A 230,686-nucleotide genomic window follows, 5' to 3' on the forward strand; every position below is an offset into this window, starting at 1 on the left:
ACCACAAGCACGCCGAGCCACGCCATGGTAAAGCGATGATGCTCACTCAGCCATAACCCTGCAAGTGCGAGAGCCGTCAACGCAGCACCTATCAAGAACAATTGGTTTTCGTTAGAGGCTTCAGGTGCTTGATAAAATCCGCCATGAGAGGAAAGCGGCTGGCGCACTCGTTGTTTAAAATGCTGCCAACATGCCAATATGGTTGCGGCTAATGTGAGCAGCAGGGCTTGCGCCCACCATTGCCATTGCCAAGTACCGGGCAGCAGTGTCGCACCATAAAGTTGTTCTAGAGTCAGTGCTACGGTCGGATGCAACCAATGGCTGAGCTGCATGCCCAATACAAAACCGAGGGAAGCACCGATGGTAACGAGAAGAGAGAGTTCAACTAACAGCGCAGAGAACACAATGCTCGGCGCAACACCTGCCTGTTGGATTTGTACTAACAGACGATTGCGTTTCAGCAAGCTGTATTTTACGCCGTTGTAGGCAATGAACAGCCCGACTAAAAAGGCAAGTAAGCTCATTGCTGTGAGATTGAGGTGAAAGCTGTCGGTCAGCGAGCCAAGGTCTGTACTTTGATTATTGGAAATCCATTGTCCTTGTTCACCAATGATGCTTTGCCAATTTGCTTGCGTGTCTTTATTCCCTTTATCACCCGAATGGAAAACCGCAATGTAACTGAGCTGCCCTTGTTTATTGAGCAGTTGCTGGGCAAAACCAATGTCCATCAACATTCGGCTACCTAACTGCCATTCGTCGGGTAGCACCACCACTTGGGTTGGAATGTCGTCCAGAGTTAGGGTTTCTACTTCTCCTAAGTTTTGATGTTGAGATTGACTCATCATCACGATTGGCTTGCCGGCTAAAAGCTCAGGCAAAGGTAAAGCACTGTCGAACAAAGACACGTTCTGTTGGTTTTCTGCTGACTTTCCGTTTGCAGAATACCGAGAACGCGAAGAGATGGCGGCAATCAACTCGCTACCTTGCACTGACCAGCGACGCCCTTGTTCATCTCTCACTCGCCCTTCGATTACAGGTAGTGCTGCACTGAGCCCGTTTTGTCTAAGGGTGAAGTAGAGCGATTCAGGCAGATAGTTTTGCCCTGCTGGTGGAATAATTAAGTTCTGAGCTTGTGCGCTAAGCTGCTCGGTAGATTCCGCATAACTGCGCTTGGCATTGAGGTTGATGGCTTGCACCGCAACAAACAAGGTCACGGCCAGCACGATACCGATCAGAATTGCGGCGGCCTGAAGTGGCGCCTGCCGATAGTGCGCCGCAAACAGGTTCAGAGCGAGTCGGGTATGAGTGAATCTGGTGGTTGATAGCTTAGCTTGCTTCATGGCGAAGCTCATGTTTGTTTACTTGATGACTGTTCTGTAGCTGACTATTATCCAATCGCAGCCGTGTTTTCATAAACTCAGCGCAGTCAGGACTGTGGGTGACTAACAGTACTGCCGTATTGCCTTGGGTGGTGATTTCACTCAGTAGTTTCATCACTTCCAAGCCGGCTTTTTGGTCAAGGTTACCTGTGGGTTCATCAGCAAGTAGCAGTTTAGGTTTGTGTGCTAATGCGCGCGCAATAGCGACTCGTTGTTGTTGACCACCGGAAAGGGCAGAAACATGCCTGTCGAGAAGTTGGCTGATGCCTAGAGTCTCGACCAAATAATCGCACCAGTCATTCCATTTCTGTTGATTCAAATGCAGAGGGAATGCGATGTTCTGCTGCACGTTGAGCGGTGTGAATAGGTTGAATTGCTGGAAGATAACACCGAGTTTTTGGTGTCGAAATCGGCTCCATTGTGGGTCTTTCCAAGCCGCTGTGTTATCGCCATCTAACCACAACTCACCATCGGAAAGCGGCTCAAAGCCAGCGATGACATTGAGCAAAGTACTTTTGCCGCTGCCACTTGCGCCCGTCAGCGCAACACTCGCTCCTGTGTTCAACGTGAAGTCGACGCCTTCCAACACGCGATGTGTCTCTTTGCCATCGACAAAGCTTTTGCTGGCGTGTTTGAGTGTGACAAGTGGGCTTTCCATTTCCTCTCCCTGTATTCAAAAGGTGTCGTTTCTTTTGGCAATGCTTATTGCTGTTCGTTCTTTAGAAACTTTAGACAACAATCAGATAAAAACAGCGATTTACATCGATTTCTTAATAACTTGTACTGAAAAGAAGAGGGAAGAGATTAAATGAGGAGGGATATGACAGGCATTAAAAAAGCCCGAGTCAAACTCGAGCTTTCAAATACATTCAGCGTGGTCAGCTTACACGTAGTACGCTTCAACTTCGCCTTTAAGTTTGATTAGCATTGGGTTACCGAAACGGTCTTTTGCTTTAGGAGAAGCAATTTTTACCCAACCTTCGCTGATGCAGTATTCTTCTACGTCAGTACGCTCTTGGCCGTTGATACGAATACCGATTTGGTGCTCGAAGCATTCTTTGATGAAGAATGGGCTACGTGGGTTACCCGCTAGGCGATCTGGTAGAGCTGGTTTAGCTGTGTCTGTCATTTTGTGTGACCTAAATTCCGTAAAAAGTGCGCTATTGTAGTCAGTGCACTGTGTGTGTTCAAGATATGTTGAGAGTCGATGCGTTGTTTAACTTTCAAGTAACTCCTACAACCCCTTCAAATACTGCGCGTTGGTTGTTGGTTGAATCATGGCATTCAGCGTTTGGACGGCTTGTTCACTGTGATCTTCAAGTAGAGCTAAGAGCGCGTCAATCAACTCAGGTTTGCTTGCTGAGACTTTCGTTTCGGTCTGGATATCACGCAGATCGATCAACACATCGGTAAACAATTGCGGCAGATCGTGCAGCAATTGCAGGTTTAAGACGTTGTGCTCGCTGTAGATTGAATTGTGGCTGCCTTTCTGTTTTTGCACCACGTAAGGATTGTCTTTTAAGTTGATGATAGACGTGCGTTTATCACAGCGTTTCAAACAACCTTTGTTGACCTTCACCTTACGGCATCCTTCGGTTTGTTGGAACAAACATTGGCGGCTCGTGAGTAGAGTGTTCGGGTGATAAATGCTGTAGAAGCTGCGCATGTTTTTCGGACGCTTGATATGGCGCATCTGCTTCATATTCAGCTCGTTAGAAACAAACGCGCCACTTGCCGCGAACTCGTCTTGAAGGCATTTAAACGCGTATGAGTTCACCGTGTTCATTTGTGGGCCTGCCACCCAGCCTAAGCCGAGCTCTTTTGCGATCATGCCGACACCTGAGTTGTTGGTGATCGACAACTCAGGTTGGATGGTTTCCAAAAATACGCGCGCGGCTTGGTAGTCTTCGCCAATCAAAATGGCAGGGAACCAAGGTTTGAGCATTGGGTTGGCTTGGAACAACTCAATCATCGCGCTCAGTTCACCAGACAATCCCATTGGTAATTGATAGTAAACATCAATGTCGCGGTATTCGCACAGCATGGCTTCTTGTGCTGACGAGATCAGAACCGATAATTTTGGCGCACCTTGGCGAGGTTCTGGTTGAGGTAACGCTGGTAGAGTTGGTACATCAATCGACCCTTTCAAGCTGCTGCCGGATACTTGTGTCGAAGTGACATCGAAAGACCTGGTTTGCTCTGCCACTTTCTCAATGATCGCGGTTTTGTCATCGTAGAGTTTCTTTTTCACCGCTTGTACATCATCAGCAGACTGGCATTGGTAAACCTTCGAAAAATGCTTTACAGCGTGGTCGCGCGGGTTGTCGATGTACATCGCCTTGCCGAAATCACCTTGCAAAAATGCGTTGGAGAAATCACGGTTGAACACCGTGTATAACTCTGTGGTGTCTTCAGAGAGTTCCAAACCCTCGCACAAGCGATCGATTTGCTGACGCCAATTGTCGACCACGGTATAGACGTAGTGCGATTTCTTGATTCGTCCTTCCACTTTTAATGAATACACGCCAGCATCGGCAAGCGCTTCCAAGTCCCCAAAGGCGGAATTGTCTTTCATATTGAGTGGGTAGTTGTTGCCCGTTTTGGTCGTTTCGTACTGTTCGCGACAAGGTTGGCTGCAGCGTCCACGGTTACCTGATGCACCATTGCGAGCGGAACTGATATAGCAAATTCCGGAGAATCCGATGCAGTATGAGCCGTGGACAAACACTTCCATCATTACGTTGTGCTCGCGACCAAATTGCGCCAGATGTTTTATTTCATCGATGTTAAGTTCGCGAGATAAGTTTACTCGGCTTGCGGTGAGCTGGTTGAGAAAGAGGATTTGGCCTTCGTTATGCGTGTTCAGTTGCGTTGAAGCGTGCACATCCAAATCGGGGAAGTGATGTTTGAGAATGTAGGCCAGACCGAGATCTTGCACGATCACGCCATCGATTTTGGTGGTGTTCAGTTGGCTGAGTAAGCGAACAATCGCTGGAATTTCACTTTCTAAAATCAGCACATTCAACGTTAGGAAAATCTTACAGCTGTGCTGATGGGCCAACGTTAACACGCCATTTAAGTTATCTAAGGTGAGGTTGGTCGCTCGGTTACGAGCATTGAAGCGGTCGAGCCCACAGTAAATTGCATCGGCGCCAGCGGCAATGGCGGCTTTGATGGAATCTAAATCACCACCGGGTGCTAATAACTCAAATTGATCGCGTGTCACTACTTTTCTCTTTCTTACTAAAATAGGCTGCAAATGTTACGTATTTCACGCTTTTGATGCTCGGCTAGTTAATGCTTTATTAATCTGAATCAATTAATCCGTGTTACACGGTCGACTCTTGAGTGGGTAGAGTGCAATTCGCGATAGCGGAATCTGACTTCTATAGTTTTCCTACACTTGGTTTTTCTATATCTAGTTTTCGACTCAGAGAGAGGAAGGGACGACAAATGAAAAAAGTAATCATTGGGTTGGTCGTGGCGTTGACGTCATTGAGTGCATTGGCTGGGGAGGGTGTGGTAACCGTTGCGAGCACGCATTCAGCAAAAGATACGGCGGATAAATTTGTCGCTATCGCGCAAGAAAAAGGGTTGAACGTCTTTGCGCGCATTAACCATCAAGAGAATGCCACGAAAGTCGATATGACGTTGCGACCAACCGAAGTTATCGTGTTTGGAAACCCTAAAGTGGGCACGCCACTGATGATCTGTGCGCAGGAAGTGGCGCTCGATTTACCCCAAAAAGTGTTGGTGTATGAAGATGCTGAAGGCAAAACGTGGTTAGCTTATAACGATCCTATGTATTTAAAGCAGCGCCATCATATTGAAGGCTGTGACGAGGTATTGAACAAAATCAGCGGCGTGCTGGGCAATTTAACCAACGCGGCGGCGAAGTAGGGCTGGTTATTGGCTTCGCTTTTTTTACTCCGAAAACGAAAAAGCCAACCTCACAAGGAGGTTGGCAAATCTTACCTAGATTGGGGGAGGTAAGATCAGGAGGTGGCGAGTACGCTGTGCACTTCTGACTTAATTGAGTCAGACTGCGTGCCGAAAATCGCTTGTAAACTGTCGCCAATCACTAAAACATCTCGCGCGCCGAGTGCTTTTAGCTTAGCAACATCAACGTTGGCAATGTCTTTCACCGAGACACGCAGACGGGTGATACACGCATCGACTGACTTAATATTGGCTTTGCCGCCCAATGCAGCGACTACATCCACCGCGATTTCATCAGGCTGTCCGGCAATCTTCACTTCTGCAATGTTGGTTTCTCGGCCCGGCGTTTTCAGATCCAATTTCACAATTAGGAAGCGGAACAAGCCATAGTACAGCGTCGCCCAGATTGGACCGATGATGATGAACATCCACGCGTTGGTCGACATTGGGTAGTAAAGGAAGAACTGGATCGCGCCGTGCGCAAAGTCCGTACTGTGTTTGATTTCCAAAAACGCGGTGATCGCAAATGCAATACCAGTTAGGAAAATATGGATCACGTACAGCACTGGCGCGACGAATAAGAAGGTAAATTCGATTGGCTCTGTGATACCAGTCAACCAAGAGGTCAACGCCGCAGACATCATCAAACCGCCGACGATTTTCTTACGCTCAGGAGACGCGCAGTGGTAAATCGCCAGTGCCGCTGCTGGTAGTGCCCACATGGAGTACATAAAGCCACCAGACAGATAACCTGCGGTTTTATCGCCCGCGAAGAAGCGAGTGAGCTCACCGGTAAACTCTTTGCCGGTTTCTGGGTCTACATAGCTGCCGACTTCAAAGAAGAACGGCGCATTCCAGATGTGGTGCAAACCAACCGGGAGTAAAGAACGTTCGCCCGCGCCGTAAACCGCCCACGCGAGTACAGGGTTTTGGTACGCTGCCCAATGAGAGAATGCATCAAGAAGTTGTCCGACAGGTGGCCATGCAAACGCGAGGATAGCACCAACGACGATCGCCGATAAACCCGTGACAATGGGCACAAATCGCTTACCCGCGAAGAAGCCCAAATATTCCGGCAGTTTGATGTTGTAGAAGCGGTTGTACATGATTGCCGCGACCGCACCGATAAAGATGCCGCCAAACACCCCGGTTTGCAGCGTCTCAACGCCCATGATGGTGGCGTCAGTTTCTAAGCCGCGCAGGCCAGTCACGATACCGAGCGATGCGTTCATAATAATTAGGCCAACTAAGCCAGCGAGCGCAGCCGCACCGTCATTGCCTTTTGATAACCCGAGCGCTACACCGACCGAAAACATCAACTGCATGTTGCCGAACACGCCTTCACCGGCGGCGAGCATCACTTTGTTGACCGCGTCTGGAATAAACGCAAAACCCGCGTTACCAATACCCAGCATCAAGCCAGCCACCGGTAACACCGCCACAGGCAGCATTAACGACCGCCCTATTTTTTGTAGTTGTCCAAATATACTTGCAAACATGGTTTCCTCCTGACGAATGCCAGTGTTGTCGGACCTGATTCCTTCAGGTCATGTTGTTTCACGTAAGGTCAGGATGATCATAGCGAGCAAGGCGGCGCCTAAGGTTACAAAAGGCAATCAGTTTGTAAGTGGCCGCTTACAAATCTCTTACACCGAGAAGTGAAAATTGTAATCGGCTCGATTGTGAATGTGCGTTTAAGAATGCATCATATTGGCCAGCGCCAAACGCAGGGGCAGGCACAGGGACGGACACAGGGAAAGTAGGATGGAAAACAAGCAGATACTGGTCGTCGATGACAACCTCGACCTTCGCGAAGCATTGTCAGATTACCTTGGTCGCGCAGGGTTTGAAGTGCTTTGCGCAGAAAACGGCGGCGTGATGTGGCAACTGCTCAACGATCACCATCCTGATTTAATCATCCTCGATATTATGATGCCCGGTGAAGACGGTTTTACCCTGTGCCAGAAACTGCGCAAAAACTCCGATATCCCGATCATCATGCTGACCGCCGTCACTGAAGAAGCCGACCGAGTCGCAGGGCTAGAAATGGGCGCTGACGACTACATCACCAAATCATTCAGTCCGCGTGAACTGCTCGCACGCATCAAAACCATACTGAGACGCAGCCAATCGACCGCCAATAGCAAACTGACGCGTAAAGTGCGTTTTGATGATTGGGTATTAGATACCGTAACCCGGCAACTGACCCACGTTGCTAGCCGCGAGGTTAAGCAACTGAGTGGCGCGGATTTGTCGCTGCTCGGTTTGTTCGTCAACCATGCGCAATCAATATTGTCTCGCGATGACATTGCGCGCGAGATCTGGGGACGCGATGCCGACCCGTTTGAACGCGGTATTGACGTGCAGATCAGCCGCTTGCGTCATCACCTTGAAGATAAAGACCGTTCGCTGATCCTAACAGTGCGCAACAAAGGCTACATGCTGACCACGGACGTGCATTATGAGAATTAAACGCTGGACGGGATCACTGGTCGTTCGCACCAGTGTGTTCTTGTTGCTGGTGATCATTTTGGCACAGGTATTATCCGGGATTATCTGGTATCAACACGCCAGCGAACGCGATAAAGAAGGCCTGACCACCACGGTCAAAAGCTTAGCACTGAGTGCTTCTTCTACCATCGCCTTCTTTCAAACCCTCCCTTCGGAATACCGCCACTTGGTGCTCAATCAACTACGCAATATGGGCGGTACGCGCTTCTTCGTCTCACTCAACAATCACCAGATTAACGTCGACCCGCTGCCGGAGAGCGAACGCAAAACGTTGGTCATCAACCAAGTTCGCGAGGTATTAGAAAGTGAGTTGAGCGGCATTCCTAATATCGAGGTGGAGTTCACCCAGCGCGACAAACTCAAAGTGTTCAACAACGAGCTACCTATCGACGAACTGCCGCTATTGTGGGCGCATTATTCGCTTTCGTTTGGTGACCTCAATCCGCCTATTCTGGTGATGCAGGTCGAAGTCGCACAGAACGAATGGTTTTATCTCGCGGCGGTGCTACCCGCGCCTTACATCAACCTAGAGACTAACTATTTTGAGCTGCGCCAATGGCTCACGCTATTACTGTCCGCGCTAATGCTGCTGTTGTGTACCTGGTTTATCGTTCGTAAAGAAATTCAACCCATTCGAGAGCTGGCAAAAGCCGCAACCCTGATGTCGAGCCGATTAGACGTGCCCGAAGTCTCTGAGCGCGGCAGTAACGAACTGAAAGCGGCGGTACGTGCGTTTAACAAAATGAACCGACGCATCGACAGCCACATTAAAGACCGCGAGATGCTGTTCAGTGCCATTTCACACGATCTGAAAACGCCAATAGCCTGCCTAAAACTGCGGGCGGAAATGCTGGATGACGACGCCGACCGAGAACGCTTTATCCGCCTGAGTAACGACCTAGATTTGATGGTAAAAGGCGCATTGCAATGCATTAAAGAGACCGATATCCACGAGGAAATCGAGCCGATCAATTTCACCCAACTGATTCAGCACATTTCCTCCAATATCGCCGATGCGCCGGACACAATTCGCATCCACGGTGAAATCCGCACCCACTTTGCAGGTAAACCGTTAGCGATTAAGCGCTGCATTCAGAATCTGGTCGATAACGCGCTCAAATACGGCCATCAAGCGGACATTACGCTGAGTGAAAGCCCAGAGTCGATCCAGATTGAAATTGAAGATCACGGTGACGGTGTTGACGATTTATTACTTGAAAAGCTCTGCCAGCCATACTTCCGCGCTAGCAACGATAAAGAAGGCAGTGGGCTGGGGTTAACCATTTCACAGAGTATTGCAAAGGCTCATGGCGGCAACTTGTTGCTGAGCCATTCTCAGTTTGGCGGCCTCTGCGCCACGCTGACTTTCCCGAGAGACTGACTATGAACAAACTGGCATTCTTGTTCCCACTGTTGATCGCCCCTTGCGTCGCTCACGCTGAGTCGCCACAAGGGGTAGAGTTTTTACATTGGTGGACTTCTGACGGCGAACAGCAAGCGCTGCAAACACTTAAAGCTCAGCTAAAACGGCACGATATTGAGCTGCTACAAAGCCCGGTGCTAGGCGGTGGTGGCGACAGCGCGATGACGGTACTGCAAGCTCGCGCGCTGGCGGGCAATCCACCGAGCTTCGCGCAAATCGAAGGGCCAAGTATTAAGGCGTGGGATGCCATCGGTATTTTGCACAACGTCAATGCGGTTGCCGATGAGCAGCGCTGGGACGAGGTGCTCTACCCGCTGTCTATCGAAATCAATAAAACACAAAACGGCTATATCGCCCTGCCACTTACGCTGCACCGCTTGAACTGGTTGTGGGTCAACCACAAGCTGCTTAAACAACTGAATCTTTCCGCGCCGAAAAATTGGCAAGAAATGTTCGCCGCCATGGAGCTTGCGAAGCAAAATGGCATCGTACCAATCGCGGTCGGTGAGCAGCCGTGGCAAGTCGCCCAACTTTTCGAGAACTTAGTGATCTCCACTGGCGGCGTTGAGTTCTACACCAATGCAATGGTTAAACTTGAGCGAGACAGCATCGACAGTGATACCCTGCGCCAAGCGTTGACGCAATTTCGCCGCCTGAGTTTGTTGATCGACAACCAATTGCCCGACAGTAAGTGGGATACGGCGACCCAAGCGCTAGCCGACGGTCAAGCACTGTTTCAAATCGGCGGTGATTGGATATTAGGTGAGCTGCTCGTCAATCAAGTCTCGGTTCCGCAAGAGGTCGGCTGTTACCCAACGCCGGACAGCGATGGTGTATTCCTCTACAACATGGACAGCTTGGTGTTTATGTCGAGCAAGTCGTTTTCTGCCGAGGCGGCTCAGCAAACCGCAAGCGCGCTGGCAGACGTCGAGTTTCAAGCTAAGTTCAATAAGGTAAAAGGCTCGATTCCGGTGCGTACCGATATCGACATCAGCGATTTTAATCCGTGTCAGGTCCAGTCATATCAAGACTTTCACTACGGCGTTAAACACAACCTCGCTGTGCCGAGTATGATTGATTCAATGGCGGTCAATCCGGTTGCTCAGCAAGCGATAAACTCGGAAATCTTCCGTTTTTACCGCAATCCCAAGATGGAACCCGACGAGCTGATAAAACGCATTATTGCTATTTCGCAAAGCGGTTAATGGCAATTAATTTGTGCCGAGTGGAATAAAAAAGCCCCAATGATTGGGGCTGAGTAAAGCGAAGTATGCCGTTTAAAAATAGTGGAAGATCGGCGGTTCATGCATCAAGAAGTTTTGATGGGAGATGTTCCACGCATAGGCGCCCGCTAAGGTAAACACAACGTAATCACCAATATCGACGTGGGCGACGTGTTGATTGCGTGCCAGCACATCTTTGGGCGTACAAAGCTGGCCGACAAAGGTCGCTTGTGCATGCTGAATTGGATGAGAAATCTCATGGTGTTGCTCGCTTTTCAGGATGACGAATGGATGATCATGGCTCTGCGCCGCTGGCGTGCGGAAGTGGTGAGTTCCTCCGCGCGCGATGACAAAGTTTTCGCCAAGATTTTCCTTAATATCCAGTACTTCCATCACGTAATAACCGCATGCCGCCGTGATGAAACGTCCGCATTCAAAACGCAGTGTCCAGTCTTGCACTTGCTCTTTGGCGATGAGGAATTCCAACTTGTCGCAAAACTCCATCCACGGAAAGTGTTGCTCAGGGTTTTGGTAGTTAATCCCCATGCCGCCGCCCAAGTTGATCATCAGCTCACTGAGTTCGAACTCCTGCTGCCACGTTTTCACGACTTGGAAATAGCGCTGCATTAACGCTAAGTGACGTTCAACATCGAGTTGATGCGACATCAAGTGAAAATGGAAGCCTTTGAGTGACACTTGCGGGAAATCGCGCAGCAACATCAAAGCATTACTCAGCTCGGACTCGTCCAAGCCAAATGGAGTCGGCTTGCCGCCCATCGCCAACTTGCTGAGCGTGATGTCGCCAATATCGATGTTCATACGCAAAAAGATCGAAGCAGGGCGGTTGAGGCGCTCGGTTAGTGCTCCAATGCGTTGTAGCTCGGTGAGGCTTTCGACATGAATTGCATCAACATCAAGCTCAATCGCTTGTTGCAATTCACTTAGCATTTTTCCGGGGCCACCGAAGATCAATGGCTTATCGAGTTGTTGCTGGTGGAGGTGTGTCAACTCCCCGCCAGATGCCGCTTCAAAACCATCGACATACGGCGCGAGCGTTTTAAGAATCGGGCCCGATGGATTGGCTTTGGCTGCGTAAAATAGCTCGACATTTCTCGGCAAAACGTGACGCAGTTGTTTGATGTGTTCTTCTAAGGCGCTTAGGTCATACAAGTACGCGCACAAGGGTTGATTTTGCTGCTGTGCGAGCGTGTGAACTTGTTGGCAAACGCGTGTCGGTAGAGAGAGTGAATTAGACATGTTGCGCTCCTTTTTCGTGTTGCTGCCAAGGCGCGGCGACTTGGGTATAGCCCGACTCCTTATCGGCTTTTTGCATCAAACGCGTGGTGAAATTATTTTTGCTCGGGAAGTGACCGCCATTCAGCAACGCTTCTAGTTCCGGCTGTTTTCCATTCACTGATTGCCAACGCACAATGGCACTTTGCACCGCATTCCATAGCGTTTGCTCTAGTGGCTCGTCACCTTCTGCGATGAAGAAAATCGCTTCGCTGATATTGTTGATAAAGGTGCAGTATCCGATGCGATTCCAGCCTTGTTCGCGACTGTAGTAAACCGATTGTCGCGCGCGTTCAGACAAGTCAGTTAATGTTTCTGCTGGCCAGAACTCCGGCAGTAATTTAGTGCCTTCCAAATCACGAATCCAAACACAACACGGCATCTCTTGCTCAAAGCCAATTAAGGTGTTTTGCAAATGCGGCTCAAACGCCACCCCGTGTTTGAAGTAGTAATTAAACACGCCCGGGATCAGGCAATGCAAATAGCGTTCAAACCACAGTGTCGCGATGTCGGAATAGCGATTTTGCGTAGTACGCGCTTTGTTTTTAAGGCGTTGAGCAATGCAACTGTTGCCGTTTTTGTCGTAAGCAAACAGAGCGCCAGCGAGGGTTGGTTTTAAGATGTCGACTTCGCTCAGCGAGAAATTTTCGCGATACAAAATCCCAAACGATTCGCGTGCTTTGGTGTTGTCGTCCCAGTTGTGCTCAGCGACACTTTCTAGATTCAACGTGGTGGCGTAAGGCTCTGTCATCACTTTAAATACGGGGTTGTGCAGCTGTTCGTTTTCTCGAATTGGTTTGAGAATCGACGTGAGTTGCACGGCGCTGTCGAGTTCGTACCACGCGTTTTTGCGCACGCAATTGGTTAATCGTACGTTGATGGAGAATTTCGCAAACCAGTCCATATCTGGGTGGTAGAGGGTACGAACTGAAGAGGTCGGCTGCATCTTTTCACCACCTAAACCCAGTGGCGTGATCTTGCCTTGTTCAATGGCGCGCTTCACGCTTGGGTTGCTCAAAATGGTGTAGCTTTCCCAAGGATGGCAAGGGTAGAGGGTCTTCCCATTGCTGGTGGCGTGTTGTGGCGCGAGCTGTTGTAGCATGCGCTGCGCAGGGTTAGCTTCTCCGTCGGAACTCAGCACATCAAGTAAGGACGTATCCACTTCAAACCAGTACAGCGGGACTTGCGCGCCGACTTCTGGAGAAAACGCCAAGAGATCATCCATGGTGACGCCCGAACGACTTTTTGGGGTCGGATGGAAAGTATGCCCCCAAATCAGAGACTGTTCCGAAGCGATAAACTCGTTGTGATGCGATTTGGGCGCGACGTTGAGAAACTGCTCGGTAACCAGCACGCTATTTTCCAGTTGTTCGATCAGCTCATGGTTAAATGGGATCGCCAATACCTGCTTGAGATAGTTAAGCAAAAGCGTAAGAGTTTGCGTGGCATCCAATTTCGCCCAACCAGATCCCGGCATTTTCGCCCACGGCAGTTCTGCCAATTTGATTTTGCCCAGTTTGCTCGCGTAGTGAATCGGCAAAACCAGCACGCCATTTTGTTGAGAAAGATGAACGGCTACCCGCTGCTTGGCGGAATAGTTGCGTTTTAACGTTTGGGGTAGCGATGTCGATTGGTAGTGCCATTCCACTTGTTGATTCGGTAGCGCAAATTCACGTAAGTAACAATTAAGAACACCCATTATCGTGTTGAGTTGGGCCTTCTCGCGATTGAGCTGCACATCATGCGCGCGCAACTCGCTAGTCTGAGATGATTGAGTTTGTAACATGTTGATTTCCAAATTTTGAATGGAGAACCAGCGCGATCAAGGTGATTACGCTGACTATCGCAGAAAGTAGGAAAGGAACCTCAAGTAGCCCCAAGCTAGAAATGAAAGAAGCGCAAAATCCCGCTGCCACGCCACCCCATTTGGACATGGCATCAAAGCGAGAAAATACTTTGCCACTGAGTTTGCGATCCAGATTGCTCGCAAGATGCTGATGCAATCCGTGATAACAACACACCATCGCGATGCCGAAGATAATTCTCGCAGCAATGAGTGCGGTTTCGGATGCAATCAAATGCAAGGCAGAGCTCACGGCAAGCAATGCAAACCCAAGCCACAACGTGCGCAGCGGTTGATGGCGATTCAGCCCATCTGACAACACGTGGATTTTGCCTGCCAGCAACAGATAGACGCCATGCGGCAGTGCGTACAAAAAACCGATCCATGCGTGGTTAGTGATGCCATATTGCTGCACAAACGGCGAGAAATAAGGAAAGGTCACTACCATAGAAAACGCAAACCCGAATTGAGCAAAGAAGATCCAACGAATGGCATGCATTGCGTTTTTCCGTGCAACCGGTTTTTCTTGCCGAGATTCTGAGTTTGGCTTTTCGAGGTTTTGTTCGGCGGGTTTATCCACTGGCAGTGTTAGCGTGATGCCCATAGCAATTAAAGGCAAAACGCATAACCACAGGTACGCGTTGAGCGGGTTGGTCTCTGACAAGCTCCAGCCGAGCCCAATGGGCGCAACGATCAGCGCTAAGCGAGCAGATAGTTGGGTTTTATTGAGTGACTTGCCGAGTGTTTTGGCTTCTTTAATTTGACTAGATAAGTAGCTGTTCGAGGCGGCCATGGTGCCGCCAAAGGTTCCTTGAACAATAAGACCAAACACAAACATGGCGAGGTTGTCTGCCAAGCCGCACAGCGCAAACCCTGCTGCAAGGCCAAGTTGCGCACGCAAGAGTGAGCGACGGCGACCGTAGCGATCGGCAAAGTTGCCCCAAAATCGCGCCGCCAACGCAGTACAAAACGTAGGTAGGATAAACAATACCCCTGCCCAGTCCGCATCAATGCTTGCGCCTAACGTTGGCAACACGACGGGTAGAAATAGCGGCATACCTAACGCGGCAAACGCAGCGATAAAGTGGCACAACAACACACTGTAGATGAGTTTGGTCATAATCGTTAACGTACGCTTTTTTTGATGGCTTCTATGTAGGCGCGTTGCGCTTCTTCGCTAGAAAGCAGTAAGAAGTTCGGGGCCGACAAACCATAGAACTTATTGATGTCGCTCGCGCCGGAGGCTTCTTTCGAGAGCAAACTGCCAGAGCTCAACAAGTACTTGGCGTACAAATCAGGCGCCTCTTGCAGTAACTCGCGTGCCAGTTTCGTCTCTAACCCTTCGCCTTCTAATCGGTTGAGTTGTTCTGAAATGCTTTTGGCCACGATGGCGTAAAGCGATGCTGAAGAGGCAATGCCCTTCGCTGCCATGGCTTCTACAATCGCTGCGATATCCAGTTGTAATGTGATGGTGGTAAACATCTGACCGAGCGCCAATTCATTGTCGACTTTGATGCGTTGATCGAGCAGTTCATCGCAATCCACTGGAAGTAGTTTTGCGCCGTGTTTTTCGGCAGCATGCTCTGTTGCAAAGTGGAAGCGCTCTGGCCAAATTCGCGCTGCGTCGTTGTCTTTCATCGCGAGCGTCATTTTGCCCTGTTGATCAAATGCAATGATGGCGTTTTGCTGGTTGGACTCCAATGCAATGCCATAACGAAGCCACAAGGTAAGGTGTACTTGGCATAATAGGTCGACGTAATCTTTGAACCACGCCAGCGTATCTTGTTGATAGTACTGCTCTGCCAAGTGTTCTAAGAACAAGCGGTCGTCAGGCATTGGGCTTGCTAGTGCTGCAACCGGAACTAACGCTTTGTCTTCGCAATGAGTAAGTGGGTACTCACGTACGATGTACGCGAAGGTTTTATCCTCGCCGATGTGTCCACCGTGTTTTTCGTTGCAATGGAACAAGCGACTGTTTAAGTCGGCGTCCGTTTGTTCAAGGTGGCTGAGTAGGCGTTCAAACCAGTGGCCGTCATACAGTGTTGAAGGCTTGATTAAGCGAATATTTTTCGTGCCTAGCGATCGCATGATCAGCGGAACCTTGATGTGAATGTGCGGTGCCTCGTTGACGACCACAGTACGAACGGAAAGCGTCGGCGTCACGTCTAGATACGTTAAAGGCGCTTCTATCACACCTTCGGGTAAGGCTTCTAAAGATCGCAGGGTGAGCGGATGTGCAGGGAACAGAACGTGGCTCAGTGCAAAATCAGCAGGAAGCCCCACTTGCTCCATTGTTGGCCAGCAATCAGGTTGTCCGCTGGTTAATGTCACCAGTGATTTTTCAATCGCAATCCAATGCAGAGCAAAGCTTTGTGCGAACTCGGGCGCGTACTTAGCAAGGTCTTCATCGCTCAGGCCAAACTTCGCCCGCGCAGTTGGATAGTACGGGTGGTCAAGGTAAGAAGCGATCTGGTCGGCTAGCAGCAGTTTTTGATGCCAAGAACCAAGCTCGGATATTGGTTGAGAAATGTGGTCTGCATGATGATGAAACGCTTGGTCACACAGCGCTTTGTGTTTCTCTGCACATTCCAGTTCTTGAAGGTATCCCGCCAGCAACTCGTGAGAGCTCTCGTGCGCCAGTGTCGTTAGTAGCGCAATCCACTCTTTGTAATGCTGTTGATGCTCGACTTGGCCATTTTTCTCCACCCACCAACCTTGTGGTGTTTCGTCATAGGCGTGGCCGTAGCGCCAGTGCTGCATGTAATACGTTGGCGCAACGGGTAAATACAACGTGAAATCAGAGTTGGCAAATATCAGCCAGACTTGCTCGCCTTGAGGAACAATTACCCCTTTTGGCGCGTCGCTACTGAACTTGGCTTTCGACAAAATGCCAAACATGTCTTCGCGTAAGCAAGTGTCGATCAATCGTTGCGTTAGATACAAAGCGTTGTCATTCATGCTGCCACCTCACGAGTCGGAGCTAGATCGAAATTGCTAAGCGCGTTCTGCAGCGCTTGGTCGAGGTTTCGCCCTGATGGTGAGACAATCGAAATTCGGGCGAGATAATCCTTATTGGAATAACTCTGTTGGAAGTGTTCTCCAGCGGTTTTTAGTACCTGTTGCTGGGTGATGACATCGCCATCGTGTTGGATGAAGGAGGTCGAATCTCCATCAATCACACCACTGTGCTCCGCAACCACGTAGTGCACGTGTGCTGAGCCATGAATTTGGTAATCGCCATCCAATCTTCGGCCCAAATGCAGACCCAAAATTGTGCTAAACCAACCGAAGTGAGCGAGATTGTTGAGTAAGAATTCGCGACCGTCCCCAATGCTGCGGTAGTTAATTTCCACCAGAACTGGGCCGTTTTCCGTGATGATAAATTCGCTGTGGCAAACTCCAAAGCCAACGCCGAACGCTTTCAGTTGAGCCAAGCAAGCTTCTCGGTGAGCAATGCCGTTTGGTCCGTTCCAGTCTGCGGCTGTTTCGATAAAGTAAGGCGGTTCAGAGAGCGACACATCAAAACCGCCCACGGCGATAAGGCGCTCACCATCTCCTAAAGTTTCGAGCGTAACCAACGGCCCTTGAAGGAATTGCTCCACCAGAATGGCGGCGTTTGGGTGCTTTTGCCAAAACGCCTCGCAGTAAGCATCGAGCTCGCTTTGGGAGTCACAGCGCTGTACATCTAAACTTGCCACGCCTTCTTTGGGTTTTGCTACGACAGGGAAGGCCATGCCTAATGCCACATTCGAATGGCGATGCAGCAAACAGCTTTGTGTGTTGGGTAAGGATTTTTCATTTAACACTTGTCGAGTTAAGTGTTTGTTTTTGGCCTTTAACGTGACAGACCAATCTTTGGATGGGAGGCCAAAAAATTGCGCGCAGATGGCGGTGGAAGTTTGTAAGTGATCACTATTGCTAAAAATAGCGTCTGGCTTTAATTCATGCTCCGTGATGGTTTCGATGAGTTCTAATGGGTTGAAGACATCACATTCTAGAATGGTATCCGGATTAAAGTGACTATCACGACTCGCCAGCTCTAAATGGCTGAGCTTATGGTCGGTGATAAGAACGACGTGAAGGTCCATCGCTTTAGCTGCAGGCACGAAGCCGTGAGTGACTGCATCGTTAACGACATGACTTACGATAATCATCGTAGATTTCATGAGCTTTCCTAATTTTCTAACATTTTCTTCTAACGTTGATAAAGTCGCTCACGGTCGTCTTCCAATGTGCCTCTCGCGAGACGGAGGGCAGAAGTTTTAGTGTTTATTGTTATTATGTTTGGTTTTTTTTGTTGTTAGTTGTGTTTTTAGGGTAAATAAATATAGAGCATAAAATTAATATTGCAAATAGAAATAATATTTGTTCTTATTTCCATCCGTTGGCTTTATAACAACTAAACGGAATTATGGAATGAATAAATTATTGACCCTGACCCCCTTGGCGGTCGCGATTGGTTCTTCACTAGTAGCACCAAGCGCAGTGGCTTCAGAAGAGACGAACTCAACCTCATCAGCAACTGAAACGATTCAAGTCTTCGGGCATCAGTACGAAGGTTATGCTGAACACATGCCTCAATCAGGCACCAAAACCGATGTGGAATGGCTTGATGTGCCACAAGCGGTATCCGTAGTAACGAAAACAGAAATGCAAGACCGAGGCGCGGTGCGCTTAGTGGATGCGCTAGATGGGGTAGCCGGGGTCAATAACACCTTGGGCGAAGGCAGCCGCGATCAGTTCATGATCCGTGGTTTTGATTCACTCAACGATATGTACCGTGATGGCTTGCGAGATGACGGTACGTTGCAGTCTTACCGCAGCTTAGCGAACGTTGAACGCGTTGAAATTGTGAAAGGCCCTGCGGGTGCTTTGTATGGCCGTGGTTCGGCTGGGGGCATCATCAACTTGGTGACGAAACGCGCTAACGGTGAGAATTTTACTCACGTAAACGGTAGTGTAGGCAGCAACAACCAATATGTTGGTCAGGTCGACAGCTCAATGGCGTTTACAGATAAGGTCAACGGGCGTATTAACTTGGAATACCGTCAAGCCGACTCGTACGTTGATCATGTTGATTCAAACGATTTCTTCATTGCACCGACCATTCGTGTGTTACCAGCGGAAGGTCACACCATTGATATTGACGTGGAATACGCCCATCAAGAACTAGTGCCGTATCGTGGTGTGCCATCAAAAAATGGCAAGCCAGTTGATTTGCCAGTAAGCACTTACTTTGGCGGCACAAACGACTATCAGGAGTCAGACAGTCTCCGTATTGCGGTGGATTACGAATGGCGTCTGAATGATCAATGGGTATGGAACAACCGAGCGGCGTTCAACCATATCGAACTTGAGCAAAAAGGCACGCGTCAGGGCAAAGTGACGGGTAATGAAGTGTCTCAAACCGTCAACAACTTTGGTTACGATCCACGTACTACGACCACTTTACAATCTGAGTTGGTTTGGGAAACCAGGGACAATCAATTGATGGTGGGTGCAGATTTCAACCAGATCGATATCGACCTAACGTTGGCAAGTGACAAAACGCTTCCTCCGCAAAATATCTACGACCCAGTCGTTGGTCCAGCGCCTGATCCGGGCTTTAAGCCATTTCGTGACAATACCACCACCACGACAGGTTTGTATGTGCAAGACGTCTATACGTGGGGTGACCTTTCTTTGATCGGTAACGTGCGTTACGACTCGATGGAACTCGAACAACAAAAAGCGGGCTCAGATAAGGAAAAATTGGATGATGACAAAGTCAGCTACCGTGCTGGTTTGGTATACCGCATCAATTCCGACACATCCGTATACGCCAGTTTAGCGCGCTCTTGGCAGTTACCGTACGCTGGTATCTACATCAATCCAAAATTGGCGGAATTCTTCCACACCGACTTAAAAGAGGTGGGTGCGAAAGCGTACCTTTTGGATAACGCATTAATGTTGAATGCGGCACTGTTCCAGATTGATCAAGAGCAACCACAAACTAACGTGGACGGCGATGTGATCGATAAAATTGAAGTGCGTCACCAAGGTATTGAATTAGAGGCTCGCGGTCAAATCACCAAACAGTGGGACATCTCTGTGGGTTACAGCTACTTGGACGCGGAAGACAAAGCCACAGGCAAAAAGCCGAACGATGTATCAGACCACTTGTTCTCTCTTTGGAGCACTTACCAATTGGATGACAACTGGCGTTTAGGCGGTGGTGTGAAGTACGTGGGCGACCGTTACGCAGGTAACGACGAAGCTGTCGCACTTGGCGATTACACAACGGTGGATTTGATGGCGGCGTACACCACTGGTCGTCATAAAATCCAAGCGAACGCTTACAACATTTTGGATGAGAAATACATTCTTGGCGCAACAAACGGCACGTCTGGCTTAAACCAGATTGGCTACGGCGCACCAGCCGAGTTTATGCTCAGCTACGGATATCAGTTCTAGGCTTTTTGTGCGTAGTTAGCGCCTGTTAGCCAATTTTTACCTCATATTGAGGATGTTTAGCCCCGAGAGCTTACGGGATGTATTCTGCCCGAGGCTCAATTTCTCGCAAAGGAGATCTTAATGTCTTACCAGAATTTGGATGGTAAAGTGCGTGTACGTGCTGGTTTGTCTACCACTTACAGTGTGCTTGCGATTGCAATCGCTTCTGCCACATCCATGAGCGCGGTTGCCGCTCCTGCTAAAACAGAACAAACTACCGCGATGGAAACCGTCGTTGTCACTGGTAGCGTGATTGGTAAATCTGAAATTGAAGACGTCAAAGAGTACCCAGGTGCTCGTACCGTCATTACCCGCGATCAAATCGAGAAAACCGCCGCAGGCTCGATTGATAACGCGCTACAGCGCGTGCCGGGTATTAAAGTTCAGGATGAAAGCGGAACGGGCGTATTGCCCAACATTTCCGTACGTGGTTTGAAAGCAAGCCGTAGTGGTCATGCTCAGTTCTTGATGGATGGTGTACCGCTAACACTTGCGCCATATGGTCACACTGGTCAGTCTATCTTCCCAGCAACACTGTCGATGCTTGATCGTATTGACATTGTACGCGGTGGTGCTGCAGTACAGTACGGCCCAAACAACGTCGGTGGTGTGATCAACTTAGTGACCAAACCGATTCCACACACGTGGCAAACTGAAATCAGTAACCGCCTTACCGTGTTTGATGGCGGTGATGCGCCGCTGAATGATTTTTACCTACGCACGGGCGGCTGGTTAAGCGACACATTTGCACTACAGTTGGAAGGTAACTTCCTAAAAGGTGAAAGCTTCCGTGAACATTCCGATACGGACGTGAAGAACTTTCAAGCTAAAGCACAGTGGCTATTGAGTGACACTCAAGAGATTCAAGCATTCCTGCAACGTTACGATGCTGAAACGCAAATGCCGGGCGCACTTTCGCCACAAGACTACGAACAAGATCGTCACCAATCGAAACGTCCTTACGATGATTATGAAGGTAAGTCGACACGCTGGAGTGTTAAGTACATCCACGATTTGCCATTTGCCGACAGTGCCGAGCTAGAAGTGCTAACGTTTGGCCATAAGTCAGAGCGTCTTTTCAAGTGGGGCTTTAACAGCGCGGGTGGCCATTGGGCGGATCCGGCTCTGCCAGCGACGGACGTTCGTACCTCTCCACGTGAATTTACCGTGTATGGTATAGAGCCAAAAATGGCGATGTACTTTGGCGAAGGTAAATCCGTTACTCAAAACTGGATCGTGGGTACCCGTTATGTTAACGAAGACATCGACTACAAACTCACTCAGACTCCAATCGCCGGTGGTGCAACCAGCGTTCCGCGTGATTGGCATTTAGATACGGACGCGTTTGCTGGATACGTTAGCAACGAAATTGGTTTGTTCAATGATACATTGAAGGTAACGCCTGGGTTGCGTGTTGAGTCGGTTCGAATGACGTTTACCGATCGTGGTAAAAAACAAACAGCAGACAACACCGTGACGGAATGGTTGCCAGGTTTGACGGTGGCATACAACTTAACTGATCAGTGGGTGACGTATGCGAACGCGCAAAAATCACTTCGTGCGCCACAAATTGCCTACATCCGAGGCTTGGGTGAAGAAGGTAGCGAACTGGCTTGGAACTACGAAGTCGGCGCGCGTTACACCCAAGATGCGACCAGCTTTAACGCTGCACTTTATCGCATCGACTTTGAAGATCAATTGCAATGGCAAAGCTCAACGCAGACTTTCGATAACATCGGAAAAACACTTCACCAAGGCATAGAGCTTTCTGCTCGTTATGTGCCTGAAGTTCTACCTGCACTGAGTTTAGGCGCAAGCTACAACTATCTAGACGCTACGCTTGAAGAAGAAGGCGCGAATAAAGGTAATCAACTGCCTTACACCTCTAAGCATCAGCTTGGTTGGGATGCAACTTACGCATTTTACGGCATGGACACCACGCTATCGGGCTTCTACTTCAGTGATTCGTATACCGATAACGCCAACACCAGTGCCGAAGATGCAACAGGCGCAACGGGTAAAGTACCATCTTACATGGTGTGGAACTTCAACTTGGGGACGGATTTATACAAAGACGACAAAGGCAAGTTACGCATGAATGTTGCGGTGAACAACTTGTTTGACGAGGAGTATTACTTCCGCGGGATTGATACCAGCCCAGTTGGTCGGTACCCAGCTCCGGGACGCTCTTATACACTGGATCTGAACTATCAGTTTTAAGCGTTTCGTTCACCGAGTTTGAAAAGAAAAGTCGCCAATTTACCTTGGCGACTTTGCCGATCTTAGGTACTGGAAAACTCTTAGCACTGGAAAAAGCAAGATGAAAAATAAAAAACAATTTACGATCAAACACTTTTCAACCGTTTTGCTGATGCTACTGAGCTCAGCTTTGATGTCATTTAGCGCATTTTCTCAGGTGCGCAGCGTGCAAGATGAGCAAGGCACTTTTGAGCTAGAAGCGATACCTCAACGTATTGTGGTTTTAGAATTTTCGTTTGTCGATGCATTAGCGGCAGTCGATGTCTCACCGGTAGGCGTCGCCGATGACAACGATGCCACACGAGTCATTTCTGCTGTTCGTGCCAAGGTTGAGCCTTGGCAATCGGTCGGCATGCGCTCGCAACCGAGTTTAGAGGCGATTGCGGTGCTCAAGCCGGATTTGATCATTGCTGATGCAGAACGTCATCGCGCGATTTATCAAGATTTGCAGCGAATTGCGCCAACTTTGCTGTTAAAAAGCCGTGGTGAGACATATCAAGAAAATCTCGAATCCGCACACAAAATCGGCGTGGCAATTGGCAAACAAGCGAAAATGACACAACGCATTGAGCAGCACAAACAGACAATGGCGGAGTTCAAACAGCATTTTGCAACACAAGAAACCATTCAGTTTGGTGTGGTTTCTGACAAAGGGATGTGGCTGCATAGCCCGGTTTCTTACGCTGGTGGCGTTTTGAGTACGCTGGGCATTCAAAGCCCGCTGGCTCCATCTGAGCAAAAAGCGTATATCCCAACCAGTTTCGAACTTTTACTAAAAACCAACCCTGATTGGTTGTTAGTTGGACTTTACTCTCAACCAAATATTGTGGATGAGTGGCGCAAAAATCCATTGTTTAAGTTGCTAACTGCTGCAAAAAAACAGCAACTTGTTGAGGTTTCTCCTGAACTGTGGTCGTTAAATCGCGGCATGTTGGCTGCGGAAGAAATTGCCCGCAATCTTGAAGCGTTATTGGAGCGCTCATGAGTGCGGCGATAAGCTCGGAAAGCGCGTCTTCGGTTAGCAAATCGCATTGGAAAGCGAGCTTGTTTGTCTGTGCTATGGCGTTGTGTACGCTCTCAGGCTATGCAGCATCAATGATTGGCTGGTCCAACTTTTCTTTGAGCGTTAATGATCTGACAAGCTATTGGTTTGCGTTTGATGAGGGCAATATGCTGCATCAAATCCTCGCGACGCTGCGTGCGCCTCGTGCCTATGCTGGGTTATTAATTGGCGCTTCGCTTGCGGTATCCGGAGTGCTGATGCAAGGATTGACTCGTAACCCTTTGGCGTCGCCATCCATTCTCGGCATTAATGCTGGCGCGGCTTGTTTTATGGCCTTGGCGTCTATCGGCGTACCATTCTTTAGTCAATTGAACCCAATCATCAACGCAGTACTCGGCGCGCTACTAAGTGGTGGTGCGGTCATGTTGTTGGGCGGTTTTTTCTCCGCGCGTTCTCACCCATTGCGTTTAGTGCTAGCGGGCATTGCCATCAGTGCACTGCTGATAGGGTTAACTCGTGCGTCGGTAATTTTGGCGGATGACATGGCTTACAGCGTGTTGCATTGGTTAACGGGTTCACTCTCCGCGGTAGATTCTGAGCAGTGGCAACAACTGTGGCCTTTTGCGACTTTAGGTTTGGTGCTCGCCATGGGCTTAGCGCGAAACTTAAATTTACTCGCGTTGGGGGACGAAGTTGCTGTCGGGTTGGGTGGTAACATTCGTCTTACGCGATTTATCAGTGGTTTAGCGGTTGTGCTGTTGGCAGGAACTAGCGTAGCGATTGCTGGACCAATTGGCTTTGTCGGGTTGTTAGTGCCGCACTTGGTACGCCCGATTGTTGGTCACAACTATCACATTCTCATTCCGGTTTCCGCCTTGTGTGGCGCGGCATTGGTGACGTGGTCAGATGCTTTATCACGCGCGATTGCCTTTCCGGCTGAAACGCCAGTGGGCGTGATTACCGCGCTGTTGGGCACACCTTGCTTTATCGCGATTACAATGAGGAAATCATCATGATGAATCAAACCAAACTGTTTGCATTAGTTGGATTGTTGCTGATTGCGTCTTCTCTCACGCTGTTTGTTGGTGCGGCGAACATGTCGGCTCAACAGGTTTTTGCATTGCTGTTTTCTTTCTCTGACTCGGACTTTGTGATTCACCAATATCGATTACCGAGAATGTTGCTCGCCATTGGCGTGGGCGCAGGGTTGGGGCTGTCAGGCGTTTTAGTTCAAGGCGTCATCCGTAATCCACTTGCCTCACCAGATTTAATGGGGATAAGCGCCGGAGCAGGACTGGCGGCTACCGCTTGTTTGGTGCTGTATCCGAATGCGCCAGTGGCAATGTTGCCGATGGTCGCCATGGCGGGAGGCTTGCTTGCTGCTGGCTTTATTGCTGTGCTGGCTTACTGGTCGAAACCAACACCAGCACGTTTGGCGCTGATTGGTGTTGCTGTCAGCGCATTTTTAGCCAGCGGTATCGATTTTCTTCTGATTGTGCACCCTATCGAAATCAACACGGCGATGGTATGGCTAACCGGCAGTTTGTGGGGACGAAATTCGCAACAAGTGCCGTTTATTTGGAGTGCTCTATTGCTGCTACTACCATTGGCGTTTTGGCTGGCTTGGCGGCTAGATGTTATGGGACTGGGAGAAGAAAGCGCCACTACACTTGGCACGAAACCAAGACAGATCCAAATTCTTGCGTTGATTGCTGCCGTGCTATTGGCGAGTATCAGTGTGTCTGTGGCAGGCACGATCAGCTTTGTTGGCCTGCTTGCGCCGCATCTTGCGCGTTTGCTGTTTGGCCACAACCACAAGTTGTTGATTCCAGCCGCTGCAACCCTTGGCGCTTTGTTGGTGATTTGCGCCGATGGTTTAGCGAGAGGCTTACAGCCACCAATTGAGCTACCAGCGGGAGTGCTGACATCTGTTATTGGCGCACCATATTTCATTTTTCTTTTGTATCGTTATAGAGGTTGGTAAGCATGTTACGAACGCAGAACTTATCCGTCGCGTACGGCAAACAGACCATCATTCCAGATCTCTCTTTGTCGATTCCTCAAGGTAAAATTACCGCACTAGTTGGTCCAAATGGTTGCGGTAAATCGACACTATTAAAAACCTTGGTACGCATCAATAAACCCGCTTCTGGCCAAGTGTTGTATGACGACAAACCACTAAGCAGCTACGGTGATAAACGCTTGGCGCGTTCGTTGTCTTTGCTGCCGCAGATTCTTGTCAGTCCTGAAGGTATTACAGTCAGAAAACTGGTCGAATATGGCCGCTCGCCTTACCTCTCTCATTGGGGCCGGTTAAGTCAACAAGACAAAGCCTTGGTCGAGCAAGCAATGCAAGATACTGGCGTGATTGAGTTTGCTGATAAGCCGGTTGAATCGTTGTCTGGTGGTCAAAGACAAAGGGCGTGGATTGCGATGGTGATGGCGCAAGATACCGACGTAGTGATGCTTGATGAGCCAACCACTTACTTGGATCTCTCTCACCAAGTTGAGCTGATGAAACTCATGAGGCAGATGAACGACAAAGGCAAAACAGTGGTGGTAGTGCTGCACGATCTAAACCAAGCGTGCCGTTACTGCGATCATTTGGTGGTGTTGGAAAAAGGTCAGTTAGTCACGCAGGGAACACCGCAAGAGGTAATGACAGAAGGCATGTTGTCATCGGTGTTTGATTTACAAGCGAGAGTATTTAATGACCCAATCTCAGGCACGCCGATGTGTGTGGCGGTGTAGGTTTACGTCTTTGGAAAGCTATCTGCAATAAAAACGTCGATCCATAAAAACAAACCCCGCTAGTAACAAAGTTGCTAGCGGGGTTTGTTGTTTTTAAGAGCGTCCTTAATGTGGCGTTTAAGCCAGTTTAAACGTCGCCACTTTCGAGTTGAGATCCTCAGCTTGCGATTTCAGCTCAGCAGATTGATTCATCGATTCTTCGGCACCAACTACCAAGTGATCGGTCACATCTTTAATGGACGTGACGTTTTGCGTGATTTCATTGGTTACGTGCGTTTGCTCTTCGGCGGCGGTCGCGATTTGCGTTGCCATATCGCTGATCAGCGCAACGGCCGCGTTGATTTCATCCAGAGCCAGTGCTGCGCGATCAGCATCTTCCACCGAACCTTGCGCGAGCTGAGAGCTTGTATCCATGATGGCCACTGCGCGTTGTGTGGTTTGCTGCAAGGTCTCGATCGTCGAGCGAATCTCTTCGGTTGAGGTGTGTGTGCGTTGTGATAGCACGCGAACCTCGTCTGCAACAACGGCAAAACCGCGACCTTGTTCACCTGCACGCGCCGCTTCAATCGCCGCATTCAGAGCCAGTAAGTTGGTTTGCTCTGCGATGTCTCGAATCGTTGATAGCACGGTTGAGATGTCTTGCGCGTGCTGGTTGAGCTCACCGATGACAACGCTCGCTTGGTTGACTTCAGAAGACAAATTATTGATGGACGATTTGGAGTTGATCACCAACTCATGACCGTTTTGTGTGCTTGCTGAAGAGTCTTGAGCGGCTTTAGCCGTCTGCTCTGCATGTGCTGCAATCTCTTGCGTTGCCGATGCCATTTCAGTCACAGCGGTCGCCACCATAGTGATTTCTTGTTGCTGATGGTTCAGATCGGAAACCGATTGATTCGCGCGATTCGTGCTCAGCTCCGATTGTTGGCTCAGTTCTTCCGCTTGGTGACGAATGTGACCAATAAGTTGCTGCAAACTTTCAACGAACTGGTTGAAGTTTTCAGCCAGCTCACCAACTTCGTCACGGTTTTCTACTTTGATGCGTTGAGTTAGGTCGCCGCTGCCGTTTGCGATTTGTGCGAGCGCATTCGAAACGTTGTAGAGCGGACGGAACAAGATGCTACATAGCAGATTAAACAAAGCTACACAGATAACGACGACGATGGTGGTTGCGATGATCTGATCCCAAACAGCATCGTAGAGTGGGGCAACCAACGAGTTTTGATCTAACACTGTGACCGTTGTGAGTTTGGTACCCTCTATGTGGCGCGCGTAAATCACATATTCGATGCCGTTAATAGAGACGCGACGTTCTGTACCTGAACGTGCGGCTGACGTAATGTCGTTGTTGTTGAGGCCTAGCTTGCTAACCGGTTGATTCAGCAGTTTACCGTTGTTATGAGTGAAAATATTGCCCTGTTCATTGGCAATAAACATATAACCTTCACCCGGTAGGATCACTTGGTTCAGACTGTTCAGGATATCACCGATCTCTACGTCAGCACCCAGAACGACGGTTTGACCATGCAATTGCAGGGCTTTACCGAGCGACACCACATTCGCACCAGTTGCAGCAGCAACGGTCGGGTTATCCATAAAGACTTTCGATGGATTGGCAATGGCGTTGGTGTACCAGCCCCACTTGCGAGGATCGTTATTACCTGGTGGCAAAACCACCCCATTAGCGTTGTCTTGTGACCCGTCCGGGTAAGCGAGGAAAACGTTATCGAACGCGCCAGAGTCTCGGACTTGTTTCAAATGCGTAACCAGAGAACGTTTCTCTGAATCAGAAGAGAGTGAAGTTAGTGCGCGCTCTTTAGAGAGTAGCCAGTCCTTTACGTATTGATTGTAAGATGCGCTAGTGCTTTCTAGTCGCTGTGCGACTTCGACATCGAGCCTGTTTAATGAATCTCGAAAAGACAGCCCCTCTACCAGCACTCCCCCTAGAATGATGGCGGCACTGGCAGAGATTGCCAGTTTGTTTTTTAGTGATAGATTTTTGAACATAAAGCGAATAGTAGATCTTTGAATAATAGTTGTTGTGTTTTTATTCTCATCAGTACTCTCTGTGCTGTTGAATATGCAGCAGAAAGTCAGATTCGAATCTGTTCAATAATTATATTTTATTGCTCAAAATAAATACTGACTCCATGTCGCGAATTTGAGTTTTACATCAAATAAGCAAAAGGATTTGGAACGATATTTTTTATGTATTTGTAAAGTAAGGATTTGTCGATTTTTGTAAATGAGAATTGATTTCAATAAATGGTGATCTTTATCACATTTGCGTGTCTGACAATCCATTAAAAATGTGAAGGTTATAGCACCGGATATATATTGATTAGCTTAATCATTGTTATGGGCAATCGTTATGCGCAGTATATTGTTAGTCCCCGCGTTATTAGTGTCAGGGTGTGCTCTGATACAACAGTCGACGCCGATTCAACCTGACGCCAACTGGCACGTGGACCAGTTATCGAACGGTATGAAATACCATCTTTATCCAACAGAAGACCAAGAAGTCTCGGTCCGTTTGGTGATGAATATCGGCTCATTCCAAGAAACATCTTCTCAAAAGGGTTACGCTCACTTTGTTGAGCATATGGCGTTTAATGGTAGTGAGCATTTTACCGGTAACGACGTTGTCAAACTTTTCGAGCAATCTGGTGGTAGCTTTGGCGCTGATATCAACGCTTTTACCAGTTATCAGCAAACGTCTTACCAACTTGACCTTGCGAATAATACGAAGCTAGAAGATGCCCTGAAGTGGATGAGAGATATCGGTAACGGACTTGAGTTTGCTCCTGAGCAAGTAGAGAAAGAAAAAGGGGTGATTCTCGGGGAATGGCGACGTGCTAATCCGGATGATAAGTCCTTTTCTATGCATGCTTACCAAGCCTCGATTGAAGGCACTATGTATGGTGAGCATGACCCAATAGGTACTCGCGAAGCGATTCAAAATGCTTCCTCGAGTAAGTTAAAGGCGTTTTACGACAAGTGGTACCAGCCACAAAATGCCGAGTTGATTGTGACCGGTAATATCGACGTAGATTCACTGTCCAAGATTATCAAAAGCAAGTTCTCGAACTGGGAAAGTACCTCGGATACGGTAATAGAGAAGCGCCGCGATATTCGAGTGAACAACGAAAACAGAATCTTGCCAAGTAACACGATGGAATCACCAAGTCTTCATTTAGTGATTGAGCGTGGTCTAAGTGGCGGCACGACGATTGAGCAACAACATGAAGTGTGGCGTGATGAAGTCGCAACACAACTCATTCAACAGCGTTTGATCCGTGTACTCAGTGATGCCGCTGAACCTTTTCAATACGCTTATGCAGAGCCCTATTACTCTAACTATCAGCGTATGATGTCGGCAGGGATTTCGTTTGCACCAGATCGCCGCGAACAAATGCACCAGACTTTCATTCGTACCTTGGCGTCGTTAAGAGATTATGGTGCGACTCAATCCGAGTTAGATAGCGTTATGTCAAATTGGCAAGGTGAACTTGCAAATATTGATTCAGATTGGAGTCAGCGTAAGCCAAACAGTTACGCAGAAGCACGTGTTTTTCAAATTGGACAAGACAGTGTCAGCCAATCAAAAGAGAATTATGCCCAGAGTTTGGCAGAATTCATCAACAACGAGAATTTAGAGAGCATTAACACACAATTGACGGCTTTGTTATCTCAGCAGCCAAGCTTTTTTATTGGTTTGGGGAAAAGCGAAACGTCAGAGCAGTTCAACGGTGTATTTGCCGCTCTAAACAGTGCCTATCTTCAAACTGGCGAAAAACCGTTAGAGATGTATGACAAAGTGGATGGATTCTTAAAGCCTACCCAGGAAGGCAGCATCACGAGCATGCGTCAGGAAGCGGGTGGTTTTCAAGTCTATACGCTATCAAACGGTGTCGAAGTGTGGTTCCAAAAAGATACTAAAGCGGGTGGTCGAGCGTATATTTACTATGCGAGCCAAGGTGGTAAAGCCGCTGTTGATCCGACGTTGTATGCCGCTTATGAAATCGCAGCAACAACGGCAATACGCAGTGGGTTAGGGGCATTTTCTGGTTCAGAGCTAGATAGCTACTTACGCAAAAACAACATTGCGCTTGGCGCGATGCTTGATGCGACCAGTCACGGAGCGCAAATTACGGCGCCAAATACGCACCTAACTGATGCTTTGAATGGACTATACAACCTAGCGACGGAGATTAAAGTCGACGAGCGCCAGATGGCGGCAGCGAAGCAAGAGTTTAAACAGCAGAGCGGCGCTTTTTTTGAATCACCGATGGGCAAACTGATTCAAAAAGCAAACGGCAATTCTTATTTGCCGGGGAGTCGTCATCGTATAGTGTCCAGTGATGATGTTGAACAAGTGACTTCCGAGCAGATACTAGCGGTGCATGAGCAACTTTTCAAAACCAATGATGGTTTTAAGATGGTTATTGTTGCAAACGTAGAGCCGGAAGAAATTACACCACTTTTGCGTAAGTATGTGGCCTCTATCGAAATGAAACCGAGTCGTTCGATTGATTATCACGTTGCGTTTAACCCGGAAGTGCCGGAGCGAACTGTGGTTGCGGATGGGCATGAACCTTCATCGTTGTATGTAATGCGTTTGACTAATACGAGCGATTACCAACGTACGGCAAGAGACACGGTTATCGAAGATATTTTGCAACGTATTAGTAATGCGCGTGTTTTGGATATTGTGCGAGAAGAGTCTAGCCTTGATTACAGCCCAAGCATTTACACCATGACACAAGATCGCGAACCCATCTCTGATTGGCTCTTGGAGTCTCAAGTCGAGCCCGAAGACGTGGCTCTTTTAGAGAGTAAACTGGGCAAAGTGTTTGATGATTTAGCGTCAAATATTACCCAAGAAGAAGTGGATACGGCCGCGAAACAACTGGCAGTCGCGATGCAAGGATTGGATGATAACCCAGCACAGAGATCATGGGCATATACTCGTTATTTGGTGCATGATTACGGCGTCGATGTGTTACTTGACGTTGAGAAAGTGGCTAAAAGTGTGACGTTAGATGAAGTGAAAGCGCATGCAAAATCAGCTTTTGGTCCACAAGCAAAACGCTCGGTGATGGTTTTAAATCCGGCCGAATAATCACGTAGTTTCTGACGAAAATCGTGGCAATAGTAATAAAAAGACGGCGTGAAAGCCGTCTTTTTTAAGCACTTTAATCAAAGCTTTTATGCTGATTTACGCGAAAGTCGCTTTTCATTGTTGGTGTTGTTTTCTTTTGTGATCGCACTGTCTTGAGCCTTACCCTTTAACGTTACCACTTCCTTTTCAGGTAATTCGGCTGCTTCACCAAAGAATTTGCCACCAGGTTCAATGCTGAGGTTATTGCTCCAGATCCTACCGCTTACGCGTCCCTTGGCAAGCACTTGAATGTGTTCTGCGTGACAGTTTCCGTCCATCATGCCGTTAATGATCAGCTGTTTAGCGTAAATTTCACCGTTTACTCGCCCGCTTTCTGCGACAACGAGAGTGCCTTCCACGTTAATTTGACCATCGACGATGCCATCAATCTGGACATCGTTTTCTACTTTGAGTTCTCCGCTAAGAGAACAGCCTTTGGCGATGAGAGTTGAAGCTGCTGAGCTACTCGTTGTTCCACTGTTTTGATTAAAGATTCCCATCGTATTCTTCGCTCCTTAGTAAAAATGTCTTCGAAATCATTAAGGCTCCAATCGACAAATGGTTTCGGATTCAGTGCTCGCCCAACAAATCGCACCTCGTAATGCAGGTGAGGGCCAGAAGAGAGCCCACTGTTGCCGGAAATTGCAATCAGCTGCCCTTTTTTGACGAACTGACCACTTTTTACTTTGAACGCTTTCAAGTGCGAATAAGAACTCGAAAAACCGAAAGAATGTTGTAGCCTGAGGAAGTTACCAGAGCCTTTATTACTGCGGCGGGTGACTTCCACTACCCCATCGGCAGGGGCATAAATTTTGGTGCCGATATTTACGGCAAAATCGAGCCCACGATGCATCTTGGCAACTTTTGTCACCGGATGGATACGCTTACCGAATCCGGAAGATAGTCGTACGTTGCCGACTGGAGAGCCACTTGGTATTTGGTTTAATAACACCATGCGAACGTTTGAGGTTATCGCTGCTGCATCGAGCCTAGCATCCAAGTTATTTGTCGAGGTATGTTCCCCAACCCCAAGCACTTTCTCTAATTCACCCAAACGTTCCGAAACAAGTTGTACCCGTTCTTCCCGTTCTGAAAGGTCATTTTCTAGCTCTGATTTAAGTGTTTTCAGTGTGCTGAGCTCTTCACCCATGGTGCGTGAATGCTCTGTCAATTCAGCTTGTTTTAACGCTGCATTATCAACGCGAGTGTACAAGTGATGAATTAAGATTACGGTCGCGGCCAGAGCAACAACAAAAAAAACGAAAAACGTTTTTATGTTGCGTTGCATCCTTTTACTGAAGTACCAATGTCTTGAGCCATTGATAGTTGATATAGAGATCGTCAACTGGTCTTTCATCGTCTTCTATTGCTCGTATTTGGTATACGTCTCGTCACTGAGTTAGTAGGAATGTAAGGAAAACGAGTAGGGACTGCCAGAGGCAAATTGGAAAGAAGTGTCAGGTCGTGAGGCGTTTTCAGATATTAGATAAAAGACTCAATAAAGATTTAATATTCTGCTGATTTTGGTCGTAATTACTCCAAATCGCTTCATTTAACTGAATATTATGATTTTTAAGGCGGTTATCCGAGAAATTGGATTGTGAATATTGCCAATAGCATCCGCACGCAATTCAACTTACTTCACGGTTTGCCTTATAAATGTTGGATAATTTATCAAACCGACATTCATTACATCGATAACTTGTTTATGATAGCGGTTGATATAAAGCACTATTCATTGGCTTTAAACCTAAGCGTTACATTTCGTTTAGGAACACATAACTATGACAACGGAGTTGGTCGTGAAAAAACTACTATTGGCTACAGCAGTGGTCGCAGCTGCAGGGGGCGCTGGCTACCTGTACCAAAACAATACTACCACAAGTGATGCAGGCTCACTGTTAACGCAAGTTCCTGCAGATTCACTTATGGTGACGTATCAGACTGAACCTTTTAACCATTATAAATACATGAACGCATTCGGTACGGCGAATCAAGGCTCGATTGCAGAACTTTTTGCCGATGAACCACTGTCTCCACAACAGCAGTTTGCAGTTAACTTATTCGATGGGTACCTAGAGAGTGCTGCGTCGCCAGAAACATTAAAAGCTTATTTGGGCACCGGGGAAAACATTAATCCTGTGTTGTACACAATTGGTATGGTACCGGTGTACAAAGTGGATATTGAAGACCCTGCCGCGTTATGGAAAACACTGGATCATGAAGAGCAGATGAGCGGCGCTAAGCATGAGTTGGTTAAGCTTGGTGAAGTCGAGTATCGTCGTTACGAGATGACTGATTCAATTGACCCGCAGGACGGTATTGGCTTGGTTGTAGCCGTGGTTGATAACGTGCTTACGTTAACGGTTGATGTTCCGCAACTGGGCGTTCAAAACCCGATTAAAATGGCATTAGGGCTTGAAGCACCAAGTCAAAATATTGCTGACAGTGGACGCCTTGAGGCGTTGCAAGCCAAATACGGTGAAAACAACAACTCTTTTGGTTACTTTGATCATCGCGAAGTGATTAAAGGTTTGACGACGAAAGATGGCAATATGTTTGCTCGTCAAATCAGCACGTTGGATGCAATAGATCCTGAACCAACGATTGAGGAAATGCGTTCACCAGCCTGCCATACTGAGCTTACTCAAGTTGCAGAAAACTGGCCTCAGTCCGTCGCGTTTGCAGAATACAAGATGAAAGGCGATCAGGCGTTCATTAAAGGTTCTTTTGTTGTTGAGTCCAACAATAAAGTGATTCTAGATGCGCTCAAGTCGATTCGTGGTGTATTGGCTGAGTCTAAAAGTGATAAGAGTTTCTTTAGTATGGCGCTTGGTTTAGACATTAATACTCTAGCGCCATCGATTGGTCAGATTTGGGCTGACTTGACCCAGCCTCAATATCAATGCTCTTTATTGACACAAATGCAGCAAGAGATGGGCGGCCAGAATCCAGCAGCCGCTGTAAGCATGGGGTCAGGCATGGTTAATGGCCTTAAAGGGTTAAGCCTGCAAATGTTTGATATCAAAGTAGATACTAATGCTCAGCATGGTGAAGTATTTAGCCAGCTAGATGGTATGTTGTCTCTTTCTGCCAATGATCCAATGATGCTTATTCAAACTGCGCAAATGTTCGTTCCTGAACTTGCTCAATTGCAAATTCAACCGGATAACCAACCTGTTAATGTCAGTGACCTATTAGAAATGCATACTGGCATGAAGGTGGACGTGTTTGCTCGTCTAAACGAAAACCATTTCACTCTTTACAGTGGTGATAGTGCTGCGGAAGCAAGCAAAGAAGTGATGGCGCAATCACTTTCTCCAAATGGCTTGTTCAGCTTTGATTTTGATTCAGAACGTATTTTGGAAGTGTTAGAGAGTGCGTCGTCAATCACTGGGGAGCCGGTTCCGGATGATGTTGTCAAAAGCTTACAAGGCGAGCTTGTTGGTGGTATGACGATGGACGTGACAGACCAAGGTATTGGTTTTGAGTTTGATTACCGCGGTGCAACTAAACCTGTAACGGTTGCACAGCAGTAACACATTGCGTAGAAAAAGGCGGCTTGAAGCCGCCTTTTGTTATTATGTACCGTATTAAAAAGCGAGTGGGAAGAGCGACGCTTACTCATCTATTTGAGGATGAGAGTATTGCTGATATTCAGGTAACTCTTTTCTTAAATTACTAAATGTCGCCCATGCACTTTCTTTTGAGAGTTTGTTGATCAGCCAGTTTGGCAATAGACCTCCGGGGTCAGCAAACGCCTTGTATTCCACGAGTGTTGTATCGTTTGTGAGTTTTTGTAACTCCCAAGTCGCATCAACCGAGCGAATTCGAACATAACCATTTTGTTCAGCAAGATATGAGTCAGGTGCGCTTTTGATTTCTATGGTGAATCCCAGCTCATCGACCCAGTACTTTGAGTAGGTGACCATATCCCGATTTTTGGCAGGCCATGGTGCTTTAAACTGGGTGTAAACGATGTTCTCGGTGGCCGATATCTGATTTAAAACCCGGCTATGACTGGCATTGTCAATCCAGTTCGGGATATTGTCACTGTCTTCCAGTAGCGTTAAAAATGCACCATAGCTGGTGGGTGTGAACATCCGGGCACGGATCTCAACTAAACCGTCACTATGTTCTCGGGAGTAAATTGTGATTCCATTCTTGTCACTCTCGAACTGCCAGTTCTCGTTGGCGCTCGCATCAGTGCCAGCGGATATCAATGTGGCGAGTGTTAAGGCGCCCATTCTTAAATGCAACATCATGTTAGTATCCGCCAACTTTTCCTAAATTTAAGTTTATACGATTTGTCGTAACTATAAGGACAATAGTATGTTTTTTGTTATCGTTCTGAAGGTTGCTCTGCACTGAAGCCACGTTGAATGTTGGTGAAGGTAAGCGATGCAAATATTACGATAACGATCGCTAGATGCCATGCTTGACTCAATCCAAGCTGCACCAGAGTTAAGCTGACCAATGAGGAGACGACCATTTGTCCACCACCAGACATTGCCGCTGCGGCACCTGCTTGCTTTTTATAAGGTTGCATTACCATCGCTTGTGCACAAGGTAGGGCAATACCATTACCCAAGATCATTAATAGCTGTCCTAGCATCAGAAATAGAGGCTCAACAGGACAGAAAAATAACCATATTGCGGCAGCGAGGTGAAGAAATGGGGTGCAGAGCAGCATTTTTTTATTGCCAATAATTGGCCTTACTCGGTTACAAATCGTGGTACCACATAACATACCCAAAGCGGGAATGAGCGCCCACATCGCGTATTGAGCGGAGGTCATGCCAATTTGATCTTGCATGATAAATGGCATCACAGAGACTGTCGTAATCATTAAGCTGAAGTTTAACCAACTGATACTGGCGAAACTCATAAAGTAACGAGACGTAAGTAAGCTCTTGTATTGGAGTAACATTTTTCGGGGTGACGGAATGACAGAACGTTTTGTGATGGTTTCTGTGAACTTAAAGGCGATGATTACCCAAGCCAGCGAGACATAGCCCAACAGAGAAATAAACACCATACTCCAACCGAAGTGGAAGTTGATAAAGCCGCCAATCACAGGTGCAATAAGTGGCGTGATTGAAGCCGCCATGGCGATGTAAGACATTGCCACTGGGAGTTCATCCCCGCTAAATCTATCTCGAGTCGACGCCCTCGCGAGTACCGCGCAGCATCCTGTACCTAACCCTTGTAAAAAGCGCCCCATCACCATCCCTGTAAATGTGTCACTGAAGAAAATAATTATCAGCAGACCAGACATCGCGATGAGTAAACCGGTAAGTAATACTCTTTTTCGTCCTAAAGCATCTGACACTGGCCCGTAGATAAATTGAGAGGGGCCGAAGCCGAGCAAATAAATACTCACAAGCAGTTGAGCTTGGTCGAGGGAGATGGAAAAGTCTTTTGCTATCCATGGCAAAGAGGGCATAACTAGCCCCATGCTCAACTGGCCAACGCTAATAATAAGACAGGCGAGTAGTATAGTATGAAAGTTGATTGGGCGACTCATGACTGGTCTCCATTCAAACAACCTTTTTGGCGTCGTGAGCTTAAGCCGCCTTCGTCATCCACTTCATTTAGCTTTGCTTTGACCCGCTTCACAGTCGATAGACTGACTTCGCATTGCTCTGCTACGTTTTGCAATGTGTAGCCTTCTAGCAGTAACGTTGCGATCTGTTGGTGTTTGGTTTTGTTTGCGGGGCGGCCGCGAAACTTCTGTTTCCATAATTCTGGCTGCTCTTTAATGGCCTGTCGCCCTTGCTCTGCGGCAAACAGGCGATGTTCAGTCTGCACTTTCCCATATCCAGATAACACTGTGAGTAGTGTTTGAGTCTGAACAGAACCTGGCTCAAAAGTTATTGATTCACATACAGTTTTCAATGTTACCCCTTTATCGAGTAGCATTTTTATCGTGTTCAATGCTTGACTAAAGTCGCGACCAAATGCGGTCAGCCACCAGAGCACAATCGTATCCCCAGCTCTGACGGAATCGAGCAGTCGTAAGAATGCCTCTCTCTCGGTTGGAGGCATGCAACCACGAACCTTATCCTCAAAATGCTGAGCTTCGGGCGCAAAAGCTTTTAGAGTATTAAGGTGCTCTTGGTAAGCTCGATTTTTTGGCGAATAACGAGTGTAAAGATACGTGGTCATAAGGATTATGAGCCTCTTTTTGTTTGGTTCATATAGTGTAATAGCTCATAAATATACATGGGTTCATTAATGCTTACAACACTAAATGAGCCGTTTGGGAGTCAGAGGCAAATAAAAAAGCCAACCGAATGGCTGGCTATAGCTATTTAAGCTTTTGTTGTCTGGCGCTCGATTAACTTCACTGGCACCATCATTTTTACTAGGCTGCCGTTTTTCGTATTAATTTGATCAACAATGATCTTCACGCACTCGCGAGCGAGGCGACGGAAATCCTGGCGGAACGTGGTTAATTGATAGCTTAACCATTCTGTCTGAGGAATATTATCAAAACCAATGACTTGTAAGTCCTGAGGAATCCTCAACCCGCATTCTATACGGGCGATATCCATGACCGCCATCGCAAGGTTATCGGTTGCACAGAACACCGCTTCAGGCCGATTTTTGTCTGCCAGTATGGCACGGACTTTATCAAGTGAGCTCGCGTAGTCATAGCTGGCTTCAATGATGCGTGGCGTCTTGCCGGTTAGGTCTTCAAATTCAGAGCAGAAGCCGCTTTGACGTTCGTCATTCGTAAAGGTTGGCACTTCTCCCGTCAAATAAACCGCGTTCTTCACGCCACTTTTGTGCAGAAGTTGCGCAGCTTGTTGGCCTGCTTCGTAGTTGTCACTGATAACGTAGCTACTCCTAGTACCTTCAACAACTCGTGCGTATTGAACAATTGGGATATTAAACTCTTCACATTCTTCATAAAGGGACTTATTGAAGGTTGCGGAAGCAGCAATGACACCATCGACGCGATACTGGAAGATATTTGGGATTGAGTGGCCCTCTTCTTCATCCACTTGCCATGGAATCAATACGGCAGAATAACCTTTTTTCTGTAACTCACTGGAAATTAATTGCAGTGTTTTCATATGGATAGGGTAATCCGCATCAGGAAACACCAAACCTATCAATTTCGATTCGTTTGTGGTCAGGCTACGTGCAAAGGCGTTAGGGCGGTAGTTAAGGGCTTTAGCCGCTTCAAAGACTTTTTGCTTGGTCTTTTCGGATACTGAGCTACCCGGAACAAACACGCGCGATACAGTAGATTGAGAGACGCCTGCCATCTTTGCCACATCTTTTGATGTGACTACGTGTTTAATTGATTTCATGAATAAAACTTAGTTGCCAGTAATTGAGGTCATAAGACTAGCATAAATAGGTACGTATTCATAAATGTTCTGACGGGGTATCCTAAGTAGAATAATGGCTTTGGAGTGTTAAAAAGCAAAATGTGGGTTAACCCATTTGGTTTGCTTTGAACTAGCACTAGATCTAGAGCGTAGATACTGTCCGTTTGTTGGACGTACAGTATCTACGTAAAGAACATTAATTTGCTTGTTTGACTGCAACTTTACGTTTTGGGGAGAGGAGTGAATACCCCATGTATCCGATGCAAGCGGTAGCGACAAGAATAGAGCAGCCACGCATAAAGTTAATCAGCATAGGAACGTTGTCGGTAAACGCGTTGATCCCCCAAAGCATCACGATCGAGAATACAAACATCACTAGTAAGCCATAACATGGAGCATCGATTTTGCCGGGAACGACATACCAACCATCTTCCTTGATTGGTTTATTTAGACGAGCATATTCCGCTTGCTGGCCTTTCACTGTGTAAAGATGCATTTCATCTTGTTTACCCGTCAGGAGAAGGCTAGCAATGTAAGCGACAACGGCATTCACAAGGACGCCAATCACGCAATACCAAGGCCACGCAATATCGGTCGCAACGGCTACATACCAAATCACCAAGAAGCTAGCAGCAACGCCAATCAACAAGCCTTTTTCCGTAATGTGTTTTGAGTAGAACCCAAGGACAAACATACAGAAGCTTGCACCGACAAAGTAAGAGCCTGCCTTACTCAGCACTTCCAGTACCGAGCCTGTGCTGGTGGCAAACATGATCGCTGGAATGATGACCAAAATCGCCCACGCTACCGTGAAGAAACGCGATACCTTCAAGTAATGCTCTTCCGACTCGTTTTGCTTGTAGAAGCGTTTGTAAAAGTCAGCCACAGAAACGGTCGCCATTGAGTTAAATGCGGAATCGAGACTCGACATACTTGCCGCCAGAATCGCAGCGGCAATGATGCCCATCAAGCCTGGCATTCCATATTCACTCGCATAATGAAGAATGATGGTGTTGCCGTTTTCGAACTCTTTACCGTCGTAATAAGCGTTGAACAGGACGCCAAGCAAGATAAAGACAAAGTAAATAAAGAAGGCCACGTAGCCCATCATCAGCATTGCCTTTTTCGCATCGCCCATGTTTTTCGCGGCCATACATCGTTGTACCATCATCTGGTTACCGCCATACACGGTGGTGTGGAACATCGTCATTGCGATAACACCAGCCCATACCGTCGTTACTTGGCTTAGGTCAAAACTTGTCTGTAGGGCATCGGTCATTCCTTTCGCTTTGAGTTCTGCCATGACCTCCGTCATTGGAGCAGGCATGCCATTCCAAACGGCTTCAATGATGATGAATGCGCCAATAAATAAGATTACTGCTTGAATCACATCGGTCCAAATGACAGCCGCGATACCGCCCATTACGGTGTAGATAAGGGCAATTGCAGTGACGATCATGATGCAGTACATCACGTCGATACCAGTAATGAACTCTAAAATCATTGCTGTCGCATAGAGTACGGCTGCCGAGCTCAATGCTTGTTTGATAAGGAAGATAAACGACAAAGTCAGTCGTGAAGCCTTACCGAAGCGTCGTTCTTGATACTCGTAGATAGAGGTTAAACCGTTGTTGTAGAAAAACGGCATAAACACAGCCACGATGAAGAAGATCACCAGCGGATAATTGAGGTGAATCGCGATAACCGACAGGCCTTCTTTGTAAGACCAAGCTGGCCCGCCAAGGAACGACATGGCACTCACGTAAGTACAAACGACAGAAATACCGATCGCCCACCAAGGGATGCTCTTATCACCCAAAGCGAATTGGCTAGCTGAAGTTACTCGCTTACCAATCACCGCACCCAATACTAGCGTTAGGGCTATGTATCCACCAAGGATGCTCCAGTTAAGTGCGCCAAACTCATGCATAATTAGGTCCTTCTAACTGTTCTTTCATTTGTGCAAACACGTCATAGCCAAGTTGCAGCAGGATATGAACGATGTCGATCGCCACCCAGTTTTCCTTCAGTAAATCGCCTTCGCGTCGCCAAATGTCCATAACGCGAAGTTCGATGTGTTTTCCGGTTGGGGCAAGACCGAGCCAGCCACTGTGACCAGTGTGAGTACCATGCATATGTGGCCAACCACCTGTGGATACGTAGTCATTTTTGGCCAAAAAATTGACCTCAATATCGACACTTCGGTCAGGGAAGGCAAACACAAATGGCGCTTGATGGTGGTTACGGAAACCTTTGATACCGCGCGTAGTACCAATACCAGCAGGGCCGTACCACATGAAGTCATTGTGCCAGTAGTTTTCAAGATCCATCGAGAAAAGATCTTTGCCATCAAAACGACCCAAGCAAGACAGCATATCTTCAACCAGCTGGGCGCTCTTTTCACTTTCTTCCAAAGACACAACAGAATGTTGGATACCATTAGAAGTCGCAGGAGAAGGGACCAAGCCATCGTGACCTAAGCTTTTACGAAGAGGGTTGCAGCCTGCTTGATTCATCGCGTCGATGAAGTCTGGAATCATGTATGATTCGGTGATTTGGTCGTTCTCCACACACACCATTTCGGTGTAACGCAAGTAGAGTGTTTTCCCTGTTGCTGGGATGCCAAACAGTGGTTGTTCAAATGTACCGATAAAATAGCCGGTAGAGTTGTACCAAGTGCGACCTTCGTATTCGCCGTGCATAACAATTATTGGTCGGCGCTCGGCGTCAGGCAAAGCATTAACAAGTGGTGAGAGGAAAGATTCGTGGGTTGCATCTGGGCCATTAAGATCGTTCACAGGGTGCGCCACGCACCATTTTACGTCAGGGTTCAAAGTTTGCAGAGCGGCCTGTTTTTGCTCGATGTCTGCGGCTTTGAAGTAGTTCTGGTAGAACTGTTCGATGATGTTGAGTGACATGTTGCTTCCTTACTGTCTGTGATTTTAATAAATAGTGTTTAGTCAGCCGTTAGCCTTGCTGTAGCAGGATTTGCTTCCAGATTGCGGTCTCGTCAAACAAAGTGAATTCGCGACGAAGACCCCAAGGGCCAAACTCAGCGTGGCTGATCCCCATGATGTAAACCTCTTTTCCTGAAGGCTTACCAAACATCCCATATCCCTCATGCTTACCGTGCAAAGACCATCGAATTGCAGCGCGTGGTGACATCATGTCGTCATCCCGGCCAATACGATGGTGAACGGTAAATTGAGCATTTGGGAAAGACGCACGAAGTGCCATCCAAAAATGATCGACTTCCGAGTGTGATAAGGCATTTTGACCGCTAGTGTATTCGCCGATGCAAGCACGGTCGTACTCTTTCGGTACTATAGAGAACTCGGCATTCATAAGGCTTCTGAGAATTGCTTCATAACGCTGACCATATTCGTTGTCGTTGCCTACGCCCAAATAAGGTCCAGGAATGTCGACTTCAGGTGTGAACGGAAATGGGCTTGATTCCACGCCACCTTCAAATTCGATTTGTTGGCGTGCAAACTCTTCTGACGTCATACCCAGTTGTTTCGCGATATCGGCTTGATCGCGAACCAACCATTCGTCATTGATTTGGTTATTGATAGCGTGGCAATCTGCGATAATACGGAAACGAAGTTTGCGGTTCGAGGCTTGCCCGTAGAAGCCGTTGCCACTGTGTGTTGCAGTAGAGATGATTCGATGAGAAGAAAGCATGCCTTGTTCCGGGGTGCCTGACCAAATGACGTCTTCGCCATATAGCGTGCGATCGGGAAACTCGGCCAGTGTCGCCATTGTTGCACTGATCACCCCTTCGTTTCCTTGAACGATAGAGAGTGGAGTACGCACAACAATGTCGGGAGAGTAGTAGTGTTCTAAGGTGTTTAAACCTCGGTCTTCCCAAATCTCTTTTGTGATACCAAGAATGTAGTCGGGAAAATCACGCCACTTTTCATCGAAGCCAACCATGGCCATAAATCACCTCCGTAATTGAATAATTATGTTTGAATTATGTTTTGATTACGTATTCAAAATATATCATGTTGCCATTTTGTCAACGGATTGTTTTTTGATTGTTTAAATAGCGTGCTAATGATCAGGTTTTTAACAGTTGAGCAGAAAACAAACTAAAAAAGTACAGGCGAGATGGAAGCTATCTCTTATCGAGACGTGTTAATAAGAAAGGAGGTCAAAGTTTTTTGTATGAATTTCCTAATATCTTATTGTTTTTTAATCGCTTAATTTATTTTGATCTGTTTGAATGGAAACAAATGATTAAGCCAAAACTGATAATCATGCAGATCAAGGCACCCAAATAGACTTTATCGCTAATATTCAGCTATTTTGGTGTCAATTATCCTTATATCTTTCAAATTTTCCTTTTGCATACGAATGCTTTAAGTCTTTTTTATTAAATCGGAAGTAGATAACGAATAAGCCACTAGAAAGGTGTTTATCTAGTGGCTATAACAGTCATAAGCGCTCTATGAGTGCAACGATCAGGATAAAAGCGCAGGTAACGATAGCGAGATGGCAGGGATGAAGGTAATCAACATCAAGGCCACTATCATTGCACCAATCCAACCCATGATGGCTTTAGAGAGCGACTCTATCGGTACTTTGCCTACCTGACTTGCCATAAACAGGTTGGCACCCAGAGGAGGCGTAACAAAGCCAATGGCCAAGTTCACGATCATCACGATACCAAAATGAACGGGGTCCATGCCGAGTGCTGACGTAATGGGTAACAGAATTGGTGTGAGAATAACAATCGCTGCCAGCGTTTCCATAAAGGTACCGACGAGCAACAACAGGACATTGATGCAAAGCAGTATCAGAAGTTTGTTTTCGGTAATCGATAGAATGAACTGAGCGATCTCGGTCGGTAGACGTTCTAGGGTCAATATGCGGCCAAACGTCACGGACGCACCCACAATGACGAGCACAGCGCCAACTAACAGTGACGACTCTAGAATGATTTTCACCACTTGCGCTGGTTTGAGTTCTTTATAAACAAACATGCCAAAGAATAAGCCATAGAGCACACCAATGGCGGCTGATTCGGTAGGTGTGAAGATACCGGAATAGATACCGCCGAGAATGATCACGGGTAGTAGCATTGCCCAACTGGCTTCTTTTAGCGCATCAAGACGCTCTGCCCAGGTCGCTTTGCGCTCGTTACCTGTGTAGCCCCGCATTTTTGAGACAATTAGACAGTAGCCGATCAATACCATACCGACGACCAAGCCAGGAATGATGCCCGCCATGAACATCTTGGTGACCGAGACTTCAGCTGTGATCGCGTAGACGATCATCACCACAGAGGGTGGAATAATGACGCCAATCCCGCCGGAAGAGGCGATCAAGGCACCGGCAAAGCTGCGGTCGTAGCCTTTCTTCACCATAGAGGGAATCATCGTCAGGCCGATAGCGGCAACGGTGGCAGACCCTGTACCAGAGATGGAAGCGAAGAACATGCACGCCACAATGGCGACGATGCCAAGCCCACCAGTAAAGTGGCCAAAGAAGACCTCCGCCACGTGTAATAATCGTTTTGAGATCCCTCCTTGGCTCATAAGGTTACCTGCCAAGGTAAATAGAACGACGGCGAGGAGAGGGAAAGAGTCGAGCCCTGTTACCATTCCTTGGACTAAAAACTCAATGTTAAGAAACGGCAGACTGAGTATCGCGACCATACTGGCTGCCGCCAGAGCAATACCGACCGGAACGCCAATGAGCAGAAGCAGACCAAAGCTGCCAAACAAAAGTGCAGACGTCATGCGTTAAACTCCAATAGTCGGTTAGAAGTACGGTACTTTGCTTTGATATGGCGATAGCGTTGGCGAGAAAAGCGAACTCGTTCATTGCTGGTGGAGCACGCGTTCACACGTTGATAAATGCTTGTCACTAGGCGCGCGCAGCTTAATAGTGCGCAAACTAAAACAGAGGCATACAAACACGCAATAGGAATTTCCATTGCGGGTGCAATCTGACCGAGTTGCAGGCTGCGATTGATCACCTTAAATCCAAACCAGGCGACAGTGGCACTAAAGGCAAGGTAGATAAGATCAGAAACAATCAAACTGAATTGCGTCCAATTGCCCGGAAGTTTATCGATGAACACACGAATGCGGATGTGTCGATCATCTCGGATACAATAGCTGATGCTCAGGTACATCGCCCATACGAATAAATAACGTGCCAGCTCTTCAGCCCACGCGATCGTTGCGTCAAATAGGCGTAGTGCGATTTGCAAGCACAGTAAAGTTGTCATCGTCGAGATCGCGATAACGATAAGGGTAGGTTCTAGGTATTTGTCTAGTAAGCGAAACCACTTCATGTTCACCTCCAAAACGAGAAAGCACGACCTGTTGCCAGATCGTGCAAAAGAGTGGGAGTTATAGGCGTTCTATCTCGGCAATCACGTTGTCAAACAAGTCTTCACCTGTCTTGCTACGCAGATCTTGGTACACGGCTGCATTCATTTTTTCTTTCATGATGCTGCGTACCTCGTCTGGGACGATGTTAACCGTCATGCCTTTTGCTTCGAGCTCTTTGATTACTTCTTGGTTTTGCTTAGCGGCGAGCTCACGCTGTTTTGCGATGGTTTCTTTGCTTACTTCACTGATCAGCGCTTGTTGTGCGGCCGGCAGTGAATCCCAAAACGATTTGTTCATGAACAACACGTAGTTGGTGTATATATGGTTAGTTAAAGAGAGGTACTTTTGTGCCTCGTAAAAACGTTCGGCATAAATAGAGTAGATAGCACTTTCTTGAGCGTTAATCAGGCCTTGTTGTAACGAGGTGAAAATTTCTCCCCAAGACAGAGGTGTTGGCGCAGTACCAATAGATTTCCACGCGCTTATTTGAGTGGGGTTAGATGCCGAGCGAATCTTTAGCCCTTTCAGGTCCTCAATACTATCAATTGGCTGTTTGTTGTTGGTCACGCTACGAAAGCCGACCTCCATAAAGCCAAGTCCATGAAAGCCTTTTGATTCCATAGCATTCAACAATGGTTGTCCGATCTTCTCACTGTCGAGCGCTTTGTGTGCTTGCTCTTCGCTATCAAAAAGGTAGAACACGTCGAGCACGTTAAACTCTGGGACGTAGGGAGAGAGTAAAACTGACGCACCAAACGTCATTTGTAAGTTGCCTTGCTGTACGAGTTCAGTCGTCTCACGCACATCGCCTAGTTGTCTCGCCGGATAGATTTCAACTTCTATCTCACCGTTTGAGCGAGCTTCCACTTCTTGTTCGAAATAGAGCATTGCTTTGTGTACGGGAGAGGTTTCTTGACTGTCATGAGCAAGACGAATAACACTGGTTGCAAACGTATTCATACTGCTAAATGCAAGCCCCAGTGCGGTAAGTGAAGTAAGGATTGCTTTCTTCATCGTTCTTCCTTGTTTCTGGTATGACCTGCCATGGGCATTCGTTGGCAAGTCACACAACTTTTTATGTTTTTATAAATTAGTTGAGCAATTCATATCCATTTTGCATACGAATCCAAAATAAAACATTAAAGTAACAAGTCAATAACAAGATTGATGAATTGATGAGGAATTAAATAACGGTTGGTGAAAATTTAATCGCGATCACAGAAAATGCCTTACTCGAAAGCAAGACATTTTGTTTATGAAGAATGAATAAAAATGGATTTATTAAATGGTGCTACTACGTTCGATCAAGGTGCCTTGCTCGAAAAGGTATTCGCCAGTTGCATCCAGGTTGCCGTTGATTCGATTCATCAAGTCTTCAACCGCTCGTTTAACAATTTTGTCGACTGGTTGAGCAATGGTGGTCAAATCATAACTCGGCCATGCAGACATCGGAATGTTATCCACGCCCATCACTGAGAAGTCTTGAGGGATCTTTGCTCCGGCTTGGCGTAAACCATCCATCACACCCATGGCGAGGATGTCGTTTGCACAGAAAATCGCGTCGGGTTTACTGGTATGTGACAAGATTTCTTTCGCCGCATCTAGGCCAGCTTCAAAACTGTATTTGGCTTGAATAAAGGTCGGGGATGGAGCGCCGAGCTCTTGCAGTTTTGAAGAGAAGCCAAGCCAGCGCTCTTCACTGGTCATTGAACCTGCATCACCACTGATGTAAGCGCATTGTTTTGCGCCTTTCTGTGTTAAATACTCGGCTGCTTGTTGGCCCGCCAATCGGTTATCAATACCAGAGCTGTTGGCATTAATGCCTTCGGCATAACGGTTGATCAGGCTTAAGTGAACGCCAAACTTCTCGCATTGGGCAAACGCGCGTGAGGTCAAACGACTGGTGGCGATAACGAGTCCGTCCACTTGGTATTCAATGGCGCGTGAAATGGCGAGATCGAGGTCGTCCTTGTCGATAGGGCAAAGCACAACTTGTCCGCCTCGCTTTTGAATTTCGACAGCCAAAGCACGAGATTGCATGTCGTACATTGGGTTTGATTCGCTATCTAACGCAATCGCCACTAAGCCTGAACGATTCGAAATCAGACCTCGGGCGATGGCATTCGGTGTGTATCCGAGCTTAGCTGCGGCATCCATCACCATTTTGCGTTTCTTCTCGCTAATACTCGCAGTCGGGCTGAATGCTCTAGATACCGTCGATTGAGAGACGCCGAGCATCTTCGCGACGTCGATCGAAGTTACTTTCGCTTTAATGGTGATACTCCTTATTTAAGGCCATTGAACCTTCTCATACGTGCTGAGTGTATGGGCTAGGGGATTTCTGTGTCTAGAGCATTACATTGATAAGGCGTAAATATCAGAGAAAACTCAAGAATTCATCACATTTCTCTCTTGTTTGAAGCCATCAATGATCATTTTGTGTTCAGACCCAACACAAAAGAAGCTAACGCCGAGTTCACGCCATTCCCGAGCTTGTTGAGCCGTCGCGACAAACATGCCAACAGGTTTATTGGCGGCTCTGGCCGCTTCGATTACTCGCATACTTGCTTGTGCGACTTTCTCATCATGAACGCTATCAGCACCATAAGCGACAGTGAGATCAACTTGGCCAATGAAGAGCGCATCAATTCCTTCAACATTGGCAATCGCTTCAACATTTTCAACCCCTTGAGGGTCTTCAATTTGTGCAATGACAATCGTATTCGCACGGCTGTCTTTTAAGTGTTCAACCATGGGCTTAGTGGCGTATTGCGCTGCTCGACTGGAACCAGCATACCCTCGGCCACCTTCTCCGTAATGGCAGATTTTCGCCAGTTGCGTCGCTTGCTCAGCAGTACAAACATGGGGAATTTGTACACCCGCCGCGCCACAGTCAAGCGCGTTCAAAATGGTTGAAGGGGCGCTGTCTTGTACTCGTACCACGCACGCGAGGTCATTCGCTCTGGCCGCCATGATGCACAGATCAAGCGAGGAACGATCGAAAGGTGCGTGCTCTGCATCCAGTACCACAAAAGGCAACTCTGCCAGTGCCAATACTTCGATAATGTGAGGGTGAGGGGTTTTAACAAATGTACCTAATATCGTTTCTTGATTCAGACGTTGTTTAAAATTGCTCATGATTCTCTCCTTTGCAAAGGTATGCAAAAACTAACATGTAGAAATGTAAATGATGAGTAAAAATGATGTGATCTAAAACTCATTTTTGATTAAAAATTAAACTTAATTAAGGTCCTTATTACTTGCTTTTATTTGTTTAAACTAATAAATACAAAGGCTTAAGGAATGTTTTTGTGGTTTGTTGACTTAACTTGTCAAATGTTAATTAAGTGTTTAATCTGATTTTGCATTCGTATCCAAAAGCATAAAAATAACCGTTCGTCAGCCTCAATGTTCAAGGAGAAACCCAATGGCACGCATTTTAAAAAACGGAATCACTGAAGAAGCATCAGCATCAAACGACGCAAAAGTGCGTCAGATTGTTGAAAACATTCTTGCTGATATTGAATCGAAAGGTGATAGCGCTGTACGTGAGTTGTCTGAAAAGTTTGATAACTGGTCGCCGGAGCAATTCCGCCTGTCAGAAGAGCAAATCCAAGCCTGTGTGGATGCGCTTGATGAATCGACTCGTCATGATATCGAGTTCGCTCAGCAACAAGTTCGAAACTTTGCTCAAATTCAACGTGACTCAATGAAAGACGTCGAAGTAGAAACCATGCCTGGTGTGGTACTGGGGCATAAAAATATTCCAGTAAACAGCGTGGGTTGTTACATCCCTGGTGGAAAATACCCATTGGTTGCATCCGCTCACATGAGTGTACTGACGGCGAAAGTCGCGGGCGTAAAACGTGTTATTGCTTGTGCGCCTCCGTTTAACGGCCAGCCGAACGTCGCGATTGTCGCTGCGATGGCAATGGCGGGTGCGGATGAAATCTACTGCTTCGGTGGTGTTCAGGCGGTAGGTGCAATGGCTCTTGGTACAGAGACTATTGCGCCAGTCGATATGATTGTAGGGCCGGGTAACGCATTTGTGGCAGAGGCAAAACGTCAGTTGTTTGGTCGCGTTGGTATCGATTTGTTTGCAGGGCCAACGGAAACCTTGGTCATTGCTGATGAGAAAGGCTGTGACCCGGAATTGGCAGCGGCAGACTTGCTTGGTCAGGCTGAGCATGGTTACAACTCTCCCGCTGTATTGTTGACCAATAGCGAAACATTTGCGCAAGAAACCATTAAAGAGATCGAACGTCAGTTAACCATTCTCCCAACGGCTGAAGTCGCGGGTAAAGCGTGGGCAGATTACGGACAAGTGATTGTGTGTGATAGCTACGAAGAAATGGTGGAAGTGGCAGACGATATCGCTTCTGAACACGTTCAAGTGATGACGGAAGATCCTAAATACTTCCTAGATAACATGACCAACTACGGTGCCTTGTTCCTAGGTCGTGAAACCAACGTTTCTTACGGCGATAAATGTATTGGTACCAACCATACACTGCCAACGAAGAAAGCGGCGCGATACACCGGTGGTCTTTGGGTAGGTAAATTTATCAAAACCTGTACTTACCAGCGTGTAACGGAAGCTGCGTCCCTCAAAGTCGGTGAGTATTGCTCTCGCTTGTGTGCACTCGAAGGTTTTGCTGGCCACAAAGAGCAAGCGGATATTCGTGTGCGCCGTTACAAAGGCAAAGTAGAAGAGGCGTAATATGTCGAAACTTGCCTTAGTCACAGGCGGCAGTGGCGGACTGGGTGCCGCCATTTGTCGCAAGCTAGCTGAATCGGGATATCGCGTAATTCTGACTTACAACAGTAATCATAAAGCGGCCGAGGATGTGCTTTCCTCGCTGCCACGTAACGAGCATCTAGCATTCAAATTGAACGTGGCAGATTCTAGTGCGATTGAACAGCTTAAACATCAAGTCAGTGAAATAAGCGACAAGCTGGATTTGTTGGTCAACTGTGCGGGGATGACGAAATTCGTCGCGCACTCTGATTTGCAAAGCTTAGATGACCAGCTGTTTGACCAAATATTCCAAGTGAATGTTCGTGCGCCTTTTGCCATGGTTCGAGCGTTTGAGCCTTGGCTTAAGCAAGCCAATGGTTGTGTGGTGAACATTACTTCTATCGCGGCACAGACTGCGATGGGGAGCAACATTGCTTACTGTGCAAGTAAATCTGCCGCGGAGAACATGACCCGTTCTTTAGCTCGCGCTCTGTCTCCCGAGGTTCGCGTTTTGGCTGTTGCTCCAGGGCTTGTCGACACTGAGTTTGTCAAAGGCTTGGATGACGCATGGCGTAATCAACAAGAACAATCCACACCGCTTAAGCGTTTAGCCAATGATGAAGAAGTCGCTCAAGCCGTGTACGCCGCGGCAGATCTTCTGACCTTCTCGACAGGCAATACCATCGCGGTTGATGGTGGGCGACCTTTAGGTCTGTAACACACTTTCGGTCTGTAACTAACTTTAGGCTTGTAACTAACAATTCAAAGGCTAGGTCCAAACAAGGACAACAAGGATTTACAATGACTCTACAATCTAAAATGAATAATAACCTGGTCCGCTACATGGAACTGATTCCGGGTACGAGTGCGTTTATTGATGCGCGCACGCCAGGCAGTGATCTCAAAGATAACTTTTGTATTATCGGTGCAGGGGTGGCAGAGAGCAGTCGTCAGCATGTTCATATTCGCGATACGGCGGGCTTTAATATTGGTGCTGCAGGCCAACCGCCGGGCATCAAAAATTCGTTACATTCTCATCGCACCGCTGAGCTTTTCTTGGTGTTCAAAGGTCAGTTCCGTTTTTATTGGGGGAACGATGGAGAGCATGAGGCGGTGTTGTCTCACGGTGACGTCATCTCGATTCCAACCAATCTCTTCCGTGGATTTGAAGTGGTTGGCCGCGATTACGGCTTTATGTTCTCGGTACTTGGCGGCGACGATTCAGGTGGCGGCGTTATTTGGCATCCAAACGTTATTAAAGACAGTCAAGGTTATGGTTTATACCTCAAAGCCGATGGCACACTCGTGGACACCATTAATGGCGACCCGGTGCCACAAGAATCAGAATTGATGCCGCTGCTTACCGAAGAAGATCTCGCGACCTTCGATACCTACACCGCAGAAGAGATGATGCCATTTGTCGCTCTGCAAAAAGATTATCGTGAAATCAAAGGCGATTTCAGCGGAAGCAACGTGAAACAATACGCCTTAACGGGTCACCCTTTGGCGAGCTATGACTTCCAAGTAAAGAGTGAAGATGAAGTGAGCATCATGGCTTATGAGCTTTCTGAAGGTGGCTCGATTCCTCAACACTGCCGAGAAGAAAAACAAGTGCTTATCAACTTTGATGGGGATACAGAGGTGGTGCTCACACATCAAGGCGAACAAGCTAACGTTGTTTTAACGCGCGGTGATGTGCTGAATGTTCCAGAAGGTGCGTCATACTCACTGACGAACTTGCGTGGTAATAGTTTGACGTATTGCATTCTTGGGTCTGATCAACCAAAGCCGCTTGCAGGAGAATAAAATGACACAACCCACCTCGTTAGTTTGGCTACCCGGACTACTTTGTGATGGCACATTGTTTGAGGAAGTCAACCGAGCGTTGCCAAGTTGGGTTGAGCCTTCATGCCCGACGCTGGCTTCATTGCCGTCAATGGAACAGCTGGCGCAGAGAGTGTTGCAAGACGCACCGCAGGAGTTTGTCTTGGGTGGCTTATCAATGGGTGGGATTCTTGCCTTTGAGGTGTACCGTCAAGCGCCAAACAGAGTCAAAGGCTTGATCCTCATGGATACCAATGCAGCAGATGAAAAGCCAGAGGTGACACAAAAGCGTGATGCACTGGTTAGCCGTGCGTTAAGTGGTGAGTTTGAACGCATTACACCTGATACTCTGATGCCTGTGCTGATTCATCCAAGCCGTTTGCAAGACAAAGCGTTAACTGAGCGTATAGAAGGCATGGCGGTCAATGTAGGTTTGGAGGCATTTGAAGCGCATGCTAAAGCGTTAGCAACTCGCCCGGATGCTCGACCTTTATTGGCGGACATTCAAGCTCCTACGTTGGTGATAACAGGTAAAGAAGATAAGCTTTGTCCGCTAGACAATCATCTGCTCATGGAGAGATGCATCCCAAACGTCACGCTTCATGTTATCCCGGAGTGTGGGCATCTATCTACGCTTGAGCAGCCTTTAATTGTTAGTGAAGTGATGACTACTTGGCTTCAAGATAACTTTGCTTAGTGTTGATAAGAACTTCATCACTCACCACCTTAAGGTTACTTGGGTATAGGTGGTGAGCGATGAGTATTATCAGAAGTAGTAGCGAATACCTGCCGCGAATTGATCATCACGGTTTTCGAATTTGCTGCCATCGTACTGATCTTTACCTAGGTCGAACTGGTATTCAGTCCAAACTAGGAATTTGTTCTTCTGGAAGTGGTATTCAAGACCAGGAATCAGCAAGTTACGCTCGTAACCTTGTGTCTCGTCACCACGATCTTCCATGTAGTTGTAGTTCAACGTTGGGCGTAGGCCGTTGTCGAAGTGGTAGTAAGTGTAGACTTCGCCACCTAGGGTATCGAACATTACGTCCGTACCGCCTTGGCTCACTGCTTCCCAGTTTTCGCCAACGTGGAAAGTCGCACCCGCGTAGAAGCCACCGTTGCTGTAGTTTGCGCCCAATAGCATGATGCGCATGTTGTCGCCGTTTTCTGCGCCAACGACGCTTGCGTCTAGATCCGCAACTTCATTTTGATGGTAAGCCGCACCCAGTGTTACGCCATCAACCGGTTTGTAAGTGATCGACGCACCCATGCCGTTTTTCAGTGAGGCTGTCGCATTGCTTGCTAGAGCAACATCTTCACGCGTGGTTTGGTAAGTAAAGCCGTAGCTCACTTTTTCATTGATTGAATTACGGTACGTGATTGAGTTTTCCGCACGACCAGCACCGGATGCGATACCCCAGTCAGCTAGGTTGTAAACACCTGAGCCACGAGTACCGAATACACGACCTAAATCGGTGTACCATGCTACGTCGTAGAAGGTAGACCACTGCTTAGTACCTGCAGCAATCTTGCCATATTTTTCGTGATCAACACCTGCGTATAGCAAGCGGTCGTAAATGTTTTCGCCGTTCGCGCCAGAGTTGTAGCCCCATTCCGCGTGACCGAAACCAGTCCAGCCGTTATCCAGACCCATTTGGCCTTTCAAACCGAAACGTGAGCTGCCGCTGTTCCATTCGCCGTTGTCATCACCGCCACGGTCTTGGTAGCGAAGATCGAAACGGCCATCGATGGTTAGGCTGTCGCCAGCGTCATTAACAAAAGTGTGTGCAGCAAAGGCTGAGCTAGAAGTAAGCGCTGCTAAAATCACTGCAGAAAGGGTCGACTTTTTCATCATCAATCTCATTATTCAGGGCGCAGAAAGCCACCGTGCGTTCATGCCCGTTTTGAATAAGGGTTCTATCTTGAGGTTGTGCCCCATCCTTGAGGCACGAGTTGGGAGCATGTCGCCTGAACCGAGAGGGTATTCAGGCAACATAAAGGCGGGTTGACAATCCGCCCCTAGGACTTCTTATAGAGAAGGGTTTAGGATCTGTTGAGTACGTTCGAACACGTCTAGACCTTGCTGTTTTAGCCAGTAAGGAAGGTCGATCAGTACCCAGTTCTCAGATAGCTTGTCGCCGTCACGGTAGTAAACATCAACCACTTGCATGTCTGCACGTACTTCACCACCTGTCATACCTAGGAAACCACCGATTGGTGTGTTAGATAGGTTTGGCCAGCCGAAGAAACAAGAGAAGTTACCTTCTGCGAAACGACATACGTGGCCATTAAACTTCTTGTCTTTCAGGTTGTTACGGAACGGCAATTGGTGCTGCTGTTGGTAACGAGGGATTGTGTAAGACGCACCGATACCACATGGACCGTACCAGATCATGTCTTTAGACCAGCTCTTTTCAAGAACTTCTGGTGGGCAACCCATAGCGCCGCTGTCGTTTAGTGCAGATAGGTCATCAACCATCTTGTTCACTAGTGCTAGTGTTGCTACGCCTTCTTCTGGTGCTGCGTCTTCGAACAGTAGGCCGTCGTGGTTACGAGGACCAGGGTATACGAAGTGCTTACCTGTTGATGGTGGTAGTGGGTAACAACCCGCTTGGTCCATCGCTCCTAGAAGGTCTAGGAATAGGCCAGTCTTAGTGATCTTGCCGTTTTCAACACAGTTAAATTCTGCGTAACGGATGTTCATGATCTTGCCAGTTGGGCGCATGCCTAGGTATTCAGCGTCGAATAGACCCATGAAGTGACCCATGCTCATTACCCAGATTTCACCTGATGTTACTTCGTTCTCACCACCGATGAAGATGTCTTGACGACGCTGCATGCGAGTCATTGATTTCATCAAAGGAGCCCAGAAAACGTCAGCCGCTGCTTGAGCGCCTTGTTGCTCACGGAATGGGTAAACACCACGCCATAGGTAATCTTCTGAAGTGTGTGCTTTTAGTACTTCTGCCACGTTCTCGTGAGTTGCGTTTTCCATTGCGCTGAAGTATTCACGTACAACGCGTTTCGCTTCTTGATATTTAGACATAATAAACTCTCTTATTTTGCTGTCGAGTCGGCTTTGGGAACAGGACTCGAAATTAAGTTTTTTCATCCGGCCGGGGAGCCAGCCGGAGTTTTTGAAATTCAGTTACGCTTTTGCTGCTTCGGCTTTTTTGCTCTTATCGAACACGCCGCCTTTTAGTGTCTCTGGCAGTGATAGCCATAGAAGACCAGCAAGGATCCATACGATTGGTGAACCCCACATTGCGGTTTGTAGGTCGGTACGTTCTTGGATGAAGATAAGTACCATTGGTGCCCACATACCAAGGATACGACCGCCGTGGAATAGCGCCGCGCCGTAGCTACGAAGGTGTGCTGGGAACAATTCTGAGAAGTAACCACCCCATACCGCTGAAGAAGACAGACCGAAGTTGTAAATCAGACCAAGTAGAGCCAGCATGTTTAGGCCGCCAATCACCATGTCGCCAGGTGCAACAAAGAAGATTGAAACCATGATGCCCGCTAGGATGAAGCCAAATGCGTTCACCTTACGACCGAATTTGTCAGCTACCCAACCCCAGAACCACGCACCAAACAGTGAACCAAATGCTGAGATAGAGAAGATGAGACCGATGGTTGCACCGTCGAACATACGTACATCACGTAGGTATGTGGTTACGAAGCCACCAAAGAATTGGAAACCGTAGAAGTTAAGGCCAGCCAGTAATAGACACGTTAGTGTGATCTTACGGTAAGGCTTGCTTAGCATTTCGCCCCAAGAGCCTTTTTTCGCTGGTGCATCTGATTCTTCCGCTTTTGCTTGCTCTTCTTCACCGTAAGCGATCACTTTGCTGTCGCTAGGTAGTACAAAGATCATGACAACAGCCGCTGCCAATGGTGGGATACCACCTACAAGCATTAGGCTTTCCCATGGTGCATCAATACTTGCAATAAATGCTGCATACGCACCCATTACCATCAGTGCTACAGAGAACATAGAAGACGCGAATGCCGTCAACTTACCACGTACCGTTGGCGTAAATAGGCCGATCATCAAGCTTACTGCCACGGTGAAGTAACCACCCAGTGATAAACCAATGATGAAACGCATTGCTGCCCATGTTGTGTAGTCGGTGAACATCATATTGATGATCGTTGCGCCACCGTTCAGGGCTGTGATGGTAATAAGAGTGGATTTCTTACCAAATTTTGTTGCGAACCAAGCACAGCTCAATGCACCGATAAGTGCACCAACCGACTGCCATGTATAGAACTGGGCAGTGTCTGACAGGCTAATACCATCATACGCTTCAACGATGTATGGGCGTACGTAGTCAATAATTACAAAGTTATAACAATAGAAAAAGTAACCAACCAGTATCGCTAGATAGGCAGCTACCCTTTGAATCATAGGAACTTCGCTCATGTGTCTTTTGGCATTCATGACCGATAAACCTCTATTTCACTTAGGATTTGTTGCTATTCAAACTTAAAGAACACGATCTTATTGTGATCATCTTCGATTTCGTGTCGTGGTGAATCATAGTTTTTTTAAGGTCATTAGATCCGTGATCAATATCAATTTTAAAATGAATGCGTACCCAATTAGTGGTTTTTAGTGATGGGAGTCTCATTAAATCGGTCTTTTTGGCATTTTTGAATATATAACCGTCTATATTGGTGATTATAGTCACAGTTATGGCGGGATTATCGTTTAGATATGCTTTTTTAAAGTAATATCCAAGCACAAATAATTAGCACCCAGAATTATGGAAACCCTGAAATGGTTACGTACTCAAGTTTTGTGGTGATTGCGTTATACGTGTTAATCACCATATTAATCAGCTATTTAGTGAATAAGCGCTACAGCAATGGTGGCGACTTTTCTACGGGTGGAAAGCAATTTGGCTGGTTTACGGCAGGTGTTTCGATACTTGCGACTTACATTAGTGCGATGACGTTTGTAGGGATGCCAGGTTGGGTTTATAGCTCTGGTATGGAAGCGATGAGTATTCACCTTAACTATCCCATCGTTATCTTTTTCACCGTCATTTTCTTTGTGCCTGTCTTCTATAAGCTGGGTCTGACTTCGATTTATGAATACCTTGAGCACCGGTTTGGGGTGTATGCAAGAACCATCAACTCGATTGTGTTCATTGTGGTTCAATGTATCTCTGCGGGTGTGATTTTGTATGCCGTGGCGCTGATCTTAGTGCAAGTTCTGCCTATCAGTATTTCTGAAGCCATCATCTACATCAGTATTTTCACCGCTTGCTATACCTATGCGGGCGGGATTTCCACGGTTATCTGGACCGATATGTTGCAATCTGCAGTATTGGTGGCAGGCAGCATCGCTATCTTTGCCATTCTAATGACAGAGATTAATGCGGCAGATTACCTTTCTCGTGATCACCTGAATATCATCAACTTAGACTTTGATTTGGGCGTGGATACCACACTCTGGGCTGGCGTGGTTGCCGTGAGCTTTTTGCATTTGAGTGTGTACGGCACCAACCAATTGATCATCCAACGCACGTTAGCGACGAGATGTGAAAAGACGGCGCAGAAGTCGATGCTGTTGTGTGGTTACGGTGCGTTTTTCGTGTACTTGTTCTTCGCGGTACTCGGTGTTCTTTTGAGTGTTTTCTATCAAGATCAATCGTTTGAAAACAGCAATGAAGTGATTTTGGATTTCGTCTTCAACCACACTAACCCAATCGTCGTTGGTTTGATCATTTCCGCGTTGGCGGCGGCCGCAATGTCGACCTTGGATTCGACCTACAACTCAATTGCGACTGTCGCAACGTTCGATATCTACAAGCGTTTCGTTCGCAAAAGTGCCGATGATGAGCACTACGAAAAAGTCGCAAGAAAGATGAGTTTGCTCGCTGCGGCTATGGTGGTAGTGCCAGCTCTTCTGGCGGTATCGAATGAATCGGTACTCAAAACCATCGCTAGCCTGACTTCCATCTTTGTTGGTATCCGTCTTGGGTCATTCGTGCTTGGCTTATTCTGGGCAAAAGCCAATGAGAAAGGCGTGATCGTTGGCAGTATCATGAGTGTGATTGCGGTGTTTACTGCAATGTATCTCGACGTGGCTTGGCCGTGGTTCGCGCCAATTGGTACGTTTGTCTTCCTTTTGTTTGGTGTGTTAGTAAGCCGTCGTTGGGGCGCTGTGACTGCCGAGCAACAAATTTTTATCAATAATCAAAAACATCTTTTTGCAAAGCCAACCGCAAGCCATTACGGGCTATTGGTGTTCGCTGTGGCGACCATCGCCGCTTGTATGGTTCTCCCTGATTGGCTTTATGCTGCATTGTCGTAATAGGTAAGTTTATGCTGTCCATCTTTGATATTTACAAGATTGGTGTGGGCCCTTCTAGCTCTCACACCAATGGTCCAATGATCGCGGGTTACCACTTCACTCGTTTGATTGAATCGAACTTGGCAAAAGTGGTTCGTATTCAAGTCGATTTATACGGCTCACTCTCGTTAACGGGGATTGGTCACCATACTGACCGCGCAACGATTTTGGGTCTGTTGGGTAACAAACCAGATACCATCAAAATCGCTTCTGCGAATAAAGCGATGCGCAAGGCGATTGAAGAGGGCATGATGTCTGTCGATGGCCGTCATGAAATCGAATTCAACTACAAAACGGACATGTTGTTCCATGAAGAGAACCTTCCTCTGCATGAGAATGGCATGACGATTACTGCGTTAGATGCGCACGGCAATCAGGTTGGGTTTGAAACTTACTACTCAATCGGTGGTGGTTTCATCGCAACGGCGGATGAACTGCAAAATGGCAGTGCGACTGCTCCCGTAGAAGTTGAGTTTCCATTCTCCAGTGCGGACGAAATGTTGGCACAGGCAGAGAAGAACGGCATGAGCCTCGGCGGTATGATTCTGAAAAACGAACAAGCGTTTCAGGAAATGGAAGCCATCAATCAACGCGCAGAACAGATCTGGCGTGTGATGACGCGTTGCATGGAGCGTGGTTTCGAAACAGAGGGCATCTTGGATGGCGGCTTGAATGTGACCCGCCGTGCGCCTAACTTGCTGAAGAAGCTTGAAGCAAATGCAGCAATCGAAAACGATCCAATGGAAATCATGGATTGGATTAACCTGTTTGCTTTTGCTGTGAGTGAAGAAAACGCGGCTGGTGGACAAGTCGTAACGTCGCCAACTAATGGTGCGGCGGGTGTAATTCCGGCGGTATTGATGTACTACCATCGCTTCATCAAAGAGCTCGATACCAAACAGCTTAAAGACTTCCTTGCTGTATCCGGTGCGATTGGCATTTTGTACAAAACTAATGCGTCTATCTCGGGTGCCGAAGTGGGTTGTCAGGGCGAAGTCGGTGTTTCTTCTTCTATGGCGGCAGCTGGCTTGACCGCGCTACGTGGTGGCAGCAATGAACAAATTTGTATTGCGGCCGAGATCGCCATGGAGCACTCACTAGGCATGACTTGTGACCCAATTGGTGGCTTAGTGCAAGTACCGTGTATTGAGCGTAATGCAATGGGTGCAATGAAAGCGATCAATGCATCTCGCATGGCACTAAAGCGTAATAGTAAATGTTTGATCTCGTTGGATAAGGTGATTGAAACCATGTACCAAACGGGCAAGGACATGAACAAGAAATACCGCGAGACGTCACTGGGTGGGTTAGCTTTGATTCACCTAGCGCCGCCTTGCGAATAATGAGTTAGGCACATCTAACCAACAAAAAAGCCGAAGCACTGAGATGCATCGGCTTTCCTTTTTTGGAGCGTTTATAACTTAGCTATGCGTTTGCTCACCTTTTGGTGTGCTTTGGTTTGGTTGATAGTGCAAAATCACCATCGAGGTGGGTGACAGCAAGACTTCGCCTTCAGCATGTCCTGGGTTGAGATTACGTACGTTTGTATCACAGATCGTCACCCATTCTTGCTTTCGCTCATTGGGGAGCTTAAAGCGAGCTGTGGCGTTAGTTTGGTTGATGAGGTAGACCAGCTCTTGCCCTTCTTTACCGATACCAAGGTGAAGTGCGACAGAGCTTAAACGGTTCCAATCATCGTGCTCCATTAAGCGACCGTCTGTACGGTGCCAGAAAATACGGTTGTTATTGCGATTCTCGCCACTGAAAGCTCGGATAAATGGCACCATGTATTGATTTCGGTTGGCGACCATTTGTGACATCCATGCTTTGAAATGTTGCTTACGTTCTGTCTCTTCCCAGTTCAGCCAACTGGTTTCGTTATCTTGGCAATAGGCATTATTGTTACCGCCTTGGGTGTGAGACAGAACATCAGCAGTGAGAATGTGTGGGATACCGAAGGCAAACAGCAAGCTAGCAATAAGGTTGCGTTTTTGCTTTTCACGCGTGGCGATAATCATCAGATTTTCCGTCTCGCCTTCAACACCGTAGTTTTCTGAACGATTGTCACCGTGACCGTCGCGATTTTCTTCGCCATTGGCTTCGTTATGTTTGTGCTTGTAAGACACTAAATCTTGCAGTGTGAAGCCATCGTGATACGTGATGTAATTTACGGTGAGTTTGTATGGCCAGTTCGCTGCACTATAAATGTCACGAGAGCCCATTAATCGAGTGGCAAACTCTTTTAAATAGCCTTGATCACCGCGCCAAAAACTGCGGGAAATATCACGCAGTTTGTCATTACATTCGTTCCAACCAAATGGAAAGTTACCCACTTGGTAGCCATTTGGACCAATATCCCAAGGCTCGGCAATCAATTTGGTTTCACGCAAAATTGGGTCTTGCGCAACGGCTTTAAAGAAAGCTGCTTCTGGGTTGTAATCATCGCCCTGTCGACCTAACGTTGCAGCCAAGTCAAAACGGAAGCCATCGACTTTAAATTCGCTAACCCAGTAGCGCAATGTATCCATCACAAGGTTTAAGGCTGGTTGGTAGGTGAGATCCACTGTATTTCCGCAGCCGGTGTAATTGGCGAAGTGGTTGCCATGTTTGATGTAAAAACGGGAATCGAGGGCCTTCAGGTTGAAGATTGTAGGCCCTTCACCACCTTCAGCAGTGTGGTTGTAAACCACGTCGAGAATCACCTCAATGCCGTTTTTATGCAATTCGCGAATTGTTGTTTTTAATTCCGTAACGGCGTCTTGTTCTGCGTAGCGCGGATCGGGCACCATAAAGAGATAAGGGTTGTATCCCCAATAATTGACCTTTTCCATCTCTAGTAGATGAGGCTCATGCATGCATGCTGCGACAGGTAGCAATTGCAGCGTGTTGATGTTTTGCTGTTTGTAAAAGGCCAGCATTTCAGGTGATGCAAGACCTAAATAGCGCCCCTTCAGCTTGTCCTCAACCTCTGGGTGGCGTTGGGTAAGCCCTTTGACGTGCGTCTCAAACAATACCATCTCTTCTCTGGGTATACGCGGGTGATCCGTGTTTTGCCAGTCAAAATCATCTTCGATAACGACGCACTTCGGCATATCGAAACTTTTGGCTGGAGAGTAGGGAGGGTGATAGTGGAGGGCTTTATCTATTGATTTTGCGTACGGATCAGAAATTAACAGTGGCTCGTCCTTGTGGGAGACAAGGTAACCGTATTTTTGCCCCGGCTTAATATCTGGAATAAAAGTATGACGTATGCCAGCGTATTCATTCGGTAAACCGTGAAGCTCGTAGCTGCCATCGTTTGCAAACAATGCCAGTTGAATGTCTTTTACGCCCGGAGCATGAATAGAGAAGTTACAGCCTTCTTTATTCAATGTTGCGCCCAGGGGGTAGGGGCGAGAGAGAAGTCGTGTCATCGGAGATACTTTATTTAATATTTATTGCTACCTTTAGGAAACTATAAGTTAAAAACTTTGTCTTACTAAGGTCAACCACCCTAAATATAAAAATATTCGTGTAATTTAATTACTTTATGTGACGGCTTAGAGTCAAAAATATGAAATGGCTATCACTTTGTAGCGGCTCAAAACCGAACAAACTTACTAATTCCTCCCTAGATTGGTGATCTGACTCGAAAAAACACCATTCGGTAAATTTTCTACTCCCTTCTCATCCCCCTTAAATTAGTTTAGGGCGGAGGAAGTCATCCTTGTACGCCTCGGGTAATCTCACAACTGTTGAAACAAACGGGGATTCGTTCCCATCTTACCTCTCTTTCTTTAGGTGTGTTTTTACTGCCTATATTCACCTAAAAGAGTGAGCAGGGAAGACAGAATTATAAATACCCTTAATGGAGTTAAGAATGAAAAAAGTAAGTGCAATTGCTGCTGCTGTAGCTGCAACTTTAGCTGCTGGTTCTGCATTCGCAGTGGATTTCCACGGTTACATGCGTGCTGGCGTTGGCGTGAACGCTGACGGTGGTCAACAATTAACATTCGAAAAGAACAAGATCGGTCGTCTAGGTAATGAAAGCGATATCTACGGCGAGATTCAACTAGGTAAAGAAGTTTACAACAACAACGGCAAAACGTTCTACGTAGACTCTATGGTTGCAATGACTTCTAACGGTTCAAACGACTGGGAAAGCACTTCTGCTAACTGTGGTTTGGATAACGGCGAAGTGAAATGTGTAGACGATGCACAATTCGCACTACGTCAGTTCAACGTTCAAGCTAAAGGCCTACTAAACTTTGCTCCTGAAGCAACGCTTTGGGCAGGTAAACGCTACTACCAACGTCACGACATTCATATCTCTGACTTCTACTACTGGAACATCTCTGGCGCGGGCGCTGGTGTTGAAGGTATCGAAGCTGGTCCTGGTAAAGTTTCTTTCGCTTGGGTTCGTAACGACCGCGGCGATATCGCAGACCCAGGCAACGATGGCGGCGCAACAAACGTAAACACTCTAGACGTACGTTACGCAGGTCTTCCTCTATGGGACAACGGCTCTCTAGAAATGGGCTTGAACTACGCAATTCTTAACGAAACTGACGCTGCGCCAAACGGCACTAAAGATGCGAAAAACGGCGTAATGTTCACAGCAGAATTGACTCAAGGTCTAGACGCTGGTTTCAACAAAACAGTGCTTCAGTACGGTACTGAAGGTTACTCAAAAACAATGGCATTCTACGGCGACGGTAGCTGGTACGGCGCAGAAGCTGACAACGGTGCATCTGGTTACCGCCTAATCAACTGGGGTGTAATCGGCATGGGCGACAGCTGGGAAATGGGTCACCAGCTAGTGTACGGTGTTGGTGAAGACATGTGGGCTGGCCAAGACAAGTGGGAAACAATGTCTGTTGTTGTTCGTCCAATGTACAAATGGGATGACAACCACAAAACTATTTTCGAAGCTGGTTACGCTATCGACGATAACGACGGCGAAGAAAACAAATACGGTAAGCTAACTGTTGCTCAAGCATGGTCTGCTGGCTCTAGCTTCTGGGCTCGTCCTGAAATCCGTGTTTACGCTTCTTACCTAACGGCTGACAAAGAAGACAACTCAAACACATTTGACAACGGTCGTTCAGACGATACGTTCCAGTTCGGTGTACAAGCTGAAGCTTGGTGGTAATCATCTAACCACTAAGTCCTAAATTGTCCTAGAATGATACAGCCAGAACTTATCTGGCTGTATTTATTTAAAAAACAATAAAGAGTCGAGGTAGACAGTAATGAAAAAATGGCTTGCTCCCGTACTGCTGGGCATGTTGGCTACTGGTTGTGCGTCTGTAGAACAAGTAGAGATGAGTCCAAAAGGTCAGCAACAAGTGATCACGCAATCGGGTGATATTCAATGGGTACCGCTTAACGTGCCTGTGGTTACTGAATTCGCTTTGACTGATAAAAGCCAAATGTTGTTGGATGGTAACAGTGCTGGCGCTATTGCAGCGTTTGCTCTTCCAGGTAACCGTGGCAGTCTCGATATCAAATTAGAGACATTCGTAAGTAAAGAACTTCAATTTTATGCTCCTAATGTCGCAGTGATGAACTCGGCAGGAGAAACCATTTACCAAGCAGATTTTTCAAAGTTTAAGTACGAACCAGCAAAACTGTTGGACAATGATAAATTCGTACTTGATCTCAATGTGATTCCAGACATGACAGGTAACGATCTGCATGTGTTGGTTTACACTACTTCCGCCGATCTAAAAGGAAGTACACAAGTTTTACACCCAGCAAAAGCCTTCGCCATGGCGCGTCACACTCAGCCGCCAGATATTGCAGACCCTCTAGCGAAACATAGCCCACTAGGTCAGTTCCGCTTTTCGGTATCCGCGAATGATATTGTGAATACTAAGATTGTTGCGAAAAACGACAACATTCCCCAAGGTACGGACCTTACTAGCTACTACTACAGCTCAATTGAAGCGGCAGTCGCAGCGAATGATATTCCGAAAGCGCTCACTTTGCTTGATGAAGCAAAAGAGCTAGGTATTGAAGGTGCACAACAAGTTTTTGTGAAAGCCGTAAATAGAAAATAATCAGATAAAAAAAGGTCAGCATTTCGCTGACCTTTTTCATAGAAAATAAACTAATAAAAATACCCCTACATAGAGTTACCTTATTCACATAATTATTTTTATTACTTTGTTTTTTATATAGGTTGGATCAATAATTAATGGCAGTTCCTAATTTATTTTTTGTACTTAGGAAATAAACAAACTTCTCGAAGTGATTTAAATTCACAATCTGACGATATTTATTTGGCGTTTGATATTTCCATTTTAATAACGATTAATATTTCTTTTAACCGTTGAGTTTATTTTGCTTTGGATATACTAAAAAGGAATTACGTGAAATGAACATGATGAAGACCTCTCTTGCTGCTGCTCTACTTGTTGCCTTAGTGGGTTGTCAATCGACTGCAGAACCAGAAGCGGCCGCAGAGCCTGTTGTTAATATGTCTCAAGACGAAGTGGTTGCTTTCATGAAAGCGTGTGACAACCCAGATAGCACAGCGAAAGGACCTATTTCTAAACCACTATTTGTGGTGGGTACGTTTGCGGATTCCGATTGGAAACACGTGCCTCAGCGTCAATACACCTACAAAGGGAATAATTTCTACCAAGCCGTGGTTCAAGAAAAAGTAGGCTCCTACAAAATGCAGTATGCGACCGAGTTGTGGTTCCCACAATTTACCGCAAAAGGTAATAGAATGAACGTTGGTGAATTAACACCATTAACATTTGGTGGTTACGGTACGGATACTTCGGTTGATATTAAAGAAGATGGTAAATATGTATGGAGTCTTCAGTTTGAAGGAAAAGGCAAACCTGTTCATGTCATGGTAAATAAGTGCCAATAATATTCCATTCAGTTATTTAAAATCTATTTTTATTTATTAACCCCTGCATGAAACACATGTCGGGGTTAATTTTATTACTCAAATTTCCGTAGTTTATTTGAGTAAGTTAGGGAGAATAAAATGCGTAATATCCTACGTAACCATCGCCTGTCTCGATCGTTGCTTGCGTTAAGTGTGATTGGTGCTTTATCTGCGTGTAATTCTTCTGGTGGTGGCGACACTAATAGCAGCACTCCGCTACCGGATACCAGTTATGCTTGCCAAGCCAATGTCATGGCGCAAAGTAACCAACTTCGTACTTATCAAATCATGGTAGAGAGTTTTGTGGATGGTGATGCGAGCATTGGTCACGGTACAGGTTATGGCACCAGCCATCATAACGGCGATTTGCAAGGAGTGATTGATTCACTCGATTACATCCAAGATTTAGGGATGAACGCGATTTGGTTGACGCCAGTTTTTGAATCGGAAGCGATAGCGGGCCAAGAACACTGGGCCGATCGTCTGGATGCCACGGGCTACTTTGCAACGGATTACTTCACCATTGATCCACGTTTTGGTGATTTAGAAACGGCGAGAACCTTGGTCGAGGAAGCACACAAACGCGGCTTATACGTGTTTTTTGATGGTGTATTTGGTCATCACAAAGATGGTTTGATCAAACCATCTCCTTCCGGTTTGTTGCCATCGGGATCGAGCAATCCCGTTGATTACCCGGCCAGTCTCGATTTCTACAAAGAAGTGGCAACGTATTGGATCAAAGAACTGAAGATTGACGGCTGGCGTTTAGATCAAGCCTATCAAGTTCCGACAGACGCTTGGACACAAATTCGTAAAGCCGTCGATGAAGCCTCACAAAGTGTGACGTACACCAATAGCAAAGGCGAACAAGTGAATCCGTTGGGTTACATGGTGGCAGAGATTTGGAAAGGGGAGTCTGAAATCGCGAATGAGGCGTATGGATCGAACAGCGATCCAGCATTGTGCTCTGCGTTTGACTTCCCTATGCGATATCGCCTCGTTGAAACTTTGGCCGTGAATGAGAGCGGCGTGGGTGGTCGCGGTGCGGATTGGTTAGACAACGGCTACAGCACACACAACCAATATCCAACACATGCGCAGCCGAATTTGATGATCGGCAACCATGATTTAGTGCGCTTTGGTGACTTGTTACAGCGCGGAAATTTAGCGGATGTGAATGATGCAGAATATTGGTTACGCCATAAAGCCGCGTTTGCTTTCCAAGCGGCGTACACCGGGCCAATCACGTTGTACTACGGTGATGAAATCGGGGATCAAGTGGATGGTTTTGCCGTAAAAGAAGACAACAGCACCTGCGCCATTCAAGGTTTGTGCGATGATCACGTTGCGCGCAGCAGTGCGAAAATTGAAGGCGTGACGGCGACGCTTGATGCAAACCAAGCCGATCTCAAATCTTATGTGACATCGCTGATGACAATGCGCGATGCGCATCCTGCACTTTATCAGGGGTCACGCACGAATTTAGTTGCGAGTAACGGCAGTTATGTGGACTTGAAACAATCTGGTTCGGACAAAGTCTTGTTTGCGCTAAATACCTTAGAGAGCGCTAGAAGCGTCACTCTTACTCAGGAGAGTGTTGGTACTGGTGAGTTGGTGGATTTGCTTACGAAAGAAAAAATTACTCCGAGCAATGGTCAATATCAGATTCTGATGTCGCCACTACAAGGACGATTCTTTGCGGTAAAACCTTACGGAATTATCCAGAATTGATGCTCACCAGTTGAGCTGACCACAAGCTTTCTTATAAACAAGCCAAGTGTTGTTGCTGACCCCATAGGCGCACACTTGGCTTTTTTCTGTCTGTTTTACTTTTCCCTTAATGGTTTTACGACGATGTAGCCAACAAGTTGCTTCGCTTTTTGTATTGGCGTTTGTTTTCAGCAGATGGATATTTGTGAGATAAGCTGCACATTAAAAAGTAAATTAACACTTGTGCAACGTAAAAATGTGACTGAAGGATTACTTATGCCCCACTAATATGTTTATCGTGTTTGGGATTTATATAACTAATGGAAAAGTATAATGAAATCCATAACGAACTCCCTCTGTCTCCTTGCTGCTGTTAGCTCGCCGTTTGCATATAGCCAAATTATCAACGGTGACTTTGAACAGTGGAATGGCAATGTACCTACGCAGTGGTCAGAGATTGACGCTGGCATTGCAGTGTCGCCAAGCAGCGAGCAAATCAAATCGGGTGGTCTGGCTGCCCAGGTCGTCGTGAATACAGGTACCCAAAGCAACACCGACTTTTTGCAAACCATTAATGTGGAGCAAGGGAAAACCTATCCGTTTTCTGTCTCGGTTTATCATACCGAAGGAAATGTAAAAGCACGTCTGGTGGTTGATGGTTATCACAATTACTCGAACCCACAACAGATAAACCAGTGGCAAGAGCTCGCGCACAACTACACAGCGAGCTCGAACAAGACCATCAACGTCGGTTTGCGTTTTTACGATGAAGCCAGTTTTGATGGCTCAGAAGTTGTCTACGTCGATAATTTTCAACCGACTGAGACGAGTACACAACCTCCTGTAGAAAGTTGTAGTGATCACCAAGTGGTCTTGACTCTCACAACCGATAACTATGGTTCAGAAACTAGCTGGACGTTAAAAAACAACCAAGACGAAGAGCTGTTTTCTGGTCAGGGGTACGAGTCAGCAACTACCATTGAAAAGAGCATGTGCTTAGCTGACGGTAACTACCAATTCACGATTCAAGATGAGTATGGTGACGGCATTTGTTGTGGCAGTGGCGCGGGGTCTTACACGCTGACTGAGGGAGATAAGACTCTTGCTTCTGGCGCTGAATTCTCGAAAAGTGAAACCACCGATTTTACGTTAGGTGACTCAACCACGACCCCACCAGTGGTTGATGGTTACTATCAAGCGGCATCTGGTAAGACGGGCTACGCTCTAAAAACGGCGCTGTTTAACATCATCAACAACCACACTAGCCGAGGTTATTCTGCGGTGTGGACCTTGGTAAAAGATGCCGATATTGATCGTTATTACGAAAATGATGGCTCTATTCTCGATATGTATTCTGAAAAGCCATCTGGTAGCGATACAGTAAGCTTTACCAAAGTCACAGACCAATGTGGCCAATACAAAACGGAAGGGGATTGCTACAACCGTGAGCACTCTTTCCCGAAAAGCTGGTTTGGCGGTAAGGTTGAGCCGATGAACTCAGACGGTCATCACTTGTTTGCAACCGATGGTTATGTAAACGCGAAGCGCAGTAATTGGCCATTTGGTGAAGTGGGCACCGCGACCTACGTGTCTAGTAATGGCTCTAAACTTGGCCAAGCAAGCACTAGTCTGGGCTACTCCGGTACGGTGTTTGAGCCGATTGATGAGTTTAAGGGCGACTTCGCCCGTGCTTATTTCTACATGGCAACCCGCTATGAAAATGTTGTAGGTAACTGGGAAGGCAATTCAAGCAATGCGGATGCTGTCCTTGATGGTTCAAGTTCAACGGTTTTTGAACCTTGGATGTTAAACATGCTGAAACGTTGGCACAAAAATGATCCCGTTAGTGAAAAAGAACGAAATCGGAATCAACAAGTGTTTGATTTTCAGGGCAATCGTAATCCATTCATTGATCATCCTGAGTTTGTTGAACAGATTTGGGGAAACTAACGCCTTTTTGATTTTGGTATCCACCATTTAGTGACGCCAACAAAACAAAGGGGAAGCGTGATGCTTCCCCTTTTTCATTACGGATGTTTTTAAATGAAACTAGTTTTTCGTTACCGTCACGATTGGCGCCGACTTGTCAGCCGCGTTGAAGTGGAAGTTGTAATTTCCTGCTTCTGCAATCGCAATTTTCAGGTTTGCACTACCGCCACCGACTTCCATCGTTAGCGCTTTACCAAGCTCAACACTGCCTTCGCCACCGAAGTTGGTGTCTGCTGCCCAGTCTGCGCTAGCAACTTTCATCTCGTAGTTGCCCGCCGCTAGGGGAATGTCTAGCGAATAAACGTCATTTGCAACATAGCTGAACTTCGCTGTTGAGTCTTGTGCTGGAGCATCCCATGTAGTGATAGTGCCACGTAAGTAAAGTGCTGTTTCACCGAATGTTGGTGCATCTGCTGACTTGGTCACTGACACGACCGGTTTTTCTACGCTTTCATCTTGAACATGCAGCGCGTTCAGAGTGAAGTTGTACTTACCTGTTTCAGCAACAGACAGCTTACAGTTACCTTCTGAACCTAATTCTAGTGAACCAGAAGCTATATTCGCAGCATCACAACCGATGTTTGGATTTGCCCAACCAGAGTCCGCGAATTTGAACTCGTGTTCACCAGCTTCAAGAACGCCAGTTACAGAGTACATACCGTTGCCAATAAAGGTCATCGCCCAATCACTGCTATCAGACCACTCGTTCATCGTGCCTTTCACGTAAACAACGGTTTCGCCGTAAGGAGGAATACTCGATACGTCTTTGTTATCCGTGTTTACTGGTAGGCCAGCACCTTGCGCGCCGTTTTGTGGCTGCACGAATACCGCTGTTGTCAGTGCTGGTACTGTGAAGGTTTCATTGGTGAAGCTTGCACCTTTCACGATGTCATCCGCAGAGTTTTGTTGAACTTCATGTAACTCGAAACCAGTTGCGCCAGCAACTTTGAAAGATTTCTCAGTTGATGTTGAGTTCACAACGGCCACGACAGCATCGTAGTTCGAATCTAAATCGGCACCTGCTGATGTACCATCGTCGATAGACATCACAATCAAGCCTTCCACTTGGTCTTTCCCTACGTTGCGGAAGTCAACACGGTTCATCACTTCTTGCGCGGTATCTAGGCGGAACAGTTCGCTTGTGCTACGGATTTTTAGTAGCTCTAGGAATTGTTGCTTAGTCAGCTCGATGTCGGTTGAGTCTGGTTTCGCCGTGCTGTCACCAACGATGGTTTTGATCAACTCCCAGTTTGCACCGTCTTTGTCTTCACGTGGTAGACCAACGTTCCAGTTATTGTCGCTTCCGTCGAAGAATACACGGTTGAACCAGTCACCAGAATCGTACGAGTCGCGCTGCATAGATTTAGAGCGCAATAGCTCAGAACCCATGTGGATAAATGGAATGCCTTGACCAAGCATCACCGTTGATAGGGACACAGACTGCATACGTGCACGCTCGGCAGATGAAGTGCCTGTCGCAATCTTGTAGGCGTTGTTATCCCACAATGTTTGGTTGTCGTGCTTAGACACGTAAGAGATGTTCTCTGATGGCACTTTCGTGTAGCCTGCAGGCGCACCATTGTAATCAACGTTCTTGCCCAGTTTGGTTTCGCCTTTGTAATCAAGAAGGATGTAATCAGCCAAGTTACCAGCCATACCTAGACGAACCAGATCTTGGTTGTGTAAACGACCATTCACCGATTCTGCGTCAGTTTTGGTTTCTTCGTTAGGATAAGCAGCATTACCAAAGCCCTGGTTGAAGCGAAGTGGGTGCTTACCTTCAGAATCTACACCGCCATCAAATGGGCTTCCGCCACGAACTGCGTCACGCAGACGATCAGAGAAAGTACCGATTTCTGTCCCTGCCATGTTGACTTGTGTCGCCTGATCGAAGCGAGCGTTTTGCGCGACTTCACCAAAGTCCCAACCTTCGCCGTAGAACAGAGTATTCGGATCAATTTCACGGACTTTTTCAAGTGCGTAAACCATCACATCTTTCGGCTGGTGGCCCATAAGGTCAAAACGGAAACCATCGACTTTATAGTCATCCGCCCATACCATCAATGAGTCAACCATTAGTTTACCCATCATCAAGTTCTCGGTTGCGGTGTTATCACAACAGGTTGAGTTTTCGACGCCGCCAGTGTTGACGTTTAGGCGGTGGTAGTACCCAGGGACAATCTTATCCAGTACGGATTTTTCGTTCACACCAGATGCATTTGTGTGGTTGTACACGACGTCCATGACCAGTTTCAGATCCATTTTATGCGTCGCTTGAACCATTTCGCGGAACTCAAGAATACGCTTAGACCCGTTAGGATCGGTCGCATAACTGCCTTCTGGCACGGTGTAGTGGTAAGGGTCGTAACCCCAGTTGAAGCTGTCTAGCATGCGAAGATCGTTCATCAACGCTTGTGCTTTGCCCGTTTTTGGGTCGTAGCTATTTAATACCTCTTCAATTACTTTGCCGTCATCTTCGGTCTCACAAATGGAGGCTTCTGGCTTGATGCCACAAAGTTTACCCACGGTGTCGGTGATATCGACTCGCTTGTCAGCGTCTTCATCCACGGTTGCAATATCAAATGCTGGCAAGATATGTAGCGTTGTTAGGCCAGCATCTTTTAAAGCTTGTAAGTGAGATACAGACTCACGCTCAGGTTCTGTAAGCGCCAGATATTTGCCATCAAGACTTGGTGTGCCTTTGCTGTCGTTAAAGCTGAAATCACGAATGTGTGACTCGTAAAGGACGTGGTCTTCGTCTTTTTTAACTGTTGGGCGTGCGTAGTTTTTCCAATCTTGAGGCATTAAGCTTGGATCATCTAAATCAACCACTTGCGAGTATCGTGAGTTCTTAGACAAGCTCATTGAATATGGGTCTGTTACCAAACGCGTTTCAACGACGCCAGTTGTTGGGTGGTATACCTTAACTTGGTAGCGATAGTATTTGTTGACAACGTTGCTTTGTGCCTCAGAAACCCAGATACCTGTTGCTGGGTCTTCCGTCATGGCAACGGTCGCTTCTTCTGCTAAGTTTTCATCGTAGATTATCAGATCAACATCTTGGGCAGTTGGTGCCCATAGTTTGAAGGTTGCGGCACCGCCTTCCACAATCGCACCGAGTTCTTGACCGATCGCGTTACCTGCCTTGGAATCGGCAAACACCGCATCCAAAACGCCCGGTTTTTGCACTTCAGTTGCAGAAATGACGTCACCATTTGCGTTGTAAGCCACCATAACGATTTGTGACTTCAGGATCGTACGCAAGGTCGCGTCATCGACATCGATACCCGCAGCTTGAAGGCTAGCAAGGTGACGGAAGCGTGATTTCAGACCATCAGACAACTCACCAGCTTTTGTCAGCTCAACCGCTGTACCACCAGAGATTTGCTTATCTTCATCCATTTTGATGTCATTGCTAAGGCTGTAGAACAGCTTCATGGAATCCGCACTGGTCGCCGCTTCCCATGCAATGGTGTTGGCGTCTAACCAATGGGCTTTTTGACCATCAATATCAACAGGGCGCTCTTCTATTGGCTCGTAGTAAAGTTCACTGCTGCCGTGGAAGCCAAACAAACCTTTCGATTCGCCGATTTTCGTCAACTCTACTTTTGAGTTTGCGCTGCCGAACGCTTTCTCATCACCTTTGTGCAGAATGAAGTTCATGCATTCGTGTGGGTCAGAGGCGTCTGGGTTTATTTTCAGTACGTAGTAAGCACCGTAGGTGTCGTTGATGCCATCGAATGGGTGTGGCGCAGACCAATCCGTTCCTGTTCCCGGAATGCCCATTGCGTCTAAATCTGTGCTGGTACAGCCCTCACCGTTCCATAGGTGCAAGCCCCAACCTTCGTAGTCGCTTGCTGTTGAAGCTGATGCTACATCACGTTTGTAATAAATGACGACTTCGTTCTCTCCCGCAGGGTACAAGCCTGAGCCAGGGTTCGTCGTATCTTCGTTCGTGCTATCACTACCACAACCGCTGATTACCGCGACGGAAATCAAAGGCAGTACGGTTTTGGCAATTGTTGATAATTTAAATGTCTTATTGTCCACGTTTACAAATCCATTGTTATTGAATTGATATTGAGCTGCGCGCTGCCTTCGCTGACTCAATCATCAAGAAGGTTTTGCACACGCTAGAAAGGCAGATGCCAAAAAAGGAAATGTTCAATTAGATGCTAATACACTGAATCATCAGCAAAATGTGAGAGCAGGCTGTTAAGTTTTTTACAGGTGCAAATTTTCTGTCACAGTCGATTTTGTTCACAAATTAAATAATAAAACAGGCGCATAGTGAGAGATTCTGCACATCATTAAAATGTAAATTTTTATGGGATGAGTAAGGGGGGATGATAGGGGATGAGAATGTCTCAGCCCCAAAACCGTGATTAAGTTCTATAAAAATGAGGGCTATATTTTTCTTTTAAAAATAAGTTGCAGTGATGTTGAATAAAATACCGCCATTAAGTCTTCGCAGCTTCAGATTTTCGCTAAGTGGTCGTTATATAATGAAGGTAGTCGGCGTTATGTCGGCGCGTAATCATAAGATTTCCCTGAAAGGGAGTTAAATTGGGCCCTGAAACCAAAAGAGGCTATTTATGAGTAGTATGGGCATTGCCATTGCGGCAACTGGCCTTTCACTCGTCCTGATATTTGTGTGGATGATCTCGTTGTCGATGCGGAAACAGAGACTCGAGGCAGAGAGGAAAGCTCGCGAAGCCGCTTATCGAAAGGCGATGCATAAAGCGCGAGAGCAAGAGCGTAAAGAGCGAGAGTTCAAAGCAGAAACCGGGCATATCCCCACCATTTTATTTCTAGCGAAAGAAGCCGAAAAGGACAACATTCGTCAAGCGCTGTATTGGTATGATAAAGCAGCTAAATTGGACAATGTGACGGGGATGTACGGCATTGTTCGCTTAAGTGAACGCATGCGCGAAGATGTGATTTTAAAAGAGCAGGCAAACTTCTGGCGTACCGCAATTGCGGGAATGGAAGGGGATACCGAAGCGAAATTTTCGACGGGCAAGGCCTTGGTCTTTGGTCGAGGAACTGAAAAAAATATCCCAAAAGGTAACCAACTGATTGAAACTGCCGCCGAAGAAGGCTGCATTGATGCCATGATTTATATGGGGGAATGGCAGCTTTCACCAGACAATAGTGCAGGACGCAGTGCAGATGCGCTTTACTGGTTTATGAAAGCGGCGGAAAAAGACAGTGCAGATGGCAAGATCCAAGTCGGCTTATGTTACCTAAATGGCATTGGTACAGAAAAAAGCATGGTTAAAGGTTGCTACTGGCTGGAACGGGCCGCGGAAGGTGGCAGTGCTAAAGCGATGTATCATGCTGGCGAAGCGTGGAAGGATAAAGGTAAAACGGGTAATGCAATTGCTTACGTTTGGCTGTTTCTTTCTGCCAATATGGGCTACCAACCTGCGCGTACGTTGCGTGATGAAGTGGCGACCAATATTGGTGTTGATGTTGTCGTTGGATTGCAGTCCATAGCGAAGCCGTTGCAAAGAAAGCTGGCCTCAGGAATGGTTAGAAAGCACTCTATTATTCGAGCCCTTAACAAAGTGTACAAACGCGAAGCGTATTTTCCTGCGGAAGAGGAGCTCAATGCGGTGTTGAATGATGAGAATAAAGACGCCTCCGAAGCTTGGGAGGAGACATCAACACTAGATTTTCAGCCTAAGATGACAACGGTAACAGCAGAAGACCAGGCAAGCACATCGCCCAACGAAAAAAAACTCTCTAAAGATGCGCTCGATTTCACTCAAAACTTCCTTCAGCCATAACCTATCTTATCCAGAAGCCTCAAGATTGAGGCTTTTCTTTTGCTCTTTTGCCAGTATCTCTATCAGTCACGACAACAGAATGTAAACTTACTTAAGCAGTCATTTTACTGATGTGCATACTATTTATGCGATTTTTCAACATATTTTTAGTACTTAACTAAGATGGGATCTGTTTACCTTAAAAAAGAGGTTTTTCCCTCTTTATTTACTTCCGCTATTGGGCTTAGATCAAGCCTTTTCAATTGATAGTAATAATGATTGAAGAGCAATGCTTGATGCCCCGATTTATAGGTGAATAGTACTCATTACTTTATCTAATAATGTAAATTAAAAAATGTATTATAAATCTTAAATTGTTCTTTTATATTTAGGTGTCGATTATTGATTTTATGATTAATTAGGCGCAAGATAACGTAAAAATAAAATAGCATAGTTAATATGCAGAATTACACTAGGAAGTAACTTTTTCATTACATGTTTCATAATAAATAGAGATAATTTTTTATCTCTGTTTTTATTTATATTAGAGATTTGTGTATGTTGAGAATCATTAGTGCAGATAAATTTATCTCTTCAAGGTTTATCTTAGAGTACAGTAAGGCTGAGTTCGCTTCTTTATTAGGTGTTTCCGTCGCTAAAATAAGTAATATTGAAAGTGGAAAATCTTCAATCCCCCCGGTGTATGATTACGCCATTAATTACTTGTTGAGTGAACATCCATTTAAAGATAGTGCTGTTGATGCTTTATGCTCTCATGAAACGTTAAACTTTGCTCGTCGTATTGATGTCAATACCAAAGTAAAACGCTTGTCCTGTAAGCGTTGCGATAGCCGTAGACTGCACGTTATGGCTGGCATGAGTGGCTTGTATTTTGTCGAGTGCATGGATTGTAAACACACTATGTACTCGTCAGGCATGTCTGTAAAACGTTATCAGCAATGGTCGAATGATGGAGTCAAACTAGATAGTCATTTATTTAATTGAATTGTGTTTCCTTTGCACCTAAAGTAAAAAGCCATCAATACATGTGTTGATGGCTTTTTTATTATGTGTTTAAATTTAGTTAAAATTAAAACATTTATCATTCCTAATAATATAGTCTTAATAATTATATAGTGATGGAAATCTCAAAAAATTATTTTCTTGATATTTCATTTCTAACAACAATGGCTGTGGTCACACAATTTTTAATTATTTTTCCTTTTAAGTCTGGTTTCAATATCATTGGGCTATCAATTGGAAAGTGATGAAGATCGCGAAATTTTAATTCGAGAAAATAAGACTTTTAAATATGAAAATTTAATCACGAAATTTGTTTTTTGAATTTTAAATATCGTTTTCGTTTGTAATATCTGTACCTGTCAATTTTAAAGAACAAAAAAGAGATATTCCAAATGAAACGTTTAATTATAGGTGTTAGTAATTACATGCCAGAAGACTTCAGTTTATTAGCTGAATCTTTAGATGAACAATTTAATCGTCATTTACAACCTTTAGAGCAAGTTGAATTAACCGACGTTGGTGCGGCTATTATTACTTCAGCAGACATTAAAGCAGGTCTGCATAAAATGATTTCTGAAACGGGTTACGGTATTCCAGTTTTCTTAGTAACGGATGAAAACCCAGTTTCGGCAGAAGATTACGTTTGGCTAACTGGCGTTATCGATTTAGAAAGACAATCTATTGAGTACTACTGTCGTCAAATCAACGAAGCAGTAACCAAGTACGAATGTCGTCTGCTTCCTCCTTTCTTCAAGCAATTAACGCACTATGTTGAGATGGGTAACTCAGCGTTTGACTGTCCGGGACACCAAGGTGGTCAGTTCTTCAAAAAACACCCAGCGGGTAAACAATTCTACGATTTCTTCGGCGAAAACCTGTTCCGTAGTGACTTGTGTAATGCGGACGTGGATTTAGGTGACTTGCTGATCCACGAAGGTTCTGCACACCAAGCGCAAGCGCACGCTGCAAAAGTATTTAACGCGGACAAAACTTACTTCGTACTTAACGGCACTTCTGCTTCAAACAAAGTAGTCTGTAACGCGCTGGTAACTGAAGGTGATTTGGTACTGTTCGACCGTAACAACCACAAATCGAACCACCACGGTGCGTTAATCCAAGCGGGTGGTATGCCAGTTTACTTAGAAACGGCGCGTAACCCTTGGGGCTTTATCGGTGGTATGGATGAACACTGTTTCGATGAAGAATACATTCGTGCTCAAATCGCGAAAGTGGACCCAGAACGTGCACGCGATGAACGTCCTTTCCGTCTTGCTATTATCCAACTTGGTACTTATGACGGTACTATCTACAACGCTCGCTACGTAATGGATAAGATAGGTCACCTTTGTGACTACATCCTGTTTGACTCTGCATGGGTTGGTTATGAGCAGTTCATCCCGATGATGAAAGACTGTTCACCACTGCTGCTGGATTTGAAACCAGAAGACGCAGGTGTGATCGTGACTCAGTCTGTTCACAAACAACAAGCTGGCTTCTCTCAAACATCGCAAATCCACAAAAAAGACCGCCATATCAAAGGTCAAGCTCGTTACTGTAACCACAAACGCTTTAACAACGCGTTTATGATGCACGCATCGACTTCACCATTCTACGCACTGTTCTCTGCGCTTGATGTGAACGCGAAGATCCACGACGGCGAAGCAGGTCTGCGTTTATGGCGCGATGCGGTTAAGACAGGTATCGAAGCGCGTAAAGAAATCCTTAAGAGTTGTGAATTGATTCGTCCGTTCATTCCAGATGAAGTCGAAGGCCAACCTTGGGGCAGCTACGACACTGACGTGATCGCAACGAACAAGAAATTCTTCATGTTTGAGCCAAACGCAAGCTGGCACAAATTCGAGGGGTACGGTGAAGGTCAATACTTCGTTGACCCATGTAAATTGCTACTAACCACAGCAGGTATTGCTGAAGATGGCAGCTACGCAGATTTCGGTATTCCTGCAACGCTTTTAGCGAACTTCCTTCGTGAAAATGGCATCATCCCTGAAAAGTGCGACTTGAACTCTATCTTGTTCCTACTCACTCCTGCGGAAGATATGGGTAAGATCCGTCACCTTGTGGCTCAAATTAACCGATTCGAAAAATTCATCCGTGATGATGCCCCTTTAAGTATCGTACTTCCAAGCGTCTACGAAGCGAATAAAGAACGCTACCGTGGCTACACCATCCGTCAGCTATGTCAGGAAATGCATGACATGTACAAAGAGCTGAACGTGAAACAGTTACAAAAAGCGATGTTCCGCAGCGAGTACTTCCCACAAATGGTTCACAAACCTGACGTAGCAACACGCAAATACTTCCGTGGTGAATGCAATTACCTACCACTTAAAGAGGCCGTGGGCTGCGTAGCCGCTGAAGGTGCACTTCCTTACCCTCCAGGTATTATCTGTGTGATCACTGGTGAAGTCTGGACTCAACAGGTGGTGGATTACTTCCTATCTCTAGAAGAAGGCATTAACCGCTTCCCAGGCTTCGCGCCAGAAATTCAAGGTGTGTACCTTGAAGATGTTAACGGTCGCACTACCGCACATTGTTATGTCCTAAAAGATTAATCTACCCGTTCGCACCACGCTCCGGCGTCGGTGCGAACCGCTTATTCGTGGAGAATAATTTATGAGTACTGAAACTAAAAAAATGTCGGTGGTGCAGTTAACCATTCTGACATTCATCAACATGGCCGGCTCCGGCATCATCATGCTGCCAAGTAAACTGGCGCAAGTGGGCACCATTTCTGTGTTGTCTTGGCTGATCACGGCAGCGGGCTCTTTAGCGTTGGCTTACGTGTTCGCAAAATGTGGTCGCTTTAGTAAACGTGACGGCGGTATGAACGGTTACGCGTCTTATGCATTTGGTAAATCGGGTGCATTTATGGCGGGCTGGACTTACGGTTTGTCACTCCTTATTGCGAACATTGCGATCGCGATTACTTGTGTGGGTTACGGCTCCGCATTCTTTGAAGTGACCCTATCTCCGGTCGAAACCTGTTTGTACACTATCGCCATTCTTTGGATTTGTACTTTCGCTAACTTCGGTGGCGCGAAAATCACAGGTCAAATTGGTACATTCACCGTGTGGGGCGTAATCCTACCAGTGTGTTCATTGGGTATTGTTGGGTGGTTCTGGTTTAACCCAACCATGTACATTGAAGCTTGGAACCCACACAGCTTGCCATTTGGTGAAGCGGTGAGTGCTTCTATTGCGATGACTCTATGGGCATTCCTTGGTCTTGAATCAGCTTGTGCGAACTCTGAAGCGGTAGAAAACCCAGAGAAGAACGTACCAATCGCAGTGCTAGGCGGTACGCTAATCGCGGCTGTGGTTTACATTGTATCGACAAACATCTGTTCTGGTATCGTTGCAAACTCTGAGCTTGCCGCTTCTACAGCGCCATTCTCAACCGTATGGACAGTGATGCTAGGTTCTGCTGCTGGTAAAGTGGTTGCGGGTATGGCGGTATTGGCTTGTGCGGGCTCTCTATTGGGTTGGCAATTCACTATCGCGTCAGTGTTCAAATCGTCTTCTGACGCGGGCTTCTTCCCTAAATTGTTCTCTCAAGTGGACAAACGCGGCACACCGATCAAAGGTATGATCGCGATTACTATCATCCAATCAGTATTGTCTCTAATGACGATTTCTCCAACGCTGAACGAGCAGTTCGAAGCACTGGTTAACCTAGCGGTAGTAACAAACGTTATTCCTTACATCTTATGTATGGGCGCAATCTTTATTATGCAGCAAGTGGCGCACGTGCCAGAGCGCGAGATGAAAACCACCAACGTTATCGCTCTGATTGGCTCTCTGTACAGCTTCTATGCGCTTTACGGCTCCGGCTACGAAGCGATGATGTGGGGCTCTATCGTAACCTTCCTAGGCTGGAGTGCTTACGGTCTGATTGCTGCGAAGCATGAGCCTTTAGCAAATTAAAAAACAATACAAAAAGAGCCTTCCCAAACGCGGTGTGGAAGGCTCTTTGTTTTTAGGCATTTACGCCAAACCCAAGTCAGCTCAACGTATTTGAGGCTAGACATCCAATGACGTGAAAACTCATTTTCGACATTTGGAGGACGAAAGATGATAAGTCAACCTGTTAAAATCGGTGACGACACCGCCGTAGTCATTCCAAGCGTAATCCTGGCTCAGCTCGGGATAAGGGAAGGAGATACCCTAGAAATCGCACTGAATAAAGACAAAATGGAAATTAAGAAGATGGTGTTGAAAACCAACGCTCCAACTTACTCTGAAGATATTGAGGAGAATTGAGTTAGAGAATCTTGGTTTGTCGGATACACTACTGGTTTCGCAAAACTGGCGCTTGCCGCTGTCTTTGAACTATCGATAACTACAATAAGAGGTAAGGTACTATGCAAGGTATCCTCTCTATACAATCTCATGTTTCTTTTGGTCATGCTGGTAACAGCAGTGCCGTTTTCCCAATGCAACGCATGGGCTTCGAAGTATGGCCGATTCATACCGTTCAATTTTCTAACCACACGCAGTATCAAGAAGGCTGGACTGGGCGAGCGTTTGCGGCTGAAGACATCAGCGAGTTAGTTCGTGGACTTGGTAACATCGGCGCGCTGGAAAAGTGCCAAGCGGTATTGACGGGCTACCAAGGTAGCGCAGAGCAGTGCCTTGCTGTTGAAGATACCGTGACGAAAGTGAAGCAAGCGAACCCGAACGCACTTTACGTTTGCGACCCTGTGATGGGCGCGCCAGACAAAGGCTGCATTGTGGCTCCGGGCATTGCTGAAAATCTTCTAACGCGTTTGATGCCAATGGCGGACGTGATCGTTCCGAACCAATTCGAGCTAAGTCAATTTGCTGAGATGGAAATCCACTCATTAGACGATGCGATCACCGCATGCCAACGTGCGCTAGAGAAAGGTCCAAAAGTGGTGCTAGTTAAGCACCTTTACTGCCTAGAAAATGGCAGCTTCAACATGCTATTGGCTACGCAAGAAGGCATTTACCTTGCGAAGCGTCCTCAATTTGAGTTTGCTAAACAACCTGTTGGCGTGGGCGATCTTATTTCAGCTATCTTTACCGCGGGACTCTTAAAAGGCTGGTCTCCTAAACAAGCTTTCCAACATTGTCACGACGCGTGTTACGGGGTGTTGAGTGCAACGTACCATGCAGGCGAATGGGAGCTGCAAACTATTGCGGCGCAGCAAGAGTTTGTTGAGCCAAGCAAACACTTCCCGATTGAAGAAGTGGCTCTGGTCACCGCATAATTGAGCGCAATTAAACAAAAAAGGGGAGCCATCATCGGCTCCCCTTTCTATTTGTTCTGTCAGTCTTACTGAGCTTTTTGCTGCTCTGATTTACAAACTGCTGCCGTAAAGACAACGTCTGTTGAGCTGTTTAGTGCAGTTTCTGCAGAGTCTTGAATCACACCGATAATGAAGCCAACCGCTACAACCTGCATTGCTACGTCGTTTGAGATACCAAACAGGCCACACGCAAGTGGGATAAGTAGTAGAGAGCCACCTGCAACACCTGATGCGCCGCATGCAGAAACCGCAGCTACAATACTTAGAAGTAGCGCAGTCAGTAGATCAACTTCGATACCCATAGTGTGCACAGCTGCAAGCGTTAGTGTTGTGATAGTGATTGCAGCACCAGCCATGTTGATGGTCGCACCTAGAGGGATAGATACTGAGTATGTATCCTCGTCCAGTTTTAGCTTCTCACATAGTGCCATGTTTACTGGAATATTCGCCGCACTTGAACGAGTGAAGAACGCAGTTACACCACTTTCACGTAGACAACGGAATACAAGTGGGTAAGGGTTTTGTTTGGTTTTAACGAACACGATCGCTGGGTTTACAACGAGTGCGATGATCATCATTGCGCCAAGAAGAACCGCCAGAAGGTGTGCGTAGCTTGCTAGTGCGCTAAAGCCCGTTGTCGCAAACGTTGAAGCAACCAAGCCAAAGATACCAAATGGTGCAAGACGAATGATAAAGCGCACAATGTGAGACACGCTGTGGCTTAGATCTTCAAATACGGCCTTCGTTGTTGCCGATGCGTGGTGTAGTGCAAGACCCAGACCCACACCCCAAGCAAGAATGCCGATGTAGTTTGCTTCTACTAGTGCATTTACTGGGTTGTCGACCAGTTTAAACAACAATGTGCGTAGAATTTCAGCAATACCTTGAGGAGGCGTTGCACCTTCAGCGCCGGTGACAAGCGTTAAATTGGTCGGGAAAAGGAAGCTTAGAACCACTGCTGATAGCGCCGCGAAGAATGTACCCATCAGGTACAGTACAACGATTGGGCGCATGTAAGTGTGTTGGTTTTTCTTTTGGTTTGCAATTGAAGCGGCAACCAAAATAAACACAAGAATTGGCGCGATCGCTTTAAGCGCACCGACAAAAAGGCTACCAATTAATCCCGCGCTTTCGGCATGGCTTGGAGAAATTGTCGCGAGCAAAATACCAAAGACGATACCGACAAGGATCTGGACGACGAGGTTACCACGAGCATATCGGGCAACGAGGCTGTTGTGTTGCATACATCATTCCTGCAATTTTATGCCAGAGTGGCAGGGCAATAGTCCATCATTACACGGCGATAATGCCCTTGTATTGCAAGGGGTGAGCATTGCTTCTGGTCACTAAGACACATGATTATCAATTATCCTGTTTTTATAAATTCAGCCATTTTCTTGCTGAATATCACATATCTTAGCTTGGTAATATTTTGTGTCTAGTTTTAGTTTGTTTTTGGATTAAATGTTTGCTCAATGTTATTTAAATAAGATTTTTATGTTGAAAATTATCATTAGTTATGAGTAATGGTTTTTAATAAAGTTGTTAAAAAGGAGACTTTCGTCTCCTTTGATTTTATTGACAACTCAAACGCAACAAATTAATAACTTTGTTGGCGCCTGCGCTTATCATTCATGGCATTGCGAGCAAGTTTACCGAATTGTCGACTTTGTGCTCGTTGCTCTGCCAAAGTCGCGCCGTTAAAGGCTTGTTCTCGCGTTAGTTTTTGATAGTTATTGAAACGACGAACCTCAAGTGTGCCATTTGCAATCGCAGTTTGAACTGCGCAGCCTGGCTCAGTTTGGTGCTTACAATTGCCAAAGCGACAACGCTGAGCGAGCGCCTCAATGTCAGAAAATGCCTCACTGACCCCCGATTCACAATCTGCTAGTTGAAGCTCGCGCATTCCCGGAGTATCAATCAAGATGCCGCCATCAGGTAATAGATGGATAGAGCGCGATGTAGTTGTATGTCGCCCTTTGCTATCGTCTTCACGAATATGCCCAGTTGCCTGTTCTTGTTGCCCGAGTAATGCATTAACAAGAGTTGATTTGCCAACGCCTGAAGAACCGATAAAAGCGAGGGTTTGTCCTTCTTTGCACCAGGTCATGAGTTTAGAAGCACTCTCTATTTCTAAGCCGTTGACTGTCTCTATAGCTAATAGAGGGTCGAGCTTCTGTACTTGGCTTTTTAGTTCATCAGTATTGTCACACAAATCGGCTTTGGAAAGCACGATGACGGGTTCGACTTCGGCTTCATGAGCCAAGGAAAGATAACGTTCAATACGACTTAAATTGAAGTCGTCGTTAAGGGAACAGACGATAAACACTGTATCCACATTGGCTGCGATGAGTTGCTCTGCCACTTTGCTGCCAGCGGCTTTGCGGCTAAAGAGGCTCAAGCGATCCAGTAAGCGAACAAATTGCTGATCTTCATTTAAGATTACCCAGTCTCCGACGGTCATATTGGGTAAAGAATGGTGGGCATTAAGATGAACTTGCCCAGTTTCTGTTGCCAATAAATAACCACTTCGGTGATGCGCAATTACACGAGCAAAGATAGTGTTGTCGTAATCGTCTAATGTCAGTTGTTGCTGAAAAAATGGTTTCCAACCCAATTGTTTTAGAGGGTTTGAAGTTGAAACTAATGTGTCACAAAAAGTATGTGTTTGATTCATTATTGAATTATCCCAGACGCAACAAAGCGCCTTAATACAAATCGCATTAGGGTCTAATTCGGATAGAGTTGACCCCGGTGAAGACCGGGCAGAGAAGGGGAAGTTGTGGTTATGCCACAGAGTTGGTGCTGTTAGGGTTACCCTTGCGATGCCCAGTTAGTGTTATTCAATACAATCATCTTGTGTCCTCTTCGTTGGTTAATAAATAAGTGAGTTAATTAAGCCAAAAGAGTATAGCCGCCGTTTTTTAAAGAGGGTAGCTATACTGCAAAAATATTAACTTTGTTTTGTGATGCGCTCTTCCACAATTTGCGAATACGTGTTGGCTTTTAAGCCGTATATAATTTGGACATGACGATCATCCAATATCACGACGCCATGCGCGCCATGATTTTTGAGTGCGTTCTTATCGATGACGGACGTCTCTCTGAGGGTAAGACGCAGCCGAGTCGCACATGCACCAGTTTCTAGCAGGTTCTCTATGCCCCCAATGGCGTCAATGATCGTGTCGACGTCTTGTTCGACATTGGGGTTGGTATGAGTTAGGAAATTGAAAAATTGCTTCAGCACTGACTTAACCGTCATTTGAAGAGTCTTCGGTCGTTAGTTTTGAAATGGCTTCAACAATCGGTGCCGGTGAGAGCGTATGTGGTACTTTAGTGATTAACGTGCCATCCGGCTTCAAGAAGTAAAAGTAAGAGCTATGATCCAGCGTGTATTTTAGTTCCGAGCCTTCCAATTCTGTCTTGCGGAAAATGACACCATAGTTGTGTGCCAAAGGTGTCGTTACATCAAGTGGTGCCGATAGGCCTTCAATCATTGGATGGAAGTAATGGGCATATTTTGCTGATGCATCGGCCTCATCACGCTCTGGGTCTAAAGAAATGAACATCGGGCGTAGTTGCGCTTTTTGCGCGTAGTCAATTTGATTCAGTGCTCCTGCCAGCATTGCAAGAGAAGTTGGGCAAACGTCTGGGCAGCGAGTAAAGCCAAAATAGACGACTCGGATGCGAGGGTCATTCACATCGAAGATATTGACGGCTTGGTTATTTTCCCCAAACAATACCGTTTGTTGAGAGGTGGAACTGTCCACTTGCTCTGGCTTCGTTTTTTGATTATCTAAATAGCTCTTTACGCCAAACCCGAGTGCGAAAGCAGCTACGAGAAATAGGGACCAATTGCGGCTCATAACGATTCCTTATCTTTGCATTTTTATAGCAGGGTAAACGGTACTCTCTCCATCACTGAGTTCACCAACCCAAGTCATTGCATCCTCCGTGCAAACCGGGAGAATGATGTCACCTTGATATTGGCCAGGAGCGATTTGCTTCAGCAAAAACTTAGGCTCACCCATCTCCATTTCTCTTCCTGAAAGACTTAGGATGAGTTGCTTAGCATCGCTTGTATGCCACTCAACATTTAGAGTGGTAGGAACCAAGGGTTGAGCAGTTTCTGAGTTTAGCGTCATCGTAACATTTTCTTGGACGCAAGAGGTTGTAGAGAGAAAGCAGTATTCATCTATTGACTTGCTTTGAGTGGAAGAAGAAAAGCTTTTTATTAGAGTCGGGGCATAAAATCCCGCAACTAATGCGGCTGAAACAGCGGCGATTTGTAACAGTTTCATTAAGGTTCAGCATTTATCACTTAACATTACGAGCATCGTAGCACAGATGCGCCGCTCGCCAACTCGTGACCTCGGTAAATTGTGCGTTATACCTCGGTGACCAGCTTCTTAGTAACGCGACGGACTTTATTGCATCAAATACAGCAGAGTTTTCAATTGAGATGTTTTGCCCTTAGCCAATAGATAAAAACGGAGCCAATTGGCTCCGTTTTTATTTGGTTCAGTATGTGTTTGATACCAAAGTTATTTATCTGAATCTGCGAATTTCTCTAGACCCAAAACCAGAGCAATGGCTGCAAGCATCATCACGACAGCAAGTACTAACTGAGAAGGTTGTGATGTCACGTGTTCAAATTCAAATGGTGATAGGTTGTGCTGTAGCAATGGCACTTGTTCGCCCTTCGAATTGGTGCGCCAAGTGATGGTTTCTTTCCATGGCCAAATCTTTGGCAACGTACCAATCATTAATCCAGTCAAAAACATCAGGGTGAAATCACGGAACTTGCGTAGTAACCACGACAATAAGTGAGAGAAGGACAGTAAACCGATCACGCAGCCAGACAAAAATAGCGCTAATGTATCGACTTGAAAACCTTTCACTGCGGCTAATACAGGAGCATACATGCCAATCAGCAGCAAAATAAAACTGCCAGAGATACCCGGCAAGATCATCGCACAAATCGCGATAGCTCCAGCGAATAAGGTGTTAATGGCCGTTGGTTCCATGTGTAAAGGTTTGAGCACAGTAATACTATAAGCAAACCCGACACCAACGAGCAGAATGACAAAGCGGACAAGATCGCGTTGCTCAACCTGACGAATAATGTGATACACAGAGACCAAAATCAGACCAAAGAAAAATGACCAAAGTGGGATCGGGTGTGTGTCAAGAAGCCAAGTAATCAACTTTGCTAGCGTTGCAATACTGGTGAAAATGCCGGCAAACAGAGCGATTAGGAAGAATCCGTTGATGTGATTAAACGCGGCTTTAACCCCTTCTTTTCGCCAGATAGAGAAAAGTGAGGGGTTAATGCGTCGAATGCTTTCAAGCAGCGTATCGTAAATACCAGTGATAAACGCGATGGTGCCGCCAGATACACCAGGTACAACATCTGCTGCACCCATGGCGATTCCCTTGAAGAAAGTAATTAAGTAGTTCATTGCTCTAATGCTAAGTCGTTTCGATGGCAGAGAGTATACAAACATTGCGATGAAAAAAGTATGAAATAGTGCTGTAACTACTTGGTTTTATATCCAATCTGTTGCCTATCTTTATTACCCGCCAAGAGACAATGCCGCCGTAACGAGCTTTTAATGCTTGGTTTACATTTTTGAGATGATTAACTCTACTATCAATTATCAATCTTGGTTGCATTATGCAATTGCAATTTGCATTATAAAATTGCATTTTGATAATTTGCGCGTGAGTAAATCCAGCTTATATGAGATCTTGTGCCCAAAAATAAGTCTTTGCATTTTGGCATGATTAATGCATAATACTGCTCGACCCTTCTTAAGCCGAGGGTCACCTAGCCAACTGACGTTGTTAGTGAATACAATTTGTTCACACTAAATATAAGCCAATCGCGATTATTGCGGTTGGCTATTTTTTTATATGAACAACGTTACTTACGTGCTTTGCAAATTGCACTTCTCTTTCTGTCAGTCATAAAAAAGGGCTGACGTGTTACGTCAACCCTTGTGTTTTACTTTACGTTTTAACCCGTTTATCGAGCAGTTCAGTATCCCATTAACTGTAGCAAATTTTCAGCTGTCACAATGGCTTCTTTACGATTAGCAATATTAAGCTTTTGGTACAGGTTGCGAATGTGGGTTTTAATTGTCGTACCTGCCACATCCAGCTCTTGTGCGATTTGCTCGTTACTAAAGCCTGAATAAATCAGCCCCAGAACCTGCCATTCGCGTTGTGTTAATGGGCTAGTACGTACTAGCTCTGGCACATTAGGGTGATTCACCAACTTTTCAATAAAGTCTTCATCAAAGTGAATCGACCGGCTACGTTGATTCGATGAAATGTCCTTCATTAACTGTTGAGCACGGTGACGCTCAAGATCGCCCAGTTCATGGCGGAGGCTCAACTTCTCCAGCAGACCGCCAATGGTTGCACCATCAATCAGGAAGTTTCCGACCATGCCAGTTTGGTTCGTCATTACTAATGCTTCTTTTAACAGAGCCTTGGCTTGCTCCTCATCTTTTTGGCGAGCAGAAAGGACCGCTTCAACCACTAAGTTGCGATTAGTATCTGTGATTAGGTTAGTGCGACGAGCTTCACCTTGGAGAAAATCTAACGCAGCACGAGCGTCGGTATATTGGCCTAAGTTAATGTGGGCGCGAGCAATGTTACGCCATTGCAATTGAGAAAAGTGGTTGCATGCCGATTCAGGACGAACCGCAGTGTTGAGCCATTCTTGCATTGCATCGGTATTCCCGCGCGCTTGCCAAAATAGAATCAACGATAGTGAAGCGTTTGCAGTCCAATCTACGTGGTAAGTCGACTGTTTCATCAAGTGCTGTATATGCTCAATGAATTTACCGGCTTTGTCTAATTCACCGCGTCCAATCGCAATACGCGCCAACATCGAATAGCTATGTAAGTGCTTGCTTGGTGAATGGTTTTCGAGAATTTGCAGACCTTTGTACGCGCATTCTTCCGCTTCATCAAGTCGGTTCCAGCACCAAAGTACTTGCGCGCGAATACGCAGCAAAAATTCATGAAGAGGAACATGCTGAAGCTGCTGATCTTCAATCAGACGAAATGCGGAATCTTGTAGTTCAAAGGCAGCTTGCACGTAACCTTGTGCAATTAAAATCTCGCTTTGCTGCAATATTGCCCATAACGCTTGGTGATATACCTGATACTGACGAGCTAGCTTTTCAGTTTGTTGCATCATCGGCAAAGCACGGTCTAGTTTACCTAGCACGTGGTTAACTTCACCAACAACCGAAGTCGCCACAATTCGGCTACGGTAAATTGTGTTATCAAGTTGGCTAAGCGCTAACTCCGCTAATTCGAGAGCTTTTTCTGGCTGGTTACTGTTGATAGCCACTTGAGCAAGCAACGCGTTTGCTTGACCTTGATAATGAATATCTAACGCAATGTTACGCTTTTTGTGTTCCTCTTCCGCTTCTTCAAGCAGGTGGCCCACTTGGTTATAACGATGCTGACTTTGAGCCAACCATGCTCGGAGCATCGTAAGTTTTGGGTGGCTGAACAACAGATCATCGTCCAACTTGTTAATTGAGCTTTCCAGTGTGCTGAGTTCGCCTTGGTTAAACATCTTCCAGCCGAATTCGTTTAGGATCTCTACCACTAAGTCCTTATCATTCGATTTTTGTGCATGATGAATCGCTTGGTGTGGTGCTTTTTGCTGTAACCAAGCGATAGCAGCATTGCGGTGGAGATCTTTTTCTTGCTGAGGAATACGAGCTTGGCGCTCATGAGACAAAAACTCGCCAAATAAGTTATGGAACCGGAACCAGTTCTGTTCCCCTTCGAGCGGGTAAATGAATAAGCCGTAACGGTTAAGCGATTCAATCATTCCCAGTGCATCTTCGCGTTGGGTAAGGGCAAACACTAGCTCATCATTGAAGTGGTCAAGCACGGATACTTGCATTAAAAAGTGACGAGTTTCGTGATCGAGTAAGTCAAATACTTCTTCGACCAGGTAATCCCACAAGTGCGCGTGATTGAACTGCGATACCGACTCTACAGTTTGTGCCAATGTGCGGTTTTGATGTTGGGCTTGTAATGCGATCAACTGCATCGCCGATGGCCAACCTTCAACATAGGTTCTTAGGCTGTTCGCCATGTCTTCATCGATACCATCGGCGATACGCTGGTTAAAGAAGCGAGTGGTTTCTTCGGTATCAAACGCCAACATCTCGTTGCCGATTTCGATCATTAAATCACGAACACGTAAGTTTGCAGTGCCCAGAGGCGGCGCTGCACGACTGGTTACCACAACGGTGAGGTTGTCTGGCATGTGCTTTAAAAAGAAACGCATGGATTCATGGATTTCATCATTCGTGATTAAATGGTAGTCATCAAGCACCACGTAGCACTCTTGATGAAAGTCAGCCATTTCAGCGAACACTTCGCTAAATAGGGAGCGTAAAGACGAGATCTGACGTTTTTCCGCCAGTTTTTGTGCGTTAGCGCAACTGAAGTTGGTGGCTTTGTTTAATGCTTGAAGCAGATAGTTTACAAAGCGAAAGCCGTCGTTATCGCTGTCATCAATGCTGTACCAACCGACGTTTGGCTTATCGGATAGCCACTGCGCTGCCATTGTCGTTTTTCCGTAACCTGCTGGGGATCGGAATAAAACCAATTTGTAGTAAGGCGCTTGCTGTAGTAAGTCCAACACTCGTGGGCGCACGATGGCATTGTGCAGGCGTCCTGGTCGAGTAAGCTTAGATGGAATCCACATTAGTAGTTATGTCCTTATTTATGTATACCCAAATGACTGCAACGTGATCATTCTAGTAAAGCCCCCTTGAAAGCCGTCTTACTGAATGATGTCATCAGCATCAAAAACACTGTTTGAATGCCGGATAATGTCGCTACTGTTGGGGCTTGCGTCCGTCTGAAAAACCATTCCATACGGTCACTTAGATATAAAAGCTAGCGAAAACTAGAAATAACTCACATCGCCTAATTCTAGTTTGTATAAAAAGCGTACAATCCTGTGAGCTGAGTGGGATGTTACGACATCAGAAATGTTCGTTACTTTGATCCACTTCCTAATTCTCAAGGGTTGATGGATTTACCATCAACTACGCCCTTTATTTGTGATTATCGTCACTTAAATATCGTTTGTTTCGTTAGCGTTAAGATCGCGTTGCACATAGATTACGAAAAGTTCTTCTACGCTGACCGAGTTAATGTGACCGATATTACAATTTTCACATCATCAGATGAGTGGACTATAAAAAGCGTCATGAACGGGTTTTAACCTTTCTCACATTCCATTGTGATCAAAATCACTAAGAACTGGTGCAAAGTTCACTTTGTTGAGATTTGGATCACTAACCTAGCAATGGTACCCCCTCTACGCCCTCAGCCCTCCTCCTTCAAAGGATGAGAATTAGGAGGATGTTTATTCACAGAGGTAAATGCACGATGTATGGCAGATGAATTACCAAAAGACGTGAGAATTTCGTAATGAAACCTACTCAACAAAAACAATTTGACAAGAAGTCGTTCCAAGAAAGCGTAAAGAAACACCTATCTGTAACTTACGCTCATACGATTGAAAACGCAGACAGCCGCGCATGGTACCTAGCAATGGGGCATGCTCTGGCTGAATTTACTACTCTAGATTTGCTTGCGACAGAAGAAGATCCACGCATTAAAAGTGCGAAGAGCGTTAACTACCTTTCGCTAGAATTCCTTATCGGTCGTTTGACTGGTAACAACCTAATCAGCATGGGTCTGTATGAACAAGTAACAGAAGCAATGGCTGAACTGGGTTACAACCTAACTGATCTGCTAGAAGAAGAGCGCGACCCATCATTGGGTAATGGTGGCCTTGGTCGTCTGGCTGCGTGTTTCATGGATTCATGTGCGGCACAAGAATTCCCAACTGTCGGCTATGGTTTACATTACGAATACGGTCTATTTAAACAGTCATTCAAAGATGGTCGCCAGCAAGAAGCACCTGACGCTTGGCGCGGTGTAGAAGGCTACCCTTGGGAAATTGCGCGTCCAGAACTTGCGCAAGAGATCGGTTTCTACGGTCACGTTGAAGTGATTAACGAGAACGGTAAAGAAGTTCGCAAATGGGTACCAGGCATGACAGTAAGAGCAATGCCTTGGGATCTTCCAATTGTGGGTTACGAATCAGACACGGTTTACCCGCTACGTCTTTGGGAATGTCAGGCGATTGCACCATTCTCACTAGCAAGCTTTAACAATGGTGATTACTTCGAAGCTCAGCACGCACTGATCGACGCAGGTAACATCACTAAAGTGCTTTACCCGAACGACAACCACGAGAAAGGTAAAACACTGCGTCTAATGCAGCAGTACTTCCACTCAGCAGCGTCTGTACGTGACATCCTACGTCGCCACGAAGCTGCGGGCTACTCGCTAGCGGATCTACCTAAGCAAGAGACTATCCAGCTTAACGATACACACCCAACGATTGCGATTCCTGAACTAATGCGCATCCTGATGGATGAAAGAGGTTTAGCTTGGGAAGCGGCTTGGGAAATCAGCTCTAAGACATTTGCGTACACCAACCACACGCTACTTCCAGAAGCACTAGAGACATGGCCAGAGTCGCTAATCCAGCACCTGCTACCACGTCACATGGAGATCATTTACGAGATTAACCACCGCTTCCTACAAGACGTACGTGCAATGTGGCCGGGTGATGTCGCGAAGCAACAGAAGCTTTCTATCATCGAAGAAGGTTTCCACCGCATGGTTCGTATGGCAAACCTATGTGTAATCGGCTCTTACGCAGTAAACGGTGTAGCAGCACTTCACTCTGAATTGGTTAAGAAAGACCTATTCCCAGAGTTCCACGAAATGTACCCGACACGTCTACACAACGTAACGAACGGTATTACGCCACGTCGCTGGTTGAAGTTCTGTAACCCAGGTCTGTCTCAGCTTATCACTGAGAAAGTCGGCCCAGAATGGCCAGCGAAACTAGAGCAACTTGAAGGTATTGCTAAGTACGCGACTGACGCGACATTCCAAAAAGAATTCATGGCAGTGAAGAAAGAGAACAAAGAACGCCTAGCAACTTGGGTGAAAGAGAACATGGGTATCGAGCTCGATACTAATGCAATCTTCGATGTTCAAATCAAGCGTCTGCACGAGTACAAACGTCAGCATCTAGACTTGCTACACGTACTGTCTCTGTACCACCGTATTCTTAATGAACCAGGTTTTGAGTGTACGCCACGCGTTGTGTTCTTCGCAGCAAAAGCAGCACCGGGTTACCACCTAGCGAAAGAAATCATCTTCGCAATCAACAAGATTGCAGACAAGGTGAACAACGATCCTCGCATCGGTAACAAGCTGAAAGTGGTATTCATCCCTGACTACCGCGTGAGCATGGCTGAAATCATTATCCCTGCGGCTGACGTTTCTCAACAAATCTCGCTAGCGGGTAAAGAAGCATCAGGTACAGGTAACATGAAGATGGCGCTAAACGGTGCGCTAACTATCGGTACAATGGATGGTGCAAACGTTGAGATTCGTGAGGAAGTAGGCGATGAGAACATCTATATCTTCGGTCTAGATGTTGAAGGTGTGAAAGCGCTGAAAGCTCAAGGTTACAACCCATTTGATTACTACAATGCGGATCACTTACTCAAAGCGTCAATGGACTTGCTATTGGGTGAAGAGTTCACACCAGGTCAACCAGGCTTACTGCGTGCCACATACGACAGCCTACTAGACGGCGGTGACCCGTACTTATGTCTCGCGGATTTCGCCTCTTACGTGAAAGCACACGAAGACATGAGCGAACAATATAAAGATCAAGCTGGCTGGGCGAAGAAGGCCATTCTTAATACCGCCCTTGTTGGCAAGTTCACGTCAGACCGCTCAATCCGCGACTACGTGAACAATATCTGGAAACTTGAAGCGGTGAAACGCTAATAGAACCTAGTTAAGACCAAGGTAGCCAAGCGCTACCTTTGGTCATTTTCCAAAAGAAGTTATTGATAACAATAAAACCCTACATGGAAGGTGTTGGTATTACCTTCGGAGAAAGCGATGAAAGAACAAACAGCATTAAAGAAAGTCGCGGAAATGGCGAGATTGGCTGATAGCTATGTCAGTGCTTGGGGAGATGAGGCGAAAGTGTCTGAGGAGACGCTACGCCGCTTGCTCGCTTCGCTTGGCTACGATACTAGCAGTGATGAAAAACTACTGGCTTCTGCTGAAAAGAAACATAAAAAAGACGTACTAGCCCCTGTTCTTGTTTTACGCGACGGCGAACCAGTCGAAGTGGAACTAAACCTAGGTACGAGTGCTCGTGAGAGTGAATTCAGCTGGCGTTTAGAAACAGAACAAGGAGAGGTACTTGAAGGCTATCTTCAGTCCCAAATTGTTCGTGATGAGCGTGCTGAGGGTGGCCCTCTAGTGTTTGCATTGCCAAAGAACTTGGCTTGGGGTTATCACAAACTGATCATCAGTCGTAAGCGTCGTAAAACACCTTACGAGATGTCATTGATCATTACGCCGAAAGCGTGTTTCAAACAAGACGATCTAAACCAACACAAAAAGCTATGGGGTCCTAGTATCCAGCTTTACACACTGCGTACTCAGCATAACTGGGGCATCGGTGATTTTGGCGACCTAAAACAACTGGTGAGTGATATTGCCTCTCGTGGCGGTGACTTCATTGGCTTGAACCCTATTCACTCGCTGTTCCCTGCGAATCCAGAAGGGGCAAGCCCATACAGCCCGTCTTCTCGTCGTTGGTTGAACATCATGTACATCGACGTAAGCTCTGTACCTGAGTTCGCGCTAAGTGCAGAAGCACAACAACGTGTTGGTAGCGCAGAGTTCCAACAACGTCTACAAAAAGCGCGAGACTCTCATTGGGTGAATTACACCGAAGTTTCGCAACTAAAAATGAGTGTTCTTCCGCTGCTATTCAGTGAGTTTAAAGCTCGCCATTTAGACAAGAACACCGATCGCGCTCGTGCCTTCTTGGACTTTGTTGAAAAAGGCGGCGACAGCTTGCTACACCAAGCTGCATTCGATGCACTTCATGCTGATTTACATGCAGAAGATGCAAACATGTGGGGCTGGCCAGTATTCCCTGAGAAATACCGCACATTCGACGCAGCTGGTACTCAGAAGTACATCAAGGACAACCAAGATCGCGTTCACTTGTACATGTACCTACAATGGATCGCAGACGATCAAATCAAAGAAGCGCAAGCTCTAGCAGAAGAAAAAGGCATGGCGGTTGGTCTGTACCGCGACCTTGCTGTAGGTGTTGCAGATTCTGGCAGTGAAACATGGGCGGATGAAGGCAACCTAGTGCTGGATGCAAGCATCGGTGCGCCACCAGATATTCTTGGCCCTCTAGGTCAAAACTGGGGTCTGCCACCGCTTAACCCTCAAGTGTTGGAAGCGACAGGCTACGATGCGTATATCAAGTTGCTACGTGCCAACATGAAGCATTGTGGCGCACTGCGTATCGACCACGTACTTGGCCTATTGCGTCTATGGTGGATTCCAAAAGGCGAGAAAGCGACAGAAGGCGCGTACTTGTACTACCCAGTGGAAGACATGCTCGCAATCCTAGCGCTTGAGTCGCACCGTCATCAGTGCTCTGTGATTGGTGAAGACTTAGGTACTGTACCAGATGAAATCGTTGATATCCTACGTGATGCGGGCGTGCATTCGTACAAAGTCTTCTTCTTCGAAACCTCAAAAGAGGACGGCGGCTTTATTTCTCCGAAGCATTACGCAGAGCAGTCTATGGCGGCATTGTGTACACACGACATGCCAACCCTACGCGGTTTCTGGCACTGCGATGACTTGAAAATGGGTCGTGAGATTGGTCTGTACCCAGATGAAAAACAGTTGGAAGGCTTATTCGCTGACCGCTTGAAGTGCAAACAAGGTATCCTAGACAGTGTTCGTTGGCACGGTTACTTGCCAGAAGGTATTGGCCATGATGCGCAGTTCGTACCAATGGATTCATACCTAAGCGAAGCGCTTCAATTGCACGTTGCGGCGGGTGATTCTGCACTGCTTAGCGTTCAGCTTGAAGACTGGCTAGAAATGGATCAACCGGTCAACATTCCTGGCACGGTTGATGAGTATCCAAACTGGCGTCGTAAGCTGTCGATGAACCTAGATGAAATCTTCAGTCGTGAAGACGTGAATCGCATTTCTAAACGCCTTACAGAAGTTCGCGCACAGGCGAGCAAATAAGATGCGTAGAGTGACGTAGATGAATGAGCGGATTACTAATTTTGTTAGCTCAGAGGTACGAAAGTTCCGTCTAGGTCACTCATTCAACCCACACAATCCGTTAGGATGAAGTACCGTTATTATGCCCGCGACAATAGCGGGCATTTTTGTATTTTGACGCCGTTTACGCGACGAACGTGAGAAGCGGAGTCTTTTGTGAGTTCACAACGTTGGCTGTGGAGAAACCAACATTCGGTTCAAACGAATATTGGCTCTAGGGAGAAAGATTTGAAAATCACCAAAACAAAGAAAATAAAGAAAAAACACGAACGCGCGTACGAACTGCTTGCTGAGGCGGCTTACTCAGATCCATTTGCGGCGTTGGGCCCATTCATTGATGACGGAGAAGGTTCGCTGCGAGTTTGGATGCCGGGCGCAAACAAGGTTGAACTGCTTGTTAATGGTGAACCTCGCGTGGCGCTTGAACGCGATGGCGACAGCGGTTTTATCCTAAAAGAGCAACGCGATTTACACCTGACCCACTACCGTTTAGCGGTCGATTGGAATGGTGTTGAACAAATTATTGATGACCCGTACCAGTACCACAATATCTACCAAGAGTACGAGCATCTGCATACGCCAAAAGACATGTATCACTACATGGGCGCACACTTTGTCACGCTAGAACGTGGCGGTGAAAACATTTCCGGTGTTCGTTTCCTTGTCTACGCTCCGCATGCATCGGCTGTTAGCCTTGTCGGTTGCTTCAACCAATGGGATGGTCGTCGTCACCCAATGCAACGTTTAGATTATGGCATTTGGGGTTTGTTCATTCCTGGCTTAGAAGAAGGCGTTCAGTACAAATTTGAGCTCAAAGGGCCAAATGGGGAAGGGCTGCCACACAAACAAGACCCTTGGGGTTTCTACTCTGAGCAATACCCATCGTTCGCATCCATTACTTACGATCACAAGCGTTACCAATGGCAAGATGCGAAATGGCAAAACCGCGCAGTGACACAAAAGCGTGATGAAGCGTTATCGTTTTACGAGCTGCATGCTGGATCATGGAAGCGCGACGAGAACGGTGATTTCCTCAACTACCGCGAACTCGCGGAGCAGTTGGTGCCATACCTTGTGGATATGGGCTACACCCACGTTGAGCTGATGCCTGTGTCTGAGCATCCATTCTATGGTTCATGGGGCTATCAACCCGTTGGCTTATTTGCGCCAACTAGCCGTTACGGCTCTCCGGATGATTTCAAATTCTTCGTGGATGCGTGTCACCAAGCTGGTATCGGTGTGGTGCTGGATTGGGTTCCGGCGCATTTCCCATCGGATGACCACGGTTTAGCAAACTTTGACGGCACACCGCTGTTCCACGACCCGGACCCACGTCGCGGTTGGCACCAAGATTGGAACTCATACATCTATGATTTAGGCCGTGAACATGTGCGTCGCTTCCTTGTATCGAATGCGCTGTACTGGTTTGAACAATTCCATATTGATGGCATTCGCGTGGACGCAGTCGCATCGATGCTCTATCTCGATTATTCACGTAGTCACGATCAGTGGGTACCAAACGTCGACGGTGGCAACGAAAACTACGACGCAATCGCAACCTTAAAATGGATGAACGAAGAAGTGTACAAGCACTTCCCGAATGCGATGACGATTGCGGAAGAGTCAACGGCGTTTCCGGGGGTGTCTGCGCCAACCTTTATGGGTGGTTTAGGTTTTGGCTTCAAGTGGAATATGGGGTGGATGCACGACAGTCTTTCATACATCAAAGAAGATCCTGTTCACCGCAAATACCATCACAATACCATCACATTCCCGCTGGTTTATGCGCACAGCGAGAACTACGTCTTGTCTCTCTCTCACGATGAGGTGGTGTACGGCAAAGGCTCTATCCATAACAAGATGCCAGGTGATGAATGGCAGCAAACCGCAAACCTACGAGCATACTACGGTTATATGTATGGTCAACCGGGCAAAAAGCTGAACTTTATGGGCGCGGAAATTGGCCAAACGGCGGAGTGGAACCACGATGATCAGTTGCAATGGTTCTTACTGGAATATGAGCGTCATCAAGGTGTCCAAAAGCTGATGCGAGATTTGAACCACTTGTACCGAAATGAAGCGGCGATGCACGATCAAGATTGTGTTCCTGCTGGTTTTGAGTGGCGTCTACAAGACGAAGCGGATGCGAGCATCCTAGCGCACGAGCGTATTAGTAAAGAAGGTGAGCGTATTCTGATCATCACCAACTTTACGCCCGTACCACACGAGCGCTTTCGTTTAGGCGTTCCAAATGCAGGTCAATACGAACTGCTACTGAATACAGACGATAGCAAATACGGCGGCAGCGATTTTAAAGTGCTGACCAGTGTGAAAACGGAAAAAGTTGAAAGTGAATCACTGCCTCAATCACTTGAGCTTCGTTTGCCTCCACTTTCAACCGTGTTCTACAAGCTGCACAAATAATTTAGTCTAATCAAATTCTAAGCCCGTTTTACATTGTAAATCGGGCTTTTTTTTAACCAAGTTTTCACTAACGATAAACAGACTGCATACTCTATACTTGCATCATATTGTTTTATGAAATCAGGCTAGGTCGGACTTTGAGAAAGATTAAATCCCTTCTGTTCAATATCTTATTGGTGCTTTTGCTTTTACCAGTGATGCTCGTTGGCATAGTGAAATACATCGATCCACCAATTTGGGGATGGAAGATCAGCCGCATAATTTCTCCTCCTGAAGGATTTCCTGAAGAGAGTCAAAATGAATGGGTGCCTTTGAGTGATATTTCTAAACACATTCAACTGGCCGTGATTGCGACAGAAGATCAAAAGTTCCCGACCCATTACGGAGTGGATTTTGATTCCTTGTTTAAAGTGATCTCAGAGTCTGGCGAGAACGGTCCCTCTCGCGGTGCGAGCACGATTACTCAGCAAACTGCAAAGAACGTGTTTCTGTTTCCTTCACACTCTTATGTGCGCAAAGCGTATGAGCTTTATTTTGCTCTGCTGATGGAAGCAATGTGGAGTAAAAAACGCATTCTTGAAGTGTATTTGAATGTGGTGGAGTTTGGTCCAGGTATTTATGGCGCGGAAGCCGCTGCGCAAAACTACTTTGGTATTCCTGCTAAACAACTTTCAACACGCCAAGCAGCAAGGCTTGCGGTGGTGCTGCCAAATCCGTATCGCATCAAAGTTTACCCTCAGACTTCTTACACCATCAGCCGCGTCAATTGGGCGATGAGACAAATGCGTAACCTTGGTAGCGTTCAGCTTTAAACTCCTTTTTACCCTGCTCATAAGTAGAACTACGCCCCCATAAAAGCAAAATGTGAAGCGTCACAAGCTTTAGGGCGTAGCTTTTCAGAATGATGTGCTCAGTTTTTCATCCATTTACTATTAGTGTGAATAAAACTACAACACGAATACTGCGCCTATGCGCAACCAATGGACTGAACGATGAAACTGAATCTGATTACGACGACCTTATTGCTTGCATCGGCAAGTGCCATCGCCGAGCCAAACATCACCATTTCTACCACGACCAACAGCCGTGACTTTCCTTTAAGTGCAGAGCAACCTTTGGTTGTGCCCTTAACCAAAGACGGATACACGCTCAAAATCACGGGTGTTGAAGGCGACTGTGTCGCGCCTGATGGTCAGAAGGTCAAATTCAACAAACCTATCGCGCTGAACTGCGGAAAACCAACAGAACTGCCGTTAAAAATCCGTTTTACTGGCGATTACTCTTTTGCTTTTGATGCGGAAGCCAAAACTCTACGCTTCAAGCGTGAACCTAAGAAAGCTGCCAAGACAGAATTCAAACGCCCAATCCCACAAGTGCAATGTGAGGTTTACCAAGGCGGCGAAGTCACCATCGCGCTGGGTGACAGTTTCCCCGATGGCACCAAGTTGCGTGATGCCTATTCTGGTCAAATGGTCGAAGTAAAAGATCAGCAAGTATCGCTGACACCAAGCAAAGATTCCGGCGGTTTGGTGCTACTAGAGCCAGTGAAGAAAACCAAAGAAGCAGTACCGTTTGATTACCGTAATGCCAACATTTACTTCGTGATGGTCGACCGTTTTAACAATGCCGATACCAGCAATGATAACAGCTATGGGCGCAAGAAAGACGGCAAAGAAGAGATTGGTACCTTCCACGGTGGTGACCTAAAAGGCGTGATCGAAAAGCTAGATTACATCAAGAGCCTAGGTACAGATGCAATTTGGCTGTCGCCAATCGTTGAGCAAGTGCATGGTTTTGTGGGCGGCGGCGATAGCGGCTCATTCCCATTTTACGCTTACCACGGTTACTGGACGCGTGATTTCACCAAGATTGATGAGAACTTCGGTAACGAAGATGACCTGAAAAAGCTGGTGGAAGAGGCACACAAACGTGGCCTTAAAGTATTGATGGACGCAGTAATCAACCACACCGGTTACTCAACGTTAGCCGATTTGCATTTTGATGGTATTGAGGTGTTAAAACCAAACGCTGAACTACCTAAGAAGTGGGGGGATTGGCAACCAAAAGCGGGTGAAAATTGGCATAGCTACCACCAGAATATTGATTACCAGAGTCCAAACTGGGCGAAATGGTGGGGCGGTGACTGGATAAGAACAGGTCTACCGGGATACCCAGCTCCGGGCAGCAGTGATATCACCATGTCATTGGCGGGTTTGCCTGACTTTATCACTGAATCAGACAAAGCCGTGAAGCCAGCTCAATGGCTATTGGATAACCCTGGCACTCGCGTTGAGGCGCGTGATAATTACACCGTCTCGGACTACCTAATTGAGTGGCAAACTGATTGGGTGAAACGCTTTGGTATTGATGGTTACCGTGTCGACACGGTGAAGCACGTTGAAGGCGATGTGTGGAAACGCTTGAAAGAAGAGGCATCAAGCAGCCTTGAGCAGTGGCGTAAAGAGAACGGCAAGTCAGGTCAGCCATTCTGGATGATGGGTGAAGTATGGGGAAATAGCGCTTATCGCAGCCCTTACTTTGACGATGGCTTTGATGCGTTGATTAACTTCGACATGCAGAAGAAATTAGATAAAGGCGCGGCGTGTTTCAGCCAAATGGCAGACACTTACCAAAGCTATGCGGACACTATCGCCAATGAGAAAGACTTTAACCCTGTGAGCTACATGTCTTCTCACGATACCGAGCTGTTCTTCTCTCGCTTCAAAGATTACGGTATGCAGCGTAACGCCGCGAATGCACTGCTTCTGAGTCCTGGTGCTGTTCAGGTTTATTATGGTGATGAAATTGGTCGTAACATTGGTCCTTACGCGGATGATTTCCACCAAGGCACACGTTCTGACATGGTGTGGAAGCTATCGGATGAGAAGCAAGCGCTACTCAAACACTGGCAAACCCTTGGTCAGTTCCGTAAAGCGCACCCAGCGATTGGTGCAGGTCAACATCAAGTGATTGAACAAGAAGGTGCGTATGTGTTCTCTCGCTCGCTTGGCAATGACAAAGTCGTTGTGGCGTTTGTGGGTCGCGAAAAGTAGTTAGAACTTCGTTTTAAGCCTAGATAGAAAAAGCCCTTCCTTGAGTTATCAGGGAAGGGCTTTGTTGTTTTAGTTCGCCAGTTCTTGGTCGATGACTTGTTCTAGCTCGTCAAACGGCACATAGCCAGGAATGACTTGATCATTAATGATCAACGCAGGCGTGCCGCGTAAACCAAGTTGCGTGAAATACTGATAGTTTTTATCAAGCAACGCCTTGGTCTCTTTGTCGTCGACAAGCTGCGCTTCTGTCCCCGTTTTTTTCGCGATTTGATTTAAGGAACGTGCGTCATGTGCGCCCGGTTTTTTCACCAATAACTCATGCACTTGTTCGTACTTATCTCGCTGGTTTTGCCAAACATTTAATGCGTAACTTGCCGAGTTGTAGCCGTTTTTCTCGTATTGTTCTTTAAAAGAGACATTGAGGTTAAGCACTTTTACCTGCGGATATTCCTTACCAACTTTGACCAGCTCTCCTTCTAAACGTTTACAAAAAGGGCAGCTGTAGTCTGTTACGTTAATAATGGTTAACTCAGGGTTTTCAGCACCAAAAGAGGAATGTTTGCCATCACTTAGATATTGACGAACCTCCTTCAAGGTGTCGCCAAATGACTGTTGATACGCAATGTACTCTTGAAGGTTTTGGTGCAATGAATCAAGAATTTGAGGGTTATCTTTTAGTATCTGATTAACTTCCTCTAGCTTTTGTTCTGCGGTCTTTTCTGATGCGAAAGATACGGCAGATACGATAGCCATCGTTAACGCCAAAAGTGTACGAGTGAATGTCATAATATTTCCTAAAACTTTTAAATTTCGTTGTTTGTTATGTGAAGTGAATAAAATATGCACAAAAGTCAGGCAGAAAGGTCTCTCGCCTTGCTGGCTTTATTCTCTAAACACGCAAAGTTTTAGGTGAACCCGATACTTTTCCGGTATCGGTTCTGTGTATTCCAGATAACGAATTGCTGTGGTTGTCATCGGCAGCGCCACAATCAAAGCAAACAGAAAAAATGGAATAAGAATATGATCAAACTGATGTTGGTAAGCTTGAACCAGCTTTTCTGAAAGGTCGCAAGATGGTGATAAATTCACACTCTCATCTTGCTGACTCTGTATTTGGTGAGCCTTCGGGCAGCTTTTCGAGAAACCAGAATTTTGGCTTAAGCATATCATCACCACCCAAAGCACGAGGGCGAGTGTCCATTTGGCTATTTTATATTGTGAGCGTAACAATGGGTCGTATAGTCCTGTTAATTCTGGTTTATGCCGTTTACATATGACCGGACCATCCTAACCTAAATTTCGTGGCTGAATGTTACTTTCGAGTTAATCGATATTGCCTCAATGCCAAAGTATGAAGTTCGTCATGAATGTTGTAGAAAGTAATATTCGTCAGAATCATTTGTTGGGTTGATAAAGAAGTCCCGAGGTATCGATATAGATTAAAATACCTAATTGTTAGAACAAACTTTCATTATCTTTCAATTGTGATTGAAATCATAAAACAAAACTTCATAACTGAGTCGCGATAATGTTCGGCAGGCGGATTGATTTTGATCATCTCTCTAGCACATTATTCAGGTGAACATATGTGTTAAGTTCCACATGTGTAGGTAATGTTATGAAAATTCGTGTTCAAACTGAGCGTAAAGTTACACTGGGGTGCTACGTTGCTCTGGCGTTTGCGGTTGTGTTCTTTTCTGGCCTGATGCAATCTAGCGAATGGTACGGTGTATTCGATTTTACAACGCTCAATGGCTCTTTCGGCAAGGTGGCGTATGGTGTCACCGAAACGGCTGACGGTGTGCAAGTTGCAACAACGTCGCTTCGCGGTACTGGTGGTAGCGGTGCTCGCGACGGTTTCATTTTCGCACTTACTTTGATTCCAACTGTTATGTTCGCCTTAGGTATGATCAACGTACTTGAGCACTACGGTGCACTTGAAGCAGCTCGTAAGCTTCTTACTCCTCTTCTACGTCCTCTAATGGGCATCCCTGGTAACTCTGGTCTGGCTTTAATTGCTTCTCTACAAAGTACCGATGCAGGTGCGGCAATGACGCGTCAGCTAAAAGATGAAGGTCACCTAACTAAGCGTGAAACGGACGTATTTACCATGTTCCAGTTCACAGCAGGTGCAACCATCGTGAACTTCTTCTCATCGGGTGCTGTGCTGTTCACACTGACGATGGCTGACGGCTCTCTAGCAGTAACGTCTTCTATTGGTTTAGCAGTTGTGGTGATGTTCGCATTTAAGATCATCGGCGCGAACCTGTTCCGTATCTACCTGAACATGACGGAAGGTAAAGAAGACAAGCAAGACCAAAACAAATCAGAGAACTTAAAAGAGGAGACGGCATAATGGGTGACGTTAAAGCGAAAAAACCAATGGTGACGGATATCTTCGTCGAAGGTGCTAAGAAAGGTTGGGTGATTGCGACTACCTCTACGGTGCCTAACGTATTGATGGCGTTCGTAATCATCAAAGCGCTGCAAATCACTGGCGCGTTGGATCTGATGGGCACTGTGTTTTCTCCAATCATGGCGGTGTTTGGTCTTCCGGGTGAAGCTGCAGCGGTATTGATCGGTGCTTGGATGTCGATGGGTGGCGCAGTGGGTGTGGTTATCACGCTGTTTGACCAAGGTATCCTTAACGGCACGCACATTGCGATTCTAGCGCCTGCCATCTACCTTATGGGCTCTCAAGTTCAGTACATGGGTCGTATCATGGGCCCAATCGGTACTGAAGGTCGTTACATCCCAGTTATGATTGCAATCTCAGTATTGAACGCGTTTGGCGCAATGCTGGTGATGAATCTGTTTGTCTAGGAGTGAGTCATGCAATTCTCTCTAAATGAATATCTAGAAGAGCTACGTCCGCTGATTAATGTGGATTGTGGCACTTACACGACTGATGGTATCGAGTTTATCGCTTCTCAATTTGAAGAGAAGTACCAAGCGATGTCAGGTTGGAGCGTAAAACGCATCGACTGTGGCAGAGCGGGCATCGGTCTTGAAGTTCGAAACAAGCCGGAAGCTGAGCAAATCGACGTAATGCTGATTGGTCACATGGATACCGTGTTCCCTGTGGGTACTGCTGAGCTTCGTCCAATGTCTCAAGATGCAGAGAAAGCCTACGGTCCGGGCGTCTCGGACATGAAATCTGGCTTGCTGAACATCGTATACGCGATGCGCTATCTAGACCAAGCGGTGTTGGATAAGTTGTCTATCGCTATCTGCATGAACCCAGATGAAGAGACGGGCTCTCTGGACTCTGTGGATTGGATTCAATCAGTTGCGAAAAACGCTAAGAATGTGCTGGTTGCAGAAGCAGCACGTGCAGACGGTGGTTTAGTGAAAGCGCGCAAAGGCATGGCTCGCTACAAAATGACCTTTAATGGCGTTGCTGCTCACGCAGGTAACGAGCCAGAAAACGGCCGCAGCGCAATCACTGAGATGGCGAATTGGATTCTGGCTGTCAATGCAATGACCAACTTTGAATCTGGTACTACGCTGAACGTCGGCATTGTTTCTGGCGGCAACGGTGCGAACATCGTCCCTGAGCACGCGGAAGCGATCGTGGATGTGCGTTTCTGGAGCAACGAAGAATACGATGATGTCGATAGCAAGCTAAATGGCATGCTGGAAACACCATTCGTTGATGGCGTGAGAATTGAGTTGGTTCGTGAAGCTTATAAGCCTTCTATGGTGCCAAGCCCACAAACAGAAAGCCTGATGATGCTAGTTGAAGAAGCCGCAAGTGAACTGGCGATCGACATCAACTGGAAAGAAGTAGGTGGTGGCTCTGATGCAAACAACACGGCGATTCTTGGTGTTCCAACTTTGGATGGTCTAGGACCTATCGGTGCGGGCTTCCACAGCGATCAAGAGTACTTGTTGCTTGAGTCTATTGAACCAAGTATCAAAATGTTGATACGTGTACTGGAGAAGATTGTTCAATAAGGCATTCTGCTTCTAAAGCTTGGCTCCCAAAGCTTTTGGTTTCAAAACTTTTGTTTTCCAAGACTTTTTGTTTCCAAGGCAATAATCCCCGGACTTCGGTTTGGGGATTTTTCTATCTGTGTTTCACTTTACTATCATTTCTTGTTATTAATCTTGCGTTCAGGTTCGATTTATTAATATGTTGGACATAGTCATAAATTTCGGAGGCAACGATGACCACAACAATGTCTGTAAAATCGGCGCCGAAAGACGCCAAAGATCAAACGATGCAAGCGCCAGATGAGAAAACATTCTGGCGAAAAATGAAAGGGTCGGTTAAGAAAGCGGGTGAAGAAATTGCCGTAATGGGCATAAAATCATGGCTCGCGATGGCAGATTCCAACACCTCTGTTCGCCACAAGGCTATTTTAGGTGGCGGACTGGCTTACTTCGTCCTACCAACAGATATGGTGCCAGACGTACTAGCTGGCGTCGGTTTTACCGATGATATGGCGGCACTTACCTTAGCCGCGAACTCAGTCGGTAATGCCATCACTAAAGAACACGAAGCACAAGCCAGAGAAAAACTGAATTCGATGTCTGATTAAGTTGAAAGTTTATTTTACAGCACTAATAGCCATTTGTGCTGCTCGATAAAGTTTTCCAAATACCATAAGAAAAACGTTTCTAATAAACTTTGCAGACATATCTTCAATTGCTGTTACTGGTTTTCCAATAAACACCAGCATATGGCCTAACAGCCCTTTGACTTGTGATTCTCTTACTTTAGAAGCTTTAGCTACTTTTTCTATATTTCTGGCGAGTATATCATAAAATGTCATTCCAGTAGATACTGTGGCTTGGGCTGCTATTGCTGCAAACAAGCCAGTATCTTTTAATAAGGTTATTAATGCTGCTTGAATTCTTTCTGACCAATATTCTGTAAATGATGCTTGGTTTCTGTGCTCAAACTTAAATCTAGTAGGTGTATACAAGTACTTGTTAGATCTGACTTTTATTGCTCCCCACGTTTCGGAGTTAGCATTATCTAAATACCCTAAGCTTGTTTCGCTAGACATACTATGAGCATTTAAATTAAAGCCAGTACTAGCGTCTAAGCGGTACTCATCGCCATTATGTGGAGCATGAATAAATGGCCAGACAGGTACTTTAGGCACAGGATCTGCGCCGTGAGTACAGCGGTATACTTTGTCGTTGCTTTTACTAGATTTACGGGAATATTGTTCTAAACCAACTCTAGGTGCGCCAAAAGTATATAAATTCACTCTTAATGAATATTCTTCTCTCAGCCAATCAGAACATAATGAAGCCAGAGCTCCTCCTAAGCTATGCCCAACACAATGAATACGGTTAGGTAAATTTTGGCATTGCTGTAAATATTGTTTTATGCTTGGTTTGATACTTGAAAATGAATTAATAAATCCAGCATGAGCGATAGAGCCATTTGGAGAGCCTTTAAGGCCGACATTTAGGTTGGTTACCCAATCATTGGCGTTTTGCGTCCCTCTAATGGAAATTACTAAATCTCCCTTATATTTTCCTTTCCCAATACCAATTACCGCAAATGCTTCAGATGTTCTCATTACACCAGGTACCACCTTTCTAAACAATGGTATACGATCTAATCCTGTGATGCCTCCAGTTCGGCCACTAAAAACATCTTGCTGCGAAAATGCAAAGTGTTTTTCAAAACCTCCTTCTCCCCTAAACGCTAGTCTCCCTTGTCCCTGGTATACTCCATACGGTATGTTCGCGATCTCTGATGCAAGTTTTGGTGTTAAAGACGGCATTATGTATCCTCCGTAAACTCTGTTTTATATAAAAATCCATTTAAATTGCAGTTGCTAATAACCATTAGATCTCGAGCACTTTCTAGATTGATATTTTTGAAAAAATATCGGAATTCTTTATTTTTAAGCTCACAGTAAAGGTTATTTAAGTTATCTTTTATAAATATAGGCGGTGAAACGTAGCTTAACTGAGACTCCCAAATGTACTTCTTTTCTTCATTTATATAGGTATATATTCCGATATATGAATATGTTTGATTCAAAGCTGATTCTTTAAACCTTTGAGAATGTATGACTGGCTTAAAGTGAAATTCACCTAACTCATTAGTAATTGAACTCCTTTTGTAAGCATTCTTTAAAAAATTAGCTTCTAAGTAAACGGTTAAATTTTTTAGAGGTCTTTGATCAAGAACTAAAGTACCTTTTATCTCTGGGCTTAATGTATATTTAAATTTCTTAAAAAAATCGAACATACTTTCGTTGAAACCTAATGCAAGTATTGGAAATGAGAATATGAATAAAAAAAGACTATTTTTAAACATGAAATTATGATGTATGTATCTTAGTACCAACTTAATTATCAGACTACTATCTATCGCGATTTGGTTTTGAACTTTAATTTGATAATGGAATTTGTATCTCTATATGATGAAAATGTCCCTTATATCATTTTCAAAGTGATAAACATAGGCGAGTTATCTTAACCCTCTAGATGAACTAATATAGAATCTAACTACTGACCTATTAGTAATTGAAACAACCTCGGGGGACGAGAATTTTATCTAAACCTTTTTGATTTCGGGTTAATTGGAAATAAAAAACCACCTTAGAGTAAGGTGGTTTTTGCTTAGACAGGATAATTTAACTTGGAAGTATTTAAGCTTCCGCGCGCTTCAGATGCACTTCTTCTTCGGCTACGCCTGCCATTGGGTCGTTGAAGCGAGCTTCATCCAATGCACCCTCTGATTTTGCAACGATGACGGTTACAGCACTGTCACCAGTGATATTTACCGCGGTACGAATCATATCAAGAAGACGGTCAACACCCATGATGAGCGCGATACCTTCAAGCGGCAGACCAACTTGGTTCAATACCATAGCAAGCATGACAAGACCCACACCAGGAACACCTGCGGTACCGATAGACGCCAGAGTTGCCGTCATGATAACCATTAGGTAATCGCCCATAGTTAAATCAATATTGAAAGCTTGAGCAATAAACGCAGTTGCTACGCCCTGCATGATCGCCGTACCGTCCATGTTCACGGTTGCACCAAGTGGTACTGTGAACGATGATACACGGTTCTCAACACCCATGCGGTGCTTTGCTGTTTCCATTGTCACTGGAATCGTCGCGTTCGATGATGCTGTAGAAAAAGCAAACATGATCGCGTCTTCCATCTTGCGTAGGAACGTAATTGGGTTTAGACCTGTGAAACCTTTTAACATTAAGCTGTAAGTAACTAGACCGTGTAGGACAAGCGTACCAGCCAGTACTAAGAAGTACTCTGCCAGATTGACGATCGCGCCCAGACCAAGACCAGTAAATAGCTTCGCCATTAAGAAGAACACACCATAAGGTGCCAAGTTCATCAAAATCGCGACCAGTTTCATGATCACTTCATTCAGATCAGAGAAGAATGCTGCGATGCGTTCGCCTGGCTTACCCGCTGCACTGATCGCGATACCGAATAGCACGGCGAACACGATAACTTGCAGAGTTTTACCTTCTGCCATTGCGCTGATTGGGTTGGTCGGGAACATATCGATGATCACCTGACCTAAAGATGGCGCTTCAGCTGATTTGAATGAACTTGCTGCCGTTAGATCTGCCCCTGCACCTGGCTGGAATAGAGTACCCATAGTTAGAGCAAGCGTAATCGCGATAGCCGTTGTCGTAACGTAGAAAGCGAGGGTTTTACCGCCCATACGACCCAGTGTAGAGAGGTCTTTGAGAGAGCTAGTACCACAAACTAACGAAACAAATACTAGCGGTACAACAAGCATTTTTAAGCTGGCAACGAAGATCTGTCCACCAACTTCGAATAATCCATTAACAATGTATGCGTCGACAAATCCGTTGTCGGCAAAAAGTGTGCGAATTGCAAATCCTGTCAAGATACCCGCAACCATACCTAAAATTACGCGGCTGGTAAGCGACATCGGTTTCTTGGTATTCATGAGAACACTCCTTATAGTTATGCACCTTGAGTTCACTTCAAAGCGGCGAGCAGATTAGCAGCGGAGTGAGAAAATACGAAAGAATAATCCTCTAAATGGTTAATAGATGTGAACTTTATCACTAATAAAAATGGGATTTTAACCAAATATTAACGAATTGGCCGGATGAAAAGTTTGTATTTTAACACTTTTATCGAATATACAACCGATAACAAAGAGGATTTACAATAAATTTTAATAAGAGATAGAGTGCATACTCTCTTTGAGTGAATGCATTTCTGCATAACTATTTAAGTTATATTCAGGCTAGCGGTCGCTTCTTTAGCGATACTTTAGTATTGAGTGTTCATCATAGCCAACGAACCCTTTATGCTTTCATATTTGTCAACTCAATGATGGTTGGCAAGTGTAGTTAGTTGGAGGTGATCCCAGCTCCAATAACTTTGACTGGTATTTTTAATCCCTCCAACCCAATAGCATTGTTTCGCTCGTATTAAGCCTTCCAAACACTGCTTGCCAGCCTCAGTGATACGGACGCTTTGTTCCCACCAGTGCCTTTCACGTGACTCAATCGTGATCAAAGGTGTTTGACACTGTGCTAGAGGGAGGAGTAACGCGTAAAACATCACGTCTCCTAGGTAAGGAAGAGGTTCTAGTTGTTGATATTGCTCAAACCAATCTTTGATGGGAATTGAACGATTTTGCGAGCTCAAAACCTTTAGTGCGAGGTGTTGTGTCAAGCTCAATCCAGTTTGTGAATTAGGTAACTCTTGCAAATGGCGTTTAAGCACGTTGAGTATATTGGGCAAGCAATCCAGGTTATGCTGCTGAATCAAATTAACTATGGCAATAGGTGTCGGTGATGTAATAGCGTGCCAACACCGTTTAGCCTGACTGAATAATTTTGCTGTCACAGGTTTACGGTATCGCCAACAAGAACGAATAGCTTCTTCAGGCAACTGCCCAAAGCCGATGAATCGTTCAGTGCCCGGGAACTGGTTCAACTCAATGATCTCTATCACTTTATTCTCTACATTCTCTAACTGTGTTAGAGCACGAATTAGCATCAATTGATCATAACTGTCATGTTCGACCCAAAAGACGATTCGTTCAAATACATCACTTTGCAACAGATCGAGGTTTGATTGTTCCAATGTGACTATATCTTGAACCGAGTCTTCACGCTTCATCACAGGCAGCAGAGTCTCTACGACATATTGGGCACGAATGGCAAGGAAGTTCTGCGGTGTTGCTGGTATGGGGCCAATACAAAGCGGATCGATCAGGGCTAAAAATGTCCCTTCAAATCCGCTGGCTTTAAGTTGTTGTTGAATGTCGTGGCCACAACGAACGTGTAGCGTTTTTACTTTTGCATCTAGGGGCGGTTTTTGTTCTTTGATGGCTAGTTTGTGCGCTTCTAGCTCTTCGACATGAGCTTTTAGTTTACTCCAACTGGATAAGCCCAGTTCTCTTGCGAGTGCATGTTGAACGTCAGCCAATTGAATTGTATTGGGAGCCAAAGATTCTGGTTTGGAGTGAAATCGCTTAACTAACTCCAACGTGGCGTCATCGTATAGGCGGATAGCTTTGAGCCTTTTTTTAGCAATGGATTTTTGCTGATTGATATTGATCGAGAAGCTATTTGTAGAGTTCATATTTCACCTTTCTTATTTCTTCCACACTCGCCTAAATAGAAGCTAAAAAGAAGGTAAAAACAGATTGTGCCTGCTAAACCAAGCAGGTGAGGATATTGCCGTGAACCGAGTTCTTTCCGCGAGTGTTGGGGGCTTTAGGCATGAGCAGAGTGATAGTAGGTGGTTGCTATCCTTCGTGCAACCTTTTGTGAGAGTGTAGCGTCACAAAATGGCCGTTTCTCTATGTTTAGGGAGAATCAATAGGCGATAACACTAGCGATTCAACTCAATACCACTGTTGCTAGACTCGAGTTTCTACACTTTTGAGTAAAATACGATAAAGCGCTTGAGTCGCAGGACCACTTTTGGCTCCTTTGGGCAAAGTGAGGTGCAGCGCAACTTGATATTGATGGGAGTGTTCGAGCTCCAATACTTTAATTTTATCGCTCTTTCGGGCTGAGACTAAGTGCGCTGGTAGCCGACAAAACCCAACGCCTTGCTCTACGGCGTGAAAAGCGTGGTCGAAGTTATCGACGGTAATACGCTGACGTGCGCGTAACCAACCCACATCTCTTTTCGTTTTGTCTGAATCACCTAAGTCACGGATGACAATTTGGTTGGTGGTTGCAAAATCGTCGATGGAAACATGCGGCTTTTTAGCGAGTGGATGGTGTGCTGCGATTACAGGCAGCATGGTTGTTACGCCAAATGCTTCGGCAGGGTAGTTGGTTATCGGTAAGTTGATGATTGCGATGTCAGCGAGCTCATTTACGACCATTTCGGTTGTTTTGCTCAGTGACGTTTCAACCACTTGAACGGAGGTCGTGTTGTTGTCCTCCAAAAATTGACTGAGTGGTGCATAAAGCCAACAAGGGTCACAAAGATGATCTACTGCGACCGTGATTTGAGATTCCACCCCACTTTTTAACTGCTCGCTGATGACTTCTAGTTCCCGCGCTTGTTCAAGCATGGATTGTGCACGACGCAGTATGGTTTTGCCGTGCTCTGTCAAACCCGCTTTGCGCCCTCGTACTTCGATAAGTTGAATACCAAGTTGGTCTTCTAACTTCCTCACCGAGTAGATCAATGTAGTATGGCTCTTGTTGAGCAGTAAAGCTGCGGATTGAATGCTGCCTTCTTGATTAATCGCTTGTAGCGTTTGCCATTGTTCTAAGGTCGTTTTTAGTCTCATGAGTCAATTTTTTAGACAGTTAATGGCGAAATTATGAACTTTTCTGTCAGTTTTATAAAGGTAATAATCTTGTCATCGAAAACGAGTCAATAAGAAGAGGAGACTCAAGATGGCGAAATTATTGCAAGTTGATTTTGAATTTCATGGTCCGTTTGGTGACGAGATGTCGAATGCTCTGGTCGACTTAGCTAAGTCGATTAACCAAGAGCCGGGCATGATTTGGAAAATCTGGACGGAAAGCGAAAAAGACAAACTCGGTGGTGGTATCTATCTTTTTGAAGATGAAGCCACGGCGCAAGCTTATCTCGAAATGCATGCCGCACGCTTACGAAAAATGGGCGTAGTCGAAGTACGAGGTCAAATTTTCGATATCAATGTGCCGTTAACGACGCTCAATCAAGGGCCTATTAGAGGATAAGGAGATGATGACCAACCGCACTTTTCTAACCGTTCATGGTGTCGTATATACGGTATTCGCTTTTTGCGTTGTTTTTTGTACCAACCATAATGTGGCCGATGTATGGAGTACAAATTAACGACCAGTACGCGCTGTTTTTATCGCAGCATACTTCGATCTTTTTAGGTGGAATCGCAGCGGTGAGTTTGATGTTACGTAATGTGGAATCAGGGCATACTGCGAAACAGCTGTTTAAAGCATTATTGATTACTAATGGCTTAGGGGCAGTGATTACTACCTATGCCGGCATTATCGGAGTATTTGTCGGTTTTGGTTGGAGTGACCCAATATTCTTTGTCTTGCTTAGTTTGATTACGTACAAGCAACTAAGAGTGCAATAGAAAAAGCCCTGCTGTTTCTAGCAGGGCTTTGTCATATTTGGTTTAATTAGCGATCTAAATTCAAGTTATGATTCGCTTTTGTACGCGTAGTTATAGTAGCCGTATCCATAGCCGTATGAGTTAGATGCTTTTTTCTCAACTGCATTGAGAATCACACCTTTAACTTCAACGCCTGATTGCTCGAAGCGACCTTGCGCGACTTCAATCTCCTTCAAAGTCGTTTGATCAAAACGAGCGACCATCAGAGTTGTTCCTGCAAGCGCGCCAACAATGCTTGGGTCGGTAACTGCGAGTACAGGCGGCGTATCGATGATGACTAGATCGTATTGTGCAGACATCTCGTCAACAAAGCTCTTGAAGCGAGGGTGCATAAGAAGTTCTGACGGATTTGGTGGTACTTGGCCGCGAGTCACAACATCTAAATTATCAATGGATGTAGATTTAATGATGTTGCTAAGGGATGTCTTACCGCTCAAGTAATCAGAAAGACCGTTGTCCCAGCGTAGACCGAAGCATTGCTGCAAATAACCTTTACGCATATCCGCATCAATAAGCAGCACTTTCTGACCGGTTTTCGCAGCGACGGCCGCAAAGTTGGTCGATACAAATGTTTTGCCGATAGACGGTGCAGGACCTGAAATCATAAGAACGTTATTCTTCGCTTCCATCATTGCAAAGTGCAAGCTAGTGCGAAGACTACGTAGAGCCTCAATGGAAAGATCAGCTGGGTTAGCTTCCGCTAGAAGGACTAGCTCATTGTTGCTGCCTTTGTTGCGCTTAAGCTTGTTTGCAAATTCCAGTTGTTGAATAGATTTTGGAACGCTTGCGTAAACTGGCATGCCAATCTGTTCAATTTGATCTGGTGTTTCCACACCACGGTGGAATGCTGCACGAATTAATACGAAAGCCACGCCTGCCATACCGCCAAGCAGTGTTGCTAGCACAACGATAAGCGCTTTTTTCGGCTTGATTGGCTTAGAGAAAGATTGAGCGTTATCTAAGATTCGAACGTTGCCAACTGTTCCGGCTTTAATAATGTTGAGCTCTTGAACCTTGTTCAATAGTTGGATGTAGATTTGTTGGTTTACTTCTACATCGCGTGTCATACGTAGAACTTCACGCTGTGTTTTCGGTAACTTTTGAACTTGTTTATTAAGACGTTCTTTCTCTTTTAGTAGTGTTTCACGTTTATCAAGTAGCGACTTATAAGCTGGGTGATCCTGTGTGAAGCGTTGGCTGATCTCACTTTCTTTGAATGTAAGCTCATTTAGCTGTGCTTCTAACTCAACCATTACTTTCAGCGTTGACTGAGCTTCAAGGCCTAAATCGATAGATTCATTTTCTTGACGGAACCGATTTAAAACGTCTTCAGAAGCGGTCAGTTTTGTTTTGATGTCTGGGAGGTGACCTTTCAAGAACTCGAGGCTTTGCTCTGCCTCTGCAGAATTTCTTTGAACGTTTTGTAAGAAGTAGTTTTGGCTAATGTCGTTCAAGATATCTTGAATCTTAGCGCGGTCTTCACCAGAGAAGCTTAAAGATATAATCCCGGTTTGCTTACCACGTTCGCTAATCGATAAGTTTTCTTGAAGTTTATTAATTGCATCTAATTTACTGATTTTGCTGACCGTGAATGAGTCACCAGTTTGAGCCACAAGTTCAGTCGCCAAAAACTGATATCCATTCTTCTCAAGCAGTTCACCAACTTTACCTTCTAGAATGACGTTATTGTCATCTTCTAAGAGCCTGAACGTCTGTTTTTCAGAATCAATAACTTCAAGAGTTAAAGGAACGCCAACTGCGTAAGAAGGAGCATTAAATCGTGAAACGCTCAGACTGATTTGCTCACCTTGTAGTCGAGCTAGGCCTTTACCAATAATTGGCATGTAGTTTGGAGAAACGACAGTCGTTAAGTTGAACTTATCAACAGTACCGCCCAAGATCATACGAGATTTGATGATCTCTATTTCTGTTGTCGCTGATGATTCTGCTGAAAACAGCTCTCCCATATCACCAACCATCGCTGAAATACCACCTGAACTCTTACTTTCGATTTGGATAAGAGCGTCAGCTTTATAGATAGGTGTTGATAGAATGGCAACGCCGACGCCTATAATTGAAAATAGGACTACGGTACATAGAATGAGCCATTTGGCATCGAGAATGATCCCAAATAACTTTCCCAAATCGATCTCATCGTCGGCTTGACGTGATTGCTTAATAGTTTGTGTTGTCATTACTTTAACTTCTTAAATACCTTGCCATTGGCGTTTATTTAGCCTTGCGGCTTATAGTTTTTGAGACCACGCTTTTGCTGCTTTTTCTATAAGCGTATATGCATGTTCGAAAGCTTCTCTACTTTGTCTGTATGGATCAGGGATGCTTTTTTCATTTATCCACTGTCCAAACAGCATCGTTTTACCTCGTGCCTCAGGAGCGATTTTGGTTAAGGCTTCTAAATGACCTTTTTCCATAACCAATATCAGATCGTATTGAGCGCAAAGCTCAGGTGTTAATTGTCGTGCTTCGTGTCCATCTAAGCTTACGCCATGTTCGTTCGCGATAGTGGTTGCCATCTCGTCAGCAGCTTTTCCCGTTAGATGGCTCTTATCTACTGCGATTCCTGCTGATGCGACATGTTTGTTTGGTAGTAAAGACTGCAAAAGCCGCTCTCCTGTTGGAGAGCGGCAAATATTACCGACACAGACGATAAGAATATTAGAAAACAAATGCTTACCCTACTTTAAGTTGTATGCTTATGATCTCAACTGAATTGCTGGCTTCTTTATATTGCGCAATTGAGCTGAGTAGCTATCGATTACGTGCCGCAAGAGATAATTTTCTTGCGGCACGTTGTTTTACGGCCAAGTGCGTACTCGTAGTACACCTTCGGTTAGTTCATTAAAGCCGGAAATGGTTGGAACGAGCTGAGCAATCACACGATTCCAACGACTAACAGGTGCAGCCGTCACATAGACTATGTCGTAAGGGTTGAGATCAAACTCAGTACCAATCACCAAAGCAGAAGCGTCAGAAACATCTAGCTGATAAATGTCCGCCATTTTAGCTTCTTCTTTTGAACGTCTGATGACAAACACACCGGTAGCATCTGCGGAGATTTCACTGATACCACCAACGCTGCTAAGAGCCTCAGTAAGGCTCATGCCGCTACGATCAATTTTGAGTAATTTCGGATCGTTAACCTCGCCCATAACAAATACTTTTTGCGCATCGTTTCGAGGAATATGAACAATATCGCCAGGCTTTAGAAGGCGGTTTTGAGTTAAATCGCCTTGTTGCATCAGAGCATACAAAGAGACGTTTTCAACAACGCCATTGCGTGTCAGTGTCGCATTACGCCAATCAGCCTCGGCAGCCAGTCCGCCAGCTCTATTCACAGCATCTAGAAGTGTAAGGGGGATGTTTGTAATTGGTTGTTGTCCTGGCTTGTTAACTTCGCCAGTTACATAAGTCTTTTTAGAGCGAAATGCCGCAACGCTTACATCGACCTGTGGGCTCTCAATGTATTTTGCAAGGCGGCTTGCAATGTCTGCACGAATCTGACGTACGTTTTTGCCTTCAACATGTACGACACCTATGTAAGGGTAGAAGATCGTGCCATCCGAATGCACCCAGTTACCCGCTTCGGCTGAGCTTCGGTATGAGCCCGCTGGGATCGTTAGCTCTGGGTGATCCCAAATAGTGATATTTAGGATATCGCCAGGTCCTACTTCGTATTCATATTTTGCGATTTCAATATCTAACTCTGGGTTTGGTTTTGAAAAAGGGTCCACTGAATTTAAAGACGTTACGCGCTCCAAAGTTAAGGGATAAACGGTAACCTGAGACTCTATATCACTCGATTCAGTGCTCATGACTGTTTTGTCACTGACCGAAAGGTGGCTACCAGGCAAAGTACACCCTGTAAGAAGGATAGGAAGTACTGATATCCCCAAAAATTTATTAAATGTGTTCATTGGTTTATAACTACCGAAAGAAAGTTTGCCGACTGAAATTGATTCATTCTAATTGAACTGCATTTCATCAATATTGATGATTTACTGCAGTTTTAAGCCTTTAGAAAGCGAGTCCATTCAGAATTATTTGTGTAATAAACACTCCAAATGGCTGCTAGCGACTTAGAGCTCTTAGTTTCATTAATGAAGGTGTGAAAATCCGACCCACAAAAAATAGTCAACTATTATCCATCTGGTTGCAATAAAGGCAACAAGTTACTTGAAAAAATACTGACGAATACATGACAAAATTGTGTCTATTTAACGTTATTGAGATGAATGCATGATTTTGCACAAGCAAACAGGCAAGAATGTGAAAAAACTCATGCCAAAGTTGTATGCATCCTATTTACACTATATGCAACTGCCGTTATGCTTCCTGTTGCGGTCGGATATAACAACAAATATTGGAGCTAATTTTGAAAATCAAACTTTTAACGGCAAGTGTGGCAGCAGTCCTACTAGCAGGTTGTGGTAGTGACAGCGACCCTGAGGTAAAAAGATACTCAGTTCAGGCTTATGACCCAGCTGTTATCGGCATGAAAGTTCAAGCAGTATGTGGTGGTGAGACATACGACGCGATTGAAAATACAACAAACTATGAAGGTATGGTTGGTAAAGCGCGTTTTGAAAATATCAACGTTGTAAATGCGCCAGGTGATTGTGCTTTCGTATTAACGCACACAGAAGATAGTAAAGACGCGTCAAATGGCAAACCTATTACATCTGACTACAAAATCCCTCAAGGCCTAGCCCAGGTGGATTCATTGGTAACAGGCTCTCCATTTACGACTTTGGTTGCTAACTCTTTAAAAGATGGTGAAGTATACTCTTCTGATATCGCTGAAAAAGTATTCGAGAATTTGGGTATCGATATCAATGCAAGTGGTAAAACAGTTGACGAAATCCTTCGTGATACAGAATCTGTAGTAGCAGGACTTGGCAGTGAGGGTGGTAACAGCGCACTTGCTACTCAGCTAGTTGCAACAGCAAACGTTGTATCAGATATCATCAAAGCGAACCCAACAGCTTCGCCTGAAGCTGTAGCTGTTGCTGCAAAAGCAATCACAGAAGATGTAATCGCGGCGAACCCAAATTATCCTGAGAATGATTCAGGTGACGTTATCTACGTAACGATTCCAGCTGAAGATACTCAGAAAGTTGTTGCTGATGTACAAGAGGCTATCGATAACGACATTCCATTAGAAGATATCGAACCTGACGTACCACAAATTCCAGATGCGGAAGTCGGTGAGCCAATTGAACCTGAAGATCCACCGGGTCCAGGCACTGGCGCGACAGGCGGTAACTAAGCAAGTTTTTGCTGATAAATTCTAAAGGCCTCTTCAGAGGCCTTTTTTGATCCTATCGTATTGTAGTCATCACCTTTTAGTGAGCCCTTTTCTGTTTAAGTAAGGCAGGATGTGCGGACGTGATTCGCCAGCCAGTTTACTGGTGACTTCTTGCGACCAAGTACTCTGTTTTTGATTGCTCGAACGGTTTGCATAGTAGTTTTGCATGGTTTGGTCATACGTCTGAATATCATCCAAGTTTAGGTCTTGATACTGATTCTCATGCACCACGACATGCTTAGGTAGGCGAGGTTTTACTTCAGGGGCTTGATCTGGATGACCAAGACACATACCAAATAAAATGGCGGTATTTTTAGGTAAACCTAATAATTCGTCTACTTTTGGGGCATTGTTTCGTAAACCACCAATATACACGCCTCCTAGTCCCATCGACTCCGCCGCAAGCAAGCAATTTTGTGCCATGATCCCCGAGTCTACAGCGCCTATTAGCGTTAACTCGGTAAAATCAGCTTGAATATCTGGGTTGATACTGGCATGGCGCTGGTAATCAATACAAAACACCAAAAACTCAGCCGCGCTTTCAACGTACCCTTGATTTCCGGCATATTGAGCTAATAGTGTACGTTTTTCTTTGTCGGTCACGCGGATAATTGAAACAACTTGCAACATGCTTGATGAGGACGCCGCAAGGCCGGCTTGAAGAATGGCATCTAATTGTTCGCTCTCAATCGGTTGTGAGGTGAATTTTCGAATTGAGCGGTGATTGAGAATTGTTTGAATCGTGCTGTTCATGGTGACTTAACATCCCCTGTTACGTGTAAAGGCTGAAGACTCACCTTAGCGACATTTGATGAGTCGGTAAACTATCTCAAAAGAAAAACAATGCTTGGCGCATAAGTGTGAAGGCGAATCGAGAATACACCACTCTTTCTGTTTGAGAGCGTATATACTGTTTTTAGAATCAATAATTTAAATGCAGTGGAAAATATGAAAGAACTCATTGTTCATACAGTTACGGTGTTTATGGGCTTCTTTGCCATCATGAACCCTATCGCCAATATCCCCATCTTTTTGAGTTTAACTGCTGATGAAGATAAAGAAACCATCCGTTCCATTGCGCTCCGCTCAGTCTTTATTGCATTTATTATCATCGCGATATTTTCTATTGCCGGTAAGTTAATTTTTGATTTGTTTGGTATCACGCTTTATGCATTGCGAATAACAGGCGGTATTTTGGTGTTTTTGATAGGTTTTAACATGCTTCAAGGTGATTCGACGCATCAGAAAACCAAAGAGAAGGCGTATTCACCAGCTCAGCAACGGGCGGCATTGAGTATTGCAGTGTCTCCATTGGCGATGCCAATATTAGCTGGGCCCGGAACGATTGCTACCGCGATGAACTTTGCGACAGCGGGTGGTTTCGATCAAACCATTATTACTATCGTTTCTTTCGCTGTCCTTTGTGTGATCACCTATGTACTGTTTTTGTTTGGAGACAAATTGGTCAAAGCGGTTGGACCAAGTGCTCTAAATGTTGTGACTAAAATGATGGGCTTAATTCTAGCGGTTATTGGTACTCAAATGTTTATTGATGGCGCGGGCGAAGCCTATAAAACGGTTTTCTCCTAGATTTCTCTTAGACCTTGCCACCTTGGTTAAGCCCGCAATTACATTTCTAACGGGTACGGATTTTTTGAACTTTAGTTTTCATTTTCTAAGAGAGAAATAAATAGACTTCACCTATTTCAATAATAAGAATATTCAATTGTTGTGATTGCACGAATTTCATTACTCTTTTGGCAAGGAGAATGGGGGAAATATGGCAACAAAAGCAATTGTAGTAGAAGGTGGCGCGATGCGAGGCGTCTTCGCAAGCGGAGTGTTAGATGCGTTTTTAGAGCAGAGTTATAAACCGTTTGATTTTGCAATCGGTGTATCTGCTGGTGCATCAAATTTGATTGGGTATTTGACCGACTACCCGCATCGCAGTATTAACGTCATTACTAAGCTGGCCACAAGCAAACGCTTTTTTGACCCGACTCGCTTCGTTAAAGGTGGGGACCTCATCGATGTGAAGTGGTTGTTTGAAGAATCTAATCGCTTGTATCCCGTCGATGAAAATAAACTGTTTAATGGCGTTCCTTTTCTCGCAGCGACAACAAATGTAGATACAGGGCAGGCAGATTACTATCGCGTGACACGTGATAATTTTCACCATGCGATTGAAGCGACAACAGCATTACCGATTGCCTACAAGCATACCCCTTGTTTTTCTGGTGGTTGTTATACCGATGGTGGGGTCGCTGATTCTATCCCAGTGCGTGAAGCTTATCGTCGAGGGGCTCGCGACATAACCGTAGTACTCTCTCACCCGCTGAATTATGCCAAAAAGCCAGTTAAGACCACATGGCTGATGAAGAAACTGTTTGCGGAGCACCCCAAAATGGCGGATGCGATGTTAAGACGTGCAGATAACTATAATCAATCATTAGAGTTTATTCGTAACCCTCCACCAGGAACACATGTTAGGGTCATTGCCCCACCAGATAATTTTCATGTTCAGCGCTTATCAATGCGACAATCCGTTTTACTAGAAGGGTATGAAATGGGACTGATTGAGGGGCGAGCGCATCTCACTAGTTTATCTGGTGTTCATGGTTTAGACCGGGAAAATTGTCATTTTTGCGTTTGATTATAAAAGAGCCTCATAGTGAGACTCTTTTGCATAACGTTCAAAGGGTGATTTAGTTGACTTTATCCCAAGCCATCTCCCAGTGTGAACCTATTCCAGGCTCGTAATGGTTTGCGCTTTCTTTCCACTGCATACAGTAACCAGAGTATGGGAAAGGTTTACATTGATAAATGCCCCCGTCGCTGGCAAGCACTTTTGTGCCCGCCGTGTAGTTAGATAGTCCTTCAGGGAAGACAAAATCGTACTCATCAGATGGTGGTGGAGTAACTGACTCTTCTTTTAAGTGAAAGTCGAGTGTTTGCTGATCCACCAAGTTGCCATCTTTATCCTTAATACGTGTTACGAGCATATGGTGACCCGGCTCCGATTTACTTAAAGTGAGCGATATCGCCTCTACCGAGCCGTCTTTCATTTCGTTTGCCCAACTTGCAAGTGGTTCGCGATGGTGATTGTAAACGGTGAGTTCTGCATTTAAATCGCCTTCAGAAGTTAGTGTCAGATCCAACGTTGTCGGTGTTGACTCAATGATATACTCGTCTGCTAAGCCATCTACTGTGAGTGAGTATTCTGGAACAGGAGTTTCAATGTTATAGCCGATCTCTACTCGCTCAAGGCCGCTATTTGCTTGCAGATACACCGGATTAGTACCATAAACAGGAGTGAATTTATCCTCTGCATACTGCCCGGCTTGCAGTTTTGCTTGTTCTTGGTTTAGCTTAGTCGCGAGTGCGTAAGACCAGTTTTTCGCTTGGCCCATTGCTGCATCGGTAATTTCTAGTTCAGTTCTATACGCCACGTTTTCACCTGCTTGATCAAATACGCGTGTATAAACCGAATCCCCAATATTTAAATCCATTGTAGGAATAATTTGACCGCCTTGCTTCCAATCTGGAATAACGGGACTGTCACCATCAAATTTCACATCGATCACGTTATAAAATGAGGCTGCAGTGTCGCCAACATCCCATACTGCCAGGATGACATGGTATCCCTCGCGAGTAGGCACATTACATTGATGGCTTACCTGTTTCGGGGGTTGAACCATATTGCCGTCGACGACACAGAAAGGAGTTAGATCAAAAGAGTCTCGTGATAGTGAAGCGTTTGGGTTCCAATCAGGCTTGGTGATGTAATATTTCCAGTCGCGCGTCACGTGGTTAGCGGTAAATGTCCATTCAAAAGTTTGTGTACCTGCTTGAATAGGGCGTTTTACCCAACGGTCGGCAGTTTGCTCATCAAGGGCAGCTGCTAAAGCGGTTTCGGCACTCGCTATTTTACCATCGCGAGGCCCTGTTTCGGGAAAGCCATCAGGGCCTTCAACGCTTTGCGGTTCATATTGAATCGCACCGCAGTTACTATTTTTTTCGTTAGTATCTGGCGTTGGATACTTACATAGTGCCGAGCGACTTGCAGCGACACCACCATTGGTTTCTGATACATAACCGTGAGCCGCAGCACCTGAGCTAATGCTCGCAAGTGCTAACGCGAGTACGGATTTGGTTGGAAATGATTTCATCACATGTCCTCTGTTATGGCTGACAAACTAATGTCACACCCCGGCGCATGCTGAGCATAAAGCAACGCTACAGAAATTGGACTTCTGTAACACTGCGTCATGGTAACCCCGCTATCATGAGCATTCTTTTAGATTTTTAAATGCTGACAGACCGGAAGCTTTGCGTCCCACCTTTTCGAATGGTTTGCCGAAATGTGATTGAGCAGCCAAAATTTAGCTTAAGAATTTACATGTGGAAAAGTAAACGTCACTGACATGGAATCCTGTTCTCAAATTGAAAGATAACGATATCTTAACCTCGTCAATATTGTGCAGTGTCGTATTGCAAGGTATTGATTTTAATTTTGTTTTTATCCTTTTTATAGTCATGGTGAATGGGTGGGGGTTTGTTGGGGATAAGTGGAGAGGAATCGTGCTAAGGGTGGAAGAAGTTCTGTCTAAAGGGCGGATTGTACCGCCCTCTGAATGGTGTTATTTCGGCATGATGACAGTATCAATCACGTGAATGACACCGTTTTTAGCTTTCACATCGGTTGCAATGACATTTGCATTGTTAACCATGACTTTATCGCCCATGGTTTTAATCATCACATCTTGCCCCTGAACCGTAGTCGCTTTGTCTAGCTTAACAACATCGGCAGCCATCACTTTCCCTGGGACGACGTGATAAGTCAAAACAGATACTAACTTGTCTTTGTTTTCCGGCATTAAGAGCATGTCGACTGTGCCGTCTGGCAGTTTTGCAAAAGCGTCATCCGTTGGTGCAAAAACAGTAAATGGGCCTTCCCCTTTGAGAGTGTCAACCAAGCCCGCTGCTTTCACCGCAGCAACAAGCGTATTGAAAGAGCCGTTTTCAGCGGCAACGTCGACAATATCGGCTTTCATCATGCCATGCTCATGAGCCTTGACGGGCAGCATAAAAGATAATGTCGCCATCAGTGTCGCCGCGATAACTAAGATACGTTTGAACATAGTGTGTTCCTTACTAGTTGAGGGTACAGCGGGTTCCCTTGAGTGTGTTTGCATTTGTACGCATCGTGATTGAAAGATGATCATCGCGTCCTACTTTCTTTTGAGGGCCTAACATGTCGCGCAAGAATTCGTCTGCCTTCTTGTTTCACATCGGCTCGTTTCCGCCACGCCCATAAGCGCTCTCTTGCTGCCTTAGCTGCGTTGTCTGGTGCGATAATAGGTGCAAGGTAACGGCTATCTGGCTGCAACTGATACATGACAGCTTCCATCTGGGTCATTGTCCAGGGCTCGAATAAAAGAGGGGGAGGAACCATTTGTAACTCAGGCACCCACTTGTAGATGAACGTACCGTTAGGATCATGTTCTTGGGCTTGCTTGATCGGATTATAAATACGGATTGTGTTAGTCCCGGTTACTCCTGCTTGCATTTGGAATTGTGGGTAATGAATTCCAGGCTCAAAGTCGAGAAATAGTTGCGCTAAATGCGTTACACCTACTCGCCAATCCATGTTCATGTGGTGAGTAAGAAAGCTAACCAGCATGGCACGCATGCGAAAGTTAATGTAACCAGTGTGGTGCAAACAGCGCATGCAGGCATCAATCAAAGGTACGCCAGTATGCCCGGATTTCCATGCTGCTAACTTTTCTTCATCGAAAGTACTACTTTGTTTAATCAATGGTTCGTAAGCCCGATTAACGCAGTAAAACTCCATGTCGTATTCCGATTCGAATTTTTGGATGAAGTGACAGTGCCAATGAAGCCGTGAAGACAATGCAATTAAGCTGCGACGAAATCCAGCGACTTGCCAGTGTTTCAAAAGGTATTGATAAACTTCACGCAAGGATATGTTACCCCAAGCGAGGTATGGAGAAAGTCGAGTACAGGCTGTGCGTGAGGCTGTGGGACTAGAAATGCTTCGATAGTAATCACGACCTCGACGATGAAAAAAGTCCTCTAGTGTTTTCCAAGCGAGCCGGCTTCCTCCCGTTTGCATTCCTTTGCATTTTGATAGCCAGGATGATGGTGGCGAAAACGAACAGCCGAGAGCTTCTGCATCCAATGAATGCAATAAGTCGGTTTGGAGCTCAATAGGGCTTATTGAGGCTCTCATGACAGAGTCCCAATGTTTGTCCCAACCTTGCCGGTTTTTTGCACCTCTGATAACAGCACCGTGTTCGAACTCAAACCAGTCGATGTTCTGCTTATACAGCCAAGCGGCAACTTGTTTGTCGCGCTCAAAGGTGCAGTTGAGTCCTATTTCTTGGTGAGAAAAAACAGCGTTGATTTGATATTGCGCTTGAATTGATTGAAAACATGCTAAGGCATCGTCAAACAGCACCGTGATTCGATGCCCATATGCTTTGAGCGTCTCATCCATGTCTTGCAGTGATTGCCAAACAAATCGCCAGTGGCGCTCAGAATAGTGTGGGTTGTTCAATAGCAATGGTTCAACAATATATAAAAGCACAGTTGGGTGCTTTGTTGATAATGCTTGAGTTAGTGGTTGATGGTCAGTCAGCCTTAAATCTCGTTTTAACCACACGACATTGATTGTTTGCATCGGAATCCTCTTTAGTTTCCGATGTTGTACGCAAGTAAACCGAAGAAATCTCATCCAATGATCGGTTTTATTCTACAAAACGTAAAGGTAACTTTTAGGGAGGTGACACATGGCAATACCATTGAGTAAGTTACAAAAATACTTCTATGTAGATAAATTGGTCATTCATTCGCTTGATCTCGCATTGTATCAGGCATCTGTTGTGATTGATGGAGAAGCGCAATTTATCACTGATGACAACGGCATCTTTTTGAGGGCTCATTCCCTTATCGAGATGCAAAAGAAGTGCAGGAATATCAAAGCAAATAAGCAGGTTTTAGTACATCAAAGTGCTTATGATGAAATGGTGGGGCTACCCGAAGGCAAAAGAAACAATCAACTAGAGGTATTGGTGAGGGATACAAAATTGTATTGAAAGAGTATTGGTGCGTAGTAAAAGCGAGCCACCTTACGGCAGCTCGCTAAATATAAGGAGAGTTGGGCTTAGTCTTGTTTACGCTGCGCTTCTTTTTGCGCGTACTTAGCGGCACGTCGGGCTTCTCTTTGCTTGGCACTTTCACCACCAACATGCTGCTCGCCTCGCTGCTCTGCAAGAACAACTTGTTTTTCACGCTCGCGGAATCGAGCAATTTGTTCTTCTGAGTGTGTGCCGTGACATTTTGGACAGCTCACGCCTTGCTCGAACAATTCTGACTGTTTGTCTTCTTCAGTGATCGGTAGACGACAAGCGTTACATAAATCGTAATCTGCTTTTTCTAGCTGGTGGTTCACGGCAACACGACCGTCAAATACGTAACAATCGCCTTCCCACATGCTCTCTTCTTGAGGAACTTCTTCAAGATATTTAAGAATGCCGCCTTCTAGGTGGTAGACCTCATCAAAGCCCTGTTCTTTCATGTAAGCCGTTGATTTTTCGCAGCGGATACCACCGGTACAGAACATCGCAACTTTCTTGTGTTTTGCCGGGTCCATGTTTTCTTTTACATAGTCTGGGAATTCACGAAAGGTTTCAGTATTTGGGTTTACAGCGCCTTTGAATGTCCCGATCTCGATTTCGTAATCATTACGTGTATCGACAACAAACACTTCAGGATCAGCAATAAGATCGTTCCACTCTTGAGGTTTCACGTAAGTCCCCACTACGTGGCGAGGGTCTATACCTTCAACACCTAATGTTACGATCTCTTTTTTCAATTTCACTTTGGTGCGATTGAATGGCTGGGTCTCAGAATACGACTCTTTGTATACGGTGCCAGTCAAACGAGGTTCGTTGTTTAGCCACTCCAGTAGCGTATCAATACCTGCACGATCAGATGCAACTGTGCCGTTGATACCTTCACTTGCCAGTAGTAATGTCCCGCGAATATGGTGTTTTTCCATCAACGCAAGTAATGGCTCGCGTAGCTCTTGATAGTTATTCAGCTCAACAAACTTGTACAGCGCACAAACTACATACTGACTCATGAGGTTTCCTTTAAAAATACAGGTGGTCAACGACCTTAAAATTTTAGCGGCACGAAGTATACCTGACTAAACTAGTCGGAAATACGGACAAATTATACGGATATTATGAGTAGGCGGGGCCTGGCGGTCTTTGATAGGGGGAGCATGTCCGCAGGTGAAGCCGCTATGTGTTCAAATTATAAGCATTAATTATAGTGGGTTAGGTAGGTTGGAGCCGATACTTTTGGTTTAAATTTATGCTGTTTTGGGCCCTTCAAAAAAGTTAGGCGCAAGAAGCACCAAGTAATCACCGGAGTCATTGACAAGGAAAGGACATGTCGCAGTTTTATACATGAGGTGGTGAGGGATAAAGGTTTAGGGACAAAGAGTGAATGACTGATCGCCATTGTTCATAAACCGCTATAAACGCCTTTTCATCAAATACTAAAAAGGCGTATTTCTAACGTCTGTCCTGCTTATTTCAACGCAGCTGCGGTCTGTTTACCCATGGCAATGAGCCTGTCGAGAATGCGTTCACCGTCGGCACGCAAACCGTTGTGCTCGTACTCGTTGGTGATCCACGCTTTTGAATTTGGGATTAACGCGAGCGTCTCTCGGCTGATATCCATTTCAACAAACATATCATCGGCGTAAACGGCGCAACTGACAGGCACTTTATTTTGAGCCAGTTGAGTTTGATCGTACAGCGCAGCCCAATCGTCTTTCGCGGCCAATATTTCTGCGGCGTCTTTTAGTGGTTTGAGGTTGACGTATTGGTCGAACATCCACGGGAAGACCATTTCCCCCGTAAAGTAAAATGGCTGGCCAGGTTCATAATTAAACTCTGGTCGGGTTTGGCGAACACGGTGCGCACTCCAATTCGACGCAAAGCCTTGGCAGTAAATCGATTCATGCAAAATGGCGTAGATCGGGTTGGTTTGGAAGTTTTGCTGCGCCAACATATCGTTTAAGAACTCATAGCGAAGTTGTGGTTTGCCGTCCACTTCAATCAACGCGCTTTCTAGCCAATAGTAAGTTGGTAAGAAAGTATCACTCACACCAAAGTTGATGCCGATTTGTTGAAATTGTTCCACCGTGAAGCGTTGACCATTTGGTAGGTACTCTTCATTTTCTAGCAAGTGATTCGCAATGTTTTGGCAAAGTTGCTGTGCATTGGGAAATTGTTGGAAGAACGCTTGGTTTTTCTCCATAGTGCGTTTGAAAGTGGCTTCATACACATCGTCGGCATGACGCGAGACTGATGGCACGCCACCTGTGATGTAGCTTTGTAGCAAGCTGTCTGGGAACAAAGACAAATAGGTGAGGGAGCAAAACCCACCAAAGCTTTGACCTAAGATCGCCCATTTTTCGACGCCAAATTGCTTACGAATGTACTCCGCGTCGCGCACGATGTTATCCGCTCGGAAGTGGCTCAAGTAGTCTGCTTGTTGCTCTGGCGTGAGGTGAGCAAGCGTCTGGTGATTAATCACTGAACTATTGCCCGTACCGCGCTGGTCGAGAAGCAAAACTCGGTACTCTTGCAGCGCGCGTTTTACCCAGCCGCTATTGCCGTTTTGACGCGGAGAGGGAAAGCCAGGCCCGCCCTGAAAGTAAACCAACCAAGGTTTGGTCGATTCTTCATCGCCAACTAGGCAAACCGCACGGGCGAAGACTTCAATGGTGCCTTTGCTCGCGTCTTGGTAATCCAGAGGAACGGTAAAACTGTGGGGAGTGTAAAGCAATCCTGCGTCGATAAATGATTGAGCGTTCATTGTTATCTTTATTTCCTTATTGAGGGGTAGCGCTACTTTACTGCGAATGGCATGAAGAACCAATGCTATTTCCCAATCGCCTCTTCAGTTCTATACCTTGGTCAAATCAATGTAAGTTCAAGAAAATGAAACGATTAGCGACTGGTGCAACTGGTTGAGTGAGCTATGCTCAATAGAGTTGCGACAAAGTAAGAGCATGGAGGAAGTCGGATGAAAGTGTCACTGGCTCGATGGACAATTGTGACTTGTTTAATAAGCGTACCTACTTTTGCCGTTGTTACGCCCAACCCACCTCAGTTACAGGCAAAAGGCTACGTATTAATGGACTTTCAATCCGGTGCCATTATTGCCGAGTATAACGGGCGAGCAGGCCTTGCTCCGGCGAGTTTAACCAAGTTGATGACCGCTTATGTAGTTGGACAAGAAATCAAAGCGGGGCGTTTGAAATGGGATGATGTTGTCACCGTGAGCGAAAACGCGTGGTCGGCCAAGTTTCCCGGTTCTTCTAAAATGTTCATCAAACCGAAAGATGAAATTAGTGTTGCGAACTTAATGCGCGGCGTGATCATCCAATCAGGAAATGACGCGTGCGTTGCACTGGCTGAGCATGTTGCAGGCAGTGAACGCGGCTTTGTTGCCTTGATGAATGGTTGGGCGGAGAAATTAGGACTGCAAGACACCTATTTTGTGAACTCCCATGGTCTTGATAGTGATGGCATCCAAACCTCACCAACCGATATGGCAAGACTCATGCAGTCGATCATCAGCGATGTTCCTGATGTGTACGCGCTATACAGTGAGAAAGTCTTCAAGTGGAACGACATTACGCAGTACAACCGCAATAAGTTGTTGTGGGACAATTCCATTGATGTCGACGGGGGAAAAACCGGCTACACCAGCAATGCCGGATACAGCTTGGTGAGCTCGGCCAAAGAAGGAAGAATGCGCCTTATCTCGGTGGTGATGGGTACGCCAAGTAAACAGGCTCGGATCAGCCAATCGAAGAATCTACTCAGCTATGGTTTTCGTTTTTATGACACCAAGCAAGTTGCTAAGCAAGGCCAAGTTGAGTCTAAAGTTCGCGTTTGGAAGGGAAATACCAATCAAGTTGAGGCGATCTTTGCTAAAGATGCCTATCTCACTCTGCCTCGTTCAATGACGGCTGGGCTTGATAAGAGTGTGGTGCTAAATGAACCGTTGATTGCGCCGATCGCGCAAGGAGATGAGATTGGTAAGGTCGTTTGGAAAAGCGATGACAGTACCGTGGCGAGTTATCCCTTGGTCAGCAGCCAAGCGGTAGAAGAGGGCTCGTGGTTCGGTCAGCTTTGGGACAGTCTGGTGCTGTGGGTGAAATCGTTCTTTAACTAGAATAAAAACGAGCAGAAGTGTCTTTCTGCATTCTTTTGTTGATGGCCACCCAGCTAAACGCTGGGCGGTGTTTTATTTAACGGTTTATTCCGACAAGGTGATGATTGGTAAGTCATCCCAAATCTTACTTTCATCCGATGCGCCACCGGAGAAGTTCCAAGGGCCTTTGTCTTGTTCTAGCGGACGGTAAGTTGCCGAAAGGCCGTCTAAGTCCCAAGTCGTGACATAGAATCGGATTCCATCGAGCGAATCTGGGCGGCCTAGTGCGTCGCTGGCAAAGTCCATTGAAATGGTGTTATTGGCTTTGTCTACTGTCACTGTTGGTGCTGGTGTTACGGCTTCGCCCCATGTTGTCGCGTTTGCACCTTGGGTGTTGTAAATCGAGCTTTGCCAGCCGAAGACCACAGCGTTGCGACTCCATGTTCCGCTTGGCATAGAAGCGTTGATCTTAGGCAGTTCCGTCAGGTTGGTTGCCGCTTCTTCCGGTAAATCAATGAAGATGGTGAAGCCAACGTGGTCAAAGCCATTTGGCGGCAACCAAGTGTCGGTGATCTTGTCCATGGTGAAGGTCAAGCGCACGTTACTGCCGACGGTAAATACCTCGGCTTTGTTGATTGCGAGTTGGCTATTGTCTTTGTCGAACGTTGGATCCGTTGGTAGCGAGTAGTTACCGTTAGGACCGCCCATGCCATCTTGCGCATCACCTGCGTCATCAATCGTGTCGTCTGGCGTGTTCGACCAGCTTAAGTCCGACACAAAGTTCACATCGTCAATGCCTGCTTTCTTCTCCGTGGAGTAAATCGCGAAGCGGTGTTGCTGTTCGCCAATCGCAAAGTGACGGGTAGATAAAGTCACGCTGAACTGACCGTCAGCGCCCACGGTAATGGCCTGTGCTGTTTCTAGGTTACCGTCTACGACAAGGTTCAATTTCTCGTTTGCTTTAGCAGTACCAGCAATCACGATATCATCAGTGATGGTTTGTCCTTCCCAATCCTGTGCCAGTTGGATGTTGAGGTCTGGGGTATCTACCGATTGGGTGTCGTTAGTTTTCGAGTAAATCACGGCAGATTTGGCTGGTAGCTCAAGGGTTACGTGACCGTTTTCATCTGCGACTAACTGCTCTGGAGCGTCTGCCCAGTTAGATATGATTTGTTGTTGGAAGACGGTGCCGCCAACTTGTTCTACATCGAGTTGGTTCATCAACATCGGGGAATTCGATGTGTTCATCACAACCAAGACTTCGTCGTTATCCAACGTTCGGGTAAAGGCGAAGACGCCCGCGCCCGCTTTATCGCTGCCAATCACTTTCATTTCGCCGCGTGTCATGACTTTGTTTTCAGTGCGTAGCTTGGCAAGTTCTTGAACAAACAAGTACATCTCACTGTTTTGGTCGAACGAGTCTACGTAGTTGCCATCTTCACGGTACCCTCCGGCGAACATAGCATCGCGTGCCGCTGACATCGCCTGTTCTGTACCTTGGTAAATCACAGGAATACCCGGTACGCTCATCATGGTGATCAATGCTTGTTTCATGTCATTCACGCTACCTTGCGACAGAAAGCGCGGCATGTCGTGATTATCAATGAAGTTCGGCATGATGTATGGATTTGGGAACATCTCCATCATTTTCTCAAGACGGAAACGTAAATAGTCGGTCGGTTGTCCTGATGCAAATACGCGCGTCATGGTCGCTTGCAATGGGAAGTTCAGTACCGAGGTTAGCTGTTTCGGCGAACCACTTTCACCGATGTAAGTCAGCATCTTCTCTTCGCCTTCGGTGTGGTAAGGCGTAGATGTTTCGAATACTTCACCAAAAGTGAGGAAGTTATCGCGACCGGTATCAACCGCTTGCGTCATCGCACCATCGTCGGCATGTAGGAAGTCGTTCCAGAAATCGTGCTCAACAAACTTCACGGTATCGATACGGAAACCGTCAACGCCCACTTCGCGGATCCATTTTCGGTAGCTCTCTTTTAAATAAGCGCGTACTTCAGGATCGGACGTATTTAGATCATCCAGATCCGACAGTTGCCAGGTTTTTTCTTGGACGGGATCGTTGTGGTCGGTGATGCTTGGCGTCCAGTGGTAAATGCCAGTACCGTCTTCTTTACACTCATTCATGTTGAGCGGATAAGGCAGTTCTTGCCCTGCTGGCAGCGCATTTTCAATCAAACGGAAACCTTGACAAGGTAGGCTAGGATCGTAATTGTATGGGTCATCGTAAATGAAGAAGTTACCAACGTGGTTGGTCACGATGTCTTGAATCAAGAACATATTACGAGCGTGCACTTCTCGCGCTAACGCTTGGTAGCTTTCCATGTCACCAAAGTGCTCATCCACTTTTTGGAAATCACGCGCCCAGTAGCCATGGTAGCCGCCGTAGTTTTGTTCTGCGTCCCACCATTGGTTTGCCACTGGCGGCGTAATCCAGATAGAGGTTGCGCCTAGGTCTTCGATGTAGCCTAGCTTGTCACTAACACCAACAAGATCACCACCACTGAATTTCTTGTCTGAGGTAGGATCGTACTCATTCTGACCTTGATCGTTAAGCGTGTTGTCGCCGTCGTTAAAACGGTCGATCATCAAGAAGTAAATGATCTGGTCTTGCCAATCAGGAGATGCCACGTGGCTTCCTGTATCGGTTGGCGTAGTTTCATCGCTACCACAGCCAGAAAGAGCTAGGGCGATCGCTAGAGGGAGTATTTTTATTTTATTCATAGGATTAGGTAAGGTTTCAAACACGGTTTTTGTCTCCGTTATGCAGCAATGCGGAAACGATAAAACAAAGGTTTGAGATTTAGAGTGTCATTTCACGCCAAAAGAGACGTGAAATGATGTCACGAAGAGCTGAATTTGAACTGTGCTACATATTTAACTGAGTGGTTGCACAATTGGGTATTGAATCGGGTAATGGTCTTTGGCTAACTCATTACCAGAATGCTCATAGAGCCGGAATCGACACTGTTTAGCCGTTTGGGGGAGGGGAAGTTGTAGCGCCCAGCATGTGTAATCTTCTGCATTCTGAGTTTGGCTCATCGCGTGCGGAGCTGGCGCGTCACCCACGTAGCAATCGATCTTCGCCACGTCTTTTAATCGACAAGCGAGTTCCACAAACAAGGTGTACTGAATGCCGAGTTGGATCAGTTGTTTTGTCGGGACAATGTATTCCGTTGCGCCAATTAAAAGCCCCTTGGAGACCACATAATCGCGCTGGTGGTTGTTATCAACGTAGCGTTCACCATCGACTTCATAACACAGTCTAAACGTCAGTGGATGAGCGACAGGAAGCTCGGTTGTTGCCCATAGTTCGGTGCCATTATTCAAGAAACGCTCGAAGAAGGCAGGGTAGCGACGCCACGCGCCATCACGATCTCGACACTCAACGGAGACCACTTTTTCAAACGCAATGTTATCTACTTCCATCCAGATTTTACCGACGGGTTGGTCAATATCGTTATCGGCTAAAGTATTGGCTTTGGCATAGTACAAGCGGATGGGCTGGTTATTGAGATGAGTGCGGTTATCCAAGCACTGCTGGCGATATTGCATTGGCGAAAACGGATACCAACGACGAAAAGTGCGGTGAAAGTTCGAAGGTTCTTCATAACCAAGTTGATAGGCGATTTGCTGCGTTGTGAGTTGGGTGTCGGCAAGCAAAGTGAGTGCTTGCTTTCTTTTAGCGAAATCAACGCATTGAGAGTAGCTCATTTGCTTCTCTTGCAGTCGACGTTGCAAGGTGCGTTTGGAGACGCCCAGTTGCCTTGCCGCTTGCTCTAACTTGAGCGCGTAATTGCTGTTTTTGATGAACAAGGCGTTCAAAACACTCAGCAATTCGGGTTGCTCAATTGGCTGGTGAGAAAGCAGCAAATAAACATGTTTCACCAGTTCAAACACGCTTGAGCTCGTTTTAGAATCTCGCGTTTCCCCTAGAAAAATATCGGCCGCGAATGGATTGCTGGCTTGAACTTGTACTTGTATTGATTCGCTTAGCTCAAGCATCTCCAACTGCATTCTGAGCAAGCCAAACACCGACTCCGCCCAATTTGGCATATCGCCCGTTCTGCATTCTACTTGCAGATGGATTTGGGCATCACCATGTTGAAATGTGACGTACAAACGGCGGTCGAATAATGAGACACTTTTACTCCACCAAAGCAGCCCTTCTTGGAGGTTAGGCGCTTCTTTCAACATCATACATTGCAAGACCACCAACTTCTCAATGTGCCAATATTCGCCGGCAATTCGAAGGTGATTGTGACCGAGCTTTTTGCACAGAAAGGATGTAATAACGTTATCTTGAGGCAGCATGAGTTGAGTTTGGTTGCGAGCAAACATGCATTATTGCTGAAAAGATGAAGAAGTTCAGTGAGAACGCTCAAAGCCTTTCTTATCGTTTTATTTTCAAATTTATTTTGAAAATGTTTTTAATCGAAATCGGTTTTTCCCTTTATCTCATGAGGTTATGCTGTTACACAGCTTAAGTTCATTAATTGGAGAACCTCATGGATATCGTACAAGCTGCAAAATCTCGTTACTCAACGAAAGTGTTTGACCCAACGCGCAAGCTACCTCAAGAAAAAATCGACGCAGTTAAGGAGCTGATTCGTTTTAGTCCATCGAGTGTGAACTCCCAGCCTTGGCATTTCATTCTGGCAAGCACAGAAGAAGGCAAACAGCGCATCGCTAAAGCGGCGCAAGAGAACTACGCGTTTAACGCGGCGAAGATTCTCAACGCTTCTCACGTATTGGTGTTTTGTGCGAAAACAGGCATTGATAACGACTACATTGAAGCGCTAATGGCGCAAGAAGAAAAAGATGGTCGATTCCCAACTGAAGAAGCGAAAGCGGCTGTGCGCGGTGGTCGTAGCTACTTTGTGAACATGCACCGTTTTGATCTGAAAGATGCGAACCATTGGATGGAGAAACAAGTTTACCTCAACGTGGGTACGTTGCTGCTGGGTGCTTCGACGCTAGAAATCGATGCAGTGCCAATTGAAGGGTTTGATCCCAAAGTGCTGGATGAAGAATTTGGCTTGCGTGAAAAAGGTTACACCAGCGTTGTGATCGTGCCGCTGGGCTACCACGCGGAAGATGACTTCAACGCGAAAACGCCAAAGTCTCGCTGGGACGCAGAAACCGTATTCACCGAGATCTAATTCGAGCTTACTTGCAGGTTACGTAGAACCCTGTAATCAATATATAAATCGCAAAAGAGTGATAAAACAATGATCCACTTAGTTGCAGAAGTGAAAGCCTATCCAGACAGTAAGAATCAGGTGGTGAATTTGCTTGCTGGTTTACTAGAGCCAACTCGTCAAGAAGAAGGCTGTTGCCAATACGAGTTGTATCTTGACGAGAAAGTTGAAGGCTTATTTATGTTCCAAGAAATCTGGGCATCGCAAGAGGCCTTGGATAAGCATTTGCAAAGCCCGCATATGGCGACGTTTCTTGAAACATTGGAAGAGAACGATTGGGTTGAATATACCCAGATTCGTCCTCTTCGATTTATCGCCTAATGACAGAAGGTTGCCAGCACGTTGGCGCGTTGCTGGCAGCATTTTTGTTGGATAAAGTCGCGGAAAGTCCGAATCGTTGGCGTCAATAATCGACGATCGGCACATACCATGTAGAGCGGCACTGGGCCGCAATCCCACTCTGGTAACACTCGCACCAATCTTCCCTCGATTAAGTCTCGGCTAATGTCCATCAATGATTTATTCGCAATGCCTTTGCCTTTTATCGCTAACCGGTGTGGCAAGTCACTATCGTTGCTCATCAAGTTACCGCTGACCACGATTTGTTCTTTCTCGCCGTCACGCGTGAGTGTCCATTTGTTGTAGACCGAATCCGCGACCATATAGCACAAGCAGTTGTGTTGCATTAAATCGGCAGGAGAGGTGAGTTCTGGATGTGTAGCTACGTACTCTGGCGATGCACATAAGATCCGCTCGTTTGCCCCACACAATGCCAACACGACCAGATTGGAGTCGGCCGGCTCGCCGTAGCGAATCGCAATATCGACAGGCTTGGTGTACATATCCGTCAAACTATCGGACAGCTCTAGTTTGATGGAAACATTTGGGTAGAGATCGATGAACTCATCCACCCAATCGAGCAACATATTGCGACCAAAATCGGAGGGCGCAGTAATGTGCAGTTGACCAGATAACTCGCCACGCGCACTTGAGATCTGATCCAACCCCTCTTGCAATGTTGCCAACGCTTGCGTGGTTTTGTCTAAAAACAGTTCGCCCTCTGAGGTTAAACGAAGGCTTCGGGTGGAACGCACAAACAACGGGAAACCGATTTGCCCTTCAAGACGCTTAATCGATGCGCTAATGGCGGCAGGTGTCATGTCCATGCTGTTAGCGGCTTTTGAAAAGCTGCCTTGGCGCGCGGTTTCGACAAAAATATTGAGGTCGTTGAGGGCTTTCATAATGAAAAGGGCTTTTAAGAAGTTTGGGCTACTATAGGGGAGAGTCGTAGGCCAATTCAAGGTTAAAACATTAGGTTGCACGGCGAGTTTGAGTTAGATTAGCGCGCAACTTCACTTTACCGGATCAATAGCATGAGCCAACAGCAGCCGAATAACCCACTTCACGGGTTGAGTTTAGAGAAAATCGTCACCCGACTAGTTGAACACTTTGGTTGGAATGGCATGTATGAGCGCGTTCGTGTGAACTGTTTCAAGAAAGATCCTTCAATCAAATCGTCGCTGAAGTTCCTGCGTAAAACGCAATGGGCGCGGGACAAAGTCGAAGCGCTGTACATCGAGACGTTCTGCTAACCGCTCTATGGTCTGCAGCAAGCGGTAAGTAGATTCTTAGTCTCGCTTTGGCTCGCTAGAATGACGCAGCTTTTCTTATCGCGTAGGTTGGAAGAGTCGCTCCACTGATACGTCCAAAGTGATTTTCCGGATGGTCACTTAGGCTTATCTGGAATCGCTTTTTTAGATGGTTTTGTAGAGGTCAGAGCCAAACTCGAACTGTTATTCTGAACCGAGAGGAACGAGCGTGATTCAGAATCTACCCTCAGATTGTATTGAGTTTATTCATGGCTCTATGGTCTGTAGCAAGCGGCAAGTAGATTCTTAGTCTCGCTTTGGCTCGCTAGAATGACGCAGCTTTTCTTATCGCGTAGGCTGGAAGAGTCGCGCTGCTGATGCGTCTCAAGCGAGATTTCGGATGGTCACTTAGGCTTGTCTGGAATCGCTTTTTTAGATGGTTTTGTAGGGGTCAGAGCCAATCTCGAACTGTTATTCTGAACCGCGAGGAACGAGCGTGATTCAGAATTTACCCTCAGATTGTATTGAGTTTATTCATGGCACTATGGTCTGCAGCAAGCGGCAAGTAGATTCTTAGTCTCGCTTTGGCTCGCTAGAATGACGCAGCTTTTCTTATCGCGTAGGCTGGAAGAGTCGCGCTGCTGATGCGTCTCAAGCGAGATTTCGGATGGTCACTTAGGCTTGTCTGGAATCGCTTTTTTAGATGGTTTTGTAGGGGTCAGAGCCAATCTCGAACTGTTATTCTGAACCGCGAGGAACGAGCGTGATTCAGAATTTACCCTCAGATTGTATTGAGTTTATTCATGGCACTATGGTCTGCAGCAAGCGGCAAGTAGATTCTTAGTCTCGCTATGGCTCGCTAGAATGACGCAGCTTTTCTTATCGCGTAGGCTGGAAGAGTCGCGCTGCTGTTACGTTTAGCGAGGTTTCGAATGATTCACTTAGGCTCATTAGAATGACTCTAGTTTTCTTATTGCGTAAGTTGGAATGGTATCTCAGCATCATTCCCGATAGCGATGAAGGAGCGCTGTCGGGAACCTCGCCTTTAATCTCTCGTTTCTTGCTACTCCAAATGATGCGTACTACCCACGGTTCCTTCCAAGTCTAAAATCGACTGGCGAACGTGATCTGGAATCGCAGCTTTAACGTTGTTCTTAAAATCGAACATCACACCAGTGGCGGTCGCGATGGTCGCAATTTTACCCCACTTCTTACTCAGCACTTGGTACTCCATCGTGATGCGATCTTCTTGCATGTCGATTACGCGAGAACCGACTAATAGCGTGTCTGGGTAAGTAACAGGCAATTTGTAGCGGCATTGAGTCTCGCTCAGTACTGGCCCAATTTGCGAGGTCTGCAGGTCGACCAGCAGGTTAATTTTGTTGAAGTAATCTAAACGTGCGGTCTCGAAGTAACGAAAATAGACCACGTTATTAACGTGTTGCAGAGCATCCATTTCACCCCATGCGACTTTTATCTCTGTGATAACGGGAAAGTCCTTTAACAGTGTGTCCATTTTTATTGCTCCTTTTTCATCTGCTTTGCCACAAATTGCGACGCGACTTATCACTTTGAGCATTTATTCTAGATGTAATCATTTAATATGTAATAAAATTGTTTTTAAAATGTGAAATGAAATAGTGGTTTGATTATGTAAACTAGAAACTTTACATAATCGAGTTGAAGGCGTAAGTTTAACTAAGAGTAACCAGATAGGAGGTGTCTCATGATTGAACTCAAAGGTTTCAACCTCGCAAGAGTTGAGAAACGCATTGATTGGACAGGTGAGCTGTTCAGTTTGAGAATATCTGGCGCGCCTCTTTCATTTAAAGCTGGCCAATTCACCAAGCTTGCTTTGCTTGATGATGAAGGTAAGCCGATCAGCCGTGCTTACTCTGTGGTTAATGCGCCAAGCGAGCAATTCGATTGGTTGGAATTTCTAATAGTAGCCGACCCTCAAGGACAACTTTCTCCACGGCTCCAAAAGCTTAAATCTGGTGATAGCATTTATGTCGGTGCCACCGCACATGGCGATTTAATCCATGACTCTATTCCTAAACAGGCTCATGACCTGTGGCTGCTATCTACAGGTACGGGGATTGGACCGTTTTTGTCGCTGCTGGATGATATAAACCTACCGCCTCACAATGAGCGCATTGTGCTGGTTCATGCCGTTCGTTTCGAAAAAGATCTGGTTTATAAATACCTTATTGAACAGCTTCAGCAACGATATGAAGGCAGATTAAAGTATATACCGATAGTCAGTAGGGAAGTGGTTGACGGTAAATTACAAGGCCGAATTCCTGAACTCATCGAATCGGGTTTACTGTCCAACGCCGCTGATGCGCCATTCTCAGCTCAGCGTAGCTTTGTCATGATGTGTGGGAATCCACAAATGATCAAAGATACCGTGCCCGTTTTACAAGAGCTAGGCTTGGAAAAGTATCGCCATCAAACTGGGGGAAATATCATTTACGAACGTTACTGGTAGCGTTTTGTTAAATTGATACGGTTATGCTCAAGATGTAATGATTACTTTTGAGATACGATCGCGATTTAGTATGTTCTTAGTTGAATATTATGTTGGCAATACCTAAACTGCGCTCACCATTGCGCGTCTGTACACTCAGTCATTCTCGCTTAACCAATTACATTGAGGTGACTGAAGTCCATGTATGCTTTTATCGCGAGCAAGCAACAGAGAATCATTGCTGGTTTTATCGACCTGCTCTTTACGATGGTGGTAGTGTTAATAATTGCATTGAGTATTAACTCTTTTCTTAACGACTTTCAGCTCTCTTTAGCAGATAACCTCACGCTTGTTCGTGAAACTCAGGCGTTTTACTTGCTTTCTTTACCAACGGTTTTAATGATCAACTGGAATGCATTGAGTCATGGGCAAACCATTGGTATGCGCATGATTGGTATTAAAGTTGTAATGAAAAATGATAGTAAGGCAACGAAAGTTACAGCAGGGTTAAGGCTTGTTATTAGCTACTTGCTGGAGATGCTCATTCCGGGGATCCCGTTGGTAAATTTGGCATTGTTGTTCTTTCATCCGGAGCGACGTTTGTTGCATGACTTGATCGCCAATACTAAAGTTGTCCAAGTTTCCTAATTTTTGATCAAAAAAGCCACGTGAAGTGGCTTTTTTAATATCGATAAAGTTAACCAGATTTACTGTTGATTAACATATTTCTTAAAGCGAGCTTTGGTTTCTGCGTCTGCTTTTTGGTACCAGAAGTGCAGCATCTCTTCAGCTGTCGAATCCGCTTTAACCGCAGTTGCTCTCTCTTGCTTCATATCCGCAGGAACCTTTGCAGGAAGCGTGACTGGCTGCATGGTTGCTGCGCCAGCAAAAGCCACGGCTGCTGCTCCGCCAGCTTGGTTATAATCTTCGATTTCACGTACGTAATCACGACCGATTTGCATACCCGGTTTGAGCAACTTGTCCTGGTCAACCGCGATTGCGTTGCCAGAATCATCAACCAGTTTCCAATCTAAGTCTTTGATCTTTTCTTCCGCATCACGTAGGTTGCGGTATTCTGGCATTTGTAGAGTGAGTTTGGCATTGGTCGCGTCAAATCGTGTAACGATAACATCGCTTTCAACACTTAAACGGTCATTACCTTGGTTGAAGTAAGGGGCGAAACGAAATACGACTTGGTTAAGGCCATCAGGTAACGTCAGTGTTCTCTCAGAGGCGAAAAAACCACCCGAAAGATCTGCTTTTTCACCGTTAGCCGCTAATACTGAAACGTTGTCAGGAACACTCACGGTTACATCTGCGAATGCCATGCCACTCATTGCGAGAGCAAGCGCACAAGTTAAAGGCTTGATCAATTTCATTGTTTTTATCCTAAGCAAATTAGTGGTCATCGAGAGTGCATCGTTCATTGCCCGATTGCAACTCCCAAGTGTAATAAGTATGAAAATTTAACAAGAACGTCATTTTTATCGCATTTATTACGACGAAACTGTGATCCAAATAGAATCAAACCGCTGAAATTCAGCGGTTTGATATCATAAGTTATAGATTGAATTTCTTTCTAACTTATTGATTTATTATATGCCTGCGCCGTGTCCAGGTTCTGATTGGTCATCAGAAGCGTCTTGTTGGTCTGCCATTTCTTCTTGCTGTTGCGCTTTCTCAATGCTCAACCACCAAACAAATAACTCATACCAAATTGCTAGGATAACGGCACCTAAGAACAGACCAACGATGCCGTAGAAAAGCATACCACCGATGGCACCGAGCAGAATCACAGGCATTGGCACGTCGACGCCACGTCCCATTAACATTGGTTTGAACAGGTTTTCAGAAAGAGCCGCAACTACGACCCAAACAGTAAACATGGTTGCTGTTGAGGTGTCTTGGGTCATGTACATGAAGCCAATCACAGGTAGCACTGCGAGCAACGCCGGGAGCTGAGCGATACATAAAATCATTAGAAGCAGTGTGAGTAAACCTGCTGCCGGAACGCCAAATACGAAGAAACCAGCACCGATCAACAGTGCTTGAATCGCCGCTACACCGACTACGCCAAGCAGTACGCTTTTAATTGTCGCAGCGATAAGCGTGGTCCAGCTTTTTGCGTTTTCACCAGCGGTTCGAATCGCGATGGTTCTTAAGCCTGATGCTGCAGATTCAGAGTACGTCATGAAACCTGCTGCAATCGCAAGTGACAAGATTGAAAGCAGTAAACTTCCCAATACGCCCCCAAGTGTACCCAGTAAAGATGTGAGTCCTGCCTTTATTTGTGGCATAAAGGTTTGAATCGCTTGCTCAAGATTAGTAGCGAATAGGGTCCACACTTCGTAGAGCTTATCACCCACGATAGGCCATTCCGCTACGGAAGGTTTTGGCCCTGGTATTTTCACTTGTCCATTTTGTAGTACTTCAAGCGCGTGCGTTGCACCATCCACAATGGAGCCTGATACCATAACAAGTGGCGTGACAAGGAGGGCAATACCAAGTAAAGCAATGGTTGTGGCTGCCAGACCTCTGCGACCACCATATACACGCTGCAATTTTTGGGTAAGCGGCATTAAAGCGACGGCTATAATAGCGCCCCAAATAACCGGAAGGATGAAGGGTTTGATGATGTCGTACGTAAACATCAGCAAGACAAAGATCAAGCCAATGCGTATTGCCGATTCCACCATATTACTGATGAAAAGCTTACTGTCGATTTTTACCGATTGTTTATCCATTTTTGTTTACCTGATGATCAATGTTAGAACTGACGAGACTTGAAACAACAATCGCCATATAAAAAACACCTGTGATGGCCTCTAAATACACCACGACTTGAGCCAGTGGTGTTAGAGGACTAATGTCGCCATAACCGAGTGTGGTTAAGGTAACGAAACTGAAATACGCTGCATTGGAGAAGTTCTGCCCCCAAGAAATCGCTTCCATACCGGTAAAGGCTTTAGGCGAAAACTCAAGCAGAATGAGGTAGGCAATCGCCCACATCAGACCAAGCAGCAAGAAAAGCGCGATCGAGCCAATGACTTTGTTGCTGTTGACATGGCCGGTGAAAAGAATCTGTCTTGCGATGGATTTAAAAGTGCCGAAAAAGAACGCAAAGGTGAGGGCAAGCATCACCACATTCATCTCTCGGATGTCGAAAACGGTTTTGATCACAATCACAAGAACCCAAACACCAAACAGGCTGTAGAGGAAACGAGACCAGGTTTTGTCAAAGCGAAGGCTCGCAAAACAGACGATAAACGTCAGAACCGTGAAAGCCTGAAGTATGTGTTCAATCGTCCCTTCACCTACGACTTGTGCCATCGCACTCCCTAACAACAAAATCACTAGCGCTAAGGTTAGATAGAAGAAGTTGTTTTCTTCATTAATGTTTTTGAGGTTTTTACCAATGACCATGGCTCTTCTCTCTTAGTTATTGTTCACTTTCTGCGGATGACTCTCTCATCACCATGATGGACGCAGAAAGCCCGAATCGAAGATCAACATCTTCAGGAAGTTCTTGTAGGGAGATTCGCACCGGAATACGTTGTGCTAAGCGAATCCACTGAAAAACAGGGTTTACGTTTGGAAGAAGGTTGTAGCCGACCGTGCCGTCTTTGGGCGCAATACCCCAACCAATCGAGTCAACCGTCGCGTCAATTGGCGTGTCTGGGTGTGACATCAAAGTGACACGCGCTTGGCTGCCAGGTTCGATTTGCGCAAGTTGGTTTTCACGGAAGAAACCAAATACCCAAAAGCTGTTTTTGTCGATCAGTGCGAGCAGTGGTTGGTTTGCGACCGCTTGCGTACCGTTTCTAATATCGAGGTTAGATACAAAACCATCGACGGTCGCATAAACTTTGGTAAAGCTGAGGTTAAGGCGTGCTGATTTTAGTTGTTCTTCTGCAGATTTGATTTGCAGTAGCGATTCTTCGTAAGCGATTTCACGACGAATCAGATCCTTATGAGAAACTGCGCCACGGTCTTTGGCACGAATGTCTTTTAAGCGGTCATATTCGATTTTTTTACCGCGAGAGCTAACAATGGAGCGCTCCAGTGCTACTTCGGCTTGAGATAACGCAACCTGGTAAGTCGCAGGGTCGATTTCAAACAGTAAATCCCCCGTTTTTACTTCTTGGTTGTCTTGCACCGCGACATTTACAATTGGGCCTGATACGCGAGGAGCCACTTTGATGACGTTAGCACGCACTTGCCCATCTCGTGTCCATGGGTTATTAAAGTATTCCTCAAACTTTTGATAGCCGAGCCAAGCTGCGCCACCAAGAATGACAAGATTGAGTGCGATTACGAATAGTTTTTTCATCTTGTTTGGCACCTAAAATTGAATATAAAAGCTGTCGATGGCCACCACATAACCGACCATGATGGCAATAAACGTCAGAGACGGAAAAGCGATGAAGCGAGACAAACGTGTCTTGTTCAATATCATCACCGTTATCCACGTGGCCGTGACGGCGAGAAAGAGCACCAGTAACGTGGGAGAAAAGTAAACGTCTCCCCAAGAAAGTTCATGAGGCATTAGAGATCCTCCGTTTTGTTTTCATCACTGGTCTCAGCCGGAGTTTCGAGGCGCAAAGGCGGCAATACGCGGTTTTCTTCATTTAAATAACCATCCCAGTCAGTTCGTTCTGTCATTTGCTTGGCAATAGATTCACTGAGGAAGGGTTTGCCTGTTTGGGTTTGCCAGCCTCCACCGAGGGCTTTATAGAGTGCAACAACTTGGTTCGCCACGTTCCCTTTGATCGTTGCGTAGCTGTCTTCCGCACGGGTCATTTTTTCTACCGAGTTAAGCAGACGTTCGAATGAAATTTGTCCGTTTTCGTACTGTGTCATGGATATGTTGAACGCACGAATGGAAGAGTTGACCGATTGCAAGCGTAAATCTTTTTGTTGCAAATACAGGTCATACGCTTCGATTGCATTGGTGACTTCATTAACGGCTTGCAGTACCTTTTTGTTGTAGTTCGTCAGCGTTTCTTGGAAGCGAGCATCTTCGAAACGAATGTTATTTTTCACGCGTCCGTATTGGAAAATGTTCCAACTGAACGTTGGGCCAACCACCATGGTGAGCGAATCGCTAAAACTGAAACTGCTGCCATCGGGAACCGTACTGTCGATACCGATGGAACCGAACAACGAAAAGCTTGGGTACAGAGCGGTTTCTGCCACGCCAATCTGCGCACTTTGCGCGCGAGCTTGCATCTCAGAGACTTGCAAATCCGGACGTCGCATCACTAAGTTAGCATCCACTTGCGTATCCAAAAGCGGTGGACGTGGCACAATGGAACGCTCGTCGGTGCCCGATAGCGCCGATTTTCTGCCCGTCGATTTGAACTGGGCTTCGTACTCAGCGATTTGCTTGTGCATCCCATCCGACTGTAGCAGTCGATCTACTTCTTCTGGTAACAGACCCAGTAGCAAAGCCAACACAGTACGTGATTGCTTCATTGCCACTTCGAGGCTCGGTAACGCTGCTTTGGTGGTGTAGAGTTGGTTTTTAGCTTGTTGAACGTCCAATTCTGTAACGTTGCCAGAGTCGAACTGCACCTGAGTAATACGTACGACACGCTCTTGAATCTCGATATTGCGGCGAGACAGCAAAATACGTTCTTGGAATGTGCGATAGTTGATGTAATTGCGCGCCACTTCGGCGGTTATAGTGACCATGATGTCGTGATACGATGCGATGGATGCGTAGTAACCCGCTTCTGCCGACTCAATTCCGCGAGCATACTTGCCCCAAACATCCATTTCCCAAGCAGCATCAAACGACAAAGTGGCGTTATTCACGCCCTGATCATTTACGTAGGCACGCGCTAGGTTTCCTGACACGGTTTGAACTTGTGGGTATTGCAAGCCAGTCGAAATACCAAGCAATGAACGTGCTTGAACAATTCGTAGCCCTGCGGCTTCTAAATCGAGGTTTTGTTTGCTCGCCAACTCAACCAGCTGATTAAGAGTTGAGTCATTAAATTGCTGCCACCATTGTTGTAGCTGTTGCTCTGATTGCTGCGTATCTTTGGCTGCTTTTTGCACCGACCAGTCACTTGGCAGTGGCGCCTGCTTTGGATGAATATAATCTGGTCCTACCGTGGTACACGCACTGAGTCCGAGCAAAGAAAGTATGGCGAGGCTTGGTTTGGTTAGTTTTGGAAGCATCATATCCCCACCTTTAAAAACGCTTCTGTTGTAAGTTCACCCAATCGATATCCTCGTAGGTTTGCTTGCAATGCTTGATTGCTTCGAACACGTTCCGTTTTAAATTCAGCAAGATATAAAAACCGGCTATCTCTGAATAAGCGTAGTCAGATAAATCCAACTCACTAAAAAAATCTTCCAGTTTATCTTCGAATGTTTGGTAATCCTGACTGTATTGGTCGAATACGGAGTCGAGTTCTTGTGTTGCTTGATGGCTAGCTAAAGCGCCCGCCATCAAAGGAATGATGGAATCGCGGTGCTGTTGGCGAAGCTGAGTAATTAGTGGATTGGTCATCAACTTTTTCTCGGCGGCCATTAAGATGTTGATGTGATTACTGAGTACATCACACGCTTTGCTAAACGCGCCAATCGCTTCTGGCGTGGTTTTATCAAAGTGTTTGTGGTTGATTTTCGAACCCCAGACTTTGAGCTTTTTCGATGAGACATTGAGCGTCACCAAGTGTAAGGCCCGTTTGAGCGGCGTAATAACCGAGCTAGACTGCTGTTGATAGGTAGTGAACAGCTCTCGGGTATGTCGGAAGTAGCGTTCTTTTATGGTCAAAAAGAGGTGTTCTGGTCGTGAGCTAAACGGGAAGTAGTGCGCGAAAATAATCATGAACACCACCATGTAGAACAACAGCATGATCGTCATGAGGATCCCGAAGTGATAGAACATGTTGTTGTCTAAACCAAGAACAAACAAGCCCACCATGTAGAAAATCGTCACTGGCCCGTTAAACAGATAAAAGCCGATAAAGGTGTAGATAAAGATGAACAGGCCAAGTTCTAACCCGAGATCCAATTGCGGAAGAATGAAGACGTAAGAAGGCACCGCGAACAAGAAGCCGAAAGTGAACAGCACAAGCAACAAAATTGGGTGCACAGGCACGAACGACAGCAAAGACATAAACATGGTCGAGAAGACCACGAATGAATAGCCGCCTGGTGGATTGAAATAAATCCAAATCAGTCCAGCAACCCAATAAGTGACAAAGGTTTTGACCGCGGTTTTAAAGTTTTCTGCGTCCCACCATAGAAACTTGCCTTTCGGTTTCGGCAGTGGCACGTCAAAGGAGACATTGTTCGTCACAGAGTCAATACAGCTAATGCTCTCCGCTAAACGCGACAAGTTTTGATGCATCAGTTCCAATAGGTGACCAAGCGTAAGCGCAGAGCCTTTCTCTAGGTGAGCTGCGTCTTCAAGCAACGCTTGGTTGTATTTGACTTTGAATTCCTGGGCACGATAAGCGGGTTCTTTTTCGTCCCAGACTTGTTGGCAGGTATCAAATAGCGCGTCAATTTCCGCCACGGCTTGATCAAAGTTGCTGATGCTTTCACGGTCTTGCTGGTGGCTAAAGTGGCTGTGCGCCGCGACGGTCAATTGTTGCGTTACCTGCTTGTTCAAATGAACTGCCAAGCGCCACTCTTTCATGTAGGCCGACACGTCACTGCATTCCACACTGACCGTGGCAAAACGCTGTTCGAGCGCATTTTGAGCGGCAAACATCTGTTCGATGAGAGTGTCCACGCTAGGAGGTTGTGGCTCTTCCGCTTCTGGATTTTCTTCTCCGCCTTCTTGAGGAGAGATTTGCCCTGCCGATTTTTGCTCGAAATTTTGCAAGATAGAGGTGAACAACGCGCGTTGTGCTTGGTTGAGTTGTTCGATGAGCTGTCTTAGGTTTTGTTCTGTTTTGGTCGGGAATAAGAAAGTCCCCACGAGTGTGTAAACCACCACCCCAAACACCGTCATGTAGGCGCGGTCAACGCCATAAAGAAACGCACCTTCTGCGTCACCGCCATTGGACATCATCAGTGTCATCACGCCGGTCAGCATGAGTAGCGTTGGATCTTTTTGATAGGCATTACGGAAGTAAAAAATGAATGAGACCACAACCGACACGCTCAGCATGTACAGCAAGCGGTCTTGAGCAAACAACCCCACCAGTAACAAGCCAACCACGGCACCAACCAATGTACCTAACACGCGTAAGGTACCTTTGGCGAGTGATTCACGACGACTGCCTGTCGATGCAATCAGCATTACAGTAGTTGCGGCCGTCGATGCTTGCGGCCAACCCATGGCAAACGGGATCAGATAAGCCAGAGTCAGGCTAAGCGATACTTTAATAGCGAATTTTATTTTGTCGTTCATAGTGTCAAAGTTTGCTCAGGCTTATCGTTATAAGTTGATGAATTTCTTATATGAATAATCAGAATCTTGTTCTGAATAAATTCGGGGGCGGAATATAGCGGGTGAAAAAGTGTGCTTTGTAAACCCTTTGTCAAAACAAAAAGTGCGTATTTGGCTTGATCTCGTGCTAGCCCTTGGCGTTATTGGTGAAACGCCTAAAACGAGCAAATTCGCGATCTGTGATGATTCTCACTTTTGAAACAAAATCGTTGCATTGTGTGAGCCAATGCTCACCTTATATTCTTCGCCTGGTACCAAAGCAGACCACTTATACCATCTGCAATGAGCTTTACTGCTTTAAAAAGCATAGATGATGAATGGGTATTTGAGAGGGAAAGTTATTACTTTTTATCGGCTTGCTGATTGTTCGTTTGTTTTTTTGGATCGAGATAAAAAAACCAAAGCGATCCCACCAAGAATGATGCCGCTGGTTGAAAGAGTATGCAGTGAAAGAGGCTCGTGGAGTACGATGCTGCCGAGTAGCAAAGCAATGGCTGGCACAGAAAGTTGGCTGACGGCGGCTTGAAGCAAAGAGAGCTTACGTACGACTTGGTACCAAAGTGTATAACCAAGGCCAGAGGCAATGGCACCAGATGCGATAGCGAGCAACACTCCGCTCCAAGAAAGGTGGATTGAGGACAAGATTAATGGCGAAAGGAGCACGCCAATTATTGATGCAGCGATGAATCCCCACGTGATGCCACTACTTGGAGAAGACGCTTGTTTACCGAGCGCAGTAAACGCAGCCCAACAAACGCCAGAAATCAACATAAGAAGTGCAGAGCTAATATCGGGGCGAGTGGCAGATGGCAACATCAACCAAACAAAGCCAACAATCGAAAGGCCGATACCGATGATTTCGAGAAACTGAAAGCGCTCACCTTGCCACCAATAGATTGCCAGTAACGTCAGTTGCACGGCACCAAATAAAAGCAAAGCACCGGTTCCTGTCGCCAGTTGTAAGTACGCGAAAGAGAAAAGGGCAGCGTAACCAAATAACGCCACGCCAGCAAAAAAGCGAAAGCGAGAAGTTGGCCGATCGGTTTTCCACTGGCCTCTCACGACAAGCATTGCGATTAAGGTAATCGCGCCAGATATCAATCGAACGAGCGTGAAGCTTCCTGCATCAATTAACCCTTCTGCCAAGGCAATTCGACACAATAATGAATTGGCAGCGAACGCCAGCATTGCAATGGCAGTGAGTAAAAAGGTCGACATCCTTGATCCTTAGCGTGTAAATGAACAGCTAGTGTAGATCCAAAAGAACATTTTTATTAGTTGATAAAGTGATTAGTTATAGCTATCAGAGCAAGAAAGTCATTAAAAATAACCAGAGAAAACCTGACCTTAGCCTGAGTCTTACTGTGGTTGGGAAGGTTGTTTGTACAATGACTTAATGGTGTTTTTCAACCATAGCAATTTGGGATTGTACGCATTGCGTTTATGCCAAATCATGGTAAATGGAATCAGTAACTTGTCTTGTTGAGCTTGGTCTAATGGAATTGGCAAGCACACCAAATCGAGATGCAGCTTTTCTGTGTAACTTTTGCAATAGTGCGGCGCGGTGGTGATCATGTCATGCGTCGGCTGCGCTGCCATAAAAAGGGATTGCTCAAAGTTGGACATCGTCAGCCCGATAGAGCGCTGTAGCCCTAGTTCCGTTAATACTTCATCCAACGCCCAAGTTTCACTTTTTTCCCAAACAATATTGATGTGTTGGTAGCTCAGAAAGGTCTCGAGATTCCACTCTTGCTGTAATGCCGGATGATCTTTATGTAAATACACCATCGGCAGGTCATAAAATAGAATCTCAAAATCCAAGAAATACGGCAGAAGATCCAACGACTCTTTCGATCTCGAGTGACTTTCTCGGCCGGTAAAACCGATATCCGCCTCGCCTCGAATGATGGCGTCGAGTGAATCGTAATCCCAGTTACTGGTTTTTACTTTCGCTTCAGGGTATCGTTGGTGGATCGCGACGATGAGTCTGTCCAGCACTGTGAGCACTAATGGCGACTCAATCGTGATATCAAAACGCACTCCTTTAGGCGTAATATCGCTGCGTTTTTCTGCAATCTGGCTGCCAATTTGCAGCCATTCTGCGAGATCTTGCTCCATGCTTTGTGCCAAAGGCGTTGGCGCAAGACCTTTAGGTGTTTTGACAAACAAAGGATCATCGAACCAATGACGAAGTTTGTTGAGCGACTTACTTACGGTAGAGGGCGTAACGTTCAGCTTTTTCGAGGCTTTCGAGACGCTTTGCTCTTGCAGCAATAATTGCAGAGTGAACAGTAAGTTTAAATCAAGTCGCGCTAGGGATTTCTTCATAATGGGTATCGTGAACAGGCTTTGGAATCAATAGTATTAGAGCAAGGCTGATTACGCTACCTAACACTAAGATAAACACCAACATATTCAGTGCACTAACGCCGATGAAACCCATAAACCAAATATAGAACGCGGAACTACAAACTTGAGCAATGCCCAGTAGTGAGCTCGCCACGCCAGCTTGTTGAGAGAATGGGCTGAGCGCTTGGCTCATGGCCACGCCAAAGCCACAAGCGAAGCCAGCGCAAATCAGCCCAAGTCCGAACACATAGTAATGAGATTGTCCATCATGGAAATGGGCAGCACTGAGCACGATGCCTGCACACGCGAGCAATACTTGAGAGGTCATCATTAAGGTTCGCTGCTTAAAAATCCCCAATGCCAATGGCGCCGAGAACGAAATCAACATACTGATCGTCGCAGTCCCCGCCATGATGGAAGAATAGCCACCGCGATCAAAACCAAGCATACTCATCACAACAATTGGTGAAGCGTTAACAAAGGTCAGGATGGTGGTCACTCCAAGTGCAGTAATGATCAGCCTACTGATAAAAAATCGCTCGAAGAAAGTCTCTTGATGGCTCTCTGGCGTTGTCTGTTCTTCACCTTGTTGGCTGGGTAGTGATTCCTTGAGAACAAAAATGGCCAATACACTGACGAGAATGCCCATTCCTGCCATCGTGGTAAACAAACTCGGCCAAGGAAATTTCAGCATAATCAAGTGACCAATCACGGGTGCGATCACTGGAATGATACAGGTGATGCCATTGAGCATCGACAATACTTTCGCGCGGCGTTCATCGTCTAACGTGTCGCGTAAAATCGCGAACGCGACGACATAGCAAGATCCAGCCCCGATGCCTTGGCAAAAGCGAGCAATCAAGAAAGTGTTTGGTTGCTCAGCCATCCCGCCGAGAAAAGACGCGAGCACGAAGATCATCGCGCCGACGACGGCAACAGGCTTTCGTCCCACAGAGTCTGCAATTTTCCCCGCGAATAACATCGTGGTAGCCATGCCAGCTAAATAGATCGAAAACGCAATATGCAACTGAGATTCACTGGCGTTGAGATCTGACGCAATTTGAGGCAAACCAACAAGATACAAATCAATGGCAGTAGGGTAGAGTAAAACGAGTGCAAAACTACAAAGTAAAAAACGGGACATGGAAACCTCTCTATCGAATGGCGAGGATAATAGAGTGCTAAACGTTTGCCTGCGAGTGGGAAATACGACACCAGGTATTTCTATTTACGACATACCCTGTATGAATTGAGCATAAAAACAACAAGGAAGATTATGATTACCATTGAAAAGTATTCGCCTGAGCGACATGAACAAACTTGCGAACTTAGCGTGCTAGAAGAGCAATCGCAGTTTACGGTCGCGGATGTGGGTGAAATGCTTACACGTCTTGAACCCACAGAGCTTCCGCATCTGATTCTGGCGGACGATGACGTGGTTGGCTTTTTTCTATTTGATGCAGCTTACAGCGAGAAATACGATTTTTGCCCGAAAAACAGTTTAGGCGTGCGTGCTTTGCTGGTGGATCACCGTCATCAAGGCAAAGGCATCGCCAAGCGAGCAATTCAACAGTTTGCCAATTTCGCCAAACGCCATTATCCCGAATTTGATGCGCTTTATCTTACTGTGAATTGCCGCAACATACCTGCTTATCAGTGCTATTTAAAATCAGGGTTTGAAGATACCAATGAGCTTTACCACGGCGGCCCAGTTGGACCGCAGCACATTATGAGACAGCCGCTTTAGCTATGAAAAACCAAGGATGGATATATGAGAATTGAAATCGACAATTTAGAACGGCCGCAAGTGATTGCGCTGTTGGAAGGACATTTACAGGACATGTACGCCACGTCACCACCAGAAAGCGTGCATGCGTTAGATTTAGATAAGCTCAAAGCGCCAGAAGTGACATTTTGGACCGGATGGAAAGGTGAGCAACTGCTTGGGTGTGCGGCGATTAAAGAGTTGGATGACCAACACGCGGAGCTGAAATCCATGCGCACCACGCCTACGGCAAGAAACCAAGGTGTGGCATCTCAATTATTGATTCATGTGATTGAGCAAGCGAAGCAAAAAGGTTTGCAGCGCTTGAGTTTAGAAACGGGCTCGATGGAGTTTTTTAAACCAGCGCGCCTGTTGTATGAAAAGCATGGCTTTGTGTACTGCGAGCCGTTTGGGGATTACGAACTCGATCCGAACAGTCAATTCATGACCCTAGAACTGAGCTAGGGCCATGAATTTTTAGAAGCTAAATCCAATCGATTTAGAAATTCAGATTCAAGTTGATGGTTGGCGACAAGAGGCTTGAACGCTCGTCAGCCAATCGCTTTCTCTTCTCTTTCAGTCTCTTGGCATTATCTTTGTCTGGATTGCCATCAAGCTGATTATCGATGACCGAGATTTCAGTATCGATTTGTTGGATGCGTTGCTGGCGTTGATATTCTTGATGACCTAACTGGTAGTTCTCAATAAACTCTTTGCTGCTGCATACACCGTAATATTCTTTGCCTTCGATACCGACAGTGTACCCATTGTCTGGTGAGCAATATTGGATAGTGCCTTTATCAAAGCCTTCTTTCCATTTCGCTCGGTCGGGTATCACACCCGCTTCACCACAGTCTTCGGTATAGCTATTGATAATGTTTGGATCGTTGCCGTCTCGGCCATCTTGATAACCTACGTTGTACCAGTTCGCCGTTTTGCACTCATCCGGAGACATGCTGGCGCAACCTGAGAGCAAAGTCAGTAAAGCCAGGGGGATTAGCGCTCTTTTCATCAGTGACTGTCCTTTAAATAAAATCGAATTGATAACTTGAGTTTAAAATGAACACTGTTCATATCAATGGTTGAAATCATTGTATTCACAATTGTGGTGACTCATTAATCTAAGTGATAAATTTATTATGCTGAATAGAAGTGTGTTTGATTAGTATTATCCACGAACTGCGCCTTTGCTGCATCAATCCACTAGCCTTGGCCCCAAATTAAGTGATAATACCAACATAAAGATAAACACCGTCAATGAGGCTAAGACATTGAGCGAACAACCCACCGTCCTTATTATCGAGGATGAATCTGCTATCGCAGAGAACCTGATTCATGTATTAGAGATGGATGGCTACCACGCAGAGTGGTTTGCAACAGCAGGAGAGGGCTTAGCTTTTTTGCAGCACAACTCCGCAGCGTTACTTGTCTTAGACGTAGGCTTACCGGATGGCAATGGCTTTGAATTATGCAAAACCATCCGTGAGTTTTCTGATATTCCCATAATCTTTCTCACCGCAAGAAGCGATGAAATTGACCGCGTAGTCGGTTTGGAAATTGGCGCGGATGATTACGTGACTAAGCCATTTAGCCCGCGCGAAGTGTTGGCTCGCATTAAACTTCGAATCAAAGCTAAAGCGCCAATGATGGAGGACAAACCAGAGCCTGTAGCTGTTCCAGAACAACCTCATTTGAACCATGATTTAGTTGCGCAGAACTTCGACTACGGTGTTGGCGGGCAAATGCTTGGGCTGACCGCGGTGGAGTTCAAGATCCTCGATAAACTGATTTCTGTCTCTTCCAATGTATTGAGCCGAGAGCAACTTATGATCGCGGCAGACATGGCGCCAGAGGCTGCATATGAGCGTAATATCGATACCCATATCAAAGCCATTCGCAATAAGTTGAAGCCGTTTGAGATGTCTGAACGCATCTGTACCAAACGTGGCTTTGGTTACTTTTACTGCATTAAAGGTGAATGATGAATCGCTGGCCGAAGATCCCGCTTGGACTCAGACTGTTTTTTCTCTACTTCATCTTAGTCGGGATGACGGCTTACATGGTGAGCAAAACGGTTGTCCAAGAACTTAAGCCAACCGTGCGCCAAACTACCGAAGAGACGCTAGTGGATATGGCGAACTTACTCGCGGTATTGGCGGAAGAAGACGTCGCGAATGACAAGTTGTCTGAGAGTCGCTTCTCCAAACTATTAACGGCTTATGGACAGCGAGAGCCTCAAGCGCGCATTTGGGAAATCGGTAAAAAAGCGATTAACCATCGAATTTACATCACCGATAAACAAGGCATTGTGATTGCGGATTCTTGGCAGCAAGACGTAGGCAAAGACTACTCGCAATGGAACGATGTTTATCTCACGTTGCGTGGTCAATACGGCGCGCGCAGTACCATCGAAGACCCGAAAGATCCGCTCTCAACCGTTATGCACGTGGCTGCGCCCATTTACCACAAAGGTGAAATCATTGGCAGCGTGACGGTAGCCAAATCCAATCGCTCAGTACAACCCTTCATCGATCTTTCTAAACGCAATGTGTTGTTTTGGATGGTGTGGATGAGTGGGTTAGTGCTGCTAGCAGGGGCATTGTTTGCTTGGCGAATTCACTCAGCACTGAACAAGCTAGAAGACTACGCGACCAAAATGGGTGAAGGTGAAAAGGTCTCTAAGCCGACATTTCGTATCTTTTATGAGTACGGCACGCTAAGTGATGCATTAGAGAAAATGCGCAATCAGCTCGATGGTAAGCAGTATGTGGAAGAGTACGTACAGACGCTGACTCATGAGCTGAAAAGCCCGTTATCAGCGATTAAAGGCGCGAGTGAAATATTGCAAATGCCGTTGCCTGAAGAAAAGGTCACGCGCTTTGCTGGCAACATTGAGCGAGAAAGCGACCGCATGCAGTCATTGATTGATAAGTTGCTAGAACTTGCTCGTCTTGAAAAGCGCCCTGAGCTAGAGCAAGTCGAAGCTATCTCGCTAAAACAAATGGTCAATGAAGTGGTTGAATCGGCGGATGCGCGTTTGAGTGCTAAGTCGGTCACTGCCAACATCCGAATTGATGACCATCTTGCCGCGCTTGGTGATGCCTTCTTACTGAAACAAGCCGTTTTTAACCTGATGGACAATGCGCTGGATTTTGTTGATTCAGAGGGACGCATTGAGTGGAAAGCTGAGGTCACAAAAGAGAAAGTGCGCCTGTCGATTTTCAATTCAGGTCCTCACATTCCCGACTACGCCATGCCTCGTTTGACCGAGCGCTTCTACTCCCTAGCTCGGGAAAATGGTGTTAAGAGTACTGGGCTTGGGCTTAATTTTGTTGAGCAAGTGGTCAAGCTGCACAAAGGTAAGTTGCAAGTCGAAAACGTCGATTCTGGCGTGAAAGTGACCCTGATCTTACCAACTCCATAGAAACTCCACATTAGCTCCATTCGTTCTCCAAATTGCTGATCTAGATTACTTCCATCAGCAAATGGAGAATGAAATATGAAAAAGATCCTCAATAATCAACTCGGCACGAAGTTCGCATTCGTGCTGTTTTTGTTTGTCTTACTGCAAATCCCGTTTTCAATGGTCACAGGGCTGATCTCAGAGCGCTCATATCGCCAAGATGAAGTCAGAAACGACATCGCACGCAGCAGCAGCGGCGAACAGCGCATCATTGGTCCATTCATCATGGTTAACTACACCGAAACCAGTTACCGAGATGACAAGGTACAGATTAAAGAGCGTCGTAAATTCCTTTTACCCAGCACTTTTGATATGAGCGCGAATCTGGACAGTTTTGAAAAATACCGAGGTATTTACCGCGCGCGTTTATACAAAGCACAAGTAGCACTGAAAGGCACTTTTGATGCAGACGATCTCACGGCATTGCAGGGGCTTGATATTGAAAACATGAGCCTAGTGGTTGGTATTGAAGACAGCCGCGGATTGATTCGTTTGGATGACATGACCATGGCGAGCTCTGATATCGAAGTCGCACCGGGAACGGGGTTAGATCAGTTACCACAAGGCTTCCACAGTGCTCTGATACTCGCAGACCTAAACCCAGCACAACCTTTGGCGTTCGATCTTAACTTCTTGCTGCAAGGGATGGGGCAGCTTCAAGTTACACCAATCGGCAGTCAAACAACTGTTGAACTCTCATCAACTTGGGCACATCCAAGCTTTATCGGTGATTACTTACCGGTGTCATCAGAAGTATCTGAAGATGGATTTAACGCACAGTGGGCGAGCAATAACTTCTCTACCAATATTGCGCAGCTGTTCCAAAGCTGTTTGTCATCGAATCACGCTTGTCACGAGCTTGAACAGCGACAAATGGGCGTAGATTTGATTGATCCCGTGGACCACTATTTGAAATCCCACCGAGCTGTGAACTATTCACTATTGGTTATCACATTAGTATTTGCGAGTTTCTTCTTAATGGAGCTGTTCCAAGCGCGTCCGGTTCACCCAGTGCAATACGGCTTTATTGGTCTGGCTTTAGCACTTTTCTATCTATTGCTGATTTCGATGAGTGAACACCTCGGCTTTAACTGGGCGTATGTGGTGTCGGCAATCGCCTCGACGGGACTTTTAAGTGTGTACGTGAGCGGTATGTTGAGCAACACCAAGCACGGCGCGGTATTCGGAGCGTGTTTGCTCACTCTCTACGGATTACTGTTTGGCTTGCTACAAGCAGAAAGCTACGCATTGGTTATGGGGACATTGCTGTGTTTCGCGATTTTGAGCTTCACTATGGTTATTACACGCAACATCGACTGGTACGCACGAAATAAGAAAGCGGAAGAAAGCGCAAAGGCGAATCATGAAGATGTTTAAACGAGCAATTCTCACTGGGCAGCCAAGCAATATGGTGGAAGAAACGTCTGCTATCCGCCTGCAATTTTCTGCAAAAAATGGACTCAAAAGCTTGGTGTGTTTTATCGCATTGGTCGTTATCGCGCTCTATGTTCGAGACAGCTTTATTCGTCCGACAGTTGGTGATGTTCTCGTTGTGGTTTGGCTCTACTACTTTCTTGCAAGCTTGTTCTCCATGCCCGTTAACTGGCTGGTTTCACTGGTGGTGTTGATTGCGTTTGCTGTTGAGTTAGGGCAATTGTTACAGGTCGCGGTTTGGCTTGGTATCGAATCTTCATCGCCTCTGGCTGTGATTTTGGGCGCCACATTTGATTGGAAAGATCTGCTGGCTTACTGCATCGGGGGTCTACTGTGTTGGTGGATGGAAAAGAAATGAAAACCGAGATGAAAGCCATTGCGCTACCAAACCGACTCCGCCATTCCAAACGAGGTATTCGTAAAAGGATCAAAATCAGTTTACTAAAGCGCGTGTACCTTTGGTCACTGACCAATAGAGAACTACTGTAGCGCTACTTCTCTATCTGAAATACAAAAGGGAATCTTAACTCACCGGCGCACAGGGTGAGTTAAGATTCCCTTTATTGTTAACTATGAAGTCTAGCTGCTATTTTTAATTAGCTTTCAAATGAAAGCTTCTCGCCGAACGTCTCTTTCCAGTCTTTATCGAACTGTTCAACCGCCGGTTTTACTGCTGGATGTGCGAACATTTGTGCCGCCACATCAGTTGGCAATGTAATGGCTTCGATGCCCAGTTTCATCACCTCCATCGCTTGTTGAGTATTCTTGAAACTGGCTGCCAAAATCTTCGCTGGTAGTTGGTTTTGATCGAGCAACAATTGAAGATCCGCGACCACTTCAACACCGTTGCCGTTCATCGTATCAATGCGGTTTACGTAAGGTGCTAGGTAGTCTGCACCGCACAGTGCTGCAAGGAAACCTTGTTGAGCTGAATAGATAGCGGTAGCAAGAACCTGAATTCCCTCTTTTTTCATTAGCTTAATTGCAGCTAAGCCTGTTTCTGTTGCTGGCACTTTTACCACCATGTCGTAAGGCAATTCATTCAATTGGCGTGCTTCTGCCACCATGCCTTCGACGGTTGAACTCACGACTTGAGCGTGAAAGCGAGGTGTCCCGCCAAGTGCTTCTTGCATGCCTGCTAGGGTTTCATTCAGTCCCTGTTTTGACTTCGCCAAAATGCTTGGGTTTGTCGTCACGCCTTTTAGCGGTAGGCATTGGTTAAAGCGTTTTACTTCTGCCACATCAGCAGTATCTAAATAAAGTTCGATCATGGTTTCTACCTTAAACAAAATCTTCGTTTTGATGATGGGATCACTATAGATCTGACAATCGAACGAGATCTTGATTTTGATCAATTGAAATTTCATTTGAAACTATAATCATTTCATTAAATGAAAGCTGAGTGAAACTTGTAAACGCTCAAATGAAGCTTTCAGTTCGAACAAAGAAAAACCGCTCATAAGACTTAACCAGTAAGAAAGAAACGAATTAGGTACACAGCGGTAGCACAGACCAAGAGGCAAGCAGAGATGTATTTCAATATCCAACGATTCTCTACCCATGATGGCGATGGCATTCGTTCCATTCTTTTTCTTAAAGGATGCAGCTTGTCTTGCCCTTGGTGTCAAAACCCAGAAAGCCGCAGCGAAAAGCATTCACTGTTGTTTGATCAGCGAAGCTGCATGGAAGATTGCCAGCTGTGCGTTTCTGCTTATCAAGCTACAACTCAAACCACGGCGGGTAGTGAAACGGTGGGTGATGGTATTCAACGTATCGACAACCAGATCATCATTAATCGCAAAACCATCAAAGAAGACCAACTGATCGCGCTTCGAAACGTCTGTCCTACGCAAGCACTGACTGTCTGCGGTGAAGAAGCAAAATCAGACATGCTGTTCGACACCTTGATGAAAGACAAACCTTTCTACGACCAAAGCCAAGGTGGTGTGACCTTCTCCGGTGGTGAGCCACTCATGCAAGCAGATTTGGTGGCAGAACTCGCGCAGCGTCTGCATGACAACCAAGTCTCTACCGCCATTGAATCGTGCATGCATGTGCCGTGGAAGAATGTCGAAAAAGCCGCGCCGCATATTGATTGCTGGTTGGCGGATTTAAAACACACTGATGAAGAAAAGTTTCTTAGCTGGGCGAAAGGTTCACTAAAACGCATCAAAGACAATTTCCGAAAACTGGCACCTATCGCGAAACGCATTGTGATTCGCGTTCCCGTGGTGCCGGGGTTCAATGACACCATCGAAGAGTTGAAAGACATCATCGATTTTGCGGCTTCACTAGAAAGCTGCCAAGAACTTCACTTGCTGCCGTACCACACGCTCGGCATCAATAAATACCGTTTGCTCGATATGCCTTACGAGTGTTCTGACAAGCCACTAAACAAACCAGAACTGCTAGAAAGCGCCATGCAATACGCAAGCGAAAACACCCAACTTAACGTGATTGTAAGAGGTTAACTATGGACCTGAATTACCTTCCTGAGCGTATCAAAGCGCACAAATCGGCACTGGTAAATATCGTAACGCCACCTGTCTGTACCGAGCGTGCAGAGGCATACACTCGTGCTTATCAAGTAAACGAAGACAAACCTGTGATTGTCCAACGTGCGCTAGCACTGCAAGAGCATTTACGCACTCGTACTATTTGGATTAAACACGATGAGTTGATCGTCGGTAACCAAGCGAGCAAAGTGCGCGCTGCGCCTATTTTCCCAGAATACACAGTGCGTTGGATTGAAGCGGAAATTGATGAGCTAGCCGACCGTCCTGGTGCAGGCTTTGCGGTCACTGAAGAAGATAAGCAAAGCATCCACAGCATCACACCGTATTGGCGTGGTAAAACAGTTCAAGACCGTTGTTATGGCTTGTTTACTGATGAGCAGCAAGAAATCTTAGCCAGCACCATCATTAAAGCCGAAGGCAACATGACTTCGGGTGACGCGCACCTTGCGGTGGATAACGAGAAAATCTTGAAGCTAGGCATGAACGGCTTGCTAGAGGATGTTCGTCAGCACCGTGCTAACAATGATGTTTCGACCTTTGAAGGCTTGAAGAAAGAGCAGTTCTACAAATCGGTCGAAATCGTACTGCTTGCGATTCAAGATCACATGGTGAGCTACGCTGAATTGGCGGCAAAAATGGCGTTAGAAGAGAAACGCCCGCTGCGCAAAGCTGAGTTAGAAAGCATTGCGGCAAACTGTCGTCATGTAGCAAGTCACGCACCAGAAAACTTCTGGCAAGCACTGCAATTGAGCTACTTTGTTCAATTGATGCTACAAATCGAATCGAACGGTCACTCGGTTTCTTTCGGTCGTATGGACCAATTCCTCAACGAGTTTTATGTTCGCGATATCGAAAACGACGCGATTGAAAAAGACTTTGCACTAGAGCTTTTACAAAGCTGCTGGTTGAAGCTGCTTGAAGTAAACAAGATTCGCTCTGGCGCGCACTCAAAAGCCTCCGCAGGTTCTCCGCTGTATCAAAACGTGTGTATCGGTGGTCAGAAGTTGAATGAAAAGGGTGAGCCTGAAGACGCAGTGAATCCACTTTCTTGGGCGATTCTCGAATCTTGTGGTCAGTTACGTTCGACGCAACCTAACTTGAGTGTGCGCTACCACGAAGGTTTGAACCAAGAGTTCTTAATGGGTTGTATTGAAGTGATTAAGTGCGGCTTCGGTATGCCAGCGTTCAACAACGATGAGATTGTTATTCCTGAATTCATCAAGCTTGGTGTAGAGAAAGAAGACGCTTACAACTACGCATCTATCGGCTGTATCGAGACGGCGGTTCCGGGCAAATGGGGTTACCGTTGCACGGGCATGAGCTTCATTAACTTCGCTCGTATCCTGCTCGCTTCATTGAACGAAGGTGTGGATGCAACAACGGGTAAAGCCTTCTTGCCGCACGATAAGTCATTAGCAAAAGGCAACTTTGAGAACTTTGAGCAAGTGACCGCTTCTTGGGCAGAGCAAATCCGCTACTACACCCGTAAATCGATTGAGATTGATACTGTAGTCGACAGCGTACTTGAACAGCAAGCTCAAGACATTTTCTGTTCAACGCTGGTGGATGACTGTTTGGCTCGCGGTAAAACCGTGAAAGAAGGTGGCGCGAAATACGATTGGGTATCTGGTTTGCAAGTCGGTATCGCGAACTTGGGTAACAGCCTAGCTGCCATCAAGCACCTTGTTTTCGATGATGCGCAAATCACTCAGCCCCTTATCTCACAACAACAGCTAGCAAAAGCATTGGCAGAAGATTTCGATGGCATGGAGAACGAACAGCTTCGCCAACGTCTTATCAACTTTGCACCAAAATACGGTAACGATGATGACGCGGTAGACCAACTATTGGCAGACGCTTACCAAGTGTACATTGATGAGCTAGAGCAGTTCGTTAATACGCGTCATGGGCGTGGTCCAATTGGCGGCGGTTACTACGCAGGTACATCAAGTATCTCGGCAAACGTCCCATTCGGTGCTTCAACCATGGCAACGCCAGATGGTCGTAAAGCGAAAACGCCATTGGCAGAAGGTGCAAGCCCGTCATCTGGCTCAGACCGTTTAGGTCCAACGGCAGTGTACAACTCGGTTGGTAAGATTCAAGCGAATAAGATCCTTGGTGGCGTGCTGCTTAACCAGAAATTAAGCCCGGCAGCAGTTGAGTCTGAAGGGGACAAGCTCAAGCTTTCTATGTTGATTCGCACCTTCTTCAACCACCACAAAGGCTGGCATGTTCAGTACAACATCGTCTCTCGCGAGACCTTGCTAGCAGCGAAGAAGAACCCTGAACAATATCGTGATCTGGTTGTGCGAGTTGCAGGCTACTCAGCCTTCTTCACCGCGCTATCACCAGATGCTCAAGACGATATCATTGCTCGTACCGAGCACGAGCTGTAAGTACACTCACTAACTAAAACGAAAGGCACCGATTGGTGCCTTTGGTTTGAATACTTAATCCGCAAATGACTATACCTGAACGCATTAAAGCTTGTGCAAAATGGTCACGCATTTCTTCGTGACGTTGTCGTATTCTTTCGTCATGTAAGCGGTAGTGATCGCGCCCTCTTTCATGAAGCAAATGGCATCGAGTAATGAAGCGTTGTCTGATTTGAGATAGCGTTGAATTAGCTCTCTGACTTGCTGCTTATGGTAGCGGCAATACGTTGCGATCTCGCCACTGTCGTCACTGAATTCCGCGGACGTATTGATGAAAAAGCAACCGCGAAACTCGCCCAACTTTTCTTCAGAGCCATGAAACCAGCCGTTGAGTGCTGTAAATAACTGATCGATCACTTCCGCGCACGTTTGTGCTGAAGAAAGCTTTTCCTCCAACCATTCCATAAATATTTCGTGGCGTTGTTCTAATGCGGAGATGATAAGTGCTTCTTTGCTCTCAAAATGGTTATATAGCGTGCGTTTAGCCACGCCGGAAACATTGAGGACTTCATTGATGCCAATAGAGTTGATGCCTTGTTTATAAAACAGTGACAAAGCTGTGTCGATCAATAACTGTTTCTTTTTGTTCATAACTATGTCCTCAAAAAGTTCCATAAACACATATTGACAAAGGTAGACAGATTTGTCTATTTTATTTTGTAGACAATTCGGTCTACTTTGAGGTGTTTATGAATAATTTAATTTTATCGTTGGTTGCCGGGCTTGGCGCTACGTTGGCTATTGGCGTATTGTCCTACGCTGAGGTATCACTGACGGAGGTTGTACTCCTGATGGCACCATTTGGTGCTACCGCAGTACTGGTGTTTGGGGTGCCTAGCAGCCCTCTCGCTCAACCAAAAAACGTGATCATTGGTCACTTCATCACGGCATCTATCGGTATTGCGTTTAGCCAGTATGTTGACGTCACGCCGGTCACGCTCGCGATTGCGACGGGGCTAGGTGTGTCTGCGATGCTGATTACGAAGACCACTCATCCACCTGCGGGGGCAAATCCAATTTTGATCATGGCGTCTGGGCAGGGATGGAGTTTTCTCTTCACGCCTGTCCTGATTGGCGCGGTAGTGATTGTTCTGGTCGGTAAAGGGCTACAGTTGCTCCAAAGTCAGTACTTAAACCCTCGATTGAATGGTCAGAAGACCTAGTCGGGTTGTAGTTAGGGCCGCGAAAGGGAGTGATCTCTTTTGCGGTTTTATCTTTTGTCGGTTTGCAAAAACAAAATCTGATTCTCTCTTGGTATTCAGTCGTATACATCAACATGGTAGTTAAATTGGTACAATGCGATGAACAGAATCCACCCTAAGAAACTATTGCACAGTAAATGGACGGCTATTTCACCTAAAAACAAAGAGAAGCATTTTGTCGTGACGGAAATGGAACTAGATGAAGATGGTAACGTTGTGAGATGTGTCATCGAGGCAGTCATGAGTAAACGCGACCGAGAGATGAACTGGCAAGACCTAAAAGACTCTGAGCAATGGATGCAAGGGTGGAAGTGAGTGACGCTTTGTTGTTGGGCGAATCAAGCAGAAACGTGCGTTGCGAGTAGGCAAAAGTGGTGCTATCTGATACGTTGATAATTCGTTCTAACGCCCACTCAAAGGATTAATTATGATTGATTTCGACAATTCCTCTGTATTTAAGCTTAAGCCGATTGACGTTTCTAATGCCAGAGAAGACTTCCTTAAGTTCTTGATTGATGGTGAGACTATTTTCGCTGCTTTTAAAACAGTTCGTGACCAAGTGGTGTTTACGAACAAGCGAGTGATAGCGGCAAATGTGCAAGGGATTACCGGCTCAAAAGTGGATTACACTTCTTTGCCTTACAGTAAGATCAATGCATTTTCTATCGAGACCTCTGGTACTTTTGATTTGGATTGTGAAATCGAGTTCTTCATGAGTGAGGTTGGAAGAGTGCGTTTTGAAATTAAAGGCTCGTTTGATTTGATTTCTTTCAACCGTATGGTTAGTGAGTATGTACTAGGTTAAGGGATTAGAAATGAGAGCTTCGCTGAGAGACAAAATTATAGAGGTCTGTGACAAAAAGATCGCGAGTAAAGGTGAATTGGTTGGTCTCTCATTTTATGCGTTTTTCGCTAATAAAAATGACGACCCAGAGCTGTTGATGGAAGCGGCTACGTGGTGGATTCAGACTCATCAGCTCGACCACTTCGAAAAAGCAGTAAAAGTAAAATCAATGGTCGAGTCGGGGAGCTAAATTAAAAAAAAGAAGTAAAGAAAGCAGACAAATGCTAATAACGTTGCGGACAAAACAGGGTAGATAATGTAAGAGTCCTGCTTGTTGGTTCGTTGAAAACATAGCGAAACAAGTAAGACGTTATAAACTACAAGTAACAAGCTGATCATGGTTCCGCTGTTTAATGTCATACTTGATAGCTGAGTTAAGAAAAACGCCAATAAAAGGTAATCGAAGACAATGAGCCATAAAAAGGCTTTCTTCAGTAAGTCGCTTTTTCTTTTTTCGGATGATGTTATGTGCATATAGAACTCAACTAAAAAGTCACAGTAACAGAGGCTTTGGTTAGAGAGGTCACCATCAGAGTGGTGACCTTTTAAGATTATAATTCTTGAATTTTTACTTCGCTGGTGGCGGTATCGCCGGAGTAATTGATGACTTCTTGACGAATGACTGGTTGGTTGAATTCAGCCTTATCTTTCGCTTTTTGCAGTTCGCTTTCTTGGTGGTTGCCAAAAAGGGTCTCAAGCACTTTAGCGGCAGGAGTCGTTAAAACAAACAGCTCAATACGACGGTTTTCGCTAGAATCTGGCTCATCAGGATTAAGCAGCGCTCTATCTGACATACCCGTTACCTGCATTACTCTATCATCCGGCATACCGCCTTCAACTAACGTATTTCTTGCTACGTCTGCTCGAGAGGCTGATAACGCCCAGTTAGATTGACGACCAAAACGCTTTTTAAATGGAATTGCATCTGTGTGTCCGCTGATGATCAGAGGGTTGTTAACACGATGAAATACAGGTGCTAGTGCGAGCAGTAAATCTTCAAAAAAAGGAGTAAGTTCTGCACCACCACGGCTGAACATATGCTGTTTGTAATCATCTTGAAGGACGATACGCAAACCTTGTGGTGTCACCGTGACGTTTACATTTCCCTGCGCATTAATTTGGGCAGTCATTTGCTCAATTACTTTCGCTAGTGCGGCAAGTTGCTCTTGAGTATCGAAGTTACCAGGAATCAAAGAATCAATTTCTGGTCCATCCCCATCACCTTTGAAGTAAGAGCTTACCACATGGTTGGAGTTGTGTTTACTTGGCACAGAAGAGTCCTGTGCCAAGTCGATAGGAGAAATACTTTGTGACGTATCAAATGGGTTGCCGTAACTCTTGTCGAATACGCTTGAACTATGCAAGTGGGCAACAATCGCTTTACGCTCTTCTTTGTCTACCACCTGCATAACCCAAAGTACAAGAAACAGCGCCATTAGGGCGATCATGAAGTCAGCAAACGCGACTTTCCACGCGCCGCCATGAGACGACTCATCATGGCTGTATACTTTGGCACGTTTGAACACTACATGCTCTTGTTTTTGCATTATCCCTCCTGTTCAGCTAACCACTTCTCCATTTGGTTGAATGTTGGTTTGATGTCTAGCTGAATATGTTTACGACCAGCGTCAATGGCGAGCAATGTCGGCTTTTTCGCTACGTAGGCAACCAAGGTTGCACGAACGCACTCAAAAGCAGTCATATTACGTTTTACTCGCTGAGCCATGGCGTTACTTAGTGGATCTAAGCCACAGTAACAACCGAAAATACCAATGAATGTACCAACGAGAGCTGCCGCAACGTGATAACCAATCATAGCGATTGAGCCATCAATAGCTTGCATGGTGATAATGATGCCACCAACTGCTGCAAGAATACCGAAGCCAGGTAGTGCTTCAGCTGTACGCTGTAGTGAGCGTGAAGGTAAAAGCATTTCGTTCTGTATTGCTTCGATTTCTTGCTCTAGCAGTCCCTCTAATTCATGAGGCGACATCTGTCCCATTGCCATTAAACGTAAATTGTCAGTAATGAAAGAAATTAGGCGATGATCTTCTGCGATCGTCGGGTAAGCGAGGAACATAGAGCTTTGCTCCGGAGCCTCAATATGAGAATCCAGAAACTTGTATCCGCGGTTTCTCGCTGTCTCTAGCAAGTTGTTGAGTAGTGCCATTAATTCCATGTAGTACTCATGCTCTTCTGTTGGACCTTTAATGGTCGCTGGCACTTGGCGACGCATTTCTTTCAGTACATGAGGCGGATTACCGATGATCAGAGAACCAGCAGCGGCGCCAATAATGATAAGGAATTCGGCTGGCTGCCAGATAGCACCTAAGCTACCACCGGCCCACATATATCCACCGAAGACGCACACCAGGATAGTGAGCACTCCAAAAAACTTTTGCATCTTGTGACTCCTAAGAGGACATTAATTGGTTGAGTTGTTTCAGCGCTTGTTTGTGAAGCTGACATATACGAGGTGGTGTCAGATCCAATACCAGAGCTATTTCGTGTAAGTTGAGTTCATGTTGATAGAACAGAGTCAGGAGCAGTTGATCGCGCTTAGGTAATTTACCCAAAGCACTGTCTAAACTACGACGAATATGTTCATGTTCCATGCCATCGTATTGCCCGCCAATGTAGCTATCACCGCTGCTCTCCATCAGTTGGTCAAGGCTTTGCATCTCGCCTGCGAGAGCGGCATTTTGGCGGTTGTAATAATCTTGCTCATTCGTCCCTAAAGCCTGGATGATTTCGGCATCCGTTGGCATTCGACCTAACGTTCGAGTGAGATCTCGAGTCACGTCGTTGAGCTCGTGGGCTTGTTGACGAGTCTTACGTGAACGCCAATCTAGTCGGCGTAATTCGTCTAAAATAGCTCCCCGAACTCGACAAACGGCGAAAGCAGGAAAGTGAGGATCGTCAACATCGCCATATCGGCGTCCAGCCTCGACTAGAGCGATAAGGCCTATCTGCTGCATATCTTCAATACTACAGTGAGAAGTGGCATGAACGCGCAGCTGGTTAACTACGCGTTTTACCATGACCTGATGACGTTGTAGCAATGCGTTTTCATCAATTGGTCGTGACGGTGTTGTCACTTCCTCTTCTGTGGTGTAAGTGTCTTGTACATTCATGTCTAACATGGTTGTGCTCCGTTATTGCACAACATATTTAGTCAACAAAACATCGTCGATTTCTCGGACGATGTCTGTTTTAGCAAAAGCGAGTAGAAGCGTTTGCTTCACTTCGTCTTGCAGAATATCGATGGCACCCGCTTGCTGTAACTGATCAAACGTTTTGTCGCTAAACAGTTTTAATAGAGAGTTTTGTACCATAGGCATGTATTCATCGATCTCTTTGATACGCTCTGGACGGCGTGTCTCAATTGCCAGTTCTAGCATCACAAAGTGAGTCTGTTTCTTGCCTTTAACGGTCAAAACGACTTTGTCCAAAGGATGGAAGCTAGGACCTTTACTTGTCGGTTGTTCTGTGACCAAAAAAGACAGTGGAGAGTCTTCGATCAGTGAACCAGAGTCAGGTGACTCTTGAGCGTGTTTGTTTAAGTACCAGATTCCGCCCATAATTGTGACGGCCGAAACGAGGGCACTGGTGATGATCATGGCGATAAACAGGGCGATCATTTGTTGTTTGGTCATAACCTTTTTCCTCGAAGATTCACTAAGCTTGAGTGCTTAGCCAGTGTTCTGAATAGTTAGTTGTTGTCGTGGTTTGGAATGCACCAGATTCTCGTGCGGCGAAAATATTGGCGTCTTCTTCGTTTGCATGTGGGTCATTTCGACCTTGGTTTTGATCAGAGCCAACATTGACATCGACATGAACGAAGTTTTGCTCTTGTAACTCAGTACGCAATCGTTCCGAAACTTGCATTAAAGCTTCTCGTGTTGCTGCGGCATTGGCGTTGATGTGGACACTTAATCGGTCACCTTCAACACGTACAAGTAAATCCAGTTTCCCCAAGTCTGGTGGGTCTAGGCGGATTTTTGCTTCTTGTACATTTTGTTGAGCTTGGAGCGTCACGCGATCATGTAAAACTTGCATCATTTGCTCCCCCCACTTTCCGGCAGTGGTATCAACACGCACCGCTGCCCACTCAGAGCCTTGAGCTTGAATATGACTCGTCGCAACCGATGAATGTGCAGGTTGTGTTGTAGGAGCTTGTGCTTGAAGTAGAGAGGCGGTTGGTTGCCCTTGAACAGGTTGATTCAAAAGAGTTTGAAACTCAGCACCGGAGATAGGCAAACGCGAACTCGATGAAGTCGGCAGACTTTGCTTCACATCTTGTTTTGATGATGTGTTTAGCATGGCGTTAGACGAATCTTGAGTAACAGACTTAACTTCGCTCGCAGCCATTAAAGATGACGCTTTTCCTAGTTTCTCAGCCTGCTTCTCTGCCATGGTAATCATACCCTGGGTTAAAGCTTGAGCTTGCGCTGCAAGATCAGTCGATTCTGTTAACCCTGGTGTACTGGTCAAGTTGGCATCCGGATCTGAAGCTGAGCGGTCATCAGTATCAAAACCATGACTTTGTACTTTGTTTGCGCTGTTCAAAGTAGAGGCCGTAAGGTGAAAACTCGGTACCGCTGACGCAGAGTTAAAGTCTTGCTCACCATTCTGCTTGTTCCCTGATTTAAAACCATGAGAAAAGCCGTGTACCGAGTTCGCTTGCTTGATGTGACCCTCATTGTTAGCTGGCGAATTACCCGAGTGCTGAGTTGAAGAAGGTATGATCATTGAGTTAGCTCCATGGTCATTGCTAATTGATAGGCCATAGCGCGTTCTTGATGGTCATTGACCATGTTCATCTCTTTTTTCAACTCGTTGGTCGACTTCTCTAATACTGCGAAGGCATTAGCGTGCACTGTTTTCGCTCGCTGGATTTCAGGGGCAAGCTTAGGATCTTTCAAAAAAGGCTTGTGACTGATCAAAAGCTCTCGCAACTGCAAGTCGTACCGCTTGAGCGCATGCCAATCGGCCGTTTTTGCGGCGAACTGGATGAGCTGAGATAAATGACGGAATCGCTCTGGCGATACTTTATGCTTGTTGTCCAAAATTCATCCAACCTTCACGAATGTTACCCATTACACGCTCAACGTTAACCAAGCGATTTGCATCGTTTTGCACGCTAGCGTAATAAAGTTCGACTTGGCAGAAGTCATACAGCTGGCGTAGGTTTTCCGCAATTTCACCGCCGTTTTCATCATCTAAAGCACTTGTTAGTCCAATCAAGATGTTCATGCATTTGTTGATTCCATTCCCTTTCTCAGCCAAACGATTTGCGGCTAGGTGGCCGCGAATACGTTCAACTTCATCGAGTAGGCCATCGATTAACATGATGACTAATTGGTGTGGATTTGCTGCTGCCGCTTGAGCGTCGAGATCGACTTGTTGGTACGAATCGTAACCAGAATCCATAAGCATGAATATTTCTCCTAAATTTGGAACCAAATGTCTTATTTTTGAGCTTTAAACATGGACATGGTTTGGTTCATTTGGGTCATAATTGAATTCATTTGAGTGAATTGTTTGAGGTAGCGGTTGTACGACATTTCGTACTTACGCTCTAAATTGGTTTGTTTATCTTTGATTCGGTCTAAGCTTGACTGTATTGCGTCTTTACGCGTGCTGAAGGTACCTGATGAGAACTTCAAGAAAGGCTCTACCATTGCGTCAAGAGAATCCAGCAAAGCGTCATCCCCATTAAACAACGCCTCTAAGCCTGCGCTATTTGTTTGTTGAGCTTCTTTGAACTTTTCTTGATCAACTTTCATTTTACCGTTGCGGTCTAGGCTCACGCCGATTTCGCTTAGGCGCATACCATTGTGTTCACCTCGGATTAACCCCGTTAACTGACTCTCAATAGAACGCAATGTCGAGTCGCTAGCGAGCACGCCGCGTTTCTGATCTTCACCGCCAATTTGGGTGTACTGATCGATAGTCGAAACAAGGGCATTGTAGGTTTCCACAAACTTATCTAGTTGTTCTTTAGTGCCTTCGCTATCAGCTCCAATTTTTAAACCGATTGGCGAATCTCCCGCGGCTTGCGGTTTAGATACGGTAATGTCAACACCGTCGATGACACCTTCAAAAGTATTACTTGCGTTGGTTAGTTTCAGGCCTGAGTCTTTTGCACCTAGCCACATAACCGCATCTTGCGGAGCGTTAATTTGCTTGAGGTTGGTGAAGGCGTCTTCAAACCACGCTTGGCCAGTACCCGCTGCAGATACGTTGATCTTATTTTCGACACCAGTCTCAGTGCTCGATAGCATAAAGTGTGTTTGACCATTCGAGCGAACTAGAGTGGCGTTAACGCCAGGGTTATCCGTGTGATTGTTAATCGCGCTTGCTAAATCACTGATCGTTGCAGTGCCGTCACCATTAACATCAACGGAGGACAAGTCTAGAGTCATTGTTTCACCGTTGATGGTGAATTCTAAAGATCCAGTTGTTGGTACTTCTGTCGTTGCCTCAAGGTCTGCCGGCATTCCTGTAGATACTTGATGCGCCGTTGCCACTTTTTCTACAAAAATCTGATAGTTACCCGTTAGCGCTTTAGCATCCGCGTTTGCAGTAAAGTTACCTTCTTGAGAGAGTGTCGCACTGTTTTTGATGATGCTGTTTGTGCTGTTATTCATCTCTTTCATTGCAGTACGAAAATCACGTAGTGCGCTTTCAACTTTATTAAAAGCTGACAGTTGTGACTGGTACACATTAGCTTGCGCTTGGTAACGGTTTTTGAATGGGTTTGTGTCCAATTGTGCGAATTGGGTTGCCATTTTTACTGGGTCTAAAGAACTCATGAGGTGTGCTCCTCTCATCTCTTATTGGCTTGAATACTTTGAATGCTACGCCTTAGTTTAATTATCAGTGGCAAGATGCGTGCCGTATATTAAATCCAATTAAAACAAAGGTTTAAAGCTATTTTGTTTTCTTGGGAGGAAGTGGTGTTTCCACCTTGTTTGTTCCGCCTTCCTCCATGGAAAAAGTAATTTCCTTATAAGAAAAGGCGACCTAAACAAAGAAAATATTTAATTGTATTGACGGTTCTAATTAGGAGAGATGTTTTAATTAGACGTTATATTCAGCCTTTACTTCAGCTTGATTCAGATAATTCTTACAGAGTGCATTAATTGCGTTCTGATATTATTTTTGATAGTGCGATGTGCAAGTGTTCTCACTAAAAATTAAATTTTTTACGTTTCAAAGAATGTCAGTTATGAATGAATTTGCGTTACGATTGATGAAATGTGCTCGTGCATATGAAGAGTTCATTAACAAAAAACTATTAAGTAAACAGAGCATCAATTCTGATGAGATAGCTAGTATCTTAAAGGAAGCTAAGTTCAATTTTCCTGAACTTAGAGATAGTAAAATAGGAAGCAAGTTAGAGACGATAGAATTAGAACTGTTTAATAAGGTTTTATTTAATATTATGTTGAAATTCGGATTCAGAGTGCCTGAATCTCACAAAGATAATACGAGCTCTATTTATATTCGTAGATAAAAATAAAGCCTTCCATAGGAAGGCTTTATAATTAAGACGATTTAAATTAAGCGCACTATTAACTAAGTAATTAGCGTAGTAGTGACATTGCCATGCTTGGAAGCTGGTTAGTTTGAGACAGAACAGTTGTACCTGCTTGCATCAACATTTGGTTCTTAGTCATGTTTGAAGACTCTACTGCAAAGTCTGTATCCATGATACGACCTTTAGATGCTGTAACGTTTTCTACCATGTTACCAAGGTTAGCCATTGTGTGCTCAAGACGGTTGATGTTCGCACCGAAGTCTGCACGAGAGCTACCAATTTTTTCTACTAGACCGTCAGCGCCGCTGATTTTGTCTAGTGCTGCTTTTGCTTTAGTCGCGTCATCGATACCATCTGTAATTGCTGCATCAGCAAGGATAGTAGTGATTTCACCGATACCTGCGCTTGCGCTTACAGTCAATGTTTCAGCAGAAGATGCACCGATTTGGAATGTTACGTCACCTGCACCGAAGCCGCCGCCTTTAAGAAGGTTTTGACCACCGAACTTAGTGTTGTCTACGATGTTGTTTAGTTCTGCAGTAAGCTGTGTGAACTCTTTGTTAAGAGACGCACGGTCTGTTGCACTGTTTGAACCGTTCAACGATTGTGTAGCAAGGTCGTTCATACGGTAAACGATGTTTGTCATTTCATCCATCGCACCTTCAGCAGTTTGCATCATAGAGATGCCGTCTTGTGCGTTACGCATTGCTACTGACATGCCGCGTGTTTGCGCTTCTAGACGGTTAGCAATTTGAAGACCAGCAGCGTCATCAGCAGCTGAGTTCACACGGTAGCCTGTGCTTAGACGTTCCATTGCTGTGTTTAGAAGTCCGCTTGTTGTGTTCATTGTGTTTTGAGTTACAAGCGAAGCGTAGTTAGTGTGCATTGATAAAGCCATCTTAGTCTCCTTAGTTAGTCACTATATCTTTCAGGCCTCGGGATATTCCCTTGTCACTAACTAGAGGCGGTCGGTCGGCTTTAATGATTAATTTGAAAATTAAAAAATTTCTAAAAAAGATAAAAATTGATGATTTTTAGTGATTTGTATTCCATGAAAACCGGGAAAATCATCATATAAGCCTAAATTTATTAGTTAAGTTAAAGGAACTATTGCCCAATGATCTTGTGGTTATCCGTTATAAATAAAAAAAACAGCACGAATAAATCGTGCTGTTTTAAATATAAATGGTTGAGTTTCAACTATTCCTCATCAAAAGACTGAAAGGAGAGAGAGGTTGGGATATCGCTGAAATAACCAAAATAATAACTGGCACCCAATAAACGATAACGGTTAAGTTCCGTTTGACTCGCTACACGTCCGGCAACCCAAGTATATTTATGCTTTCTTAAGAACTTAGCAATAGGTAGGAAAGCGTGTCTTTCTTCTTTATCCTCTAGTGTGACTGACAATTTGATCATATCGGGACTAAAGTCTGCGACGCGCTCGAAGTTCACTTGCGATGTCGCGACTTCAAACCAAAGTGAATATGCATTCTCTTTTAACTTTTTGGTGAGTGTGGCGACTTTATCACGATCACATAACGTTTCATCAGCTTGAAGAGAAGGAATCACATGTTGAAAAGCAGAAGAGTGGAATTGAATCGTCTGTTCGAGAAAATAAACCCCAGGCTCCCACAGTAATGCATCCACGCGAATCGGCACGACAACATTACTAATCAAGTCGTGGTGAAAGGCTTCTAACTGAAATTGTGTTTGTCTTAGTGCAAGGTAAAGACTGAACAAATCCAGGCAGTACTGCATTTGTTCAGAGAGTTTGAATTGATAGACACTTTGTTCTCCACGCATACCAAATCTCAACGTCAGGTGTTGGAATTCTACTTCCCCTGATTGAGCTTCCCTAATTGCTTGGCATGCGTGTTGGACATCATTGTGTTTTAAAGCATCAAAGACTAATTGATCGTCATCCGTGACGATATGTTGTACTGCGAGACCAACCAAATGTTCGTACATCGCATGTGTTGAAATAAGATTAACCAAGGTTTCCTACCACATTGATTTGTTTGTTTTCTGGGATTTCGTTGTAAGACAATACTGCCAGCCCTTGTGTAAATGTACGAGCGTAACGCGCTAGAAGAGGGCGCAGCTGTGGCATAACGAGAAGGATCGGAGGTAGCCCCTGTTGCTTAAGCTGTTGTCTGATCAATGGCAAGTTTTGTTGGAACTGACCAAGAATGTTTGGCTCAATTGGGAAGCTATCTAGTGTTACCGTACCAGAAGATTGTGCTTGTTGCAGTGAAGTTAGTAGCATTTGTTCTAGCTCATCAGACAGTGCGTAGACATTTAACTCGTTCTTTTGTCCTGCAATTAAGTTAACAAGCGTACGCTTTAGTGCACAGCGCACATCAGATGCAAGTAGGATCGGGTCCTTTGTATTTTCCGCGGATTCCAACATTGTGTTGGCAATCGTGCGAATATCTTTTAGTGGCACTTGGTCCAATAAAAGCTGACGATATACTTTCAGCTGCTGTGCTGGATTAAGTGCTGCTGCTAATGCTTCTGCTAGTTTCGGGGCTTGTTGTGTCAAACGCTGGGTTATTGCTTCCACATCGTCGTGCGTAAACAATTCTGCAAGGTTTGTCTTCATGATTTTACTAATATGAGTGGCTATAACAGTGCCATCGTCGACAACTTGGTAACCCATATTAAGTGCTTTTGCTTTATCTTGATGCTCAATCCACACAGCTGGCAACTGATAAGCAGGATCGCTACCCAAAATGCCATCTACCTCACCGTAAGTTTCGCCAACCGCTATCGCCATTAAACGCTCTGGTTCAATAAAACCTTGCTCAATGACTTCGCCATTTAGAGAAATTGTGTATTGGTTTGGCTTGAGGCTCAGGTTGTCACGAATACGAACTTCAGGTAATAAAAAGCCAACTTGTTCAGAAAGGTTTCGACGCACACCGCGGATACGTTGTGATAAAGGAGCTCCTTGTTCTTTGTTGACTAGATGGACGAGTCGGTAACCAAGCGCAAGTGATAATGTTTGGACGTGAGGAATATCATCCCATGTCAGCGGTGTATCATCGTCTTGCATTGCTTGTGAAAGTGCTTCGACCTCTTCAATCTGGGAGTCTTGCACTGGCTTCTTGGTTTGACGCCACCCTGCGAACGCTAATGCGCCAGCAAACGCAAAAAAGGCTAGGTGTGGCATACCCGGTACCATACCGATTACCGCCATAATACCTGCGACAGTAAATAGCGTTGCAGGAGTTGCCAGTAATTGCTTTTGCATGGTTTCCGACATGCCATTATCGCTATCATTAATTCGCGTAACGATAATCGCGGCAGCCGTTGCCAATAGTAGTGAAGGAATTTGAGCAACTAGACCATCACCGATTGTGAGTAGGGCATAAGTTTTAAAGGCGTCAGACGCAGCGAGTCCATGCTCGAAGACACCAATACTGATACCACCAATGATATTGATAAACAGAATCAACAAACCTGCGATGGCATCGCCACGCACAAACTTTGATGCACCATCCATCGAACCATGAAAATCGGCTTCGTTGGCTACTTCTTTACGGCGTAAGCGAGCCGTTTCCTGATCGATAAGGCCAGCGTTTAAGTCGGCATCAATTGCCATTTGTTTGCCTGGTAAAGCATCCAACGTAAAGCGGGCTGAAACCTCAGAAATACGTTCACCACCTTTGGTGATTACGACGAAGTTGATGATCATCAAGATGACGAAAACCACCATACCAACGACGTAGTTACCGCCAATGACGACTTCACCGAATGCTTGAATGACCTTACCCGCTGCGTCACCACCATTATGTCCTTCTAGGAGTACAATTCGCGTAGAAGCCACGTTCAATGTGAGACGTAATAATGTTGCGACCAGCAAAATAGTTGGAAAAACAGAGAAATCTAATGGTCGCTTTGCGGTTGTGCTGACCAGCAATACTAGGATTGCTAAGACGATATTAAAGGTAAACAGCGCATCCAGTAGCAGAGGAGGCAAAGGAAGAATCACCATTGCTAATATCATTAGCAAGACGATTGGAATGCCAACGTAGCCTTTGGTTGATGTTTGAAGTTGTTTTAACCGGTTAAGCATACTTTCGTGTCCTTGGATAAACGCGGGTTAATCAGTGCTGCAAATGTTTTGGAATCGAAAAATGAGGTAAAGGAATTGGCTCTTTCCCCTCACCTTTACGAAAGGCTTTCAATTGCAAAACGTAAGTAAGAATATGTGCCACTGCGATGTACAGTTGGCTTGGGATTGCTTGTTCAATCGCCGTCGTGTGATAAATCGAACGGGTAAGTGGCGGGGAGTTAATGATTTCCACTTTGTTTTCTCGGGCGATACGTTGAATGTGCATAGCGGTTTCGTCTACACCTTTTGCGACGACAAAGGGCGCGTCAGAAAGCGAAGGCTCGTACTTCAGTGCGACTGCGTAGTGCGTTGGGTTTGTGATGATCACGTCAGCCGTCGGCACCATTTTATCGATCTTACGGCGCGCAAACTGTTGCTGTATTTGACGAATACGTTGCTTTACTTCCGGACGACCTTCATTATTTTTAAATTCCTCTTTCAATTCTTGTTTCGTCATGCGGAGTTCTTTTAGGTGTTCCCAACGCTGATAAGGAATGTCGATAACCCCAAATAACAACAATGCAAAGCCCATTAAGAGTAAGCCTTCAAACAGAATTGACATTACTAGAGAAAAACCTTGGCTGAGCGGGAGATTTTGCATGCCAAGTAATGGCTGTAAGTGGTTGTCTAAGTAGCCATATAAGATGCCGAAGATGACGGCTACTTTGAACGTCGACTTTAAGAGCTCAACCACTGAGCGGGTCGAAAAAATGCGCTTTATCCCGCTCAAAGGATTAATTTTGCTCAGCTTTGGCATCACGTTCGCTGGACGGAACATCCAACCGCCTAACACAAGGCTACTACCACAGGTCACGATAATAATGACGGTAAACAATGGTAATAGCATGTCGATGATGACCGCTAAACTTTGTCCCAATTGCTCGACAAGTTGTTTAGGGTTTTCTAGGTCGGCTCGTGTCAGCATCATGTTGTAGCGAAAGATACCCGACATGCTTTCCCAAATACTATTAAGCTGAGAGTAAAAGTAGAGCGCCACCGCTAGAAATATTACCGCAGTAGTAAACTCTTTCGCGCGAGGAATTTGTCCTTCCTGGCGGGCTTTCTTTACCTTCTGCGGTGAGGCTTTTTCAGTTTTGTCTTGAGAAGATTGATCGCTCATGCTCCCCCCAACATAAAGTTACTCAAGTGTCTAATGGTGTCGTGAACGAGCGCCGTGTAGCGACCAGGAACACCAGAAACTGAGATTAATACGCTGAATAGACCCAGCAGCATCGTCATAGGAAAACCTAACGCATAGACATTAAGTGATGGTGCGGCTCGGTTCATTACACCAAAACTGATGTTGGCTAGAAGCATGGAAACAATAGCGGGCAAAGCCAAAGCGAGTGAAGAGGCAAACATCCAACCGAAAATATTGACAACACCTTGCAGAGAAAGCGATGTGATACCAGATCCGACTGGCCAAACAACAAAGCTTTGAATCACGATATCTATGACGAGTAAGTGTCCTTCTAGCGCGAGGAACAACAAGGTTGAGAAAATCAGAAATATGCGTCCCAAAATGGCGACAGAAAGCCCGTTAATAGGATCATTCATCATCGCCATACCTAAGCCCATTTGCAGAGAAATCACCTGGCCAAGCATGGTGAAAACGTTAAAGAGCATGTGCAAAATTAACCCAAACATTACTCCCCAAATAGCTTGCTCAAAAGCAAGGAACAGGGAAGTCATAGAGAATAACTCGACTTGTGGCATGGGTGGCATTAACGGTCCAGTAATGACAACGATCGAGAGGGCCAGTAAAGTACGAACCCAAACAGGAATAATCGCATCACCAAAGAAAGGCATTGAAATAAATACGGCTCCCACACGAAAAAACGGCCACCAGAGTTGACCGAGTATCGCCGAGAGCTCTGCAAATGTGATGGCCATTAGCCAATCATCCCTGGTATGTTGTGGAACAAGAAATCAAACAGTTCCATGATCTTACGTAGCATCCAGTGACCTGCAAAAATCACCATTAGTAAGGTAACGAGCAAACGTGGCAAAAAGCTGAGTGTTTGCTCGTTGATTTGTGTGGCAGCCTGAAATACGGCGATACACAAACCGACAATTAAGCCTGGAACAACCAATACGGCAACCATCAAAATGATCAGCCATACTGCATCGGAAAATAACGTTACGGTTAGTTCTGGGGTCATAACTGCTCCTAGTTAACCGAAGCTGGCAGATAAGGTGCCAACTGTCATTGCCCAACCATCCACGAGTACAAATACCACCAACTTAAAGGGAAGTGAGACAATCAAAGGTGATAGCATCATCATACCCATTGCCATCAGGACACTGGCGACAACCAAGTCGATGACCAAAAACGGGATGAAAAGCATAAAACCAATTTGGAAGGCGGTTTTTAGTTCACTAATGACAAATGCAGGCAAGACAACGGCAAATGAAATATCCTCAACGTTTTGGTCGAGAGGCTCATTGGCAATACGTAACATTTGTTCAAGAGAGCTTTGGTGCGTCTGTGCCAGCATGAACTCTCTCACTGGTTTCTCTGCAACAGAAAAAGCCTGTATTAGCGTGATTTCGCCGTTGTCGTATGGCTGAAACGCATTTTCATAAATATCGCTCCAGACAGGGCGCATAATCAGTAACGTCAATGCGAGAGCGATCCCGACCAACACTCTGTTAGGTGGGCTTTGTTGAAGACCAAGAGCTTGGCGCAAAATCGCAAGGACAACGACAATTCGAGTAAAGCTCGTCGCCATCAAAATAAATGCTGGAAGAAAACTGAGCGCCGTCATCAACAACAGAATTTGCAGTTTAACGCTGTATTCTTGTTGTGTGTCGCCATCAGAAACGGACAAGATAGTTAAGCCGTTGTCAGCCGCCATTGTTGGGAAAGCAAACAAAAGTGACACCAATACCAAAAGAGGTAACCAACGGTGCCAAGCGCTCAGATTTTTCATTGTGATGCCTACCTAAGATTATTGACCAACGCCACTCAATGCAGAGTCATGTACATCGATCAGACGAAGTCCATACTTATCATTGACAACGACAACTTCAGCGTGGCCCATAAGAGAACCGTTTACTTTCACGTCTAAAGGCTCGCCATTGAGCTTTTCCAACTCGATAACCGTGCCTTCACCCGCTTTCATTAAGTCCCCAAGTGGGATCTCCTTACTCGCAACTTCCAGCGTGACTGTGACAGGAATGCTTTTGAAAAAGCTAAGGTCACGTTCCGCAGTGGCTGGTTCTTGTTGGAGCGTATCTTCGGCTTCAAAGTCTTCTAATTGAAAATCATCAAAGTTCAGTTCTTCTGCGTCGAATGCATTAGTTTCTAGCGCTTCGCTCATCGCTGCGGTTCCTTATCAGGGTTAAAGATCAAAACAAGTTGGCCGTCTTGCTCGGCAATACGACCTGTAAATAGAGATTGGTTGCCAATGCTTACTGGAACCGTGTTAAGAAGCTCAATAGGTAAAATATCGTTGGGTTGTAAGCCAACCACATCACTTAAAGGCATCTTCTTTTTACTTAGAACAACGTTCAGTCGAACGGGGGTCGTCTCTAAAGAACGACAGAAAGGTTGAAACAAATCGGTATCAGGCTGCAGTTCAAGCTGCTCGATTAGCGTTTGAATAAGATGACCATCTAGCTTGAGATGAATTGAGCCTTGATGATCGTCAAACGCAATGTTTAATTGAACGTTAATGCCAATACCTCTAGGGGTCTCATACTCACCCGTGTCCCACATTTCACCAGGAGCAAGCCAACCGATGATGATTCGACTGATGCGCTCTTGTAAACGTAAGTCACTGGCCGTCAGAGTAGCGGCTGAGCGCTCTGCACTTGCACCATAAAATCTATCAGCCAACTTTATGAGCGTGTGAGGGTTACCATGGATGAATACCATGCCGCCTTCCTGATGTTGATAGGTCGACGTTTGTTCTTTGTCCATCTCAACCGATGTAAAGCGGTGCAAGTCTACTGAGGTTAAGCTAGCTTCCACTTTTCCTGTGCTGAGCCAATTTTGTAATTCAGTCGTAAGGTTTGAGCAAGATTCTGAAATTAAATTATCGAGCTTCTCACGAATGATATGAATAGGTTTGCCTAATAATTCTACATCAAGTAGTTGACTATCAGAAATAGGCTCGCTAACTCTATTTTCCATTTATATTTTACCGTGCGTTAACAATCGAAAGTGTTTTAACTTAATGGCGTGTAGTCTACACAGAAATTTTAATGATCTTTTAGCTCCAAACTCTAAGATTGTGACTTTAGTTCACATGTTGCTTTGTTCATATAGTCATAATCTTTTAATGAAATTTAAAAAGAGTTAGTTTTCTTTATAAATCGCTTAATAAATAAAATAACAATGTTGAGCGTTTTAGTTGTTATAGATTTTTTAAATTGCCTTTATGGCGTAACAACAACTTCAAATAAATAAATTATAAGATACTGTTTTTTATGCTTAAAGCTTCCGTTGGAGGCTAAGCGTGCTCTCTTGAGCGTTTTGTAACCAATTTTAATATTCAGAATAGGTAATTAAAATGATTAGCTATGCCAGTTCTCTCGGCTTGGTGGCATATTTAATTAAACGGTTTAAGTCATGGGAATGTAAGATATACATGAATCATGTCCGTTTGATAATTTGTAACACAATTATTGTTATCAGTTTTATTTTTTCAAAAGTGTCATATTCAGAAGAAGTCTTAACAATCCCTATGGACCTCTCTAAATGGACATATGAGGGAAATAAATTCAAATGCAACCTGTTGCAATCAAATAATGACTATGGGAAGTTTTATTTCCTAGCGGAACCTAATAATAAATTCTATTTTATTTCCGATATAGAATATGAAAACAATAAATGGAAAACGATTGCTTTAACAACTCAAAATGCTCCTTGGAGTGATGAGCTTTATAGAAAAGAATTTGGCTCCCTTGAATTTACTAAGCCGTCTCAGCGTTTCATCTTTAATAAAGGCGCTGAAGAATTCATGGATTCAATTGCTTCGGGTAGTTGGGTGACGCTGTCACTTAAAGGAAGTAATGCTTCCTCTGTTTCAGAGATTGTGATTCCTACTCTTCAAATTCAAAACGCATTGAAATCATTTAATGCGTGTCGCGCGCGATTGCCTAAATTGTCTTTTTCAGAGGCAAGGGATATGGCGCTCTCATTTGAGTTTGGTCAGAAGACGTTAAGTCGTGGACAGAAAGCAACACTAGAAGCGCTGTATAGCTATGTATCTGTGGATGATCGAGTGACCAAAATCCTCATCGACGGTCACACCGATAACGTTGGTTCAAGTTTAACGAACCTTTCTGTGTCACGTACTCGAGCAGAGCAAGTCACCAATGCTTTGATTGAGCTTGGGGTCGACGAGTCGATGATCGAAACACGAGCTCATGGTTCACGTTACCCAATTGCCAGCAATAACTCGGTTAATGGCCAAGCAAAAAACCGACGTGTCACCCTGCGTTTAGTGAGGGACAACGAGTATACGGCTGCGAAACACCACCCAGATCTACAATCACAAAATCAACAAACGAAAGTTAAGGTTCAATGATGACGAAAACGAAAATTTTGTTGGTTGAGCCAAATGAAGCTCTTGCTCAACCAGTATTGGATGTGTTGCAAAATGCAGGTTACACCGCGAAACACACTCGTACTGGTCGAGGCGCTTTGCTTGAAGAGCGAGCAGAAATCACTTTAGTGAGCTCTACGCTGCCGGATATGTGTGTTCGTGAGTTTGTCGCGTGTCACCAAAAGCAGCGAAATTCGGGTGTTGTTATTGCGATTGTCGACCAAGAACAAGGCATCTTGGCTGCTGAGACGATGAAAGCGGGCGCTACTGATTATCTATTACGCCCATTTGAATCTAATCAGTTGGTTAATCTGCTTAAACGTGTTGAAGCGTTAGGTAAGCCAATGGCCAACATTGTTGCGGAGTCTTGGAGAAGCAAACAAGTTCTGCAATTGGCGCATCGTGCAGCATGTACTAACGCGAGTGTGCTTATTACAGGTGAATCGGGAACGGGTAAAGAAGTGCTGGCGCGATATGTGCATGAGCACTCTCCGCGTATCAATGGTCCATTTGTGGCGGTTAACTGTGCCGCCATTCCAGAGTCAATGTTAGAGGCTGTTCTATTCGGTCATGTAAAAGGCGCGTTCACCGGAGCGACAAATTCTCAAAGCGGTAAGTTTGAAGAAGCAAATGGCGGGACGATTCTGCTTGACGAGATTGGTGAAATGTCACCTGCGGTTCAAGCGAAATTGTTACGCGTCCTTCAAGAGCGTGAAGTAGAACGTGTTGGTAGCCATAAAGCCGTTCAGCTCGATATTCGTGTTATTGCGGCAACCAACAAAGACTTACGTGAGGAAGTTCAAAAAGGCACGTTCCGTGAAGATCTTTATTATCGATTAGATGTGCTGCCTCTGCACTGGCCGCCTTTGCGTGAAAGAAAAGAGGACATTCTACCAATTAGCCAATTCTTTATTGAAAAGTATCAAGATAGCAGCCGCTGTCACCTATCCCAAGATGCGATTAGTGCGCTGAGTCAGTATCACTGGCCGGGCAATATTCGTGAGTTGGAAAATGTCATTCAACGCGCTTTGGTCATGCGTCATGGTGATTACATTACAGCCCATGACCTGATGCTGCCTATTGAGCTTGTCGCGTCAGTTCCTACAGCAGAGCCAACTGCAAGTTTTGGTCATGTAGAAGCGAAGAAGCAAGCTGAATATCAGTTTATTTTGGAAAAGTTACGTCAGTTTGGTGGAAACCGAACGAAAACCGCAAACGCGCTTGGAGTCTCTACTCGAGCGCTACGCTACAAGCTCGCAGCAATGCGAGAACATGGTATTGATTTACAGTCGGCACTAGGCTCGGCTGCCTAATAGGAGAAAAAATAGATGGCAAGTCAACCTACTCATGCGGTCTCGGCAGAGCAACTTATGTTGTCAAAAATGCAGGCGATGCAGGCACAAGTGCAGCCGCCAGAGTTTATCGTGAGTGCAAATCCTTTAGATCAACAATCACTAAACGCACCTTTATCGTTCTCACAAGCGATGACAAATGTGTTGGATACAGTGAATCAACATCAATCAGTGGCTAGTCAAAAAATGACGGCCGTAGAAACAGGAAAAAGTGATGACCTAGTTGGTGCAATGGTCGCGAGCCAAAAAGCCAGCTTGTCCTTTAATGCTTTGATGCAAGTGCGCAACAAAGTCGTGACCTCATTTGAAGATATTATGAAGATGCCGGTGTAATTCATGTCAGAACTAACCCCCCAAGTCGCCGGAAACACAGCTATGGCTACCGGCACAGCACAGACATTTTCTACTGCCAACGGCATGGACGATGTGACAACGAAGCTGAAGCAAATCTGGTCTAGCAGTCAGAGAAACTTAGTGCTATCTGCGGTGTTAGCTGCGATTGTTGCAGCGATTATTGTGGTTGCACTATGGAGTTCCTCGCAGAGCTTTCGTCCGCTCTATAGCCAGCAAGAGCGTTTTGATATCGGCGAAATTGTGTCGGTATTAGAAAGCGAAGGCGTAAGCTACCGCATGCAAGAGCAAAATGGACAAGTTCTTGTACCAGAAGGTGAGGTTGCGAAGGTGCGCATGTTGCTTGCATCAAAAGGTGTTAAAGCTAAGCTGCCGACAGGTTTGGATTCGCTCAAGGAAGATAGCTCTCTTGGTACGAGCCAATTTATGGAAACAGCGCGTTATCGTCATGGTTTAGAAGGTGAGTTAGTACGTACTATCATGTCTTTGAACTCAGTAGCGAACGCGCGTGTTCATTTAGCAATACCTCGTCAAACTCTATTCGTCCGCCAAAACAGTGAGAATCCTTCAGCATCTGTCATGCTTGAGCTCAAACCTGGTGAAGACTTAAAGCCTGAACAAGTTGAAGCGATCATTAACCTAGTGGTCGGCAGTGTCACGGCAATGAAGCCAGAATTTGTTTCTGTCATTGACCAGTATGGCCGTCTTCTTAGTGCGGATGTCGCTTCTGCGGAAGCCGGCAAAGTAAACGCGAAATATCTTGAATACCAGAAGAGTGTTGAAAAACAGATCATCCAACGCGCAGCAGATATGCTTACGCCGATTGTGGGGCCGAGTAACTTCCGCGTACAAGTCGCTGCCGATCTGGACTTTAGCCAAGTTGAAGAAACACAAGAAATTTTGGATAACGCGCCGGTTGTGCGTAATGAGCACACCATTCATAACAACTCGGTTGATCAAATTGCGTTGGGTGTTCCTGGTTCTCTAAGTAACCAACCGCCAGTGACAGGATCTGGTGAAGTGGAAACGAACGATAGCCAAAACACGAATGCGCGATCTGAAGTGAATCGTCAATATGCTGTAGGTAGTAGTGTTCGTCGTACTCAATACCAACAAGGCCAAATAGAAAAGCTTAGTGTCTCGGTTCTGTTGAACACCAAAGCTTCGCCAGATGGTGTGGCGTGGAGTGAAGCCGATAAAGAGCAAATCTCAAACATGATCATGGATGCTGTTGGTATCTCTGCCACACGAGGTGACAGCTTAAGTTTAATGAGTTTCAACTTCACCCCAATCGAAATTGATGCTCCTCCTGCACTGCCGTGGTGGCAAGACCCTACAGTACAGCAGCCAATACGTTACGTTATTGGTGGCTTGTTAGGCTTGGCGATGATCTTCTTCGTACTGCGTCCATTAATCATGCACCTAACTGGCGTTGATAAACCTGTGCCTGAGCTAAATTTTGCTGAGCCTCAGGAAGAACCTGACTACGAAAACTTGCAAACGCGTGAAGAACGCGAGCATGAAGAAGTACTTGATCGCCGCCTATCTGAAAAAGGCATCTCAGCCTCTTCAGGTTTAGATGTAAACAGCGACATGCTACCACCAGCAGGTTCGCCATTAGAAATTCAATTGAAACACCTACAGCTTATTGCTAATGAAGAGCCAGAGCGCGTAGCCGAAATACTGAAACAATGGGTAAACATCAATGAACACAGTTCTATCAAAGCAGACGCTTAGTTATGTTGAACAAACCGCGCTCGTGCTATTAGGCATGGGCGAGGATGCCGCAGCGAAGGTTTTGCAACACTTTAGCCGTGATGAAACCCAGCGTGTGACTCGTGCAATGGCGAAGTTAAATGGCATTAAGAGCGATTCTGCTCGTGGTGTTATTCAAACTTTCTTTGAAGATTTTCGTGAGCACAGCGGTATTCGAGGAGCCTCTAAGGAATACCTATCTAATACATTGCGTAAAGCACTGGGTAACGATTTGGCAAAAGGGTTATTAAATACCTTATATGGCGATGAAATTCGCAACAATATGCAGCGCTTACAGTGGGTGGAAGCAGAAACTCTCGCTCGTTTCATTGTGAACGAGCACCCACAAATGCAAGCAATTTTTCTAGCGTATTTGCCAGCAGACAGCTCTTCAGCGGTATTGAAGCACTTGCCACAAGATTACCATGACGAAATCTTGTTCCGTATTGCTCAATTGCAAGATATCGATCATCAAGTTGCCGTTGATTTGCATGAACTCGTTGAGCGTTGCATCGAAAAAGTATCCGCGAGTCAAAGCACGCCGTTATCAGGTGTTAAGCAAGCAGCAGATATCATTAACCGCTTTGAAGGTGACCGTGGTTCATTGATGGAAATGCTGAAGTTGCATGATGAAGATGTTGTTAATGCAATCGAAGAAAACATGTTCGACTTTATGGTTCTTGGCCGACAACGCGAAGAAACTATGGACATGTTGGTGCAGCAGATTCCGCTAGAGTTGTGGGCAGTCGCGCTAAAAGGTTCCGATATTACCTTACAACAAGCTATTAAGCGTTCAATGCCGCAACGTATGGTGAAAGCGCTAGAAGATGACATGGACGCACGCGGCGCTGTTGCGTTAAGTCGAGTTCAAAAAGCACGTCAAGACATCATGCAAATGGTACGTGAGCTGGATGAATCTGGTGAAGTTCAGCTGCTTCTCTATGAAGAGCCAACGGTGGAGTAAGGTCATGCTAGAGACAAAATCAAGTACTATGCGATTGCCTCCGAGCGGGTATCGTTTACACCGTTTTCCGCCTTTAGCGCAACCTAAGACTATCGAAGACGAATTCGGGCTAGATAACCAAGGCTGGCAAGAACCTCAAATTGATATCCAACAGCAACTTGAAGAAGGTTTTCAACAAGGTTTGCAACAAGGACATGAGGAAGGCTTACGCCAAGGTATCGAACAGGGCAAGCAACAAGGTCTGTTGGAAGGCCAAAAAGAAGGTTTCCAAAAAGGCTTTGTTTCCGGTGAGCAGTCTGGAAAGCAAGGCTTTTTGGAGGCGGCGAAGCCTGTCAATGAACTTTTTCACGCCCTTTCTCGTTGGCAAGATGAAAAAGAACAGCAACAACGCCATATGATTTGTGAACTGGTACAAAAGGTAGCTCAGCAAGTGATTCGTGCCGAGCTCACTTTAATGCCTCAGCAGATCCTAGCTTTGGTGGACGAGACATTGTCTGCCATGCCTGGTAAAGCGGAAACAGTAACTGTGCATTTAAATCCGCAAGATTTAGAGCGCATTACTCACATCAATGCTGATTTGCCGCAATCTTGGAAACTGGTCCCTAATACGGAGCTTCCTATTGGTGGCTGTCAGTTAGTGACTGATGACGCAGAAGCGGATGCGAGCTGCGACTCTCGTTTGGAAGCCTGTATGAACAATGTAAAGCAACACCTTTTGGATGAAGTCAGTATTCCACAGGTAGAGTCTGAGCATGAGTAATACCCTAAGCCATGAACTATTAAGTGAGCGTTTGAGCGAAGCCTTGGCTTCGCTCGATTCAATCCCTGTTGCTCGCGTAACAGGGCGATTGATAAAAGTAAACGGCTTAATGTTACAAGCCGTAGGGTGTCGGTTTAAGCTTGAGCAGCGTTGTCTCGTAGAAACCGCGGAAGGCGATATGATCGAAGCGCAAGTTGTGGGCTTTGAACACACTATTGCTTACCTCATGCCTATCCGCCGTTTAGGCGGTCTGTTTGCAGGTGCAAAAGTCATCCCTCTTGATGGTGACAGTACCGTGCAGCTAAGCTCTCAGTGGTTAGGACGCGTACTGAATGGTTTAGGTGAGCCGTTAGATGATGGGGCACCGCTTAAGGGGGGTGATCGAGTTTCACTTGAACCAAAACCGATTAACCCACTGAAGCGACGCCCAGTTGATACACCACTCAACGTAGGCGTGCGTGCTATTAATGGACTATTGACGGTAGGCAAAGGCCAACGTATTGGTTTGATGGCTGGCAGTGGCGTCGGTAAAAGTGTGTTAATGGGGATGATCACCAAAAACACGGAGGCTGATGTAATTGTGGTCGGGCTTATCGGTGAGCGAGGTAGAGAAGTACGTGAGTTTATCGAGAGAAACTTAACCCCAGAAGCGCGCAAGAAAGCGATCATTATCGCGGCTCCTGCTGATGAATCCCCGCTAATGAGGTTAAGAGCGACACTACTTTGTCATCGCGTTTCAGAGTATTTCCGAGACCAAGGCAAAGACGTTCTACTTCTGATGGACTCTCTAACCCGATACGCCATGGCACAGCGCGAAATCGCTCTTTCGCTCGGTGAGCCACCAGCTTCTCGTGGTTATCCGCCCTCAGTCTTCAGCGTGTTACCTCAACTCCTAGAGCGAGCGGGTAACAGTGAAAATCAACATGGTAGCTTAACGGCAATTTACACCGTATTGGCAGAAGGAGACGACCAACAAGATCCTGTCGTGGATTCCGCGCGCGCCATCTTAGATGGGCATGTCGTTTTATCGCGTCAACTGGCTGAGCAAGGGCATTATCCCGCGATAGATATCAACGCGTCTATTAGCCGTTGTATGAATACTTGTACGCAGGACGCACACAGCACGATTGCGAATAACTTCCGTCAAATGTACTCCAACTACCTTCAGGTTAAAGAGTTACTGCCATTAGGGGGTTATCAACCAGGACAAGATCCTGAGTTAGATCAATCTGTTGCTATGTATCCAAATTTGCGTGCATATCTACAACAAGCTGCCAACGAGTCTGTAGATTACCCAACCAGTTTGACCGAGCTCGCGCAGCTTTTTCAAAGTGCTTAATCAAATGGGAGTGACAAGGCTGAAATGAAATCCAAGTTAAAAGCCGTAGGCAAGTTACAGCAAATGGAAGAAAAACAGCGTGACCGTGTGGGTCAACAACTTGATGCCATGCGTCAGCGTCACTCCCATCTTTCAATGCAATTGGAACAGTTGTCGGCGTTGAAAGGCCACGCTGGACAATCAACCCGAACCGGCCCGACGCTGACGAGCGCGGCTTTGATGAACTTTAATCGTGTTGACCAAATGCTACAAAGAATGCTTCGTCACCACGAGCAAGAGCAAGCCGTTATGCAAGCGGAATGTGCATCTGTACAGAAAACGCTAGAACACAAGCACGCACGCGTTCAAGGGTTAGAAAAAGTGCTTGAACGTTGGCGTACTAAGCAGAACTATGAAAAAGCGAAAAAAGAGCAAAAGATGATTGAAGACATCATTAACTCTCGCGTTAAGCGCAAGATATTATGATGTCTTGTTGACGCTACTAGGAGCGCGAATAATTTCTGCGGTGTCTTAGCCAACCAAACCAGCCTCCAAGCATGATCAACCCTGATCCGAGAGCACCGCCGCCACTGCTGCCGTTGTTACCAAAGCCAGATGTGTTGGTATCGACAGGCTCAAAGCCAGAGTCCCCTTCGCTATGATAATCTTCCGAACTTGCTAAGAGGGCGTTATAACTGGTTTTTACACCTGAGCTGGTTTGGGTCTCAATCCATGTTGCATAGTTCAAAATCTCGGTAAACACACTTGGAATCGCAGCGGATTCGCAAACTGAAGAACCGTAGCTCACAATGCCAATTTGCTGATACATGCCATTATTGTCTTGATAGGTGAGAGGACCGCCTGAGTCACCACGACAGATGCCAGTGTAGCTTCGTTCAGGAAATCCATTCGCACATAAACTTTCCTGAGCGTTAAACCCTGTTACCAACGAAGCGCATTGGGTGTCGGTAAGGGGTTTTACTTCTGCCCAGCGTAAATAGTTAGGGGGGCTTTCATCATTGGTTGAGGTCTGACCTAAACCGAATATCTGATAAACTGACTTGCTGCTGTAGTCTCCAAAGTCTTGCGGTAAAGTGATGGATTGGACGTTATCGGTGATAGGTCTAGTCAATTCAAGGACAGCGATGTCATTAATCCATAAATCGCTAGGCACATAATCAGGATGAATCGTGATAGAGCGAACATCTTTGAATTCTTCAACAAACACGTCATTCATCGTAGGGTTTTTGACTAGCACTCGTAGATCGTTGATTGTCCAGCCATCAGTAAAAACGCTTGGTTCTACGCAGTGGGCCGCAGTTAAAATGAAGCGGTCGTTTACAATGGTTCCCCCACAAATATTGGCAAACTGATTAGCGCCAGTTTTATGTAGAATAAGACGTGCAAAAAAAGGAAGTTGGTTTTGGGTAGCCTGCTGACCCCCAATAATTGCCGTGGAGATCCCTTGTTCTGAAAGGCGGTTATCATTTTCTACTTCAGCGGTCGTACTCAAAGATACTGCAAAACAGAGTGCGCTTAGCCATATTTGATACTGCTTCATAAACCATCCTTGGATGAAAAGTGCTCTTCTAACTTTATACTAGTTTTTCAGTGAATGTGCTTAACAAAAGTTTCTAATAGTTGAATGATTGTTGTAGCCAAGATCGCAACAGATGAAACGATTCAAGCTTTAGCTTGTGTGGCGGGCATACAAAGTAAAGCTGTTGATGAGGATTAATGACGGGTTCACCCAGCTCGATTAGCTGACCATATTTGATGTCATCCTTCACAAACAAGCGATGAGTGACCAATAACCCCAAACGACGAGTTGTGGCCTGGACGGCTTGTATCGACATGTTAAAAGTGATTGGTTTTTTATTTTTAGGTCGCTGGATACCCGTCGCATCCTGCCACACGTTCCAGTCGTTTTTTCTTCGCTCGTTAGTAACTTCAATGATGGGATACTGCTTTAAGAGTTGAGTGATGTTTGAGTCCTTTGTCTTCGCTATCAATTCAGGACTGCACACCAAAACCAGTTCATCTTCACTGAGCTTTTCGCAGTAGTAATCCTGCCATTCTTCGGGATTTCCATGCGCCAAAGCCGCGTCGATACCTTCTTGTTCTAAATTGAATCTGCCAGACAGGTTTGATAAACGAACGTCTAATTGAGGAGCAAACCCTTGTAAATCTGACATTCGAGGAATCCACCAGTGAAGAGCCAATGAATTCACCATATTGAGCGTAACACGTTGCAAATTCTGATCTTGGATGAGTGCTTCCGTTGCATCGACAATTTGCTCTAAAGCGGGTGCCACCTTTCTGTAATACTTTTTACCGTCCGCATTGAGTTGAACTTGTCTGCCTATGCGATCAAACAGAGGCTTGTTGACTTGACTCTCCAGCGATTTAATTGCCTGACTTACGGCTGAGTGGCTCACACTTAATATCTGTGCTGCTTCTGTCATGCTGCCAGACTCAGCTACTGCAACAAATGCGTAGATGGACTTTAAGGGGACTAGTTTCCGCATAATTTAAAAACCGTAGCTGGTGATAGATAAGTTAAACTGTAAGTTTTTCTTACATCAATGGTTAATATTACTCGCTATTTACGATAAGTGATGTCTTTTAAAATGCTCCATATATTAAGGAGTATTGAATGAATGCTGTAAATAAATCTATCCTTTTCATGTTGATGTCTACGTTAAGCTTATCTGTTACTGGACTGTTAGCAAAGCAGTTGTCAGGCGAACTTTCCGTCACACTATTTAGCTTCTTACGTTTTTTGGTGCCTGCGCTTATCTTACTTATCTTACTTCGTGTGAAAAACCTTACCTTTCCTAAAGCGGGCACGCTAAAGCCTATTTTATTGCGTGCTCTTTGTATCGGTTTGTCACAACTTTGCTTTATCGCGTCATTACAAACGTTAACGCTCGTTGAAGGGGTTGTGTTGTTTGCTACTGGCCCATTATTTATTCCCTTGGTTGAAAAGCTGTTCATGAGGGGGCGCATTCGTGTTTCAACATTGGCGGCTTTAGCAATGGCGTTCACTGGTGTGGTTATGTTGGCGGGCGGTGGAAGTGAGATTACATGGCGAGCGGATTTATTGCTCGGCTTGGCTGGTGGACTCTTCAATTCTGGTTCTCAGCTTACGTTATATAAAGTGAGTAAAACAAATATGTCGCCGCTAGAAATCAACTTTTGGGCGTTTGGTTTTGCTGCCGTATTTCTGTTGCCGCTAACTTTGTTTAATGACTTCGACGCGTTACTTAATATGAGTGTTATGGCGCCTGAGATTTCTTCAAATACGCTGTGGATCGGTATGATGTCTCTGATGATCATTAACACCCAAGTTTTTCGCTCCAAAGCATATAAACTGGCAAGCAGTGGCTCTCAACTTGCGCCACTCATTTTTACTAACTTATTGTTCACTGCGGTTTGGCAGAGCCTGTTTTTTGAAGACCGAATGAGTCAAAGTCAAATTGTTGGGATGAGTTTAATAGTGCTCGCAATCATACTGAACACATGTTGGGTTCGTTTTACGGCGCATCGCAGTGGCGGTTTACAAGCGAGAACTTCTTAGTCTGTCGGAAAATGAAGGGGGCAGGTAGATAAATTGGTCGTGTGGTTTGATTTTTCCTGAGTATGGGCTAGCGTCAAGAAAGGTTCAGGGAGAGAAATCATGCTTACGCTAAATTATTACGTCGAAATTTCGGCGACACCGCAACGAGTGTGGGAAGTGCTAACCGATGTTGAGTTGTATAAACGTTGGGCACAAGCCTTTTCACCGCAGTCTCAATTTGAAGGAGCTTGGGAAGAAGGAGGTGGCATCACTTTTTTTGATCCAGATATGGGCGGGACAAGGGTGATCATAGATACGGTGCTACCGCTTCAAAAACTTGAATTTCATCATGTTGCCATTTTTAATCCGGATAATCGTCAACAACTCGATGCTGACCTAGCATCTAGGTGGATCGGATCGCGAGAGATCTACCAGATCGATACCAACAACGATCGTTTACTACTCAATGTTACCATTCATACTCACAACGACTTTGTTTCCATGTTTAATCACGGATGGGAAAAAGCTTTACCCTTGATAAAAGCCATTAGTGAAGAGCAAGCTTAGGGTTCTTGCTTATCTTGGGCTGACGATGCGTTGCCTGAAGGTATACAATAGCACGCAAGATAGCGCACCTAAGAGAGTGGATGATGGAATTTAAAGTTGATACCCATACACATACGTACGCAAGTGGTCACGCGTACAGTACCTTGATTGAAAATGCAAAGTTGGCAAAAGAGAACGGGCTGGATATGTTCTGCACGACCGATCACGCAGAATCAATGCCGGGTGCGCCTCATTACTGGTTCTTCTCGAACCAGAAAATTCTGCCTCGCTTTCTTGAAGGCGTTGCGATTATTCGTGGCGTTGAATCTAACATTATGAATACCGAAGGCGACATTGATATTCCACTGAGTGTGGACCGCAACTTAGATTGGGTGATCGCGAGTTTTCATGAACCCGTTTTTCGTCCTGCAAACAAGCAAACTCACACGGAAGCACTTGTTAATGTCATTCAGAGTGGTCGTATTGATGCGCTCGGTCATCTTGGTAATCCAAATTTCGACTTTGATTTTCAGACCGTTTTAGCGTGCGCGAAAGAGCACAATGTCGCGATTGAAATTAATAACACCACGCTGAAAGGCAACAGCCGAGTAGGCAGCGTAGACCGTTGCCACGAGATTGCACAAATCGGGAAAGATCTCGGTGTTTTCTTCACCACGGGCAGTGACGCGCATTTCTGTCACGATGTTGGTAATCTGGATTTGGTTGGAGAGTTAATGGACAAAGTGGGTATTGATAGCAAGAAAGTGATTACTCACACCGCTCAGCAGTTTTTGTCTTTCTTAGCTTTGAGAGGCCGTAAACCAATTGCAGAATATGACAGCATTCTCAACGCATAAACTTGATTACATTTAAGGTATGCACCCGACGCCAGATTGCTTTACACTGCGACCCGGAAATACTCAACTAAGCTAGTTTTTCGCCTCTTATGGCGTAGGTTATTTGGGTGAATAAAGCCGACACAGAATTCGGCACTATAAATGGAGAAGTGAAAAATGTTACGTCCTTTAGTCCTAGGGTGTGCGATTGCGTTTGGCTCAACATACGCAATGGCAGAAGCGGTTGATTTAAAACAAAACATGAAACAGATGAAGATGGAATTCAAACAGGCGGCGGAAGCGTCTGATGTTGACACCATGAAATCTGCGATTGATAGCTTGCAAGCGATTGTTGAACAATCTAAGCGTGGTAATTACCCACCAGAGAAGTTTGATACTTACTTAGAAGGCTTTAACAAGCTGACGGTAACGCTAGATAAGATTGAAGCGGATCTTGATGCAGGCAAGCTACAAGAAGCAAAAGCTCAACTGCGTGAAATCGATAGTCTTCGTGAAGAGTACCACGGCAAGCGCAATCCAAGCATTTGGAGCAAGTTGTTCGGCTAATTATCTACTGAGCGGAGCATTTGCTCGTGGCAGTGGGTTACGTGTTATCTCTAAGTAATGAATGAACACATTATCAGCCTGCCATTTCGGCGGGCTTTTTTGCGCCTGTCAATCGATGCATTCAAGAAAACTTGTGAGGTAGCAACCACTTATTGATCCTGTTTTTGAGCTACCACTCAGAATTGGTTACGCTGTGTGAAATTTGTTAAGTCACCGTTATGCGTAGATTAATTCCTTTTTACCGCTCGATGTTATTTGCTAGTGCTCTCAGTTGGGTGCTAGTGACGCTGATGCCTGTTATCAATGCTCATGGTAACAGCATGGGTGTGTGGGCGACGCTATGTACGCTTAACGGATTTGAGTTGGTCCAAATAGAAGAGGGCGACAATTCGGTCAGCCACAAAGGCAAGCCTTGTCCGTTTAGCCACTTCTCGACTTTTCATCACGATACACTTCCAACGACACCGATACTTTCAAGACAGAGCTTGGTGACTTCTGACAGCTACGCTTATTTGGCTCTAAGTGTGCGATTTGAAACACCAGTTCCTAGAGCGCCGCCAGTTTCCCTTTTCTCATAACGAAAACAATTACAAGTAAATAAAGCCAACAACACTGCCACTTCGAGCAGTGGTACTCCCAAATCTAAGTCAATTAGCGCCGCATACGAATGCGTATGTGCAGGATGCGTTTGGCTCAATTTGGGTGTTCAACAATGAAAAAAGGAAAATACACATGTTGAGAAACTCGGCAAAGCCTCAACTCAAGGAAGCCTCACGCGCAAAATCCATCTACTTTATGACGTGGCGATGGCACTTCTACGCAGGTTTGTTCGTCATTCCATTTATGCTGATACTTTCCCTCACGGGGTTAGTGATGTTGTTTGATGATGAAATCGAACTGGCTCGATACGAAGCGACATTACAAGTTTCACCACAAGAGCAAATGGTTCCCGTCTCTGCACAATTGGAAACCGTAAAGCAGGCGTATCCCGATTTTAATGTCACTCAATTTGTACCTGCTAAAACGGCCGATATTGCCAACCGATTCTCGATTCAAAACCAAGAAGGCAGCTCGTTGATTGTTGCAGTAAATCCTTATACAGGAGACGTACAGGGCACCATTAATCGTGGTGACAGCATCTATGAACTGATGAACAGCATTCACGGCACCTTGCTCATCGGCGACCTAGGCGACCGTTTAATTGAAATCGCCGCAAGTCTGGGGATTTTACTGTTGGTGTCTGGTTTGTACCTTTGGTTACCTAGAGACAACGCCAGCCGCGCCGGCTTTTTGAAAATTCGCCTTAACAATGGCCCTCGAATTTTGATGCGTGACCTGCATGCGAATTTAGGTGGCGTGCTGTCGATTGTTCTGTTGTTCTTTTTGATTTCAGGTTTGTCGTGGGCAGGGATCTGGGGCGCGAAAATGGTGCAAGCTTGGAATACCTTCCCAACCTATTACACATGGGGTGAGAAACCGGAATCCACGCTGACACATAAAGATCTTAACCATGGTGCATCAGAAGAGATGCCATGGAACTTAGAGCTTGCTGCTGTGCCAGAGTCGAAAGATAAGCCCGCTCATGATCATGCCAATATGAAGGAAGAGACGGCATACGCAGGCAACCATGATGCGCTCTCCATTGATGATATCATCCTCAAGGCTGAAATGTTGGGCTTCACTGGCTATAAGCTGTTTTTGCCACGCTCTGAGACGGGCGTTTACACCGTTGCAGCTAACTCTATGGGCGGCGATATTTCCGACCCAAGACAAGATCGCACCAGCCACTTTGACCAGTATTCCGGTCGCTTGTTGGTGGATGTAACGTGGCAAGATTACAGCCTATTTGCCAAGTTCATGGCGGCAGGTGTGTCATTGCATCAAGGTGATGTGAGTATATTGAACAAAGTACTCAACGTAGTGTTCTGTTTGGCGTTCATCTTAATCTCAATCACAGGTGTGGTGATGTGGTGGATTCGTAGACCAAGTCGCAGTGCCGCATTGGGCGCGCCACCTAAGTTTCAACAAGACAGTATTTGGAAGCTTGGCTTAGTAACGTTAGTGATATTGTGTCTCGCGTTCCCGATGGGCGGTTTGGCAATTGTTACGGTTCTCGCACTGGATTGGCTGTTGTTCAACCGCGTTGAGAAACTGAAAATGGCGTTGAATTAGTAACAGACAAAGAATGGAATAATAAAAGAGCCTGCGAAGTCGAAGTGCTGGCTCTTTTTATTTCTGGTAAATCTCCAGTGGCAAGCCATCTGGGTCTTGGAAGAAGGTAAAGGCTTTGCCTGTAAATTCGTCAATACGAATTGGCTCAACTTCAACGTCATTCGATTCTAGGTAGACTTTCACTTGCTCAACATCATCAACCAAAAAAGCGAGATGTCGCAGGCCTTGCGCTTCGGGAAAGCTCGGTCTCTCAGGGGCGCCCGGAAAGCTAAACAGTTCAACTTGACTGCTGTCAGGTAAAGCGAGGTCAAGCTTGTAGGAGTCTCTGGCTTCACGATAGTTTTCAGCAATGACTTTTAATCCCAACACTTCAGTGTAAAAGCGTTTTGACTTTGAGTAATCGCTGCAAATGATCGCGACGTGATGAATAGCATTAAACATGGTTAGCCTCTTCAAACATGGTTAGCTCAAGCATGGTTAGTATCCTTGGAGACTAAATGCTCCTTAACGAAGTCGATAAACACGCGCAGACGAGCAGGCATGTATTTGGTTTGCGCATACTGCATCGCGATAGCGCCGTGGTAGTTACTCTTGATCATCCAATCCGGCAATACTTCCACCACTTCTCCTTGCTCTAACGCGTCTTTGATCACAAAGTCATGGAAGATCCCAATTCCCAAGCCAGACTTAACCCCGTTCAAGCGCATTTGGGAGTGGTTGACGGCGTAGCGTCCACTTACTGCAATCGAGTGGAACGCTTCCTCTTTAAAGAACGACCAGATGTTGTCTTTGTCGTTCTCGGCAAGGTAAATACAATCGTGCTTCTCAAGTTCAGTGGGATGCTCAGGCATACCGTGTTTGGTGAGGTAATCTGGAGAGGCGCACAAAACAAGATTGGTCTTGCTAATTTCTTTGAGTACCAGATTCTCATCGGGTTTGTCGGTGAGCTTGAATGCGACATCAATACCTTGGCGGAAAAGATCAATCTCACCATCTGCTGCTCTCAGCTTAAGCTGAATATTTGGATAACGTTCTAGGAATGGCAACACAAATGGTTGAAGCACCGAATTAAGAAATGCTTCAGGGGCTGCCACTGTGAGTGCGCCTGTTGGCTCGGCATGATCTTCCGCAGATAGCTCAACGGCTTGCTGCGCGGCATTTACCATTGCTATGCTTTGGTCGTAAACCTTTTGCCCTGCTTGAGTGATGATCAACTTACGAGTTGTGCGCTCAAACAGTTTCACCGAGAGGGCTTGTTCCAATCGTGTGATCAACTTACTTAAAGCCGATGGCGTCACGCCGAGTTGTTTGGCTGCAGCGGTAAAACTGCCTTCGTTTACCACCAAGATAAACGACGCAAGATCAGGAAGTAGGGCAATGAGTTTTGGATTAACCATAATTGTTCGGTTCTGCGCTGCGGAATAACGATATTGTCTGGTACGGTTTCACGAGGTTCAAGTGTCACCGTCTCGCTTTAACGATATTTTGCCAAAAATGCATTGAGTGCAGGCAAGCCAGATTCACCAGTATGGTATTGCTGCCAACAGTGATAAATGGCCGTTTCGTGGTCTGCAATCAACTCGATAGCTTCTCGCTCAGCGATTGCATACTGCTGTGAAGCTTTCACTTCTTCATGCCACTCTTGATACTTGACCTCATAAGGTTCTACCCACTTCAGAAGAGTCGCCACCAACTCTTGCCATGGTAAACCAATCCACTTGGTTGCATCTGCCAAGCCTTTATCCAGCATCTCTTGGTATCGACTTTCGATATCCATGCCATTTGTCAGCAGTACAGGTTTGAGCTTTTCTGCGGTGAGTTCTTCCACTTCAATCAAGGTTTGCCACAGCGTTTGTTGTTCACTTTGGGCGTAATGGCTCAAGTAGTGGTTGAAAAAAGCGATGCCGTAGATTTCGCCATAGTAGGCAGACAGAACGTTATCAATCATGGTGAGAATCGTGATTTAAACAGAGAATACCGCATTGTAGGAGGGGAAAGCGCGACGTGTAAATACCTGATTAAGAGTAAAAAAGTGCTGCTGACAGAATTCGAACAGAACTTGTGAGAATTTTATGAGAATTCGATGAAGTTGCTGATAGATTTGCTCGTCATTCTTAGAGGCAAGAACGCAAAACGTTCGAAACGTAATGCTTAACCTACTCAAGTCACGAACAAAGAAGTAAAGCCGTACACATGGGCTTGGGTAGTTCAACCCTCATTAAAGGATGGAATCACAATGAAAAAACGTACCCAACTCGGACTCGTCATGACTTCAGTCGCTATGGCACTAGGCTCTGCATCAGTGAATGCGGCAGAATTGGAAATCACCGTGACAAACGCAACCAAAGGCATCTACTTTACGCCACTTATTGTTGCCGCACATGGCTCCGACCTTCAAATGTTCAGAACGGGTCAAGCAGCGACTCCAGAACTAGAAGCAATGGCAGAAGGCGGTGATATCTCTGGTCTTGCGAGTGTGATTGGTAACGCTGGTGGTGCGGTGGTTGAGAACCCTGCTGGTGGTATTTTGAATCCGGGTGTTGCAACCACCTTCACCTTGGACAGTGGCGACCACGGTTATCTTTCTCTGAGCGCGATGTTGCTGCCAACCAATGACGGTTTTGTCGGTCTAGATAGCTGGAAGATTCCAACGGAAGCGGGTACATACCGAGCAACGCTAAGAAGTTACGATGCCGGAACAGAAGCGAACGATGAACTTGCGTCTAGCATGCCAAACCCACCTTTCATTACCTTTGGTACTGGCGGCACAGGCGTTGAAGCAACGGTAACTAACGACAAAGTTCACGTGCATCCGGGTAACCTTGGTGATAGCGATCCAGCCGGCGGCATCAGTGACCTAGACAGCAGCAGCCATCGTTGGTTAAACCCAGTTGCAACCATCACAATCGTTGTGAAGTAAGGGGGATGTATGAAATACAGAATCTTACTAGTTGCAGCTTCAGTCGGCTTGCTCGCCGGTTGTCCAAGCGATGATGATAACGATGTAGTGAAATCGTACCGCTACACCGTCAACGTGGCGAACTTGACTGCGAATCAACCTATGTCTCCGCTCGCGGTACTCACTCACAATGGTGACTACCAACTGTTTGAAATTGGACAAGCCGCATCTGTTGAACTTGAGCATCTTGCCGAAGGCGGGAGTAACGCTGAGCTGATTGAGTTGATGAACAGCAATGACAGTGTTTACCAAGGCATTTCGGGCAATGGATTGGTGTTGCCGGGTGCATCGGACGAAGTCACCATCACGGTTGACCCTAGTCGTTACGGTTACTTGTCTGTGGCGTCTATGTTCGTGAATACCAACGATGCCTTTGTTGGCGAAACGGGGCTATCGCTCAAATCGCTCGCAGTGGGTGAAAGCTACGAAATGAGCATGAACGTTTGGGATTCCGGCACAGAACTGAACGATGAACTTGCTGCAACTATTCCGGGCCCTGCGGGGGGCGGTGAGGGGTTCAATGCCGCTCGTAATGACAGCAGTGACGTTGTTGCATTCCATGCGGGTGTTGTTAGCCAAGATGATGGATTAGCAAACTCAGCACTCTCTGCGAACCATCGTTTCTTGAACCCAGGTGCGAAAGTCACCATCACTCGAGTCGAGTAACACAGGCTCCGATGACGTCTCCTTTCCAAAGCGCTTGTAGCCGAGCGCTTTATCCCTCATGGCGTCATCGGAACCTTTTTTGAAAGAATTTCTAACTTGTTCCGGTCATGTGCAAAGTGAGGATACTCGAAGGCAAGGAAAGGACCATGGAACAACAGGCAATCAATTTAGTCGCGAACATCTTGTTGGTGGAAGATGACGATGATTTGGCAGAGCTGGTTCAGATGCATCTCAAGTTTCAAGGACACCAAGTGTCGCGAGCCACAAATGTCGCCGATGCTAAAACGCAATACCAGCAACAACCCTTTGATTTATTGATCCTTGACCGAGGTTTACCAGATGGTGATGGTCTAGACATTTGCCATTATTTGCGTCAGCAACAAGATTGGAGCCCAGTGCTCATGCTGACAGCCAGAGACGGTGAAATGGACAAGGTTGACGGTTTAGAAGCGGGCGTTGATGACTACATCACTAAGCCATTTAGCGTATTAGAATTCCAAGCACGAGTGCGAAACGTGTTACGCAGAGTCAGCCAAACCGCAGAAGCAAAGGTGGCAAATGAAGTCCTCGACGATGCGATGGATTTTGGCCCGCTGAGAATTATTCCGGAGTTGCACCAAGTATCCTTAAACGACAAAGATGTCACGCTCACCGCGACAGAGTTTACTTTGCTGCAGTTTCTCGCGACTCGTCCGGGCAGAGTCTACAGTAAAGATGAATTGCTCGATCACGTTTGGAACACCAGTCATTCTGGTTATCACCACACTGTGTGTAGCACCATTAACCGTTTACGCAGCAAGTTGTCGTTGTCTGATTCTGATCATCACTTCATTCAAACTGTTTGGGGTGTTGGATATAAGTTTCAGCCAAGACACTAATGCAAGAAAGTAAGTCAAAACATCAAGCCAGACAGTAAGTCGGCAGTTGTTTTCACCGTCATTTTTCAATCATCACGGGTGTTGCAAAAACACCGCTGTTTAAGGAGGCGATAGGATGAGCTTCAAATCTCGCTTGGTAGTATTTACTAGCTTGTGGTTCTGCCTCGCGGCGGTGGTGATTGCACTGACTTACAATTGGCAAAAAGAAACCATTGAGTTACGCACTAAGCAAAGTCTGCATAAAGAGCTAGCTAGCCACATGCGTGATGATAATCCACTGATGATCGGTACGGATTACAACCCTAAAGCGCTTAAGTCGATCTTTCATACGCTCATGCTGATCGGCCCTGATTTTGAAATCTACTTCCTCGATAGCCAAGGTAACATCACCACTCATGCAGCGCCGGAAGGGGCGGAGATCATGGGGAAGGTGGATCTCAATCCCATTAAGCAATTCTTAAATGACCAACCTTTTCCTATTTTGGGTGAAGACCCACGTAATCGTGGTGAGCACAAAGTCTTTTCTGTCGCGGCGATAGAGGAATTAGGCTCTACGGTCGGTTATCTCTACGTGGTGATTGGCAGTACCCGACATGACGCCATTGCCAATGCTCAAGTTGATACCCCTTACATCGCGCTAGCAGGATTGGTCTTAGTGTCCATTTTAGGCTTTGCTCTTGGGGCTTATGTGCTTGTGAAACGTAGCCTATTGAACCCAATTGAGCGCGTGACCAAACAACTTCAACAGCAAGCTGAACATGATTTCCGTCTGCAACCTGATTTTACTCACCAAGTACCGGAGCTTGTGCCGATTGCGCACTCTTATCAGATGATGGCGAAGCACATTCAGCAGCAGTTTTTACAGTTGGAGTATCAATCGTCTCATCGTCGTCAAAGCTTGTTGCAGCTTAGCCATGATTTAAAAACGCCGTTATCGAGCGTGCTTGGCTATTTGGAAACGTGGCGTTTGCAATATCCGGAATCTGATCCTTTGATTGACGTCGCTTTCCGAAATTGTGAGAAGCTCTCAACTCAATTGCATTCTTTGTTAGACGCCGCGCGCAAAGAAGCTCCAATGCCAAACTACGAGTACCGCCCCGTAGATCTTGGCGCGTTGATGGCAGAATGTGCCGAAACGATGCAGAGCCAGTTTTCTCGTAAAGAAGTGGTGTTGAAAGTGGATATCGATAGTGAAATCCAAACCGTGGGTGACAAGGGGCTATTGGTGCGGTTGGTATTGAACCTGCTTGAAAATGCATTGCGCCACAGCCCAATCGGCTCGGAAGTGCATTGCCAAGCGCATTTGAGTGAGGATAAGTCGCGTATCCACTTTACCTTCGTCAATCACATCGAGGAAGAAGCGGAGGGCGGTTCTTTGGGGATCGGGACGAAGATTGTTCAATCGATCTTAATGCTTCACCACAGCTACCTTGAGACCAATGCAACCTCCTCTCAGTATCAACAGAAGTTCACACTTCTCGCAATCTAAAGAGAAGTGTGAGACATAAGTTAATGTTTATTCAATAACACCACATACGACGCGAGCGCCGCCACCACCTAGCTTACTTGGGTGATCGGAGTGATTGTCACCGCCTGCATGGATCATTAACGCTCGACCTTTTAAATCTGATAATTTTAGGCGAGGAGCGACAACGGGCTGATTGGCATTGCCGTCCATGTCCACATAGAGTGGAGGCAAGTCGCCTAAATGATTGTCATCGGTCCAAGGATAGCCATGCTTCCCTGTGTTGTTAGGATCATAATGGCCACCTGCTGCGCCGCCTAATACGGTTTTGTCATCCTTTTCTATGCTATCGCAAGATGGATTAGTGTGAACATGGAAACCGTGCACACCTGCTGACAAACCTGATAATTGAGGCGTAAAAACAACGCCATAATCACTTTGTGAAATCTCAATGGTACCCGCACTCTCATTGGTGTTAAGAGCAGTCATTTCTACCGTTTTTGCTAGCACGTTAGGGGCGGCGACAAGAGCGGATGCAACTGAAATGCATAGCAATCCTTTTAACATGGGACCTCCTTCTTTTAGGGTGTACGCTCAAGCACATATTAGTGAAAACCTGTTTTACTTATGTCTGTTGAGCGGTGAGTTTATGTCATAGAGTGATGTGTATCACTTTATGGTCTTAAACTGATATCTCGATCCGAAATCAGCTTTCTTTTATTTAGTCTTAACATGTTGAGATCGTTAAGATATAAAAAGAATAGACGCCAATCTTAAAATAGCCTGAATATTTTTAAATTAACGCAAAGTTAAATTTTTAATGACTTTATAACAAAGCTCATAATTGTTTTATAAAGAATTAGGTGGAATTGTCCGCAATAAAGAATAATCAAATTAACGAATATATTAATGTGAACATTGTTGTTTATAGATTTGTGGTCAAACTGTTGCTTATATCATCAAATAAGATAAAAAATTGGAACTAAAGTCACTTAATGGCAGAGGAAAAAATTAAACTCTGATTGTAATGGGTAATAATGTTTTAGTAACAGATAGTTACGCACTTAAAATTAATAATATGGCTAATTTCCGACAAGGATTGAAAAAGATGAAAGACAAGGAATCTATTCAGACTAATAGCAGCCGCCGTAATTTTCTGAAAGGCGCAACAGGAGCTGTTGTTGCTGGTGTGAGTGCTTCCGCTTTCTCAGGCGTAGCTCAAGCACGAGAACAGAAAATTGATTGGAGCAGCCGCGGGCTAGGTAGAAAACACGATAAGCGCTTCTGGCGTAAAGTGCGAAGACAGTTCGTTTTGGACAAACGAACCACTTACATGAACATTGGTACAACAGGTTCAATGCCAAAACATGTTCTTGAAGATTACGAGCATAACAACAAGCTGGTGGCTAAATATCCTTGGGATATGAAAGGCAAATTTGGCTCTTGGCCTTATGTTTCAGAGATGGTTAAAGACGTCGCACCAGGTTTTGGTGCTAACCCAGAAGAGATCATTCTCAGCCGCAACACTACTGATGGCTTATGCTCGATCATTAATGGCTTACACTTTGAACCAGGTGATGTGATTCTAACGACACACCATGAACATATTGCTGCAACATCACCTATGAACGTAGCGAAACATCGTTTTGGTGTGGATGTGGTAGAAATTCAACTACCAGTATTTACTGGTACCGAAAACGTTTCTGAGCAAGATTACATTCAAGCGTTCCGAGACGCGCTTGATGCGAATCAAAACGTTCGCCTAATTGTTTTCTCTCATATCACATACAAAACAGGAACCGCGCTACCAGCAAAAGCCATTTGTGCTTTAGCAAAAGAGTATGGTGTACCTACTCTTGTTGATGGCGCGCATACGGTCGGTATGTTTGACCTTGATTTCCACGATATGGATTGTGATTTCTATGCAGGGTCTGGCCATAAGTGGCAGTGTGGTCCGGGCGCGACAGGTATTCTGTATGTTCGTGATAACGGTAACCGTTTGAATGAGTATTGGAGTGACCGAGAGAACCCGTTATGGTTGATCAACTCCTCACTTTCTCATGCTGATTACCTGGGTAAACAGCTGCAAATGCAATACATTGGTAACGATAACTATCCTGCGAAACAAGCACTAGTTGATAGTTGCAAAATGTGGGATGAGATTGGTCGAGACCGTATCGAAGAGCGAGTTGTAAGCCTTGGTAGTTTATGTAAAACCTTGCTTCAAGAGTACTTACCACAAGCCAAAATGTATTCACCAAACGTGGAAGGCTTAACCAGTGGCTTAACCACGGTTAACCCGTTCTCCGATGTAACTAATGAAGAGATACTGACGGAATTCCGAGATCGTTTACGTGAAGAATATGGTTACATCATCCGTACGACTAGCTTTAAGCTGCATAAGGATGATGACTTTGATACTTACGCGCTGCGTATCTCTACGCATTTGTTCCATGACGAACAAGATGTGGAAGGGCTCGTAGTGGCGATGACGAATTTGTATTACTCGTCGTTCTAACATCGTTGTTTATCACTCAAGCGCCCATTATTGGGCGCTTTGTGAAAGGTAAGGATATTATTATGTCAGTCATAACATTCCAAAGAACTTTAGCGACGGTGGCGCTCATGGTTACCTCTGTTGCGTCGTCTGCCGCTTGGTCAGACGATTTACAACAAATCCGTGAACGCGGTGTACTGCGTCACATTGGTGTCCCGTACGCTAACTTTGTCTCCTATATTGAACAAGGTGAAGTGGAAACTTTGACTGGCTTGGATGTAGAGATAATAAAAGGTTTTGCCAAGTCGTTAGGTGTTCAGTACCAGTATGTTCCAGCACAGTGGAGCGACGTGGTTGGTAAGTTGATAGGGCAAAATGTGCAATATCACAACAAGCAGGCTGTTGTCGGAGAAAGTGTTCCAATTGAAGGCGATTTGATCGCAAATGGCGTTACTATTCTTGATTGGCGCTCTGAGGTTGTCGATTTTTCACAAGATTATTTTCCTTCAGGTGTATGGTTGGTTTCCAGATCCGACTCTAGTCTGAGCCCGATTAAACCAAGTGGGTCGGTCGATGAAGATGTTAAAAACGTCAAGCAGCTGATCGATGGTCGCGAAGTGTTAGCTTTAGAACATTCTTGCTTGGATCCTAACCTTTATGACTTATATGACACAGGTGCAAAAGTTATATTACCTGATGGGGCGCGTCTCCTTAATGAGATGGTTCCAGCGATAATGAAAAATGATGCGGAAAGCACATTATTAGATGTTGCGGATACGCTAATTGCCCTCGAAAAATGGCCGGGCGAAATAAAAGTCATTGGCCCTATATCTGAAAATCAAAAAATGGCTGTTGCATTCCGTAAAAATTCCCCTGAATTACGCAAAGCATTTGATCGTTATTTAGACTCGATAAAAAAAGACGGTTCATACGAAAAATTAGTAAAAAAATACTATCCATCTATTTACTACTTTTATAACGATTACTTTATAGAAGATAAAAAGAAAGTCCGATGAATAAGGCCGTTAAAAAATTTTCCAGTAAAAGATTTATTACAATAAGCGCAATATTAGTTTCAATTTACCTAGCTATGCTTATTACTGTGACTAGCGTAGGTCAAAATAAATTAAAAGAATCTCAATACAGAGAACTAGATTTAAAAGTTAAAAGTTATGCAAGCACACTCGATAATTTATTTACCATAGCGAGTGAAGATGTTGATAATCTAGCTACAGATAAAACAATACAAACATTCTTTGGTAATTTAGCTTCTGGAATGTCAATGGAGTATGGGTTAGGTGCCAGTTTAATTAATTTAAAGCGTCGCTTCGATGAGAAGATAGACAGTAAGCTAATTAATAGCAGCCAAATCTATAAAAAGCTCACGCTGGTCGGCAGTGATGGAGTCACCATTGTCACCACAGGCTCCGAAAACCTTGCCGAGCATAAGATGGACATACAAACCTTAATGACTCAACACGGGCATCCCGAAGAGGTTTGTGCGACGCGATACAATGATGACGTTCGCATTCAAGTCATTAAGCAAGTTAAGTTCTCCGGAAAGCCTGTTGCCTTTTTAATTGCCGATCTTAATAAGAATATTGTTATTGACCAACTTACTAACCAAGAACACGAAGATAGTTATAGCCGAATGGTGCTAAAAATAAAAGACGTGGAAATGGTTGTATGGGATACCATAAATAAAACACCTTCTCACAATAAGGATGAGAATTATTTCGTTTCTGAGGCTGTAGACGGAAAAATTTACTTTGAAGTTCCTGTGGATAAACATCACTTCAAATTGATGGCGTGGTTCGAGCCTTTGAGTGAACGAGATATATTTACATCACGGCTCTTTATTATTGGTTTGAGTATTCTGGCCGTTATGATCGTCATTGCTTTATGTTATGCATTCATCACGAACAATAATAGGATTGAATTGAAAATTAAGCTTGAGGAAGAAAAAAAGCGTAAAGATATTCTTTCTCAACAGAATAAAAAATTAACGAACGAAATTGAACGTCGAAAAGCGTCTGAAAAAGAACTCGCCTTCCAAGCTAAATATGACACATTAACCAATTTACCTAATCGTAGTTATGGTTCCGAGCGATTGGCTTTGGAGTTAATTAGGGCATCGCGTAGTGGGTCTAAAGTTTTGGTGATGTTCATCGACTTAGACCACTTTAAGCAGATTAACGATTCAATGGGACACTTTGTTGGGGATGAAATCCTTAAACTCAGTGCTCAGCGACTGTATCAAGTCGCGAGAAAAACAGACTTATTGGCGAGAATTGGTGGGGATGAGTTTTTACTCGTCATCCCAGACTTGCCTGATAATGATACTGCAAAGCGAGTTGCTTCAAGTGTACTTTCGGCGTTTAACGATCCGTTTGTTTGGAACAACCATGAATTCTTCTTGAGTAGCAGCGTCGGAATGTCTGTGTTCCCGGATGACGGAGACAACGCTGAGCAGCTTCTTGCATGTGCAGATATGGCAATGTATCGGGCGAAGCAAGATGGGCGTGATGGCTTTTGTTTTTATAACCATAATATGAACCAAGACCTGCAACGCTACTTAGATCTGGAAAATCGTCTGAGAAGTGCGATCTCCAATCAGTTGTTAGAGCTGTATTATCAGCCAATTATTGAGCTGAGTAGTGGTAAAATCGTAGGGGCAGAAGCGCTAATGCGTTGGAATGATGACAAGTACGGATTCGTAAACCCTGAAGAGTTTATCTCTATTGCAGAGAAAAATGGTTTAATTCATCAAATTGGTGAGTTTGCTATTCAACAAGCGTGTCGACAAGCGGCACAATGGCAGAGTCTGACTCCGTTGTTTGTTTCTGTAAACTTTTCTAGTGTTCAATTTAGGTACTGCGAGCGCTTACTTACGTTTATTAAACACAGCCTTGAGGAGTCTGGTCTTCCGTCAGATAAGTTCGATATTGAAGTGACAGAAAGTCTCCTCTTCAATCACGATTCTGAGCTATTAGACATGCTTAATAACTTACGAGCGTTAGGCACCAAACTTACTATTGATGATTTTGGTACTGGTTATTCTGCGCTGAGTTACTTGCAGAAGTTTCCGTTCGACCGCTTAAAAATTGATCGTAGCTTTATGCAAAATATGTTCGAGAACGACTCAGACCGCGAGCTTGTGAACGTAATCATAGCAATGGCAAAAGCGCTGGATCTTAAGATCGTCGCAGAAGGCATCGAAGAACAGCGTCATGTGGATTACCTGAAAAACCTAAACTGTGAGTTCGGACAAGGTTTCCACTATAGCAGACCATTACCTGCTAAGGACTTTGAAGCACTTTTGGCTAAGCCTACCTGGCTATAATTCCTTTTATAACAACCTCATAGAAAAGCATTAATCGAATTTGTGCCTAGGATTCATTAATGCTTTTCCACCTTAAGGTATAATCCTTCCTCCTTCCTTGAATTACACTACAATTAATTGATGAGTGATAGCCCGTGACGCCCGTCACATAAAGGCTCAACCTAATTCTAAACGAGTAAATACTCGCCAAAATAACTAGGAAGGAATTTCAAATGTCTTCTGCATTCTACCAACAGATTCAGCAGCAAATCGAAGAAGTAAAGGCGGAAGGCCTTTACAAATCAGAGCGTGTCATTACGTCTCAACAGCAAGCGGCTGTTAAAATCTCTACTGGTGAAGAAGTACTAAACTTCTGTGCGAACAACTACCTTGGCCTTGCCAACCACCCGGCACTTATCGAAGCGGGTAAAGCAGGCATGGACGAGCACGGCTTTGGTATGGCTTCAGTACGTTTTATCTGTGGTACGCAAGACATCCACAAAGAGCTTGAGCAGAAGCTTTCTAAGTTCCTAGGTAAAGAAGATACGATTCTTTACACATCATGTTTCGACGCAAACGCGGGCCTATTTGAAACTATTCTAGGCAAAGAAGACGCAATCATCTCTGACGCTTTAAACCACGCGTCAATCATCGATGGTGTTCGTCTATGTAAAGCGATGCGTTTCCGCTACTCAAACAACAACATGGAAGAGCTAGAGCAACAACTGATCGCTGCGAAAGAAGCAGGTGCTCGCCACATTCTTATCGTAACGGACGGTGTGTTCTCAATGGACGGCGTAGTAGCAAACCTTCCGGCTATCTGTGACCTAGCAGAGAAGTACGGCGCATTGACTATGGTTGATGACTCTCATGCTGTTGGCTTCATGGGCAAAACAGGTGCAGGTACGCACGAGCACCACAACGTGGTTGACCGTATCGACATCATCACTGGTACGCTAGGCAAAGCAATGGGTGGCGCTTCAGGCGGTTACACATCTGGTAAAGCGGAAGTGATTGACTGGCTACGTCAGCGTTCTCGTCCATACCTATTCTCTAACTCTGTTGCACCAGCAATCGTAAGCGCTTCTATCCGCGTTCTAGATCTACTAGAAGAGAGCGGTGACCTACGTGATCGTCTATGGGAAAACGCAGCACACTTCCGTACTCGTATGGAAGACGCGGGTTTCACAATGGGTGGTGCTGACCACGCAATCATCCCAATCATGCTTGGCGACGCAAAAGTAGCAGCAGAATTTGCAGAGCGTGCGCTGGAGAAAGGCATCTACGTAATCGGCTTCTCATTCCCTGTAGTACCAAAAGGTCAAGCACGTATCCGTACTCAAATGTCTGCGGCGCACTCTCGCGAGCAACTAGACCGTGCAATCGACGCGTTCATCCAAGTTGGTAAGGACATGGGTCTTATTTAAGATTCTAGGCCTTAGACAATAGGGCCTTTAATTAAGGTTACATTATGAAAATTAAAGCATTATCAAAGCTAAAGCCTGAAGAAGGCATCTGGATGACTGAGGTTGATAAACCTGAAGTCGGCCATAACGACATTCTGATCAAAATTAAGAAAACCGCTATCTGTGGTACAGACGTACACATCTATAACTGGGACGAATGGTCACAAAAAACCATTCCAGTGCCTATGGTTGTCGGTCACGAATACGTGGGTGAAGTGGTTGCGATTGGTCAGGAAGTTCGTGGCTTTGAAATCGGTGACCGCGTATCTGGCGAAGGTCACATCACGTGTGGTCATTGTCGTAACTGTCGTGGCGGCCGTACTCACCTATGTCGTAACACGATTGGTGTGGGCGTTAACCGCGAAGGTGCATTCGCAGAATACCTAGTGATCCCAGCGTTCAACGCGTTCAAGATCCCTGAAGGCATCTCTGACGATCTAGCGTCTATCTTTGACCCGTTTGGTAACGCAGTACACACCGCGCTTTCTTTCGACCTAGTAGGCGAAGACGTGCTTATCACAGGTGCTGGCCCAATCGGTATCATGGCAGCTGCAGTAGCAAAACACGTTGGTGCTCGCCACGTAGTGATCACAGACGTGAACGAATACCGTCTAGAACTTGCTCGTAAGATGGGCGTAACACGCGCAGTAAACGTTGCAGAAGAGAAGCTAGAAGACGTAATGGCTGAGCTAGGCATGACAGAAGGCTTCGATGTAGGTCTAGAAATGTCTGGTAACCCAGCAGCATTCAACTCAATGCTAACCACAATGAACCACGGTGGTCGTATTGCACTACTAGGTATTCCACCATCAGACATGGGTATCGACTGGAACCAAGTTATCTTCAAAGGCTTGGTGATCAAAGGTATCTACGGCCGTGAAATGTTCGAAACTTGGTACAAGATGGCTTCACTGATCCAATCTGGTCTGGATCTATCGCCAATCATCACGCACCACTACAAGATTGACGATTTCCAAGAAGGCTTCGACGTAATGCGCAGCGGCATGTCAGGCAAGGTTATTCTTGATTGGGAATAACTTATTCAAGTAAGAAATGCGCTCCTTTTTGGGGCGCATTTTTGTTTCATGAAGATTCTTGTTTTGGGAAGAAATGGTCGCCAATCTTTTCTAAACTTCTCGTGTCGTTCTGCTACTTTTTTTAGATTTTTTCCACTCAACTTCACCCTACCTTCTAACTCATTGTCGATTCTGTATTTGGAACAAGATAATAACCATTTGTTTTTAGTGGTTATTTTTTAGCATTACATGCTTAAAAATCGTCACTTTTAAGTTTAATATTTTTATTTGCTGTTCGTCTTTATCCTTATCCTGCTTCTTTTTATTGTTTTACATTTTATATGCATTTGGTTTGTCATAATTGAGCTATAACTAATAAAAAGGTTACCGATATACAGTGGAATGTAAAAATGGAGCTTTATATGAAAAGATTTTATCTGATGATGCCTCTGCTCTTAACCTCATTTAGTTGGCAAGCGAGTGGAGCGTCAGTGAGCGGTACGATTGATGTTTCAATTAACCTTGTACAAGGTTGTGTGATTAATGGAAATAATGCGGTAGATGCAGCTTCTGGCGTTGGCTTTGGCTCACTCGCCTTTGGAGACGTGCCTGCAATCTTCAGTGAACAAGATGGTGTGGTAAATGGTGGTAGTGCGACGGGTATTGAAGTGCTTTGTAGTAACGGTGTGACACCGACGTTTACATTGGGCACCGGATTGTATGATGCAAGTGCGACCGTTGGTACCTACGCGATGTCAAATGGCGCGCAATTTATTGATTATACGTTGTTTACCGACTCAGACCGAAGCACACAAATTATACAAGGCGGGACGGTAGCTCTGTCTGAATTTACTAGTGCAACATCGCAAACTATTGAGCTTTTTGCGAAAGCTTACGGTACGAGCAGCATTGCCGGTACATACTCCGATACCATCAGTGTGACGCTAAGCTGGTAAAACGTGACGCTGGTTGTTAGGGGCTTTTCACTTGTCGCGATGAGTTTGTGCTCTTTAACTGTGCTGGCTGATGCGACACAAACTTTTCAGGTGTCTGCCACCGTAGATACAGGTTGTTTGATTAACGGCGCAGTACAAGAAGAAAGCGCAACCCAAGCCGGGCAAATAGGCACGTTAGATTTTGGTGAGCATTCTTCAGTTTACGCGACGGAAGTACAAGGCAGCATCACTTACAGTTCATCACTCACATTAAGTTGTACTCCGGGTATTACGATGAATGTTTCCGTAAATGGCGGGATGAATGCATCGGATGGTGTACGTAAGCTAAAGCACAGTGAAGAAGCGACAACGGTAGATTACTTTTTGTTTCAGGATCTAAATTATACGCAGGTGCTTGATATTGACACGCAATATTCCGTCGATACCGACCAAGACCCAGATAATATTCAGTTTCCTATCTGGGCAAAGGCGACAATAAATGGGAATGAAATGGCTGGAATTTATATGGATACGCTTACGCTGACATTAGAGTGGTAAGTGAACTTTGGAGGGGTGAAATGGAATTCATACTCAAAAAACTATTATTAATAACCTTCCTTTTTGTTTTTTTCTCAAATGCCAATGCTAACTCATTATTAATTTGGCCGATTTACCCCAAAATATCAGAGGAGAGTAATGCAACATCACTTTGGATGGTAAATAAAGGCAGTGTTGATTCTTATTTACAGGTGAGAATTTTTAAGTGGGAACAAAACGAAGGAGAAGATAGTTATTCAAGTCAAAGCCAGTTAATTGCAACCCCTCCGTTTGTCAAAATTGAACCAGGTGAAAAGCAGTTAATCCGCATCATCAACCAAGATGAGGCCTCTGCAGGTAAGGAGTATGCATACCGAGTGATCATAGATGAATTACCGCCAACTCAAAACCCTCAAACAGAATTGACGGAAAATGAACTCGCTGTAAAAGTCCGAATGCGTTACTCGATACCTTTGTTTATTTACGGGAAAGGGCTGACTGATACTCAAAAACCAAACCGTGACAGTGAATTATGGGGTGATTTACAGGCACAGTTTATTAAGAAAAATAATCAGCGTTTTGTTCACATTAAAAATTCAGGAAAACACCATGTTCGCTTAGTGAATTTACAGTTGAATCTACCAAATAAAGATCCTGTCGTTATTTCCGATGGACTAGCTGGCTATATTCTTCCTGAACAGTATAAGGTTTGGTCTATTCCCCATAGTAATGTCAGACCCTTGAGTTTGAGCGCGAATATTGGAGGTAAACGTTACCAAATACCATTGAAGCAATAATGAATAGATTTAATACAATGAATGCTTTCTTTTGGTTGGTATTACTTAGCGTAACGTGGAGCAGTATTGGTCTTTGTGCAAATTCAGCAAACCACTTCTCTGAGCTACCGAGTCCTGAAAATTTCTCATTAGAAAAGTTTGAGAATATTAGCCTCAATCTGGAGTTGGTGATCAATCAAAGAGCAACAGGGCTTGTTGCGAAAGTTGAGCGAGTTGGCGATCAGTTCTTTTTGCTCCGGGAGGACCTCATTTCAGTTGGGGTTACCGCCAAGTCGTTGCCTGGAACTGAAGAGAGACTTGAGGTTACGTCTATCCCAGGAGTTAACGTGCGTTACTTGCAATCGTCATTGCAACTTACAATTGACGTACCGCCTAATTGGTTACCGATGCAGAGCTTATCAGCGCAGGATATGGGGCGATTTTCCCCGGCTCAGTTTGGGCGTGGTGGCCTGCTTAACTACAACGTATTTGGTGTGTACGAGAACGAAAGCCGACAAAAGGAGGTTTCTATAAATCATGAAGTCAGAGCCTTTTCTGAGTTTGGCGTTTTTTCTACTACCGGGATATTTAAATCTAACTTTCATCGCGATGTTCAGTCCCAGCAAAGCAGCCAGTACACTCGTTTTGATACGAGTTACGAGTACGTCAATCAAGAGAAGCGAATTCGTATGGAGGTAGGGGACTATATTGTTCGCCCTTTATCTTGGAGCCAACCAGTAAGACTGGCGGGTATTCAGTTATCACATGATTTCTCTATGCGTCCGGATGTCGTGACGACGCCGTTACCTGCATTTTACGGTGAAGTCACAGCGCCCACTACGTTAGATTTGTTTATCAATGGCTTTAAAACTGACTCAATGAATGTTGGGCCCGGTCCTTTCATTATTAACGATATTCCAATGCTCTCTGGTGCTGGGGAAGCAACGGTAATTGCAACGGATGCTCAGGGTAAGCAAACGGTCATGACCAGCCCATTTTTTCTCTCTTCCGATCTACTCAAGACCGGATTTACATCTTACAGTGCGAGTATTGGTGCGATCAGAGAAAATTTCGGTAATGCATCTAACGACTATGGAGACGGTGGCGTGGTTACCGCTCTGCGTCATGGCATGACTGATTGGTTAACATTAGAAGCTCAAGCTGAAGCAAAAGATGACCTGATCGTTGCGGGGCTGGGCTTTGTCACCAATGCTTTCAACTTGGGTACGGTGGATGCCTCGTTTCGTGTGAGTAATTTTCAGGATCAATCTACCTCATATGCGCTAGGTTATAGTTATCAGTCTCGGCTGTTTAGCTTCGCTGCTCGAACTCAAGTAGAACAAGCCGACTTTTATACCTTATCTCATTTACCAAATTATGAAATGCTCGATGAAGGCAAGGACGCTTCACTCGCGTCGCGTCATCTATCACAAATCAATATGGGAGTCCGTTTGGGAGATTGGGGCTCACTTTCTGGTGGGTACTTTGATATTCAACAATCCGACTCAGATTCACGTACCCTAAATCTTACTTATAGCTACGCTCTGCCTTTTAATATCAATATGTCCCTTTCTTACAACCATAGTATTGGTGGTCAGAGTGTTACGCTGGCGCAATTCTCTCTACCTTTCAGTTCTTTGGGGGGAAGTTCGGGGCTAACGCTGAAAAGAGAGGACGATGGCGATGTGCGAGGGCGAGTGGGTTATAGCCGCCTTGCGCCAATACGAGGTGGGTGGGGCGTCAATTTAGCGCATGATATTAACGAACACCCAGAAAACCGTAAACAGGCTGATTTGACCTACCGTGCGTCATGGGCGCAGTTCAGAGCGGGGTTAAATGGCACCAGTGGCGACTATGATTATTTTGCGGAAATGGCAGGTTCGGTCTCTACGTTGGATGGAGAAATATTCCCGGCGAATGAAGTGTATGACAGCTTCGCTGTGGTGAGCACCAGTGGTTTTGAAGGTATTCCGGTTAAATATGAAAATCAAATTGTCGGAGTGACAGACGATGAAGGTTACTTACTTGTTCCTTGGGCTACGGCGTATTACACCGCCAAATATGAAATCGATCCACTTAATTTACCTGCCAATGCTGCGTTTTCTGCAACAGAGCAGTTTGCTTCGATACATTCGGGCTACGGCTACCTGTTAGAGTTCCCAATAGAGCTACAAATTGCACTGAGCATGACGGTGGTAGACGAAAATCATTTGTTCCTTCCGATTGGTACATATGGCCGCTCAGAAACGGGCTTAACAAGCCAAATTGGTTGGGATGGTTTTACGTACTTTGAAGGCGTTGACCCAGGCCGCTATATTCAGTTTTATCCTCAAGGACAGTCGCCATGTAAAGTGTTTATTGAGGGGTTGTATCAGCGTGAGAGTCAAAAAATACAAACATTGCCTGAGCAGGTTTGTATCAAAGCCGAAGAAGAGACCGCACTATGATTTTGCGCAGCTGGTTTGCTAGCCTACTTCTCTTTTTCTCGTTCTCGACAATGGCTTGTCAGCTCACGGCGGCAACACCTTTAATCTTGTTTGGCAATGTTTCTTCGTTTACTGTTTCAAGCTCTCAGCAGCAAAGCTCAGCTCAGCCTCATGCGGGGATTACGTGTGACTTTTCTACACTTGTGTCTTTGTTAAGTGGCGACTACGTATCAGCAACGTTTAACAGTATAAATAATGGTTTGCTATTAAATGAGGATGATCCGAGTTCGGAGCTCAGCTATCAGATTTTTGGCGATCCAGGTCTTTCACAAGAGTATGTATTCGGCCAAACTTACAATTTTTTTGAAATCGGGTTACTCGATTTACTCGGGTTGTTTGGCACTCAAGCTGAGTTTCCGCTTTATGCTCGGACGGGAGCGGGTAGTAATCTTTCCGCTGGGACTTATAAAGACCAAATCACCGTATCCTGGATTTGGGATTACTGTAAGGGTATCGGGGTTCTAGGGGTATGCATTGGCCGCGCCAATGGCAGCGCTCAAAGCGTGATTACGGTTGAGTTGGAAGTGACCCCTGATTGTATGATCACAGCGCCAGATATTGATTTTGGTTCATCCCCATTAGTGGCCGGTTTTGAACCAGTCAGTCAGGTTATATCGTTAACTTGTACCAAGAATAGTTCCTTCTCCATTGGCTTGAATGACGGCCTAAATGCGTCCGGCGGTCAGCGACGAATGATTTCTAGTGGTCACTATTTGGAGTATGAAATCTATAAGTCATCATCGATGGATCGCTGGGGAGGAACCAGTTCTGAACGTCGTGAACACAGTGACGTCGATACTGGCGGCTCTATTCCTGATGGTATCACTCCACAGAATTATAATTATCGCGCGCAGATACTAACCAGCCAAACGACCCCTCCTGCAGGTACTTACACCGACTCAATAATCGTTGACGTTCAATTTTGAGCATCATGTCAATTACATCATTAGAGGCTTCTATTCCAAAAATCTTTTGTAATCATAGTTTTCACTCTGTCACTGCTTAATTTTGTGAGATTAGTATGGCTTTATTCTCACGGAATTTAACTTTCAGAAATAAGGAAAATGATGAAGAAGTCACTAACAACATTAGGTTTGGCACTGGTATTTACAGGAACAGCTTATGCAGCAAGCTGGGGCTACGAGGGAAACCATGGACCTGCTCATTGGGGTGAGTTTGCATCTGAGTGCGCAAAAGGTCAAAACCAGAGCCCAATCAACATTGAATCGGCGACCGAAGCGAAGCTAGAAAAATTGAATTTCGACTACGAAGGTAAGGCAATTTCACTGCTGAACAACGGTCACACTTTACAGACTGGTTTAGAAGGTAAAAACACACTCACCATTGATGGTAAAGAGTTTACGTTGAAACAGTTCCACTTCCATACGCCATCTGAAAACCATGTGGACGGTAAAGAATACCCTCTAGAAGCACACTTTGTGCATGCCGACAAAGTAGGTCATCTAGCTGTTGTCGCGGTGTTCTTTAAACTGGGTGACGCGAACCCAGATCTAGCTAAGATGCTAGCTAACATTCCAACTAAAGATCAAGATGTTACCATCAAGGTTCCATTTGATGCTGATGCCCTTATCCCAAGTGATAAAGACTACTACCGCTTTAACGGCTCACTAACGACACCGCCATGCTCTGAAGGTGTGCGTTGGTTGGTGATGAAAGAAGCACAAACTATTTCTCCTGAGCAGATAAAATCTTTTTCGGAAGTAATGGGGAAAAACAATCGCCCAATCCAACCGCTGAATGCACGTATGGTGTTAACGCAACAATAACCACTTCATGCGAAGAAAAATAAAAAGCCCGCTTAAACACAGCGGGCTTGATTATTTGGGTATTGGTGAGAACTAGAAGCCGTGATCTTCTTGCTCTTCCGCTTTTACCATTTGTATAGGATCAAGCTTAAGCGTCTGAGTAGGGAACGCGATATCTGCATCGTGTTCTTTAATGATGTTGATTACCTTAAGCAGTATGTCCTGCTTAACCTCATGGTATCTCACCCAATTCACGGTTTTAGTAAAGGTATAGATAAAGAAGTGCAATGATGATGGACCGAATGTATCGAAGTTGACGATAAGTGTTTGGCGTGCATCAATGTCTTTGTGATTTTTCAGCATTTCTTTTACCGCGGTGATAATTTGCGGCATTTTTTCAGCATCGTCGTAACGAAGTCCAATTTTTTCGTAGATACGTCGGTTCAGCATGCGAGATGGGTTTTCTACGACAATGCTGCTAAACACTGAGTTTGGCACATACAGTGGACGCTTATCGAAAGTTCGGATAATGGTCATACGCCAGCCAATGCGTTCTACCGTCCCCTCTATTTGTCGGTCTGGAGAACGGATCCAATCGCCAACTTTAAATGGACGATCGAAGTAGATCATAAGACCTCCAAAAAAGTTAGACAGCAAATCCTTCGCCGCTAAACCGACGATCAAACCACCAACACCACCGAAGGTAAGTAGGCCCGATAGTGACAGACCAAATGCCTGCATTACGGTTAGAATTCCGACGGTAATAAAGAACAGGCGCGCGACCTTAGCTATCGCTTGTACTGTTGTTTCATCTCGGTTCTTTTGTTCGAGTACATGCTCTTCAACATTGGTAATGAGCCGCATAACGGTCCATACGAAGATGCTGATGATTAAAATCAGTTTCAGCGTACTTAACCAGTTTATTTTATCGTTGAGCTCGCTCTCTAATATGATGCCGATAGAGACGGTTGCAGGCCAACACCAAATGAGTGTACTGACTGGCGCTTTTAGCGCATCAAGCAACATGTCATCCCAGTGGAAGGGCGTTTTCTCTACGAGCGCAGCGAGGCGAGAGCGAATCAGCCGCCAAGCTATCCAAGCTATAAAGCTAGCGAGCGTAATGAAAAGGACGCTTCCACTCCAATTTTGATGAGACGTTTCAATGTAGCTTTGTAATTCGGTAAACCACTGTGGCATATGTAACTTATTTCTAGTGAACCATGGAAGGAAAGGTAGCAGATATTACTCCTTCACCCCAGTGATTTCCTTTAAATCATTTACTTATGTCTAAACCGCCGAGATGGACTTTTCCTTCCAATGACAAGAGAGTTACCTTTACGTTTTGCTGAGCGACCGCCTCATGCATGTTCAGAGGTACGCTACCAATGATTGAGGGTTGATATTTGGACGATCAATTATAACTTCTCTGACTTATCGCTAACATTTATCTTAAGTAAGTGTGAGAGTGTATTGGCTCTTGAATTAGCGGAGGCAGATATGGAATTTACAGAGCTGGATCGAAACGCGCTCTACGACATCTGGATGTCACAAAAAGCCAAAATGCACATCACTCAAATGGAAATGGCGAAGCGCCTTGGTTTGAGTCTACACGAGTTTTCTGGCTTGTTACGTGGTAATTCTCCACTGACGCTAGGTTTTGTAAAACAGCTATGCGAGCAGCTACATGTACGTCCTGGTCAGGTGATTCCGTCTTTGACGGAGCGTGATCTATCTGCATCTGGTACCGTTTATTTACAAAATCGTGTGACGGTGGATGGCGATATCAGTAACGTGTTTATCGACGGAAACCAAGTCGTGATCGAGTACGTTCACCAAGTTAGCTAGCTTGCTCGTCAAATTATCGGGTTGAAGAGCAATAAAAAACGAGCCACTGTTGGCTCGTTTTTTCGTTTCTGTTTTGCTCGATTGCAAAGATTATGGGATTTTCACTAGCGAATCGCGTGAAAGATCCGCGATAGACTTAGCACCAGTCAGCGTCATTGCTACACGCATTTCTTTATCGTACAGATCCAGTAGGTTTTCAACGCCTGCTCCGCCTTGTGCTGCCAATGCGTACACAAATGAACGGCCAAGAAGCGTACAGTCTGCACCAAGTGCGAGCATACGAACGACATCAAGACCAGTACGAATACCAGAGTCTACGAAGATCTTAAGATCACCTTTTACCGCATCCGCAATGCTTGGTAGTGCTTTAGCACTTGAAAGTACGCCATCTAACTGACGGCCACCATGGTTAGATACCACAATGCCATCTGCGCCGAAACGTACCGCATCTTTCGCGTCTTCTTCATCCAGAATGCCTTTGATAACCATTGGACCATCCCAAAAATCACGAATCCACTCAAGATCTTTCCAGGAGATAGAAGGGTCGAAGTTTGCGCCTAACCAGCCGATGTAATCTTCTAGCTTTGTTGGTTCGCCACGATAAGTTGAGATGTTACCTAAGTCGTGCGGTTTACCAAGTAGACCCACATCCAGCGCCCAGCTTGGGTGGCGCATCGCCTGGAATACACGACGCATGGCTGCGTTAGGACCACTCATACCTGAGTGCATGTCACGGTAACGTGCGCCAGGAACTGGCATATCAACGGTAAACACCAGCGTTGTTACACCTGCTGCTTTTGCACGCTCAAGTACGTTTTTCATAAAGCCACGGTCTTTAAGCACGTAAAGCTGGAACCACATTGGTCGTTCAATTGCAGGTGCGACTTCTTCAATCGGACAAACCGAAACAGTCGACATAGTAAATGGGATGCCTTTTTTCTCGGCTGCTTTTGCTGCTTGCACCTCGCCTCGGCGCGCGTACATACCAGTTAGACCAACAGGAGCTAGCGCGATTGGCATTGCCAGTTTCTCACCGAAGATCTCGGTTTCGAGGCTCAAATCTGTCATATCGCGTAGGACGCGTTGGCGAAGAGCGACATCACCTAAATCGTCAGTATTACGCTTCAGCGTGCGTTCGTCGTAAGAGCCGCCATCAATATAATGGAATAGAAACGGGGGAAGCTTGGCTTTCGCGGCAGCGCGGTAGTCAGTAGAAGCTGAGATAATCATAATGGTGTCCTAGCGGTTATTCTAAGCAAAGTTGTGGAGCAATTTGCTCTTTCGTTGAGCCTTCATCGCAAAGCAGTGAAGACATCAAAATGAGTATAGTTACCTATGGTTCACTTACGTTTGAACCGGTGATGTTGGTAACCCATTTACATAATTGGTTGAAAAATTTTTTAAATCACTCAATCAGTTATGCAAACTGGAAAGAGTGACACAGCTGTCGGGGGAATTGATGTAGCAAGCTAAATCAACATGTCGGGGTAGTAGTGCAGACAGCTGTGTCAAATTAGGCAGGGCTGCAAACCCTGCGTTTCGCGTTACTTCATTAAGACATCTGTCATTTGGAAGCCATAAATCAGCACCAATCCAATAATGCCTGTCATTACAATGTAGTAGAACGTAGGGATAATCGTCTTACGCAATGTTGCGCCTTCTCGACCAAGCAAACCTACCGTGGCTGATGCGGCAACAACGTTGTGAATCGCAATCATGTTACCTGCGGCAGCACCGACGGCCTGGAGTGATACAACAATCACACTCGAAATAGACAACGTTTGTGCCACTTCGAATTGGAACTGGCTGAACATCATATTTGATACCGTGTTTGAGCCAGCGATGAACGCACCCAGTGCACCAACGGTGGCACTCAGCGCTGGGAACGCAGAACCAACAAGGTCAGAGGCGAAGTTTGCGGTTGTGACGGGCATACTTGCTAGGTCAGCACCGTTGATGCCTGAGTTGATAAAGATACGAACCATCGGAATGGTAAATACCAAGACAAAACCCGCCCCAATCAGTGTTTTGCTTGACTCGCCAAACGCTTCACGCAATGGCTTTACACTACCGCTTTGTAACATTGCAGCAAGTAGTGCGACAAACACCAGAATGCCTCCAGGAAGGTATAACGGCTGAATCGCAGCGCTAACGCCAGTCTCACCAAGAATGTTGCTGAACGACAAACTTACGCTTTGTACAAAGCCTTTCAGCTCAGGGCTTACGCGGCTTGCGACGAGAATAACTGCCAGCATTACATATGGAACCCAAGCTTTTACGATGCTCATTGGCTTGCCCGGATTGTCGTTTAGATCGACTTTTAGCGAGCCTAACCACTCTGCAGGCCACTTGTCTTCGCTTTCGAAATCCCACTTAGTCTTTGGTACTAAGAAGCCTTTTTTCGCTGCGGTAACAACGATAGACAGACCAACCAAACCACCGATAAGTGAAGGGAACTCTGCACCTAAGAAAACACCGGTTAACGCGTATGGAACGGTGAAAGAGACACCAGCGAATAGTGCAAATGGTAGAATATCCAGACCTTCACTCCAGCTTCTGTTCTTGCCGAAGAAACGTGTTAACATCATCGCCATTAATACTGGGATCATCGTACCTACGACTGCGTGAATGACAGCAACGTGCGCTGTGATATCTTGCAGGTACATTTCCCACGTTGCACCTTGTGCGGCCAACGACTCACTGATGTTATGGGTGTCTAAACCTTTGTTTACACCTACGATGATAGGCGTGCCTACCGCGCCGAATGAAACAGGCGTTGACTGAATCATCATGCCCATAAGGACAGCGGCTAGCGCAGGAAAGCCGATTGCAACCAGTAGTGGTGCAGCGATTGCTGCCGGGGTACCGAACCCAGATGCGCCTTCAATGAACGAGCCAAAGCACCAAGCAATGATGATGGCTTGTACACGGCGGTCAGCCGAAATATCGGTAAATCCATTACGGATTGTGGTGATCGCTCCAGTGTGTTTTAAAGTGTTGAGCAAGAAGATGGCACCAAACACGATCCATAGAACAGAGACAGTAATGCCGAGTCCTTGGAATACGGAGGCCAGTACGCGATTGGCTGACATATCCCAAAACATAAGTGCGATAGCGACGGTTAGACCGAACGCAACAGGCATGGCTTTTTTAGCAGGCCAGTTGAGACCAACCAATAAGATGGCGGCAACAACAATTGGCGAAAATGCCACTAGGGCAAGTAGGGTTTCACTCATTTGTACATCCTTCGTACGCTGACTTCTCGAACGGTGTCAATCCGCTGTAGAGGTGACTTTTTGTTGTAATGGTTTTGTTAATTTGGCGTGAATTTACTCCTTTATTTTTTGTTGATATAGGGAAATAATGAAAATAATTAATTCCAAAAGTGACATAATGGTATGAGAGCAGACGACTTAATTCTATTTTCTCAAGTAATCGAACTTGGCAGCTTTAGCAAGGTTGCAGAGGCAAATAACCTTACAAATTCGGTAGTTAGCAAAAGAATGGCGAGGTTGGAGGAAGAAATAGGGGCTCAGCTATTATATCGAACAACGCGCAAATTAACCTTGACTGAGGCAGGTAAGGTGTTACTCCACAGTGCTAAAAATGTGAAGCAGGCCACTCAGGAGGCTATGGATGCTGTTGCAGGCTTTGGAGAGAATGTGAGCGGTCATATAAAAATGTCCGTGCCGTGTATCTCTGGAGATTTGATACTTGCTGATGCTGTTGCGGAGTTTTGTAACCTTCATCCGGGTCTGACCGTGGACATGTCATTGGATAACCGCTTTGTCGATTTAGTGGCTGATGGTTACGACTTAGTCATTCGAACTGGCTACCTAGCCGACTCCAGTTTGATCGCACGACATATTCTCGATTCCCAATGGGTGGTATGCGCGTCCCCTTCTTATATCGCTAAAAATGGGAAACCGATTGAACCGATTGATCTCACCACGCACAATTGTCTGCAATACGCTTACCAAACCACAGGTGCAACGGATTGGGAGTTTAAAGGAGAAGATGGTAATTACATCGTCAAAGTATCAGGCTGCTTTTCTACTGATAACGCGACCGCATTACGTAAAGCCGCTCTGGGCGGCCATGGTATAGCTTACGTCCCGCGATGCTTGGTGTATCACGATATTCGCAATGGCCAACTGGTGGATATTTTTCCTGAACTAGTGGGTAAAAAGTTGGGTATCTATGCGGTGTACCCGTTTACTCGTCAACCACCGAATAAAGTGAAACTGCTTATTGAGCACATTCGTGATCGTTACTTAACGATATCTCATTATTTCTAGTTCCTTCATAGATTTAAAACAATGTCGTTGAAATCAATATTTGGTGCTCTAAGGTAATCACCGCAATAAAACGATATGAAAATAAACAACTTAATAAAAACAACGGAGTAACACGGACGTTATGCATTACCCAAAAACACGTAAAGATTCTGTCGTGGACACTTACTTTGGTCACGACATTGCCGACCCTTATCGCTGGTTAGAAAATGATCGCAGCGAAGAAACCGCACAATGGGTTTCGGGTCAAAACTCGGTAACATTCGATTTTCTTGGTCAGATCCCGTACCGCCAACAAATCCGTGACTTAGTGGCGAACAGTCAAAACTACGAAAAATATTCCCAGCCATTTGTACGTGGTGACTACACCTACTTCTACAAAAACGACGGTTTGCAAAATCAAAGCGTATTGTATCGACGTAAAGGCGAGGGAGAAGCCGAGGTTTTCCTTGATCCAAATACTTTCTCCGAAGAGGGCACTACCTCTCTTGGCGAAGTTAGCTTCTCTAAAGATTATCGTTTGGTCGCGTATTCCATCTCGGAAGGGGGCAGTGATTGGCGCAAAATCTTTGTTATTGATGCGGAAACCAAAGAACAGTTAGAGCCTGAGATTGTGGATGCAAAGTTTACGTCGATTTCTTGGTTGGGCAGCAAAGGCTTCTATTACTCTAGCTATGATAAGCCGCAAGGCAGTGAGTTATCTGCGCGAACTGAACATCACAAGCTTTATTATCATGAACTTGGTACACCTCAGTCTGAAGATAAAGTGATTTTCGGTGAGTTGGATACGCAGGTTCATCGTTATGTGTCTGGTACCACGACGACGGACGATCGCTTCCTCATTATTTCTGGCGCAGAATCCACATCGGGTAATCGTCTGTTTTATATTGATTTACAGTCTGAGTCCCAAGCGATTGTGACGCTTCGCGAGACAACGCAAGGCGACACCTACTTGATTGATAGTCAAAACGAAACCTTGCTGCTTTACACCAACCTAGATGCGCCGAACGGCAAAGTTGTCAGCTACAACACTCAGACAGAACAATGGGCTGACGTGATTGCTGAACAGGAACAGCCGTTAGAAATCAGCAAAGGTGGCGGTTATCTGTTTGCGACTTATATGGTGGATGTACTTTCTAAAGTGCAGCAGTTTAACTACCAAGGTGAATGGATTCGAGATGTAGAACTGCCGGGAGAAGGCACGGCTTATGGTCTAGCTGGCAAGTTAGAAGAAATTACACTTTACTACACATTCACTAACTATGTGACACCACCGACGATCTTCTCATTTGATGTTGAGTCTGGTGAATCGACGCTGTTTCAAGAATCAAAAGCGCCATTCGATCGCAGTGAGTATGAATCAAAACAGGTGTTCTACACCTCAAAAGATGGCACGCAAGTTCCGATGATCATCTCATACAAGAAGGACATCGCGCTTGATGGCAGTGCGCCAACCATGCTGTATGGTTACGGCGGTTTTAACATCAGCCTCACTCCGATGTTTTCTGGCAATGTGGCCAACTGGCTGGAATTGGGTGGTATTTACGCTGTAGCCAACATGCGAGGCGGCGGTGAATACGGTAAAGCTTGGCACAACGCAGGCACTCAGCAGCAAAAGCAAAACGTATTTGATGACTTTATTGCGGCGGCGGAATACCTGATTGAAAACGACTACACTAGCTCCGAGCGCCTAGCGATTCGTGGTGGTTCAAATGGCGGCTTGTTGGTTGGTGCGTGTATGACGCAACGTCCTGAGTTATTTAAGGTGGCGCTGCCAGCCGTAGGTGTGCTTGATATGCTGCGTTACCACACGTTTACGTCTGGAGAAGGCTGGAAGTATGACTATGGCACGTCTGAGCAAAGCGAAGCGATGTTCCAATACTTGCTTGGCTACTCTCCTGTTCACAATGTAAAAGAAGGCGTGCAATATCCTGCTACCTTGGTGACAACTGCTGATCACGACGATCGTGTGGTTCCAGCACATTCGTACAAATTTATTGCGGAGCTGCAAGACAAACAGCAAGGCGCTAATCCAGTATTGATACGCATTGATGTTAATGCCGGTCATGGTGCAGGAATGCCGCTGAGTAAGCAAATTGACCTCACCACAGACGTGTATGCATTTACGTTACATAATATGGGTATTGAGTCGATTTAATGCCTTAGTTACTCGAAGCTTCTGAGAATAAAAAATGCCGCGACTCTGTCGCGGCATTTTTCATGGTTGGGGGAACTCAATTCATACTGTTTACCAGTATTTGAGCCAGGTTGACTAAGTCTGACTCTTGAACCAACCAGTCTCGGCGGCCAAACCGAAAGGCAGCTATGCCATTCTTAAGACAAGATGAAATCATCACCTTTTCTTAATCCTAGTTTATGAATATGAAACTGTGATGAACCTAAGCCGCATTGTGCTGATTTTCACTGTTTTCAAGATCAAATGAGGCATCTATCAGTTTTTTCGTGTAGTCATTTTTAGGGTTTTGGAAAATATTTTCGGCTGTACCTTGTTCCATGACCTCGCCTTTTTGCATGACAAGAACACGATCAGAAAGGGCTTTGACGACTGATAGATCGTGGCTAATAAACAAGTAGCCAATATTGTGTTTTTTCTGCAAATCTTTCAGGAGATCAATCACAGTCAGTTGAACCGAGCGGTCCAATGCAGAGGTTGGCTCATCAAGCAAAATAAACGAAGGCTCAAGAATTAGTGCTCGCGCGATAGCAATACGCTGACGCTGGCCTCCCGAAAACTCGTGTGGATAACGGTTGATGGACGCGGGATCTAAGCGAACCTCTCGAAGCACGTCGCGTGCTTTCTGCATACGTTCTTTTTTACTCAACATTGGCTGGTGGACAGTTAATCCTTCAGTGATGATCTCGCCGATAGTCATACGAGGAGAAAGCGAACCATAAGGGTCTTGGAATACCATCTGAACGTCTTTTTTCAGCTCAAAACGTTCTTTGTTTGTCAGCAAGGCCATATCTTGGCCTTTATATTCTATTTTGCCAGTTGAGGGCAGTAGACCTATCAAAGCTCGGCCGAGTGTAGACTTACCTGAACCGGACTCCCCAACGATCCCGAGGGTCTCTCCTTGTTTAAGCTCAAGAGAAATGCCTTTTACCGCTTCGAAGTACTCATTCTTGCTCGCAATAAAATGCGACTTTACCAAGAATTTGACTCGTATATCGTCAGCCTTTAACAGCTGCGTAGCACTTTCGCTAATAGGCTCCTTACTGCCTTTAGGAATCGAATTGATTAGCATACGTGTGTATTCGTGCTTTGGGTCCTTGAAGAGTGTTTGTGTTTCGCCTTCTTCGACGACTTCTCCTTTACACATCACAATGACACGGTCTGCAAAGTGTTTTACGACGCCTAAGTCATGAGTAATAAATAGGATTGCCATGCCCATCTGAGCCTGAATTTCTTTAATCAGGTGCAACACTTCTGCTTGAACCGTGACATCCAACGCCGTTGTTGGTTCGTCGGCGATCAAAATATCGGGCTCGTTAATCAGTGCCATCGCAATCATGATACGTTGCAATTGACCACCAGAAAATTCGTGTGGGTACTTGTTGTACGCTTTTTCTGGGTTTGGCATATGAACCAATTCAAACAGCTCTAACACCTTTGCTTTTGCTGTTCGTTTGTCGACCGGGCGGTGACACATGATGGCCTCAGCGACTTGGATACCCACCCGCATGTACGGGTTTAGTGAGGTCATCGGCTCTTGAAAAATCATGCCAATGCGATCACCGCGAATACTTTGCATTTCACGCTCTGTTTTATCCAAGATGGAGCTACCCTCAAACATGATGGATGAGCTTTCATGCAAAATAGCGTTGTCTGGCAGTAGTTTCATCAGTGCATTGGTTGATACTGACTTGCCAGAGCCAGATTCGCCAACGATGGACAGCGTCTCGCCTGCTTTTAAATCGAAGCTAACATTCTTTACTGCATCGACGATACCATCGTTTGTCGTAAAGCTGACTGATAGGTTGTTCACCGAAAGAATGGTTTTAGAAGACATCACAGATCCTTGTGGTTGATAAAGCAAATGATACTCAAGTAATGGACAGCACAAACCTAGTTGTCCTCAATGCTTGAGCTTTAGATTAATTATACAGGTGAGAAGGCGAAGATTTTGCCGAACTCATTGCTTGCAAATGTAAGAACTGCTCATGTGCGCGCGTTACGTGCTCGAGTTCTATCATCCATTGAGCATTACGTTGGGCAGAGCAAAATGCCGCCATGTGAGCTAACAAGTCTTCGCTCTGTTGACCAAGTAGGTGACCTACGCGCTCAATCAGTTCATGGCTCTCTAGCTGCAAAAATTGAAATAGCGCGTAAGTTTGATTGAGTATTGAGAACGCATCATGCTGTAAGCCGAGTTTGTTGAGAATCTCTGATTGCGTCACGCTGGCATCTCTAAGCCCCGTAATGAGACATACAAACTGGCAAGGTTTAGTTTGTGCATTTTCTAGCGCTAGATGAATGTGGTTGGGTAGATTGTTGAGCACGTCGTCATATAAACGATGAGCTTCTGGCCAATGGCCTTGTTCCATCAGTTGCTCCGCTTTTAAGTAGCGCATCCAGCATTGCTCAATATTCATATCCATCTCCACAACATTTGATTTGTTTAGATATTAAATGAAATTGATTATCAATTGCAAGTGCGTGTTAATATCACTTATGTGTTCATAAAATGTCCAATCAATCTAGGGTGGAAGGTAAATCACTTAAAATTAAGCAAATAATCTCTACACTCAAATAACGAAAATAAGAAAAAAGGAAGTGGATATGGCAATACTAAGATTGGAAGCTAAGCAGCTATATTCTGTAGCAGATCTAGAGAATATGCCATGTAAGTCGACCAAGGAGTTACCTCCAATTGATGAAATCGTGGGCCAAGAGCGCGCGCAAAAAGCGGTCGAGTTTGCGATGTCCATCAAAGAGAAAGGGTATAACATCTACGCCATTGGTCAGAATGGGCTAGGTAAACGCACCATGATCTTGCGCTATCTGAATCGTCACCAGCACGATGCAGCAGCCCTGTTTGATTGGTGTTACGTTGCGAACTTTGAGGATACCCGTACACCAAAGGTATTAAAGCTGCCTTGTGGTATCGGAAATAAGCTACGTGTTGATATTGAAGCTTTAATGGGCAAATTATTAAATGCTTTACCCCTAGCATTCGACAATGAAATGTACTTTAGCCGCGCTGAGCGATTAAAAAATCAATTGGCAGCTAAGCAACAAAACGAGCTGGATCGTATTAGTCGAGAGGCAAAAGAAAAGGGCATCAGCCTAACACTGACTACGCAGGGGGATTATCAGTTTGTCGCCATGAACGGTGATGAGCTTCATACGGAAGAGTCCTTTGATGTACTAAGCAAAAAAGAACAAGAGCAATTCAGCGATGCTATTGATGAACTCGAAGTGCGATTGCGCTCGATGGTTCGTGAGCTTACGGAGTGGGAAGAGACATACAGCGATAAAATCAAAAAGCTCAATGATGAAGTGACGCTTGATGTGATTACTCACTTCATCAAAAAACTCAAAGTGGATTACGCGCAATATTCCGAAATCAAAACCTACTTAACTGAGCTGCAAAAAGATATTGTTGAAAACGCAGATATCTTCCTTGACCAAAGTGGCGAGCAAGGCGAAATTGCGACGGCATCCTTGGATAAAAAATTGCCACGTCGTTATAAAGTGAACGTCTTGGTAAGCCGTAAAAGCAGCGAATTTCCTATCGTTGTTGAAGAAAATCCCAACTATCATTCACTCTTCGGGTCGATTGAGACTGCCACTTTCAAGGGAACGGTGTTTACCGACTTCTCGCTGATTCGTGCAGGGAGCTTGCATAAGGCGAATGGCGGCGTTCTATTAATGGATGCTCAGAAAGTACTTGAACAGCCTTACGTTTGGGATGGTTTGAAGCGCGCATTGCGTGCTCGTCAATTGAGTTTTACGTCTCTAGAAAAAGAAGTCACATTGACGGGGGCGGTATCACTCGATCCTGAACCGATTCCGCTTGATATCAAAATTATCTTATTTGGTGATTACCGAACTTACCAATTACTCCAACATTACGATCCAGAGTTCAGCGAGTTGTTCCGTGTGACGGCAGATTTCGAAGACGAAATGAAACGTACGCCGGAGTCTGAGCTGCATTACGCGCGCTTTATCTCTAGCGTGGTGCATGACAACAATATGCTGCATTGCGATCGCAAAGCCATTGCTCGGATCATCGAATACAGCTCACGTTTGTCTGGCGACCAATCCAAGCTATCTCTACATTCGGCTAATATCGCCAACTTGCTTCGAGAGTCGAATTACGTGGCTCGTCAAGCCAACTCCAACATGATCCGTATTGGTCATGTTGAAGAGGCGCTCAATAACCAAGAAATGCGAGTAAGCCGATTACGCGATAACGTAATGGAAACCTTTATTAACGGCACAACGCTGATTCGCACCGAAGGAGAAGCCGTAGGCCAAGTGAACGCACTTTCGGTATTGAGCACTAGTGACTACATGTTTGGTGCACCGAATCGCATCACAGCGACGACGTGTTACGGTGATGGGGAGGTTATCGATATCGAGCGCAGCGTGGATTTGGGGGGCAGTATTCACTCTAAGGGTGTGATGATTTTGTCTGCCTACTTATCTTCCGTATTTGGTAAAACGGCACGAGTGCCATTAACGACAACCATTACCTTTGAGCAATCTTATGGTGGTGTTGATGGTGATAGTGCCAGCATGGCTGAGTTATGTGCGGTTGTGTCTGCTTTTTCAAAGCAACCAAACCGACAAGACATTGCGATAACAGGGTCGATGAATCAATTTGGTCAAGCTCAGCCTATTGGTGGCGTAAACGAAAAGATCGAAGGCTTTTATGATGTGTGTGTAATTAAAGGTCGTCATGACGGGCAGGGGGTCATTATTCCGCGCTCTAATGTTCACAATCTAATGCTTCGTTCCGACATCGTGAAAGCAGTCGAAAAAGGCGAGTTTAATATTTGGGCGATTGACCATGTTACTGAAGCTATCGAATTGTTTACGGGGAAAGTTGCTGGTGAGCCAACCGATGAAGGCTCTTATCCAATCGATACCATTTTTGGCCTTGCTCAAGCTAAGCTCAATTCGTTGAGAAAATAGGCTGAAACCGTCCTAAATGTGAATGTATCTCATCATAAGTGATCATAATTTATCATAACGACAATATCCCGACGCCACTGTCGGGATATTGTCAATAACAGATTGAAAATGGAGAGTTTTTGTACTAGACAAAAGTGTGATCGACCTCTAATATTCGCCACTTGTTTATTCGTCTGGGATTTATCCCGTCGCAAGGAAGCATAGATATTCAAACTGCCGAAAAGTAACGTTGTTATAGGCACTGCTCGAGTTTGTTTGGATATAGACATCACGTATACAACTGAGGCCCTGTCATGCAGTTATCACTGAAAAATTTGTCAGTACGAACGCAAATTTTGGTTCCGGTATTATTTACCGCGATTGTTTTGTTTATTGCTCTTTGGATTACTAAAAACAATCTTCAAGCAGAGCAAGATGTTATTGCTTCCAACCAAGAATCTTTGGTTTTTCACAAAGACACATTGGCGAGTATTGACGACCAAATTTACCCTCTGCGCATAAGCGCGGTTTACGCTATTTACGATGCTTCTCGTCGTGAGAATTTTCTAACCGAATTGAAAGAAGGCTTAAAGCAAGTTGATGCCGATTTAAGCGCAATTGAAGCCCGAAACCTATTCCGTGACGATGCCGTTAAAGTTCGCCAAGCAATTGAATCCTATGTGCGATATTCAGAGCGCTCAGTTGCTTTCTTCAACCAATACGATCAAGGTTTGAAATCGGATAGCGAGTACCGTGCATTTGTCAAAGAGTATCGCAATGTTGGCCGAGAAATGGTCCAACAAATTAACACGCTATCAAAGCATGTAAACGAGCAAGCTGAACAATCTACTATCAGAAGTCATCAGCAAAATGAACGTGTGCAAAATAACGCTATGTTGACGGTTTTAGCGGTATTTGCTTTCTCATTGATAGGCGCTTGGTTCCTGTCTGGCATGATTGTTACACCAATCCAAAAGCTGCAAGAAGTGATGCGTCAGTTAGCAATGGGTAATCTATCAGTACGTGCAGATGTCGATGGGGACAATGAGATCTCTAAGCTGAGCAAAGATGTAAACCAAACCGCAGAGCAGTTATACAACACTGTGGACCAGTTAACCCGTATTAGTGAGGAAGTTGCATCTGCATCGACCGAATTAGCTGCGGTAATGACGCAAGCGGAAGCGAACGCTCAACAAGAGTTGGCGGAGATCGAGCAAGTTGCATCTGCGGTTAACGAGCTTGCAAGTACTGCGAATAATGTGAGTGATAACGCGACCTCTGCTGACGCAACAGCGCGTGAAGCTGATGGACTTGCTCAATCAGGTTTGGCTATCTTCCAAGAAAGTGCGGAAGCAAGTGCGCAAATGTCTCAAGCATTGAACGATGCAGCGCAAGTTGTTTTGCGTCTAAAAGAGCAATCTGTACAGATCAACGATGTTATTGAAGTGATTCGCGGCGTATCTGAGCAGACCAACTTGCTAGCATTGAATGCTGCGATTGAAGCGGCGCGAGCTGGTGAGTCTGGTCGTGGTTTTGCGGTAGTAGCTGATGAAGTACGCATGCTAGCAGCGCGTACTCAAGACTCGACACAAGAGATCCAAACGATCATTGAAGAGCTTCAAGCGCAGTCTGGGCTGGCGAATGACAGTATGCAAGTCAGCCTTGATATGCTTAGCCGCAACAACGAGCTGACGCAACAAGCGAATGAAGCGTTGGTTGGAATTACCGAGTCGGTCGCCAACATCAACGATTCAAACACGCAAGTAGCAACCGCAGCCGAAGAGCAGTCTCAAGTTACTCAAGATATCAATCGCAACGTGGTTAACATGTCGGAGCTTGTAAACCAAAATGTAGCGGGCATCAGCCAGAGTGCAAGTGCGAGTACTGAGCTTTCATTACTTGCAGAGAAGCAGAAAGAGCAATTAAGTTTCTTTAAGCTTTAATTCATCATCTACTTATCAAATCTCTAAATCCCTGAGTGAATGCTCAGGGATTTTTTTGTTTGTAATAATCGGATTTATTATCAATAAGTCTATCTAAAACAGTTAGTTAACAAGATTTTTTGCGGGCAATGTCACGTTTTGTGATATTGTTTTTACATTTTTTTCGTCAATTTTTTTTTGACGCGAACATTTTTTTTAACTCAACCGATAACTTGATGGTTGAGAGGTATTCATATCGCCATTTTAAGTGGTGTTTTCTTCTATAAGCGCTGTTTATTCAACACGTTGCGTGAAAAATAACAGCTGCTACTATGCCGCCAGTTTTCTCGTTGGTACAGAAAAGTCCTGTTTTTCTGGTGAGAAAACACATATAAAACAATGATATGGAAAATAAAAATGAAATTAAAAACTTTAGCTGTAGCAGTGGCGCTAATGGCATCAGGATCTCAAGTTGTCGCTTCAGAACTATACAACCAAGATGGCACTTCTCTTGAGATGGGCGGCCGCGCTGAAGCGCGTCTTTCTATGATGGATGGTAAGGCAGAAGACCGTACTCGCATCCGTCTTAACTTCCTAGGCAAACAGGAAATCAATGAAAACCTATACGGCGTTGGTTTTTGGGAAGGTGAGTTCAAAACAAAAGAAGAAGGTGCCGTAGATAACAATAGTGATCTTGAAACTCGTTACGCTTATGCGGGTCTGGGTGGCAAATACGGTGAAGTAACTTACGGTAAAAACGACGGCGCACTAGTGGTTCTTACTGACTTTACTGACATTATGGCTTACCACGGTAACACAGCAGCACTTAAACTGCCTGTTTCTGACCGTACAGATAACATGCTGTCTTACAAAGGCCAATTCGAGCAACTAGCTGTACGTGCTAGCTACCGTTTTGCTGATCGCACAACAGATGCACAAGGCTTTACAGACAACGAGGAAGGTGGCTTCTCTCTATCTGGTGTTTACGCGTTTGCTAACACTGGTTTTGAACTAGGTGCTGGTTACGCAGATCAAAACGACAGCGATGAGTTCATGCTGGTAGCTGCATACTCTGTAGGTGACTTCTACTTCGCTGGTAACTACACTGGCGCGGATATGGA

General features: G+C 45.6%; 196 protein-coding genes, 1 pseudogene and 1 riboswitch (2 of these 198 running past the window's edge). Of the genes and pseudogenes, 98 read left to right on the forward strand and 99 right to left on the reverse strand.

All coding sequences use genetic code 11. The features are described 5' to 3' along the window. The 4 genes from R7F07_RS06930 to R7F07_RS06945 form a co-directional block, all read right to left on the reverse strand. Nucleotides 1-1,340 carry the 5' portion of an ABC transporter permease gene (locus R7F07_RS06930; RefSeq protein WP_318110467.1) on the reverse strand. Its footprint begins 1,186 nt before the window's first position, so the window shows 1,340 of its 2,526 coding nt (coding positions 1-1,340); its start codon is at nt 1,338-1,340; its stop codon lies beyond the left edge, outside the window. Continuing rightward, entirely contained in the window at nt 1,327-2,037 is a 711-nt protein-coding gene (locus R7F07_RS06935; protein WP_171342417.1) for an ABC transporter ATP-binding protein, read from the reverse strand. The genes R7F07_RS06930 and R7F07_RS06935 overlap by 14 nt, the downstream gene beginning before the upstream one ends. A gap of 225 nt (nt 2,038-2,262) precedes the next feature. Further along, a complete protein-coding gene (locus R7F07_RS06940; RefSeq protein ID WP_005374689.1) occupies nt 2,263-2,508 on the reverse strand; it encodes a DUF3297 family protein in 246 nt (81 codons plus the stop codon). A 105-nt stretch (nt 2,509-2,613) separates the two neighbouring features. Beyond that, nucleotides 2,614-4,605 carry a U32 family peptidase gene (locus tag R7F07_RS06945; RefSeq protein ID WP_171342418.1) on the reverse strand — a complete coding sequence of 664 codons (1,992 nt, stop codon included), beginning with the start codon at nt 4,603-4,605 and terminating at the stop codon, nt 2,614-2,616. A 227-nt stretch (nt 4,606-4,832) separates the two neighbouring features. On the opposite strand from R7F07_RS06945, the gene R7F07_RS06950 reads away from it, so the two are divergent. Then, the gene (locus tag R7F07_RS06950; protein ID WP_005383492.1) at nt 4,833-5,279 is read left to right on the forward strand and encodes a DUF302 domain-containing protein; all 447 of its coding nucleotides are present in this window, start codon (nt 4,833-4,835) and stop codon (nt 5,277-5,279) included. 95 nt (nt 5,280-5,374) lie between these two features. Here R7F07_RS06950 and ptsG read toward each other — a convergent pair whose 3' ends face one another. Further along, complete coding sequence (gene ptsG / locus R7F07_RS06955; protein WP_171342419.1) at nt 5,375-6,817, reverse strand: glucose-specific PTS transporter subunit IIBC; 1,443 nt, start codon at nt 6,815-6,817, stop codon at nt 5,375-5,377. A gap of 265 nt (nt 6,818-7,082) precedes the next feature. On the opposite strand from ptsG, the gene R7F07_RS06960 reads away from it, so the two are divergent. The 3 genes from R7F07_RS06960 to R7F07_RS06970 are packed head-to-tail and all read left to right on the forward strand — an operon-like array spanning nt 7,083 to nt 10,457. Beyond that, entirely contained in the window at nt 7,083-7,790 is a 708-nt protein-coding gene (locus R7F07_RS06960; protein WP_151515250.1) for a response regulator, read from the forward strand. Then, nucleotides 7,780-9,210 carry an ATP-binding protein gene (locus R7F07_RS06965; RefSeq protein ID WP_024702219.1) on the forward strand — a complete coding sequence of 477 codons (1,431 nt, stop codon included), beginning with the start codon at nt 7,780-7,782 and terminating at the stop codon, nt 9,208-9,210. Before R7F07_RS06960 ends, R7F07_RS06965 begins: the two co-directional genes overlap by 11 nt. Before the next feature lie 2 nt (nt 9,211-9,212). Beyond that, nucleotides 9,213-10,457, forward strand: coding sequence for an ABC transporter substrate-binding protein (locus tag R7F07_RS06970; RefSeq protein ID WP_171342420.1), 1,245 nt, complete (start codon nt 9,213-9,215; stop codon nt 10,455-10,457). A 72-nt stretch (nt 10,458-10,529) separates the two neighbouring features. Here the strand turns inward: R7F07_RS06970 and R7F07_RS06975 are convergent, their stop codons facing one another. From R7F07_RS06975 to R7F07_RS06995, 5 genes are read right to left on the reverse strand one after another with little or no spacing between them, the layout of a single operon-like run. Then, nucleotides 10,530-11,732 (reverse strand): type III PLP-dependent enzyme, encoded by a 1,203-nt coding sequence (locus R7F07_RS06975; RefSeq protein WP_171342421.1) that lies wholly within the window; start codon nt 11,730-11,732, stop codon nt 10,530-10,532. Continuing rightward, on the reverse strand, nt 11,725-13,554 hold the full coding sequence (locus R7F07_RS06980) for an IucA/IucC family protein (RefSeq protein ID WP_171342422.1): 1,830 nt from the start codon (nt 13,552-13,554) through the stop codon (nt 11,725-11,727). Before R7F07_RS06980 ends, R7F07_RS06975 begins: the two co-directional genes overlap by 8 nt. After that, nucleotides 13,526-14,731, reverse strand: a complete 1,206-nt coding sequence (locus R7F07_RS06985; protein ID WP_171342423.1) for an MFS transporter — start codon at nt 14,729-14,731, stop codon at nt 13,526-13,528. The genes R7F07_RS06980 and R7F07_RS06985 overlap by 29 nt, the downstream gene beginning before the upstream one ends. A 5-nt stretch (nt 14,732-14,736) precedes the next feature. After that, nucleotides 14,737-16,569 carry an IucA/IucC family protein gene (locus tag R7F07_RS06990; RefSeq protein ID WP_171342424.1) on the reverse strand — a complete coding sequence of 611 codons (1,833 nt, stop codon included), beginning with the start codon at nt 16,567-16,569 and terminating at the stop codon, nt 14,737-14,739. Next, nucleotides 16,566-17,777, reverse strand: a complete 1,212-nt coding sequence (locus R7F07_RS06995; RefSeq protein ID WP_167415817.1) for an ATP-grasp domain-containing protein — start codon at nt 17,775-17,777, stop codon at nt 16,566-16,568. The genes R7F07_RS06990 and R7F07_RS06995 overlap by 4 nt, the downstream gene beginning before the upstream one ends. A gap of 250 nt (nt 17,778-18,027) precedes the next feature. On the opposite strand from R7F07_RS06995, the gene R7F07_RS07000 reads away from it, so the two are divergent. The 6 genes from R7F07_RS07000 to fecE all read left to right on the forward strand — a co-directional run bounded on the left by R7F07_RS07000 (nt 18,028) and on the right by fecE (nt 26,116). Then, nucleotides 18,028-20,064: a TonB-dependent siderophore receptor gene (locus R7F07_RS07000; protein WP_318110468.1), complete on the forward strand. Its 2,037-nt coding sequence runs from the start codon at nt 18,028-18,030 to the stop codon at nt 20,062-20,064. A 120-nt stretch (nt 20,065-20,184) separates the two neighbouring features. Further along, nucleotides 20,185-22,323, forward strand: coding sequence for a TonB-dependent siderophore vibrioferrin receptor PvuA (gene pvuA / locus R7F07_RS07005; RefSeq protein ID WP_171342425.1), 2,139 nt, complete (start codon nt 20,185-20,187; stop codon nt 22,321-22,323). A 100-nt stretch (nt 22,324-22,423) separates the two neighbouring features. Next, nucleotides 22,424-23,347 (forward strand): Fe(3+) dicitrate ABC transporter substrate-binding protein FecB, encoded by a 924-nt coding sequence (locus R7F07_RS07010; RefSeq protein ID WP_085569431.1) that lies wholly within the window; start codon nt 22,424-22,426, stop codon nt 23,345-23,347. Nucleotides 23,348-23,421: 74 nt separating this feature from the next. Then, the gene (locus R7F07_RS07015; protein WP_372007767.1) at nt 23,422-24,381 is read left to right on the forward strand and encodes a FecCD family ABC transporter permease; all 960 of its coding nucleotides are present in this window, start codon (nt 23,422-23,424) and stop codon (nt 24,379-24,381) included. Continuing rightward, on the forward strand, nt 24,378-25,349 hold the full coding sequence (locus R7F07_RS07020; RefSeq protein ID WP_171342426.1) for a FecCD family ABC transporter permease: 972 nt from the start codon (nt 24,378-24,380) through the stop codon (nt 25,347-25,349). Before R7F07_RS07015 ends, R7F07_RS07020 begins: the two co-directional genes overlap by 4 nt. Nucleotides 25,350-25,351: 2 nt before the next feature. Continuing rightward, nucleotides 25,352-26,116, forward strand: coding sequence for a Fe(3+) dicitrate ABC transporter ATP-binding protein FecE (gene fecE, locus R7F07_RS07025; protein WP_054700603.1), 765 nt, complete (start codon nt 25,352-25,354; stop codon nt 26,114-26,116). 117 nt (nt 26,117-26,233) lie between these two features. Here the strand turns inward: fecE and R7F07_RS07030 are convergent, their stop codons facing one another. Further along, nucleotides 26,234-28,120, reverse strand: coding sequence for a methyl-accepting chemotaxis protein (locus R7F07_RS07030; RefSeq protein WP_085569429.1), 1,887 nt, complete (start codon nt 28,118-28,120; stop codon nt 26,234-26,236). A 364-nt stretch (nt 28,121-28,484) separates the two neighbouring features. Between R7F07_RS07030 and R7F07_RS07035 the strand changes: the two genes are divergently transcribed. Beyond that, the gene (locus R7F07_RS07035) at nt 28,485-31,235 is read left to right on the forward strand and encodes a M16 family metallopeptidase (protein ID WP_171342427.1); all 2,751 of its coding nucleotides are present in this window, start codon (nt 28,485-28,487) and stop codon (nt 31,233-31,235) included. A gap of 86 nt (nt 31,236-31,321) precedes the next feature. Here the strand turns inward: R7F07_RS07035 and R7F07_RS07040 are convergent, their stop codons facing one another. Then, nucleotides 31,322-31,774 carry a bactofilin family protein gene (locus R7F07_RS07040; RefSeq protein ID WP_080276973.1) on the reverse strand — a complete coding sequence of 151 codons (453 nt, stop codon included), beginning with the start codon at nt 31,772-31,774 and terminating at the stop codon, nt 31,322-31,324. Then, nucleotides 31,678-32,631 (reverse strand): M23 family metallopeptidase, encoded by a 954-nt coding sequence (locus tag R7F07_RS07045; RefSeq protein ID WP_005374721.1) that lies wholly within the window; start codon nt 32,629-32,631, stop codon nt 31,678-31,680. Before R7F07_RS07045 ends, R7F07_RS07040 begins: the two co-directional genes overlap by 97 nt. Nucleotides 32,632-33,058: 427 nt before the next feature. Between R7F07_RS07045 and R7F07_RS07050 the strand changes: the two genes are divergently transcribed. Next, entirely contained in the window at nt 33,059-34,813 is a 1,755-nt protein-coding gene (locus tag R7F07_RS07050) for a hypothetical protein (RefSeq protein ID WP_171342428.1), read from the forward strand. Between the two features lie 81 nt (nt 34,814-34,894). Here R7F07_RS07050 and R7F07_RS07055 read toward each other — a convergent pair whose 3' ends face one another. The 12 genes from R7F07_RS07055 to R7F07_RS07110 form a co-directional block, all read right to left on the reverse strand. Further along, nucleotides 34,895-35,539: an START domain-containing protein gene (locus R7F07_RS07055; RefSeq protein WP_017820098.1), complete on the reverse strand. Its 645-nt coding sequence runs from the start codon at nt 35,537-35,539 to the stop codon at nt 34,895-34,897. Nucleotides 35,540-35,616: 77 nt separating this feature from the next. Further along, nucleotides 35,617-36,801: a multidrug effflux MFS transporter gene (locus tag R7F07_RS07060; protein ID WP_017820099.1), complete on the reverse strand. Its 1,185-nt coding sequence runs from the start codon at nt 36,799-36,801 to the stop codon at nt 35,617-35,619. Then, on the reverse strand, nt 36,798-37,442 hold the full coding sequence (locus R7F07_RS07065; RefSeq protein ID WP_047102429.1) for a recombinase family protein: 645 nt from the start codon (nt 37,440-37,442) through the stop codon (nt 36,798-36,800). The genes R7F07_RS07060 and R7F07_RS07065 overlap by 4 nt, the downstream gene beginning before the upstream one ends. 146 nt (nt 37,443-37,588) lie before the next feature. Beyond that, nucleotides 37,589-38,596, reverse strand: coding sequence for a LacI family DNA-binding transcriptional regulator (locus tag R7F07_RS07070; protein WP_017820101.1), 1,008 nt, complete (start codon nt 38,594-38,596; stop codon nt 37,589-37,591). A gap of 217 nt (nt 38,597-38,813) precedes the next feature. Continuing rightward, entirely contained in the window at nt 38,814-40,547 is a 1,734-nt protein-coding gene (locus R7F07_RS07075) for a sodium:solute symporter family transporter (RefSeq protein ID WP_318110469.1), read from the reverse strand. Then, a complete protein-coding gene (locus tag R7F07_RS07080) occupies nt 40,540-41,535 on the reverse strand; it encodes an ester cyclase (protein ID WP_054576562.1) in 996 nt (331 codons plus the stop codon). Before R7F07_RS07080 ends, R7F07_RS07075 begins: the two co-directional genes overlap by 8 nt. Nucleotides 41,536-41,584: 49 nt before the next feature. Continuing rightward, nucleotides 41,585-42,559 carry an ester cyclase gene (locus R7F07_RS07085; RefSeq protein WP_054576563.1) on the reverse strand — a complete coding sequence of 325 codons (975 nt, stop codon included), beginning with the start codon at nt 42,557-42,559 and terminating at the stop codon, nt 41,585-41,587. Between the two features lie 524 nt (nt 42,560-43,083). Further along, nucleotides 43,084-44,364 (reverse strand): TRAP transporter large permease, encoded by a 1,281-nt coding sequence (locus R7F07_RS07090; RefSeq protein WP_005383432.1) that lies wholly within the window; start codon nt 44,362-44,364, stop codon nt 43,084-43,086. After that, a complete protein-coding gene (locus tag R7F07_RS07095; RefSeq protein WP_025768663.1) occupies nt 44,361-44,924 on the reverse strand; it encodes a TRAP transporter small permease in 564 nt (187 codons plus the stop codon). Before R7F07_RS07095 ends, R7F07_RS07090 begins: the two co-directional genes overlap by 4 nt. Nucleotides 44,925-44,982: 58 nt before the next feature. Continuing rightward, on the reverse strand, nt 44,983-45,978 hold the full coding sequence (locus R7F07_RS07100; RefSeq protein WP_025768662.1) for a TRAP transporter substrate-binding protein: 996 nt from the start codon (nt 45,976-45,978) through the stop codon (nt 44,983-44,985). Between the two features lie 267 nt (nt 45,979-46,245). Next, a complete protein-coding gene (locus tag R7F07_RS07105) occupies nt 46,246-47,202 on the reverse strand; it encodes a LacI family DNA-binding transcriptional regulator (RefSeq protein WP_021035882.1) in 957 nt (318 codons plus the stop codon). Between the two features lie 150 nt (nt 47,203-47,352). Further along, nucleotides 47,353-48,102, reverse strand: coding sequence for an HpcH/HpaI aldolase family protein (locus R7F07_RS07110; protein WP_053307977.1), 750 nt, complete (start codon nt 48,100-48,102; stop codon nt 47,353-47,355). A gap of 289 nt (nt 48,103-48,391) precedes the next feature. On the opposite strand from R7F07_RS07110, the gene hisD reads away from it, so the two are divergent. The 4 genes from hisD (at nt 48,392) to R7F07_RS07130 (ending at nt 52,223) form a co-directional block, all read left to right on the forward strand. Continuing rightward, complete coding sequence (hisD, locus tag R7F07_RS07115; RefSeq protein WP_005374756.1) at nt 48,392-49,684, forward strand: histidinol dehydrogenase; 1,293 nt, start codon at nt 48,392-48,394, stop codon at nt 49,682-49,684. 1 nt (nt 49,685) lies between these two features. After that, nucleotides 49,686-50,420 (forward strand): SDR family NAD(P)-dependent oxidoreductase, encoded by a 735-nt coding sequence (locus tag R7F07_RS07120; protein WP_053303921.1) that lies wholly within the window; start codon nt 49,686-49,688, stop codon nt 50,418-50,420. Nucleotides 50,421-50,503: 83 nt separating this feature from the next. Continuing rightward, on the forward strand, nt 50,504-51,508 hold the full coding sequence (locus R7F07_RS07125; RefSeq protein WP_054576564.1) for a cupin: 1,005 nt from the start codon (nt 50,504-50,506) through the stop codon (nt 51,506-51,508). A 1-nt stretch (nt 51,509) separates the two neighbouring features. Then, on the forward strand, nt 51,510-52,223 hold the full coding sequence (locus R7F07_RS07130) for an alpha/beta fold hydrolase (protein WP_054576565.1): 714 nt from the start codon (nt 51,510-51,512) through the stop codon (nt 52,221-52,223). Between the two features lie 69 nt (nt 52,224-52,292). On the opposite strand, the gene R7F07_RS07135 is transcribed toward R7F07_RS07130, so the two are convergent. The 3 genes from R7F07_RS07135 to R7F07_RS07145 all read right to left on the reverse strand — a co-directional run bounded on the left by R7F07_RS07135 (nt 52,293) and on the right by R7F07_RS07145 (nt 55,970). Beyond that, on the reverse strand, nt 52,293-53,378 hold the full coding sequence (locus R7F07_RS07135) for a porin (RefSeq protein ID WP_054576566.1): 1,086 nt from the start codon (nt 53,376-53,378) through the stop codon (nt 52,293-52,295). Between the two features lie 177 nt (nt 53,379-53,555). Next, the gene (locus R7F07_RS07140) at nt 53,556-54,572 is read right to left on the reverse strand and encodes a nuclear transport factor 2 family protein (protein WP_005374772.1); all 1,017 of its coding nucleotides are present in this window, start codon (nt 54,570-54,572) and stop codon (nt 53,556-53,558) included. Nucleotides 54,573-54,674: 102 nt separating this feature from the next. Next, a complete protein-coding gene (locus R7F07_RS07145) occupies nt 54,675-55,970 on the reverse strand; it encodes an MFS transporter (RefSeq protein ID WP_005374774.1) in 1,296 nt (431 codons plus the stop codon). 339 nt (nt 55,971-56,309) lie between these two features. On the opposite strand from R7F07_RS07145, the gene R7F07_RS07150 reads away from it, so the two are divergent. Both R7F07_RS07150 and R7F07_RS07155 read left to right on the forward strand, forming a co-directional pair. Continuing rightward, the gene (locus R7F07_RS07150) at nt 56,310-57,851 is read left to right on the forward strand and encodes a sodium:solute symporter (RefSeq protein WP_158173274.1); all 1,542 of its coding nucleotides are present in this window, start codon (nt 56,310-56,312) and stop codon (nt 57,849-57,851) included. Nucleotides 57,852-57,862: 11 nt separating this feature from the next. Further along, complete coding sequence (locus R7F07_RS07155) at nt 57,863-59,233, forward strand: L-serine ammonia-lyase (RefSeq protein ID WP_005374779.1); 1,371 nt, start codon at nt 57,863-57,865, stop codon at nt 59,231-59,233. Nucleotides 59,234-59,311: 78 nt separating this feature from the next. Here R7F07_RS07155 and glgX read toward each other — a convergent pair whose 3' ends face one another. Next, nucleotides 59,312-61,303, reverse strand: a complete 1,992-nt coding sequence (gene glgX, locus R7F07_RS07160) for a glycogen debranching protein GlgX (protein WP_171342429.1) — start codon at nt 61,301-61,303, stop codon at nt 59,312-59,314. A 446-nt stretch (nt 61,304-61,749) separates the two neighbouring features. Between glgX and R7F07_RS07165 the strand changes: the two genes are divergently transcribed. The 5 genes from R7F07_RS07165 (at nt 61,750) to R7F07_RS07185 (ending at nt 68,436) form a co-directional block, all read left to right on the forward strand. Then, nucleotides 61,750-63,021, forward strand: a complete 1,272-nt coding sequence (locus tag R7F07_RS07165; RefSeq protein WP_005374784.1) for a maltoporin — start codon at nt 61,750-61,752, stop codon at nt 63,019-63,021. 100 nt (nt 63,022-63,121) lie between these two features. Next, nucleotides 63,122-63,931 carry a MalM family protein gene (locus tag R7F07_RS07170; RefSeq protein WP_005374786.1) on the forward strand — a complete coding sequence of 270 codons (810 nt, stop codon included), beginning with the start codon at nt 63,122-63,124 and terminating at the stop codon, nt 63,929-63,931. Between the two features lie 317 nt (nt 63,932-64,248). Continuing rightward, a complete protein-coding gene (locus tag R7F07_RS07175; protein WP_005374788.1) occupies nt 64,249-64,755 on the forward strand; it encodes a hypothetical protein in 507 nt (168 codons plus the stop codon). A gap of 120 nt (nt 64,756-64,875) precedes the next feature. After that, nucleotides 64,876-66,507, forward strand: coding sequence for an alpha-amylase family glycosyl hydrolase (locus tag R7F07_RS07180; RefSeq protein ID WP_005374790.1), 1,632 nt, complete (start codon nt 64,876-64,878; stop codon nt 66,505-66,507). Nucleotides 66,508-66,819: 312 nt separating this feature from the next. Beyond that, complete coding sequence (locus R7F07_RS07185) at nt 66,820-68,436, forward strand: endonuclease (protein ID WP_005374792.1); 1,617 nt, start codon at nt 66,820-66,822, stop codon at nt 68,434-68,436. Nucleotides 68,437-68,535: 99 nt separating this feature from the next. On the opposite strand, the gene pulA is transcribed toward R7F07_RS07185, so the two are convergent. Further along, entirely contained in the window at nt 68,536-72,525 is a 3,990-nt protein-coding gene (pulA, locus tag R7F07_RS07190; protein ID WP_170889943.1) for a pullulanase-type alpha-1,6-glucosidase, read from the reverse strand. Between the two features lie 545 nt (nt 72,526-73,070). Between pulA and R7F07_RS07195 the strand changes: the two genes are divergently transcribed. The 6 genes from R7F07_RS07195 to pdxY all read left to right on the forward strand — a co-directional run bounded on the left by R7F07_RS07195 (nt 73,071) and on the right by pdxY (nt 80,521). Then, complete coding sequence (locus tag R7F07_RS07195; protein ID WP_005374795.1) at nt 73,071-74,267, forward strand: tetratricopeptide repeat protein; 1,197 nt, start codon at nt 73,071-73,073, stop codon at nt 74,265-74,267. A 537-nt stretch (nt 74,268-74,804) separates the two neighbouring features. Beyond that, nucleotides 74,805-75,251 (forward strand): helix-turn-helix transcriptional regulator, encoded by a 447-nt coding sequence (locus tag R7F07_RS07200; RefSeq protein ID WP_005374797.1) that lies wholly within the window; start codon nt 74,805-74,807, stop codon nt 75,249-75,251. Nucleotides 75,252-75,661: 410 nt separating this feature from the next. Then, a complete protein-coding gene (speF, locus tag R7F07_RS07205) occupies nt 75,662-77,842 on the forward strand; it encodes an ornithine decarboxylase SpeF (protein ID WP_005374800.1) in 2,181 nt (726 codons plus the stop codon). A gap of 61 nt (nt 77,843-77,903) precedes the next feature. Next, the gene (gene potE, locus R7F07_RS07210) at nt 77,904-79,214 is read left to right on the forward strand and encodes a putrescine-ornithine antiporter (RefSeq protein ID WP_005374814.1); all 1,311 of its coding nucleotides are present in this window, start codon (nt 77,904-77,906) and stop codon (nt 79,212-79,214) included. Nucleotides 79,215-79,361: 147 nt separating this feature from the next. Beyond that, on the forward strand, nt 79,362-79,550 hold the full coding sequence (locus tag R7F07_RS07215; RefSeq protein ID WP_005374817.1) for an AbrB/MazE/SpoVT family DNA-binding domain-containing protein: 189 nt from the start codon (nt 79,362-79,364) through the stop codon (nt 79,548-79,550). Between the two features lie 101 nt (nt 79,551-79,651). Further along, on the forward strand, nt 79,652-80,521 hold the full coding sequence (gene pdxY, locus R7F07_RS07220; RefSeq protein WP_042522192.1) for a pyridoxal kinase PdxY: 870 nt from the start codon (nt 79,652-79,654) through the stop codon (nt 80,519-80,521). A 65-nt stretch (nt 80,522-80,586) separates the two neighbouring features. On the opposite strand, the gene sstT is transcribed toward pdxY, so the two are convergent. From sstT to malT, 7 genes are all read right to left on the reverse strand, one after another. Continuing rightward, complete coding sequence (gene sstT, locus R7F07_RS07225; protein WP_005374821.1) at nt 80,587-81,804, reverse strand: serine/threonine transporter SstT; 1,218 nt, start codon at nt 81,802-81,804, stop codon at nt 80,587-80,589. A gap of 356 nt (nt 81,805-82,160) precedes the next feature. Further along, complete coding sequence (rsgA, locus tag R7F07_RS07230) at nt 82,161-83,237, reverse strand: ribosome small subunit-dependent GTPase A (protein WP_005374823.1); 1,077 nt, start codon at nt 83,235-83,237, stop codon at nt 82,161-82,163. Between the two features lie 276 nt (nt 83,238-83,513). Continuing rightward, on the reverse strand, nt 83,514-83,822 hold the full coding sequence (locus R7F07_RS07235; protein WP_005374825.1) for a glucose PTS transporter subunit EIIB: 309 nt from the start codon (nt 83,820-83,822) through the stop codon (nt 83,514-83,516). After that, entirely contained in the window at nt 83,812-84,426 is a 615-nt protein-coding gene (locus R7F07_RS07240) for an SCO family protein (RefSeq protein ID WP_065275515.1), read from the reverse strand. Before R7F07_RS07240 ends, R7F07_RS07235 begins: the two co-directional genes overlap by 11 nt. Before the next feature lie 9 nt (nt 84,427-84,435). Beyond that, nucleotides 84,436-84,861: a hypothetical protein gene (locus R7F07_RS07245; RefSeq protein ID WP_031778871.1), complete on the reverse strand. Its 426-nt coding sequence runs from the start codon at nt 84,859-84,861 to the stop codon at nt 84,436-84,438. A 243-nt stretch (nt 84,862-85,104) separates the two neighbouring features. Then, nucleotides 85,105-86,022 carry a DUF368 domain-containing protein gene (locus R7F07_RS07250; RefSeq protein WP_031778872.1) on the reverse strand — a complete coding sequence of 306 codons (918 nt, stop codon included), beginning with the start codon at nt 86,020-86,022 and terminating at the stop codon, nt 85,105-85,107. A 578-nt stretch (nt 86,023-86,600) separates the two neighbouring features. Next, nucleotides 86,601-89,309 carry an HTH-type transcriptional regulator MalT gene (malT, locus tag R7F07_RS07255; protein WP_005374834.1) on the reverse strand — a complete coding sequence of 903 codons (2,709 nt, stop codon included), beginning with the start codon at nt 89,307-89,309 and terminating at the stop codon, nt 86,601-86,603. A 734-nt stretch (nt 89,310-90,043) separates the two neighbouring features. On the opposite strand from malT, the gene R7F07_RS07260 reads away from it, so the two are divergent. The 5 genes from R7F07_RS07260 (at nt 90,044) to R7F07_RS07280 (ending at nt 100,311) form a co-directional block, all read left to right on the forward strand. Beyond that, entirely contained in the window at nt 90,044-92,497 is a 2,454-nt protein-coding gene (locus R7F07_RS07260) for a glycogen/starch/alpha-glucan phosphorylase (protein WP_017634462.1), read from the forward strand. A 117-nt stretch (nt 92,498-92,614) separates the two neighbouring features. Next, complete coding sequence (gene malQ, locus R7F07_RS07265; RefSeq protein ID WP_017634461.1) at nt 92,615-94,795, forward strand: 4-alpha-glucanotransferase; 2,181 nt, start codon at nt 92,615-92,617, stop codon at nt 94,793-94,795. A gap of 267 nt (nt 94,796-95,062) precedes the next feature. Next, nucleotides 95,063-97,258, forward strand: coding sequence for a 1,4-alpha-glucan branching protein GlgB (gene glgB / locus R7F07_RS07270; RefSeq protein WP_017634460.1), 2,196 nt, complete (start codon nt 95,063-95,065; stop codon nt 97,256-97,258). Between the two features lie 137 nt (nt 97,259-97,395). Next, nucleotides 97,396-98,070, forward strand: coding sequence for a monofunctional biosynthetic peptidoglycan transglycosylase (mtgA, locus tag R7F07_RS07275; RefSeq protein WP_053303908.1), 675 nt, complete (start codon nt 97,396-97,398; stop codon nt 98,068-98,070). Nucleotides 98,071-98,250: 180 nt separating this feature from the next. After that, nucleotides 98,251-100,311, forward strand: coding sequence for an alpha-amylase (locus tag R7F07_RS07280; protein ID WP_171342430.1), 2,061 nt, complete (start codon nt 98,251-98,253; stop codon nt 100,309-100,311). A gap of 69 nt (nt 100,312-100,380) precedes the next feature. On the opposite strand, the gene R7F07_RS07285 is transcribed toward R7F07_RS07280, so the two are convergent. After that, the gene (locus R7F07_RS07285) at nt 100,381-101,097 is read right to left on the reverse strand and encodes a DsbA family protein (protein ID WP_053349997.1); all 717 of its coding nucleotides are present in this window, start codon (nt 101,095-101,097) and stop codon (nt 100,381-100,383) included. A gap of 96 nt (nt 101,098-101,193) precedes the next feature. Beyond that, nucleotides 101,194-101,481 carry a hypothetical protein gene (locus R7F07_RS07290; protein WP_049872671.1) on the reverse strand — a complete coding sequence of 96 codons (288 nt, stop codon included), beginning with the start codon at nt 101,479-101,481 and terminating at the stop codon, nt 101,194-101,196. Between the two features lie 448 nt (nt 101,482-101,929). Between R7F07_RS07290 and R7F07_RS07295 the strand changes: the two genes are divergently transcribed. From R7F07_RS07295 to R7F07_RS07310, 4 genes are all read left to right on the forward strand, one after another. Then, nucleotides 101,930-102,667, forward strand: a complete 738-nt coding sequence (locus tag R7F07_RS07295; protein ID WP_171342431.1) for a nucleoside recognition domain-containing protein — start codon at nt 101,930-101,932, stop codon at nt 102,665-102,667. Further along, the gene (locus R7F07_RS07300; RefSeq protein WP_005374849.1) at nt 102,667-103,134 is read left to right on the forward strand and encodes a YjiG family protein; all 468 of its coding nucleotides are present in this window, start codon (nt 102,667-102,669) and stop codon (nt 103,132-103,134) included. The genes R7F07_RS07295 and R7F07_RS07300 overlap by 1 nt, the downstream gene beginning before the upstream one ends. A 9-nt stretch (nt 103,135-103,143) precedes the next feature. Then, nucleotides 103,144-104,268, forward strand: coding sequence for a M20 family metallopeptidase (locus R7F07_RS07305; RefSeq protein WP_171342432.1), 1,125 nt, complete (start codon nt 103,144-103,146; stop codon nt 104,266-104,268). A gap of 212 nt (nt 104,269-104,480) precedes the next feature. Beyond that, entirely contained in the window at nt 104,481-104,855 is a 375-nt protein-coding gene (locus R7F07_RS07310) for a YkvA family protein (RefSeq protein ID WP_138939471.1), read from the forward strand. A 9-nt stretch (nt 104,856-104,864) separates the two neighbouring features. Here the strand turns inward: R7F07_RS07310 and R7F07_RS07315 are convergent, their stop codons facing one another. From R7F07_RS07315 to R7F07_RS07335, 5 genes are all read right to left on the reverse strand, one after another. Next, nucleotides 104,865-106,058, reverse strand: coding sequence for a lipase family protein (locus R7F07_RS07315; protein WP_005374861.1), 1,194 nt, complete (start codon nt 106,056-106,058; stop codon nt 104,865-104,867). Continuing rightward, nucleotides 106,058-106,531, reverse strand: a complete 474-nt coding sequence (locus R7F07_RS07320) for a DUF6795 domain-containing protein (protein ID WP_232284613.1) — start codon at nt 106,529-106,531, stop codon at nt 106,058-106,060. The genes R7F07_RS07315 and R7F07_RS07320 overlap by 1 nt, the downstream gene beginning before the upstream one ends. 403 nt (nt 106,532-106,934) lie before the next feature. Continuing rightward, on the reverse strand, nt 106,935-108,239 hold the full coding sequence (locus R7F07_RS07325) for a dicarboxylate/amino acid:cation symporter (protein ID WP_054576578.1): 1,305 nt from the start codon (nt 108,237-108,239) through the stop codon (nt 106,935-106,937). A gap of 389 nt (nt 108,240-108,628) precedes the next feature. Continuing rightward, nucleotides 108,629-109,894 carry a DUF1835 domain-containing protein gene (locus R7F07_RS07330; RefSeq protein ID WP_318110470.1) on the reverse strand — a complete coding sequence of 422 codons (1,266 nt, stop codon included), beginning with the start codon at nt 109,892-109,894 and terminating at the stop codon, nt 108,629-108,631. A 280-nt stretch (nt 109,895-110,174) separates the two neighbouring features. Next, nucleotides 110,175-111,065 (reverse strand): LysR family transcriptional regulator, encoded by an 891-nt coding sequence (locus tag R7F07_RS07335; RefSeq protein WP_171342433.1) that lies wholly within the window; start codon nt 111,063-111,065, stop codon nt 110,175-110,177. A 109-nt stretch (nt 111,066-111,174) separates the two neighbouring features. On the opposite strand from R7F07_RS07335, the gene R7F07_RS07340 reads away from it, so the two are divergent. Then, on the forward strand, nt 111,175-111,483 hold the full coding sequence (locus R7F07_RS07340; RefSeq protein WP_005374871.1) for a monooxygenase: 309 nt from the start codon (nt 111,175-111,177) through the stop codon (nt 111,481-111,483). A gap of 7 nt (nt 111,484-111,490) precedes the next feature. Continuing rightward, a pseudogene (locus R7F07_RS07345) lies at nt 111,491-111,863 on the forward strand (hypothetical protein). 65 nt (nt 111,864-111,928) lie between these two features. Here the strand turns inward: R7F07_RS07345 and R7F07_RS07350 are convergent. The 3 genes from R7F07_RS07350 to R7F07_RS07360 all read right to left on the reverse strand — a co-directional run bounded on the left by R7F07_RS07350 (nt 111,929) and on the right by R7F07_RS07360 (nt 115,837). Continuing rightward, a complete protein-coding gene (locus tag R7F07_RS07350; protein WP_005374875.1) occupies nt 111,929-114,097 on the reverse strand; it encodes a polysaccharide biosynthesis tyrosine autokinase in 2,169 nt (722 codons plus the stop codon). A 51-nt stretch (nt 114,098-114,148) separates the two neighbouring features. Beyond that, nucleotides 114,149-114,589 carry a low molecular weight phosphotyrosine protein phosphatase gene (locus R7F07_RS07355; protein WP_171342434.1) on the reverse strand — a complete coding sequence of 147 codons (441 nt, stop codon included), beginning with the start codon at nt 114,587-114,589 and terminating at the stop codon, nt 114,149-114,151. 129 nt (nt 114,590-114,718) lie between these two features. After that, complete coding sequence (locus tag R7F07_RS07360; protein WP_017820139.1) at nt 114,719-115,837, reverse strand: polysaccharide export protein; 1,119 nt, start codon at nt 115,835-115,837, stop codon at nt 114,719-114,721. 458 nt (nt 115,838-116,295) lie between these two features. Here R7F07_RS07360 and R7F07_RS07365 point away from each other — a divergent pair, with 458 nt between their 5' ends. Then, on the forward strand, nt 116,296-117,189 hold the full coding sequence (locus R7F07_RS07365; RefSeq protein ID WP_171342435.1) for a hypothetical protein: 894 nt from the start codon (nt 116,296-116,298) through the stop codon (nt 117,187-117,189). Between the two features lie 69 nt (nt 117,190-117,258). On the opposite strand, the gene nfsA is transcribed toward R7F07_RS07365, so the two are convergent. Continuing rightward, entirely contained in the window at nt 117,259-117,981 is a 723-nt protein-coding gene (gene nfsA, locus R7F07_RS07370; RefSeq protein ID WP_149191710.1) for an oxygen-insensitive NADPH nitroreductase, read from the reverse strand. Nucleotides 117,982-118,176: 195 nt separating this feature from the next. Here nfsA and R7F07_RS07375 point away from each other — a divergent pair, with 195 nt between their 5' ends. After that, nucleotides 118,177-118,818, forward strand: coding sequence for a MarC family protein (locus R7F07_RS07375; RefSeq protein WP_005374889.1), 642 nt, complete (start codon nt 118,177-118,179; stop codon nt 118,816-118,818). A 190-nt stretch (nt 118,819-119,008) separates the two neighbouring features. Beyond that, nucleotides 119,009-119,881: a patatin family protein gene (locus R7F07_RS07380; protein WP_017634445.1), complete on the forward strand. Its 873-nt coding sequence runs from the start codon at nt 119,009-119,011 to the stop codon at nt 119,879-119,881. A gap of 52 nt (nt 119,882-119,933) precedes the next feature. On the opposite strand, the gene gbpA is transcribed toward R7F07_RS07380, so the two are convergent. The 3 genes from gbpA to R7F07_RS07395 form a co-directional block, all read right to left on the reverse strand. Next, nucleotides 119,934-121,397: an N-acetylglucosamine-binding protein GbpA gene (gene gbpA, locus R7F07_RS07385; RefSeq protein ID WP_171342436.1), complete on the reverse strand. Its 1,464-nt coding sequence runs from the start codon at nt 121,395-121,397 to the stop codon at nt 119,934-119,936. A 98-nt stretch (nt 121,398-121,495) separates the two neighbouring features. Then, nucleotides 121,496-121,596: riboswitch (cyclic di-GMP riboswitch) on the reverse strand. A 272-nt stretch (nt 121,597-121,868) separates the two neighbouring features. Next, a complete protein-coding gene (locus R7F07_RS07390) occupies nt 121,869-122,369 on the reverse strand; it encodes a fasciclin domain-containing protein (protein ID WP_171342437.1) in 501 nt (166 codons plus the stop codon). Nucleotides 122,370-122,449: 80 nt separating this feature from the next. After that, on the reverse strand, nt 122,450-123,931 hold the full coding sequence (locus R7F07_RS07395) for a cryptochrome/deoxyribodipyrimidine photo-lyase family protein (protein ID WP_171342438.1): 1,482 nt from the start codon (nt 123,929-123,931) through the stop codon (nt 122,450-122,452). 109 nt (nt 123,932-124,040) lie between these two features. Between R7F07_RS07395 and R7F07_RS07400 the strand changes: the two genes are divergently transcribed. After that, complete coding sequence (locus tag R7F07_RS07400) at nt 124,041-124,346, forward strand: DUF6482 family protein (RefSeq protein ID WP_136976810.1); 306 nt, start codon at nt 124,041-124,043, stop codon at nt 124,344-124,346. Between the two features lie 68 nt (nt 124,347-124,414). On the opposite strand, the gene R7F07_RS07405 is transcribed toward R7F07_RS07400, so the two are convergent. Both R7F07_RS07405 and R7F07_RS07410 read right to left on the reverse strand, forming a co-directional pair. Then, nucleotides 124,415-125,395, reverse strand: a complete 981-nt coding sequence (locus R7F07_RS07405) for a rhodanese-related sulfurtransferase (RefSeq protein WP_005374899.1) — start codon at nt 125,393-125,395, stop codon at nt 124,415-124,417. A gap of 455 nt (nt 125,396-125,850) precedes the next feature. Then, nucleotides 125,851-127,146, reverse strand: a complete 1,296-nt coding sequence (locus R7F07_RS07410; RefSeq protein ID WP_137283005.1) for an alpha/beta fold hydrolase — start codon at nt 127,144-127,146, stop codon at nt 125,851-125,853. A 210-nt stretch (nt 127,147-127,356) separates the two neighbouring features. Between R7F07_RS07410 and R7F07_RS07415 the strand changes: the two genes are divergently transcribed. Then, nucleotides 127,357-128,514 (forward strand): D-alanyl-D-alanine carboxypeptidase family protein, encoded by a 1,158-nt coding sequence (locus R7F07_RS07415; protein ID WP_137283006.1) that lies wholly within the window; start codon nt 127,357-127,359, stop codon nt 128,512-128,514. An 84-nt stretch (nt 128,515-128,598) separates the two neighbouring features. Here R7F07_RS07415 and R7F07_RS07420 read toward each other — a convergent pair whose 3' ends face one another. After that, nucleotides 128,599-131,256 carry an alpha-amylase family glycosyl hydrolase gene (locus R7F07_RS07420; protein WP_171342439.1) on the reverse strand — a complete coding sequence of 886 codons (2,658 nt, stop codon included), beginning with the start codon at nt 131,254-131,256 and terminating at the stop codon, nt 128,599-128,601. A 129-nt stretch (nt 131,257-131,385) separates the two neighbouring features. Then, complete coding sequence (locus R7F07_RS07425; protein WP_171342440.1) at nt 131,386-132,849, reverse strand: helix-turn-helix transcriptional regulator; 1,464 nt, start codon at nt 132,847-132,849, stop codon at nt 131,386-131,388. Nucleotides 132,850-133,016: 167 nt separating this feature from the next. Here R7F07_RS07425 and R7F07_RS07430 point away from each other — a divergent pair, with 167 nt between their 5' ends. Beyond that, the gene (locus tag R7F07_RS07430) at nt 133,017-133,670 is read left to right on the forward strand and encodes an oxygen-insensitive NAD(P)H-dependent nitroreductase NfsB (protein ID WP_005480118.1); all 654 of its coding nucleotides are present in this window, start codon (nt 133,017-133,019) and stop codon (nt 133,668-133,670) included. A 69-nt stretch (nt 133,671-133,739) separates the two neighbouring features. Further along, nucleotides 133,740-134,030 (forward strand): putative quinol monooxygenase, encoded by a 291-nt coding sequence (locus tag R7F07_RS07435; protein WP_171342441.1) that lies wholly within the window; start codon nt 133,740-133,742, stop codon nt 134,028-134,030. Here the strand turns inward: R7F07_RS07435 and R7F07_RS07440 are convergent. Next, the gene (locus R7F07_RS07440; protein WP_031853765.1) at nt 134,027-134,950 is read right to left on the reverse strand and encodes a LysR family transcriptional regulator; all 924 of its coding nucleotides are present in this window, start codon (nt 134,948-134,950) and stop codon (nt 134,027-134,029) included. The two genes, R7F07_RS07435 and R7F07_RS07440, sit on opposite strands and share 4 nt — an antisense overlap. A 132-nt stretch (nt 134,951-135,082) precedes the next feature. Here R7F07_RS07440 and R7F07_RS07445 point away from each other — a divergent pair, with 132 nt between their 5' ends. Beyond that, on the forward strand, nt 135,083-135,301 hold the full coding sequence (locus tag R7F07_RS07445; RefSeq protein WP_005374929.1) for a VF530 family DNA-binding protein: 219 nt from the start codon (nt 135,083-135,085) through the stop codon (nt 135,299-135,301). Nucleotides 135,302-136,361: 1,060 nt separating this feature from the next. On the opposite strand, the gene R7F07_RS07450 is transcribed toward R7F07_RS07445, so the two are convergent. Next, nucleotides 136,362-136,814: an acyl-CoA thioesterase gene (locus R7F07_RS07450; protein WP_005374933.1), complete on the reverse strand. Its 453-nt coding sequence runs from the start codon at nt 136,812-136,814 to the stop codon at nt 136,362-136,364. A gap of 210 nt (nt 136,815-137,024) precedes the next feature. On the opposite strand from R7F07_RS07450, the gene R7F07_RS07455 reads away from it, so the two are divergent. Beyond that, the gene (locus R7F07_RS07455; RefSeq protein ID WP_005374935.1) at nt 137,025-137,789 is read left to right on the forward strand and encodes a ferredoxin--NADP reductase; all 765 of its coding nucleotides are present in this window, start codon (nt 137,025-137,027) and stop codon (nt 137,787-137,789) included. A gap of 180 nt (nt 137,790-137,969) precedes the next feature. Then, nucleotides 137,970-138,416, forward strand: a complete 447-nt coding sequence (locus R7F07_RS07460; protein ID WP_025768614.1) for an RDD family protein — start codon at nt 137,970-137,972, stop codon at nt 138,414-138,416. Between the two features lie 59 nt (nt 138,417-138,475). On the opposite strand, the gene R7F07_RS07465 is transcribed toward R7F07_RS07460, so the two are convergent. The 10 genes from R7F07_RS07465 to R7F07_RS07510 form a co-directional block, all read right to left on the reverse strand. Then, nucleotides 138,476-139,147 carry a DUF2057 domain-containing protein gene (locus R7F07_RS07465; protein WP_262643701.1) on the reverse strand — a complete coding sequence of 224 codons (672 nt, stop codon included), beginning with the start codon at nt 139,145-139,147 and terminating at the stop codon, nt 138,476-138,478. 216 nt (nt 139,148-139,363) lie between these two features. Continuing rightward, the gene (locus tag R7F07_RS07470; RefSeq protein ID WP_213866703.1) at nt 139,364-140,512 is read right to left on the reverse strand and encodes an AI-2E family transporter; all 1,149 of its coding nucleotides are present in this window, start codon (nt 140,510-140,512) and stop codon (nt 139,364-139,366) included. Further along, entirely contained in the window at nt 140,505-141,191 is a 687-nt protein-coding gene (locus tag R7F07_RS07475; RefSeq protein ID WP_213866704.1) for a potassium channel family protein, read from the reverse strand. The genes R7F07_RS07470 and R7F07_RS07475 overlap by 8 nt, the downstream gene beginning before the upstream one ends. 16 nt (nt 141,192-141,207) lie before the next feature. After that, a complete protein-coding gene (locus tag R7F07_RS07480; RefSeq protein WP_213866705.1) occupies nt 141,208-142,098 on the reverse strand; it encodes an HlyD family secretion protein in 891 nt (296 codons plus the stop codon). Nucleotides 142,099-142,110: 12 nt separating this feature from the next. Beyond that, entirely contained in the window at nt 142,111-142,314 is a 204-nt protein-coding gene (locus tag R7F07_RS07485) for a DUF1656 domain-containing protein (RefSeq protein ID WP_005374946.1), read from the reverse strand. Next, a complete protein-coding gene (locus R7F07_RS07490) occupies nt 142,314-143,957 on the reverse strand; it encodes a TolC family protein (RefSeq protein ID WP_318110471.1) in 1,644 nt (547 codons plus the stop codon). Before R7F07_RS07490 ends, R7F07_RS07485 begins: the two co-directional genes overlap by 1 nt. A gap of 10 nt (nt 143,958-143,967) precedes the next feature. Then, entirely contained in the window at nt 143,968-146,145 is a 2,178-nt protein-coding gene (locus R7F07_RS07495; RefSeq protein WP_213966387.1) for an FUSC family protein, read from the reverse strand. Nucleotides 146,146-146,532: 387 nt separating this feature from the next. After that, nucleotides 146,533-147,402: a DMT family transporter gene (locus R7F07_RS07500; protein ID WP_318110472.1), complete on the reverse strand. Its 870-nt coding sequence runs from the start codon at nt 147,400-147,402 to the stop codon at nt 146,533-146,535. A gap of 141 nt (nt 147,403-147,543) precedes the next feature. Further along, nucleotides 147,544-148,512, reverse strand: coding sequence for an HTH-type transcriptional regulator YidZ (yidZ, locus tag R7F07_RS07505; RefSeq protein WP_171342446.1), 969 nt, complete (start codon nt 148,510-148,512; stop codon nt 147,544-147,546). After that, complete coding sequence (locus tag R7F07_RS07510) at nt 148,487-149,677, reverse strand: MFS transporter (RefSeq protein ID WP_064369604.1); 1,191 nt, start codon at nt 149,675-149,677, stop codon at nt 148,487-148,489. Before R7F07_RS07510 ends, yidZ begins: the two co-directional genes overlap by 26 nt. Nucleotides 149,678-149,809: 132 nt before the next feature. Between R7F07_RS07510 and R7F07_RS07515 the strand changes: the two genes are divergently transcribed. Next, the gene (locus R7F07_RS07515; RefSeq protein ID WP_054579371.1) at nt 149,810-150,280 is read left to right on the forward strand and encodes a GNAT family N-acetyltransferase; all 471 of its coding nucleotides are present in this window, start codon (nt 149,810-149,812) and stop codon (nt 150,278-150,280) included. A 24-nt stretch (nt 150,281-150,304) separates the two neighbouring features. Further along, a complete protein-coding gene (locus R7F07_RS07520) occupies nt 150,305-150,763 on the forward strand; it encodes a GNAT family N-acetyltransferase (protein ID WP_005386911.1) in 459 nt (152 codons plus the stop codon). Nucleotides 150,764-150,797: 34 nt separating this feature from the next. On the opposite strand, the gene R7F07_RS07525 is transcribed toward R7F07_RS07520, so the two are convergent. After that, nucleotides 150,798-151,310 carry a DUF2799 domain-containing protein gene (locus R7F07_RS07525; protein WP_171342447.1) on the reverse strand — a complete coding sequence of 171 codons (513 nt, stop codon included), beginning with the start codon at nt 151,308-151,310 and terminating at the stop codon, nt 150,798-150,800. Nucleotides 151,311-151,569: 259 nt separating this feature from the next. On the opposite strand from R7F07_RS07525, the gene R7F07_RS07530 reads away from it, so the two are divergent. From R7F07_RS07530 to R7F07_RS07545, 4 genes are all read left to right on the forward strand, one after another. Next, entirely contained in the window at nt 151,570-152,280 is a 711-nt protein-coding gene (locus R7F07_RS07530; RefSeq protein WP_158173245.1) for a response regulator, read from the forward strand. Beyond that, nucleotides 152,280-153,722 (forward strand): two-component system sensor histidine kinase CreC, encoded by a 1,443-nt coding sequence (gene creC / locus R7F07_RS07535; protein WP_171342589.1) that lies wholly within the window; start codon nt 152,280-152,282, stop codon nt 153,720-153,722. The genes R7F07_RS07530 and creC overlap by 1 nt, the downstream gene beginning before the upstream one ends. A 75-nt stretch (nt 153,723-153,797) precedes the next feature. Next, nucleotides 153,798-155,138, forward strand: a complete 1,341-nt coding sequence (gene creD / locus R7F07_RS07540) for a cell envelope integrity protein CreD (RefSeq protein ID WP_171342448.1) — start codon at nt 153,798-153,800, stop codon at nt 155,136-155,138. After that, nucleotides 155,125-155,553, forward strand: coding sequence for a DUF2809 domain-containing protein (locus R7F07_RS07545; protein ID WP_053303880.1), 429 nt, complete (start codon nt 155,125-155,127; stop codon nt 155,551-155,553). The genes creD and R7F07_RS07545 overlap by 14 nt, the downstream gene beginning before the upstream one ends. A gap of 238 nt (nt 155,554-155,791) precedes the next feature. Here R7F07_RS07545 and R7F07_RS07550 read toward each other — a convergent pair whose 3' ends face one another. Next, nucleotides 155,792-156,466 carry a fructose-6-phosphate aldolase gene (locus R7F07_RS07550; RefSeq protein ID WP_053304029.1) on the reverse strand — a complete coding sequence of 225 codons (675 nt, stop codon included), beginning with the start codon at nt 156,464-156,466 and terminating at the stop codon, nt 155,792-155,794. A gap of 258 nt (nt 156,467-156,724) precedes the next feature. On the opposite strand from R7F07_RS07550, the gene R7F07_RS07555 reads away from it, so the two are divergent. Next, on the forward strand, nt 156,725-157,666 hold the full coding sequence (locus R7F07_RS07555; RefSeq protein ID WP_171342449.1) for a glycyl-radical enzyme activating protein: 942 nt from the start codon (nt 156,725-156,727) through the stop codon (nt 157,664-157,666). Nucleotides 157,667-157,668: 2 nt separating this feature from the next. Beyond that, on the forward strand, nt 157,669-160,107 hold the full coding sequence (locus tag R7F07_RS07560; RefSeq protein WP_171342450.1) for a formate C-acetyltransferase/glycerol dehydratase family glycyl radical enzyme: 2,439 nt from the start codon (nt 157,669-157,671) through the stop codon (nt 160,105-160,107). An 84-nt stretch (nt 160,108-160,191) separates the two neighbouring features. Here the strand turns inward: R7F07_RS07560 and R7F07_RS07565 are convergent, their stop codons facing one another. Then, nucleotides 160,192-160,737, reverse strand: coding sequence for a TetR/AcrR family transcriptional regulator (locus tag R7F07_RS07565; RefSeq protein ID WP_017634429.1), 546 nt, complete (start codon nt 160,735-160,737; stop codon nt 160,192-160,194). Between the two features lie 98 nt (nt 160,738-160,835). Here R7F07_RS07565 and R7F07_RS07570 point away from each other — a divergent pair, with 98 nt between their 5' ends. The 4 genes from R7F07_RS07570 to R7F07_RS07585 all read left to right on the forward strand — a co-directional run bounded on the left by R7F07_RS07570 (nt 160,836) and on the right by R7F07_RS07585 (nt 162,382). Further along, nucleotides 160,836-161,309 carry an HPP family protein gene (locus R7F07_RS07570; RefSeq protein WP_005374998.1) on the forward strand — a complete coding sequence of 158 codons (474 nt, stop codon included), beginning with the start codon at nt 160,836-160,838 and terminating at the stop codon, nt 161,307-161,309. 138 nt (nt 161,310-161,447) lie between these two features. Next, nucleotides 161,448-161,663, forward strand: a complete 216-nt coding sequence (locus R7F07_RS07575; protein WP_005374999.1) for a TIGR02450 family Trp-rich protein — start codon at nt 161,448-161,450, stop codon at nt 161,661-161,663. A gap of 112 nt (nt 161,664-161,775) precedes the next feature. Then, nucleotides 161,776-162,153, forward strand: coding sequence for a PH domain-containing protein (locus R7F07_RS07580; RefSeq protein ID WP_005386881.1), 378 nt, complete (start codon nt 161,776-161,778; stop codon nt 162,151-162,153). A gap of 10 nt (nt 162,154-162,163) precedes the next feature. Beyond that, nucleotides 162,164-162,382 (forward strand): DUF6500 family protein, encoded by a 219-nt coding sequence (locus R7F07_RS07585; protein WP_005375001.1) that lies wholly within the window; start codon nt 162,164-162,166, stop codon nt 162,380-162,382. Here R7F07_RS07585 and R7F07_RS07590 read toward each other — a convergent pair. From R7F07_RS07590 to fliD, 9 genes are all read right to left on the reverse strand, one after another. Next, entirely contained in the window at nt 162,379-162,666 is a 288-nt protein-coding gene (locus R7F07_RS07590) for a hypothetical protein (protein ID WP_005375002.1), read from the reverse strand. The genes R7F07_RS07585 and R7F07_RS07590 overlap by 4 nt on opposite strands. 77 nt (nt 162,667-162,743) lie before the next feature. Beyond that, a complete protein-coding gene (locus R7F07_RS07595; RefSeq protein ID WP_005375003.1) occupies nt 162,744-163,739 on the reverse strand; it encodes a flagellar motor protein MotB in 996 nt (331 codons plus the stop codon). Then, nucleotides 163,739-164,596: a flagellar motor stator protein MotA gene (gene motA, locus R7F07_RS07600; protein ID WP_005375006.1), complete on the reverse strand. Its 858-nt coding sequence runs from the start codon at nt 164,594-164,596 to the stop codon at nt 163,739-163,741. Before motA ends, R7F07_RS07595 begins: the two co-directional genes overlap by 1 nt. A 10-nt stretch (nt 164,597-164,606) precedes the next feature. Next, nucleotides 164,607-165,335: a FliA/WhiG family RNA polymerase sigma factor gene (locus tag R7F07_RS07605; protein ID WP_005375008.1), complete on the reverse strand. Its 729-nt coding sequence runs from the start codon at nt 165,333-165,335 to the stop codon at nt 164,607-164,609. 12 nt (nt 165,336-165,347) lie between these two features. After that, nucleotides 165,348-165,848 carry a flagellar basal body-associated protein FliL gene (fliL, locus tag R7F07_RS07610; protein ID WP_005375011.1) on the reverse strand — a complete coding sequence of 167 codons (501 nt, stop codon included), beginning with the start codon at nt 165,846-165,848 and terminating at the stop codon, nt 165,348-165,350. A gap of 22 nt (nt 165,849-165,870) precedes the next feature. Then, nucleotides 165,871-166,944: a flagellar hook-length control protein FliK gene (locus R7F07_RS07615; RefSeq protein WP_171342451.1), complete on the reverse strand. Its 1,074-nt coding sequence runs from the start codon at nt 166,942-166,944 to the stop codon at nt 165,871-165,873. Beyond that, nucleotides 166,941-167,261, reverse strand: a complete 321-nt coding sequence (locus R7F07_RS07620) for a hypothetical protein (RefSeq protein WP_005375013.1) — start codon at nt 167,259-167,261, stop codon at nt 166,941-166,943. Before R7F07_RS07620 ends, R7F07_RS07615 begins: the two co-directional genes overlap by 4 nt. Continuing rightward, the gene (fliS, locus tag R7F07_RS07625) at nt 167,245-167,631 is read right to left on the reverse strand and encodes a flagellar export chaperone FliS (RefSeq protein WP_005375014.1); all 387 of its coding nucleotides are present in this window, start codon (nt 167,629-167,631) and stop codon (nt 167,245-167,247) included. Before fliS ends, R7F07_RS07620 begins: the two co-directional genes overlap by 17 nt. A 32-nt stretch (nt 167,632-167,663) precedes the next feature. Then, nucleotides 167,664-169,010 carry a flagellar filament capping protein FliD gene (gene fliD / locus R7F07_RS07630; RefSeq protein WP_171342452.1) on the reverse strand — a complete coding sequence of 449 codons (1,347 nt, stop codon included), beginning with the start codon at nt 169,008-169,010 and terminating at the stop codon, nt 167,664-167,666. 416 nt (nt 169,011-169,426) lie between these two features. Between fliD and R7F07_RS07635 the strand changes: the two genes are divergently transcribed. Further along, nucleotides 169,427-169,714 (forward strand): hypothetical protein, encoded by a 288-nt coding sequence (locus R7F07_RS07635; RefSeq protein ID WP_005375016.1) that lies wholly within the window; start codon nt 169,427-169,429, stop codon nt 169,712-169,714. 70 nt (nt 169,715-169,784) lie between these two features. On the opposite strand, the gene lafA is transcribed toward R7F07_RS07635, so the two are convergent. The 9 genes from lafA to R7F07_RS07680 all read right to left on the reverse strand — a co-directional run bounded on the left by lafA (nt 169,785) and on the right by R7F07_RS07680 (nt 177,996). Next, nucleotides 169,785-170,636: a lateral flagellin LafA gene (gene lafA, locus R7F07_RS07640; RefSeq protein ID WP_005375019.1), complete on the reverse strand. Its 852-nt coding sequence runs from the start codon at nt 170,634-170,636 to the stop codon at nt 169,785-169,787. 302 nt (nt 170,637-170,938) lie between these two features. Beyond that, nucleotides 170,939-171,709 carry an EAL domain-containing protein gene (locus tag R7F07_RS07645; RefSeq protein WP_005375023.1) on the reverse strand — a complete coding sequence of 257 codons (771 nt, stop codon included), beginning with the start codon at nt 171,707-171,709 and terminating at the stop codon, nt 170,939-170,941. A 19-nt stretch (nt 171,710-171,728) separates the two neighbouring features. After that, on the reverse strand, nt 171,729-173,819 hold the full coding sequence (gene flhA / locus R7F07_RS07650; RefSeq protein ID WP_005375024.1) for a flagellar biosynthesis protein FlhA: 2,091 nt from the start codon (nt 173,817-173,819) through the stop codon (nt 171,729-171,731). A 31-nt stretch (nt 173,820-173,850) separates the two neighbouring features. After that, nucleotides 173,851-174,978, reverse strand: coding sequence for a flagellar biosynthesis protein FlhB (gene flhB / locus R7F07_RS07655; RefSeq protein ID WP_005375025.1), 1,128 nt, complete (start codon nt 174,976-174,978; stop codon nt 173,851-173,853). Then, complete coding sequence (fliR, locus tag R7F07_RS07660; protein ID WP_005375027.1) at nt 174,975-175,751, reverse strand: flagellar biosynthetic protein FliR; 777 nt, start codon at nt 175,749-175,751, stop codon at nt 174,975-174,977. Before fliR ends, flhB begins: the two co-directional genes overlap by 4 nt. Beyond that, on the reverse strand, nt 175,751-176,020 hold the full coding sequence (fliQ, locus tag R7F07_RS07665; protein ID WP_005375036.1) for a flagellar biosynthesis protein FliQ: 270 nt from the start codon (nt 176,018-176,020) through the stop codon (nt 175,751-175,753). Before fliQ ends, fliR begins: the two co-directional genes overlap by 1 nt. Nucleotides 176,021-176,032: 12 nt before the next feature. Further along, entirely contained in the window at nt 176,033-176,791 is a 759-nt protein-coding gene (gene fliP, locus R7F07_RS07670) for a flagellar type III secretion system pore protein FliP (protein WP_005375037.1), read from the reverse strand. 18 nt (nt 176,792-176,809) lie between these two features. Continuing rightward, nucleotides 176,810-177,181: a flagellar motor switch protein FliN gene (fliN, locus tag R7F07_RS07675; protein WP_005375038.1), complete on the reverse strand. Its 372-nt coding sequence runs from the start codon at nt 177,179-177,181 to the stop codon at nt 176,810-176,812. Continuing rightward, nucleotides 177,178-177,996, reverse strand: a complete 819-nt coding sequence (locus R7F07_RS07680; RefSeq protein WP_005375039.1) for a FliM/FliN family flagellar motor switch protein — start codon at nt 177,994-177,996, stop codon at nt 177,178-177,180. The genes fliN and R7F07_RS07680 overlap by 4 nt, the downstream gene beginning before the upstream one ends. A 379-nt stretch (nt 177,997-178,375) precedes the next feature. On the opposite strand from R7F07_RS07680, the gene R7F07_RS07685 reads away from it, so the two are divergent. Genes R7F07_RS07685 through fliJ form a run of 8 tightly spaced genes read left to right on the forward strand, consistent with a single transcriptional unit; the run spans nt 178,376 to nt 186,399 of the window. Continuing rightward, nucleotides 178,376-179,395 (forward strand): OmpA family protein, encoded by a 1,020-nt coding sequence (locus R7F07_RS07685; protein WP_064369617.1) that lies wholly within the window; start codon nt 178,376-178,378, stop codon nt 179,393-179,395. Next, nucleotides 179,395-180,726 carry a sigma-54 interaction domain-containing protein gene (locus tag R7F07_RS07690; protein WP_017820535.1) on the forward strand — a complete coding sequence of 444 codons (1,332 nt, stop codon included), beginning with the start codon at nt 179,395-179,397 and terminating at the stop codon, nt 180,724-180,726. Before R7F07_RS07685 ends, R7F07_RS07690 begins: the two co-directional genes overlap by 1 nt. 15 nt (nt 180,727-180,741) lie before the next feature. Next, entirely contained in the window at nt 180,742-181,098 is a 357-nt protein-coding gene (fliE, locus tag R7F07_RS07695; protein ID WP_005375045.1) for a flagellar hook-basal body complex protein FliE, read from the forward strand. Nucleotides 181,099-181,101: 3 nt separating this feature from the next. Continuing rightward, the gene (gene fliF, locus R7F07_RS07700; RefSeq protein ID WP_171342453.1) at nt 181,102-182,853 is read left to right on the forward strand and encodes a flagellar basal-body MS-ring/collar protein FliF; all 1,752 of its coding nucleotides are present in this window, start codon (nt 181,102-181,104) and stop codon (nt 182,851-182,853) included. Next, nucleotides 182,822-183,835 carry a flagellar motor switch protein FliG gene (locus R7F07_RS07705; protein WP_005375048.1) on the forward strand — a complete coding sequence of 338 codons (1,014 nt, stop codon included), beginning with the start codon at nt 182,822-182,824 and terminating at the stop codon, nt 183,833-183,835. The genes fliF and R7F07_RS07705 overlap by 32 nt, the downstream gene beginning before the upstream one ends. 4 nt (nt 183,836-183,839) lie before the next feature. Then, nucleotides 183,840-184,595 (forward strand): flagellar assembly protein FliH, encoded by a 756-nt coding sequence (gene fliH, locus R7F07_RS07710; RefSeq protein ID WP_171342454.1) that lies wholly within the window; start codon nt 183,840-183,842, stop codon nt 184,593-184,595. Next, nucleotides 184,588-185,934 carry a flagellar protein export ATPase FliI gene (gene fliI / locus R7F07_RS07715; protein ID WP_005375057.1) on the forward strand — a complete coding sequence of 449 codons (1,347 nt, stop codon included), beginning with the start codon at nt 184,588-184,590 and terminating at the stop codon, nt 185,932-185,934. The genes fliH and fliI overlap by 8 nt, the downstream gene beginning before the upstream one ends. A gap of 24 nt (nt 185,935-185,958) precedes the next feature. Beyond that, nucleotides 185,959-186,399: a flagellar export protein FliJ gene (gene fliJ / locus R7F07_RS07720; protein ID WP_005384016.1), complete on the forward strand. Its 441-nt coding sequence runs from the start codon at nt 185,959-185,961 to the stop codon at nt 186,397-186,399. Between the two features lie 16 nt (nt 186,400-186,415). Here fliJ and R7F07_RS07725 read toward each other — a convergent pair whose 3' ends face one another. Then, complete coding sequence (locus tag R7F07_RS07725) at nt 186,416-187,474, reverse strand: S1 family peptidase (RefSeq protein ID WP_025768593.1); 1,059 nt, start codon at nt 187,472-187,474, stop codon at nt 186,416-186,418. A 73-nt stretch (nt 187,475-187,547) separates the two neighbouring features. Continuing rightward, nucleotides 187,548-188,441 (reverse strand): LysR substrate-binding domain-containing protein, encoded by an 894-nt coding sequence (locus R7F07_RS07730; protein ID WP_171342455.1) that lies wholly within the window; start codon nt 188,439-188,441, stop codon nt 187,548-187,550. A gap of 128 nt (nt 188,442-188,569) precedes the next feature. Here R7F07_RS07730 and R7F07_RS07735 point away from each other — a divergent pair, with 128 nt between their 5' ends. The 6 genes from R7F07_RS07735 (at nt 188,570) to R7F07_RS07760 (ending at nt 193,593) form a co-directional block, all read left to right on the forward strand. Further along, on the forward strand, nt 188,570-189,493 hold the full coding sequence (locus R7F07_RS07735; protein ID WP_053307934.1) for a DMT family transporter: 924 nt from the start codon (nt 188,570-188,572) through the stop codon (nt 189,491-189,493). Nucleotides 189,494-189,592: 99 nt separating this feature from the next. Continuing rightward, the gene (locus R7F07_RS07740; protein WP_053307933.1) at nt 189,593-190,039 is read left to right on the forward strand and encodes an SRPBCC family protein; all 447 of its coding nucleotides are present in this window, start codon (nt 189,593-189,595) and stop codon (nt 190,037-190,039) included. An 83-nt stretch (nt 190,040-190,122) separates the two neighbouring features. Then, on the forward strand, nt 190,123-190,875 hold the full coding sequence (locus R7F07_RS07745; protein ID WP_005375066.1) for a phosphatase: 753 nt from the start codon (nt 190,123-190,125) through the stop codon (nt 190,873-190,875). 156 nt (nt 190,876-191,031) lie between these two features. Next, nucleotides 191,032-191,421 carry a cytochrome b562 gene (locus R7F07_RS07750; RefSeq protein WP_064369619.1) on the forward strand — a complete coding sequence of 130 codons (390 nt, stop codon included), beginning with the start codon at nt 191,032-191,034 and terminating at the stop codon, nt 191,419-191,421. 218 nt (nt 191,422-191,639) lie between these two features. After that, nucleotides 191,640-191,999, forward strand: coding sequence for a hypothetical protein (locus R7F07_RS07755; protein ID WP_080276971.1), 360 nt, complete (start codon nt 191,640-191,642; stop codon nt 191,997-191,999). Nucleotides 192,000-192,153: 154 nt separating this feature from the next. Continuing rightward, on the forward strand, nt 192,154-193,593 hold the full coding sequence (locus R7F07_RS07760; protein ID WP_171342456.1) for a PepSY-associated TM helix domain-containing protein: 1,440 nt from the start codon (nt 192,154-192,156) through the stop codon (nt 193,591-193,593). A 57-nt stretch (nt 193,594-193,650) separates the two neighbouring features. On the opposite strand, the gene R7F07_RS07765 is transcribed toward R7F07_RS07760, so the two are convergent. The 3 genes from R7F07_RS07765 to R7F07_RS07775 form a co-directional block, all read right to left on the reverse strand. Next, nucleotides 193,651-194,034 carry a VOC family protein gene (locus tag R7F07_RS07765; protein ID WP_318110473.1) on the reverse strand — a complete coding sequence of 128 codons (384 nt, stop codon included), beginning with the start codon at nt 194,032-194,034 and terminating at the stop codon, nt 193,651-193,653. A gap of 26 nt (nt 194,035-194,060) precedes the next feature. Then, complete coding sequence (locus R7F07_RS07770) at nt 194,061-194,990, reverse strand: LysR family transcriptional regulator (RefSeq protein WP_167415866.1); 930 nt, start codon at nt 194,988-194,990, stop codon at nt 194,061-194,063. A 77-nt stretch (nt 194,991-195,067) separates the two neighbouring features. Next, nucleotides 195,068-195,541 (reverse strand): hypothetical protein, encoded by a 474-nt coding sequence (locus tag R7F07_RS07775; RefSeq protein WP_170897360.1) that lies wholly within the window; start codon nt 195,539-195,541, stop codon nt 195,068-195,070. A gap of 288 nt (nt 195,542-195,829) precedes the next feature. Here R7F07_RS07775 and R7F07_RS07780 point away from each other — a divergent pair, with 288 nt between their 5' ends. The 4 genes from R7F07_RS07780 to R7F07_RS07795 all read left to right on the forward strand — a co-directional run bounded on the left by R7F07_RS07780 (nt 195,830) and on the right by R7F07_RS07795 (nt 199,585). Next, on the forward strand, nt 195,830-196,513 hold the full coding sequence (locus R7F07_RS07780; RefSeq protein WP_033906705.1) for a spondin domain-containing protein: 684 nt from the start codon (nt 195,830-195,832) through the stop codon (nt 196,511-196,513). A gap of 9 nt (nt 196,514-196,522) precedes the next feature. Beyond that, a complete protein-coding gene (locus R7F07_RS07785) occupies nt 196,523-197,218 on the forward strand; it encodes a spondin domain-containing protein (RefSeq protein WP_005443001.1) in 696 nt (231 codons plus the stop codon). Nucleotides 197,219-197,364: 146 nt separating this feature from the next. Next, nucleotides 197,365-198,096, forward strand: coding sequence for a response regulator transcription factor (locus R7F07_RS07790; RefSeq protein ID WP_041053947.1), 732 nt, complete (start codon nt 197,365-197,367; stop codon nt 198,094-198,096). 115 nt (nt 198,097-198,211) lie between these two features. Continuing rightward, nucleotides 198,212-199,585 (forward strand): sensor histidine kinase, encoded by a 1,374-nt coding sequence (locus R7F07_RS07795; RefSeq protein WP_171342457.1) that lies wholly within the window; start codon nt 198,212-198,214, stop codon nt 199,583-199,585. A 27-nt stretch (nt 199,586-199,612) separates the two neighbouring features. On the opposite strand, the gene R7F07_RS07800 is transcribed toward R7F07_RS07795, so the two are convergent. Next, on the reverse strand, nt 199,613-200,128 hold the full coding sequence (locus R7F07_RS07800) for a superoxide dismutase family protein (RefSeq protein ID WP_104976434.1): 516 nt from the start codon (nt 200,126-200,128) through the stop codon (nt 199,613-199,615). A 541-nt stretch (nt 200,129-200,669) separates the two neighbouring features. Here R7F07_RS07800 and R7F07_RS07805 point away from each other — a divergent pair. The 11 genes from R7F07_RS07805 (at nt 200,670) to R7F07_RS07855 (ending at nt 214,383) form a co-directional block, all read left to right on the forward strand. Further along, nucleotides 200,670-202,079, forward strand: a complete 1,410-nt coding sequence (locus R7F07_RS07805) for an aminotransferase class V-fold PLP-dependent enzyme (protein ID WP_005375092.1) — start codon at nt 200,670-200,672, stop codon at nt 202,077-202,079. Between the two features lie 62 nt (nt 202,080-202,141). After that, nucleotides 202,142-203,074 carry a transporter substrate-binding domain-containing protein gene (locus R7F07_RS07810; RefSeq protein WP_171342458.1) on the forward strand — a complete coding sequence of 311 codons (933 nt, stop codon included), beginning with the start codon at nt 202,142-202,144 and terminating at the stop codon, nt 203,072-203,074. Next, entirely contained in the window at nt 203,071-205,401 is a 2,331-nt protein-coding gene (locus R7F07_RS07815) for a putative bifunctional diguanylate cyclase/phosphodiesterase (protein WP_005375094.1), read from the forward strand. The genes R7F07_RS07810 and R7F07_RS07815 overlap by 4 nt, the downstream gene beginning before the upstream one ends. Before the next feature lie 212 nt (nt 205,402-205,613). Continuing rightward, complete coding sequence (locus R7F07_RS07820; protein ID WP_005375095.1) at nt 205,614-206,807, forward strand: glycine C-acetyltransferase; 1,194 nt, start codon at nt 205,614-205,616, stop codon at nt 206,805-206,807. A gap of 44 nt (nt 206,808-206,851) precedes the next feature. After that, entirely contained in the window at nt 206,852-207,883 is a 1,032-nt protein-coding gene (tdh, locus tag R7F07_RS07825; RefSeq protein ID WP_005383983.1) for an L-threonine 3-dehydrogenase, read from the forward strand. Between the two features lie 389 nt (nt 207,884-208,272). Continuing rightward, on the forward strand, nt 208,273-208,818 hold the full coding sequence (locus R7F07_RS07830) for a spore coat U domain-containing protein (protein WP_005375099.1): 546 nt from the start codon (nt 208,273-208,275) through the stop codon (nt 208,816-208,818). A gap of 39 nt (nt 208,819-208,857) precedes the next feature. Next, nucleotides 208,858-209,355 carry a spore coat U domain-containing protein gene (locus R7F07_RS07835; RefSeq protein WP_017820521.1) on the forward strand — a complete coding sequence of 166 codons (498 nt, stop codon included), beginning with the start codon at nt 208,858-208,860 and terminating at the stop codon, nt 209,353-209,355. Between the two features lie 20 nt (nt 209,356-209,375). Continuing rightward, nucleotides 209,376-210,131, forward strand: coding sequence for a molecular chaperone (locus tag R7F07_RS07840; RefSeq protein ID WP_025768578.1), 756 nt, complete (start codon nt 209,376-209,378; stop codon nt 210,129-210,131). Next, nucleotides 210,131-212,557 carry a fimbria/pilus outer membrane usher protein gene (locus R7F07_RS07845; RefSeq protein ID WP_373921582.1) on the forward strand — a complete coding sequence of 809 codons (2,427 nt, stop codon included), beginning with the start codon at nt 210,131-210,133 and terminating at the stop codon, nt 212,555-212,557. The genes R7F07_RS07840 and R7F07_RS07845 overlap by 1 nt, the downstream gene beginning before the upstream one ends. Further along, nucleotides 212,554-213,522 (forward strand): spore coat U domain-containing protein, encoded by a 969-nt coding sequence (locus tag R7F07_RS07850; protein WP_171342459.1) that lies wholly within the window; start codon nt 212,554-212,556, stop codon nt 213,520-213,522. The genes R7F07_RS07845 and R7F07_RS07850 overlap by 4 nt, the downstream gene beginning before the upstream one ends. 141 nt (nt 213,523-213,663) lie before the next feature. Then, the gene (locus R7F07_RS07855; RefSeq protein WP_005375106.1) at nt 213,664-214,383 is read left to right on the forward strand and encodes a carbonic anhydrase; all 720 of its coding nucleotides are present in this window, start codon (nt 213,664-213,666) and stop codon (nt 214,381-214,383) included. 72 nt (nt 214,384-214,455) lie between these two features. Here the strand turns inward: R7F07_RS07855 and R7F07_RS07860 are convergent, their stop codons facing one another. Further along, nucleotides 214,456-215,559, reverse strand: a complete 1,104-nt coding sequence (locus R7F07_RS07860; RefSeq protein WP_005375107.1) for a mechanosensitive ion channel family protein — start codon at nt 215,557-215,559, stop codon at nt 214,456-214,458. A gap of 300 nt (nt 215,560-215,859) precedes the next feature. Here R7F07_RS07860 and R7F07_RS07865 point away from each other — a divergent pair, with 300 nt between their 5' ends. After that, complete coding sequence (locus tag R7F07_RS07865) at nt 215,860-216,207, forward strand: helix-turn-helix domain-containing protein (protein WP_005375109.1); 348 nt, start codon at nt 215,860-215,862, stop codon at nt 216,205-216,207. Nucleotides 216,208-216,297: 90 nt separating this feature from the next. Here R7F07_RS07865 and lldD read toward each other — a convergent pair whose 3' ends face one another. Further along, nucleotides 216,298-217,437 (reverse strand): FMN-dependent L-lactate dehydrogenase LldD, encoded by a 1,140-nt coding sequence (gene lldD / locus R7F07_RS07870; protein WP_005383962.1) that lies wholly within the window; start codon nt 217,435-217,437, stop codon nt 216,298-216,300. Nucleotides 217,438-217,751: 314 nt separating this feature from the next. Then, a complete protein-coding gene (locus R7F07_RS07875) occupies nt 217,752-219,443 on the reverse strand; it encodes an L-lactate permease (RefSeq protein ID WP_005375111.1) in 1,692 nt (563 codons plus the stop codon). Between the two features lie 162 nt (nt 219,444-219,605). On the opposite strand from R7F07_RS07875, the gene R7F07_RS07880 reads away from it, so the two are divergent. Together R7F07_RS07880 and R7F07_RS07885 are read left to right on the forward strand one after the other, a co-directional pair. Then, complete coding sequence (locus R7F07_RS07880; protein ID WP_005375112.1) at nt 219,606-220,505, forward strand: LysR family transcriptional regulator; 900 nt, start codon at nt 219,606-219,608, stop codon at nt 220,503-220,505. Nucleotides 220,506-220,626: 121 nt separating this feature from the next. Continuing rightward, nucleotides 220,627-222,660 (forward strand): prolyl oligopeptidase family serine peptidase, encoded by a 2,034-nt coding sequence (locus R7F07_RS07885; RefSeq protein WP_171342460.1) that lies wholly within the window; start codon nt 220,627-220,629, stop codon nt 222,658-222,660. 241 nt (nt 222,661-222,901) lie between these two features. Here the strand turns inward: R7F07_RS07885 and R7F07_RS07890 are convergent, their stop codons facing one another. After that, nucleotides 222,902-224,533 carry an ABC transporter ATP-binding protein gene (locus R7F07_RS07890; protein WP_171342461.1) on the reverse strand — a complete coding sequence of 544 codons (1,632 nt, stop codon included), beginning with the start codon at nt 224,531-224,533 and terminating at the stop codon, nt 222,902-222,904. Between the two features lie 85 nt (nt 224,534-224,618). Beyond that, a complete protein-coding gene (locus tag R7F07_RS07895; protein WP_005375116.1) occupies nt 224,619-225,116 on the reverse strand; it encodes a hypothetical protein in 498 nt (165 codons plus the stop codon). A 187-nt stretch (nt 225,117-225,303) separates the two neighbouring features. Here R7F07_RS07895 and R7F07_RS07900 point away from each other — a divergent pair, with 187 nt between their 5' ends. The 3 genes from R7F07_RS07900 to R7F07_RS07910 form a co-directional block, all read left to right on the forward strand. Next, nucleotides 225,304-227,664, forward strand: coding sequence for a Lon protease family protein (locus R7F07_RS07900; protein WP_054574916.1), 2,361 nt, complete (start codon nt 225,304-225,306; stop codon nt 227,662-227,664). 293 nt (nt 227,665-227,957) lie between these two features. Further along, nucleotides 227,958-229,586 carry a methyl-accepting chemotaxis protein gene (locus R7F07_RS07905; protein ID WP_005375120.1) on the forward strand — a complete coding sequence of 543 codons (1,629 nt, stop codon included), beginning with the start codon at nt 227,958-227,960 and terminating at the stop codon, nt 229,584-229,586. 396 nt (nt 229,587-229,982) lie between these two features. Beyond that, nucleotides 229,983-230,686, forward strand: partial view of a porin gene (locus R7F07_RS07910; RefSeq protein WP_171342462.1) — the 5' portion only. It continues 256 nt past the right edge of the window; the window shows 704 of its 960 coding nt (coding positions 1-704); its start codon is at nt 229,983-229,985; its stop codon lies beyond the right edge, outside the window.

Origin of the sequence: Vibrio sp. YT-16, from assembly GCF_033337405.1 — a bacterium.
GTDB lineage: Bacteria > Pseudomonadota > Gammaproteobacteria > Enterobacterales > Vibrionaceae > Vibrio > Vibrio alginolyticus.

Bases quoted from the DNA above. Each gene is read 5' to 3' on its own strand.
- R7F07_RS06935 (WP_171342417.1), bottom strand. From the start codon at position 2,037: ATGGAAAGCCCACTTGTCACACTCAAACACGCCAGCAAAAGCTTTGTC.
- R7F07_RS06940 (WP_005374689.1), bottom strand. From the start codon at position 2,508: ATGACAGACACAGCTAAACCAGCTCTACCAGATCGCCTAGCGGGTAAC.
- R7F07_RS06950 (WP_005383492.1), top strand. From the start codon at position 4,833: ATGAAAAAAGTAATCATTGGGTTGGTCGTGGCGTTGACGTCATTGAGT.
- ptsG (WP_171342419.1), bottom strand. From the start codon at position 6,817: ATGTTTGCAAGTATATTTGGACAACTACAAAAAATAGGGCGGTCGTTA.
- R7F07_RS06960 (WP_151515250.1), top strand. From the start codon at position 7,083: ATGGAAAACAAGCAGATACTGGTCGTCGATGACAACCTCGACCTTCGC.
- R7F07_RS06965 (WP_024702219.1), top strand. From the start codon at position 7,780: ATGAGAATTAAACGCTGGACGGGATCACTGGTCGTTCGCACCAGTGTG.
- R7F07_RS06970 (WP_171342420.1), top strand. From the start codon at position 9,213: ATGAACAAACTGGCATTCTTGTTCCCACTGTTGATCGCCCCTTGCGTC.
- R7F07_RS06975 (WP_171342421.1), bottom strand. From the start codon at position 11,732: ATGTCTAATTCACTCTCTCTACCGACACGCGTTTGCCAACAAGTTCAC.
- R7F07_RS06980 (WP_171342422.1), bottom strand. From the start codon at position 13,554: ATGTTACAAACTCAATCATCTCAGACTAGCGAGTTGCGCGCGCATGAT.
- R7F07_RS06985 (WP_171342423.1), bottom strand. From the start codon at position 14,731: ATGACCAAACTCATCTACAGTGTGTTGTTGTGCCACTTTATCGCTGCG.
- R7F07_RS06990 (WP_171342424.1), bottom strand. From the start codon at position 16,569: ATGAATGACAACGCTTTGTATCTAACGCAACGATTGATCGACACTTGC.
- R7F07_RS06995 (WP_167415817.1), bottom strand. From the start codon at position 17,777: ATGAAATCTACGATGATTATCGTAAGTCATGTCGTTAACGATGCAGTC.
- R7F07_RS07000 (WP_318110468.1), top strand. From the start codon at position 18,028: ATGAATAAATTATTGACCCTGACCCCCTTGGCGGTCGCGATTGGTTCT.
- pvuA (WP_171342425.1), top strand. From the start codon at position 20,185: ATGTCTTACCAGAATTTGGATGGTAAAGTGCGTGTACGTGCTGGTTTG.
- R7F07_RS07010 (WP_085569431.1), top strand. From the start codon at position 22,424: ATGAAAAATAAAAAACAATTTACGATCAAACACTTTTCAACCGTTTTG.
- R7F07_RS07015 (WP_372007767.1), top strand. From the start codon at position 23,422: ATGGCGTTGTGTACGCTCTCAGGCTATGCAGCATCAATGATTGGCTGG.
- R7F07_RS07020 (WP_171342426.1), top strand. From the start codon at position 24,378: ATGATGAATCAAACCAAACTGTTTGCATTAGTTGGATTGTTGCTGATT.
- fecE (WP_054700603.1), top strand. From the start codon at position 25,352: ATGTTACGAACGCAGAACTTATCCGTCGCGTACGGCAAACAGACCATC.
- R7F07_RS07030 (WP_085569429.1), bottom strand. From the start codon at position 28,120: ATGTTCAAAAATCTATCACTAAAAAACAAACTGGCAATCTCTGCCAGT.
- R7F07_RS07035 (WP_171342427.1), top strand. From the start codon at position 28,485: ATGCGCAGTATATTGTTAGTCCCCGCGTTATTAGTGTCAGGGTGTGCT.
- R7F07_RS07040 (WP_080276973.1), bottom strand. From the start codon at position 31,774: ATGGGAATCTTTAATCAAAACAGTGGAACAACGAGTAGCTCAGCAGCT.
- R7F07_RS07045 (WP_005374721.1), bottom strand. From the start codon at position 32,631: ATGAAAGACCAGTTGACGATCTCTATATCAACTATCAATGGCTCAAGA.
- R7F07_RS07050 (WP_171342428.1), top strand. From the start codon at position 33,059: ATGACAACGGAGTTGGTCGTGAAAAAACTACTATTGGCTACAGCAGTG.
- R7F07_RS07055 (WP_017820098.1), bottom strand. From the start codon at position 35,539: ATGATGTTGCATTTAAGAATGGGCGCCTTAACACTCGCCACATTGATA.
- R7F07_RS07060 (WP_017820099.1), bottom strand. From the start codon at position 36,801: ATGAGTCGCCCAATCAACTTTCATACTATACTACTCGCCTGTCTTATT.
- R7F07_RS07065 (WP_047102429.1), bottom strand. From the start codon at position 37,442: ATGACCACGTATCTTTACACTCGTTATTCGCCAAAAAATCGAGCTTAC.
- R7F07_RS07070 (WP_017820101.1), bottom strand. From the start codon at position 38,596: ATGAAATCAATTAAACACGTAGTCACATCAAAAGATGTGGCAAAGATG.
- R7F07_RS07075 (WP_318110469.1), bottom strand. From the start codon at position 40,547: ATGCATGAGTTTGGCGCACTTAACTGGAGCATCCTTGGTGGATACATA.
- R7F07_RS07080 (WP_054576562.1), bottom strand. From the start codon at position 41,535: ATGTCACTCAACATCATCGAACAGTTCTACCAGAACTACTTCAAAGCC.
- R7F07_RS07085 (WP_054576563.1), bottom strand. From the start codon at position 42,559: ATGGCCATGGTTGGCTTCGATGAAAAGTGGCGTGATTTTCCCGACTAC.
- R7F07_RS07090 (WP_005383432.1), bottom strand. From the start codon at position 44,364: ATGACGTCTGCACTTTTGTTTGGCAGCTTTGGTCTGCTTCTGCTCATT.
- R7F07_RS07095 (WP_025768663.1), bottom strand. From the start codon at position 44,924: ATGAAGTGGTTTCGCTTACTAGACAAATACCTAGAACCTACCCTTATC.
- R7F07_RS07100 (WP_025768662.1), bottom strand. From the start codon at position 45,978: ATGAAGAAAGCAATCCTTACTTCACTTACCGCACTGGGGCTTGCATTT.
- R7F07_RS07105 (WP_021035882.1), bottom strand. From the start codon at position 47,202: ATGCTCGGCGTCTCTCAATCGACGGTATCTAGAGCATTCAGCCCGACT.
- R7F07_RS07110 (WP_053307977.1), bottom strand. From the start codon at position 48,102: ATGAGCAATTTTAAACAACGTCTGAATCAAGAAACGATATTAGGTACA.
- hisD (WP_005374756.1), top strand. From the start codon at position 48,392: ATGGCACGCATTTTAAAAAACGGAATCACTGAAGAAGCATCAGCATCA.
- R7F07_RS07120 (WP_053303921.1), top strand. From the start codon at position 49,686: ATGTCGAAACTTGCCTTAGTCACAGGCGGCAGTGGCGGACTGGGTGCC.
- R7F07_RS07125 (WP_054576564.1), top strand. From the start codon at position 50,504: ATGACTCTACAATCTAAAATGAATAATAACCTGGTCCGCTACATGGAA.
- R7F07_RS07130 (WP_054576565.1), top strand. From the start codon at position 51,510: ATGACACAACCCACCTCGTTAGTTTGGCTACCCGGACTACTTTGTGAT.
- R7F07_RS07135 (WP_054576566.1), bottom strand. From the start codon at position 53,378: ATGAAAAAGTCGACCCTTTCTGCAGTGATTTTAGCAGCGCTTACTTCT.
- R7F07_RS07140 (WP_005374772.1), bottom strand. From the start codon at position 54,572: ATGTCTAAATATCAAGAAGCGAAACGCGTTGTACGTGAATACTTCAGC.
- R7F07_RS07145 (WP_005374774.1), bottom strand. From the start codon at position 55,970: ATGAATGCCAAAAGACACATGAGCGAAGTTCCTATGATTCAAAGGGTA.
- R7F07_RS07150 (WP_158173274.1), top strand. From the start codon at position 56,310: ATGGTTACGTACTCAAGTTTTGTGGTGATTGCGTTATACGTGTTAATC.
- R7F07_RS07155 (WP_005374779.1), top strand. From the start codon at position 57,863: ATGCTGTCCATCTTTGATATTTACAAGATTGGTGTGGGCCCTTCTAGC.
- glgX (WP_171342429.1), bottom strand. From the start codon at position 61,303: ATGACACGACTTCTCTCTCGCCCCTACCCCCTGGGCGCAACATTGAAT.
- R7F07_RS07165 (WP_005374784.1), top strand. From the start codon at position 61,750: ATGAAAAAAGTAAGTGCAATTGCTGCTGCTGTAGCTGCAACTTTAGCT.
- R7F07_RS07170 (WP_005374786.1), top strand. From the start codon at position 63,122: ATGAAAAAATGGCTTGCTCCCGTACTGCTGGGCATGTTGGCTACTGGT.
- R7F07_RS07175 (WP_005374788.1), top strand. From the start codon at position 64,249: ATGAACATGATGAAGACCTCTCTTGCTGCTGCTCTACTTGTTGCCTTA.
- R7F07_RS07180 (WP_005374790.1), top strand. From the start codon at position 64,876: ATGCGTAATATCCTACGTAACCATCGCCTGTCTCGATCGTTGCTTGCG.
- R7F07_RS07185 (WP_005374792.1), top strand. From the start codon at position 66,820: ATGAAATCCATAACGAACTCCCTCTGTCTCCTTGCTGCTGTTAGCTCG.
- R7F07_RS07195 (WP_005374795.1), top strand. From the start codon at position 73,071: ATGAGTAGTATGGGCATTGCCATTGCGGCAACTGGCCTTTCACTCGTC.
- R7F07_RS07200 (WP_005374797.1), top strand. From the start codon at position 74,805: ATGTTGAGAATCATTAGTGCAGATAAATTTATCTCTTCAAGGTTTATC.
- speF (WP_005374800.1), top strand. From the start codon at position 75,662: ATGAAACGTTTAATTATAGGTGTTAGTAATTACATGCCAGAAGACTTC.
- potE (WP_005374814.1), top strand. From the start codon at position 77,904: ATGAGTACTGAAACTAAAAAAATGTCGGTGGTGCAGTTAACCATTCTG.
- R7F07_RS07215 (WP_005374817.1), top strand. From the start codon at position 79,362: ATGATAAGTCAACCTGTTAAAATCGGTGACGACACCGCCGTAGTCATT.
- pdxY (WP_042522192.1), top strand. From the start codon at position 79,652: ATGCAAGGTATCCTCTCTATACAATCTCATGTTTCTTTTGGTCATGCT.
- sstT (WP_005374821.1), bottom strand. From the start codon at position 81,804: ATGCAACACAACAGCCTCGTTGCCCGATATGCTCGTGGTAACCTCGTC.
- rsgA (WP_005374823.1), bottom strand. From the start codon at position 83,237: ATGAATCAAACACATACTTTTTGTGACACATTAGTTTCAACTTCAAAC.
- R7F07_RS07235 (WP_005374825.1), bottom strand. From the start codon at position 83,822: ATGACGGTTAAGTCAGTGCTGAAGCAATTTTTCAATTTCCTAACTCAT.
- R7F07_RS07240 (WP_065275515.1), bottom strand. From the start codon at position 84,426: ATGAGCCGCAATTGGTCCCTATTTCTCGTAGCTGCTTTCGCACTCGGG.
- R7F07_RS07245 (WP_031778871.1), bottom strand. From the start codon at position 84,861: ATGAAACTGTTACAAATCGCCGCTGTTTCAGCCGCATTAGTTGCGGGA.
- R7F07_RS07250 (WP_031778872.1), bottom strand. From the start codon at position 86,022: ATGAACTACTTAATTACTTTCTTCAAGGGAATCGCCATGGGTGCAGCA.
- malT (WP_005374834.1), bottom strand. From the start codon at position 89,309: ATGTGGATTCCATCTAAGCTTACTCGACCAGGACGCCTGCACAATGCC.
- R7F07_RS07260 (WP_017634462.1), top strand. From the start codon at position 90,044: ATGAAACCTACTCAACAAAAACAATTTGACAAGAAGTCGTTCCAAGAA.
- malQ (WP_017634461.1), top strand. From the start codon at position 92,615: ATGAAAGAACAAACAGCATTAAAGAAAGTCGCGGAAATGGCGAGATTG.
- R7F07_RS07280 (WP_171342430.1), top strand. From the start codon at position 98,251: ATGAAACTGAATCTGATTACGACGACCTTATTGCTTGCATCGGCAAGT.
- R7F07_RS07285 (WP_053349997.1), bottom strand. From the start codon at position 101,097: ATGACATTCACTCGTACACTTTTGGCGTTAACGATGGCTATCGTATCT.
- R7F07_RS07290 (WP_049872671.1), bottom strand. From the start codon at position 101,481: ATGATATGCTTAAGCCAAAATTCTGGTTTCTCGAAAAGCTGCCCGAAG.
- R7F07_RS07295 (WP_171342431.1), top strand. From the start codon at position 101,930: ATGAAAATTCGTGTTCAAACTGAGCGTAAAGTTACACTGGGGTGCTAC.
- R7F07_RS07300 (WP_005374849.1), top strand. From the start codon at position 102,667: ATGGGTGACGTTAAAGCGAAAAAACCAATGGTGACGGATATCTTCGTC.
- R7F07_RS07305 (WP_171342432.1), top strand. From the start codon at position 103,144: ATGCAATTCTCTCTAAATGAATATCTAGAAGAGCTACGTCCGCTGATT.
- R7F07_RS07310 (WP_138939471.1), top strand. From the start codon at position 104,481: ATGACCACAACAATGTCTGTAAAATCGGCGCCGAAAGACGCCAAAGAT.
- R7F07_RS07315 (WP_005374861.1), bottom strand. From the start codon at position 106,058: ATGCCGTCTTTAACACCAAAACTTGCATCAGAGATCGCGAACATACCG.
- R7F07_RS07320 (WP_232284613.1), bottom strand. From the start codon at position 106,531: ATGTTCGATTTTTTTAAGAAATTTAAATATACATTAAGCCCAGAGATA.
- R7F07_RS07325 (WP_054576578.1), bottom strand. From the start codon at position 108,239: ATGAATACCAAGAAACCGATGTCGCTTACCAGCCGCGTAATTTTAGGT.
- R7F07_RS07330 (WP_318110470.1), bottom strand. From the start codon at position 109,894: ATGAACTCTACAAATAGCTTCTCGATCAATATCAATCAGCAAAAATCC.
- R7F07_RS07335 (WP_171342433.1), bottom strand. From the start codon at position 111,065: ATGAGACTAAAAACGACCTTAGAACAATGGCAAACGCTACAAGCGATT.
- R7F07_RS07340 (WP_005374871.1), top strand. From the start codon at position 111,175: ATGGCGAAATTATTGCAAGTTGATTTTGAATTTCATGGTCCGTTTGGT.
- R7F07_RS07350 (WP_005374875.1), bottom strand. From the start codon at position 114,097: ATGACAACACAAACTATTAAGCAATCACGTCAAGCCGACGATGAGATC.
- R7F07_RS07360 (WP_017820139.1), bottom strand. From the start codon at position 115,837: ATGAACACATTTAATAAATTTTTGGGGATATCAGTACTTCCTATCCTT.
- nfsA (WP_149191710.1), bottom strand. From the start codon at position 117,981: ATGAACAGCACGATTCAAACAATTCTCAATCACCGCTCAATTCGAAAA.
- R7F07_RS07375 (WP_005374889.1), top strand. From the start codon at position 118,177: ATGAAAGAACTCATTGTTCATACAGTTACGGTGTTTATGGGCTTCTTT.
- R7F07_RS07380 (WP_017634445.1), top strand. From the start codon at position 119,009: ATGGCAACAAAAGCAATTGTAGTAGAAGGTGGCGCGATGCGAGGCGTC.
- gbpA (WP_171342436.1), bottom strand. From the start codon at position 121,397: ATGAAATCATTTCCAACCAAATCCGTACTCGCGTTAGCACTTGCGAGC.
- R7F07_RS07390 (WP_171342437.1), bottom strand. From the start codon at position 122,369: ATGTTCAAACGTATCTTAGTTATCGCGGCGACACTGATGGCGACATTA.
- R7F07_RS07395 (WP_171342438.1), bottom strand. From the start codon at position 123,931: ATGCAAACAATCAATGTCGTGTGGTTAAAACGAGATTTAAGGCTGACT.
- R7F07_RS07400 (WP_136976810.1), top strand. From the start codon at position 124,041: ATGGCAATACCATTGAGTAAGTTACAAAAATACTTCTATGTAGATAAA.
- R7F07_RS07405 (WP_005374899.1), bottom strand. From the start codon at position 125,395: ATGAGTCAGTATGTAGTTTGTGCGCTGTACAAGTTTGTTGAGCTGAAT.
- R7F07_RS07410 (WP_137283005.1), bottom strand. From the start codon at position 127,146: ATGAACGCTCAATCATTTATCGACGCAGGATTGCTTTACACTCCCCAC.
- R7F07_RS07415 (WP_137283006.1), top strand. From the start codon at position 127,357: ATGAAAGTGTCACTGGCTCGATGGACAATTGTGACTTGTTTAATAAGC.
- R7F07_RS07425 (WP_171342440.1), bottom strand. From the start codon at position 132,849: ATGTTTGCTCGCAACCAAACTCAACTCATGCTGCCTCAAGATAACGTT.
- R7F07_RS07430 (WP_005480118.1), top strand. From the start codon at position 133,017: ATGGATATCGTACAAGCTGCAAAATCTCGTTACTCAACGAAAGTGTTT.
- R7F07_RS07435 (WP_171342441.1), top strand. From the start codon at position 133,740: ATGATCCACTTAGTTGCAGAAGTGAAAGCCTATCCAGACAGTAAGAAT.
- R7F07_RS07440 (WP_031853765.1), bottom strand. From the start codon at position 134,950: ATGAAAGCCCTCAACGACCTCAATATTTTTGTCGAAACCGCGCGCCAA.
- R7F07_RS07445 (WP_005374929.1), top strand. From the start codon at position 135,083: ATGAGCCAACAGCAGCCGAATAACCCACTTCACGGGTTGAGTTTAGAG.
- R7F07_RS07450 (WP_005374933.1), bottom strand. From the start codon at position 136,814: ATGGACACACTGTTAAAGGACTTTCCCGTTATCACAGAGATAAAAGTC.
- R7F07_RS07455 (WP_005374935.1), top strand. From the start codon at position 137,025: ATGATTGAACTCAAAGGTTTCAACCTCGCAAGAGTTGAGAAACGCATT.
- R7F07_RS07460 (WP_025768614.1), top strand. From the start codon at position 137,970: ATGTATGCTTTTATCGCGAGCAAGCAACAGAGAATCATTGCTGGTTTT.
- R7F07_RS07465 (WP_262643701.1), bottom strand. From the start codon at position 139,147: ATGAAATTGATCAAGCCTTTAACTTGTGCGCTTGCTCTCGCAATGAGT.
- R7F07_RS07470 (WP_213866703.1), bottom strand. From the start codon at position 140,512: ATGGATAAACAATCGGTAAAAATCGACAGTAAGCTTTTCATCAGTAAT.
- R7F07_RS07475 (WP_213866704.1), bottom strand. From the start codon at position 141,191: ATGGTCATTGGTAAAAACCTCAAAAACATTAATGAAGAAAACAACTTC.
- R7F07_RS07480 (WP_213866705.1), bottom strand. From the start codon at position 142,098: ATGAAAAAACTATTCGTAATCGCACTCAATCTTGTCATTCTTGGTGGC.
- R7F07_RS07485 (WP_005374946.1), bottom strand. From the start codon at position 142,314: ATGCCTCATGAACTTTCTTGGGGAGACGTTTACTTTTCTCCCACGTTA.
- R7F07_RS07490 (WP_318110471.1), bottom strand. From the start codon at position 143,957: ATGATGCTTCCAAAACTAACCAAACCAAGCCTCGCCATACTTTCTTTG.
- R7F07_RS07495 (WP_213966387.1), bottom strand. From the start codon at position 146,145: ATGAACGACAAAATAAAATTCGCTATTAAAGTATCGCTTAGCCTGACT.
- R7F07_RS07500 (WP_318110472.1), bottom strand. From the start codon at position 147,402: ATGTCGACCTTTTTACTCACTGCCATTGCAATGCTGGCGTTCGCTGCC.
- yidZ (WP_171342446.1), bottom strand. From the start codon at position 148,512: ATGAAGAAATCCCTAGCGCGACTTGATTTAAACTTACTGTTCACTCTG.
- R7F07_RS07510 (WP_064369604.1), bottom strand. From the start codon at position 149,677: ATGTCCCGTTTTTTACTTTGTAGTTTTGCACTCGTTTTACTCTACCCT.
- R7F07_RS07515 (WP_054579371.1), top strand. From the start codon at position 149,810: ATGATTACCATTGAAAAGTATTCGCCTGAGCGACATGAACAAACTTGC.
- R7F07_RS07520 (WP_005386911.1), top strand. From the start codon at position 150,305: ATGAGAATTGAAATCGACAATTTAGAACGGCCGCAAGTGATTGCGCTG.
- R7F07_RS07525 (WP_171342447.1), bottom strand. From the start codon at position 151,310: ATGAAAAGAGCGCTAATCCCCCTGGCTTTACTGACTTTGCTCTCAGGT.
- creC (WP_171342589.1), top strand. From the start codon at position 152,280: ATGAATCGCTGGCCGAAGATCCCGCTTGGACTCAGACTGTTTTTTCTC.
- creD (WP_171342448.1), top strand. From the start codon at position 153,798: ATGAAAAAGATCCTCAATAATCAACTCGGCACGAAGTTCGCATTCGTG.
- R7F07_RS07545 (WP_053303880.1), top strand. From the start codon at position 155,125: ATGAAGATGTTTAAACGAGCAATTCTCACTGGGCAGCCAAGCAATATG.
- R7F07_RS07550 (WP_053304029.1), bottom strand. From the start codon at position 156,466: ATGATCGAACTTTATTTAGATACTGCTGATGTGGCAGAAGTAAAACGC.
- R7F07_RS07555 (WP_171342449.1), top strand. From the start codon at position 156,725: ATGTATTTCAATATCCAACGATTCTCTACCCATGATGGCGATGGCATT.
- R7F07_RS07560 (WP_171342450.1), top strand. From the start codon at position 157,669: ATGGACCTGAATTACCTTCCTGAGCGTATCAAAGCGCACAAATCGGCA.
- R7F07_RS07565 (WP_017634429.1), bottom strand. From the start codon at position 160,737: ATGAACAAAAAGAAACAGTTATTGATCGACACAGCTTTGTCACTGTTT.
- R7F07_RS07570 (WP_005374998.1), top strand. From the start codon at position 160,836: ATGAATAATTTAATTTTATCGTTGGTTGCCGGGCTTGGCGCTACGTTG.
- R7F07_RS07575 (WP_005374999.1), top strand. From the start codon at position 161,448: ATGAACAGAATCCACCCTAAGAAACTATTGCACAGTAAATGGACGGCT.
- R7F07_RS07580 (WP_005386881.1), top strand. From the start codon at position 161,776: ATGATTGATTTCGACAATTCCTCTGTATTTAAGCTTAAGCCGATTGAC.
- R7F07_RS07585 (WP_005375001.1), top strand. From the start codon at position 162,164: ATGAGAGCTTCGCTGAGAGACAAAATTATAGAGGTCTGTGACAAAAAG.
- R7F07_RS07590 (WP_005375002.1), bottom strand. From the start codon at position 162,666: ATGCACATAACATCATCCGAAAAAAGAAAAAGCGACTTACTGAAGAAA.
- R7F07_RS07595 (WP_005375003.1), bottom strand. From the start codon at position 163,739: ATGCAAAAACAAGAGCATGTAGTGTTCAAACGTGCCAAAGTATACAGC.
- motA (WP_005375006.1), bottom strand. From the start codon at position 164,596: ATGCAAAAGTTTTTTGGAGTGCTCACTATCCTGGTGTGCGTCTTCGGT.
- R7F07_RS07605 (WP_005375008.1), bottom strand. From the start codon at position 165,335: ATGTTAGACATGAATGTACAAGACACTTACACCACAGAAGAGGAAGTG.
- fliL (WP_005375011.1), bottom strand. From the start codon at position 165,848: ATGACCAAACAACAAATGATCGCCCTGTTTATCGCCATGATCATCACC.
- R7F07_RS07615 (WP_171342451.1), bottom strand. From the start codon at position 166,944: ATGATCATACCTTCTTCAACTCAGCACTCGGGTAATTCGCCAGCTAAC.
- fliS (WP_005375014.1), bottom strand. From the start codon at position 167,631: ATGCTTATGGATTCTGGTTACGATTCGTACCAACAAGTCGATCTCGAC.
- fliD (WP_171342452.1), bottom strand. From the start codon at position 169,010: ATGAGTTCTTTAGACCCAGTAAAAATGGCAACCCAATTCGCACAATTG.
- R7F07_RS07635 (WP_005375016.1), top strand. From the start codon at position 169,427: ATGAATGAATTTGCGTTACGATTGATGAAATGTGCTCGTGCATATGAA.
- lafA (WP_005375019.1), bottom strand. From the start codon at position 170,636: ATGGCTTTATCAATGCACACTAACTACGCTTCGCTTGTAACTCAAAAC.
- R7F07_RS07645 (WP_005375023.1), bottom strand. From the start codon at position 171,709: ATGTACGAACATTTGGTTGGTCTCGCAGTACAACATATCGTCACGGAT.
- flhA (WP_005375024.1), bottom strand. From the start codon at position 173,819: ATGCTTAACCGGTTAAAACAACTTCAAACATCAACCAAAGGCTACGTT.
- flhB (WP_005375025.1), bottom strand. From the start codon at position 174,978: ATGAGCGATCAATCTTCTCAAGACAAAACTGAAAAAGCCTCACCGCAG.
- fliR (WP_005375027.1), bottom strand. From the start codon at position 175,751: ATGGCCATCACATTTGCAGAGCTCTCGGCGATACTCGGTCAACTCTGG.
- fliQ (WP_005375036.1), bottom strand. From the start codon at position 176,020: ATGACCCCAGAACTAACCGTAACGTTATTTTCCGATGCAGTATGGCTG.
- fliP (WP_005375037.1), bottom strand. From the start codon at position 176,791: ATGAAAAATCTGAGCGCTTGGCACCGTTGGTTACCTCTTTTGGTATTG.
- fliN (WP_005375038.1), bottom strand. From the start codon at position 177,181: ATGAGCGAAGCGCTAGAAACTAATGCATTCGACGCAGAAGAACTGAAC.
- R7F07_RS07680 (WP_005375039.1), bottom strand. From the start codon at position 177,996: ATGGAAAATAGAGTTAGCGAGCCTATTTCTGATAGTCAACTACTTGAT.
- R7F07_RS07685 (WP_064369617.1), top strand. From the start codon at position 178,376: ATGATTAGCTATGCCAGTTCTCTCGGCTTGGTGGCATATTTAATTAAA.
- R7F07_RS07690 (WP_017820535.1), top strand. From the start codon at position 179,395: ATGACGAAAACGAAAATTTTGTTGGTTGAGCCAAATGAAGCTCTTGCT.
- fliE (WP_005375045.1), top strand. From the start codon at position 180,742: ATGGCAAGTCAACCTACTCATGCGGTCTCGGCAGAGCAACTTATGTTG.
- fliF (WP_171342453.1), top strand. From the start codon at position 181,102: ATGTCAGAACTAACCCCCCAAGTCGCCGGAAACACAGCTATGGCTACC.
- R7F07_RS07705 (WP_005375048.1), top strand. From the start codon at position 182,822: ATGAACACAGTTCTATCAAAGCAGACGCTTAGTTATGTTGAACAAACC.
- fliH (WP_171342454.1), top strand. From the start codon at position 183,840: ATGCTAGAGACAAAATCAAGTACTATGCGATTGCCTCCGAGCGGGTAT.
- fliI (WP_005375057.1), top strand. From the start codon at position 184,588: ATGAGTAATACCCTAAGCCATGAACTATTAAGTGAGCGTTTGAGCGAA.
- fliJ (WP_005384016.1), top strand. From the start codon at position 185,959: ATGAAATCCAAGTTAAAAGCCGTAGGCAAGTTACAGCAAATGGAAGAA.
- R7F07_RS07725 (WP_025768593.1), bottom strand. From the start codon at position 187,474: ATGAAGCAGTATCAAATATGGCTAAGCGCACTCTGTTTTGCAGTATCT.
- R7F07_RS07730 (WP_171342455.1), bottom strand. From the start codon at position 188,441: ATGCGGAAACTAGTCCCCTTAAAGTCCATCTACGCATTTGTTGCAGTA.
- R7F07_RS07735 (WP_053307934.1), top strand. From the start codon at position 188,570: ATGAATGCTGTAAATAAATCTATCCTTTTCATGTTGATGTCTACGTTA.
- R7F07_RS07740 (WP_053307933.1), top strand. From the start codon at position 189,593: ATGCTTACGCTAAATTATTACGTCGAAATTTCGGCGACACCGCAACGA.
- R7F07_RS07745 (WP_005375066.1), top strand. From the start codon at position 190,123: ATGGAATTTAAAGTTGATACCCATACACATACGTACGCAAGTGGTCAC.
- R7F07_RS07750 (WP_064369619.1), top strand. From the start codon at position 191,032: ATGTTACGTCCTTTAGTCCTAGGGTGTGCGATTGCGTTTGGCTCAACA.
- R7F07_RS07755 (WP_080276971.1), top strand. From the start codon at position 191,640: ATGCGTAGATTAATTCCTTTTTACCGCTCGATGTTATTTGCTAGTGCT.
- R7F07_RS07760 (WP_171342456.1), top strand. From the start codon at position 192,154: ATGTTGAGAAACTCGGCAAAGCCTCAACTCAAGGAAGCCTCACGCGCA.
- R7F07_RS07765 (WP_318110473.1), bottom strand. From the start codon at position 194,034: ATGTTTAATGCTATTCATCACGTCGCGATCATTTGCAGCGATTACTCA.
- R7F07_RS07770 (WP_167415866.1), bottom strand. From the start codon at position 194,990: ATGGTTAATCCAAAACTCATTGCCCTACTTCCTGATCTTGCGTCGTTT.
- R7F07_RS07775 (WP_170897360.1), bottom strand. From the start codon at position 195,541: ATGATTGATAACGTTCTGTCTGCCTACTATGGCGAAATCTACGGCATC.
- R7F07_RS07780 (WP_033906705.1), top strand. From the start codon at position 195,830: ATGAAAAAACGTACCCAACTCGGACTCGTCATGACTTCAGTCGCTATG.
- R7F07_RS07785 (WP_005443001.1), top strand. From the start codon at position 196,523: ATGAAATACAGAATCTTACTAGTTGCAGCTTCAGTCGGCTTGCTCGCC.
- R7F07_RS07790 (WP_041053947.1), top strand. From the start codon at position 197,365: ATGGAACAACAGGCAATCAATTTAGTCGCGAACATCTTGTTGGTGGAA.
- R7F07_RS07795 (WP_171342457.1), top strand. From the start codon at position 198,212: ATGAGCTTCAAATCTCGCTTGGTAGTATTTACTAGCTTGTGGTTCTGC.
- R7F07_RS07800 (WP_104976434.1), bottom strand. From the start codon at position 200,128: ATGTTAAAAGGATTGCTATGCATTTCAGTTGCATCCGCTCTTGTCGCC.
- R7F07_RS07805 (WP_005375092.1), top strand. From the start codon at position 200,670: ATGAAAGACAAGGAATCTATTCAGACTAATAGCAGCCGCCGTAATTTT.
- R7F07_RS07810 (WP_171342458.1), top strand. From the start codon at position 202,142: ATGTCAGTCATAACATTCCAAAGAACTTTAGCGACGGTGGCGCTCATG.
- R7F07_RS07815 (WP_005375094.1), top strand. From the start codon at position 203,071: ATGAATAAGGCCGTTAAAAAATTTTCCAGTAAAAGATTTATTACAATA.
- R7F07_RS07820 (WP_005375095.1), top strand. From the start codon at position 205,614: ATGTCTTCTGCATTCTACCAACAGATTCAGCAGCAAATCGAAGAAGTA.
- tdh (WP_005383983.1), top strand. From the start codon at position 206,852: ATGAAAATTAAAGCATTATCAAAGCTAAAGCCTGAAGAAGGCATCTGG.
- R7F07_RS07830 (WP_005375099.1), top strand. From the start codon at position 208,273: ATGGAGCTTTATATGAAAAGATTTTATCTGATGATGCCTCTGCTCTTA.
- R7F07_RS07835 (WP_017820521.1), top strand. From the start codon at position 208,858: ATGAGTTTGTGCTCTTTAACTGTGCTGGCTGATGCGACACAAACTTTT.
- R7F07_RS07840 (WP_025768578.1), top strand. From the start codon at position 209,376: ATGGAATTCATACTCAAAAAACTATTATTAATAACCTTCCTTTTTGTT.
- R7F07_RS07845 (WP_373921582.1), top strand. From the start codon at position 210,131: ATGAATAGATTTAATACAATGAATGCTTTCTTTTGGTTGGTATTACTT.
- R7F07_RS07850 (WP_171342459.1), top strand. From the start codon at position 212,554: ATGATTTTGCGCAGCTGGTTTGCTAGCCTACTTCTCTTTTTCTCGTTC.
- R7F07_RS07855 (WP_005375106.1), top strand. From the start codon at position 213,664: ATGAAGAAGTCACTAACAACATTAGGTTTGGCACTGGTATTTACAGGA.
- R7F07_RS07860 (WP_005375107.1), bottom strand. From the start codon at position 215,559: ATGCCACAGTGGTTTACCGAATTACAAAGCTACATTGAAACGTCTCAT.
- R7F07_RS07865 (WP_005375109.1), top strand. From the start codon at position 215,860: ATGGAATTTACAGAGCTGGATCGAAACGCGCTCTACGACATCTGGATG.
- lldD (WP_005383962.1), bottom strand. From the start codon at position 217,437: ATGATTATCTCAGCTTCTACTGACTACCGCGCTGCCGCGAAAGCCAAG.
- R7F07_RS07875 (WP_005375111.1), bottom strand. From the start codon at position 219,443: ATGAGTGAAACCCTACTTGCCCTAGTGGCATTTTCGCCAATTGTTGTT.
- R7F07_RS07880 (WP_005375112.1), top strand. From the start codon at position 219,606: ATGAGAGCAGACGACTTAATTCTATTTTCTCAAGTAATCGAACTTGGC.
- R7F07_RS07885 (WP_171342460.1), top strand. From the start codon at position 220,627: ATGCATTACCCAAAAACACGTAAAGATTCTGTCGTGGACACTTACTTT.
- R7F07_RS07890 (WP_171342461.1), bottom strand. From the start codon at position 224,533: ATGTCTTCTAAAACCATTCTTTCGGTGAACAACCTATCAGTCAGCTTT.
- R7F07_RS07895 (WP_005375116.1), bottom strand. From the start codon at position 225,116: ATGAATATTGAGCAATGCTGGATGCGCTACTTAAAAGCGGAGCAACTG.
- R7F07_RS07900 (WP_054574916.1), top strand. From the start codon at position 225,304: ATGGCAATACTAAGATTGGAAGCTAAGCAGCTATATTCTGTAGCAGAT.
- R7F07_RS07905 (WP_005375120.1), top strand. From the start codon at position 227,958: ATGCAGTTATCACTGAAAAATTTGTCAGTACGAACGCAAATTTTGGTT.